Source organism: Streptomyces sp. Rer75, assembly GCF_013414305.1.
Taxonomy (GTDB): Bacteria; Actinomycetota; Actinomycetes; order Streptomycetales; family Streptomycetaceae; genus Streptomyces; species Streptomyces himastatinicus.
Window position 1 is genome coordinate 115,343 of sequence record NZ_CP058693.1, and the last position, 230,686, is coordinate 346,028.

Genomic DNA, 230,686 nt, shown 5'->3' on the forward strand with positions numbered 1-230,686 from the left:
CCAGGCCCGGGATGCAGACCGGGCCCGCCGCCTCGGCGAGGCACCGGCTTCAGCGCCTCCGGCGCTGCCCGACCTCCCGCCACCGCCCAAATCAACATCCCGCTCGGGAACCCGCCACGTCACACCAGAGCGGGACCCGTTGGAGCCGACCGCGACCCGCAACTGCCCGCACTGCCAGCAGCCAGTCACCATCGTCGCCCTGCTGGCCACCCCAGAAGCCGCCAGGCCGACCATGCGCTCCCACGGCCCAGACATCATCCAGCTGCGACGCACCCCATGACGCCCATCGACGTCAACAGGCACGACATCGCTCACCAGCTCAACAACACCAAGTGACTTTGACCAACCCGCGCGGAGCCCGCCGACCCGACGGTCGGCGGGCTCCGCGCGGGTTGTCTACCGATGGTCAGGCAAGCCGGTACTCCCACCCCTCGCGCCAGCCGAAATCGGCCTCCACCAGTTCTTCCAGCGGCTTGCCGTCAATAAAGTGGTCGAATGCCCACCGAGTGGCGACGTGTCCGATGACCAGGATCCGGGTGTCCGACCAGCGCAAGGGCAGATCCGCCAGGAAGCGGCCCACGCGGTCCACCGCCTGCCGCCAGCTCTCACCACCCGGATAGGGCTGGTCGATGCGCTGGGCTCGGCTGCGATGCAACTCAGCGGCGGGCATGCCGTTCCCGTCACCGTAGTCGCATTCCCGCAGCCGCCAATCGTGCAGCACCGGAATGTCAGAGCCCGCGAACGCCAGAGACGCAGTCTCGACCGCACGAGCCAGATCCGAGGTGAACACGGCGCTGATGCCATCCTTCCGCCGCCGCTCACCCAGCTCCACGGCCAAGCCCCTACCCCGTTCGGAAAGCCGTCCAGGCAACCACCCAGTGGCGATCCCTCGGTCGTTGTCCTGGCTCCATGAGTGCGTCTCGAAAACGATTTCCAACGACATGCCGCCACGCTAACGCCATATCCCGAGCCCCCTGCCCTGCTTCTCCCAGAGCGGACAACCCTCAACCGACAGGGCAACCGGCGCTCAGTCCCGGGGCTCCCCGGCTTCACCGCCGAAACCGTCAGGTGCACTCGCGCTCTTGCTCGTCATCATCCTCAGATGCTTCAGGGACACAACGAAATGACGGGAAGAGCAGCACTGACTGATGGGGATTCTTGAAAACGGCCAGGGATGCTCCTCGCATCACTCGCTCTGGTGTTCAACGAAGTGGGGAGTTTCAAAGGAGCGTGGCCCGGGTCGTCGGCTTGGGTCTCCCGCTCGTGGAGTGTGCGGGACGTGTCGAGACGTCGAGACACTGGCTTCGTGTCGGTGGCCAATCCGGGATCCTCACGCGCGGCCACACCAGCGATCAGCTGCCTGCGGAGAGGTCCCCGTCAAGGAGCTGTGCCGTGAGTTCCATGCACCGCGTCCGGGCCGCGGAGAAGCCGTAGGGCATCTTGGTGACCGCTTCGAAGGCGCTCATCTGGGCGTCCTCCTCGCCGCTTGCCTCGGCGTCGTCGATCTCGAAGAGCTTCTCCTCGGCCGCGTCCAGTCCGGCCGCTTCAATGGCCTGGAGCAGGGCCTTGTGGTGGGCGCAGTGCTGCGCGGCGAGTTCCTCGACCTGCGGGTCGTGGGGGTCGACGGTGTCATCGAGGGCGGCGTCGGCCGCGTCGAGGCGGTCTGCCTCGGCCCGTAGGTCGGGGTGGGTGGCCAGGGTGATGAACACGCTGGCCTGAATTGCGGCTCCCAGCGGCCCGAAGATCCGTTCCGTGACCAGCAGGGCGTCCAGGTCGGAGGGGCGCAGTGCGCCAGAAGGCAGGTGGCTGAGCCGGTCCGTGACCAATGGGGAGAGCAAGCCCAGTGGGCTGCCCACGACCCGCAGGCGCTGGACTGCCGCGCGCTGACGTTTGATGGCGGCCTCCTGGGCGGCCAGGGTCTCCTCCAGCCGGCCCAGGACGTCCTCCATGTCCCGGGCTTCGTCGAAGGCGGCCCGCATGTCGTCCAGGCTGATGCCGGCCTCGGACATCTTGCGGATCCACAGCAGGCGGATCATGTCGTCGTAGCCGTAGCGGCGGCGTCCGTCTCCGCCTCGCTCGGGCTCCGGCAGCAGACCGATCTGGTGGTAGTGGCGAATGGCGCGCGGGGTGGTCCCGGCGAAGGCGGCGGCATCACCGATCTTGACCTCGCGGGGAGGCGTGACGGAGGGGTACATCGCAGACAGGGCCTTTCGTGCTGTGGTGCCCTCGACGACACCACATGCCGCTACGGCATATGCAACTACACACCACCCAGATCCTGACGGACTATCGGGCGGTCCCTCGCTATGGGTGTCCCGTACCAGGACAGGCCCGGAATGGGTGGGGAGATCCGTCGAGCAGGTCTGATGGCACCCCGAGCAGGGGTTGGGGATTTTCAAGGAGCCCCATCATCTCTACGGATACGACCCTGTTGAGGAGGGCCTTTGGTGGACCGATCCCACGGCATACGACTGAAGCCATCCAGCCTCAGCCATTAGCACCGGCGTACTTACGAGAACTTGCCTCCTGCACCACACGCCCTCTCCGGTCGCAAGGTCCCTCCGGGCTTCTGAATCGATGTAAGGAACAGTCGCCAAGCGCAGAAGACGAATCAGCACCTTGCTGCGGTGGCTGAAGCGGCGAGCACCGGATCGTCTTTGCACGTGCCTCCTGGTATCCGCTGGTCATGTACCGTGCGCTGCTGAGGCACTTGCCCCATGAGCGCGGCGGCTTTTTGATGGGGCAGCCGAGGACGCAGTGGAGGAGCTCGGGGTCGTACTGGCGTGGGCAAACGGCCATGAGGACGGGGCGGCTGGCGATACGGATGCGGGTGGTGAACCACGACCAAGCGCAGGACGTGGGGTTAAGGCGGCTGATGATGTAGGACCAGTGGGGGCGAGGTAGCCGAATGCCTCCCGGACGGCTCGCGTCGCCCTCGACTCCGGGCGGCCCGGGGCTGCCGACGGTTCACCCCTCGGTCGTTCCGTCCGGCTTGATCAGGCGGAAGCCGGTGTAGCGCACGAGTGCTGCGGGGACCTCGACCGATCCATCCTGGCGCTGGTTCTGTTCCAGAATCGCGACGATGGTCCTCCCGATTGGCAGGCCGGACCCGTTCAGCGTGGCGACGTACTCCTTAGTCTTGCCGCGACGCACGCGGATGCCGGCCCGACGTGCCTGGAAGTCGCCGCAGTCCGAGACCGACGAGACTTCCCGGTAGCAGTTCTGGCTTGGTAGCCACACCTCAAGGTCGTAGGTCCTCCTGGCCGAGAAACCGAGGTCGGCCGCCCTCAGGTCGACCACCCGGTAGTGCAAATCGAGCCGTTGGAGGCACTCCTCGGCATGGGAAAGCAGGAGCTCGAGTTGGGCCGTGGCCTCGCTTCGTAGGCAAAACCGCACGAGTTCCACCTTCGAGAATTGGTGGAGCCTGATGACTCCCCTGGTGTCACGACCGTATGATCCGGCCTCGGCTCGGAAGCAGGCGGTGTGCGCGGTGAGGCCTAGAGGCAATGCATCTGCGTCAATCATCTCCCTCGCGTAGAGGTTGACGAGCGGTACCTCTGCTGTCGGGATGAGGTACAGGGAGCGGCCCGCCACCTGTGTGGCGAACAAGTCCTCGGTGAATTTGGGCAGTTGGCCCGTTCCTGTCATCGACTGTGGGTTCACCAGGTAAGGGACGCTGTGTTCGCTGTAGTGATGTTCCTTGGTGTGTAGGTCGAGAAAGAAGGAGACCAGGGCCCGCTCCAGCGCCGCTCCGGCGCCGCGGAACACCGCGAATCGGGCGCCGGACAGCTTGCTCGCGCGCTGGAGATCGAGGATGCCTGCCGAGGACGCCAGCTCTACGTGATCGCGCGGTTCGAAGTGGAAGGCGGGCGCCCGGCCCCAGGACTGGACTTCGACTGGCGGGTCCTCCGGCCCTCCGTCCGGCGCCTCATCCGACGGGACGTTGGGAATGGCCAGTAGTGCGGCGTCCAACTGCGCTTCCGCAGCGCGCTGGCTCACCTCGGCCTCCCGGATGCTCTCCTTCAGGCCCTTGGCGGCAGCCATATCCTCCGGTGTCCTGGCGTCAGGCCGCTCGGCCATCGTGCGGGATACCTTGTTGAGCGCCGCACGCAGGGAATCACGACGGGAGATCGCTTCGGCCCGCTGCTTGGTTAGTTTTCTCAGGGCTTCGAGGTCGAGGTAATGGTGGCGACGCCTCAGCCGCCATTCCACCGAAGCGTCGGGCCTCACAAGATCCTGTAGATCGTGCACTGTACCCTCCTCAGGTCCGTTTGGCCCCCGCTACTCGGCAAGAGCTTCTTCGATCAGTCCGGCCAGTCGCGCCGGATCGGCTTCGGCCAGTTGCGGCCAAGCCGTAATGACCGTGTCCGGACCGCCGACACCGCGGAACTTCTCGGCGACGAGTTCTTGGTGTCGGGCCCGCAGGTCGGGCCCAATGGCGCCCCGCGGAACTGAGTACTGGCATGTGTACGAGCGCCCATCGATCATCCGTGCGGTCACCCGCGCGGGAGTCGGCTTCGCCGTGTCCTCGAAGTGGTCCAACGGTCCGTCGAGGGGGCCCACGAGGTCAGCCAGTTCAGGACCGCCAAAGCTGTGTAGCCACGCAGTGGAGAGTGCGCCAGCCTGGCGCAGGGCCTCGCCGAAGGGCGCATCCCCGAGCATCAGCGTGCGAGTCATCTCTGGGTCGTGGACGAGCCGCACCTTAGCGGCCAAGGCCCACCGGTCCGCGCCGTCGACCGCAGGGTGGGAGAAATCCTCGATCGAGAGCGCGCCCTTCAGTAACGCGGTCGCCAAGGGGTATGGGGTCGTCAGAACTAAAGCGCCCACAGGGGTGTTCGCCCCGTTGAGGTAAGGTTCCGCCTTCCGTGCCGCCCACAGGGTGTACATGGAGCACTCGACAACGACCTCCGAGACATCATCCACCCTCCACTGCCCCATACGGCCATGCAGGTCTGCGGCACAGTCGATGGCCGCGTCGATCCCCGGCCCCCCAGGGTGCAGTTTGAACGACAGCGTCTCGGTGTGCCATCGCTTGCCCAGTCCTAGTGTCACGGTCTCTGGCAAGGGCACTTCGGCGAATTGGGCAAGGAAGCCATCGGCATGCTCCAGGAGGTCTTCGGCTCCGCGTAGCCCACCCAGCGCCGCGTCACAGGCGTCGAGTCCCATGCGTACGCCAACCGGCACATGCAGCAGGCGTGCGTCACTCGTGAGGAAACCGCGCATCAAGGTCCACGGCGGCGCGCTCAGCGCCAGAGCCAGCGCTTGGGCCCACTCTGCCGCGGTGGCCCGCTGACAAGCGAGCCGGGCGGCCACCGCCCCCACCACGTGCGTGTGCAACGCCGTCTGGCCGCGGAACGGTCCGAGAGTGGCTGCCGCCGTGATTCGGGCCGCGCATTCGTCCGCGAGAATGACCGCGCGCAGCAGGTCGGCCCCCGCCAAGCCGAGGTGGTACACGTAAGCGAGCGAGACACCCACTGTGGATGGCCCCAGATGGCCAGCGTACGCAGTGTCGTCCAGGTTCAGCCACGCTCCGGCCCCGGATAGGACGCGGGCCGATTGCGCGACGTCTTGCTGTAACGGTTCGCCGAGGGCCAGAACGAGCCTCCTGCCGTCCTCCTGTCCGAGGCCAGTGCGGATCGCCGCCAACTGAGACAGAACGTGGCTGGCTGCGAACGCGCGTACCCGCTCAGGGACGTCGTCGAGTTCCAGGGAACTCGCCCAATCAGCAAGTGCGGACAGTTGTGTGTGTCGCACCTCGGCGGTACCGGGGTGGGCGGTCATTGCAGTCACCCACCCGGCCTGAGGTGATGGGTGAAGGCGGGGAACCCGCCAAGGAGAACCTCAACAGTGATCGAAGATAGATCACTCTCGAGTGCCTCACCGTCGCTCTCGAAGCGTAGCGGCAGCCCGTCGGTCCGTTCGAGCGTCACCCGACGACCACGCGCGTAAGTAACACCCTCCCGTCCCAGATGGTCCCCCGATCGCGTCAGATCGAGCATAGTCAGGGGTGGTACGGCGGCATCGAGCACGCAGACATCCAGGAGCCCATCGTCTCGTACGGACCTGGGCAGGATGTTGTAAACGCCCGCGCGGTGCCGCCCACCGCCCACGTTCACGAGCGTCGTGAGGCCGGAGTGGACGACCCTCCCATCCACCACGACGCGCCCCATATACGGTTCGAAGGTGTTCAACACCCGGGATATCGCTTGCTGATACTTGTCACGGCCCCCAACCAACACGGAGCGGGACTCTGCGGTGGCCTCAGCGAAGAGGCCCGTACTCACACCGAGCACAACTATCCTGTCAAGACCATCGACCCTGGCGAGATCGAGATATCTCAGCTCGGCACCACGCAGGGTCAGCGCCGACTCCAGAGCCGTCCCCCACGGGACGTCGTCCCACAAGGACCGGTAGTTCGAGTTCCCAGTGCCGCCCGGCATGACGACCAGAGGAATCCTGCAGGCGCTTCGGGCCATTCCCTCGACGACCTCGCGAAGAGTTCCGTCACCCCCCACGGAGACAATCATGTCGGGGGGCCCTGCGTGCGACTCGCCGTCGACGAGCTGGGCGACAATGGCGGTGGCGTGTCCCTGGCATTCGGTCCACCAGACATCTACGGAATCAGAGAATATCCTGCACAATGATTTCATCTCTGCAACCCGATCGCGAGTTGTGGATCCTGCGGCCGGGTTGGCAACGATGGTTACATGACGGTTTCTCAGGGGTAGCGAGCCGTTCTTGTTCAAGAGGTCCCCGCGATCCATGAGGAGAACGAAGGAAGTTACTTTTGAGCAGAGAGGGCAGGATTCGTACCTGCGCGGGCAAGACCCGTCCGAGTCGACACCCGGACCCCGTTGGGCCACTTCGGGTACCTCTCCCAAACACCGCACGCCAACCACACGCACGGGACTTACGCGGAGAGGGCAGGATTCGAACCTGCGCGGGTAAAACCCGTCCGAGTCGACACCCGGACCCCGTTGGGCCACTTCGGGTACCTCTCCCAAACACCGCACGCCAACCACACGCACGGGACTTACGCGGAGAGGGCAGGATTCGAACCTGCGCGGGTAAAACCCGTCCGAGTCGACACCCGGACCCCGTTGGGCCACTTCGGGTACCTCTCCCAAACACCGCACGCCAACCACACGCACGGGACTTACGCGGAGAGGGCAGGATTCGAACCTGCGCGGGTAAAACCCGTCCGAGTCGACACCCGGACCCCGTTGGGCCACTTCGGGTACCTCTCCCAAACACCGCACGCCAACCACACGCACGGGACTTACGCGGAGAGGGCAGGATTCGAACCTGCGCGGGTAAAACCCGTCCGAGTCGACACCCGGACCCCGTTGGGCCACTTCGGGTACCTCTCCCAAACACCGCACGCCAACCACACGCACGGGACTTACGCGGAGAGGGCAGGATTCGAACCTGCGCGGGTAAAACCCGTCCGAGTCGACACCCGGACCCCGTTGGGCCACTTCGGTACCTCTCCCAAACACCGCACGCCAACCACACGCACGGGACTTACGCGGAGAGGGCAGGATTCGAACCTGCGCGGGTAAAACCCGTCCGAGTCGACACCCGGACCCCGTTGGGCCACTTCGGGTACCTCTCCCAAACACCGCACGCCAACCACACGCACGGGACTTACGCGGAGAGGGCAGGATTCGAACCTGCGCGGGTAAAACCCGTCCGAGTCGACACCCGGACCCCGTTGGGCCACTTCGGGTACCTCTCCCCGGTGCTGCACCGATTTCCTTCGATGGAGCCCCGTTGGTGAACACTCTGCCACACTGTGCTGACAACTTCCTGATATCTCGCTGACGGCTTAGACGAAGGCACCTTCCCTGTCTTGGCGAGAAGCCCGCTCTATTCCAATTCTCCTTGCATCGGCCGCAGATGAAGCACATCGACTCAAAGGCTTTGTGCTCGCCGATGCGTCAGAAGGAGCTGTGCGCGTTCCGCAGGGAGAGTCATGGCCCGGCGAACCCGCTGCTGGCGTCTTGTTCGGGAAACGCAAAACAGCTCCCTCCCAGTTGAAGTGCTACTACTGGAAGGGAGCTGGGAGCCGTACCAGTGACATGGCAAGCCACCCGCCGCGGGGAGGCCGCTCGCGGTAGCCCCGTAGTGGCGGCCCGGGCGGATGAGGAGCCAGTGTCATGGCTTCTCATCTATGGGTATGAGTGCCTTCCGTGTCGCTTACCCAGCTCATGAGCTTGCGCAGCTCCTTGCCGGTGGTCTCCAGGAGGTGGTCCTCGTCCGCCTTCTTCAGCTCGTTGTACTTCGGCAGACCGGCGTTGTACTCCGCCATCCAGTTCTTGGCGAAGGTGCCGTCCTGGATCTCGCCGAGGATCTTCTTCATCTCGGTCTTGGTGGAGTCGTTGATGATCCGCGGGCCGGAGACGTAGTCGCCCCACTCGGCGGTCTCGGAGATCGACCAGCGCATCTTCTCCAGGCCGCCCTCGTACATGAGGTCCACGATCAGCTTCAGCTCGTGGAGGCACTCGAAGTACGCGATCTCCGGCTGGTAACCGGCCTCGGTCAGGGTCTCGAACCCGGCCTTGACCAGCGCCGCGGTGCCACCGCACAGCACCGCCTGCTCACCGAAGAGGTCGGTCTCGGTCTCCTCGGTGAAGGTGGTCTTGATGACACCGGCGCGGGTGCCGCCGATGCCCTTGGCGTACGAGAGGGCGAGCGGGAAGGCGTTGCCCGTGGCGTCCTGCTCGACGGCCGCGATGCACGGCACGCCGCGGCCTTCCTCGTACTGGCGGCGGACCAGGTGGCCCGGGCCCTTGGGGGCGACCATGCAGACGTCGACGTTGGCCGACGGCTTGATGAAGTCGTACCGGATGTTGAGGCCGTGGCCGAAGAACAGCGCGTCGCCGTCCTTCAGGTTGTCCTTCACGGACTCCTCGTAGACCTTGGCCTGGATCGGGTCCGGGACCAGGATCATGATCACGTCGGCCTCGGCGGTCGCCTCCGCCGGGCTCACCACGCGCAGGCCCTGCTCCTCGGCCTTGGCCTTGGACTTGGAGCCCTCGTGCAGGCCGACGCGGACGTCGACGCCCGAGTCGCGCAGCGACAGCGCGTGGGCGTGGCCCTGGCTGCCGTACCCAAGGATCGCGACCTTGCGACCCTGGATGATGGACAGGTCGGCGTCGTCGTCGTAGAACAGCTCGGCCACTGGAACGTCTCCTAAGATGTGGGGCGGCTGGTCAAGCGACGCGCTTGAGACCGTGTACCGCGCTGGTTGTGAGGGAATGCGAACCGCGGCCGATCCCGATCGTGCCGGACTGGACTAGCTCCTTGATGCCAAACTGTTCCAGCATCTTGAGCATCGCCTCGAGCTTGTCACTCGTCCCAGTGGCTTCGATCGTGATGGTCTCCAGAGAGACATCCACGGTCTTGGCGCGGAACAGCTGGACGATCTCGACGATCTGGGAGCGGGTCTCGTTGTCCGCGCGAACCTTCACCAGCACGAGCTGGCGCTGGATCGAGGTACCGGGCTCGAGTTCGACAATCTTCAGGACGTTGACCAGCTTGGTTATGTGCTTGATGACCTGCTCGAGTAGGGGTTCCTTGGCGTTGACCACGATGGTGATGCGGGAGATGTCGGGGTGCTCGGTGACACCTTCGGCGAGTGAGTCGATGTTGAAGCCGCGGCGGGAGAACAGGGCGGCGATCCGGGCGAGGATGCCGGGGGTGTTCTCCACCAGGACGGAGAGCGTGTGCTTGGACATGCGATGCGTCTCTCTTCTTCTCTCTCGGTCCCGGCTCAGTCGTCTTCGCTGTCGCCGAAGTCCGGGCGGGTGTCACGCGCCGCCAGGATCTCGTCGTTGGAGGTGCCGGCCGCGACCATCGGCCAGACCATGGCGTCCTCGTGGACGATGAAGTCCACGACCACCGGGCGGTCGTTGATCGCGTTGGCCTTCTCGATCACGGCGTCGAGGTCGGCCGGGTCCTCGCAGCGGATGCCGATGCAGCCCATGGCCTCGGCGAGCTTCACGAAGTCCGGGACCCGGGTGCCCGCACTGGGCTGGCCGGCGTCAGCACCGGGGCCGGAGTGCAGCACGGTGTTGGAGTAGCGCTGGTTGTAGAACAGGGTCTGCCACTGGCGGACCATGCCCAGCGCGCCGTTGTTGATGATCCCGACCTTGACCGGGATGTTGTTCAGCGCGCAGGTGACCAGCTCCTGGTTGGTCATCTGGAAGCAGCCGTCACCGTCGATCGCCCAGACCGTACGGTCCGGCACACCGGCCTTGGCGCCCATGGCGGCCGGGACCGCGTACCCCATGGTCCCGGCGCCGCCCGAGTTCAGCCAGGTCGCGGGCTTGTCGTAGGTGATGAAGTGGGCGGCCCACATCTGGTGCTGGCCGACGCCCGCGGCGAAGATCGTGTCCTCCGGGGCCAGCTCGCCGATCCGCTGGATGACCTGCTGCGGCGACAGGCTGCCGTCCTCGGGCAGGTCGTAGCCGAGCGGATAGGTCTCGCGCCACCGGTTCAGGTCCTCCCACCAGCCGCTGTAGTCGCCGGTGTGGCCCGCGTCGTGCTCGGCCTGGACCGCGACGACCAGATCCGCGATGACCTCGCGGGCGTCACCGACGATCGGCACGTCGGCGGCGCGGTTCTTGCCGATCTCCGCCGGGTCGATGTCCGCGTGCACGATCTTGGCGTACGGGGCGAACGAGTCGAGCTTGCCGGTGACCCGGTCGTCGAAGCGCGTGCCGAGCGCCACGATCAGGTCCGCCTTCTGCAGGCTGGTGACGGCGGCGACGGTGCCGTGCATGCCCGGCATGCCGAGGTGCTGTTCGTGGCTGTCAGGGAACGCGCCGAGCCCCATCAGGGTGGTGGTGACCGGCGCCCCGGTCAGCTCGGCCAGCACCCTCAGCTCGGCGGTGGCGTGCGCCTTGACGACGCCGCCGCCCACGTACAGCACCGGGCGCTCGGCCTGGGCGATCAGCCGGGCGGCCTCGCGGATCTGCTTGGCGTGCGGCTTGGTCACCGGGCGGTAGCCGGGCAGATCGGTCTGCGGCGGCCAGGAGAAGGTGGTCTTGGCCTGCAGCGCGTCCTTGGCGATGTCGACCAGGACCGGGCCCGGGCGGCCGGTGGCGGCGATGTGGAACGCCTCGGCGATCGTGCGCGGGATGTCCTCGGCCTTGGTGACCAGGAAGTTGTGCTTGGTGATCGGCATCGTGATGCCACAGATGTCCGCCTCCTGGAAGGCGTCCGTACCGATGGCCTTGGAGGCCACCTGGCCGGTGATCGCGACGATCGGGACCGAGTCCATGTGGGCGTCGGCGATCGGGGTGACCAGGTTGGTGGCGCCGGGGCCCGAGGTCGCCATGCAGACGCCGACCTTGCCGGTGGCCTGGGCGTAACCGGTGGCGGCGTGGCCCGCACCCTGCTCGTGGCGGACGAGTACGTGCCTGACCTTCGCGGAGTCCATCATCGGGTCGTACGCGGGGAGGATCGCACCGCCGGGGATCCCGAAGACGGTGTCGGCGCCCACCTCCTCGAGCGAACGGATGAGCGACTGCGCACCCGTGACGTGCTCAACAGCGGACGACCGTTCGGCGGTCCGGGGCAATGACTGCGGCGTGTGGAACGCTCCAGGTTGTTCGGTCATCGGTGTTTTCACGCCGGTGCGGATCATTCGTCGACGGACGCGAGCAGCGCGTCCAGTTGGTGCAGCGCCTCGTCTGCCCCCTGGGCGGCCGCACTATCGTCGGGGTCTGCGCACAGCTGGACGAAGAAGGCGGCCAGTCGCTGCTGGGCGTCGTCGAGGACTTCGGTGGGGTTCTGCAGTGTCGTCATGGTCGTGCCTTCCTTGGGACGGGTCCGGTGTCGTCACATGGCATTCGCGGCACGCCAGATGTTCACGAACCCCTCGGCGCTAGCTTTTCCCGGGAATGCCGCATACTCGGTGAGAACGAGACTTTGGTTCCATTTCTGCTTGTAGGCAAGCTGTGAGGTAGCGGGATATACCACCTGGTTCTCCCACAAGTAGTTCATGAGCCATTTGAATCCCTGGCTGTGGCCGGGTACTTCGCGGTCGTCGCTGAGGTTGGTGAACGGGGTGAATCCGAAATGCAGCCAGGGGATTCCCTCTTCGCGAAACACGTCGATGGCGGATTTGTTGATTGCTTCCATGACGCCTGCGGGACTGTCAGGGAGGCGACGACTCAGGTCATGCATCCAGCCCTTGTTGGTGCCATACACCGGCGAATACAGGACATAGCCGATGGCTTCGCCGTCGATGTGCCCGATGAACAGTCGGCGGTGCTTCTGCATCTTTCCGCCAGTCTGGCCCACGAGGTACTCGAGAGGGCGAGCCCCTTCCCCCTTGAGCGGCAGCCACCGAGTGTCGATGTTCCGGACGCCGTCCTGCCACTGTTCGTAGTCCGCCTCGGTGATCGTCAAGCCGCTGCGCAGTGCCCGTGAGATCTTGTTACGCAGCTGCATGTAACGCGATCCTGCCAGCGTGAAGGTGCTCAGGTTCACGGCGTAGGAGGCGCCGACCTGGTTCACCGTGAACCCGTGGCGCGCGTAAATCTCGGCGTCCCGTTTCTGCAACTGGATTGCGGCGTGCCTGCGGTTTTGCTGCTGGGCGAACTCGGCGAAGGCGTAGACGAGGTCGACGTAGGAGTCGTCGGGGGCGAATGGGCCAGCGAACTGGATCAGGTAGTCGCCCGCTGGTCGGTACACGATGACGCCCGGGCGGCCCGGGAGCGTGAAGTAGGAGTTCCCCTCGTTGACGGCGAGGAAGGAACTGGGGTTCTCCGCCTGACTGTGTTCCTGTATGGCACTGAGCACATATTCCGCAGAGGCCTGCGAGTCCGTCTCCAGGGTTTGACTGCCCATACCAGGAGGCTCCTTCCTTGTCATCTCTCTTGCGCTTCCCGCTCTTCGACCTAGCTTCGTTTTCTAGGCCGAGGCGCACATCAGAGCACATGGTGCTCCATCGCCCCGATGCAAGCAATACCATATCTGTGAAATCTGGCGACCTGTCAGCCACTTATCACTTACCTGTCAGCTAAAAGCGCATGACATGCGAGAACCCATGACGTCAGGGTGATGTCAGCAGAGCGTGCGATGCTTGTTCCGGTAAAGCCGGATACCCCATGCCGGCTTCCGGATAGTTCTTCCAGGCTTCTGAATGCTGTTCTGCGTCGGGAGCTATCCGTCTCTCCGATGGGTTTCCGGAGGTTAACCCCACATGCGTTCTCTCGATATTGCCCGCGAGGTTTGCGAGCGCCACCACCCCGGGTTGGTCAAGGCGCTCGAGGAACTGCCGCTGCTGGACCGGGAGGCGGCTGACAGCCCTGTCCTGGACATCTTCCGGACGCACGGCGGTGCAGGACTGCTGGTGCCGTCTGCGTATGGTGGAGTCGGTGCCGACGCGCTCGAGGCGGTTCGGGTAACCAGGGCACTGGGAGCCTCCTCGCCCTCACTCGCGGCGGCCGCGACCATGCACAACTTCACGGCAGCGATGCTTTTCGCACTCGCCGACCGGGTGGTGCCGCCGACAGCGGAGCAGAAGGAGTTGCTGTCGCGCGTGGCGCCGGAGGGGATGCTGCTGGCCTCCGGGTGGGCCGAAGGCCGCACCCAGCAGGACATCCTCAACCCGTCGGTGACGGCTACGCAGGTCGATGACGGCTTCTTGCTCAACGGCTCGAAGAAGCCATGCAGCCTGTCGCGTTCGATGAGCATCCTGACGGCGAGCGTCACGCTGCCCAACGAGCACGGTCAGTCCTCCCTTGCCGTACCGCTGATCATGGCTGACTCCCCGGGGATCTCCGTGCATACCTTCTGGGACAGCCCAGTACTAGCGGGCTCACAGAGCCATGAGGTGCGTCTGAAAAACGTGCACGTGCCTGAGCACCTGATCATTCGGGGTACCCCGGACGACCCCAGTCGGCTAGACGACCTCCAAGAGGCGACCTTCGTCTGGTTCGAGCTGCTGATCACCTCGGCGTACGTGGGGGCCGCGAGCACCCTGACGGAGCTGGTCATAAAGCGCGAGCGTGGCGCTGTGACTGACCGTGCCGCGCTCGGTATTCAGTTGGAGGCGGCCGTTGGACTGACTGAGGGAGTGGCCCGGGCCATACGAGACGGCCTTTCTGGCGAGGAGGCCGTCGCGGCGGCCCTGACAGCCCGGTTCGCCGTGCAGAAGGCCCTCTCCGCGATCAATGACCAGGCCGTCGAACTGCTCGGCGGAATCGCGTTCATCAAGTCGCCTGAGATCGCCTACCTATCGTCGGCCCTGCACCCGCTCGCCTTCCACCCGCCGGGCCGCACCAGCTCCTCGCCCCACCTGGTCGAGTACTTCAACGGCGGCCCCCTGCAGATCTGACCCGCGCGGGAGGCGGATCACCCATGGATCAGCTCAACTCTTTCGAGTCACCGTCAACGACGCGTCTGCATCGTGCGGAGTACCTGGTGGGGCTTGGGGTCTCGCTGGTGCTGTTCGTCTGGCACTTAGGCGAGGTCCGCTGGTTCCCGGCGGTCTTCCTGTTCGTCTACATCGACCTGATCGGATACATACCCGGAGCCATCGCCTACCGCAGGAGTGCCGACCATCGCATCCACAAGACGTATTACGTCTTGTACAACACCATGCACAGCCTGCTAACCCAGGGGGCAGTGGTGGGGCTGTGGATCTGGGTGAGCGGGCCGGAATGGGCGCTACTCGTCATCCCGATCCATCTGTGCGCCGACCGCGGGGTGTTCGGAAACTTCCTCAAGCCATTCGCGCTCCCCTTCGAGCCGGTCGTCAACGAGGAGTTCGCTCGGCTGTCACACGCGCTGTTCGGCAGGCCGGCACCCGCAGTGCCGACTGATCCGCAGGCCGTGGACTTCCGGCGGTGACCGCCCCGGTGACCGCGACCCGCCCGACCGCAACCGAGCATGATCAGCGTCTACAGGCTCTACGGGGCATCTCGCGCCAACTGCCCACCGGGGTGGCCGTCATCACGGGCGCGTACGGCGACGCCGTGCACGGGGCCACCGTCAGCACCGCAAGCGTGCTGTCCCAGCAGCCGTTGCGGCTAGGTATCAGTCTTCGCCACGGCTCATACCTGACCAAATTGGTGCAGCAACGGGCCATATTCGTCGTGAACGTGCTGTCGTGCCGCCAAGCGGCCGTGGCGGACTGGTTCGCCGACCCAGAACGCCCCCGGGGACTACGGCAGTTCGATTATGTGCCGTGGACAGCCCACGAACAGACCGGCATTCCGGTGCTCGATGGCACCCTCGCCCACATTACCTGTCGGCTGACCAACGTGATCCCGCTGGGGACCAGTGACGACCTGCTCGTCGCGGAGGTCCTGGAAGGGCACGGCCGGAACGGCCGTCCACTGATCAACTTCAACGGCCAGCTCCATGACGTGGAATTCCGGAGCGTTATCCGGCCCGGTCGCAGGCAGGCCAGCGCCGTCACGCTACTCGAGTAGCAACTGCCCCATACGCACTTACGCGAAAGGAAATCACGACATCATGACGCTTTCCCTCCCTCCCGAGACGGACTGGGATCAGGCACCGGGGCTGCTCGACGGGGCGATGAACCTGGACCTGTCGGCCCAGCACTGCGACCTGCCGTACTGGTTCAGCGGTGTCGCGCAGGGGACGCTGCGCGACCGTGCCAAGACCGGGCACACCATCGCGGAGACCACCCCAGAGCGCATGTGCGCCGACGGCCCGCTGCGTGACGCTCAGATACTGGAGCTTGGCTGCCGGTCAGTGGCCGAGGAGCAGGGGACCAGGGTGCTTGCATACTACGTGGCCAACGCCACCAGCATCGCAGAGATGGACTTCTTCGCGACCCAGCTGATGGACGAGGCTCGGCACTCGATGGTCTTCCGCAACCATCTCATCGAGATGGGCGTCCCGGCCGGGGAGTTGCACTCCACGATCGCCGCGCTATCGGCCGACTACAAGCGGGAAGTGCTCGACCCGATCCTCGGGTTCGCCGTGCGCGCGGTGCGTGACGAGGGCGACTTCATCGGCGGCGTGGCGGTATTCACCATCATCATTGAGGGGGTGCTGGCCCCCGCAGCCGAGCTGAGCGAGCGCAAGTGGAGCCTGATCGACCCCGCAGCCAGCGCCATCGCCCGCGGCGCAGCGATCGACGAAATCCGACACCTGACAGTGGGCAGTTCGATCGTGCGCGAGTACCTGCTGGCGCACCCTGAGTACCGGCCGCGGCTGATGGACATCATCAAGCGCGGCCGCGCGCTGTGGGACGAGATCCCCGACAAGAAGTACATCCTCGAGCGCGAGCACCTGTTTCAAGAGGGCATGCACCAGTACGCCGACGTCATCGGCGACTACGAAGTGTGGCCCGGACAACGGCTGCTGGAAACCACGGCTGAAGAGCGGTACGCGACCGCCGAGGCATGGACAGACAAGATGGCCGCCGCTCGGCTCGCCTATATGGGGCTGGACGAGGCGGTGGAGATCCTCCGTCTGACCTGACCCGGCCTGCGGCGGCGGGCCCCTCCGCCGCCGCGTTCCTCTCTTCCCCGTTTCCCGCAGGAGACTCTGTGGTCGGCACGCAACCAAGTGGGCAGGGCGAGAGTTTTCCGCGCACCCTCACCACTTCCAAGATCGTGTTCATCGTCATCGCAGCAGCCGCTCCGCTGGCCGCGATGGTCTTCACCGTTCCGCTCGCCTTCGCCCTGGGCACCGGGCCAGGCGTGCCCGCGATGTTCGCCTTCGCTGGGCTGACGCTGCTGTGCTTCACCTCCGGTTACGCCGCGATCAGCCGCGAGGTCAGTGGCGGCGGCTTCTACAGACAGATCGCCCACGGCCTGGGGCGTCCGCCCGCTGTGGGCGGCGGCCTGATCGCCGTGGTCTCCTACAACGCCGTCACGGTCGGCGTCCTCGGCGCCTTCGCCTACTTCACCCAATCCGTGGCATCCAGTCATGGGCTGCGTCTGCACTGGGCCGTGTGGGCTGTAGTCGGCCTGTTATTCGTCGGGGTGCTGGGCTACCGCGAAGCCGAGCTGAGCGCGCGGGTGCTGGCGGTGTGCATGGTGTGCGAGATCGCCGTCCTCTTAGCCTTGGACCTGTCCGTCCTGGTCGCCCACGGTGCCGCCGCCTTGCCCAGCACGTCGTTCTCGCCGAACTCCGCTCTCGCCCCCGGCTTGGGGGTGTCTGTTGTGTTTGCGTTCGCCGCCTTCCTCGGCTTCGAATCGGCAGGCCTCTATGGGGAGGAGGCGAAGGACCCAGGCCGCAGCGTGCCGCGTGCGACGGTCGTCGCCGTTGTGGTGGTCGCATCGTTTTACGCCTTCACCAGCTGGATCGCGGTCGGTGCCGTCGGCCCGTCGCAGGTGCGGGAGCAGGCGTCCCGGCATTTGGGGGACCTGTTCTTCGGTCTCAGTGACGCCTACCTCGGGCCGGTCGCGACCACCGTCATGCAACTGCTGCTGTGCACCAGTCTGCTGGCCAGTTGGCTGGCCCTCCACAACGCGGCGAACCGGTACATGCACGTGTTGAGCGGTGATCGGGTTCTGCCTGGCTGGCTGCACCGCGTCCACTCACAGCACGCCTCCGTGCACCGGGCGAGCCTGGCTCAGACCACTGTGAGTTCGGCGGTCGTCTTCGTCTACACCATCGCTGGCCTGGATCCGTACGTGAACTTGTCGACCAGCATGGTCGGCCTAGGTACGCTCGGCGTGATCGTGCTCCAGGCCCTCGCGTCGATCGCCGTGCTGGGTTACTTCCGGCACCGTCCACGGCACTGGTGGCACACTGCCCTGGCCCCGGCGCTGGGGGCCCTGGGGTTGCTGGTTGCGACCGTGCTAATCGTGCGGAACTTCGGGGTGCTGACAGGAACGTCCCACCCTGTGGTCGCCTCCCTGCCCTGGGTCCTAGTGGGCGCTGGAGTTGCCGGTGTGGTCCGGGCCCGGCGCATGCGCTCCCTCTCCCCCGGGCGTTACGCCCGACTCGGCCGGGGGCGCCGCTGCGCCGCCGGTCCTAGGGGCGAGAACTTCGGTGCAACCCCTGGAGGCCGGGACCACTGCGGGAGGGCTCAAGCCCCCCACAACATGAACCGCGCCCCAGGCTCACTCGTCCCTTACCGCAGCGAAAGGACCTCCCCCGTGACGATCCGCTCCGCCTCCGGGCCGGACCTGCCCTTCGGGCCCGCGGACACCCCGTGGCAGAAGACGTTCAGCGGTCTGCGAGTGGTGGATGGCGTGCCCCAAGTCACCGCTCCGTCCGGCGACCCTCGCCAGCTCTACATGGAGATACCCGAAGTTCCCTTCTCAAAGGTTCAAATTCCGCCGAACGGGCTGGACGAACGGCAGTATGCGGAGGCCGAGGGCCTCTTCCGCCGCTACGTGGACAGCCAGACCCACAACTTCGCTGGATACCAGGTCACCAGCGACCTCGACTACCAAGACCGCCTCAGCCACTATCTCGACCGCCACCTCAACAATGTCGGCGACCCCTATCAATCCAGTTCCTACACGCTGAACTCGAAGGCCTTGGAACGGGCCGTACTCGACTACTTCGCTTCCCTCTGGAACGCTAAGTGGCCTCACAACGCGGACGACCCGGAGTCGTACTGGGGCTACGTGCTGACCATGGGGTCCAGCGAGGGCAATCTATATGGGTTGTGGAACGCGCGTGATTACCTGTCAGGCAAGCTGCTGTTGCGACAGGATTGCGCTGGCGAGGCGCCCTCAGTGGTGTACACGCAAGCGCTGCGGCGCAAGGGACAGAGCCCGCACGCCTACGAGCCGGTGGCGTTCTTCTCACAGGACACCCACTACTCGCTGACCAAGGCCGTGCGAGTGCTGGGCATTGACACCTTCCACGCCATCGGCAGCACACGGTACCCAGACCAGAACCCGCTGGGGCCGGGCACCCCCTGGCCGACCGAAGTGCCCTCCGTCGGGGGGGCCGACGGCACCGGCGCCATTGATGTGGACAAGCTCGCCGTCCTGATGCGGTTCTTCGCCAGCAAGGGCTATCCCATCTTGGTCAGCCTCAACTACGGGTCGACGTTCAAAGGGGCCTACGATGACGTGCCCACCGTGGCCCGGACCGTCCGGGAGATCTGCACGGAATACGGCTTGGATGAGCGGCGGGTATACCACGGCCGTGACCGGGACAGCGACTTCGACATGCGCAGCGGGTTCTGGATCCACATCGACGGCGCGCTCGGCGCGGGCTACGCACCCTACCTGCAGATGGCCCGGGACGCTGGGATGGTCGACGATGCGCCGCCGGTTTTCGACTTCCGGCTGCCCGAGGTGCATTCGCTAACCATGAGCGGTCACAAGTGGATTGGCACGCCGTGGGCGTGTGGAGTGTACATGACCCGGACAGGGCTGCAGATGACCCCATCGAGGTCGTCGGAGTACATCGGGGCGGCCGACACCACGTTCGCTGGGTCGCGTAACGGCTTCTCGGCCCTGCTCCTGTGGGACTACCTGTGCCGGCATTCGTACGACGCCCAGGTGCGGCTGGCCGCCGAGTGCGACGGACTGGCGGGCTACGCGCACGACCGGCTGCTGGCCCTCCAAGAAAAGCTGGGCATCGACCTGTGGGTGGCGCGTAGCCCGCAGGCCCTGACGGTCCGGTTCCGCCGGCCCAGTGATGCAATCGTCCGCAAGTACTCGCTGTCCTGTGAAACCATCCATGTGGATGGGGAGGCCCGGGCCTACGTACACCTATACGCGATGAAGCACCTCACGCGGGAGCTGGTGGATGAACTGGTGCGGGACATGCGCCAGTCGGACGCCTTCCCCGACTCCGAGGGCTGCGGGGCGCGCCGGTGGGCAGGGATCGTCCCTGCCTTGGCGCAGGAGGACACCGCAGCCTGCCGCTCCGGACTGCTGCGAGCTCCGGTGACGGGAACCCGCAGTCGCTGATACGGGTGGTTCCGTGACCGGTTGGGGCGAGGGCAAGATGTCCTCGCCCTGTCGCGTGTGCTCGACGGGGGGGTGCGCAGGGCGGTCTCAAGAAACGGCAGGCTTCTCCGGGTGGACGTAAGGATGGTCCCCCAGGGCCCGGTGGGCCAGTTCGAGCACCATGGCGATGACCTTGCCCTCGGCGGCCTCATTGCCCAGGGCGACGAGGTCGTCGAGCAGGCCGTCGGCGGCGTGGTACACCATGCGGAATGCCAAGCGGGGCTCGACGGCCTGGAAGGCGCCGGCGTTCGCGCCCTGCTCAACGAAGTCGCACATCAGGTTGATCACGCGCTGGTTGGCCTGGCGGCACAATTCAAGGGACTTGGCATTGGCCGAGCCGTACACAATGCGGTGCAGTTCAGCGTTGTTCAGGGCGTGCCTGATCAGCGCGCTCATTACACGGTCGATGGTGGGCCACCAGGCGTCGCCCTCAGCCAGGATGCCCTGGGCCGTGGTGACGATGGTGTCGACGTAGCGCTCCCACATCGCCCCGAGTAGGCGGTCCTTCGAGTCGAAGTACAAGTAGAAGGTGCCCTTGCCGATTTCGGCCGCATCCGCGAGTTCGGCGATGGTGGCTGCTTCGAAGCCGGTAGTGCCGAACACCCGCTCCCCTGCGCGCAGTATGTCGTCCCTGCGGTCCTGAGGGCTCTTTGTGACCCGCTTCCTTCGCGCCTTTGTCGGCATGCCCACCTCCCTGCGGATACTGCGTGGCCTTCCAGCATATCTGACCGGTGGTCGGTCACTGGCATTGACTGACCACCGGTCATTTGCTTGACTGACCGGCAGTCACTGGCTGCGGTGCCCTGGCCCACAGCCCCTACGACGAAGCTTGAGGACGAGATGACAACGGAACGACTGGCGGTTCCCGTCAGCGGCACGCCCACCGCGGGCAGCTCTGCCCGATTCTGGGCCACCGCCTACACCTTGCTGTTTCTGCTGACGGGCACAAACCTTCCCACCCCCCTGTACCGCGGATACCAGCAGGACTTCGGGTTCTCACCCCTCGTGGTGACCTTGATCTTCGCGGTGTACGTGGCGACCCTGATCCCTTCCCTGCTTATCGCCGGGCCGCTGTCAGACTCAATCGGGCGCCGCAAGGTCCTGCTGCCCGCCGTAGTTCTGGCTGCTCTGGGATCACTGGCCTTCGCGCTCGCAGACAACATCATGTGGCTTTTCGGAGCCCGCCTACTCCAGGGACTGGCCGTGGGCGCCGCCTCCGGTGCCCTCACTGCGGCACTCAGCGAACTCGAACCCCATGGCGACCGGCGGCGGGCCGCGCTGGTGTCCACCGTCGCCTCGGTCGGCGGCCTGGGCGCCGGCCCTCTGATTGCGGGGTTACTCGCCCAGTACGCTCCGTCCCCGCGCGTGTTGCCGTTCGTCGTGGAGATCCTGCTACTAGTCCCCGCGGCCATCGCGATGGCCACTCTGCCTAAGACGCACACCACCACGAAGTGGCGCCCCCGGCGGCCCTCCATCCCGTCCTCCATGCGCGGCGTCTTCGTCTCGAGCGGTACGGCCAGTTTCCTGGCGTTCACCGTGATCGGTCTCTTCCTCAGCCTCGTGCCGACCTATGTCACCAAACTATCCGGCAGCAGCAACCTTGCCTTAGCCGGTGGCGCCGTGACGCTGATGCTCGCCTGCTCGGTACTCGCGCAGATCCGTGCATCGGGCAAGGAGTCGCTTGGTATCCAGATCGCTGGCTTGGCCATGCTGGCCGCCGGCTTGGTACTGCTGGCTGTCGCGGGCGACATCTCATCACTGCCGCTGCTGTTGGTAGCGACCGTCATCGGCGGCCTGGGGCAGGGACTCGCCTTCCTGGGCGGCATCACGGAGATCAACCACGCCGCACCCAAGGACCGGCACGCCGACGTACTGTCCAGCTTCTATGTCGTCATCTATCTCGGGGTTGGCGTCCCTGTCATCGGGGTTGGGTTCCTCGCCACCGCCACCGGTCTGCTCCAGGCCGTCCAGCTATTCGCCGGCGTTGTCGCCGTGCTGTGCCTGGTGGACCTGGCCGTGCTAGCCCGCAAGCGCCGCGCACACGCCTGAGCGCTCCCCCTCCTCACTACGGAAGAACTCATGGACATCACCAAGCTCGCCTCGGCCTACAGCGAACTGCTCACGGCCGCCGAAGCCATCACCCCTGACACTGCCCTCGTCCCCGAGACCCGCGCCGATGTCGACTGGCGGCTATGCCACATTGCTCTAGCAGACGAGATCATCGCAAACGCCGCCCGAGATCAAATCACCGGCTACCCCCCTGTCATCGACAACCAGCCGTCGATGGACCCCTATCGGATCACTTCGACGATCAGCGCTACCTCCCACCCACAGCGCGTAGACAGCGTCCGCCGCAACTGGGTCGAGCTCCAAAGCATTCTTACAATTTTCACCGCACTGGACGCCGACGCCCAGCTCAAGTTACGCATACACGACCGCGACGGGGCATATATGAACGACTCGACCATGACATGGTCGGCCCTGATCGGACTGCGCGCCAGCCAGCACATCCCCGGCCACCGCGACGCGCTTGTCCAGGCTCTAGCCCGGCACTGATCGCACACCCGCACTGCGGTGGATTCCTCTCCCCCTGGTGTCAGTAGGGAAGGGGCCCGCCGCATGTCCTCCCGGCACACGGCGGCCCCGGCGCCAGTCAAAGCTGGACCGGCCCCTGCCGGACGAGGGGGCGCCGTGTGACGGAGTGGCCGACAACAGCGCTCAGGTGCAGGCCTGGATTCTGCTCGAGCACCGCCCGCTCGTAGGCCTGCATCGTGGGCGAGGGCAGCAGCCCAAGTTCATCCGCCAGCCTCGCGCTCAGCTCGCGGTAGACCTGAAGGGCCTCGGTCTGACGACCGGCTCGGTAGAGAGCAACCATCAGCTGCTGGTGCATCCGCTCATGGTATGGATGCGTGACCAGCAAGTCTCGCAACTCCGGGATGATCTGTTGATGCTGGGACTTGTCAAGCTCGCAGTCATACAGTTTCTCCAGCATCACCAGCCGGGCTTCCTCGTAGCGCGCCGCGGCCGCCTGGCAGTACATCCCTCCGACCGGCCCCCCGAAAACGGGTCCGCCCCATAGCGCCAGCAGAGGGCGGATGGCCGATGCGGTCTTGGCCGGTGAGCCGATATCCTTGGCGCGGTCGTAACCTTGCGTGAAAGCCAGGGCGTCCATCTGGCCGTCATCGAGCACGAGGCGGTAGCCGCGGGGGTGGGTCACCAGCCGTAACTCGCCGGCGCCCGGTTCCAGGGATGACAGCTTCCTGCGAAGGCGACTGATGTGCGCTTGGACGGCGTTCTCCACGCCCTCTGGGGGCTCAGTGCCCCAGATCTCATCGACAATGGTCTTCGTGGGCACGAGGTGCCCTTCGCTGACCAGGAGCGTAGCCAGCAGTGCACGTTGTAGCGTGCCCTTGGGGCGGACTGTGTAGCCCGAGGACTGAATTTCGATCGTGCCAAGTACCCGAAACTTCAGCATCGCTGCTCCAGTGGAAGAGGCCGTGGGGTGCCCCTCGTACTGCGGCATGGGGGCCCGCGGGGAGTGGGTCAGGGTGTTGTGCTTGAGAACGCCCGCCGGACGCGGACCGGAAGTTGGGGGTCCGTCCACAGTCCCGCAGGTACCGAAAGACAACGGGCGTCTGCATAACTGTGGGTCCCCCCCGTTTGACGCCTCCGCGCAGCACTACGTCCGCAGCCAGCCTCAGGGGCCGACAACCGGCCGGACGTGCCGCCAGCAGTTCACTGAATGACCGACTGTCGGTCATTCAGACCCTTTCATGTCGCAACCATCAGGTCAACGACTGGTCACGGAAGGTGACCTAGGTGGGCGACTAACTTTGCCGAACGCGGGTCACCGCAAGACACCCGACCCGAGCAACCTGCGGATACCGGACGGCATGCCGAAGTCCGCCAGTAAGCATTGACGCCCGCGACGGACCGCATCGCATTACCGCGTCAATAACTGGCATACAGTCGAGGTTCAAAAATGCCCCCTGAGATGCGCAACCCTGGATCCAGCACGTGCGTCGCTTGCCAAATCGACCGAGATGGAAGCTGCCGAGGAACTCGGAGGCCAGTTTCCTGATCCGGGACCGAAGTTACTCAGACATGTGGAATGAACGCCGACCCGTGATACACCAGGACACTAATGGGGCGGACGATTGAGCGTCAACCCGTCCGCTAGAACGGATGACAGATGACTGAGATGCTTCGGCGCTGGCCTGTCCGAGATCACACTTGTCAGCTATGGCGTACACAGATACAGATGGATGGATGCATGCACCGATCGTTCGCGCCTGGGTTGTCGTGCCTGGTCGCAAACTGAGCGAGGGATGAGCTATGGGCGACGAATCGGCACGTCATGAATCAGACCGTCCACTGCTGCGGAAGTTCGACCAGCGGCTCAACGAACTGATTCAAGCCATCTACCCCGATGAGCGGCACAGGCCCGGCTATGCCCGATTGGCCAAAGAGATTCGCGACACCACAGGTGGGACGATCTCTGGGACTTACCTTTGGGAGCTGGCCACAGGTAAGAAGCGCAACATCACGCTGGAACAGCTCGACGTCCTCGCCCAGTTCTTCGGTGTCCCTCCGGAGTACTTCCTGAACGAGGAGGTTTCGGAACTCGTCAGAGCGCAACTTGGACTTGCGACAGCTTTACGTGATATCAAAATTCGCAATTTGGCATTGCGAGCCGAGGGCCTATCCTCAGCCAGTCTGGACGCCCTGCTGACGATGGTGAACGAGGCACGCAGGGTTCAGGAACTACCCAACATAAGTCCTCCCGGGGCGGAGAACCCGTAAGCAAACATTTGACAACCTGCAGCTTTTCTCCAATCGCGTGAAAGTCGACTGGAGATGGAAGTTACCGTGTCCATCTGCGTGACCGCCTATCGACGTTGCCCGGGAAGGGGTGGGGAGGGATCCATGCCGTACCGATACCTCAGGCTGCGTCAGCGATGTCTGCCTTTGCTTAACCAGATCGACTTCCCACGACCGTTCTCGGCCCACGCCCTGTGCCGAACCATCGCCAGCCAACGGGGGAGGCAGATTCATCTTCACCCCCTGCCGCCGGAAGCTTCGTCGACCGGCGCCTGCGGGGTGTTGCTGGCCACCGCCACCGCCGACCACATCTTCTACGAAAGCCAGACGTCGCATGTGCATCAGGAGCACATAGTGCTCCACGAATTAGGCCACTTACTCTTCAACCATCACAGAGTTGACGCTAGATACACAGCCGTGATGGGCGACCTTCTGCCCGATCTGAGCGACAGCCTAGTGACCCGTCTCCTCGGACGCACCAACTACACCACGCGCCAGGAGCAGGAAGCAGAAACGCTCGCGAGCCTGATACGGACGAGCGCGGACCGAGCAAACCGTTACCAGCCGCGCAGCGTGACTGGCAAGTTAGGAGCCGCCCTGGGGATAGAGACATCAGAAGATGAATGACCTGGACGAGCTCGGGCGATCGCTTACATACCCCAGCGTCATTATCCTCTGGTCCGCTGCCCTTATACGTCTCCCAGGGGCTGCTCGCTCGCCGCATCAACGTGGGTTGTGGCTGGCTGTGGTCACCGCAGCTATGGCCATGGCGCTGAATGCACCGGCCGGACACACACTGACGTCCTATCTCGGCCCAGCCCACCGCATTTCCCTGGCCAAAAACATGTTCGGAGTCCTGTCAGCCGGCGCCGTGCTCTACTTCGTTGCCTCCTCCGCTGGCGGCCGTCGTCTCCGCTCAACCTTATGCATAGCGTTGGGCATCACGCTGGGGGTGCTTCCCGTGCTCGACCTGCTGGCCTCCCGGCACGGAGAGCACAATATTCCTCCTGCCGCTGGCGACCCGGTCTTCTCCTACCCGTTCTGGTTAATCTTGATGGTGGCTCACCTTGTTGCCAACTTCACCTGCGCGTCTGTCTGCATGCGGTACGGCTGGCGCGCGAGCACTCGCTCGGTCAGAGTCAGCTTGCATCTGTTCGGGATCGGTACGGCACTCGCTGGAGTGTACTGGCTGGACTTCTTGCTTCGGCTCACGGCAGGCATCGGTTGGCCCACGGCGGTCATGCCCCTATTGATGAATCTGCACGGCCTGTTCAGAGCAGCGGCCATCTTGGTGCCGTCCGTCGTTACTATTGGCCGGAAGACCGCCACGATAGTGACCACGTGGCGTCTGTGGCCACTCTGGCGCGAACTGGTGGATGCTGTCCCGCACGTGGTTCTGGCTAGGCCTCAGAAGAGGCTGCTCGAGACCCTCTGGCCGGCCGTCCCGCGCGAACTTTTGCTTTACCGCAAAGTAATAGAGACTCGGGACGCCATCCTCGTCCTCAACAGCTACGTGGCCGCCGGTACGTGGGATCACGCGCGCTGTCACGTGGCCGAGGCTCATGTCTCCCAGACCAAGGCCGAGGCAACGACGCTTGCGTGCGTGTTGAGAAGAGCCCGCAACGACAAGCTCGCCGGCATACCGCCGCAACCGCCCGTTGACGGTTCCGGAAGCTTCGACAACGGCGACCTTGATAGCGAGAAGACATTCCTCCTCGACGTGGCGCAAGCCTACGCATCGACCCCGGCTCGGACCTTTACTACGCATCCGAACCTATCCGATAGCATGTGAGTTTACCGCCACTTTCAACCGACGGCTCGCGGACGACGGGCGCGATCTCGCATAGTGCGCCGGGACTTGTTTTATACCCCGGGGTCTTTCTGCTGTTGAAACGGCGTCTCCGAATGAGGAATGCGCCGCACTGACACACTGAGCGCAGCGAACCCTTGCAAGGTCATCCCTTGTCGTCCCGTGGGGTGAGATCAAAGCCGAAGGGGACAGTCCCAGGATCGAGCGCGGTCACGCCACCATCCACAGTCAGCACCGCGCCGTTGACGAAGGATGCGGCCGGCGACAACAACCAGGCAATAGCCTCCGCGACTTCGTGAGGCTCCCCTGGGCGGCGCGTCGGCACCAACCGAGTTGCCTCCTCGTATGCCTCCTCGACTCCGCCAGCGGCCAATCCGGCATCCTCGGCAAACCGAGCCATGCGGCGGTCAGCCATCTCCGTGCGCACCCAACTGGGGCACACAGTGTTAGCCCGCAATCCGCGCGGGCCGTAGTCGACCACCAGCGAGCGACACAACTGCAGCAGCGCCGCCTTGGACGTGGCGTAGACAGCGTTGCGAACTCCGTTACGTAATGCGGATACCGAGGCGACCGCAACTACTGAGCCACGACTCTTCAACAGGTGGGGCAGGGCCGCCCGCATGAGCAGAAAGGGCCCTGTGAGATTCGTACGTAGGACTGCCTCCCAGTCCTCGTCGGACAGTTCCCCTACGCTTCCGCTGCGGCCAATACCTGCATTGAGCACCAACCCGTCAAGCCGACCGTAACGCGCCATGGCAGCCTCAACAATGCCGTGGACGGCATCTGGGTCTGCGGCATCGGCCGGGTATGCAAGAGCTCCAGTCTCCCTAGCGACCTGGTGTAGCGGTTCCGACCGCCGCCCAGAGATGACCACGGCGTGGCCGGTCGCTCGTAGCAGCCGCACGGTGGCTGCGCCGATACCGGTCCCTCCCCCAGTAACGACGACAACGCGCTGGTCAGTCATGGCTGTTCAGCCTCCAGTTGCTCGCAGATCCATGACCCATCCTACGGGCGCGCTAATTGGGCGGCCGAGGTGACGCTGCAGATTGAGACACTATCCAGTTGATCAATCTAATTCGCCATATCGCTGCGGCGACAGGCGGCAAAGGTATGGCAGGCGCCAGCCGCACGGTCGTATTGCTGTCGGTCGCCAACTTGGGGTTGCGGCATGTGTCGATCAGGCCGTAGTCACCTGTCGGTGTGCCACTGACGATCACCGGTTACGCCTGGGCCGCGGTCTTCTGCTTGAGGCGTTCGTAGGGTGTTTGGCCGCTGAGGCCGCCGTGGGGGCGATGGTAGTTGTAGTAGTCCTCCCACTCGCGCAGCTTGTCGTTGAAGACCTCGGCGTCGTCGATGATGACGCCGTCGAGGAGCCGGTAGAACTCTTCGGCGTCGATGCGGTGGGAGCGTTCGACCTTGCCGTTCAGACGTGGTGTGCGGGGCTTGATGTAGGTGTGGGCGATGCCCTTGTCGAGAACGTGCCAGTGGAAGGCAGTCTGGAACTCGGCGCCGTTGTCGGTCTGGATCACCTCGACCTGGAACGGCAGGCGCTGGATGACGTAGTCGAGGAACTGAATGGCCGTCTTCTGGTTCAGCGCGGGATAGATCCGCAGGATGCGCAGGCGAGTGCAGTCGTCGATGGCCGTGAACTGGTAGTACTTGTTGCGGCCGCCGCGCCGTCCCTGGGCTGCGGAGGCGAGGGGCTCGATGAACTTCACGTCGATCTGCACGCGGTGGCCGGGCAGCTGCTTCTCGTACCGCTTCCACCGCTTGTCGTGGCGCTTGTAGCGTTGCGAGGCTGGCAGGCGGCCCATGTCCAGGCGGTGCAGGATCCGCCACACGCCCGACTTGCTGATGGTGACGTCGTGGTACCGCTTGAGGTACATCGCGATCTTCTCCGGGCCGAAGTGGTAGTTCTGCCGCAGGTAGATGATCTTCCCGACCACCTCGACGTGCGTCGCGTTCGGCGACGTCTTCGGCGCCTTGGAGCGGGTGCGCAGCCCCTCGGCTCCCTCGGCCTGGTAGCGGCGGTACCACGTGTAGTACGCCTGCCGGCTGATCCCGAAGTACCGGCAGGACATCGCGACGTTCCCGGTGACCTCTTCGACATGGCGTATCACCGCCAGCCGCCGCTTGCCCTCACGGTCAAGCGGCGGGGCGGTGGGAGTGGACTTCGGCATGTGGATCTCCGTAGTGATCAGAGACCCAGGTGTCAACGATGATCGTCAGTTTTAGATCCGCCCACCCAGTTGAGCTCGCAGTACAGCACGCAGGTGGCGGATGACCTCGAGCGCAACCTCAAAGAACAGGAACGAATCAGCGGTGAAATCGAAGCACTCAAAGCACAGTTGGTCGCTCTGGAGCAGGACCACACCGTCCTGGTGAACATCCAGCAGGCCCTCGGGACCTCAGCAGCACCCGCTGTATCCGAGCCCACCGCAGCAGTTCCCGCACCCCGCAAGAAGAAGGCTGCCGCGTCGAAGGCCGGCAAGCAGCCGCGCGCTAAGAAGTCCGCCACGCCGGCCCCCAAGCAGACCCGCAAGAAGAACGCGTCCGAGGCATCCGCCGTAACATCGGCCCAGCCCACCCTCGTCGACCTGGTCCGCGAGCATCTGACAGGCCAGAGCGAGCCTCGCTCCGCAGCCGAAATCACGGCCGGGCTCGACAAACAGCACCCCGAGCGCAACATCAAGACCACCGTCGTGCGCACCACGCTCGAAAACCTCGTGGCCAAGAACCAGGCTCAGCGCACCAAGCAGGGCTCGTCCGTCTTCTACACCGCCGCAGAGGCCGCCGGAGCTGCCGCACAGGACAAGTCGGCAGAACAGCAGTCTGCGGGCTCTAACCGCTGAACCGTGACGGTGCCGTAGCCGATCTCGATCGAGCCTTGAGTTGACTACTCAAGCCGGGTTTGACCTCACTGCCTTCCGTGGGCACTCGGCCTGTTCAGTAGGAGAACTCGATGTAGTCGACGTCGGTAAGTCGTACCAGGTGCAGACCGCTGCGGCCTGTCGAGACTCTGAAGTACGACTCGCCTATCCCATCGGCGACGATGCTGCGCAGGTCTCGCTCACTGGCGCCGCTGCGTCGGGCCTCGAACAGACGTGCCGGGTAAGGGTGATGCAGGGTCTCTGACAGGGAGCGGACACGGCCGTCGTCGGAGGATCCTGCTGCCGCGTTGAAGCCGAACCATCCGCGGAAGTGCACCCACAGACTGTGCTGCTGCTCGGCGAGAACTCGGTGGGCCCGCCGACGGATGCGGGGCTGCCACAGCCGGATGACGTCTTTGAGGATGGCCTGGCTCAGCGCCTCGTTCCGCACTTGGTTGGTGAGGATGCGCTGCAGGGCCTGGGGGGTGGTGTTGAGGCGGCTGGCAAGGGTGGCGAGGTCCGTGCTTCGGGACATAAGGAAGCGTAAGCGGGCCCGGTCCGAGCAGGGGGGCTGACGAGTCCAATGGTGGGCATCGGCGATGTCGAGGGCTTCTGCAACGGAGTCGGTGTGGAGTCGGTCGAGCATCTGTGTTCCTTCAGGCGGCAAGGCGCCCGCGCAACTGGCGGACGGTCTTCGTCCGCGAGACGGAGGTGGAGGGTCGGGATCGGCGGGTGGGTGGGGTGGGCAGGAGCCGGCAGGCGCGGAGAGCCTGCTCGACGTCGGTGTGCTCCCAGGGTGGGATGGACAGCGGGTTGGGGGCGTCTGGGTGGCCCCGCAGAGCCGCGAGGCGGCGGGCGGCGTCCATCAGCAGCGTCGTCCAGGCCGGAATCGCTGGAAGGCCGTTGCTCACCTGGGTGTGGAGGGCTTTGATCTGTTGGCTGTTGTATCCGGTCAGTGCTGCCACGGCGACACAGGCGGCGTGGACGGGGTGGGCGACGCGGGTGTGGATGCGGTCGGCGATCTGGGCGATGTGGGGGTGGAGGTGGTCTTGGTGCGGGCCAGGCAGGGGCAGGGGCGGGATGGGGCCGGGGTAGGGACGAGGGCGTGAAGACGACGGTGGCGGGCTCCTGGGGCTGGGGTGGCATACGGAACTGCAGTTCGTCGTCGCGCGGCGGGAAGGGTGCGCGGTGTTGCCACCACGGGTAGTCGGCGAGTTGTCGCGGGCGGGTCGGGGGGCTCCAGTGGGCGGCTGCGGCGCGTCGGCTGTCCAGGAGTCGGTGTTCGATGGTCTCCAGCAGGCTGAGGGTCGTCAGTGGGATGGGACCGTTGCACAGCAGGGTCAGGCGGATGCCGGTGCCGGCGCTGAGCGCGAGCAATTGCTCCCACTGCCCTGTGCTGAGCCGGTGGGCGCGGCAGACGGTCAGGTGGCGGATGCCCAGAGTGAGGATCCAGGCTGCCGCGATGCGCCAGCTGCGGTCGGTGTTGGTGGCCCATGCGGGCAGGCCGTGGTCGTCATCGGGGAGGGGCAGGTGTTTACCGAGTGCGCGGATCAGGTCGTGGGCCAGGTAGGGGCCGTTTCCTGCGAGCGGGGAGGGGTGGACGGTGATGCGTCCGTGGCGGGGCTGGTGTGCAGCGAATGCCAGGCGCATGTAGTCCTGTTCATCGCGCGTGGTGACGATGACGGTGGGGGTGGGAAGCGTGGTGTTCTGGCGTGGTGGCCAGGTCGGGTTCCACTCGCTGTCGTGGCGTGAGCCGTCCGGACCGGCCGAGGGGGGCGGGTGGGGGGTCATGGCGCCTCCGGGCGAGGGGTGAGGTGGCGCAGGAGTGCGTCGGGTTCGGTGTGGGCGGGTCGGGTGGTGGTGCGGTAGGTGAGGGTGGCCCAGCGGCGGAAGTTGCCGTGGGCCCACATCTGGTCGAGGTGCACCAGCAGGTCGGGGTCGGTGGTCTTCCAGTGGGAGTGGAAGGCAGGAATCACGGTGGTGATCTGGGTGGCGTCGAGGGGGTGGAGTTCGTGCCAGCAGGTCACGCGTGAGGCGAGCATGGGCGTGGTGCGCAGGGTGCGGAGGCGGTGGCTGCTGGCGGCCAGCACCATGGCGATGCGGGTGTGGGGGTCGTCGTAGAGGTAGCGGAGGTACTCCAGGCAGGAGGCGGAGAGCTGGTGGGCTTCGTCGATGGCCAGCAGCCGGGGCGGGTGGTGCAGGGCGTGGCGGATGAGGTCGTCGCTGGTGCCGGGGTCCTTGGGGGGCTGTCCTGGCAGGCCCAGGGCGTGGTGGAGGCTGTGGCGGAGGTCGCCGGGGCGGGCCTGGGGCTGGGGCAGGATCCGGATGGCGTGCCAGGCGGGGTGCTGGTCGAGCAAGGTGTGCAGGGTGAAGGTTTTGCCTGCCCCTGCGGGTGCGGTCAGGCACATCATGCCGTGCTCGGTGACGGTGGCCTCGAGGGCGGTGGCCGCGGCGGTGACCTGGAGGGTGTGGACGGTGCGGGCGCCGGTGAGGCCGAGGTGGTGGCGGGCGAAACGGACGGTTCCGTGAGCGGTGGCGACCGGGGTGGTGCGGGTGGTCCGGCGGGAGAGGGCGGTGGTGTTCATCGGTCGTCGTCGCTGCGGACGGGGCGGGCGGGTCGGGATCGGCGGATGGCCCAGCGGGCGAGGGTCTCGTCGACTTCGCTCAGGCCGCGGCGCTTCATGCCCTCGAGTACATGGTGGGTGATCTTGGACCACATGCGGAAGGTGCCGCCGCCAGCTTCCTGATCGATGAAGTCGATCAGCTCGGGTGAGGCGTTGGCCCAGATGGGGTGGAACAGGGGGATGTTCTTGGCGACCTCCGCGGGCTCCATGGGCGTGAATTCCTGCCAGATATAGATCCGGGAGGCGAGAGCGGGCTCGTTGTACAGAGTCTTGTAGCACTCCTCGCCGCCGACGAAGAGGACGGCGGGTCGGCTCTTTCCCTTGCCGGTGTCGTACAAGTGGCGGACGAACTCGAAGCATTCGCGGCTGAATTGCTGGGCTTCGTCGCAGACCAGGATGTAGGGGCGGCGGGCCAGGGCGCGCTTGAGGAGCCGGTCGAACTCGCTGGGGTGGGCGGGGGGCTTGCCTTCCAGGTGCAGGACGTCGAAGAGCTCCATGCGAATGTCACGCGGGGTGGGGCGGGAGCGGAACTGCAGGAGCAGGACGAGGTCGGCGGCGACTTCCTTCAGTGCGGCCCGCACGGAGAAGGTCTTGCCGAGTCCGGCGTCGCCGTAGATGCAGGACATGGCGCGGGCGTCGATGGTGTCGGCGATGTTCTCGCCGGCCTCCAGCAGTGCTTCGGTGGCGACGATGCGGGCGTCGGGAAGGTCGAGGTAGAAGTCGGGGTCTGCGCCACTGTCGTCGGGGGCGGAGGCGGTGGTGGTGTTGGTCATGATGGCTGCTCCTTGCGGAGATGAGGGGTGGGCGGGGGCAGGCATGGTCGGGTTGAGCAGTTGGTGGGCGGTCCCGAGGTGTCGGCCGGTTGCGGGGTCGTGGACTTCGATCTCCTCGGTGTGAGAGCCGGGTTCGATGGTGACGCGGGCACCGATGTGGGCGAGCGCAAAGAGGGCACTGTAGGTGCGGCCTCGCCGGTGGATGTGCCCGTGCGGGCTGATGGTGCGGACCTCAGCCGAGGGGGTGGGGTCATCGGGCAGTGCTGTTCTCCTCGGTGCTGGCAGGTGCGGGCATCGCCCAGCGGGCGCCAGGGGTGACGCGGCGGGGCATGTATCCGGCGGGTACGCCGTCGTCCTTGGCCCGCGATCGGCGGGTGGAGGCGAGTTCGGCGGCGGCCTGGGCGCGGGTCATGGTTCCGGCGGTGCGTGCGGGCTCGGCCTGGGTGACGGCCTGGAAGCGGCGACGGCGGCGGCGCTTGGCGTCGGCCAGGTCGCGGCGCAGGCGGCGTACTCGTTCGTCGCGGGCCTCGTATACGGCGCGGATTTCGTCCTCGCTGGCCTCGTCGGCGAGGTGCGCGGTGCCGAGGTGCTGGTCTGTGTGGGCGTCGAAGACCTCGATGGCGCGGGGGTGGTGGGGCTGGTAGCGGATACGGACCTGGGTGCCGGTGCGGCCGGTCATCCACGCGCCGACGTAGTCGCGGTTCTGCCAGCGGATGCCGTGGCCGTGGATGATGCGGGTTGAGCGCTCCTCCTCGAGGAGGAAGACATGCAGGTCCTCCAGCGGCGGCTCGCGCAGCGGGGTGTCGTCGCTGAGCCAGCTCTCCAGAGGGGTGACGTCGCCGTAGCCCTGCATGCGGTGTTCGGCGTTGCGGGTGCGTACCCATTTCGCGAACAGGTCGACGAATGCCTCAAAGGACAGGGCGGGGTCCTTGTCCCCGACCCGCCGTTTGGTGTCCAGTTTCTGGGCCTTGGTGTAGCGGGGCAGGGTGGAGAAAAACATGCTGGTCGCTGCCCGGTTGAGGTTTTCGATGCTGCCTTTGCGGTGGGGGGTGTACGGCGGCAGGACGTCCACCTGGACACTGAAGCAGCCCATAGCTTCGGTAACGGCCCGGGAGAGGAAGTCCCTGCCTCGGTCGATGCGGATGCGTCGGGGCAGTCCGCCTGCTGGGCCGTGCACTTCGTCGGTGAGGATGCAGGCGCGTAGGGCGGCCAAGATCGATGCACGGTGCGGGTAATGGGGCGTGACGGCCCACCCCATGGTCATGCCGGTGTGGCAGTCGCAGAACCAGGTGACCCAGGGTTTGACGAGGCGTCCGTCTGCCCAGACCAGGATGGGAACCTGCTTGTGATCGCCTTCCCATTCCTCGTTACGGCAGGTGGGCGGGCGGCGCAGGTGGGGGTCATGCGCGCGGGAGGCGGGGATGCCTTCGCGCAGGCCTGCCAGGTCGCCCGGGGGAAGATCCCGTTTCACAGTGCGGTGCAGAGTGGACAGGCTCGGGACATCCCGCGCATCGGCGGCTTCGTCGAGCATCTCGAGGTGGACGGCCTTGATGTTCCCGTGGTGGTAGGCGAGCTTGATGCGGATTTCCTCGGTGATGGTGAACCGGGGGCGTTCGGGGAGGTCGGCGGTGCCCAGGGCCTGGGCCTTCTCCAGACGTCGCCACACGGTGCGCTCGTGGACGCCCAGGGTGCGGGCGACGGTCTTCACGTCGGCGCTGGTCATGTCACTGCGCTGACGCAGCTCCATCAGGGAGCGAACCGCGGCCGCCAGCAGCTTCTTCTTCTCCCGTCGGCGCCGTGGGGCGTGCTCTGGGTCGTCGGACGAGGCGTCAGTCGATGTCCGGGGCACCGGTGTACTCCCTTCAGAGATGCGATGGATGCTGCAGGTGAGATCGAGCGGGAATGCGGTCAGCCGAGGATGCCGATGTGTCGCACGAAGTAGTAGGAACGGTGGTCGGACTCCATCTCACTCATGAGGCCCTGCCACAGGTGCTCCATCTCCAGGGAGTCCTGCCGCGCCCAAGCTGCGATGATCGCGTTCCAACGCCAGATGTTTTTCCACCGGACCCGCAGGTCGCGCCGGTGGCGGGCCTCAACGGACTCCTGGTCGACGGGGTGGATCTCGATCCTGGTGCCGCCGTCCGCGTTGAGCACGCGAGTCAGGTAGGGGGCGATGTTGCGGCGACGCAGTTCCCTGAAGACCTGCTGCAGGCGCTGTTGCTCCTCGGGGCCGGGGGTGCGGACCTTCGCCCGCCACGCGGCGACGGTGTCGGCATCGGCGGTGATGCCATGGGCGTGGAGCGCGTCGGCCGCGGACTTCTTCTTCACCAGATAGCCCAGCGCCTGTTGGAGGAGCTCCTCGTCGCTGCGTCTCCACGCGACATCGTCGAAGACTCGCCTGTCCAGGCTCTCGGCCAGGGCACGTCCTCCCTCAACGCCCTGGGCACCCAACTCTCCGTGTCCCATTGCCATTTCCTTCATCTCGTTGGTGAGCGCGGTGACAACCCGGGCGGTCCAGCCGCAGGCGGTGGATGTGGCGTGCCAGGTTGGAAAAGCCGTCGCCGCGGCGGTCTGGTACGGCGAGTGCAACGGTCCATGCGCGCCAGCCCTTGTGGGGGTGATGTGCGCAGGGGCGGGTGTCGGGCGCTGCTGTGCAAGCGCCGGTGAGCTGCAACTTAAGCCGCTGGCTGGTCTGGTGGATCAGTTCAGGTCGTTACGGAAGCAGGGCTGGCACAGCCGACCTGTTGTTGCATTTCGAGCTTTGATTTGTCGCGAATATGACAGGTGGGATGCATCGGTGTTCGGTCGCCAGGAGTGCCGATTCGCCACTGCTGAGCCTTACGTTTCGGCTGGGCGAGGTTGCGTCCTGCGTACAGCGGCGCCAGTTGGCCTACGGAGCGGCACGCGGTCCACAAGCAAGGAAAGTGCAGCTTGAGGCATCAGGAGCGGAGAGGCGTGCGGGTGCTGGCCGTGCGTCCGGGCTTTCCGGGGTTCCTTACGTTTTTCCGTAAGGATTTGTATGGGCCGCCCTTGGGTGCGCCGGATTCTGTCGCCGTGCTTCGTTAGCGACTCGGGCGGGTGACGCGTGTCCGCCGCAGTGGGCCGGGGCACTGTAGCGGCGAGGTCTGACAATGACTGCCCGAGCGCGGATGCGAACTCGCACGCCGATTGACGCAGTTGTCTGATTCTCACCTCTACGCGTGCGGTTACCTGCGCGTATCCGGGTGCGGGGTCTCTGCTCAGCCAACACACCTCCCGTTGAAGCCAACAGGGCACGGCGGCCGGATTCTGTGCACGCTCAGAGGTTGGGAACGCTTCTGTAAAGCCCTGCCGGCATGAGGTGCCGTGTGATCGGTGCTCATCACGTCGCAGCTGGACGGTCTGCCGGGGGCGCCTGGCAGTACCCACGGTCCATGGGGCACTGTGTGGTTCGACCTTCTACGGGCGGCTGGCCCCGTCGACGCGCTAAGGATCTTGAGAGGTGAGCGGGATCGCTGCTCCGGACTATGACTTTGCGAGCTTGTCACCCTACGACTTCGAAGTGTTCGTCCGTGACTTGCTGTCCGCGCAGGATCACTTGATCTATTCCACCTACCGGGTGGGTGCAGACGGGGGCATCGACCTGAAGGCGGCCACGGAGAAGGGCTGGGTGGTGGCGCAATGCAAGCACACGCCCTCTGCGGACAAGGGCTCAGTTCTCCGGGCCGCCAGGATCGAGGCGGGCAAGGCGGCAGGCATGGGTCTCGCACCTGTCCGGTACGTCTTCGTCACGTCCGCTGAACTGACCCCTGGCACCGAGAGGGAGACACAGGAGGCCCTTGCGGGGGTCGCCGATACGGTGGAGGTGTACGGGCGGGGCTGGCTCAATGCCGTGCTCGCCTTGCACCCCGAGGTCGAGCGACGTCATTTCAAACTGTGGGTCTCCTGGACACAGGCGGTACGCGCCATGATGCAGGACGGAGTCTTCCTGCGCGGTGAGTCCAGGATCCAGCGCATCGAGCGCAACTACCTCCGCTTCGTGCATCACGAGACCTGCGAGGTCGCCGAGTTGGCACTCGAGGAGTACGGCTGTGTGCTGCTGAGCGGGGCGCCCGGTGCGGGCAAGACGACAATCGCCGAGTACCTGTTGCTGCTGTGGTGGCACCGCGGCTTTCGGGTGGTCGTGGACCCGCGGACCGTCGATCAGTGGTGGGCGTGGCTCGAGGACGACACTCCCACGGTGTTCTTCTTCGACGACGCCTGGGGCCAGACGCACCATCAGGACCACGGTTCACGTCACCACGACACGGACATGTCCGAGTTCATCGAGTCGGTAGTGGAGCGGCAGAGCAGTGGCACTGCATCCAAGGTTTTGATCATGACGAGTCGGGTGCAGGTCTTGCAGGACACGGTGCGGCTCAGTGACGCCTCCCGACGCGCGGTCGAACGACTCGCACACTGTCACGTTCCGGTGGAGCGCCTCCCCTACGACGTCCGCTGCCGGATGCTGTTCAACCATGTCCACCTCGCCGTGACCAATCCGCAGACTCGGCAGGACCTTTCCATCGGCTCTTGGTGGCAACGGGTGGCCAGCCACCAGAACTACTCCCCTCGTCTCATCGAGATCGTCGTTCGGCGCAATGGGGCGAAAAGTGCCCAGGAGCTGATCAACAACCTGGAGGAGGCTCTGGAGAACCCTCACGAGATCTGGGGGGCGAGTTTCCGTGCGCTTCCGCCGGTCGATCAGCAGTTGCTGCTGGCCCTGTCGCTAATGGATTCGCAATTGGTGCTGTGGCAGGAGGTCGTCCGACGGCTGGGGAGCTTTCCGTCATCGGAGTTTCACGTCGATGCCGCCGTCGAGCGGCTCAACGGATCATGGATCACGAAGGCGTCCCATGCCGGAAGCCAGGGTCTGACCTTGGCCGATCCCAGCCAACGGGACTTCCTCATACGGTATTTGTCCATAAGCCCCGGCGCAATGACTGCCATCATCAGGAATTCGGTGAAATTTGATGATCTGATTCCTGTGTGCAGGCGGGGTGAGGCTATCGAGCTGGAATTCAACCTGCGGCTGTTCTCCAGCGGCGAAGACCTGTTCCGCAGTGTTCTCGACACGTGTGCACGGGAGTTGCTGGTCCGGCTGCGGGAACTGTGGGACCTCTACGCATGCGATGCGGCAGATCTCGCCAGCGGGAGCTTTCGGGAACTGACCTCGCTCGTCGAAGCTCTGACGCTGAGCGTGCGCTTTCACGGTGACCGCCATGCAGCCCCTGGGGCAGCGCTGCCGGCTGACTGGTTCGGCGCCGCCCTCTCGCGTGTCGCCCGGCTCGTGGACGGATTGGGCATGACATCCATTGAGCCGCTGGCGGAATTGGTTACGGAACTCGCTGCGGCGATCGAGAGCGCCAGTCCCTGGCCTGCGGGCCACTCGCTCCTCTATCCGATCTCTCAGATCCGCGCCGTGATCAGTCACGCCTGGGCCAGCCACGAACCGCGGATCGCCCACCACCAGAGCACCGGCTACGAAGCAGATCTGGTCGAGGCGCTGGTCCAGTACGCCAACTCCCTGGCCGGTCTTGGTCTGGGGCCGACCGTCGACACGTACTCGCCTGACAAGGTCGACGCCTATCTGGCACGTCACCTCGATGACTACGACCCGGATGACATAGCCGAGCAAATCGACTCGATCGAGGATGTCGTCGGATGGAACTTCACCGACACCCGCGAGCGTCTATCCCCTCTGCTCGACGCCGAGGAGGAACAGACGCTGTCCTCGCCCAGACGGGCCCCCGCTGTACTGCCCCGCCCTACTCCTGTGGTCGCGTCTCCTGCTGACACCACTGCCTCCGTGGCAGCCTTGTTCCGGTCCTTGGGCACTTCATCGACGCCGGGAAGGACTTGACGTCGTCGCGGGCGCAGGCCTTGTGGTGGACGTGACCTTCTGAGACCTACCGCCGTCACGGCCCGAGGGCACGGCAGCGGGTGAGCCGACCGCAAGGCCCGACATCCTCGCAGGCGCTGAGACCTACGCCCGGCAGGTCACGGCAGGTGACTTCACCGTCTACTGCGGCCGGTATCCCTACGCCGCTGGGTGACCGCCGCTCGTCCGCGGAGCACAGGAGCAGCGGTCACACCATGAGGGCCCCGCTCTCGCCCCGCTGGTCTGTGAACAGGGGGCACTCAGTGAGGGTTCTTTCGCGGCCAGCACCACCCGAGACTGAGAGCCGTTGATGTCGCCACGGTCCTCACCCGGCAGCGGAGTAGCTGCAGGGGGCCTATAGGAAGTGCCGCAAAGCTGTCCTGGCCTGATGCCACTATCTACCAGCACCTGATGCCACTGAACGCCAGTCGATCGAAGGCACTTGCACCAGGCCAGAGAGCCGATTCTCGAAGGTCGGCGATGTCAGAGCAGCGGCACTCCGCCACTGGCACTGGAACGGCACTTCACACCTGGAGAACCATGAGGATCAGCCAAGGCTGATCAGCGCGGAGGAGCGGCTGGCGTCGGTCCGGCGGACCGAGCTGCGGCGCATCTGGAACCTGATGACCGATGCGGGGTGGGAGACCTACTCCCCCGACAGCGCCCCGGAGGTGCACCGCTGGCGCCAGGCGCAGCGGGAGCACTGGGAGCGCGAGACCGGTGAGGCGGGGCCGGCCCCGGGTCTGATCAGCTACCGGATCGGGCGCAGCGGACCGATCCGGCGCACCCCGGGGCTGCTGTGGTGACGAACTACGCGTACGGGCGGTCGGTGGAGGAGGCCGTCGCCAAGGTGCGTATGGCGTTGGAGCGGCCGGGCGGGGTGGCGGGGACCAGGGCCTGTACCGGGTGGTGGAGGTGAGTGAGGAGAGTCTGTCCAACGAGGCGCGTCAGCAGGAGGAGGCGCGTGGGCGGTTCCTCACCGCCGTCATGGAGGCCGCCGACACCGCCGTGGGTGATCGTGAGCCGGGCCGTCCGAGCCCGGAGCTGTTCGGCGTTCTGGATGACTTTTTCACTCGCGCCGTCGGCTTCCCCGGCCAGCTCGGCATCCTCGGGGAGGGTGAGGACGTCGTGCAGCTGCGAGCCAGCCAGGCCACGTGTGGCTTCACCGAGGGCACCGACGCCAACGGGCACCTGCACTCCAGCTACCCCGGCCAGGCCCCTGGCCCGCCTGCTCCTGGCGCACCTCGATCACCACGGTCTGGCTGACGAAACGCGGCTTTACGGCACGGAAGAAAAGGAAGGATGATGACCGGTAATCAGCGTGAGGCAGCTCAGCGTGAGGCTATTGACGCTGTTCTCCGTGTTCTGGAATTGCCTGCAAGATCGCTTGTGCCGGAGCGGGGGCTGCGGGCGCAGGTGATCATGGCGACCGGGTCGGGCAAGACCGGGTTGCGGCCCGCAGCTCCGAGGAGCTCTACGCGGGTCGTGTGCTGGTGCTCGTGCCGTCGCTGGATCTGCTCGTCCAGACCGAGACCGCGTGGCGGGAGGCTGGCCGCCGGGGCCCGATGATCGGTGTCTCGTCCCTGCGGGGGGAGGAAGCCTCCTTCCCCAACACCACGGACGTGGCCGAACTGGTCGACTGGGTGCGCCCGTTGGACAGGGTCACGGTGTTCGCCACGTACGCCTCGCTCGGGCTGGGCGCGCTGGAGCGCGCGCACAAGGCCGGTCTTCCGGGCTGGGATCTGATTGTGGTCGATGAGGCGCACCGGACGTCGGGGCGGCTGGGCAAGCCGTGGGCGGTCGTTCACGACAACGCCCGCATTCCGTCCCTGCGTCGCTTGTACATGACGGCCACGCCCCGGGTGTGGCAGCTGGACGAGGACTCCGAGGGCGCGCCGGGTGAGCTGGTGGCGAGCATGGAGGACGACCCGGACGGCCCGTTCGGCAGCAGGGCGTACACGCTGACGCTGTCGGAGGCGGTCGATCGGGGGATCTGTGCGCCGTACCAGGTGGTGTGCGTGGACATCACCGACACCCGGCTCCAAGCCGCCCAGCTCCTGGGCGCGGAAGGCCGCTCGGACCAGGTGCGCGGCGCGGCTCGCTGCTCTGCAGACCGCGTTGGTGAAGGCGTCCTCGGAGGAGAACTTCCGGCGCACGCTCGTCTTTCACCACGTGGTGAAGGAGGCCGAGGCGTTCGCGGCCGGTCTTCCGGACGTCGCCGCGCAGCCGCACGCCGCCTACCTGAGCTGTACCCGCGCACGATCTGGGCGGACTGGCTGTGCGGGAGCACAAGCCGCTCTACCGCCGGCGCCTGCTGGGCGAGTTCGCCGACGGGATCGCCGCGGACGGCACGGTCGTGGAGAAGTGCTTCCTGTGCTCGGTGAAGGTCCTGGGTGAGGGCGTCGACACCAAGCACTGCGACTCCGTCTATTGGGCCGATGTCCGCGGCTCCATGCCCGACCTCGTCCAGGCCGTCGGCCGCGCGTTGCGGATGCAGCCGGGCGAGGAAGGTGGCCAGCCTGGTCGTGCCGGTCCTGCTGGGTCCGGGCGAGACGGCCGACAACATGCTCACGAGCAGGGCGTTCGGCGGGCTGGCGAAGCTGCTGGAAGCACTCAGGGCGCACGACGCCCGGGCCGTGGAGGCTCTGGCGCAGCAGCAGGCCCCCAGCGCCTACAAGCCCGTCCAGAAGGCCACACAGGGCGAGGAAAGCCGTGGTGAGGGGAACGGGTCCGGTGGGCCGTCGGTGTCCGCGCGGTCGCTGTTGAAGTTCTCCACGCCGCGTGACCCGGCGCAGCTGGCGGCGTTCATCAACCTGCGGGTCCTCAATCCCGAGCGCGAGCACTGGCGGCGCGGTGTGGAGGCCGCCGTCATTTACAACCGGCTGCACGGCGACCTGAAGGTGCCATTCACGTACCGCGTGCCCGGCGGTGACGACCGGGCGGTGGAGACCGAGGGGTGGCCGGTCTCGCTCGCCGCGTTCCCGCTGGGGCAGTGGATCGCCGACGCCCGCCGCTTCTACGCCCGCGGCGACATGGACGCCGACCGCATCGAACAGCTGGAGAAGCTGGGGATGGTGTGGTCGCATTTCGACGTCGCGTGGGAGGAAGGACTCGCGGCAGCGCGCGGGTGGGCCGAGCGGAACGGGCACCTTCTCGCGCCGCTGGACGCCACGCACCAGGGGTACCGCGTGGGCATCTGGCTGAAGAACGCGCGGGCCGCCGCCCGGAAGGCTGCCGAGAACGAGCAGCGGCGTGCCGAGGGCCTGCCCGTGGAGTCGGCAGCCGGGGCGCTGTCGGAAGAGCGCCGCGAGCAGCTGGAGGACATCGACCCGTCATGGTGCCCGGCCTGGCCCGTGGGATGGCAGCGCGCCTTCCACCTGGTCCGGCAGCATCTGGAGGCCGGTGGCGCGCTGCCGACCGAGCCGGGCGTGGTCGTGCACCAGAGTGAGGATCTGGGGCGGTGGGTGCGAGCGCAGCGCCTGGGGTGGGACAAGCTCACCACCGTGCAGCAGTGGATGTGTGAGCAGATCCTCGGGATCGAGCCCGCGGCCGAGGACGAGAAGCCCCAGCCGCGCCGTACGCAGGCCGACAAGTGGGCGATGAACTACCAGGCCGCCCGGCAGTTCTACGAACGCGAGGGGCACCTTCAGGTGCCGCGCAAGCACGTGGAGACGATCGTGCTCGGTGTCGACGGCGAGCATCAGGAGGAGCGGGAGCTCCGACTCGGTGCGTGGATCGGGAACCAGCGCAGCCGGGCCGCGACGCTGTCGCCGGAGCGGGTGGAGCAGCTGTCCGCGATCGGCATGCGGTGGTCGTAGCCGTGGCGGTCACAGTCGCAGGGGTGCCGGGCAGGCCGAGTCGTCCGCGCTCAGAAGGGAGGTTCGTCGCTGTAGACCTGCTGACTGCTGGTCTTCTTTTGCGGCGTTCCGGTGGCCCAAGGATCGTCCTGAGGGTGCTGCGGAGTGCCCCACCCCCTTGAGGGCGCATTGCCTCCCCAGCCCCCCGTGGGGGCGGGCGGCGGTGACAGCTCCGGAACCGGAGCTAGCTGAGGGGGAACGTCATCCACTTCAGCACCGTCAACAGCGTCGTTCCACAGATCGCGTATGTACTCACGAAGCGTGCGGGTGTCGTTGTCCTCGTCGTAGTCGGAGGAGTCAGAGAACCTTCTCCACGTCGGGTCACGGTCTGCCATACGGCAGAGAACCTCGTGCACCGCTCTCACCTTGGGCCAGGTGCTGGTCGTCTCGCCTTTGAGGAGCCTGCGGACCGTCTCACGGCTCACCATTACGCGGTCGGGTTGAGGCCCTTGAGAGGCGGCTGCAGCGATGCTGGCCGGTGAGGGGCGCCCTGCTGCGCGGAAGTAGGTAAACAGCTCACCCACGAAGGTCCTCCTGGGCCCGCGCGGGAGCTCATCCTCACTCGGCATTCGCAGAATCTGGGGCATGCCTAACTCCCGCTCGCTATGGCCTATTTGAACCTGAACAGCCTAGCTTGGACCAGGCATGACACCCATCAGAAGCAAGAAGGGACCACCATCGCCCAACAAGACCCCGTCAAAGCCTCGGGAAGACAAGCCTCTGCGTGGTTTGCCGCGTGAAAGCACAGAAGAACTTTCTTCAGCAAAGCACTGTTTTCGCTGGTCAGCGCGCTATTCGGGGTGCTTTCGTTGGTGTCAGCCGCCCCACCGGACGCAGTGGTGTCTCAACAGGCGGACAGCGGCAGTGCCGTCGCCGTAACGGCGACGGCCCCTGGTGGGCAGGAGCCGTCTGGAGAAGACCGAACATCCTCGACGAAGCAGAAGCTCAAGTCCATGACCGAGATTACGGGTCCGACCTCGGCACCGAAACCCCCCAGTACGTCCCGGTGGGCGGCACGCGCACGACGGATTCGCCACGAGGCCTGCCTCTACCTGCTCCGCGGCGCAGCGACTGCCGCCGGAGGCGCCTCGTGGCGTACGGCGGCGTCTGGCTCCACTCGCTGACGCCAATCCAGACCAACACCGGCCTTGGAACGATTGCGCCCTCGTTCGGGCCTTGCATCCGCTCCATCTGGTGAGCAGCAGGGCCGGACAGGATGATCTCGTCCGGCCCTGCTGTCGTCGGGTCAGCCGAAGTGGTGTACCGCTCCATGACAGCCGCACCGACTGCAGATACCACTCCACCGCAGTAAGCCCGCCCATCCTCAACACCCCACCAGCGAAAAACCCCAACCTGACATGCCGTCACTGACACCAACCCACCGACACCAAACCGGCACATCGCAGCGAGACACTCGCCACCGCATCTTCACTGGTACGAGTGAAGATGCTTCAGGGCTGCATGTGCACCCTGGTCGATGGGTAACCAGCGGCCTCTCACGACCCGGACGGCTCACCAAAGCCGTTGTCGCCGCGCAATGTAGGCCCCCGACTCGAAGAACGGAGAGGGCACGTCATCACCACCGTCGACAGCTCGATATTGAGCACCCAGCTCCGCCGGATGTTCGCCTTTCTGGACACCGACCAGGACGGTTACCTCACCGAACAGGATCTGACGGCCATCGTTCGTGCGCTGGAGACGGTGAAACGTCAGTTCTGGTTGCTTTGGTGGGATCGGTGACGGAGGAGCCAATGGCGAGCAGTGGTGTCACGGATCGTGTGATGTTCGACCTTCCGGATCTGTCGTTCCCCCTCACGGGCGCCTTCCCCCGTGATGACGCCCTTGACCTGGTGCGTGAGGTATGCGTGTGGAGTCACCTGCACGGGCTGGTAGGTCCGCGGGGGCGGGACCGAATGGAGACCTCCGGGATCCTGGATGTCGGGTTGGCGTTGACGGGAGGAGGGGAACAGGAGCGCGCGCTGCTGCTGATGCAGTGGTTCGTCTGGACGCTGGTGCTCGACGACCGGGTTGACGACGGGCAGTGGGCCGATGACGGCGTCCTGAAGCGGTTCGCGCAGCGGGCGCTGTGCGTTCTCCGTGGCTGGCATGATGCCGACGGCGCTGATGAGGACCCCATGCTGAAGGTCCTCGCGGAGGACCTTCTGCCGCGGACGCGTCGCCTGCTCGCCTCAGGCAAGGAAGCAGCCTTCGTCGGTCACGTGGGTCGTCACCTGGAAGCGCAGTGCCGGATGGTCGGCCATCGAGTGGGACAGGCGGACACGCTCGTGCTGACGCTGGAGGAATATCCGGCGTTCCGGGCCGATCTGTTCGGCGTGGACATCCTCTTCGACCTCATCGAGTTGGTGCACGAGCTGCAGCCGCCGAACACCGGCGTGCTGGGGGCCGGCGTCTCCCGATTGCGCGCTTGTGCCGGCGATGTCCTGGGCTGGGTGAACGACCTGTACTCCCTGGAGAAGGACCTGCTGCTGGGTGAGAACGCGAACTTGGTCAAGGTTGCCCACCGCCAGTGGGGCTGCTCCTGGCAGCAGGCTGTCGACGGGGTCCGTGACATGATCTGTGACCGGGTCTCGGCGTTCGAGAAGGAGAGATCGCAGCTCCCCGGGACGGGCGGGGAGGCGGCCGAGGTCCGGCGGCTCGCCGAGGTGCTGGCCGCAGCGATGGCTGACGTCCTGGCCTGGCACCAGACCTCCAGCCGCTACCACTGGCACGGCCGGCCCGTGGCGGCGGTCGACACCCGGCGCACTCCGCTGAGTCTGATGTGGACGCAGTTCGAGAGGGACCCTTTCCCGTGTACGCGCGGCTGCGCGCATTTTCCCCTCATGCGCGATGAGCCCTTGGACGCATGGGTGGTCAGCCGTTACCGCGACGTCCGCGCCGCTCTGTGCGATCCGCGCTTCACCTCGGACAACTACTCCTGGCAGAGCGGTCCGATGGTGGGACGCATCCTGCTGGAGATGAACGGCTCGGAACACACCGCGCACCGGGCGGTGATGTCCCCGGCCTTTCGTGGCCGTGCCCTGACCGCCCTGCGCGGGGCCGCCTTCGATGCTGCCGAGGAACTCGCCGGCCGGGCCGCTGAGGAGGTCCGCCTGCAGGGCAGCACCGACCTGGTCACCTCGTTCTGCCAGGAACTGCCTATCCGCGTCATGACGGCTGTCCTGGGCCTACCGGTCGACGACGCGCCGCGACTGCGGCCCTGGTACAACGCGGGCATGTCCTTCGTGGCCGACCACCGGCAGGACCCGGCCACCCTCCAGCGCGGCCTGGACGCCTCAAAAGCCCTTTTCGCCTACCTGGAACCGCATATCGACGCCCGGCGGGCCGAGCCCGGCGACGACCTCCTTTCGGCACTGTGCACGAGAGAGATCGACGGTCGGCTGCTGACCGACCGCGAGGTTCAGGGGACGTGCAGCCTTCTGCTGGCCGCCGGGGCCGACACCAGCGAGAAGGCCCTCGCTCTCTTCCTCACCAACCTCGTCGAACACCCCGATACGCAAACCGCCGTGGCGGACAGCCCGGACCTGCTGGAGGCAGCCTGGGCCGAGTCGCTACGCCGGGACCCGCCCACGCACGTCATCGTGCGCCAGACCGCTCAAGCCGTCGACCTACCCAGCGGCACCGTGCCGGCCGGCTCCACCGTCGCCTGCCTGCTGGCATCCGCCAACCGTGACCCCGAGTTCTTCTCGGACCCCGACCGTTTCGACGTCCACCGCCCCGAGCGGATAGACAGGGAATTCGCCGCTTCAGCCACCCACCTGGCCTTCGGCGCGGTAGCGCTTCTGCCTCGGAGCCCACCTGGCCCGCCTTCTCGGCCAAACCGTCTCGGTCCTGCTCCGCCACTTGCCGGGACTGCAGTGGGCCGACGGCTTCACGCCCGTCCCACACGGGCTCATCAGCAGGACGACCCCCCACCTGAAGGTCACGGCCCGGCTATGACCCAGCACACCGATTCCTCCGATGAGCAACCACGGCGCCGCGGGTCGCAGGACTATCCCCAGGGCGTCTTCGCACACCGGATCACGACCGAACTCGACCGGCTCCTCACCCTGCAGGCTGACTGGGACGTCACGACCCAGCGCATCATCCGAGGTCTGCACCCTGAGCCCGGCTGGGACTGCCTGGAGCTGGGCGCCGGAGCAGGATCCATCGCCCGCTGGCTGGCCGGTACCTGCTCCCATGGACGCACCACAGCCACCGACATCGACACCGGTTACCTTTCCGGCGACCTGCCCGGAAATCTGCATGTCCTGCGCCATGACGTCACCCGCGACGACTTCGCGCCGAGCAGCTTCGACCTCATCCATGCCCGGGCCCTGTTCGTCCACATCCCCGCCCGCCAGGAGATCCTGACCAAGGTCGCGCGCTGGCTCAGACCCGGTGGGTGGCTCGTCGTGGAGGACCCCGACGTCTTCCCCGCCCAGTCTTCACCCCACCCGCTCTTCCGCAAGGTCGCGCTCGCCGGCGCCGATCTCCTCAGCAGCACCCTGGGAACCGACTTGCGCTGGCCGAGGACCCAGCCCACCCCCCTCCTCCAGGCCGGACTCACCCAGCCCGGACTGCACATCGGTGTCGGGACCGTCGGTGACCACAGCCCGTCCCACCAGCTGTGGCAAGCCACCTTCAACCAGATCCGCCCCGCGCTCCTCGAACGGAACCTGCTCACTCCCGACGAGGCGGTAGAACTCGAAGTCCTCGTCACCTCCCCCACCTTTCTTGACGCCTGCCTGGCAACAGTTTCCGCATGGGCGCGACGTGCTCAGCCTCAACACCAGTGACTTAAGTGGTCGTGGCTCTTGCTCTGATTGCTGGGTTGCTCGGGGCGGTGCGCCAGCGTGGAGCGATGGTGACGGCGTCTGCTGCGGAGCGGGTGGGCTGCGGCCAGGCGAAGTGCTCGTCTCGTTTGACCCCGAAGTTGGACACCTTGCGCTTGACGACGCGAGGATTGGAACATTTGCGACGAGGGGGTAAGAGGCGTCCGGTGATGAACCGCTCCGGGATCGGTGGAGGCTTTATGCGTTGACTCCAGCTGCCGGTTGGGGCTGGTGTTGAGCGTAGTAGTTGGTCTCGTGTTCGTGGGGCGGGATGTCGCCGATGGCGGTGTGGAGGCGCTGGTTGTTGAACCAGTCGACCCATTCCGTGGTGGCGAGTTCGACGTCAGCGAGGCCGTGCCAGGGCTTGCGGGGCTTGATCAGCTCCGTTTTGTAGAGGCCGATCCGGGACTCCATGAGTGCGTTGTCCAGGGCGTCGCCGACTGTGCCGATCGAGGCGTCGATGCCGGCGTCGAGGAGGTGGGCGGCGAAGGCGAACGACGTGTATTGACTGCCCGCGTCGGAATGATGAATCAGCCCTGGTCCGACAGGGGTTCCGGCCCGGTCGCGGCGCCATAGGGCCATGTCCAGGGCATCGAGGGCCGGACCTGGGCGGGCGACATGACCGAGATCGACACCGGCGAGGGCAAGCTCTACCTGGCAACGGTGATCGATCTGTTCTCCCGTCGGCTGCTCGGCTACGCGATGGGCGCCCGGCACGACGCCGAGCTGGTGGTGGCCTCACTCAACATGGCCGCGGCCACCCGGGGCGGCGACGCCCGCGGCGTGATCATGCACACCGACAGGGGCAGCGAATACTGCTCCCGGAAGTTCAAGCGGGCCTGCCGCAAGCTGGGCATCGTGCAGTCGATGGGCAGAGTTGGATCTTGCTTCGACAACGCCGTGAGCGAGGCGTTCAACAGCGTGCTCAAGGTCGAGTACGTCCATCGTCACACCTTCCGCACCCGCACCGAGGCCCGCATCAAGATCGCCACCTGGATCACCGACTTCTACAACACCAGGCGGCTACACAGCGTATACGGGTTCAAAAGCCCGATCGACTACGAACGCGAGTACCGGGCCACCCTCGCAGAGGGACTGGCCGCATAGATCGTCTCCACGCTACGAGGGGATTGACACGGTGGGCGTAGCGGTCCATCGTGGCGCGGGCCCGGTCGGCCGCTGTGGTGAAGGCGTCCCCGAGGCGGCGCAGCCGCTCGGCTGTGAGATCGAGGGCTTCCACGTCGGTGCGGGACTCCCGCAGGGCCCGCAGCGCCGTCAGGTCGACCGCCTCCTGTCGGCCGGGCTCCTGCTCCTGGTCGTCGTGCTCGGGGGTCGGTCGGCTCGGGCGCGAGCAGCTGCTCGAGCATCGCCGCCTGCTGGTGCGCGACGACGTCGTGCGCCCGGCCGCGTGTGGCGACGGTGGAGCGCGACTTCTCGCGGACCGCAGCTCCGGCGAGGACGGCCCGTTCGTACTGCAACGGCACGCGGGGTATCTCCACTCCCCGGCCCCAGGCCCGGAGGCCGGGGCGCGGCGGGTGCGCTCGGTCGGCCGGTGGCTGCCGGTCGGGGCGGTGGTGGGTGGGCGTCGGCGGTCGGAGGTGAGGTCGGCCAGTGACCAGCGGGCGGTGTAGAGGCGGTAGGCGTCTCGGATTCGTGGCCGATCGGCCACCGAGCGGCCATGGGTCGTGAGATTCGGCCACGGAATCTGAGATCCCACAGTCACCTGTAGGGTCTCGTGGCTCGTGTCCCATGACGACGCCGTGCCCTGCGGCTTCTCGCGGTGCCTCACGCAGTGTCCAGCCGTTCAGTCTCACGTCATGTCCAAATCCTCGGACGCCCCGAAGCGGCAACCCGCTGACCTGCGGAGTCTCCCCAGAGGGCGCCGGTCGGCGCGGTCACCCGTACCCTCACCCGCCAGCTGGGCGGCGACAGCACCCTGGTGCAGGTGCAGCGACCTGGCTGGTGACGGGCGAGCAGGAGCTGGGACAACGGAAAACAAGAAGAAGTCGAGCTGAACGCGCGTCGCGGAGGAATGCGGCCGTGGGGCCGCATGTTGGCGTATGGGCGGCCGTCGGCGACCGCTGACAGAGATCCGCCCCGGAGGCGGTACGGTACGCGCGCACCCAGGCGTGCGACGGAAGGAGACCGCCGTGTGGCACAGCGAAGAGCTCGACCTCGACGCCTATCTCGCACACATCGGGTACGACGGCGACTGCACACCGACCCTGGGCACCCTCCGAACCCTGCAGCGGGCGCACGTCCTCTCCATAGGCTGGGAGAACCTCGACGCCTTCCTGCACGGCCACGTGGCGCTGGACCTGGCAACCATCCAGGACAAGCTGTTGCACCGGGGGCGCGGCGGCTACTGCTATGAGCACGTGACCCTCTTCGCCGCCGTCCTGGAAGCACTGGGCTACCGCTTCACCGCCGTCTCCGGCCGGATACGGATGGGCTCCGACAAGATCCTTCCGGCGACACACGCCATGCTCGTCGTCGAGCTGGAGGGGCGCCGCTGGCTGTGCGACGTGGGCTTCGGGGCGAGCCTGTTCGAGCCGATCGAGCTGGCGGACGGCGCCGCACTCACCACCGGCGCGTGGGAATACCGCGTGCAACATGAAGAGATCACCCCCGGCGCCGACGGATGGGCCGTGTACCAGCGGAGCGGTGACAGCCCCGAGGGGTGGCTGAGCCGGCACGCGACGACCCTCAACCCGCAGTACCCGATCGACTTCGCCGTCGGGAACCACTTCGTCGACTCCAACGACCGCTCCCCGTTCGTCACCCGTCCGTTCATCCAGCGGATCCTCCCCGACCGGCTGCACATTCTCGACGGGCTGACCTGGACCACACAGTTGGCGGACGGCAGCATCCCACCCGAGACCCAGACAGTAGGCGCCGAAGAGGTGCGCAAGCTGCTGGACGACGTCTTCGGCATCGTGATCAACGACGAGGACGCCGCCCTGCTGGAGACCAAACTGACGGACCTGGCGGCGAACGGCGCCTGAGTGCACAAGCACCAAGAGAAGGTAGCGGGAAGCGATCCCGCAGAACCTGACACCACCAGAGGCTGTCTGAGCCGCAGACGCGAGGGCGGTCCCCGACCGCCCTTAGCCCCAGACCTGGATCGCCTCGAAGACGAACACTGACTGCTAAGGCAGAACCGTCCACGGCGTACCCCCGGCCCGGGCCATTGCCCACGAGCCACGCTGCCAGGAAGCCGACTCGGCTCAGTCCGCCTTACGCTGGGATCACTGCAACGAGTGAACGGACTGACCAGCCGTTCTCAGAATCGTGTCCGATCTGCCACTGGGCGGCCATCGACCATGAGATTAGGACACCGATCTTAAGACCCTACAACCGACCCCCGGGGGACCTCCTGGGAGGTGCACCATGCCTCGCCCCGTGTGGTCCGGCGCCGTGTCATTCGGCCTCGTGACCATTCCGATCAAGGTCTTGCCCGCCACCGAAGACCACAGCATCAGCTTCCGGCAGATCCACACCACCGATGGCGGCCGGATCCGGTACCGCAAGGTGTGCGAGATCGAGGACCGCGTACTCGATCAAGACGAGATCGGGCGCGCCTACGAGGAGAGCAAAGACCAGCTCGTCCCCATCACGGACGAGGAGCTGGACGACCTGCCGCTGCCCACCGCCAAGGCCATCGACGTGCAGGCATTCGTGCCAGCCGAACTGCTCGATCCGATCCGGTTCGGGCGCCCCTACTACTTGCAGGGCGACGGCGCGGTCGCCGCCAAGCCGTACACGCTGCTACGCGAGGCGCTCCAGCGCAACGACAAGGTGGCCGTCGCGAAATTCTCGTGGCACAACCGCGAACGGCTCGGCGCGCTCCGGGTCGTCGGCGACGCCCTCGTGCTCCAAGCACTCCACTGGGAAGACGAGATCCGCTCCAGCGAAGGACTCGCTCCGACAGGTGTCGAGCTGTCCGACGCCGAGGTCGACGAGGCCATGGAGCTGATGGAGATCATCGGCCCCACCGACATCAGCCAGTACCGCGACACATACCGGGAGGCCGTCGAAGCCGTGATCGAGGCCAAGGCGGCGGGCCAGGAGCCGCCCGAGATGGAGGTGCCGGCCGAGCCGACGGGGCGTGTCGTCGACCTGATGTCCGCCCTCCAGGACAGCGTCCGGACCGCCAAGGAAGCCCGCGGCGAGGAAGCCGGCTCCGCCGACGTGCACGAAATGCGGCCCACAAGGAAGACCGCGGGCAAGAAGACCACCAAGAAGTCGGCGGCGAAGAAAACCAGCGGGAAGAAAGCCCCCGCGAAGAAGGCGGCCAAGAAGCGGCCGGCGTCCTGAATCACGCGCCCGAGAGTGGCCACGAGGATCGGCCCGAGGGGGGAATCCCTCGAAGGAGCACGCCGTGATCAAGAAGCTGCACGACATCGGTCATCGGTCTGAGCACGCCTACACCGCCGCCGTCGCGTCGATCGGCCTGTCCGTGCTGACCTGGACCGCGTCTCTGCGCGCCGAACCAGGCAAGGGCCTCGATCGTGCCGACCGGTGGGGAATCCTCGTCGGCGAGTGGGCGCCCACGTTCTTCGGCCTCGGCCTGGCCCTCTCCCACTACGAGCAGGAAGAGGGCACGCTACTGGAGAAGGCACACGCGAACGGCGAGCGGCAGCGGCAGATGGCAGGCACCGCATAGCGCGGCGCCCCACCGCAGGGGCGGGGCGCCGCGTCATCGGCTGGGCTGGATCAGCACATCTTGGAGTCGTATCGCGTGCTGTTGTACGAGCAGGAGTCCCGGAAGGCTCCGGACGCCGTGCGCAGCGTCACGGTGTCGCGGTCGTTGTTCCACACGTAAGAGCCGCGGCCCCAGTAGACGTGGCCGGCGCTCTGGGTGCCCTTGCCGGTGTGGACCTTGACGGTTTTCCCGGCGCTGATCCGGTACGACGGGAAGGTGAACTTGTAGCCGGTCGCGTCCCTCACGGTGTAGCCCTTGAGCTGCACTGAGCTGCTGGTGCTGTTCTTGATCTGCACCCACTCACCGTTCAGGCTCGAGTTGGAGCGGGTGTCGCTGCCGGGCGAGTCGTAGTACACGCGGTAGAGGTGCACGGAGCCGGCGGCCTGCGCCTGCGCTGGGAGCAGGGCGACCGTGGAAGCCGCGGCCGTAGCGACAGCAGCGGCGAGCATGCGGGGACGAAGCAAGAGTCGTCCTCGTGAATCGTGCCGGGCACCCCCCATGGTCCCGGCGAGGACGATCACACTACGGGCGGAATGGAAGGCACCGGTCGCTGTTACCGATCCGGAACTGAAAGTGCCAGCCGTTCGAAAAGCCCAGACAGCACGACACCCTCTGCCGAAGCCGGGGGCGAAGTCGGGCCGTCCGGCTTGAACCGATAGACCGGCGGGAACGATCCTGCGGCGGCGCGCTTCGCGGCGAAGCCAGACATCGAGCCGACCAGTCGCCACCACCCAAGCCCGCCCCTCCCCCGCCAGATGGTTCGGATCCCGAAGGGCAGTGCACTCCGAGCCGAATCCCTACGTATCGTCCTGCACCACGGTGCAGGATCCCGGCGTGAACTACATGCCCGTACTCGATACAAAGCTGAACGTGTGGACCCTCGCCGCCCTTGTCACCGCCCTCTACACGTTGGCAGGCATCCTGAAGGGCTGGTGGGGTGCCTCGCTGGGCAAGCGCCACGCCCTGGTCAAGGGCTACCGGCGTTTGGCTCCGTTCGTGCGTCACGACTATGTCAAGGCACTCTTCGGCGAGCCAGCCCGGGCGCACAAGCAGAACGCTGGAATGCACGACGTTGACGAGAAGGAACACCCCGTCAAGAGGACGGCCGAACTGACAGTGCGGACACGGCCGCTGGGCACCATGGGCTTCCTCGTCACCTGGTGCAACGAGGATGACGAGGTATTGATGTACGGGCTGACGACGTGCAGCCGCCTGCTGCGCCCGACGCTGTCGGTCGGGGCTTACAAGATCCGCCTTGGCAAGACGCGTCTCTCCGCACTTCCTGTGTCCCAGTCCGACGAGGAGGGGCCTTGGCCCGAACTGGGGGCGCGCCGGTTCAGCTACCCGGAGCAGCACTTCTATTGCAATCAAAAGCCGACGATCAGCGGCACGGCTAGTGCCACGCCGCTCCATACACGCTGCGCCACCTGGCGCCGCCGCCACAGTACGGAGCGATCGGGTGGGATACCCGATATGGATGAGCTTGTCTTTATCTGACGAGGTCGAAAATTCGACTGCGGACCGCTTGTTCTGTCACGTCTACAGCCGTAAGTGACGTGGCATACGTCACCGGGTTCGTGCGGGTGTGACGTGTGGGGGACATGTGGCGCAGTCGGAGTGGGGCGGCTGGTTATCGGCGAGTCGGATCCGCAGGTTCTCCGTGTCTGTGGATCTCTCTCTGGTACGGGCGGAGAGCCCTGCCCGTACTGGAGTCCGCGCCGGTCCCGGACCGCGGTTGTGGTCCCGGTCGCCTCACTACAAGAGATCACTGACGAAGGAAGCGTGCTGTATGAGCTACAACGCCCAGATCGAGACCCGCGAGATATCCGACGCCGACCTGAACGGCGTTGCCGCCGGCGCGGCCGGTCTGGCCCTGCAGGGCGGCCACCCGGGTCACCTGGAGGGCATCGGCGGCGCCGAACTGGCCGGCCACAGCGTCATCGTGGACGGTGCGGCGAACCTGCAGAGCGGCCAGGCAGGCCTCAACGTCACCGCCGTCTGATCAGCCGTAACGGCTGAGCATCCTCGATGCCTGAACCCCCTCGGCCGCACTGTCGCCGAGGGGGTTTCGTCATACGCAGGCGCCTCGCGGAGCCTCGAACGAGGTCCCGAACGTGATCGCTCGTACGGGGATTCCGGGGACGTGAACACGGCCTCCGTCTGATCCTGTGCTCCGGCTAAAGACGCACTTGATCAGCACAAGGCCGTGGGGGATGAGTCTGCTGCATCACGATGTCCGGCGGGAAGCGTTCGCGGTGGCGTCACACTTCCGGGACGACTCCTTCGACTGTCTGACCGCTCGCGGGGACACGCTGTTCGAGTTGACCGACGCGTTGTTGCGCGCGGACGGGCCGGTGACCACGCCCGTGGACCTGACGCTGACGGCTGAGCACCGGCGCGGGCATGGCGCAATGTACGACGCGCTGAACAGTGGGAACGTCGATGTGCCGCGGCTGCGGCAGGTGCTGGCCGGTCTGCCGCAGCCCGAGGCCGCTGACGGGCGCCTGATCCTGGCGGTGGACGTCACTCACTGGCTCCGGCCGGATGCGCCGACCAGTGCGGACCGCTTGTTCTGTCACGTCTATGGCCGTAGCGGGCACTCGTCGGTTCAGTTCGTGCCCGGCTGACCCTACTCGTTCGTCGCCGCTCTGGAGTCGGGTCGGACCTCGTGGTGCCAGATCCTGGACGTGCTGCGGCTGGGGCCGGCCGACGATGTCGCCGAGGTCACCGCGGCCCAAGTCCGCCGCGTGGTCGAGGACCTTATCGACATGGGCCGTTGGAAGGCGGGCGACCGCGACATCCTGATCGTCTCTGCTGGAAGCACTGCCGGTGGAGATCCTCGGGCGGATGCGCACGGACCGCGTGATGCGCAAGCCGGTCCCGGTGCCGTGGATCTCACCGCCACAGGGCGGACGCCCGCCCAAGCACGGCAAGGAGTTCCGCTTCGCCAAGCCCGCCACCTGGGGCGAGCCCGATGCCGCGACCGTGCAGGTCACCGACCGCTATGGCACCGTTCGCGCGATGGCCTGGGACCGCATCCATCCTCGGCTGACCACCCGCTCCGCATGGATCGACCACACCGGCGAACTCCCCGTCATCGAGGGCACGTTGATCCGTTTGGAGGTCGACCGCCTGCCCGGCGGCCACCATCCACTCCCAGTCTGGCTGTGGTCGTCGACCACCGGCCTGTCAGGCGAGGAGGTCGACCTGCGCTGGCAGGCGTTCCTGCGCAGATTCGATCTTGAGCACACCTTCCGGATGATCAAGCAGAACCTGGGCTGGACGCGCCCGAAGCTCCGCAGGCCCGAAGCGGGCGGACCGGTGGACCTGGCTGGTCGTCGCTGCCCACACCCAACTCCGCCTCGCGCGGCCGCTCGCCGCGGACCTCCGCCGCCCTTGGGAGAGGCCGGCTGAGCCCGGCCGGCTCACCCCCGCCCGGGTCCGCCGGGGGTTCAGGAACCTCCGCCTGAACTTGCCCTGTCCAGCCCCCGCGCCGAAACCCAACCGGCCCGGCCCCGGCAGGCCGCTCGGCTCGAAGAACCGGCACCTCGCCACCCGCTACGACGTGGGCAAAACGGCCAGGCGGCCCGAGAGCATCGCCGAACGTGACCACGTCAGACCATAAAGAACAAGCTAAGCCCAGCCACCTCGAGCGGCCGGTCAGTTGCTTTCCGTAGCGGCCCCTCGCTGTCGAGCTTCCTTCCCTCGTGGCGGCTCCTGCGGCTCCGCCTCCGGCTGATGCACCCCAAGATCACTATCGTCTGGGCCGACCGCGCCTACGCGAGCAAGCTCGTGACCTGGGACAAACGGCACCTCAACCTCACGATCAAGACCGTCAACCGCCCAAAGGACGCTCGTTCGTCGTCCTGCCCCGCAGGTGGGTCATTGATAGATCGTTGGCCTGGATCATGCACGCCCGTCGGCGACTGATCAAGCCACTCGACCGCCTGCCTGAAGCCCGCCGAGCTCCAAGACGGCCGCGTCCGCCACTGTCCGGGCGGACGCGGCCCCCTCACCCCGTTGGGCCGGGCTGATGAGTTACGGCGCTTGGAGGGGGCTACAGGTCCGCGAACGGCGGCTGTACGTGATGGCGATCAGCTGTAAGCGGGGCAGCGGCAGCGCCAGCATGAAACCGTCCTCAAGGAGGGGAAGGCGCCGCACGCCCCCGGCGACCCCTGGACGCGGGCCTTCTCCGATGTCCGTCACATCGATCCCCATCTCCGCCAGGTCGACGAGCTGTCCGGCCAGCCTCTCCACTTCAGCGACGACGCGTTCAGGCAGCCCCTTCGCCACGTGCTCGAAGTCGGGCTCGCACTCCCACCGCCATCTACCCTCGCCGGTCACCCGCCAGCCCGCCGGTCGATACCCGCCTCGTCCACCGCCTCGGTCTGGATGGCGGACACCTCGGCAGCGATAGCGCGGGCCTCCGTCAGGTCCTCCACCTGCGCGGCGCGTGCCTCCAGCTCGCGCAGGCGTGCTGCACGGGCGGGGTGGCGCTCGATCGCCACGGTCAACGCCCACTGCCGCAGGAACCGCCGCATCGGCGCCCCGTCCACATGCTCATGCTCACGAGCGGCCGCCATCGCCCTCGTCCGGTCAGCGTCGAATGCGGCCACCTGGCTCGGCACGATCCGCACCAGCGCGGCACGCAGCTCCTCCGCAGTCGCCTTGGGCTGCGGGATCAGGGGGCCGTTCCCGTCGGCTACTGCCTCGCTCCGTGTCGTGCTCACCGGAGCCGCGACGATCCGCGACTCGGTACGCCCCGCGAGCAGCCCGACGATCTGCCCCTGGATACGGTCCAACTTCTGGCCGAGCTCTTCGAGGCCGCCTTTCAGCTGGTCGACCGGAGACGCACCGCGGTCAGGTCGCTCTTGATGATCCCGAAATCGCGGTCGTTCTTCTCCGCGACCTCTTCGAAACGCCGGGCCAGAGCAGCGAGCTCGCCGTGGGCTATCGGGTCCTCGGGCACGCGGGGCACTCCAGCCAGATCACGGAAGCGGCAGACATCAGGCGATCCACGATATCGCGCTCACCGCGCGCTGGCCCCGCCCCTGCACCACGCCGGGTCGTCATCGGGGCGGCTGCGTAGGGCAGCGCCCGGACGGGCAACCGGCCCCCTCGACATGGCGTCGAGGGGGCCGGTGCGTTGGTAGCGGGGACAGGATTTGAACCTGCGACCTCTGGGTTATGAGCCCAGCGAGCTACCGAGCTGCTCCACCCCGCGTCGGTCCGCCCACCCTACACGGCGCGGGCGAAGGGGTTCGACGTACTCCACGCCCCTGGTGTTCGGTGCGGGAGCGCCTCCTCTGGCTCCGGCAGCCTGACGGATGCAGCCGAGTCAAGAGCCGAACTCAACTGTCCGTGAAGCGGACGGCATGGGCCGACGCCTGCGGATCGGTGGCCGCCAGCAGCCGGGAGCCCTCCGCCTCCAGCGCCTCCCGGTCAGCGATCCCCAGCCGCCCGAACGGCTCGACCAGGACCGCCGCCTCACCTCGCCGGCGCTCGAACTTCCACGTACCGCCCACAAATCCGTCGACCAGGACCGTGCCGCGAACCATCCCGTTGGCCGTCACCACCCGGCCCGGAGCCACCTCCCCGAGGATCCGGGACCGGTCGGCGTGCGACAGCACCAGGTTGTCGAAGTCCGCGACGAAACGCGCGGACACCGGGGTATCCGGATCGGGCAGGCCCGCGTCCGGCACGTCGTACAGCACCCGCCCCTGGTCGTCCCGGTATGACTCCGGGAAGGTGAGCGGCAACCTGCACCGCCCCACCCGCTACAGCCGACGCCTTCAACGCGTCTTCTATACCTCCGCGTTGATCAGCATCCGTTGCTGCGACGAATCCCGCCGTTTCTACGACCGCAAGCGCACCGAAGGCAAACGACACAGCCAGGCTGTCATGGCACTCGCCCGCCGCAGGGTCAACGTTCTGTGGGCCCTCCTGCGTGACGGACGGTGCTACGACCCCCCTCTCGGGCCTGCGCCAGCATCGGCTCGATCGGTGGTGTCAGCACATGGCCACCCTCGCGCACGTGAAACGACGGCACCCGTAGGTGAGACACGTCTTGAGTGTCTGGAGAACCGTCCCACTCATGGCCAGAGAATCGTGCGTATGGGTTCGACACGTAGAACTTGACAGGGAACAGACCCGATCGGTGTAGAGCTTGAGACCGCAACCAAGCTCCTGGCCGCCGCACGCGCCCCTGTCGAACACGGCTTCACTCACCACTTCGGCGGCATCGTCGTCGCCCCCCCCGGCTACACCGACCCCGCCAAGTTCACCGACGGCAACCCCTACGGCACCTCCCACGTCGACGCCCAGGGCAACGACCCCGTCGACCAGACCACCCGCGACGCCGCCCGCGCCCAGGCCGAGCGCATCGTGCGCATCACCACCGCCCTCAAGGCAGGCCTCGCTGCCGCCTGAGCCTGCCACTCGGCAGAACACCACCCGGTCGGTCGGCCGTACGACGTCGTACGGCCGGCCATGGCCTCAGCGCGCGTCCGGCCGGCAGGCGCTTCGACCCCACCACGCCGTGGTAGCTGGAGCGCCTCCGTATCCGCGTCCGGGCAGCTCAGCTCTGGGCAGCTGACGGGTCCATCCACACCACTTCCCAGGTGTGACCATCGAGGTCCTGGAAGGACCGGCCGTACATGAAGCCGTGGTCCTGGGGCTCTCCGGCGGGCGCGCCGCCCGCAGCCAGTGCCTTGTCCACCAGCTCGTCGACCTTCTCGCGGCTCGCCGCGCTCAGACACAGAAGCACCTCCGAGGTCTTGGTGGAGTCCGCGATCTCCTTGTTGGTGAAGTCCTGGTAGCGCTGTCTGGTGAGCAGCATGGCGACGATCGTCTCGCTGATGACCACACATGCGCAGTCATCCGTCGTGAACTGCGGGTTGATCGAGTAGCCGAGCTCGGTGAAGAACTTCTTCGAGGTCTCCAGATCGTTCGTCGCGAGGTTTACGAAGATCATCTGCTGGTACACGGGCTGTCTCCTTCGTCTGTGGCCTTTCACAGGGATAGACCGCGTTGTCCCACGAAACTCATCGCTCGCCGAAAGGAATCTTCGAGAGGTTTTCAGGCACGTGATGGCGGCCGCGCACGGGAGACCTCGGCGGCCCTGGCACGACACATGACCACGGCGTCGCATCGCATCCGAACCGGCGCGGGAGCAAGGGCCCGGACCGCGCGGCGGTTCGGGCGGACTGAACCACGGGCGACCGCCCGCGCCTACCTGCCCGGGGTGCTGTCGAACGTCGAGCGGAAGTACTGTCGGCAGCCGGCCGAACGGGCTGCGCCCCGGCCCGGGCCGATGCCGCCTGCTGCCCTCGCCACAACACCGGACGTCCCCGCCACAGTCTGCCGTCACTGTGGAACCCCGACAGCAACATCGCCACCACGACTACGGTGAGCAGCCCGACGTACGACCAGGCGTAGATCCGGTCGGGGATGTGGGGTGGGCGCCGCCGCAGCACTCCGATTACCAGCAGGGCACCGGCCCGCAGGGCTGCGGCGGCACGGGGGTCGGCAAGGCCCACCAGGTGGACGTGCGCACCGGGGGACGTCGGGAGCGCGGTGCCACCGAGCGAGACCCCGGTGGCCGGGAGCGTGATGGCCAGGACGACCAGTAACTGCCGAGGTCCCGCTGCCGGGGCCTTGATGGGTGCGCAGGGGCGCAGGCATCCGGGCTGCAGCAGCAGGCCGGCGATAGTGATGACCACGTACGCGACGAACAGCCAGAGGATCAGCGCCGGTGGGGCGAGGCGGGTGGCGAGCGCACCGGCCGAGGCGCCAGCCGCCAGCAGGAGGAGCACCCTGTGCTGCCGCGGAGGACGCCGAGCACGCGCCGGGGTGTGACGGCCGTGGCGAATCCCGCGTGCACCACCTTCACCAGGCCCGAGGGGGCCGTCGCCACCCGCATCGCGTCCGCGCCCAGCGCGGCGCCCACCCACACCACGGACGGGGACCGCGGCGAACCCGCCGCCGAACCCGAACAAAACCGTCGTGGCTCCGGTGAGGAGCCCGATCCCGATCAACATCACCACGTCCCCGCGACCGCCCCATCAGGGCCGCCCACCGTCTCGCATGCGAAGGTCGGCACTGTTTCTTCGTGGCTCGGCCACTACGACCGTCCCGCCCGAGCGCGCCGTCCTGATTCCGGCCGCCAACCGACACCGGGTCCGGATGCTGGGGGTGAGCACCCGGGAGCCTGTACATCGATCCCGACGCCGTTCTCTGGTGACCCGCCACCTGCACAGTCGTGGACGTACCACCCCTATTTCGTGAACTCCTCCTGAGTGCCGTCGAGTTCGGGGCTACTTCGGCCTGTCCGGGCGGGAGGGGTGCATTGCCGAGCTGCTGCTGCACGAGATCGCCGGGCGGACCCCGCGCTTGCCTTCCACCTCGCGAACCAGCCCTCCACCGACCTGGCGGAACTGTGCCGGGCATACCTGGCCGCACCGGATGTCGGCATCACCAACACCGTCCGGGCCGACCGCACAGCACACAGCGAACGGGCCTTCACCCGGCGCTTCCGCGCGGAGACCGGCGACAGCTCAGCCGTGAAGAGTGTCAATATTCCGATCAGGCTGCTGAGCTGGGCGTTCTCTGTCGATGGTGAGGCAATCGGAGTGGCGTGGTGTGGTACTCGTTGAGCAGTCCACCGAGTACCTGGCGGCGCCTGATTGTGCCAGCAGGTAGGGGGGATGATGTTCGGGTCGTCGTCTGGGGCCCGTAGGTCCAGGCTGCGGTGGGGCCGTCCCGCGTTGTAGTGCTCGGCATACGTGGTGAGGACGGTGCGCAGATGTCGTTCGCCGGTGATGAGGAGGCGGTCGGTGCACTCGGTGCGGGCTGTGCGTATCCATCGTTCGGCGAACGCGTTGGACCGGGGGCTCTGCGGCGGTGTTGGGATGACGGCTGTGCCGTTGCTGGCGAAGACGGCGTCGAATGCGGCGGTGAACTTGCTGTCCCGGTCACGGATGAGGAACCGGAAGCGCCCGGCCCTGTCGCCGAGGTCCATGAGCAGGTTGCGAGTTGGGGGACCCATGCGCCGGTAGGGCGTGCGCTGACGCCCAGGACATGGACGCGCCGGGTGGCAATCTCCATGACGAAGAAGACATAGAGGCGCTTGAGGAAGACGGTCTCCACGTGCATGAAGTCGCAGGCAAGCAGCGTGTGAGCCTGGGAGCGCAGGAACGAGCGCCAGGTCTGCTGGGAGGCTCGCTGCGGTGCGGGCGGTAGGCCGGAGCGGCGCAGGACGCGCCGGATCGTGGCGGCGGCAGCCCTATGCCCGAGCCGTCGGAGCTCGCCTTGGATTCTGACGTATCCCCAGGCGGGGTTCTCTCGCGCCAGGCGCTGGATGAGCGCTGCAGTCTCTTCCGACAGCGGTGGCCGACCGGGTCTGGTTGGGGTTTGGCGCCATTTCCAGCGCACCAGACGACGGTGCCAGGTCAGGAGTGTGCCCGGGGTGACCAGCCTATGACGGCGCAAGGCGGGTGGCAGCTGGCGGGCGAGAGCGGAGAGTACGGCACGCTCGGCCCATGAGAGCTGCGGCCGCTTGATCTGCCGGCGCAGCACAGCGACCTCATGGCGGAGGGCGAGGATCTCAGCGTTGTTCGCGGGGGCAGACCGGCTCAGTAAGAGGAGGCAGCCCAGCAGTGGGCAGAAGATCAGGTAGAGCAGTCGCAGACCCACGATCACCGATCATGCCCATACTTGGACGATCGCAAAAGCCCCAGGTCAATCACCCTACGGCAATAAAGACACCCTTCAGGGGCCACCGCCGGCCTCGCCGCCCCGCTCCGGCATGCCGTATCCGGCTGACCGGCCTCCCGAGCGGCACTCGGCGTAGGCGGCGCCTCCCTCCGAGCGACGATCACCGCAGCCCGGAGGGAGGCGCGTACCTCACCCCTGCGTCTCGGTCTTCATCAGCCACTCGTGGACGACCTCGGCCACGTGCGCCACATGCTCGCTCTCCAGAATGGAGAAGTGGTCACCGGGGACGTCGACCACGGCGGACATCGACGTCAGATTGGTCTGCCAGATCACGCCCTCCTCCCGGACGATCGGGTCGGTCGCCCGTATGAGCAGGGCGGGGGCGGCGAGGCCTCCCGGCTCCCAGTCGATGAGCAGACGGGCGCAGATCCAGGCGAAGGCCGTGATCTCCTCGAAGCCGATGCTGCCCGAGTCCAGGCCGATGAACGAACGGCCCGCCAGGTCGTTGTCCCACTTCCTGATGACCTGGTCGTTCATCCGGTACGAGTCCAGCAGCGCGACCCCGGCCGGGGCCACCCCGCGCCGCTCCAGCTCCTTCGCCACCTCGTAGGCGAGGACACCTCCGGACGAGGCACCCGCGAGGGAGAAGGTGTCGTCGCCGACGTGCTCCACGATCGCGGTCGCCAGCACGTCCACCAGCACCTCGTCGGTCGCCGGCAGGTCCTCGCCCTCGTCGAACCCGGGCGGCATGATCGCCGAGACCCGCCGGGTGCCCGCGAACTCGGCGGCGAACCGCAGGTACACGTCCGGTCCGGTCAGCGGCAGCGGCACCGGCGGGCAGACGCAGATGAGGTGCGGTCCGGTGTCCCCGGGCGACAGCCTGACCACCGCCGGGGGCTTTGCCAGCTGCTCGGCACTGGCGAACTTGGGCCTCAGCGCCGCCCCGCTCAGCGCGAACTCGTGCGCCTCCTCCACCTGCCGGTTCTCCACCGCGCGGATGTACAGCTCGCCGAAGATGTCCTCCCGCCGCGTCCCCACCGGCGGCCCGGCCGGAGCCCCCGCCGCCGGGGCCGCGGCCCCCGGGGACTGCGCCAGCGCGGTGCCGAGGTAGTCCGCCACATCGCTGACCGTCGGGTGATCGAAGACCAACGTGGCGGGCAGTTGGAGGCCGGTGGCACCGGCGAGACGGTTGCGCAGCTCCAGGGCGGTCAGCGAGTCGAAGCCCAGCTCGCGGAACGCCTGGCCGCTGTCGACGCCGTCGGCGGAGGCGTACCCCAAGGCAGCGGCGACGTGCCCACGGACCAGGTCCCGCAGGAACCGCGGCCGGTCCGCGGCCACGACCCCCGCCCAACGCCGCGCGAAGTCGTCGGCACGGTGTCGGTCGTCGTCCGCGACCGGACGCACCACCCCGCCGGCGAGCGACCGCAGCAGCGGCGGGAGGTTCTCCGGACCACGCAGCACCGCCGGGTCCAGCCGGGTGAGCCCCACGACCGCCTCGTCGGCGCACAGGGCCTGGTCGAACAGGGCCAAGCCCTGCTCCACCGAGAGCGGCGGCATGCCCGAACGGGCCATCCTCCGCATGTCGGCGTCCGTCAGGGTGCCGGTCAACCCGATGTCGGTGGTCCACGCGCCCCACGCCAGCGACAGGCCGGGCAGGCCGTTGTGCCGACGCCACTGGGCCAGGGTGTCCACGAAGACGTTGCCCGCCGCGTAGTTGCCCTGCCCGGGGCCGCCCAGCAGTCCGGCCATGGACGAGAACACCACGAACAGCGACAGGTCCATGTCCCGGGTCAGCTCGTGCAGATGCCAGGCGGCATCCACCTTCGGCGCCAGCACCCGGCCCATCCGCTCACCGTTCAGCGAGCCGATGACGCCGTCATCGAGCACACCGGCGGTGTGCACCACACCCGACACCGGGTGCTCTGCCAGCACCCGTGCCAGGGCGCCCCGGTCCGACACGTCACAGGCCACCACCGTGACCCGCGCGCCCGCCTCGGTCAGTTCCTCGACCAGTTCGGCCGCGCCCTCGGCACGGTCCCCCCGGCGGCTGGCCAGCACCAGCTGACGCACCCCGTACGCACGCACCAGGTGCCGTGCCACCGCGCCGCCCAGACCACCGGTGCCGCCGGTGACCAGGACCGGGCCGTCCACGGCCACGGGATCCGGGGCGGTCGGCGTACGGCGGATCAGGCGCGGCAGCCGTACCGCGGCACCGCGGATCGCGAGCTGAGGCTCACCGGTCGCCACCGCGCCGGCCAGCCCCTGGAGATCGAGGCTGTCGGAGGCGCCGAGGTCGACCAGGGTCATCCGGTCCGGGTTCTCCGTCTGGGCGGAGCGCACCAGGCCCCACACCGCGGCGGCGGGCAGGTCGGTCACCGGATCGTCCTCGCCGGTGGTGACCGCCGCCCTGGTGAGTACGATCAGCCGTGCGCCGCTCAGGCGGGGCTCGTCCAGCCAGCGCTGCATCTGCTCCAGCACCCACACCGTGACCTGATGCGTCAGGTCCACGACCAGGCCCCCGGGGTGGTGGGGCACGGTCAGCACCACACAGTGCGGCGCCGGAGCCCCGCCGTCGACGGCGGTTACCAGGCCGGCCAGGTCCGCGTACTGCGCGCCGGACCCCACCACGGCCCAGCCATCGGCCCGGGCGGCCCGGGCGGCCCGCCCGGCGTCCAGCTCGGCCCACTGCGGCGCGAGCACCACCGTGTCCTGGGGCCCGGCGGCGAAATCCCCGTCCGGCAGCGGCCGGGTCAGCAGCGACCCGATCGACAGCACCGGAGCTCCCGAGCCGTCGGCCGCCGCGATCCTGATCTCGTCCGAGCCGGTACGGGTAAGACACACCCGGACCCGGGTCGCACCCGACGCCCGCAGGACCACATCGGTGAACATGAACGGCAACCGCGCGGACTCCGCCGAGGCCATCCCCGTGAACACCGCCGCGTGCAACACCGCGTCCAGCAGCGCCGGATGGATGCCGTACCCGCCGGCCTGCGCCCACTGCGCCTCGGGCAGCTCGACCTCGGCCCATACCCGATCCTCGCCCTGGGTCCAGGCCCGGGTCAGGCCCTGGAACACCGGACCGTAGACGATGTCGGATTCCGCGCCGGTGCGGTAGACGCCCGAGGTGTCGACGACCGTGGCGTCCGCAGGCGGCCAGGGCGCGTCCAGCGCGTCGAAGACGCCATCGTTGGCCGCTCGGCGGTTCAGCGCACCGGTGGCGTGCCGGGTCCAGGTGTCGCCGCCGTCCGGGCACGCGTGGACGGCCACCGCCCAGCCGTGGTCCCGCTCGGTGAGGAGAACCTGCACCTGGCAGCTGCCGTGGGCGGGGATGACCAGCGGCGCCTCCAGCACCAGCTCACCGACCTGGTCACAGCCCACGGCGTCCCCGGCACGCACCGCCAGCTCGACGAAGCCGGTGCCCGGGAACACCACCATCCCGCGCACGACGTGGTCGGCCAGCCATGGGTGCGAGCGCAACGAGATCCGGCCCGTGAAGAGCATCCCGCCGGATTCGGGCAGCCGCACCATCGCGCCGAGCAGAGGGTGCTCGGCCGAGGCGAGCCCCGCCCCTGTCACATCACCCGTCGAGGTCAGCACGTCGGGCCAGTACCGCTGGTGCTGGAAGGCGTACGTCGGCAACTCGGCCCGCAGCGCACCGGTCCCGGCGAACACCGCCTCCCAGGAGACGGGGACGCCCCGGACGAACAGCTCCGCCAAGGACGCCATCATCCGCCGGGCGCCACCCTCACCACGCCGCAGCGTCCCCACGGTCACACCGCTCTGGTCGGCGGCCTCCAGGGTTTCCTGGACCGAGGCGGCGAGCACCGGATGCGGACTGACCTCCACGAAGACCTGCCGGCCATCCGCGATCAGCGCCCGGGTAGCTTCCTCGAACCGTACGGTCTCCCGCAGATTCCGCACCCAGTACCCGGCATCGGCCTCGCAGGTGTCCATGAGGTGACCGGTGACGGAGGAATACACCGGAACCGACGACGACCGCGGAGCGACCGCGGCCAGCTCCTCCACCAGCCGGTCCCGGATCTCCTCCACGTGCGGCGAGTGCGAGGCGTAATCCACCGGAATCACCCGCACACGCACCCCCTCGACCTCACACCGGGCCACGAGTTCCTCGAGCGCGAACAGCTCGCCGGAGACCACCACCGACGCCGGGCCATTGACCGCCGCCACCGACAACCGACCACCCCACCCCCCGATCAGCTCCCCGACCCGGCCGGCGGGCAGCGACACCGCCGCCATACCACCCCGACCCGCGAGAGTGTCACCGATCGCCTTGCTCCGCAGCGCCACCACACGCGCCCCGTCGGACAACGACAGGCCACCAGCCACACACATCGCCGCGATCTCACCCTGCGAATGCCCCACCACAGCCGACGGCACCACCCCACACGCCCGCCACACCTCCGCCAGCGACACCATCACCGCCCACAACACCGGCTGCACCACATCCACCCGCCCCAACGCCGACTCATCACCCAACACATCCAGCAGCGACCAGTCCACGAACGGCTCAAGCACCCGCCCGCACTCCGCCATCGCCGCAGCGAACACCGGCGAAGAAACCAACAACTCCTCCGCCATCCCCACCCACTGCGCCCCCTGACCCGGGAACACGAACACCACACCAGCCCCGGCGTCCACATCAACGCGTCCCTGGAAGGTCTGCGGTGCGGGCTCCCCCGCGGCGACGGCCCGCAGCCCTGTCAACAGCTCGTCGCGGCCGGCCCCGGTGACCACCGCGCGGTGGTCGAACAACGCCCGGGTGGACACCAACGCCCACCCCACGTCGGCCGCGTCCACCTCAGGAGCGGCCTGGGCCCACTCCACCAGGCGTGCGGCCTGCGCCCGCACCGCCTCCGCCGACTTGCCCGACAGCACCCACGGCACCACTTCCCCGAACAAACGGCCCTCCCTGTCGACGTCAGTCTCGACAAGGCCGACCGGCTCTGGGGCTTCCAGGATGACGTGGGCGTTCGTGCCGGACACGCCGAAGGACGACACGCCCGCCCGACGCGGATGGTCACTCTCGGGCCACGGGGCGGGCTCGGTCAGCAGCCGCACCCCGCCCTGGGACCAGTCGACCTTGGAGGACGGCGTGTCCACGTGGAGGGTCTGCGGCAGTACCCCGTGCCGCATCGCCATCACCATCTTGATCACGCCCGCGACACCGGCCGCGGCCTGCGTGTGGCCGATGTTGGACTTCAGCGACCCCAGCCACAGCGGCCGGTCCTTGGACCGGTCCTGCCCGTACGTCGCCAGCAACGCCTGCGCCTCGATCGGATCGCCCAGCACCGTGCCCGTACCGTGGCCCTCCACCACATCCACCTCGGCGGCCGACAGCCCGCCACCCGCGAGCGCCTGGCGGATCACCCGCTGCTGCGACGGACCGTTCGGCGCCGTCAAGCCGTTCGACGCACCGTCCTGGTTCACCGCACTCGACCGTACGACCGCCAGCACACGACGCCCCTCACGACGGGCGTCGGAGAGCCGCTGCACCACCAGCACACCGACCCCCTCGGACCAGCCGGTGCCATCCGCCGCGTCCGCGTACGCCTTGCACCGGCCGTCGGCGGACAGCCCGCCCTGAGAGGAGAACCCGACGAAGGTGTTCGGCGTGGCCATGACGGTCACGCCACCGACCAGTGCCAGGGGGCACTCGCCCGCCCGTAGCGCCTGCGCGGCGAGATGCAACGCCACCAGCGACGACGAACACGCCGTGTCCACCGTCACCGCAGGCCCCTGCAAGCCCAGTACATAGGCGATACGTCCCGAGACGACACTCTGCGACCCACCGGTGATCAGGTGACCGGCCACGTCGTCCACCGACCGGCTGGCCAGCTCGCTGTACCCCGACTGGAACGCACCGGCGAAGACCCCGACCGGGGCGCCCGTGAGCGACGACGGGTCGATCCCGGCGTGTTCCAGCGCCTCCCAGGAGGTCTCCAGCAGCAACCGCTGCTGCGGATCGGTCGCCACCGCCTCACGCGGCGAGATCCCGAAGAACCCCGCGTCGAACTCACCGACACCCTCCAGGAAACCGCCCTCGGCCGTGACCGATGCACCGGCCCCGGCACCGAAGAGCTCGTCCAGGTCCCAGCCCCGGTCGGTGGGGAAGCCGGAGACCGCGTCCCGGCCCTCGATCACCAGGTCCCACAGGCCGTCAGGACTCGACACGCCACCGGGGTAACGGCAGGCCATCCCGACGATGACGATCGGGTCGTCCGTGACGGACACCGTCGGGGGAAGGATCACGTCCTGGGCACGGCTGTCGCCGAGCAGGCCGGCCAGATGATCGGCCAGCTCGCCGATCGTGGGGTAGTCGAACACCAACGTGGCGGGGAGGTTCTGGCCGGTCACGGCGCCGAGCCGGTTGCGCAGCTCCACCGCGGTCAGCGAGTCGAAGCCCAGGTCCTTGAACGCCTGGCCGGTGTCGATCCGGCTGGACGAGCCGTGCCCCAGCACCGCGGCGACGTGCCCGCGGACCAGGTCGAGCAGGAAACGCGGCCGTTCTTCGGCCGGTGTGGCCGCCCAGCGCTGGGCGAAGCCGTTCGGGTCCTGACGGTCGTCTCCGGCAACCGGGCGGGCGATACCACCGGGGACGAGCGATCCCATGATCGCTGGAAGTCCGCCGCCCCGGCCACGCAGGGCCGCCGAATCCAGCCGGGTCAATCCCAGCACCGGTACATCGCCGCGCAGGGCCCGGTCGAACAGCTCCAGACCCTGCTCCACCGACAGCGGCGGCATGCCCAGCGCGCTCATCCGCCGCAGGTCGGCCTCCGACAGCTTCCCGGTCAGCCCGACCTCGGAGGTCCAGGCCCCCCAGGCCAGCGACACGCCGGGAAGGCCTGCCTGCCGGCGCCACTGCGCCAGCGCGTCCACGAACACATTGCCCGCCGCGTAGTTGCCCTGCCCCGGACTGCCGAGCAGCCCGGCCATGGACGAGAACACCACGAACAGTGACAGGTCCATGTCCCGGGTCAGCTCGTGCAGATGCCATGCGGCGTCCACCTTCGGCTCGAGCACACGGCTCACCCGGTCACCGTTCAGCGAGTCGATGACCCCGTCGTCCAGCACCCCGGCGGCGTGGACGACACCCGACAGGGCGCGGTCCGCGGGCACAGCCGCCAGCACCCCGGCCAGGGCCTCCCGGTCGGAGACGTCACAGGCCGCAACGGTGACCTGCGCGCCCAACTCGGCCAGCTCCGCGACCAACTCGGGCGCGCCCTCGGCCCGCTCACCCCGGCGGCTGACCAGCAGCAGGTGCCGTACGCCGTGCACGCGCACCAGATGCCGGGCCACCAGGCCGCCCAGACCGCCCGTACCACCGGTGATCAGCACCGTGCCCTCTGTGCCGGCTGTGCCGTCCACCGGCTCGCCAACCTCGCCGGTGGGCGCGTACCGGAACAGGCGGGGAGCGCGCACCGCACCGCCTCGAAGGGCGACCTGCGGCTCACCGGTCGCGACCGCACGCGCCAGCGCGGCGAGATCGAGGGCGTCGTCGGACGCCAGGTCGGCCAGCGTGATCCGCTCCGGGCTCTCGGACTGGGCGGAACGGATCAAGCCCCAAACGGCCGCACCGGGCAGGTCAGTCACCGGGTCGCCCTCACCCGTTCCGACGGCCGACCGCGTGAGCACCACCAGCCGCGTGCCGCTGAACCGCTCCTCCCGCAGCCAGCGCTGGACCTGCTCCAGCACCCACACCGTCACCTCGTGCGTCAGCTCCGCGACCGGGCCCTCGGGATGATGGGGTACGGCCAGCACCACGCACGGCGGCACCGGCGCGCCGCCCTCGACCGCCGTGGACAGACTGTCCAGGTCGGCATGGTCGGCGGCCGGTCCCACCAGCACCCAGCCGTCCGCACGCCGGTCCGGCGCGTCGCCGGCGTCCACGCCCGCCACGTCGGTCCACTGCGGCGCGAGCACCGTCGTGTTCTGGTGCAGGGAGGCGACATCGCCATCCGACAGCGGCCGGGTCGACAGCGCCCCCATGGACAGCACCGGAGCACCCGCCGTGTCGGCCACCGCGACACTGAACTGGTCAGGTCCGGTACGGGTCAGGCACACACGGACCCGTGTCGCGCCCGAGGCTCGCAGGACGACGTCGCCGAACATGAACGGCAGACGGGCCGAAGTCTCGGCCCCGGTGAACAACGCCGCGTGCAGCACCGCGTCCAGCAGCGCCGGGTGCATACCGAACGCCCCAGCCAGCCCTCGCTGCTCCTCGGGCAGCTCGACCTCGGCCCACACCCGCTCACCCTCGGCCCACGCACGCGTCAACCCCTGGAACACCGGCCCGTACACCAGACCCGAGTCGGCCACCGTGTCGTAGACCTTCGAAGTGTCGACAGCCACCGCACCTACGGGCGGCCACACCGAGCCCAAACCGTCGAAGCCCACCTCCCCGGCGGAATGACTGGTCAGCACCCCAGTCGCGTGCCGGGTCCACGCCTCCTCCCCATCGAGCCGGGCATGGATCGCCAACCCCCAACGACCCTGCTCCTGCTCGGTGAGGGCCACCTGTATCAGACACCCGCCATGAGCGGGAACAACCAGCGGAGCCTCCAACACCAGCTCCCCAACCCGGCCACACCCCACCTCATCACCGGCACGCACCGCCAGCTCCACAAACCCCGTCCCCGGGAACACCACCACCCCCCGCACCACATGATCAGCCAGCCACGGATGCGACCTCAACGACACCCGCCCCGTCAACACCACCCCACCCGACTCCGGCAACCCCACCACCGCACCCAACAACGGATGCCCAGCCGACACCAAACCAGCCCCCGCCACATCCCCCACCACACCCACACCATCCGGCCAAAACCGCCGACGCTGAAACGCATACGTCGGCAACTCCACCCACCGGCCACCACCAAAGAACGACGCCCACTCAACAAACACACCCCGGACGAACAACCGTCCCGCCGCAGCAGCCAGCGCGGTGTCCTCCGGACAGTCCGCACCACGCAGCGCGGCCAGGACGGTGACATCCTCGCCACAGGACTGCTGCGCCATCGCGGCCAGCACCCCGTCCGGCCCGGCCTCGACCAAGGTGCGCACGCCCCGCGCCTCCAGCCACCGCACCCCGTCAGCGAACCGCACAGCTTCCCGCACCTGCCGCAGCCAATACGCCGGAGTACACAGCACATCCGCGTCGGCCGGCTCACCGGTCAGATTCGACACGATCGGAATCCGCGGAGACTGCCACGTCAACCCCGCCAGAACCCGCTCGAACTCCTCCAACATCGGCTCCATCAACACCGAATGGAAGGCGTGCGACACCCGCAGCCGACTCGTCCGCCGACCCACCGCAGCGAACCGCTCCGCCACCGCAAGGACCTCACCCTCATCACCAGAGATCACCACCGACTCGGGTGAGTTGACCGCCGCGATCGACACCCCACCCGACAAGACCGCGACGACCTCGTCCTCACCGGCCTCGACCGCGACCATGGCACCGCCCGACGGCAGCTCCTGCATCAACCGCCCACGGGCCGCCACCAACACACACGCATCCACCAGCGACAACACACCCGACACATGCGCGGCAGCGATCTCACCAACCGAATGCCCCAGCAAATAGTCCGGGACCACACCCCACGACTCCACCACCCGGAACAACGCCACCTCGATGGCGAACAAAGCAGGCTGCGCCCACCCCGTACGCTCCAACACCTCCGCGTCCTCGCCCCACACCACCTCCGTCAGCGGCCGGTCCAGATGACGGTCCAACTCCGCGGCAACCGCATCGAACGCCTCGGCAAACACCGCCGAAGACCCGTACAACTGCCGACCCATCCCCAACCGCTGCGAACCCTGACCACTGAACAACACACCCACAGTCGACCCGGACCCACCCACGGCTTGCCCCTGGACCACCAGGGACGACGGCTCACCCGACACCACCGCCCGCAACCCAACCAGCAGCTCGTCACGGTCCGTCCCAGTAACCACCGCGCGGTGATCGAAAAAGGCCCGGCCCCTGGCCAGGGTCCACCCCACATCCCGGACCGCCACGCCGGGCGACGCATCCACCCACTCCGCCAACCGGGCAGCCTGCGCCCGCACCGCTTCCGCCGACTTGCCCGACAGCACCCACGGCACGACAGCCCCAGCGGCAGCGGCAGGCTCGCCATCTTCCTCGGGCAAGTCGCTCGGCTCGGGCGCTTCAAGGATGACGTGCGTGTTCGTGCCCGAGACGCCGAAGGACGACACACCCGCCCGCCGCGGATGGTCCGTCTCCGGCCACGGCACGGACTCGGCCAACAGCTCCACCGCACCCTGCGACCAGTCCACCTTCGACGACGGCGCATCCACGTGCAGGGTTCGCGGCACCACACCGTGCCGCATCGCCATCACCATCTTGATCAAACCAGCGACACCCGCCGCGGCCTGCGTGTGACCGATGTTCGACTTCAACGACCCCAGCCACAACGGCCGACCCTCCGGCCGATCCTGCCCATACGTCGCCAGCAACGCCTGCGCCTCAATCGGATCACCCAACACCGTGCCCGTACCGTGCGCCTCCACCACATCCACGTCGGCGGCCGACAGCCCGGCACCCGCCAACGCCTGCCGGATCACCCGCTGCTGCGCCGGACCATTCGGCGCCGTCAACCCGTTCGACGCGCCATCCTGATTGACCGCACTGGACCGCACCACCGCCAACACCCGCCGACCCTCACGACGGGCGTCCGACAACCGCTGCACCACCAGCACACCGGCGCCCTCGGACCACCCCGTCCCATCAGCGGCATCGGCGAACGCCTTGCACCGGCCATCACCCGCCAGACCACCCTGCACAGAAAAACCGACGAAGGCGTCCGGAGTCGCCATCACGGTCACACCGCCGACCAGCGCCATCGAACACTCACCGGACCTGAGCGCCTGCGAAGCCCAGTGCAACGCCACCAACGACGACGAACACGCCGTGTCCACCGTCACCGCCGGACCATGCAACCCCAGCACATACGCCAACCGGCCCGACAGCACGCTGAGGGAACCACCGGTGACCAAGTGCCCCACCAGATCCGCACCGGACCGGCCCGCCACCTCGATGTAGTTCGAGGGCATCGCTCCCATGAAAACCCCGACCGAGCTGCCCGCCAGCGAGGAGGGATCGATCCCCGCCCGTTCCAGTGCCTCCCACGAGGTCTCCAGCAACAGCCGCTGCTGCGGATCGGTCGCCACCGCCTCGCGCGGCGAGATCCCGAAGAACTCGGCGTCGAAGTCACCGGCGTCATGCAGGAACCCGCCCTCGGCGGTGACCGACACTCCCGAGCCAGGCCCGTCCGCGCCCAGCAGCAGGTCCATGTCCCAGCCGCGGTCGGCCGGGAACTCGGACACCCCGTCCCGACCCTCGCTCACCAGGTCCCACAGCTCGTCAGGGCTCGACACTCCTCCTGGCAGCCGACACGCCATGCCGACGATGACGATCGGGTCATCGGTCACCGACACCACCGGCGGCAGGCTCACGTCCTGGACGCGTGTGTCCCCGAGCAGGCGAGCCATGTGATCCACCAACCCCGCGATCGTGGGGTAGTCGAACACCAGCGTGGCGGGGAGGCTCAGGCCGGTCACGGAGTTGAGCCGGTTACGCAGATCCAGCGCGGTGAGTGAGTCGAAGCCCAACTCGTTGAAGGCCTGGCCGGTGTCGATCTGGGTGGCGGAGGTGTACCCCAGGACGGCGGCGGCGTGACTGCGGACCAGGTCCGCGAGGAAGCGCGACCGGTTCTCGGCGGGGGTCGTGGCCCAACGATGAGCGAAGCCATCCGGGTCGTTGCGCCCGTCGCCGGCGGTCGGACGCCCCGCACGTCCCCTGACAAGGGTTCGCATCAGCGGCGGTACGTCGCCCAGCGCCCGCATTCTCGCCAGGTCCAGTCGGGTCAAGCCCACCACCGGCTCCCCGGCCCCCAGAGCCCGGTCGAACAGCTCCAGACCCTGCTCCACCGACAGCGGCGGCATCCCCGAACCACTCAACCGCTGAAGATCAGCCCCCGACAACGTTCCCGTCAGACCCACCTCGGGACTCCACGCACCCCACACCATCGACACACCCGGCAAACCGGCCTGCCGACGCCACTGCACCAAAGTGTCCGCGAACACATTGCCCGCCGCATAGTTGCCCTGCCCCGGACCACCCAACACCCCCGCCAGAGACGAGAACACCACGAAGAACGACAGTCCCATGTCCTGCGTCAGCTCGTGCAGATGCCACGCGGCATCCACCTTCGGCACCAGAACCCGGTCCATCCGCTCGCCGGTCAGCGACCCGATGACCCCGTCATCGACAACACCAGCCGTATGCACCACACCCGACACCGGATACTGCGCCAGCACACCGGCCAACGCCCCCCGATCCCCGACATCACAAGCCACCACCGTGACCTGAGCACCCAACCCGGCCAACTCCCCGACCAGCTCCGCCGCACCCTCAGCCCGCTCACCCCGACGACTGACCAACACCAAATCCCGAACCCCGTACGACACCACCAAATGCCGAGCCACCAAACCACCCAGACCACCCGTACCACCAGTGACCAGCACCGGACCCTCCACCACCGTGGACTCGACGGTGACCGACGCTTGACGAGTCAGCCGCGGCACCCGCAGCACAGTGCCCCGAACGGCCAGCTGCACCTCACCCGTGGCCACCGCACCCGCCAGCACACCGAGATCCAGGCCGGCCTCGGACTCCACGTCGACCAAGGTGACCCGGTCCGGATTCTCGGCCTGGGCCGAGCGCACCAAACCCCACACCGCAGCAGCAGGCAGATCCATCACCGGATCGTCCTCACCCGTGGTAACCGCACCCCGGGTGACCACCACCAGCCGTGCCCCACTCACGCGAGGCTCCTCCAGCCACCGCTGCACCTGCTCCAGCACCCACACCGTCACCTCGTGCGTCGCGCCCACAACCGGTGCCTCAGGGCGGTGGGGTACAGCGAGGACCAGGCACGGCGGCACCGGTGCACCGTCTTCGACAGCCGTGGCCACGGCGTGCAGATCGGTGTAGTCCCCGCCCTTGCCCACCACGGCCCAGCCATCGGCCCGGGAATCCGACGCCGTCCCGGTGTCGAGTGCCATCCACTGAGGCACGAGAACGCTCGTGTCCTGCACGCCGACAGCGAATTCACCTTCCGGTAGCGGCCGGGTCGACAAGGAATCGATCGACAACACGGGAGTACCCGCCGTGTCCGCCACCACGACGCTGACCTCGTCAGGCCCGGTACGGGTCACACATGTCCGAACCTGCGTCGCGCCCGAGGCTCGCAGGACGACGTCGCCGAACATGAACGGCAGACGGGCCGAAGTCTCGGCCCCGGTGAACAGCGCGGCGTGCAGCACCGCGTCCAGCAGCGCCGGGTGCATACCGAACGCCCCAGCCAGCCCTCGCTGCTCCTCGGGCAGCTCGACCTCGGCCCACACCCGCTCACCCTCGGCCCACGCACGCGTCAACCCCTGGAACACCGGCCCGTACACCAGACCCGAGTCGGCCACCGTGTCGTAGACCTTCGAAGTGTCGACCGCCACCGCACCTACGGGCGGCCACACCGAGCCCAAACCGTCGAAGCCCACCTCCCCGGCGGAATGACTGGTCAGCACCCCAGTCGCGTGCCGGGTCCACGCCTCCTCCCCATCGAGCCGGGCATGGATCGCCAACGCCCAACGACCCTGCTCCTGCTCGGTGAGGGCCACCTGTATCAGACACCCGCCATGAGCGGGAACAACCAGCGGAGCCTCCAACACCAGCTCCCCAACCCGGCCACACCCCACCTCATCACCGGCACGCACCGCCAGCTCCACAAACCCCGTCCCAGGGAACACCACCACCCCCCGCACCACATGATCAGCCAGCCACGGATGCGACCTCAACGACACCCGCCCCGTCAACACCACCCCACCCGACTCCGGCAACCCCACCACCGCACCCAACAACGGATGCCCAGCCGACACCAAACCAGCCCCCGCCACATCCCCCACCACACCCACACCATCCGGCCAAAACCGCCGACGCTGAAACGCATACGTCGGCAACTCCACCCACCGAGCACCAGCCCCGGCGAACAGCGACTCCCAACTGACCGCAACACCCTGAACGAACAGCCGGCCCAACGCCCCGGCCACCGCACGGGACTCGGCCTGCTCCTCCCCACGCAACAGCGCCACCGCCGCGACCTCAGCAGCGGTCTGCTGCGCCATCGCGGACAGCACTCCGTCCGGCCCGGCCTCGATCAAGGTGCGCACGCCCTGCGCCTCCAGCCACCGCACCCCGTCAGCGAACCGCACAGTTTCCCGCACCTGCCGCAGCCAATACGCCGGAGAGCACAACAGGCTCTCCTCCACCGGCTCACCGGTCAGGTTCGACACGATCGGAATCCGCGGAGACTGCCACGTCAACCCCGCCAGAACCCGCTCGAACTCCTCCAACATCGGCTCCATCAACACCGAATGGAAGGCGTGCGAGACCCGCAGCCGACTCGTCCGCCGACCCACCGCAGCGAACCGCTCCGCCACCGCGACGACCTCACCCTCACCACCGGCGATCACCACCGACCCCGGCGAGTTGACCGCCGCGATCGACACCCCACCCGACAAGACCGCGACGACCTCGTCCTCACCGGCCTCGACCGCGACCATGGCACCGCCCGACGGCAGCTCCTGCATCAACCGCCCACGGGCCGCCACCAACACACACGCATCCGCCAGCGACAACACACCCGACACATGCGCGGCAGCGATCTCACCAACCGAATGCCCCAGCAAATAGTCCGGGACCACACCCCACGACTCCACCACCCGGAACAACGCCACCTCGATGGCGAACAAAGCAGGCTGCGCCCACCCCGTACACTCCAACACCTCCGCGTCCTCGCCCCACACCACCTCCGTCAGCGGCCGGTCCAGATGACGGTCCAACTCCGCGGCAACCGCGTCGAACGCCTCGGCAAACACCGCCGAAGACGCGTACAACTGCCGACCCATCCCCAACCGCTGCGAACCCTGACCACTGAACAACACACCCAGACCGGACCCTCCCCGAGCCTGGCCCTGGACCACCAGGGACGACGGCTCACCCGACACCACCGCCCGCAACCCGGCCAGCAGCTCGTCACGGTCCGTACCCACCACCGCCACACGGTGGTCGAACAGAGCCCGGCCCGTCGCCAGCGACCACCCCACATCCCGGACCGCCACACCGGGCGACGCATCCACCCACTCCGCCAACCGAGCAGCCTGCGCCCGCACCACCTCCGCCGACTTCCCCGACAGCACCCACGGCACGGGGCCCCACGTCGCCGGTTCCGGTGCGAAGTCCTCCTCCGTTCCGGTCTCGGTCTCGGCGACGTCTTCCAGAATGACGTGGGCGTTCGTCCCCGACAGTCCGAACGAGGACACACCGGCCCGGCGCGGATGGTCCGTCTCCGGCCACGGCACGGACTCGGCCAACAGCTCCACCGCACCCTGCGACCAGTCCACCTTCGACGACGGCGCATCCACGTGCAGCGTCTGCGGCACCACGCCATGCCGCATCGCCATCACCATCTTGATCACGCCCGCGACACCGGCCGCGGCCTGCGTGTGGCCGATGTTGGACTTCAGCGACCCCAGCCACAGCGGCCGGTCCTGGGGCCGGTCCTGCCCGTACGTCGCCAGCAACGCCTGCGCCTCAATCGGATCGCCCAGCACCGTGCCCGTACCGTGGCCCTCCACCACATCCACCTCGGCGGCCGACAGCCCGGCACCGGCCAGGGCCTGGCGGATCACCCGCTGCTGCGACGGGCCGTTCGGCGCCGTCAACCCGTTCGACGCGCCATCCTGATTGACCGCGCTGGACCGCACGACCGCCAGCACCCGCCGACCCTCACGACGGGCGTCCGACAACCGCTGCACCACCAGCATGCCGACGCCCTCGGACCAGCCCGCGCCGTCGGCGGCGTCGGCGAACGCCTTGCACCGGCCGTCGCTCGCCATGCCGCCCTGCGCGGAGAAGCCGATGAACGTACCGGGGGTCGCCATCACGGTCACGCCGCCGACCAGGGCCAGCGGGCACTCCCCCGACCGCAGCGCCTGCGCGGCCAGATGGAGCGCCACCAGCGACGACGAACACGCGGTGTCCACCGTCAGCGCCGGCCCTTGCAGCCCCAGTACGTACGCCACCCGGCCCGACGCCACACTCTGGGAGCCACCGGTGATCAGGTGGCCGGCCATGTCCTCACCGGACTGACCGGCGACCTCGGTGTACCCCGAGGGGAACGTACCGACGAAGACCCCGGCCGGGGTGTCCGCGAGGGACAGCGGGTCGATCCCGGCGTGCTCCAGCGCCTCCCACGAGGTCTCCAGCAGCAGCCGTTGCTGCGGGTCGGTGGCGAGCGCCTCGCGCGGCGAGATCCCGAAGAAGCCCGCGTCGAAGTCACCGACGCCTTGGAGGAAACCGCCCTCCACCGAGTCCGACACACCGGAGTCCGCCAGCTCGTGCAGGTCCCAGCCCCGGTCGGTGGGGAAGCCGGTGATCGCGTCCCGGCCCTCGGCCACCAGGCGCCACAACTGGTCGGCGCTGGCTACGCCGCCGGGGAAGCGGCAGGCCATACCGACGATCGCGATCGGCTCGGTCTGCCGATCCTCGACCTCGCGGAGCCGCCGCTGCACCTCACGGGAATCGGCAATCGCCCGCTTGAGGTAGGAACGGAGTTGCTCTTCGTTGGCCATGGGATGTTTCAACTCCTGGGAAAAATGTCGAGCTGTAGCGGTCCGTGATGAGGCGTCGGAGGTGGTCCGGGACTATTCGATCCCTTGATCCACAAAAGCGAACAGCTCGTCGTCGGACGCGGAATCGAGGTCGCCGAGGTCCGTCGCTCCGGACTCGCCGCACATGTCGAGAATCTCGCGCAGCCGCTCGGCGATCCGGTCGCGGTCCGCCGCGTCGGAGGCCACGGAGTGGAGCGTCGTCTTCAGGTGGTTCAGGTACGCCAGCACCGGTTCGGCGGGCGACGACTCGTCGGCGGCGATCTGCTCGCGCAGATAGGTGGCCACCCGGTCCGGTGTCGGGTAGTCGAACACCAAGGTGGCGGGCAGGCTCAGTCCGGTCGCCATGGTCAGCCGGTTACGGAGTTCCACGGCGGTCAGCGAGTCGAATCCCAGCTCCCGGAAGGCCTGCCCGTTGTCGATCCGGTCGGGCGAGGAGTGGCCCAGTACGGCGGCGGCGTGGCCACGGATCAGATCCAGCAGGAAGGTCTGGCGTTCGTCGGCCGCGATGGCGGACCAGCGCTGGGCGAAGCCGCCCGACTCGCCCCCTTCGTCGTCGGCGGCCCGCCGCACCACGCCGCCCGTTCGGGGGGAACGCATCAGCGGCGGCAACGCGCCCTGACCGCTCAACCGGGTCAGGCCGACCACGGCCTGGTCGGAGAGCAGAGCCTGGTCGAACAGTTCCAGCCCCTGCTCGACCGACAGCGGAAGCATCCCCGCGTCACTCATCCGTCCCAAGTCGATGTCCGACAGGGTTCCGGTGAGGCCGACCTCGGTGGTCCACGAGCCCCACGCCATCGACACGCCCGGCAGCCCCGCCTGCCGGCGCCACTGCACCAGGGTGTCGGCGAAGACGTTGCCCGCCGCGTAGTTGCCCTGCCCCGGACCGCCCAGCAGACCGGCCAGGGACGAGAACACCACGAAGAACGACAGGTCCCTGTCCTGGGTCAGCTCGTGCAGATGCCAGGCCGCGTCCACCTTCGGCGCCAGCACGCGGTGCACGCGCTCGCCGGTCAGCGAGCCGATGACGCCGTCGTCGAGCACGCCCGCGGTGTGGACGACACCGGACAAGGGGTGTTCGTCGGGTACGGCCGCCAGCGCCCCGGCCAGCGCGTCCCGGTCCGACACGTCACAGGCCACCACCGTGACCCGCGCTCCGGAGTCGGTCAGTTCCCCGACCAGTTCTGCGACCCCTTCGGCCCGCTCACCCCGACGGCTGAGCAGCAGCAGGTGCCGGGCCCCGTGGGCGCGTACCAGGTGACGGGCCACCGCTCCGCCGAGACCCCCCGTACCTCCGGTGATCACGATCGTGCCCTCGGTGTCGGCCGTCTCGGGCATGGTGAGCACCAGCTTGCCCACGTGCCGGGCCTGGCTCATCGTCCGGAAGACCTCGGGGGCCCGCCGCACATCCGAGCTGGTCACCGGCAACCGCCGAAGAGCCCCGGCCTCGAAGAGCTCGATCAGCTCGGTCAGCATCTCGCCGATTCGCTCCGGGCCGGCGTCGATCAGGTCGAACGCCTGGTAGCCCGTACCCGGATGAGCCGCCTGCACCTCGTGCGCCGGACGGATGTCGGTCTTGCCCATCTCGATGAACCGGCCACGCTCCGCCAGCACCCGCAACGAAGCGTCCACGAACTCACCCGCGAGCGAGTTCAGCACCACATCCACACCACGACCACCGGTCGCGGCCAGGAAACGCCCCTCGAACTCCAAAGAACGCGAGGACGCGATGTGCTCATCGTCCAGACCCAGCGAGCGCAGCACCTCCCACTTGCCCTCACTCGCAGTCGCGAACACCTCCACCCCGAAATGACGCGCCAGCTGAATCGCCGCCATACCCACACCACCGGCACCGGCATGCACCAACAACGACTCACCCGACAACAGCCCCGCCAAATCCACCAACCCGTAATACGCGGTCAGGAACACGGTGGGCACCGACGCGGCCTCGGCGAACGACCACGCGTCGGGCATGCGAACCACCAGCCGGTGATCGGCCACCGCCACCGGCCCGAAGGCAGCGGGCATCATGCCCACCACGCGGTCCCCGACGCGCAGGTCGTCCACCTCCGGACCGACCTCGGTGACCACCCCGGCGGCCTCACCGCCCAGCGGACCGGCGTCGCCCGGATACATGCCCAAGGCGTTCAGCACATCGCGGAAGTTCAGCCCGGCCGCACGCACCTGAATCCGCACCTGCCCGGCCGGAAGCGGCTCGGCCGCCTCAGGGACAGGCACGAGGGCCAGGCCGTCGAGCGTGCCCCGCCGCGTCGTCTCCAGGCGCCATGCGGCACCGGCGGGCGGCACCAGGCCGTCCCGGTCGGTGTGCCGGTCCAGGCGCAGGGTGCGCGCGGCGGTGCCGCGTACGGCGACCTGCGCCTCGCCGGTGGCCACCACGCCCGCCAGCGCGGCGAGATCGAGCGCGCCGTCGGCTTCCAGGTCCACCAGGGTGATCCGGTCGGGGTTCTCCGACTGCGCGGACCGGATCAGGCCCCACACCGCCGCGGCGGGCAGGTCGTGCAGCCGGTCGTCCTCGCCGGTGGTGACCGCTCCCCTGGTGACCACGACCAGCCGGGTCCCGTCGAACCGCCGCTCACCGAGCCAGTGCTGCACCTGCTCCAGCACCCACACCGTCACCTCGTGCGCGAAGTCCACGACCCCGCCCGACGCGGGCCGGGCCGTGTGCGGCACAGCGAGGAGCACGTGGCTGGGCAGCGGCGCGCCGGTCCCGACCGCCGTGGTCAGCGCACCGAGGTCCGCGTGGTCCGCGCCCGAGCCCACTACGGCCCAGCCGGAGGTCTCGACGGCCGGGTTCGTCCCGACGTTCAGATCGCTCCACCGCGGCGTGAGCACGACCGCTTCCTGAGCGCCGTCGGCGAAGGCGCCTTCCGGCAGCGGACGCATCACCATCGAGCCGATCGACATCACCGGGGCGCCGGTGGTGTCGACCACCGTGACAGCGACCTCGTCCGGTCCGGTACGGGTCACACAGACCCGTACCCGGGTCGCACCCGAAGCCCGCAGGACGACGTCGGTGAACATGAACGGCAGTCGCGCGGACTCCGTCGCCTCCAGTCCCGCGAACACCGCCCCTTGCAGGATCGCGTCCAGCAGCGCCGGATGGATGCCGAACTCCCCGGCCGCGCCCGCCTGGGCGGCGGGCAGGACCACGTCGGTCCACACCCGCTCATCCCGGGTCCAGGCCCGGGACACCCCCTGGAAGGCTGGCCCGTACGTCACCTCATGGCCTGCCTCCACGTCGTACAGGCCCGAGGTATCGACCGCCGTCACCCCGGCGGGCGGCCACGCTCCGCTCGCCGCCGGGTCATCAGCGGCGAGCGGGCCGACGGTGAGCGTGTCACCACCGGCGGCACCGGCCCCGCCGCTGGTCAGCACCCCGGTGGCATGCCGGGTCCAGGTCTCGTCGCTGTCCTTGCGGGCGTGGATCGCCATCGCCCAGCCGGGCTCCCGCTCGGTGAGGCTGATCTGAACCTGGCAGCCGCCCTGGGCCGGGAGCACCAAGGGCGCCTCCAGCACGAGCTCGCTGACGTGATCACAGCCCACGCCGTCGCCGGCGCGAACGGCGAGCTCCACGAATCCCGAACCGGGAAAGACGACCGTCCCGCGCACCACGTGGTCGGCCAGCCAGGGGTGCGACCTGAGCGACACCCGGCCGGTGAACACCATGCCCCCGGATTCGGGCAGCGCCACCACCGCACCGAGCAACGGGTGCTCGGCCGCGGTCAGACCCGCGCCCGCCACGTCCCCGACGGTCGCCGGGGCGTCGGGCCAGTACCGCTGACGCCGGAAGGCGTACGTGGGCAGCTCGACCCATCGGGCACCGGTGCCGGCGAACACCGCCTCCCAGCAGACGGGGACGCCCTGAACGAACACCTGGGCCAGCGCGGCGAGCATCTGCCGGGGACCGCCCTCGTCGCGCCGCAGCGTCCCCACCGCCACCCCGTCGTACCCCGCGTGTTCGAAGATCTCCTGGAGGGCGGAGGTCAGCACCGGGTGCGGGCCGACCTCCACGAACACCCGGTGACCGTCCGCCATCGCCGCTCGGGCGGCCTGCTCGAACCGTACGGTCTCCCGCAGGTTCCGCACCCAGTACCCGGCGTCAGCCGCGCTCGCGTCCATGACCTGCCCGGTGACCGAGGAGTACACCGGCACCGACGACGCCCGCGGTGTGATCGGCGCGAGGCTCTCCAGCAGCTGCTCGCGGACCGGCTCGGTCCGCGGGGAGTGCGAGGCGTAATCCATCGGGAGCAACCGAACGCGGATCTCCTGGGCCTGGCAGTGGGCCAGAAGCTCCTCGATCGCGGACCGCTCGCCCGAGACCACCACCGCTGTCGGGCCGTTGACCACGCCCACCGACAAGCGGCCTTCCCACGGCTGGATCAGCTCCCCGACCCCGTCGGCCGACAGCGACACCGCCAGCATCCCCCCATCACCGGCGAGCGTCTCCGCGATGGCCCTGCTGCGCAGGGCCATGACGCGGGCCCCGTCCGCCAGCGACAGCCCCCCGGCCACGCACATGGCCGCGACTTCTCCCTGGGAGTGGCCGATCACCGCGCTCGGCTCGACGCCGCCCGCCCGCCACAGCCGCGCCAAGGACACCGTCACGGCCCACAGCACGGGCTGCAGGACGTCGTCCCGGCCCAACGCGGCCTCGTCGTCGAGCACCTCCGGCAGGGAAAGGTCCAGATACGGGCGCAGCGCCCGTTCACACTCCGCCATGGCGTCGGCGAAGACCGCCGACGAGTCCAGCAGCTCCCGCGCCATTCCCGTCCACTGGCCGCCCTGACCCGGGAGCACGAACACCACACCCGGGCCCGCACCGGCGCCCGCGGCTCCGCCCGCCTGTCCCTGGAACACCTGTCCCGCGGGCTCCCCGGTGGTGAAGGCCCGCAGCCCGGCCATCAATGCGTCGCGGTCGGCTCCGGTGACCACCACGCGATGATCGAACACCGACCGGGTGGTCGCCAGCGACCAGCCCACGTCGGTCACATCGAGAGCGCGATCGGTGTCCACGCGCTCCAGCAGCCGGGCCGCCTGGGAGCGTAGCGCCTCGGCGGTCTTCCCCGAGAGCACCCACGGCACGACATCCCGCACCAGGCCCTCGCCGGCGCCGCCGTCGCTGTCGCGGTCGGCGTCACTGCCGCTGTCGGCCGACTCCACCCGCTCCGGGGCTTCGAGGATGACGTGTGCGTTGGTGCCGGACACCCCGAAGGACGACACACCCGCCCGGCGCGGCCGCCCGGTCTCCGGCCAGGGCAGGGCCTCGGTCAGCAGCTGAACCGCGCCCTGGTCCCAGTGCACCTTGGAGGACGGCTCGTCCACGTGCAGTGTCCGCGGCAGTATCCCGTGCCGCATCGCCATTACCATCTTGATGACGCCCGCGACACCGGCCGCGGCCTGCGTGTGGCCGATGTTGGACTTCAGCGACCCCAGCCACAGCGGCCGGTCCTGGGGCCGGTCCTGCCCGTACGTCGCCAGCAACGCCTGCGCCTCGATCGGATCACCCAGCACCGTGCCCGTACCGTGGCCCTCCACCACGTCCACCTCGGCGGCCGACAGCCCGGCACCCGCGAGCGCCTGCCGGATCACCCGCTGCTGAGCGGGGCCGTTGGGCGCGGTCAGCCCGTTCGAGGCACCGTCCTGGTTCACCGCGCTGGACCGCACCACCGCCAGCACCCGACGGCCCTCACGACGGGCGTCCGACAGCCGCTGTACGACCAGCACCCCGGCGCCCTCGGACCATCCCGTACCGTCGGCGGCGTCCGCGTACGACTTGCACCGGCCGTCAGCGGCCAGCCCGCCCTGCAGGGAGAACCCGACGAAGGCGTCGCTGGTCGCGAGCACCGACACACCGCCGACCAGCGCCATCGAGCACTCACCGGACCCGAGCGCCTGGGCGGCCCAGTGCAGCGCCACCAACGACGACGAACACGCCGTGTCCACCGTCACTGCGGGCCCTTGCAGGCCCAGCACATAGGCGACGCGGCCGGACAGCACCCCCTGTGAGCCACCGGTGATCATGTGGCCGACGACGTCGTTCCCCGACCGGCCCGCCACTTCGGCGTAACCCGACGGCATCGCGCCCATGAACACCCCGACAGGGGTGCCCGCCAACGAGGCCGGGTCGATGCCGGCGTGCTCCAAGGCCTCCCACGACGTTTCGAGCAGGAGCCGCTGCTGAGGGTCGGTGGCGACCGCCTCGCGCGGGGAGATCCCGAAGAACTCCGCGTCGAAGTCGCCCATTCCCCGCAGGAAGCCGCCCTCGGCGGTGACAGACGCGCCGGAGCCGGAACCCGGCCCGCCCGGGCCGAAGAGCTCCTCCAGGTCCCAGCCGCGGTCGGTGGGGAACGCTGACACGGCGTCCCGTCCCCCGGCGACCAGCCCCCACAGCTCGTCGGGGCTCGACACCCCACCGGGCATCCGGCACGCCATCCCCGTGATCACGATGGGATCGTCACCCACCGGCACCACCGGCGGCGGGCTCGCCACCTCGGCCCGGACGTCGCGGACACCGCCGAGCAGACCGGCGAGATGGCCGGCGGATTCGGCGATCGTCGGGTAGTCGAACACCAGCGTCGCGGGCAGCCGCAGCCCCGTCGCCGAGGCCAGCCGATTACGCAGCTCGACCGCTGTGAGCGAGTCGAACCCCAACTCACGGAAGGCCTGACCGGTGTCGATCCGGTCGGGCGAGGCGTGGCCCAGAACGGCGGCGGCGTGGGCACGGATCAGATCCTGGAGGAATCGTGCACGCTCCCCGACGGGTGTGTCCGCCCACCGGCGCGCGAAGCCGCCGGAATCCGGGCTTCCGTCCCCAGCGACCGGGCGGACGGCACCGCCCGGGACCAGCGACCGCCACACGGAGGGCAGACCAGCCTGGCCGCGCAGCGCGACCGTGGCCACCCGGGCCAGCCCGAGCACCGGCTCACCGGCCCTCAGCGCCCGGTCGAACAGCTCCAGGCCCTGTCCCACCGACAGCGGGGGCATCCCCGAGCGCTCCATGCGCCGCAGGTCGGCGTTCGAGAGAGCGGCTGTCAGGCCGACCTCGGAGGTCCAGGCGCCCCACGCCATCGACACACCGGGCAGGCCCTCCTGCCGACGCCACTGCATCAACGCGTCCAGGAACACATTGCCCGCCGCGTAATTGCCCTGACCCGGATTGCCCACCACCCCGGCCAGCGACGAGAAGACCACGAACAACGACAGGTCCCTGTCCCGGGTCAGCTCGTGCAGGTGCCACGCGGCGTCCACCTTGGGGGCCAGCACCCGGTGCACCCGCTCACCGGTCAGCGAGCCGATGACGCCGTCGTCGAGCACGCCCGCCGTGTGCACCACACCCGATACGGGATGCTCGGCCAGCAACCCCGCCAGTGCGTCCCGGTCGGACACGTCACAGGCCACCACTGTGGCCCGCGCCCCCAGCCCGGCCAGCTCCGCGACGAGTTCCGCCGCGCCGTCGGCCCGCTCGCCCCGGCGGCTGACCAGCAGCAGGTCACGGATCCCGTAAGCGCGCACCAGGTGCCGCGCCACCGCACTGCCCAGGCCGCCCGTACCGCCGGTCACCAGCACCGGCCCCTCCACGGAGACGGTGACGGCATCGGTGCCGGTGGCGGTGACGGTGACGGCATCGGTGGCGGTGGCGGTGGCGGTGTGGCGGGTCAGGCGAAGTGCCCGCAGGGCATCGCCACGCACCGCGATCTGCGGCTCGCCCGTCGCGACCGCACGGGCCAGGAGGGCGAGAGCGGGTTCCGCGTCCAGGTCGACGAGGGTGATCCGGTCCGGGTTCTCGGCCTGGGCCGAGCGCACCAGGCCCCACACTGAGGCGGCGGGCAGGTCGGTCACCGGATCGTCCTCGCCGGTGGTGACCGCGGACCGGGTGACCACGACCAGCCGTGCGCCGCTCAGGCGGGGCTCGTCCAGCCAGCGCTGCACCTGCTCCAGCACCCACACCGTGACCTCGTGCGTCAACTCCACGACCGGTCCCCCGGGATGGTGGGGCACGGCCAGCACCACACACCCCGGCACCGGAGCCCCGGCGTCGATCGCCGTGGTCAGCACGTCCAGATCCGCACACGCCCCGCCCGGACCCACCACGGTCCAGCCCTCGGTGCTCGGCACCGATCCGGCGGACGCCAGGTCCGTCCACCGCGGCGAGAGAACCATCATGTCGCCTGACTCGGCACCGAATTCGCCTTCGGGCAGCGGACGGAGCGCCAACGAGCCGATGGACAGCACCGGCGCAGCGGTGGCGTCAACCACGGCTACACCGACCTCGTCCGGACCCGTACGGGTCAGACAGATCCGGGCCCGGGCCGCCTTCGAGGCCCGTAGCACCACATCGCTGAACATGAAGGGAAGCCGAGCGGCCTCCGCCGCGTCGAACCCCGCGAACATGGCCGCCTGCAACGCCGCGTCCAGCAGCGCCGGGTGAATGCCGTAGGTTCCGGCCCGCGCCGACTCCCGCTCGGGCAGCGCCACCTCGGCCCACACCCGGTCGCCCTCAGTCCAGGCCCGGGTCAGCCCCTGGAAGGCCGGCCCGTACACCACGTCCGCGTCGGTGCCGTAGATGCCGGAGGTGTCGACGGCGGTCGCCCCGGCGGGGGGCCAAGCCGCCCCGAATCCGTCGAACGCCTCCTCCGTGGGCTTACGTGCGGTCAGTACGCCGGTGGCGTGCCGGGTCCACACCTCGCTGTCGTCGGGGCGCGCGTGAACGGCCACCGCCCAGTGCTGTTCCGGCTCCTGTTCGGTGACGACAACCTGGATGCGGCAGCCGCCCTGGGCCGGGATGACCAGTGGTGCCTCCAACACCAGCTCCGCGACCCGGTCGCAGCCCACGGCGTCCCCGGCACGCACCGCCAGCTCCAGGAAACCGGTGCCGGGGAAGACCACCTTGCCCCGCACCACGTGGTCGGCCAGCCACGGGTGCGAGCGCAGCGAGACACGGCCGGTGAACAGCGTCCCGCCGGTCTGGGGCAGCCCCACCATGGCACCCAGCAGGGGGTGCTCGGCCTGGTCCAGGCCCGCCCCCACAACATCTCCCGCCATGGGCAGCGCCTCGGGCCAGTACGTCTGGTGCTGGAAGGCGTACGTCGGCAACTCGGCCCGCTGCGCGCCGGTCCCGGCGAGCACCGCTTCCCAGGAGACGGGGACACCTTGGACGAACAGCTCGGCCAGCGCGGCGACCATCTGGCGGGAGCCGCCCTCGCCGCGCCGCAGCGTCCCCACAGACGTTCCGGCGTGCCCGGTGGCCTCCAAGGTCTCCTGGACGGCGGTGGTGAGAACGGGGTGCGGGCTGACCTCGACCAGCACCCGATGACCATCATCGATCAGCGACCGGGTGGCCTGCTCGAACCGTACGGTCTCCCGCAGATTCCGCACCCAGTACCCGGCATCGGCCTCACCGGTGTCCATCACCTGACCGGTGACGGAGGAATACACCGGAACCGACGACGACCGCGGAGCGACCGCGGCCAACTCCTCCACCAGCCGGTCCCGGATCTCCTCCACCTGAGCCGAGTGCGAGGCGTAATCCACCGGAATCACCCGCACACGCACCCCCTCGACCTCACACCGCGCCACCAACTCCTCCAGCGCTGCCACCTCACCGGAGACCACCACCGACGCCGGGCCATTGACCGCCGCCACCGACAACCGACCACCCCACCCCCCGATCAGCTCCCCGACCCGCCCGGCGGGCAGCGACACCGCCGCCATACCACCCCGACCCGCGAGAGTGTCACCGATCGCCTTGCTCCGCAGCGCCACCACACGCGCCCCATCGGACAACGACAGCCCACCAGCCACACACATCGCCGCGATCTCACCCTGCGAATGCCCCACCACAGCCGACGGCACCACCCCACACGCCCGCCACACCTCCGCCAGCGACACCATCACCGCCCACAACACCGGCTGCACCACATCCACCCGCCCCAACGCCGACTCATCACCCAACACATCCAGCAGCGACCACCCCACAAACGGCTCAAGCACCCGCCCGCACTCCGCCATCGCCGCAGCGAACACCGGCGAAGAAACCAACAACTCCCGCGCCATACCCACCCACTGCGCCCCCTGACCCGGGAACACGAACACCACACCCGAGCCCACATCAACACCCGCACGCCCCTGGAAGGTCTGCGGTGCGGGCTCGCCCGCCACCACAGCCCGCAACCCCGCCACCAACTCCTCACGACCGGACCCCGCCACCACCACACGGTGATCGAACAACGACCGAGTGGTCGCCAACGACCACCCCACAGCGGCCACATCCACCTCAGGAGCGGCCTCGGCCCACTCCACCAGCCGCCCGGCCTGCGCCCGCACCGCCTCCGCCGACTTGCCCGACACCACCCACGGCACCACCCGGTCGGAGCCGAGCCACGGGTGCCGGTACTGGACCGCGGTGGGCTCACGCGTTTCGTCGGCACCGAACAACTGGTGCCACTCGACGGGGACACCGCGGACGTGCAGTTCCGCCAGCGCGGCCAGGAAGGCCGACTCGTCCCCGGGGCGCAGCGACACCACGTCGGCCGGGCACGGCGCCCCCTCATCAGCGGCGCTCGGCCCCAGCGCCAGCACCGTCGCCACGCCGGCGGCACGCAGCGCGTCGAGACCGTCGGGCATCGGCCCGGCCTCGGTCAGCCGGCTCGCCCAGTGCTCGGGGGAGGTGACCTCCTCGGCCGTCAGGATCCGTCCGGCCAACACCGGGATACGCGGAACGGAGTAGGCGAGCACGCTGGCGACCCAGCGCAGCTCCGTCAGCGCCGGGCCGTGGTCGGAGGCGCCAGCGGCGAGTTCACCCGTGAGCCTGCCGCGCGCGGCGACCAGCGCGGCCGCGTCCGCCAGGGAGAGCACCCCGGCCACCTGTGCGGCGGTGATCTCGCCGGGCCCCTGCCCGGCGACGTGATCCGGGGTGACGCCGAAGGACTCCAGGAGCCGGAAGAGCGCGATCTCGACGGCGAAGGCCGCGGGCTGCGCCCACTCCGCGTCGTCCAGGGACTCGCCGGGGTGCCCGGCTCCGAGCAGCATCGGCCGCAGCGGACGGCGCAGGTGGACGTCCAGTTCCGCGCAGACGGCGTCCAGGGCCTCGGCGAACACGGGGAACCGGTCGTAGAGCCCGGTGACCGGCGGCTCGGTCACCTCGCCGGTGAACAGCAGCGCGGTGTGTCCGTCGACGGCCCGTGCGCGCAGCACGTTCGGGGCGTCCTCGCCTGCGGCCAGGGCGCTCAGGCCCCGGCGAAGTCCGTCCTCGTCCGTGACGACCACCGCGGCCCGGTGCGGCAGCGACGTCCGTGAGGTCGCCGCCGAGAACGCGTGGTCCAGGGCGGACGCCAGGTCGGCGTCGGCGAGGGCTTGGGACTGTTCCCGGAGGGAGCCCGGGTCGACGGCGGACAGCAGCAGGGGCCCGGTCAGGGCGGGCGGGGCCGTCGGGGCGGCCTGCGGTGCTTCCTCCAGGATGAGGTGGGCGTTGGTGCCGCTGAAGCCGAAGGCGGACACCCCCGCGCGGCGCGGATGTTCGGTACGACGCCATTCCCGCGCGGAACGCAGCAGTTCCACCGCGCCGGATCCCCAGTCCACCCGCGAGGACGGCTCGGCCGAGTGCAGCGTGCGGGGCATGATCCCGTGCCTCATCGCCATCACCGTCTTGATGACGCCTGCCACGCCCGCGGCGGCCTGGGTGTGGCCGATGTTGGTCTTGAGCGATCCCAGCCACAGGGGCTCGGCCCTGTCCTGGCCGTAGGCGGCGAGCAGCGCGTGTGCCTCGATGAGGTCGCCCAGGGTGGTGCCGGTGCCGTGCGCCTCGACGACGTCCACCTCGGCCGCCGTGAGCCCGGCGTTGGCGAGGGCCTGGCGGATGAGGGCCTGCTGGGCGCGGCCGCTGGGCGCGGTGAGGCCGTTGGTGGCACCGTCGGAGTTGATCGCGGAGCCACGCAGGACGGCCAGGACCCGGTGGCCGCGGCGGCGAGCGTCGGAGAGCCGCTCCAGTACGACCATGCCCACGCCCTCGCCCCAGGCGGTGCCGTCGGCCCCCTCGCCGAAGGCCTTGCACCGGCCGTCGGCCGCGAGACCGCGCTGGCGGCTGAACGCGAGGAACCCGCCCATGGTCGCCATCACGGCGACGCCGCCGGCCAACGCCAGGTCGCACTCGCCGCGGGCCAGGGACTGCGCGGCGAGGTGCAGCGCGACGAGCGACCCCGAGCAAGCGGTGTCGACCGTCAGCACCGGGCCCTGGAGTCCCATGGCGTAGGCGATCCGGCCCGACCCGACGCTTGAGGCGTTGCCGGTGATCAGGTAGCCCTCGGCACCGTCGCGTGCGTGGACCAGCTTCGGGCCGTACTCGTGGTCCTCCATCCCCACGAACACCCCGGTCGCGGTTCCGGCGAGGGACTTCGGGTCGATCCCGGACCGTTCGACGGCCTCCCAGGAGACCTCCAGCAGCAGCCGCTGCTGCGGGTCCATCGCCTGGGCCTCACGTGGGGAGACCGCGAAGAACTCCGCGTCGAAGTCCCCGGCGCCGGTGAGAAAGCCGCCGGAGCGTACGTAGGTCGTGCCGGCGTGGTCGGGGTCGCTGTCGAACGCTCCGGCCACATCCCAGCCGCGGTCGTCGGGGAAGTCCGCGATGGCGTCGGTCTCGTCCAGCACCAGTTGCCACAGATCCTCGGGCGAGCGCACCCCGCCGGGGAACCGGCAGCCCATGCCGACCAGGACGACCGGGTCGTCGTGGTCCACGGTCCGCTCGGCGCGTACGGTGGCGGCGTCACCGGTGTCGCCGAACAGTTCGCGGGCGAGGAAGTCGGCCAGATCGGCCGCCGTCGGCCGGTCGAACGCCATCGACACCGGTAACGACAGGCCCGTGGCCGCGGTCAGCCCGCGGTGCAGGTCGACGGCGGCCAGCGAGCCGAGGCCCAGGTCCGCGAATCGCTGGTCCGGCTGGACGCGCTCCCCCTCGGGCAGCTGGAGCACCGCGCCGAGCTGCCGTACGACCAGGTCCAGCAGCAGCTGCCGGGCGCGCTGCGGGGGCGCGCCGTGCAGTCGCGCGAGGAGATCCTCCGGTGCCTGAGGTCCCGAGGGCATCGACGACAGGGCATCGGCGGTCATGCGGTCTCTCCAACGTGGAACGGCGACGGGCGCAGGGCCGACTTGGGGTCGACCTTCACGACGTGGAAGTGCCGGACTGTGCTGTCCAGCCGGGAGAACAGCAGGTCGGCGCCGGTGAAGTGGATGGTGCGCACCCCTGCGGCCACCAGCGCGCCGACGACCGCGCGCCAGTCGAACGGCCGGTGGAAGGTGTCGAGGAGCATGGTGCGCATCGCCTCGCCCGTGTCGACGATCGAGCCGTCCTGGTCCTTGACCACGGTGATGTGGGGCGCGCGGATGTCGAACCCGGCGAAGACGTCCCGCTCCATCGCCTCGCGCAGCTCGCCGAGCACGGTCGCGTGGGCGGGCGGGCGCATGGTCTGCATGGAGTAGCCGCCCATCGCGGTGATCGCGGCTTTGAACTCGTCGAGCAGCGCTTCCCGCATGGAGATCATGGCGAACCCGTCGTCGAGGTCGCCCGAGACCTCGATCCAGTCGCCGCGCCCGGTCCATTCGGCGAGCAGCTCGGCCAGTGGGCCCGCCGGGACCCGTACGACGGTGTGGGTGACCACGTCGGAGTGTCGCGTACGGAAGTACTCCCGCTCCCGGCGCGCGATCTGGGCGGTGAGCCGGATTCCTTCGGCCAGGTCCAGGGACCCGGAGTACACGGCGAGGGGGCGGAGGCCGAAGCTCGGTCCGGCGCATAATCGTGGCCGCACGCCCAGCAGTTCCTCGGCCCGCTCGGCCAGCGCGAGTGAGCTGATCAAGGACGCGACCTGGGCCGCCTCGGAGTAGTCGTCGTCCGCGGAGGCGCGGAACCGGTCGAGCAGCGAGTAGCCGAGCACCTCGTCGGCCACCCGGACCCGGGGGCGGGCGAACCGGTCCAGGACCAGGAACTTTCCCAGCGCGGAGAAGGTCGTCCCCGCGAGCCCCGGGAACACGACGGCGCTCGCCTGCTCACCTCGGCGCGGCGCATGGGTCGCCGGGGGGTGGGTGGGGCGGGACATCTTTCCTCCGAACAGGTGGTTCACCGGTGCTGCGCCGATGCCTCAGAACTGGTCGCGGTCACGGCACTGTGACGGCGGTGCTGGGGGCCTCGACCAGGGTCCGGGTCGGGCGGCGTCGGGTCGGCGGAGCCGAGGTCTGGTGACGGGTGTGCTGATGTCGCGCTGGTTCAGGCCTTACGGGAACAACGATCGGTAGAAGGGCGTGGTGCGGAACCCGTCCTGGTGGTGCCCCGAACGCCAGCGCAACGGCACCGCCGGTCCGGCATCACGGTGCAGCTTGCCGGTCAGCGCGTAGTCGGGGTGGACGCCGTCGTCGCTCATCGTCGTGGTGAACTCGAACGCGAACCGGTCGCCCGACCGCACGGGCAGACCCGCCTCCGACAGCGGGGCGTAGACCGGGGTCCAGCTGCTGGGCTGGACCAGCGAGTCAAGCGGCTCGTCGTCCTCGGTCACCCACAGGCGCATTCCCAGGGCGAGTCCGTGGAACCGGCCGGGCCGGGTGAACGTCACCTCGGCGCGGTCGACGCCCTCCGGCCGCAAGTCGCCGTTGAACTCCAGGGGTTCGACCTCGGCGGTGCCGGACAGGTACGACCGCTCCTGCGTCTCCGGGCTGTCCTGCAGACCGACGAGGCACACCCGCAGGTCGAAGGGGCGGCCCACCGAGCTGAACACCTCTTCCACGTAGCGGAAGGTGAAGAGCGGAAAGCCGGGCGGTTCGCCTGCCGAGGCGCTGCCCAGGTCGAAGGCCACCGCCGTGGTGACGCTGCGGTGCGGGATGAACATCCCGCCGGGCTTCACCAGCCGCCGCCGTGCGTCCCGCAGGACGGCGCCCGCCCCCTCGGAGCCGCCGAGCGTGCCGATGATCTCGGAGACGCACACGTCGACGGGTTCGGGGAGTTCGATGTCGGTAGACAGGCCCTCCAGCACGGTGATCCGGTCGGCGTAACCGGCCTGCTCGATGGTCTTCCGGGCGATCCGCGCGGACTTCGGGATGACCTCCACGGCCCATACGTGCCGGGCTCCGGCGCGAGCGGCGGCCAGCGCCCACACCGCGTCCTGCCCCGTGCCGATGTCGAGCACGGTGCGGCCGGGCGCGTATCTTCGCACGGCTTCGCTGTAACGATTCATCCTCAGCTCGTCCTTGAGCATCTGTCCGTACGCGAAGTCGCCGTACAGCGGATACTCGCCGACCGAGGGGAACAGCCAAACCGGGGGGTTCGACTCGAAGACGCAAGCCCGCACAGGCACCTTGTGTGCGGGCGAGTCGATCTCGGCGACGAAGGAACGGGCCACGCGCAGTCCTCTCCCATGGATACGGCTGGACCGGCTGCGCCGTCACACCGCTTTCGTACCGCAAGCATGCCAGAAGGGGAGCACAGCCCAAAGAGCCGATCTTGTCGGGACATTGCATCACCGTTGCCGTGCGCCGCGACCCGACCGGCAAAAGGGCTGGTGGGACGGCCACCGACCCCGCCTCGATGATTTTCCGACAATCTGATGTTCATGGACGGCATGATCGAAGAGCGTCTATGGTGACGCTCGGCCACGGCCGGTGCCGTGCAGCCGCATCACAGATGACTTTGATGGAGTGTCACACCGCCGCGCGGTGGCTCCACGGAACGGCGGGGTGATTCGATGGCCGCGAAAATCTTCGCCGCCGACTCGGTCGAGACCTTGAAGGAGTTCGAGCAGAAGGCCCTTGCCATGGCCGACACCCTGCGCGCCAGGGGTGTCCACGCCGGCAGCCGCGTCCTTCTCAAGGCGGGCAACTCGACCGGCTTCGTGGGCGGGCTACTGGCCCTGATGCATGTCGGCGCGTCGATCGTGCTCGTGGACCAGCAGGAGAAGGCCGACGAGACGGAGCGGATCCGGACCCAGGCCCGAGCGAAGATCGTCTTATGCGACGACGACGCCCCGGTCCTCGACGGCGCGGAGCTGATGGCCCTCTACGAGGTGATGGCCGCCTCGGCGGACCGGACGCCCGTGGACCGCGCCCTGGACTTCACCACGTGGTCCGCGCTCCCCGACGGGCTGATCATGTGGTCTTCCGGCTCCACCGGCCCACCGAAGGGAATCGTGAAGAACGGTGGCCGCTTCCTGAAGAACCTGGAGCGCAACGCCCACCAGGTCGGGCACCACTCCGGTGACGTCCTGCTGCCGCTGCTGCCCTTCAACCACCAGTACGGGCTGTCGATGGTGCTCATTGCGTGGATAACCCGCTGCTCCCTGGTGATCGCCCCATACCGCAGGCCGGACCGCGCGCTGCGCATCGCGGACTACACGCGGGCGACCGTCCTGGACGCCACCCCGGCGACCTACCGTTCCATCCTCAACATCCTCCGCACACGCCCCGCCATGAAGGCGGGCCTCGGCACGGTCCGCATGTTCTGCAGCGGCGCCGCTCCCCTGGACCCCACTCTCAGCCGGTCTTACGTCGACGAATTCGGCCTGCCCCTCCTCGACAGCTACGGCAGCACCGAACTCGGCAATGTCTCCTTCGCGACCTCCGACAACCCCGTGGCGTGCGGCAGGGTGATGGAGGGGCTCGCCCTGAAGGTGGTCGGCGACGGCGGCGACCCGCTCCCCGCGGGCGAGATCGGCGAGTTGCTGGTCGACTGCCCGGACATGATGCTGGGCCACCTGGACGCCGAGGGTGACCTCACCCCCGCCCCCCAGGGCTGGTTCTCCACCGGCGACCTGGGCTACCTCGACGACGCCGGCCACCTCCATGTGATCGGCCGGAAGTCAGCGGTGAACCGCAACGGTTACACCCTCTACCCCGAGATCATCGAGCGGAAGATCGCCGACCACGGCTGCTCGGCCAAGATCGTCTCACTGCCCGCCGCGGACCGGGGCTGCTCGCTGGTCTTCTTCGTCGAGGACGAACTGGCTCGCGACGCCAAGCACTGGCAGACCCTCATCAACGATGTCCTGCCGCCCTGGGAGCGGCCGAACCGGGTGCACGTGATCGACCGCTTCCCCCTGAACGCCAACGGCAAGCCGCACGCACGCAAGCTCGAAGAGCTCGCGCGTGAGCTGTTCACACACGGCGCCGGCTGAGTCCGCGCGCCGACGTCCCTGGTCCGCGTGAGATGTTCCGAGTCTGTGGGTGATCTTCGGCGCGGCGACGGCCGTGGGCGCGGACTAGCGATCAACGTCGACCGCGCGACCCACCACCAGCGTTGCTCCGGGCGGACGGAAAGCTGCCAGGTCGGGGTGTTCCTCGCCTACGCGACCGAGCGCGGCCGCACCCTGCTCGACCGTCGCCTGTACCTGCCCACCTCCGGACCCGGTCAGGTGCGCCGCCACCACTGGGCCAGTCGTACCAACGTGGGCCCGGGTCAGCCGAGGCCGTCGGCTCCCACGGTCACGGCGGATTCGTCGAGGAGGGCGTCGGTGACGGGCTGCGGACGACCATGGAGGTCGAGGACCGGGGTGGCCTCCTTGTACCAGGACTCGAGGACGGCGTTGCCCCAGAAGTCGCGGCGGCGGTCGTCGTGCACGTTCCAGCGGTAGGTCTCGTGATCGGGGTCGCCGGTGTAGTAGTCGGAGGTGTAGATCTCCACGCGGTGGCCGTCGGGGTCGCGCAGGTAGAGGGAGAAGGCGTTGGAGACGCCGTGCCGTCCGGAGCCGCGCTCGATGTGGTGTTCCTTGCGCAGCGAGCCGAACAGGTCGGCGCGGCACAGCACTTGGTGCGACTCGTGGGTGGCGACGCCGAGGTGGTGCGGCGGGGGCCGACGCCGCCCGTGAAGGCGACGTCATGGACGGTCTGCTTGCGGTACATCCAGGCCGCGTACAGCTCGTGCTCGTCGCCCTCGATGGTCTCCGAGCAGCCGTAGCCGAGGGACTGGTAGTGGGCGTAAGCGGCCCAGCCGCACCCGAACGGGAGGGGAGGCTGTGACCTGAAGCTGTCTATAACGACTGTCATAGGAGGATGTCGTGACGATCATTACCGTGAACAGCCCCAAGGGCCGCCTGAGCCTGGAGCAGCACCGCACGCTGGCCGAGACGCTGACGGACGCGGTTCTCGTGCCCGAGGTGGGGCAGTTCGCTCCGCCCGCGCCAGTTGGGTTTCAGGTGCACTTCGTCGAGCGCGAGCCCGACATGATGGCCATCGGCGGACGGCTTCTCGCGGACATCAGCCCGGACGCCGACGTCATGGTGATCGACGTGGCCGTGATGGACGGCGACTGGCGGCAGGAGGTCAGGACCGCGGTCATCGAGCGCATCCTGACCGCGCTGGCCGACGCCTGCGGCCTCGCCAAGCCGTCGCCGACCTGGTGGGTCAACTTCCGCGTCATCGCCGAGGGCAGCTGGGGCTCCAGCCAGCGTGGGCGGCGTTCGTGGAAGACGGGGCTACCTCGGCCATTTTGACCATGCCGCCGGACTTGGCGAAGAAGGTCTCCAACTTCGTCGCCACCCTTGCCATCGAGGCCGGGGGTGCGGTGGACAGGGACCGACCGCCGCCGGGCACCCCGATGAGTGTCCACGCTCGGTTCAGCATCCATATCCCTGGCGAACCCGTCATCCTCGAGTACACCGTCCACCAAGACCTCCGCGCGATCCGGATCCCGGTCGTGGTCTGGATCGACTGACCTCTCCGATCCCCGTGCCACCGTGCCTGGGGATCTGACGAGCGTCGCAGCCCGCAGACCCCTGGGCATCTCGGTGGTACATCACTGTGCGGATGACTGCCTGGTCAGTGCCGGGACCACTCCTGGAGTGACGGTCCTGTCAGCACACGCTGGAGGCCGTAGACCTTCTGTTCTACTACGTAGGCCAGGGGCAATTACGTACTGGCCCGGCAGGCAGGGGTTCGCAGGAGGGCCAGGGTGCTTGGCGTGCTGGGTCGATCCCGGTTCCGGGCAGCAAGTCGAAGTCCTACCGGAACGGCAGCCCGGTGCGCTCGGAGCGCTGCCACAGCGACTGTGCCTCGGCCACAGCTCGCCCGATACGGGTGGCAAGCCCGGTGCACCGGGCTTGCCGGAGGGTATCGGTTGGACCTCGGGCCAACCTTCCCGGGATACCCACCCGAGGCTCATCGGACGAGATTTGCCAGTTTGGTGGCGCCGTTGAGCAGGTACTCCAGCGGTCCGCGGCGGAAGAAGCGGGACCAGATCACCGCGAACAGGGTGGCCCCGACGATGAACCGGGCCAGCAGCGCGGCAGAGGCGGATTCCGGTGGGGTGGCCGCTTCGCCGGGCAGGGCGAGGATGACCAGGATGTGGCCCACGTAGATGGTCAGGGACATGGTGCCGACGGCGATGATCGGAGTTGCCAGCCGGCGCAGCCACGGCAGTCGGGCCATCGCCACCGTCACACACAGGAGCACGGTGATCGCGATCCCCAGACTGCCGACGAGGTCAAACGTGGAACTGCTGTGCGGCTCGGCCGCCAGTAGCCCCCATGCGTCGGACCCACCCAGCCCACCACCGATCTCCATGTCGAACGATCCCGATCCCATGCCGGGGTCCTTCATGGCAGGCGGCCCGGTCATGATCTCCTGGGCGCCGCCGGACAACCGGAGCGCCAGCCACGAGACGCCGTATCCAAACACGATCATCGCGGGACCGACCACGGCCAGCCGGCGCTGCACCGCGCCGGAGGTCAGATCCAGCCGGCCCAACGTCATGCCGGTGACCACGAACGTCATCCAGGTGATCGCCGGGTAGAGGCCGGTGAGCGTAAGATCGAGCAAGCCTACGCCGCAGAGTCGCGCGATCGGGTCGTACGTGTTGATGGTGTTCACGACCGGCTCGTTGAGCAGTGCCCGGAGACCGAACGCCAGCTGCGGTGTGACGACCCCTAGCGTGACCGCGATGGTCGCGAGCGTCCTGGCCCGTAGCCGCACCAGGGGCAGGGCCAGCAGGAAGTACAACGCGTAGAAGTTGAGGATTCCGGCGCCGCCGAAGTTGGTCATCGCCAACGCGATGCCCACCACCAGCAGGACTGAGGCCCGGATCGCGATCCGGGCCTTCGCCTGCCGGCCGGCCAGTCCGGTCTTCGGCTCGCGGCGGCCGGCGATCAGCATTAACGAGAACCCGGCAAGGGTGGCGAACAGCGCCGACGCCCGGCCGCTCGACAGGTCCAGGAGCCAGTCGCCAACGCCGCCCCCGGGCACGGGTAAGGGGCCGACGTGCACGGCGAACATTCCGAACACGGCCAGTGCACGGGCGAGGTCCACGCCGACCAGCCGCGCCACCGGCGCTGGGGGTTCCGTCGCCGTGGCGGATTCGGGTGCGGGCACGGGGCGCGGAGGCGCCTTCTTGGCGCTTTCGGTCTCAGTCACCCAGACAACCTCGCCGAGGCGGGGGCGACCGACCATCCGACGGGCTTCGGGAGGCGCCCTGCCGGTCGGCCCCAACCACCCCGCCGAGTGGCGGGGATCGGTCGGCCGTACAGGAACGACTGTGGTCGCCGACCTGGCCGCCGGGACGCCGTGGGCCAGCAGGTTCACCGCCACCACACGTTCAAGGGGCTCCCGGGCCCGAGTGGCCGGCCTGGCTCGACCTTCATGCCCCGCCGGCAGGCCGACAATCGGCTCTGCACCACGGCACAGGGCCGAGCCGCCCAAGAACCCCGTACGCCGATTCCTTCCATTGGGCAGAAACCCCACTTTCCGGGTGCCTCCGGCGCCATCTACGGTGCGGTCGCGCTGCTGCGCTGTTGACCGCCTCGCGACGATCCCGCCTCGCGCGGCCGCCAGATCAGGGCCGTCGGCACCCAGTTGCTCTCGTTCAGTTCCGCCTCCGGCAACCCGGTCCACGGGAAGGTGAACGGCACGCTCGGTGCGCCGGGCACTCGATGGGCGGCGGCGGTGTGATGGTGACCCTCCGGGACGACTCCCGCTTCAAGGCGGGCCTGCCCCGAAGCGGACAAGACCAACCCCTGCCCTGGTCACACGCTGCGGTCCACCGCAGGAGCCCTCACCACAGCCCGCTCCGCCTCTGTCCGCGCCCTCGGGACGCGTCGGCTCACCCGCCGTTCTGCCGATGGAACAACGCCCGGGAGATGGTCCGGCCCACAGCCATGACCACGGGCGCGAGCGCGCTCTGTCCGGCGTCAGAGGCCCCCGGGACGACGGACACGGCGGCCACGACCACACCCATCGCGTCCCGCACGGACGCCGCGGCCGAGACCGGGTCCCCGGGCCGGGCCACCGGCCGTTCACCGCGTAGCCTGCCCCTCCACCCCGGCGAGCACGCGACGCAGGCCGGTCGCCGGGACATGGTGGGCCACATAGCGTTCCTGGACGGCTGCCTCCGCGTACGCGAGGAGCACCAGGCCGTCGCAGGTGGCGTGCGCCGGGCACCGGCCGCCGACCGGTTCGCCCGCTCCGTCGTTATCCGGGGCGCCGATCTGCTCGACGAGCACCGTCTCCATGCCGTCCAGATGCCGTCCAGCACCGCCAGCCGAACCTGCTGCCGCCCGGTCTTCCGGTACAGGGACCGATCTCGTAGCGACCGTTCCGGTTCCGTTCGAGTGCGCCGCAGGACAACAGCTCGCCGACAAACCGGTGAGTGGTGGCCAGCGGCATCCCGGTTCGCCGACTGATGTCCGAGAGAGGTCAGCGATTGGCGTTCTCCGGCGAACGCCTCCAGCACACTGAGAACCCGTCCGGTGACCGAGTGGGGGCTGGTTCCTCAGCGGGCGCGCCGCTGGGCGGTGGTGGAGGCGACACTGAACGCATCTGGCGATCCTTTCGGCGGATAGGGCCGTACCGCGTGAACAGGCGCGCTTCAACATGACATGCCTACAGCAAGAGCCTCAGGTACGCACGAACGCAGCGCCACCCCTCACCCTCGGAGGCCGCGGAGTTGAACCCGCTTGCCCGGGGAGCACGAGCACACTGCCGGATTGATGCACATGACGCATCGACAGATCCCGGTTCCATGCCTGGACACGGTTCGGACATGGCTTGGAGACTCACGCGTGGTACGGCGACGCCCGCCACCTGCCTCGCTTCCGGAACGACCCCCACCCGGCCACGCGTCGGTGCTCATCCCGCCGTACCGCTCAACTTCGGTTCCTCGCACCAGGCGACTCCACATCCGGCCCTCTCAGGTCGGCCGACACCCTACGGAGGACCCATGGGACAGATCACCAGACGTACGGCGCTCACCATGGCCGCGGGTACCGTCACCGCGTCGACGGTGGTCAACACGGCCACTGCGACGGCCGATACCCCGGCGCCGGGACGGCCCGTGGCGTCCGGGGCCAATCCCGCTCTGCGGACCGCCCTCATCACACGGGTGACGCCCAGGAACAACTGGCGGGTGACCGCCGTCGCCATCCGCTACGCGAACCCCATCAACATGCGCGGCGGCATCATCCCACCCTCCGCGTTCCGGGTCACCGCCGCCCCCGGCGGGCAAAGCGCGGCCCGAACGGTCACCCGGGTCTACCCGAACACCGAGGCCAGGACGGACGACCTCCCCCACGCGGGACGGCGTGGCAGATACCTCATCATCGAGCTCGACCCGGACGACGCCAATGCGCAGGCTTCCCGCACCGACCCTCTTCCGCTCCATCGCGCCTACGCCGTCAGGCAGGTGGCCGATGTGACGACTCCTCACGGCGAACTGGTGCTCGCGGCCGGTCCGTTGGCGATCCGGAACGACGACGTCATCACCCCGGTGGTCGACGGCTTCACTGCCGGTTCGTTCACCGACTCCACCGGCTTCGAGCTGGCCTTCCGGCTCCATCAGCCGGAAGCGTTCGTGCGGAGTCCGGCGGCGGCCACCCGGTATCCGCTCGTCATCACCCTGCACGGCGGCGGCGAGGTCGCCGACAACAACATGACCCAGCTCACCGCCAATCGCGTCGCGGTCACCTTCGCCAAGCCAGAACGCCAGCGCCGGCACCCCGCGTTCGTACTCGCCCCGCAGATCCCGCTGCCCCGCCCCATGGACGGACCCGACGCTACGGACTGGACCGACCCCAAGGTCCGAGCGGCGCTGGTCGAACTCATCGACACCTTCACGACACAGCGCCCGGTCGACGCGGACCGGCTCTATCTCGTCGGCCTGTCATCGGGGGCGCGAGGCATCTTTAACCTGCTCCCGAGGCATCCCCACACCTTTGCCGCGGCCCTGGCCACCGCCGGCTGGGGTGACCCGTCCACCATGGGCAAGATCACGCACATCCCGATCTGGGCCGATCACTCCATCGACGACCCGGTGGTCCCCTACCGCGAGGGACGGTTCGGAAAGCCCGGCACCTGGACGCTGATGAACGAGATGGAGAGCGCCGGTGCACAGGTCACCCGCGGGGAGTGGGCCAACGACCTGCCGAAAGCGGAGTTCGAAGCCCGGTCCAGGGCCCTGCTGAAACGGGCCCGCCAAGCCGGGAGCCATGTGCTCTTCACGAGCTATACCCCCGGAACCACTCCGGTGAGCCCCCACTTCGCGTGGGCACAGACATACGAGAACGACGTCGTCATCGACTGGCTCTTCAATCAGTCCCGTTAAGCCCTGACGCCGAAGTCCCCGCGTTCGGCGGTGGCGGCCGGGCCGAGGCGGGCGAGGGGAATTGGTGGTCCACGGCCAGCAGGATCCCGGCCCCAATAATCACCTTGGCGACGGCCTGGCGTGACGGCGAGGCCCCAGGCCGGGTCCAGGCCGATCAGCCGGCCCACGCCGGGCGTGACGGCCGGGGGCTCCCCGCGCTCGCGTATCGGGGGCTCTGCGCCGGCCTGGAAAACTGCGGCGTCCGGGTGCTGTGTCATGGCTCTCGGGCTGGAGAGCGGGCCCGTCGCGGAGTACCGGCAGAAGGCTACGGCGTCCCTGCCGACCGGAGGGTGATACCCCGCCGTGTGGGGGGAGCTGCCGCTCGGCGGGTCACCACGGCCACCAGGGGCTTTAGAGTCGAGAAGGCAAGAGCCGGACGGCACGGACAAATATGAGGCGGAACGCACGTGATCCGGGTAGTGGTGGTGGACGACGAGGCACTGATCCGGTCCGGATTCGGGCTCATTCTGGGTGCGTCCGACGACATCGAGGTCGTCGCGACCGCGAGCGGGGACGACGCCGTGGAGACCGTCCGCCGGGAGCGGCCCGACGTGGTTCTGCTGGACATCCGGATGCCGGACGTCGACGGGCTCACCATCCTGCGCGAGCTACGGACGTCGCCGGACGCTCCGGTGGTGGCGATGCTGACGACGTTCGACGCCGACGAGTACATCCTGACCGCCCTGCACTCCGGCGCGGCCGGTTTCCTGCTCAAGGACACCGAGCCGGAGCAGCTGGCCCACCTCGTGCGGACCCTGGCCGCGGGCGGCGTGGTGCTGTCCCCCAAGGCGTCCAGGACCCTGCTGCGCAGCCACCCCGGCACCGAGGCGGCCGTCGACGAGGCGGCGGGCCGCGTCCGGCTGCTCACCGCCCGCGAGCGCGACGTCCTCGTCCTGGTGGCGGAAGGGCTGTCGAACGCCGAGATCGGCACGCGCATCCACCTGGGTGCCGGCACGGTCAAGGACCACGTCAGCGCGATTCTCACCAAGCTGCGGGTGACCAGCCGTGTGCAGGCCGCGCTGCTGGCGCAGCGGGCCGGACTGCTGGATGAGCGCCCGCGGTCGGAGGCCGGACGGTGAGCCGTGCACGCGCCCTGTGGAAGCATGTGCCCGCGCCGGTCGTGGACATCGTCCTGGTGGTGGCCGCAGCCGTGGACCTACGGCTGAGTCTGTGGGACACGACGCGACTTGGTGTCGCGCTGGCCGCGCTCGGCTGCGCCGCGTTGGCCTTCCGGCGCAGGTTCCCGCTCACCGTCTTCCTGCTCACGCTGCCGATAGCGCTCATGCAGGATATCGCCCTCGCTCCGCTCATGGCGCTGTTCACCCTGGCCGAACGCTCCCGCAACCGCCGTCTCCTGGCGGTGTGCATCGCCCTGTCCGCCGGGGCAAGCAGCATTCCGTGGCCCCTCGTCAGCCTCACCGAGGTCGGCCGGACCATGACGCTGATCATCTTCGTGTACAGCCTGGCCACCGCCGTCGTACCGGTCCTGTTCGGTCAACTCGTACAGACGCGACGGGACTTGGCGCGGCGGCTGACGGAGGTGGAGGAGGCCAGGGAGCATGAGCGGGCCCTGCACGCCCAGGCCGTGCTCGCCCGCGAACGCGCCCAGCTGGCCCGCGAGATGCACGACGTGGTCTCCCACCAGGTCAGCCTGATCGCCGTACGGGCCGGAGCCCTTCAGGTGGCCACCAAGGACGCGGACGCCAAAGAGGCCGCACGCACGATCCGTTCGCTCAGTGTCACCACGCTCGACGAACTGCGCACCATGGTCACGCTGCTGCGCGCCTCCGGCGGCCACGTCACCGAGCTGACTCCCCAACCCACCCTGACCGACCTGCGCAAACTGGTGGAATCAAGCGGCACTCAGGCTCAGCTGACGGGTGAGCTTCCGCCCACCGTGGGCACACCGGCCCAACGGGCCCTCTACCGTACGGTCCAGGAAGCGTTGACCAACGTCCGCAAGCACGCCCCCGGCGCCACGGCCTGCGTCGAACTGTGGCAGGACGGCGACCACGTCGGAGCGACCGTCACCAACAGCCCGCCCACGCGTCCCTCCCTGTCCCTGCCCGGTTCACAGCAGGGCCTGGTCGGTCTGCGGGAACGGGCCGACATCCTGCACGGCGCCCTGGAGGCCGGCCCGACCGCGGAGGGCGGCTACAGGGTGCGGCTGCGCATTCCGCTCAGCACGGACTGACCGACCAGGGCAACAGGTCATAGACCCGGTCCGCGGTGGCGCCGAGCCCCGACGGCCGGACTCTGGCGGTCGGCGGCAACGCGGGCACGATGTGCCATACCGGAGGGTTCGTGTCCAGTTGTGCGGCGTCTCGATCTCGGCTTCAGCCACATCCCTGGCAGACGTTGGGCGACGAACGGACTCGGCCACCGCTCCTGTTCTGCGTCAGGGAGCGGTGGCCGCTTCACCTCATCGGGGCGGCGGACGATCCAACGGAAGTGCTCACCCGGTTTCGGCAGTGGACGAGGGCGCGAGCTGCCCCTCGGCTGGGGCCTCCGTGCCGGCCACGGTCATCCGGAGCAGGGGCAGCGAGGCGATGAACGTGCCGAGCGCCAGGACGATGCCGAGCACCTCCGCCCCGGCGGCATCGAGGACGGCACCGACGAGCAGCGGGCCGATGCCGGTGCCCAGCGCACCCGCGCCGCTGAGGGAGGCGACCAGCCGTCCGGTCGGGTCGATGACCGCCGCGGCGGCGAGCATCTGCACCAGGACGGCCAGCTGGCAGGCCTGCCAGAGGACGGCGGCGATGATGAACAGCAGGGGGTCGTGGGTGAAGATCAGGACTGCCATCGCCAGGGCCTGGGCCGCGACGAAGGCGGCCATTGACCGCATGCGCCCGAAGCGTCGCGCGGCGATGGGACCCACCACGGCGCCGACGAGCGCCACGACGCTGGAGATCGCCAGGACGGCCGACACGGCCGAGTGCGACATGCCGGTGTGCTGGCGGCCCAGGACCGAGGCGTACGACCATGCGCCCTGGGTGACGGCCCACAGGAGCGCGGTCCCGAGGAGCAGAACCACCGACGGCCTCGCCGCGGCCGTTGTTCCTCCCGTACCGGCGGATCCGGCGTCCGGTGTCGCGGGGCCGGTGGGGCCTTCTGGGAGTCGGCGTACCAGCGGCCAGGCGACGAGACAGCACAGCGCCATGAGCAGGAAGCCGGTGCCCTCGCCCAGGTCGTGGTTGGCGGCGGGGACGGCCATGATCAGCAGTGCCGTCACGCCGACCGTGCCGGAGATGGTGACGGCTGAGGCCTTGTCGGCGTCGTCGGTGGCGGCGAGCGCGGCCGTGGCCGCCGCGTAGACCGCGCCCAGCCCCGCGCCGACGACCAGATTGGCCAGGACCAGAGTCACCGGGTCGGTGGCCGCCGTCGCCGCCAGGAAGCCGGCTCCTGAGAGAGCCAGACCCAGGCGTGTCATCCTCACGCGCCCTGGCCGCGCGGCCCGTTTGGCCAGCAGTAGCGTCACGACCGCTGTGGCCATCAGCTGGGTCGCGGCGACGAGTCCGGCGCTGGAGTCCGACAGTTCGAAGCGCGGAGCGAAGTCGTCGACGAAGACGGGCATCACGTTCGCCCCGCCGCTGCCGAGGGTGACCCCGGCGATCAGCGCCATCGCCACGGCGAAGGCCAGGGCGGAGCCCCTGCGCGCGTTCACCGGCAGCCCCCCTGCGAGGAGTTGGGGACAACCACCGGTCCTCGGCGGAGCGCCGAGCGTGCAACAAGCATGAGGACCTCACGAGTCAGGGGGCACGGGCCGCTTTTCGGGACCCGGGCCACGGACGCGTTGGACGTCCGTGGCAGGTCGATCGGGGATCCGGTGCGGTGGACTGCTGCCGCCGCGCCGTGGGGGCGGTCAGCCGGCCCAGACGTCCTCCACGTAGTGACCGGACTCGGTCAGGGCGGCCAGCCAGGCGGTGGCCTCGTCGTCGCCCGCGCCGGTGCGGTCCCGGTAGATCGCCATGAACGCCTCCCGCACTGCCGGGGCCATCCGACGGCCGTCCCCGCAGATGTAGACCCGGCCGTCGGCCTCCAGCACGGCCCAGACCTCGTCGCTCTCCTTCGCGATGCGGTCCTGGACGAAGCGGGCGCCGTCTTCGGGGGCGCAGCTGTAGGTGGGCCGCATACTGACGGCTCCGGCGGCCTCGGCCGCCTCGAATTCCTCGCGGTGGAGGTAGTCGACGTCGGGATGGTCGCAGCCGAAGTAGCACAGCAGCGTTCCGGTGGACCGGGTGTGGTGGCGGTCCAGGACGGCGCCCCGGAACGGTGCCAGACCCGTGCCCGCGCTGACCAGGATCACCGGCACGGACTCGTCCTGGGGCAGGCGGAATGCCTCGCTGCAGGGCAGCACGCGGGCCTGGAGGGTGTCCCCGGCCGTCACGGTCTGGAGGTAGTGCGAGGCGATGCCGTGGAAGGTGCCCTCGCCGGCGCGGTGGGGCGCGGCGAGCAGCGACACCATCAGGTCCACCTCACCGGGTGCCGCCCCGGCGGACGAGGAGATCGAGTAGTGGCGCGGGCGCAGCACCGGCAGCAGTTCCAGGAAGTGTTCGAACGGCAGCTCGCACGCACGGTAGCGCTCCAGCAGGTCCAGGACGCTGTGCCCGGCGGCGGTCACCTGCTCGCGGAAGACCTCCGGGTCCGCCGCGGCGAGTTCGGCCAGGGGGCGCTTCTCGGGCGGGCAGGCGGTGTGCTCGGCGAGCACGGCGACCTGCTCCTGGGTTGCGGGGTCCTGCAGTTCGACGAAGTCGGTGAGCAGGCGGCGCACGGTCAGCGGGCGGTCGACGGGCAGGGTGTTGCGGCTGCGCCTGCGGGCACGCAGCCGCACCGTGCGGTCCAGATCGAGGGCGAAGCGGTCGGCCACCCGCCGCACCAGACCCTGCGGGTTGCTCGGGAGCACGGCCAAGTGATCGCTGGTGCGGTAGGTGACACCCTCGGGCAGCCGCAGCCGCAGGAAGCGCTTGGAGCGGCCCAGCTCGTGGTCCATGTCGACCAGTTCGTACGCGTCCAGCACCTCCATCGGCTGGACGCCGTGCCGTGCCGCGAGCTGGCCGATGACCGAGTCGGTGGCGTCCTGGAGTTCGTAAAGTCCCTGGTCGTCCTCCGGTTCGGCGGCCGCCGCCGAGTCGCCGTACCGCTCCAGCAGGGCGGTCCGCAGGTCGCCCGTCCACCGGTCCACCGTGCCCGCGAAGTCCCCGGAGGCATCGGCTGCGCCGCGCTCCAGCAGTGACGTGGCACCGGCCTCCGCCAGGCGCTCGTCGATGAGGGTGGGGACGCGCTGATAGGTGGCTGCCCAGTTGCGGTCCCCGACGCCGAGCACGGCGTACTGGACGCCGTTGAGCGAACCGGGCTCCAGGCCCTCCAGCCACGTGACGAACTCGGCGGCGTCGTCGGTGGGCCTGCCGTTGTAGGACGCGGCCACGATCACCACTGGTCCGTCACCGGCGGTCAGTTTACCCACGGCGTCGTTGAGCGGAGCGACGGACGGGGCGAACCCGTGCTCGTCACCGTCCGCCGCCAGATCGCGTGCGATGCCCGCACAGGTGCCCAGGTTGGAGCCGTGCAGCAGGGTCAGCACGGTGCCGGTGGCGCGTCGGGCCGCCGGCCCCTCCTGGCCGGCGGCGGCGCGGCTCGCGGCGACGGCGGGCAGACGGCGTTCGCCGCTGGTGCGCCGGGCGAGTTCGAGGGTGAGTTCGTCGGGCTTGATGGTGAGCGACTGCTTGATCTTCAGCTGGTAGTCGGCGTGGTCGATCAGCCGGTAGCGGTGTACCAGCAGGCCGAGCAGCAGGGTGGCCTCGTGCAGGGCGAACTGCCTGCCGATGCAGGCGCGTTCACCGTTGCCGAACGGCTTGAACAGGTGGACCGGGCGCGTCGCCTCCTGCTCGGGCGTGAAGCGGTCGGGGTCGAACAGCTCGAGGTTCTCTCCCCAGGCGGGGTCGCGGTGCAGGGCCGGGGTGAGCACCATCAGCGTCTCGCCCTTGCGCACGGCGTACTTGCCGCCGATGACGGTGTCCTCGACGGGCTCCACGGCGAAGGCGGGCGCGGTCGGCCACAGCCGCAGGCTCTCGCTGAGCACCTGGCGGATGTAGGTGAGTTTGCCGATGTCGCCGTAGTCGGGGTCCGGGGTGTCCGTGTCTCCCCACAAGGCGTCCACCTCGGCCTGGGCCCGCGCGAGCACCTCGGGGTGCTTGGTCAGGTAGTACAGGGCGAACGAGAGGGCCCCGCTGGTGGTCTCGTGGCCGGCGATGAGGAAGGTGATCACCTGGTGGCGGATGTTCACGTCGTCCAGCGGCTCGCCCGTCGCCGGGTCGGGGGTGTGCAGCATCCGGCCCAGCAGATCGTCCGTGCTCGGGTCGCCGGACGCCCTGCGCTGCCGGATCACCTCGTCGACCAGGTCCGTCATCAGCTCGGCGTCCTTGCGGAACTGATCGGCCTGCTTCCACTTGAACAGCTCCGTGCCCGGGATCGACTCGCCCTTGGCCTGGGTGAAGTGCAGTGCCCGCGACATGGCGTCGACGAACGGGTGCGGCTCGTCCTTGCGGAAGGACTCGAAGTCGTAGTCGAAGCCGCACAGCCCGATCGTGTCGAAGGTCAGCCGGGTCATGTCCTCGGGGACGTCCACGGCCTGCGTCCCGGCAGCCCGGTCCCACTTGGCGATCAGAGAGCGGGCCACGCGGAGCATCGTCGCGTGGTAGCCGCGCATCGCCCCGAGTGAGAACGCCGGCATCAGGATGTCGTGCGCCTTCTGCCAGTTCGTCTCGTGGTTGAAGGCGGTGAACAGTCCGTCCCCGGCGATCTGGCGGATCTCGACCAGGTCAGGGTGCACGTTCTTGCGGAACCGGGTCTCGTCCGACAGCTCCTTCACCAGATCCAGGCCGCCGATGATGATGGTCTCGGTCCCGAAGACGCGGACCCGGAACACCGGCCCCAGCTCCTTGACCTCCTTCATCAGGTGGACGAGGCCGTCGGCACCGCTCGGGATGTCGAGGACGTGGCCGATCAGGGGCAGCGCAGGACGCTCAGGGATCGCCTGGGCCGTCTCAACGGACGCGTGAGTCATGAGCGTGCCTTTCGTTCCGCACCGGTAAGTCGCTTGGGGATCAAGCTACACACGACATTGTCAAATGACAATGTCGATTGAATGTGTTGCATGACACGGTCGCCCGACAGAGCCAGGCGGGGTGCGGAACTTGAGCGGATCGACGACTTCGACGCGGTCGCGAACAGCCGGGCGGTCACCCTCGGCCACGAGGTCGCGGGCGTCGTCCACACGCTCGGCCCGGACGTGCAGGACATATGGGCACCAGGTCAGCGGGTGGTGCTCCAGGCGGGGCAGGCGTGCGGGGAGTGCGGAGGCTGTCTGCGCCGCATGTCATGCCGGCAGCCACTGACGCGCGGCGTGGACTACGACGGGGGCTGGGCCCAGTACGCCGTCGCTCGCGAGGACACCCTGCTTCCGATCCCGGACGACCTGCCCTTCGACCAGGCCGCGATCATCCCCGACGCGGTTTCCACCCCGTACGCCGCCATCGTGGGGGCGGGCGCGGTCCGGCCCGCGCAGGCGGTCGGCATCTGGGGTGCGGGCGGCCTGGGCGCACACGGCATCCGGCTCGCCCGCATGGTCGGTGTGGCCCCGATCATCGCCGTCGACCCGCTGTCCACCGCGCGTGAACGCGCCCTCGCCTTCGGGGCGGACGTCGCGCTGGACCCGACCTCGGCGGACTTCGCCGAGGCGGTGGAGGAGGCCACGGGCGGACGGGGCATTCAGGTCGCGTTCGACTTCGCGGGCGTCCCCGCGGCCCGCGCACAGGCCACCGCCGCGCTCGGTCCCGAGGGGGTCCTGGTCCTGGCAGGGCTCACGCCGGAGCCGATCACCATCGGCGACAGCATGGGCTTCTGCTTCCAGGGCAACCAGATCCGCGGCCACTACGGCTCCGGGCCCGAGCACGTGGAAGAGCTCATCGACCTGGCCTCCGCCGGACGGATCGACCTGGCCCCGTCCATCACCGCCCACGTACCCCTGGCCGACGCGGCGGACGCCGTCGCACGCCTGGAGAAGAAGATCGGCGACCCGATCCGGCTCGTACTCACGCCCTGACTCCGCGACCCCGCGCAGTCAGCGGCACATGGAGCGACACGAAGTCGCTGGTCCCTACGAGTTCATCCCACTCGGTGTGCTGGACCCTGTCGACGAGATGTCCGAGCCGCTCGGGAGGCGCGGGGCCGCTGCGTGCGGTGTAACGCACCGTCACGCCGAACCCGAGCGCACGTTCTGCGGTTGCCCGGGCGATCCGGCCGAAGCCGACCAGGCCGAGTGCGGTACCACTGACATCGCAGCAGCTTGTGAACGACAGCCAGCCCCCGGGCGACCCGGAGCATCGCCCGAAGGTACGGAGCCTGAACACCGGGGACGTTCACGTGTACGCCGACAACCCGGGCAGACGGACCAGCGGGACCGGATCATGAAGTGCCCGGACCCCCACAGTGGATCCACACAGCCACCTGGTGATCATCCCGTCGGCCGAGGCGCCCACGCGATAGCTGCGCTCTCCCGGCAGAGGTACATGGGTCGCCGATCCCGTCGCAGCGCCCACTTGCGGGTGCCCGCGGCAAGCAGCGCCCGCGCAGTATCCCCCGGCGCAGCAAGCGAGCACGCCACGGGCCGACGCATCTCACATCAGCTACGTGGCGCCGGGCTCGGTCTATCGCCTTTGTCGAAGGATACAGTCAGTCGAACGGATGCTCGCGGCATTCCCTGCCGTTCCGTGCACCCGCCCCCTGCCCGCAGGGGCATTGCGCGGACCCCCTTCGCGAAAGGACCCCAGCTCATGCGTGTGTTCATAAACGAACCGGTCGAGAGAAGGAACGGGCCCTACGCCCGGCACTGGGGGCTCTGCTCGTGCTCTGTCTGAGCCTGCTGTTGATCGTGATGGCCAACACCGCCCTCACGGTCGCGGCTCCCGCCATGACCCAGGACCTCGGCCTGTCCAGCACGGACCTGCAGTGGGTGATTGACGGCTACACCATCCCTTACGCCGCCCTGATGCTGCTGTTTGCTGCGATCGGCGACAAGTACAGCCGACGCGACGCGCTCGTTCTCGGGCTCGTCCTGTTCGGCGGCGGAGCAATATGGGATTCACTCGTCGACAGTGCGACCGGAGTCATGGCGGCCCGTGCGGTGATGGGTGTCGGTGCGGCGGTCATCATGCCCGCCACGCTCTCCCTCCTCGCCGCGACCTTCCCGCGCGCCGAGCGGACCAAGGCGATCACCTTGTGGGCGGGCACCGCCTTCGCCATCGCCGCCGGCCGCTGATCGCGGGCATGCTGTTGGAGAGCTTCAGTCGGAAGTCCACCTTCCTGATCAACGTTCCCGTGATCGCCCTCGCCATCGTCGGCGTCTTCGTCCTGGTACCGCCGTCCAAGGCCACGCACGCGCCGCGGATCGACTACGTCGGTGGACTGCTGTCGGTGGTGTGGATCGCCGCGCTGGTCTTCACACTCATCGAGGCCCCGCACGGCTGGGACGCCAAGGCGGTCACGGGCACGGTCATCGGGGTCGCGGGGCTCGTGGCGTTCGGCCTCTGGGAGCTGCACCACCCGCACCCCCTCCTCGACCTGCGCCGCTTCGCGAACCGCGCGTTCACGGGTGCCACATCGCCGCCGTACTGTTCTTGCTCGCGGTCTTCGGCGCCTTTTTCTACCTCACCCAGCACCTCCAGTTCGTCCTGCAATACGACGCGTTGGAGACCGGCATACGCATGCTGCCGCTCGCCGGCGCGGTCTTCGCCGGCTCCGTGCTGACCGGCTACCTCACCCCGCGCATCGGCATGAAAGCGACGATCGTCGCGGGCATGGTCGGCGGCACGATGGCACTCGCATGGCCCTCGGCCTGCCCATGGGCGGCTGGAAGGGATCGTGCCTCGGCGTCAGGCACGGTGCCGAAGGTATCCGGAAGTACACCAAGCCCCAGGCGGTCTCCGTGAACCGGTTCCCGATGCGCCGCGATATGCACATGCTCCCCTTCGACGCCTCGTCCTACCGCTTCATCCTGCGCTTGGTGACCGCCATGTACGGCAACCGCCTGCCCCCCCCCCGCAACAAGTAGCTGCGTCACGTGGCCACGCCATCACCCGTTCATGAGAGGTCAGATCCATGTCCGTGACACCCACCGCCGCCCCGCACGCGTCCGTCGGAGCGATGCCCGAAGGCGTCTCCCTGCCGTTGCCCCAGAAGAACCTGAGCATGGACGAGGAGCGTCAGGCCCGGAAGCAGGAACTCGCGGCGGCTTTCCGGCTCTTCGCGCGCTTCGGTTTCTCCGAGGGGGTCGCCGGGCACATCACGGCCCGCGATCCGGAGAACCCTTCGGCTTTCTGGGTCAACCCGTTCGGGATGTCGTTCAGCCAGATACGGGTCTCTGACCTGATCCTGGTCGACCACGACGGCACGCTCCTCGAAGGCAGGCGCCCGGTCAACAACGCCGCGTTCTGCATCCACTCCGAAGTGCACCGTGCGCGGCCCGACGTGGTCGCGGCCGCCCACATCCACTCTGTGCACGGCAAGGCGTTCTCCAGCCTCGGGATCCCCTTGGCCCCGATCACGCAGGACTCCTGTGCCTTCTACGAGGACCACGGCATCTACTCGGACTACCGCGGCGTGGTGAACGACACCGAGGAGGGTCGCAAGATCGGCGTGGCCCTGGGTGACCGCAAGGCGGTTGTCCTGCAGAACCACGGACTGCTCACGGTCGGGGCGTCCGTGGCCGAGGCAGCCTGGTATTTCATCACGATGGACCGCTCGTGCCAGGCCCAGCTGCTGGCCATGGCCGCGGGCGAGCCGAAACTCATCGATGCCGAAACGGCACGGAGGGTTCGCGCCCAGGTCTCCGGAGAACCGCCGGACTGGTTCCAGTTCCGGCCCCTCTGGGACCAGGTCACCGCGGAGCAGCCGGATCTGTTCGACTGACCCGACCGGCGACGCGCAGATGGGAGGGGACAGGCGCCGGCCTGTCCCTTCCCCTGCGAGGTGGCTGCGCGCCCGACCCTCTACTCCGCCTTCTCGGTGAGGGTCTCGAGGTGCTGGCCGACAAGGCGGAGCACATCGAGGCTGGACTCGCTGTTGCGGTCGACAAGCCAGCACAGGGCGGTCCCGTCAAGGACGGAGTTCAAGTAGCGGGCCAGGACGGGCAGCGGGACGGTCCACTGGATACCGGCGCTCTGGGCATGAGCGTCGTCGGCGTTGAGGCAGTGGCGTTCCTGGCGGGGTGACACGGTCGATCGACAACAGAAACCCTGTCGCGGCAGATGTGAGGATCGGCTGGGAGGAGGCGTAGGCCAGGGGTGCGTGGTCGTCTTGGGCGTCACTGAACTGGGTGGTGGCGACGCCGATGCTGCCGAAGGCGGCCGAGGCGACGCCGGTCGTGTACGCCTCCCGGGCAATGTGGGCGGCGCGGTCCCCTCGTGCGCCAGGGTCTGCGCTATGCCGACATCTGCCGAGCAATGAGCGGGTCCGGACGTGGACCACGGGTGTGAGTGTTCATGGTGTGCCTCCTGTGGGGATGTGCTTCACCGAGATGGTCGGTTCGCCGCCGCTCGCCTATGGGAATTCGGTGGCGCATGACCTGCGCGGGGCGCCCCCTGCGTGAGGACAACTCCCCGCTGCACGCGATCGCCCAACGCGTCGGTTACACCTCGGAGTTCGCCTTCGCCAGAGCCTTCAAGCGCGAGTACGGCGTGGCGCCGGGGCAGTACCGCACGAGCTGGCACCCTGAGGTCCAGGGGCCCCGGAACCAGACTCCACCGCCGGTTGCCGTCGAGCTCGGTCAGAACGCCGGGAGGGCCACGAGATTCAGCTGGCCGCGTGCCAGCGCCACAACGGCGGCGATGAACGCTTGCAGGCAAGTTGCCTCAGCCCCTTCGTCGGGGTAGGTCAGGCGCTGCATAACGAGCCCGTCGAATCCGGAGAGGAAAAACCGCGCGACTGTTTCCGCGGGCTGGGCCAAGGGTTCACCTGCGCGCTCGGCCGCCTGCGTCACGAGCCTCGCCGTCACTTCGACCACGCCACGATAGTGGCTCTCAAGGGCTTCGTTGAGCGCGGGCGCGCGGAGTGCGAACATGCTCAGCTCCTCAAGGAGGAGGTGGTGGCCTGGCTTCTCGCGCACCGTGCTCCAGAGGACTGAGGCCAATGTGCCGACCGTCTCCTCGAATCCGGCATCGTCCGGAACGGCCTGCTCGACCTGCGCCAGCAGCTCCGCCGTGAGCTGTTCCATGACGGCGCGGTAAAGCCCTTCCTTCGTGCCGAACGTGTAGTGCACGGTGGCTTGAGCGACGCCCAGTTCGGTGGCGATGGCACGTGTGCTTCCGGCCGAGACTCCTTCTCTCGTCATGAGGTCGATGGCTGCTTTGATCAGTTGAGGGCGGCGCTCGGCCGCTGGGACATGAGCCATGGATTCATACTACCGACTTAGTCTCACGAGCAAGTCGATGGACAAGCAGCTGCTGGTTCCCCGATCGTGGGCGGGGCCGCCGTCCCCGCGGCCGACCCCGTCTTCCCTTCGCCCAGGGCATATGTCGTTTCCACGCCATTGAGAGTGGGCAGCAGCCCACACGCACGAGCCTGGCGATGACGGGGATCGGCCTGTTTTCGCGCCTTCTCAGGCGGCGGGCACATTCTGGGTCTGTCGCCCTCCGGGCTGCATCGCGCTGGCGACTGTCATCTTCAGCAAGGGCAACGAGGCGACGAACGTGCCGAGTGCCAGCACAATACTGAGCACATTGGCCCCTGCTGCGTCGAGTACGGCACCTACGGCCAGCGGTCCGATACCGCTTCCCAGCGCACCCGCCCCGCCGAGAGAAGCGACCAGGCGTCCAGTCGGGTCGATGACCGCCGCGGCGGCGAGCATCTGCACCAGGACGGCCATCTGGCATCCCTGCCAGAGGACGGCGGCGATGACGAACAGCACGGGGTCGTGGGTGAAGACCAGGGCTGCCATCGCCAGGGCCTGGGCGGCGGCCGAGAACCGAGGCGTACGACCATGCGCCCTGGGTGACGGCCCACAGGAGCGCGGTACCGCCGGGCAAGATCAGCGAAGGCCTTGCTGTACTCGGCATTGCTTTGGCAGCCGGCTCGGCGGGCACATCATACCCCGATGCCGCGGGACCCTCGGGAAGCCTGCGCACCAGGGGCCAGGCGAGCAGACAGCACAGCCCCATGAGCAGGAAACCCACTCCCTCGCCCACATCGTGGGTGAGGGCGGATACCGCCATGATCAGCAACGCTGAGACACCGACAGTCCAGGAGATGGTGACCGAGGACGCCTTGTCCGCGTCGTCGGTCGCGGCAAGCGCGGCCGTGGCCGCCGCGTACACAGCACCCAGCCCCGCTCCCAGTACCAGGTAGCCAGGATCAGGGTCGCCACGTCGGGCGCCACGGTGGCGGCCACAAAACCGACTCCGGCGACAGCCAGACCGAGACGGGCCATCTTGACGCGTCCCGGTCGCGCAGCCCGTTTGGCCAGCAACAGTGTGAGGACAGCGGTCGCCATGAGCTGGGTTGCGGCCACGAGCCCGGCGCCGGAATCCGACATCGCGAAACGCGACGCGAAGTCGTCGACGAAGACGGGCATCACGTTGGATCCGCCACTGCCCAGAGTCACACTCCCGCTATGAGCGCCACCGCGACGCCGAAAGTCGGCACGGAGCCGTTATGCGCCTTCACCGGATGCCCCCTTCTGGGAAACGAAACGATGAGCGTGCGCTGCTCGTCCGCAACTCGCCGAGTGTGCAATGACCATAAGACCCTCGCAGGTTGTCTGGGCAGGCGACAAAGATGCCTCAGGCCGCCCGCGTTCGGGGGCGCCGTCCGGGCACTCAGCCCGCCCAGACGTCCTCGACGTAGGCCCCGGACTCGATCAGCGCGGCCAGCCAGGCAAGCGGCCTCCGCGTCGTCGGCACCGGTGTGCTTGCGGTAGATGGCCGTGAACGCCTCCCGCACAGCGGGGGCCATGCGGCGGCCGTCACCGCAGATATAGACGCGCCCCCCGTTTTCCAGAACGGCCCAGACGGACGTCGTCGCTCTCCTGGGCGGTGCGGTCCCGGACGAAGCGGGCACCGTCCTCGGGAGCGTGACTGAAGGCGGGGCGCAGGCTGACGGCGCCGGCCGCGCGTGTGGTTGTCCGGCCGAAATGGGGCAGTGGACGGCCGGACAACCCTGCGTGTGGTGGGTCATCGCGCGGGGGCCAGCAGCTGGGTGGCCGCCAGCTGCGCGTACAGCCGGTCCTGGGCCACCAGTTCCTCATGGGTGCCCACCGACCGAACTCGGCCGGCCTCCATGACGACGATCCGGTCGGCACCTGCCACCGTCGACAGGCGGTGCGCCACCACCAGCACGGTGGTCTCGCGGGCCAGCTCCGCGACGACGTCCCGCAGCGCCAGCTCGTTGACGGTGTCGAGCTGCGAGGTCGCCTCGTCAAGGAGCAGCAGTCGGGGCTTGCGCAGCAGTGCACGGGCGATGGCGATGCGCTGCCGCTCGCCGCCCGACAGCTTCGAGCCGCGGTGTCCGACCGGGGTGTCCAGGCCGTGGGGCAAGCGGTCGACGAGGGTGTCGAGCTTCGTCCGTGCCAGGACCTCGCGGATGTCGTCGTCCGTTGCGCCGGGCGCCGCGAAGACCAGGTTCTCGCGCAGTGTACCGGCCAGCACAGGAGCGTCCTGCTCCACGTACCCGATGGCGGACCGCAGCTCGGACAGGGACCAGTCCTGTACGTCCCTGCCGTCGACCAGGATGCGGCCGACGGTGGCCTCGTAGAACCGCTCGATGAGCGCGAACACGGTCGACTTGCCCGCACCGGAGGGACCGACGAAGGCTGTCATTCCGGCGCCCGATACCTCGAAGCTCACCTGCTGATGGATGTACGGCTGGCCCGGACGGCGGAAGGACACGTCCTCGAAGCGGACCGACGCCGGGCCCGGCCCCGCTGCACCCTGCCTGGGCAGGGCGCCCTTCCGCCGGGCGGTCGGCTCCGTCGACAGGTGTTCCACCTGCGCGATCCGGGAAATTGCGGCTGCCCCCTCCTGATAGTGGGACACGGCGTCGACCAGCTTGGACACCGGTTCGATCAGGTAGAAGAGGTACAGCAGGAAGGCGATGAGGGTGGATACGGGGATCTCCCCGGACGCCACCCGTGCCCCGCCGATCGCGAGCACCGCGAGGAAGGCCAGCTGTACGGCGAGTTCGTCCGCCGAGCCTGCCACGGCCTCCCACTTCGCGCTCTTCACGCCGTGCCGCCACGCCCGCCGTGCCGCCGCATCCACCCGGGCGGACTCCCGCTCCTCGGCACCGGACGCCTTCACCGTGCGAAACGCCCCGAAGACCCGCTCCAGCGCGATGGAGATCTCCCCGACCGCCTCCTGCGACCGCTCGGTGGCCCGCGCGATCCTTGGCATCACCAGCGCGGCGGCCCCGCCGACCAGCACGACCACACCCAGCGTCACACCCAGCAGCACGACGTCCAGGAACGCCATCATCACGATCGCCGCCACGAAGGCCACCGCACCAGTGGCCGCGGAGACGACCGCCTGGGTGCTGACCGCCCGCAGCAGCGTGGTGTCCGAGGTGACCCGGGACATCAGATCACCCGGGGGAATCCGCTCCCACTCCGCGAGCCGCAGCCGCAGCAACCGCCCCACAAGGGTGCGCCGCGCGGCCAGGACCACCGACTCCGCTGTCCGCTCCAGCACATACGCGCCGAACGCCTCGACCGCCGTGCCCAGCACCACCAGCGCGGTGAGCGCGATCAGGATCCCGGCGATGGTCTCACCTGTCGCCAGCCGGTCCACCAGTGCTTTGGTGGCAAGCGGCTGCAGCAGTCCCCCGGCGGCCCCGACCAGGGCGCACAGCAGGCCGAGAGCGACGGCCCACCGGTGCGGGTGGACATACGCGTACAGTGCCTTGACCGTCTCTCGGGCGGACAGGGAAGTTTCATCCGTCGCCGGGGCGGATGCGGTGTTCACGACGTTCCTTTCTTCTGCAGTCTGCCGGGCACCGCATCAGCGGTCCGGTACACCAGTGCGTGAGATGCGTCGACTCAGGGGACGAATGCGGCCGCCCTCGTGGCGAGGGCGTGCACCAACGCTCCGGAGACCTCAGGACGCACGACGAACAGGACGAAGGCGCCCGCCGCCAGCGTCACGCCGAGGGACTCCAGAAACGCGCCGCCGCCAGGCATGACGTCCCGGCCTCGCGCTCCGGCCGATGCCCCGAGGGAAGTGTCGATCTCCTTGTGCCGCGCACGGTGTGTCATGCCTCCAGCCTGGAAGCCCGGTCGCCTCGCGCCCATCCGGCAACTGTCGGGTCAACCCCCGCCGAGTGGCTGGAGAAGACCGCCGCCTGGTCGCGCCGGACCGGTCGGGAGGAGACTCCGCCGGTCGGCAGGCTGGTACCCGCCGATCGGCGGGGCCGTTACCGCAGCCTGCCGGATGGTCCGCCTCCTGACGTCCACGCGAGATTCTCCGTATGACAAAGTCGCAGCCGCTGCAGGAGACGTCAGCTCCGCAGGAGAACTCGCCTCCGCAGCCCCGAACCTCCACCGAGTCCGCCGTGCCGGCTTCGCCCGGTCCCTCGATGGGACGCCTCGTCGGGGTGGACCTGGCCCGCGCGCTGGCGGTGTTCGGCATGTACGTCGTGCACATCGGTCCCCCGCTGTCGGCCACGGACGGCGTCGACAGCTGGGTCCGGTACCTGGCGGACGGTCACTCGTCGGTCCTGTTCGCCACCCTCGCCGGGTTCTCACTGATGCTGATCGCCGGCCGCCGGGAGCCGAAGACCGGCCTGGCCGGTCGGCAGGCGAAGGCCAGGATCGCGATCCGCGCCGTGGTCCTGCTGGCGCTGGGCACAGCGATGGCGATGGAATTCGGGGGAGTGATCATCCTCGGCTTCTATGGGGTCTACTTCCTGCTGGCCCTGCCCCTGGTACGACTGCGGGCCAGGACGCTCGCGATCACCGCCCTCGCCCTCGCCCTCGTCACACCGCAGCTGGCGTTCGCCCTGAGCTCGCTGCTGACTGAGCCGATCCAGCAGAGCATCAACGCCTACGACCCGCTCCACCGGCTCAGCGACGTGGGAGTGCTCGATCTGCTGCTCACCGGCTTCTACCCGACGATCACGTGGATTCCATTCGTGATCGCCGGTATGGCGCTGGCCCGCCTCGACCTGTCCGCGACCGCCGTCCAGCGGCGCCTGGCCGCGCTCGGCGCCGCCCTCACCGTGGCCGCGTACGGTATGTCCTTGCTGCTCGCCGGCAAAAGCGCGTTGAGGAGCATGGCGGAAGACGGGCCGTCGTCCGGTGGCTCGGTGCCCCTCGACAGCGGGTCGTTCGAACCCCAGGCATCGATGCTCTTGACGGCCGGACCGCACAGCGGCACCACGTTCGACATCATCGGCAGCGTGGGAGTCGCGATCCTCGTGATCGTGGGCGCGACGGTGGCGATGGACCGCCTGCCGCGACTGCGCCGCCTGGCCAAACCGGTCATCGCCGTGGGCACCATGTCCCTGACGGCCTACGTGGGGCACTTCGTCGCACAGTCCGCGCTGTCCATGCCCAGCGGGACCAGCACCCAGCAGTCCTGGGTGCCGCTGCTCATGTTTGTCCTCGGGGCGATCGTGTTCGCCGCGATCTGGTCCCGCTTCTTCCGCCGCGGGCCCCTGGAGTATCTGCTCAACGCCGCCACCAAACCGGCGAAGCACATCCGATGAGGCCCGTCCGGGGTGGGGCTCTCCTCCACATCCCACCCCGGCCTGGACCGCTCATGAATCCAGTTGTCACTGGGCGACCCGCGGCCTCCACCGGCTGCTCGACCGACAGCGTGCGAACGGCCGGAACTCCGTTCTCGGCGAGCCAGTCAGCCACGCGGACTTCATGATTGAAGTCGCGAGCGGGGGATTCAGTCCGTTGGCCCAGCGTCCTGAATCCGCAAGCCTGAAGAGATGTATCCGCAGGTCACAGACCTGCTCGACGGGGCGGGCGGGACTCGAACCCACGGCCGATTGACTATTAGTTCGCCGAACGCTTCGATCGCCTGCGGGCGCGCTTGCCGTAGGTGATGCGCCACTGGTCCGCTCCCGAGTTTGGTCAGGGCGTACCATGTCATTGCCTCGACCATGTCACTCATCCCGGTCGCTTCGGTGGGCTACTTCAGCGGCATATGAAGCCTTAGATGATCTCTTGGCCCAGCTTGTCGCGGTTGAGGTGCGGCCAGTTCCAGGCGGTGCTGGAGAAGATCCGCGTCCCGCGGACCGGTCCAGGCCGTCCGCCTGCGCAAAGACTCACGCGGCGGACGACCACCCGGCTCCGATGAAGAGCGCTACAAGAAGCGCAACACTTGGCGGCCCTTGGAGGTGACGAGCCTCTTGGCGATGTCGCGCAAACTCATCTCCTGGTCGCGCAGGTGGAGGGCCATGGACAGCATGTCGTTGTTGGTGACGCCCGCGCCGCCGATGGTCTTGCCGCGCTTGCGAGCGGACTCGCGGCCTTCCAGGGTGCGGTCGCGGATGTACTCACGCTCCATGCCGGACATGGCGGCGAGGACGGTGAACGCGATGCCGGAGGGATCGTGTGAGCCCTTCAGCTCCCCGGTGAGGAACTCCAGGCCGACGTCGCTCGCCTTCAGTTCCTCCGCGAGCATGGCCAGTTCGATGCCGCGGCCGAGTCGTTTGTGTTCGTGGACGACGAGGGTGACGCGCACGCCGGAGGAACGGATCTCCCCGGCGAGCTTGACGGCGGCCTCCAGCTCGGGGCACTTGGTGGCGCGGGTGGAGCTTCTCCGAGAAGACCCGGGTGACCCCGGCTTCGGCGAGGGAGTCCAACGGGGCGTCCAGGGACTGCCGCGCGGTCGAGGTGCGGGCGTACCCGAGGCAGACGTGCCCGACCGGCTCGGTGCCGGCGCTCGCGGGCCGGGGCAGCTCGGTCCAGACCGAGCCCGGCTTACGCACGGCGGGGGGCGGCACGTTTTCCAGAGGGCTTCCTCTTCCCAGACGTAGCTCCGTGGCATCCCAGGTCCCGATTCGGCCCGTCCTGGTGTCGGCTACGACTTGGGTAGGCCCCAGATTCCCAATGGCCATGGTCAACGCGTCAGGTTCGCGCCCGACCTCGTTTGTGATCGCGTCGATGTCGTACAGGTGGAACCCAGGCGGGACGATCGTGATGAGGCCGGACCCGTCGTGCCGTAACCACGAGAGCTCAACATCCTCCGGAAGGCGGGCCCCGATCCGTTCATACAGCCGATCCAATGCGGACCGGGTACATGGACCCGGAAGTTTCTCCTCGGGCGCATACGAGGCAAGCCACCGCTCGATCTTCACCCACGACTCATCGATCGCCGCCCTCGTACTCACTCCTTCAACGGTCACGGACATCCGGTCAGCACCAGAGCTCCGTCGCTGGCCCTCCCATTTTCGCGGTGCAGCACCGGTCTGCGCTATCCCGGCTTCCCAGGGCTGTGGTCAGGGGACGTCGCCCGACCAGGTGAAGCAGCTCGGGTCACCGGGGCGCGGGTCGTATAGCGCGCGGCCGCCGGGGAACTGTCCGAGCTCGGTGGGCCGGGCGGCACCGGTGGCGATCTCGTCCGGCGTCCAGCCCGTGACGTCCAGGGGCAGCCCGTCCAGCGGGCCGCCGGTCAGTTCGACGAAGGTGTGCCCCGGCCGCGGGCTCGGGTTGGGGTCGTCGTGGTCGTGGCCGCAGGGCTTCGGCGAGGCGGGTGACCCACTGGGCCGCGGTGGCGAAGCCCGCAACACCTCACTCACCCGAGCACGGGTCGCGCAGATCGTCGGCGCGCATCACGGCGGCTTCTACTCGTGGTCGGCGGGGTTCGTGGCGTAGGGGTGGACGGGGCAGCCAGGACCGAAGGAGGTTGGTCGACGCTTGCGCGCTGGAGCAGGTCCAGCTCGGGAGCGCGGCGAGCCGACCAGGGTCATCGCGATGTCGAGGCGGTCCAAGCGGTCCGCGGTTGACGCGTACGACGCCGTGCACGTCGCGGCGAACCAGCGGCGGGAATGGCCCTTCGCAGCGGACATCCGGACTGCTTCGGCATGATCAACCACGACGCGCTCATGGCCCAGGTGGCCCGGGCTGTGGTGGACCGGCCTATGCACGGTGGCCGACCGCCGGCAGGACACCCAGCCAGCATGTCCGCCGAGCCAGGGGCCCATACCGGCGTTGGAACACCGGCACCGGTCCACCGCGGACTGTGGGTCCGCCCGCCACCGCTTCCAGGCCCCGAGCGCCGCATCCGTCCGGTGAGCTGTCGTGAGAAAACACCTCAAAACAGGTGGCGACAGCACCCGGCACCCGGCACCCGGCACCCGGCACCCGCTCGATCACCCGAAACGAACCGACCCACACTTCGAGGCTAGTAATTTCCTGTGAATTGAGACGGTACCTTGCACGGGCCCGTTTCGGTGATCGTTGACGCGGCGCGCGTGGGGGGAACTGTCCACACTGTTCATGACGCGGGATTAGTCGAACACCTTGCTTTCATCCCGACCCGAGGACCGGAATCTCGTGAAAGAAATCATCAGCGCCGTCCTCTCCGATGACGCTGCCTCCGAAGACTTCGCCGCGCTCCCCGTACCCGATTCCTATCGCGGCGCGCTCACGCTGAAGGAGGAGGCCGGGATGTTCGAGGGGCTCGCTTCCTCGGACAAGGATCCGGAGAAATCGCTGCACATCAGCGAGGTTCCGACGCCGTCGCCCTGCGCCGGTGAGGTGCTGATCGCGGTCATGGCGAGCGCGATCAATTACAACACGGTGTGGAGCGCCATCTTCGAGCCGCTGCCGACCTTCGCCTTCCTGGAGCGCTACGCCAAGGCCGGGCCGGAGGGCGCCCGGCACGATCTGCCGTATCACGTCGTCGGATCCGACCTGTCCGGGGTCGTGCTGCGCACCGGGCCCGGAGTGCGGCGCTGGAAGCCCGGGGACCGGGTGGTGGCGCACTGTCTGTCGGTGGAGTTGGAGAGCTCCGACGGGCACAACGACACGATGCTCGACCCCGAGCAGCGCATCTGGGGCTTCGAGACCAACTTCGGCGGCCTCGCCGAGATCGCCCTCGTCAAGTCCAACCAGCTGATGCCCAAGCCGGCCCATCTGACCTGGGAGGAGGCGGCCTGCTCGGGGCTGGTGAACTCCACCGCGTATCGGCAGTTGGTGTCCCGGAACGGTGCAGGGATGAAGCAGGGCGACAACGTGCTGATCTGGGGCGCGAGCGGCGGACTCGGCTCGTACGCGACCCAGTTCGCGTTGCACGGCGGCGCCAACCCGGTCTGTGTGGTGTCATCGGACGCCAAGGCGGAGCTCTGCCGTTCCATGGGCGCCGAGGCCGTCATCGACCGCAGCGCGGAGGACTTCCGGTTCTGGTCGGACGAGCGGACTCCGAATCCGAAGGAGTGGAAGCGCTTCGGGAAGGGGATCCGCGAGCTGACCGGCGGCGAGGACGTCGACATCGTCTTCGAGCACCCGGGTCGGGAGACCTTCGGCGCGTCGGTGTACGTCACCCGCAAGGGCGGCACCATCGTCACCTGCGCCTCTACGTCCGGCTACACCCACGAGTACGACAACCGCTACCTGTGGATGTCGCTCAAGCGCATCGTCGGCTCCCATTTCGCCAACTACCGCGAGGCATGGGAGGCCAACCGTCTCATCGCCAAGGGAAAAATCCACCCCACCCTCTCCACCGTATTTTCGCTGGCCCAGACCCCGGCGGCGGTGCGGCGGGTCCATGAAAACCGTCACAGCGGCAAGGTCGGCGTACTGTGTCTCGCCCCGACCGAGGGCCTCGGCGTCCAGGACCCTCAGGCCCGCGCCCGTCACCTGCCATTCATCAACCGGTTCCGCGAAGTCGCCGAGTAGCGTCCCCCGACCTTCCCGCCGACCGCACCGAGGACGGACGGCCAAGACTAAGGATTTGCGGGTGCGGTTCGGACTCCACTGAAGGCAGCGCGACATCGCGATCTGGATCGGAAGGGACCGACGAGACTTGGAAACGAAGGACGACGCCACAACGGCCTGGATCCGCCGATATCACTCATCCGATGGCAGTACCGCGCGGCTCATCTGCTTCCCCCACGCGGGCGGTTCGGCCAGCTTCTTCCACCCGGTGTCGGCACGGTTCTCGCCCGAAGCCGACGTGGTGGCCCTCCAGTACCCCGGCCGCCAGGACCGACGCCGCGAGCCGTGCATCGAGGACATCGGCACGCTCGCCGACCTGCTCGTCGAGGAGATCCAGGCCCTCAGCGACAAGCCCACGGTCTTCTTCGGGCACAGCATGGGTGCGGTGCTGGCCTTCGAGACCGCCTTCCGGCTCGAACGGCAAGGGGTCAAACCGCCCAACGCGGTGATCGCCTCCGGGCGGCGCGCCCCCTCGACCCGCCGGGACGAGCAGGTACACAAGCGCGACGACAACGGCATCATCTCCGAGCTCAGGCTGCTCAACGGCACCGACTCGGCGGTGTTCGGCGATGACGAGCTGCTGAGGATGGCGCTGCCTGCGATTCGCGGCGACTACCGGGCGATCGAGACCTACGCCTGCGAACCGAGCCGGAAAGTTCGCTGTCCCATCACCGTCCTGACCGGCGACGCGGATCCGAAGACGACGCTGGAAGAGGCGATCGCCTGGCGACCACACACCGAGGGCTGGTTCCAGGTCAAGGTGTTCCCCGGGGGCCACTTCTTCCTCGCCGACCATCAGGCCGAGGTGAACGACGAGATCGCCAGAGAGCTCGAAGCCGCCCGGTCGGCGGAACAGAGCGCTCGGGCAGGACGTTGAGGAGAGGTCTGTGCCGACATCCCGAGAGCTGCCCGCCCTGACCACCGAGGCCCGGCCCGTGCTGGACCCGAGCCCGCTGCGGGAGTTGCGGGCGAGCGCTCCGGTCTGCCGGGTCCATACGCCGGCGGGTGACGAAGCCTGGCTGGTCACCCGGCATGCCGAGGTGAAGAAGCTGCTCCACGACGAGCGGCTGGGCCGCTCCCACCCGAGCCCGGAAACCGCTCCGAGGTACGTCAAGAACTCCCTGCTCGACCTGCTCGTCGCCGACGACCCGCAGGTTGCGCGCGAGGTGCACGCCCGGACACGCGCCCTGTTCACACCGAACTTCTCGGCAAAGCGCATCCGCGCTCTGCGCCCGCGAATCGAGGAGTTGGCGAGTGACCTGGTGGAGGAGTTGGCAGCGCAGGAACGGCCGGTCGACCTGCACGCGTACTTCTCGTCGCCGTTCTCCCTGCGGATCCTGTGCGAGCTGATTGGGGTGCCGGACGAGGACCGGGAGCGATGCGCGGCGCTGCTGGCCGGTATGGGCCAGATCGACACCGGGCAGTCCGTGGTTACCGGGCCAAAAGCCCTGTTCGGCTTACTCGCCGGGGTCTCTGCGCGCAAGCGGGCGGAGCCGGGCGACGATGTGATCTCCCGGATGTGCGAGGCGGGCATCCCGGACGACCATGCCGGTTCGCTGGCGGCGGTCCTGTTGTTCGCCGGGCTGGAGAGTGTCGCGACCCACATCGACCTCGGGGTGGTGCTGCTGTCAGCTCACCCGGAGCAGCGCGGCGCGGTGCTCCGGGATCCGGCCCTGCTGACCGGCACGGTCGAGGAGGTACTGCGGTCCGCCAAGCGAGCCGGGGCGACCTTGCCGCGGTACGCGAGCGAGGACATCGAGATCGCCGGTGTGACCATTCACGCCGGGGAGCTGGTACTGCTCGACTTCGCGCTGGCGAACTTCGACGAGCAGGCGTTCAGCGAGCCGGAGCTGTTCGACGTCACCCGCTCGCCGAACCCGCACCTGACCTTCGGCCACGGGATCTGGCACTGCGTCGGCGCGCCTCTGGCCCGGGTGGAGCTGAGCACCGCGTTCACCACCCTGTTCTCGAGGCTGCCCGGACTGCGACCCGCGGTCCCGTTGGACGAACTGCGGACGCGGGGTGGCGAGTTGGTCGGCGGCCTCGCCGAACTGCCGGTGACCTGGTAGCCGGGCCGGACCGGATTGCGAGAGCGGAGAGAAATGGGAACTGCTGACATGTCGGACGACGCGAAACTCGTCGACTTCCCGCTGAGACGGCCCGGTGACCCCCTCCCGCCCCAGCAGTACGAGGACTTCCGCGAGCGCGAGGGGCTGGTCTGGTCCACCATGCCCACTGGTGCCCGGGTCTGGCTGGTGACGCGATACGAGGACGTCCGCGCGGTGCTCACCAACCCGAAGATCAGCTCCAACCCGGGACACGAGGGCTTCCCCAGCCCCGGCCGGACCGGCGGGCCGCCCGCGCAGGACCAGGTGCCCGGCTGGTTCGCGGCGCTGGACCCGCCCGAGCACGACCGGTACCGCAAGGTCCTGATCCCGGAGTTCAGTGTCCGGCGCATCAGGGAGCTGCGGCCGCGGATCCAGGAGGTCGTCGACGACTGCGTCGAGGCGCTGCTGGCGAAGGGCAGCCCCGCGGACCTGGCTTCCGACTTCGCGGTGCCGATTCCCTCTCTGGTGATCTGCGCGCTGCTCGGGGTACCGCAAGCGGACCGTGGCTTCTTCGAGTCGCGTATCCGCGTCCTGGTCACGCTGAGCGCCACCGACGAGGAGCGCGACGAGGCGTCCAAACAGATCCTGCGCTACTTCAGCAGGATGATCGCCATCAGGAAGCGGCGCCCCGGCGACGACCTGATCAGCGTGATGATCAGGTCGGAGACAATGACTCCGATGGAGATCGGGGGCGCGGCGATGCTGCTGGTCATCGCCGGCCAGGAGACCACTGCGAACAACATCGCGCTCGGCGCGAGCACTCTGCTGTCGAACCGTCAGTGGATCGGCGACGACCGGGTGGTCGAGGAGCTGTTGCGCTACTACTCCGTCGCCGACCTGGTGCCGCTGCGCGTTGCCCTGGAGGACGTGGAGATCGCCGGACAGCTCATCAAGGCCGGTGAGGGCATCGCCCCGCTGGTCGCCGCGGCCAATCACGACGGTTCCGTGTTCTCCTGCCCGCACCAGTTCGACCCCGGGCGCTCGGAGCAGCACCACATCGCGTTCGGCTTCGGCCGCCATCTGTGTCTCGGGGCGCATCTGGTGCGCACCGAGATGGAGCTCGCCTACCGGACGCTGTTCGAACGGATCCCGACGCTGGAGCTGGCCCGACCCGTCGAGGAGTTGTCGTTCAGGAACAACGGCGTGCTGTTCGGCCTGGATTCGCTGCCGGTTCGCTGGTAGCCCCCTCTGTCCGTGCCCCTCCCTCCGATGAACAAGGAGCCTGGAATTCCCATGGCCATACGTCTCGCCCGGCTCCCCGCCTCGTCCACGGTGGCCGAAGTCTCCGCGGCGCTCGACCGCGACGGCGGTGTGATCGTGGAAGACCTGATCGACAAGACCACCCTCAGGGGGCTCTGGGACGACCTGGGTCCCGCCCTGGAGAAGACCGGGTACGGGGACAGCTCGTTCGCCGGGCAGCGGACCAAGCGGCTGTGCTCGCTGTTCGCGCGCTCCCGGCATATGGAGAAGGTGGCGCTGAACCCGCTGTTCCTCGGCGCCGCCCGCGACCTCATCGAGCGGCCCGTACCCAGCTGGTTCGGTCCGCAGCGGACCGAGATCGCGCCGAACGTACAGGTCAGCATCACGCAGGTGATCCAGATCTGGCCCGGGGAGACACCGCAGACCGCGCACCGCGACGACATCGCGCATATGCTGCCCTCCCCCGGGCCGACCAACCGCGTGCAGATCATGCTGGCGATGGACGAGTTCACCGACGAGAACGGCGCCACGATGGTGTACCCGGGCAGCCACGCCTGGGACGCGGAACGCGGCCCGCGGCCGGAGGAGGCGGTGCAGGCCGAGATGGAGCCCGGCTCCTGTCTGATCTGGGTGGGCGGGCTGTTCCACGGCGGCGGGCCGAACCTCTCCGACGATCCGCGGACCGGGCTCACCATGGCCCTGGTACGCGGCAACCTCCGCCAGGAGGAGAACCAGTTCCTGGCCGTGCCGAAGGAGATCGTCCGGGAGTACCCGGAAGAGTTGCAGCGCCTGCTCGGCTGGGGCCTGTGCCCGCCGTTCATCGGCTGGTACGAGCACGCGGACCCGAACCCCCTGCTCCGCGCCGAGTCCTGAGCGCACCGTGCCCCTGACCGGCAGGGTCAGGGGCACAGGTGTCGTCCCGAGGCCGAAGTCCGGAAACCGAAGGCCACCGTGAGGGATTCTCCTCCCTCGCGGTGGCCTTCGGGTTGTCACCGGTCCGTTCCGCCGCCGCGCCTCATCCTTGGTCGTTCAGCCACTCGTGCACCCGCCGCGCGGTCGTCTCCGCGTCCACCTCCAGCAAGGTGAAGTGGTTTCCGGTCACTTCGAGCACCTCGTGTTCCAGCGGCCAGGACGGCCGCGTGGCCTCGAAGAGCAGCTCGGGCACGAACTCGGCAGCCTGTACGAACAGCGTCGGGGTGGTGATCGGCCCCGGCCGCCAGCCGCTGAACAGCCGCGCGTAGTGCGCCATCGCGGTGAGCTGGTCATCGTCCACCGGGATCTGGGGGAATCGCCGCATCAGCCGGTGGGCGGTGGCAGCCATGCCCAGTGCGAGGTTGTCGCCCGCGCCCGCGGGAGTGTCCAGCAGGACCAGAGCGCGCGGCGGTGTTCCGGCCGCCTCCAGCCGTGCGGTGAGGGTGTGGGCGAGCCAGCCCCCCGAGGAGTAGGCGACGAGTGTGAGCGGTTTGTCTCCGAACGCGCGCAGCACCGCGTCCGCCTGCCGGGCGGCGGTGGCGTCGAGATCGGCCGGAAGCGCCTCGCCCGGGCCGCAGCCGGGTGTGGGCAGGACCCAGACGTCGCGGGTGCCGCGCAGGGCTTTGGCGAACCGGGCAAACTGGTACGGGCTCGCCGGGGCCACCAGCGACGGGACGCACAGCAGGGGCTCGGCCTCCGAGCCGTCCGACAGCCGCACCGGCTCGGCGCCCGTCGGCCCCTCGCCTCCGGTGTCATAGACCTCGAACCTGGGGCGCGTTCCTGCCGCGAGGTCGAGCAGGTCCAGCCCGCGCTCGTGCTGCTCCTGGTCGAACGCGTGCCGGAAGAGGTGTGTGACGGTTCCGCCCCGCGCCACGCCGTCCGCTCGTTCCGGCCCGGCCGCGGCCGCCGGGCCGGCCGACCCGGCCAGCCCGGCCAGCAGATGGGTCGCGAGCGCGCGCGGCGTCGCGTGCTCGAACAGCGCCTCGGCCGTCAGGGCCAGTCCGGTGGCCCGGCTGAGCCTGGTGCGCAGGTCGGTGATCGACAGGGAGGTGAAACCGATTTCGAGGAACCTGCGGCCGGTTTCCACCTCCGCCACGTCGGTGTGGCCGAGAACGGACGCGATCTGCGAGGTGATCAGACCGAGCAGCGCCCGGTCCCGCTCCTCGGCCGTCATGTCCCGTAGGCGGACGGTCAATTCGCGGTGGTCCTCGGCGCACTCCGCCTCCGGAAGGGCCGAAGTCTGCTCATCGTGGCGCGCGCCCCCCTGTGAAAGCAGCGATGTCGTCCCTGGCTCGACCGCCCGGTCCGGCAGCCAGAAGCGGCGGCGCCGGAAGGCGTACGTCGGCAGCTCGATCCGCTGGGCTCCGGTCCCGTCGAAGAGCGCGGCCCAGTCCACGTCCGTGCCGCGTACGAACATCTCGGCGGCGGCGGTCAGCAGGCTCTCGGTCTCGCCGCGGTCCCGGCGCAAAACCGAGACCGCGGTGTCCACCTCGGACCGTACGAGGGCGGTGAGCACCGGATCGGGGCCGACCTCCAGCAGCCGGGTCGCGCCCAGCTCACCGGTCGCGGTCCGCACGGCATCGTGGAAGCGGACCGGACGGCGGATCTGGCGCACCCAGTAGTCTCCCGTCGCCCAGTCCCGCTCCCCCACCGGTTCCCCGGTGACGGTGCTGACCGCCGGGAGTACCGGCTGCCGGTAGGCGACGCTTTCGGCGGTACGGGCGAAGTCCGCCAGCATCGGGTGCATCAGCGGTGAGTGGAAGGCGTGGCTGACCCGCAGCCGGGACACCCGGCGGTCCTCCGCGCGCGCCACCGCCATCGCCCGCTCGACGGCGTCCTCATCCCCGGAGATCACCACCGCCGAGGGGCCGTTCACGGCCGCGATGGCGGCTCGCTCGCCCTCGGGTACCGCCTTGGCGGCCTCGTCGAGGATGCGAAGCGCCTCGTCCTCAGCGGCCTCGATCGCGGCCATCGCACCACCTGTGGGCAGCGCCTGCATCAACCGGGCGCGTGCCGCGACCAGTCGGGAGGCGTCGGCGAGGTCGAAGACTCCCGCGGTGTGGGCCGCGACCAGTTCGCCGATGGAGTGCCCGAGCACGACATCCGGGTTCATGCCCCAGGAGCGCAGCAGCTCGACGAGGGCGGTCTGCACCGCGAACAACGCCGTCTGGGCATACCCGGTCCCGCCCAGCAGCGCCGCCTCGGCCGAGCCGTCCGGAGCGAACAGCGCCTGCCGGACGGCGATGTCGAATCCGGCGGCGCCGTCCAGTTCCGCGTCCAGATGGGCGCACACCTCGTCCAGGGCCCGGGCGAACACCGGGAACCGGTCGTAGAGTTCCCGACCCATGCCGATGCGCTGGCTGCCCTGCCCGGTGAACATCCACGCCGTGCGGCCCTCGGACACGACGCCGGACACCACGGAAGCGTCACCGTCGGCCAGAGCGGTCACGCCCGAACGGAGCGCCGCGTCGTCGGCACCCAGCAGCACCGCGCGATGGTCGAGCAGCGCACGGGTCGTCGCCAGCGAGAAGCCCACGTCGAGGCGGGAGTTGTCATGAACGTCGGTGCCGCTACGGGCGTCGAGGAAGGATGCGAGGCGGCCGGCCTGTGCCCGCAACGTCTGCGAGCTCCGTCCGGACAGCACCCACGGCACCACCGGCAGCTCCGCCGACGGCCGCTCCTCTACGATGACGGGAGCGGTCCGGGGAGCCTCTTCGAGGATGACGTGGGCGTTGGTCCCGCTGATGCCGAACGACGAGACGCCCGCCCGGCGCGTGCGCTCGCCCTTCGGCCAGGCGCGAGCGTCCGTGAGGAGTCGTACCGCTCCGGAGCTCCAGTCCACGTGGGACGAGGGTGAGTCCACGTGCAGCGTCGGCGGCAGTTGCTGTGCGCGCAGGGCCATCACCATCTTGATGAGTCCGGCGGCGCCGGCGGCGGCCTGGGTGTGGCCAATGTTGGACTTCACCGAGCCGAGCCACAGCGGATCCCCCTCACGATCCCGGCCATAGGTGGCCAGCAGAGCCTGCGCCTCAATGGGGTCGCCCAGGCTCGTACCGGTGCCATGCGCCTCCACGACATCCACATCGGACGCCGAGACCCTGGCCGCCCTCAACGCCTGACGGATCACCCGCTGCTGCGACGGACCGTTCGGCGCCGTCAAACCATTGGACGCGCCGTCCTGATTGACCGCGCTGCCCCGCACAACCGCCAACACGCGATGTCCCAGGCGCTGGGCATCCGACAGACGCTCCAGCACCAGCACCCCGGCACCCTCCGACCAGCCGGTGCCATCCGCACCATCCGCGAACGCCTTGCAACGGCCGTCCAACGCGAGCCCACGCTGCTGCGAGAACTCCACGAAGATCGCCGGAGTGGACATGACCGTCGCACCACCGGCCAGAGCCATCCGGCACTCCCCGGACCGCAGTGACTGACTCGCCAGGTGCAGCGCCACCAGCGCCGACGAGCAGGCGGTGTCCACGGTGACCGCGGGGCCTTCCAGGCCCAGCGCGTAGGAGATCCGGCCGGAGATCACGCTGGCGGCGGACCCGGTTCCGACGAAGCCCTCGACTCCGTCCAGCCTGCCGCCCAGCATGTGCAGATAGTCCTGGCCGTTGGTCCCGGCGAACACTCCAGTGGCCGAGCCGCGGAGCGACAGCGGATCGACACCCGCCCGCTCCAACGCCTCCCACGACGTCTCCAGCAGCAGCCGCTGCTGCGGATCCATCGCCAGGGCCTCACGCGGCGAGATCCCGAACAGTGCCGCGTCGAACTCGGCCGCGTCCTGGACGAACCCACCGACGCGCACGTATGAGGTGCCCACGTGGGTCGGGTCGGGATCGTACAGTCCGTCGAGGTCCCAGCCTCGGTCGTCGGGGAACGGCGAGAGCCCGTCACCGGCCGAGGCCACGAGGTCCCACAGCGCCTCCGGTGAAGATACGCCGCCGGGAAACCGGCAGCCCATGCCGACAATCGCGATCGGGTCTTCGGTGTCGTCGGCCGCGTGAGCGGGAGCCTGCGGCGAGGGGGTGATATCCGGTCCGGGCGTCTCCCCCACCACCTGTTCGCGCAGGAACACTGCCAGGGCGGATGGGGTCGGGTGGTCGAAGACCAGAGTGGCGGGCAGCGGCAGGGCGGTGGCGTTGGTCAGCCGGTTGCGCAGGTCGACCGCTGTGAGGGAGTCGAAGCCGAGGTCCTTGAACGCCCGGCCGGGGTCGATCGTCGCGGACGAGGAGTGCCCGAGCACGGTGGCGACCTGGGACTGGACCAGTGTCAGCAGCATCCGGTCCTGCTCGGCCGCCGAACGGCCACGCAGCCGCCGTGCCAGCTCGCCGTCGTCCCCGGCTCCGAGATCGGCGGCGGGGGTACGCGCGGCGGCCACCTCGGGCAGATCGCCGATCAGGGCGCTGGGACGGGTGAACGTCATGGCGGCCGCGAAGCGTTCCCAGTCGACGTCGACCACGGTCTGGCACGTCCGGCCGTCACCGAGCACCTGCTGCAGGATGGCGATGGCCCGGTCCGGGTCCAGTACGCGCACACCCAGACGGCGGAAGTGCTCCGCCACCACGCCGTCGGCGGCCATGCCATCGCCGCCCCACGGCCCCCAGGCCACCGACGTGGCCGCCAGCCCCAGACCGCGGCGGTGTTGCGCCAGAGCATCCACATACGCGTTGGCGGCGCCGTAGGCCGCCTGACCCGCATTCCCCACCACACCGGCGATGGACGAGAACAGGACGAAGGCGTCGAGGTCACGGTCGGCCGTCAGGTCGTGCAGATGGCGCGCGGCGTCCGCCTTCGCCGCCAGCACGCGCGCCAGCCGCTCCGGGGTCAGCCCCTCCACCACACCGTCATCGAGGATCCCGGCAGTGTGAACGATTCCGGTCAGCGGCGCCTCCTCCGGGATGCCGTCCAGCACCGCCCGTACGGCTTCGCGGTCGCCGACGTCACAGGCCGCGAACGCGACATCGGCGCCCAAGTCGGCCAGCTCGCCACGCAGTTCTTCCGCGCCGGGCGCCTCGGCACCCCGGCGGGACACCAGCAGCAGGCGCTCAGCACCGCGAGCAGCCAGCCAGCGGGACACCAGCCCGCCCAGCGCACCCGTACCACCGGTCACCAGCACCGTGCCACGCGGCTCCCAGTCCTCCCCCCGCCCGGCACCGGCCCCGTCCCGTACCAGCCGGGCCGCGAACACACCCGATGGCCGTACGGCCACCTGATCCTCGCCACCGGACGCCGCGAGCACGGACACCAGCCGCGTCAAGCTGTGCTCGTCGACGTCCTCCGGCACATCGACCAGACCGCCCCAACGCTCCGGCTGCTCCAACGCCACCGTCCGGCCCAGGCCCCACAACTGAGCTCCCACCGGATTCAGCAGCCGCTCGCCCGAAGCCACCGACACCGCCGAACGCGTCACACACCACACACGCGCCGCGATGCCGGAATCTCCCAGCGCCTGCACCAATGTCAACGTCGTGGCGGTCGAGCCCGCCAAGGACACGACCCCCATCACCGTCTCGGTGTCCTCGGCTCCGATCTTCGCGGCCAGGGACTCGCGCGTATCGTCGGCGGCCACCGGCACGACGGTCGTCTGAGCGCCGGCGATTCGCAGCGTCCGCACGCACTGGTCCGCGAAGTCGTCGTCCGCCCGGTTCGGGACGGCCACCAGCCAAACGCCCCGCAGCCGGTTCGTCGCCGCCACGGTCACGGGCTTCCACTGCACCCGGTACCGCCAGCCCGAGAGCAGCGACTCCTCGCGGTGCCGCAGCCGCCAGTCCGAGAGCACCGGCAGCACGGTATCCAAGGGCGCGGCCGGCCCCACTCCCAACTGCTCGGCCAGGGAGTCCACATCGCCCTGCTCGACCAAGTCCCAGAACCGCTTCTCGATCCCGCCGGACTCCGCGGCCGCTTCCGCCGGAAGCTCTCGGTCCGGCAGCCAGAACCGCTGCCGCTGGAAGGCGTACGTCGGCAGATCCACCCGCTGGGCGCCGGTCCCGGCGAACACGGCGGCCCAGTCGACCCGCGCTCCGCGGACGAACAGCCCCGACACCGCCGCCATCAGCGTCTCGGGCTCGGCGCGGCCCTTCCGCAGCACCGACACCGCCGCAGCGGTGTCCACCTCGGACTGAGCCAGCCCGGTGAGCACCGGATCGGGGCCGAGCTCCAGCAGCCGGGACGCGCCCTGTCCGGCGGTCGCGGTCGTCAGCGCGGCGTGGAAGCGCACCGGCCGGTGCACCTGGCGGACCCAGTACTCCGGGGTCGCCCAGTCCTCTGCGGTCACCGGCTCGCCGGTGACCGTGCTGATCGCGCGCGTATGGGGATCGTGGTAGGTGATCCCGGCGGCGACCTGGGCGAACTCGTCGAGCATCGGCCGCATCAGGGGCGAGTGGAACGCGTGGCTCACCCGCAGCCGGGAGACGCGGCGGCCTTGGCCGCGCGCGATGTCCATAGCTTGCTCCACGATGTCCTCGGCACCGGAGATCACGGTCGCCGAGGGGCCGTTGACGGCGGCGATCGCGGCCGGGTCACCTCCGGGCAGGCCCTTCAGGATCTCCAGCACGTCGGTCTCGGTGGCCTGGATGGCGGCCATCGCGCCCCCGCCGGGCAGGGCCTGCATCAAACGGGCCCGGGCGGCGACCAGCCGCGCGGCGTCAGCCGATTCGAACACCCCGGCCGCGTAGGCGGCGGCGAACTCACCGATCGAGTGGCCGAGCAGCAGGTCCGGCCGCATACCCCACGAGCGCAGCAGCTCCACGAGCGCGACCTGCACCGCGAACAGGGCGGGCTGGGCATAGCCGGTACGGTCCAGCAGGTCCGCCTCGGCGGAGCCCTCGGCCGCGAACAGTACGTCCCGCAGTGGGACGTCGAACCCGGCGGCGCCTTCCAGCTCGGCGTTCAGGTGGCCGCACACCTCGTCCAGGGCTTGAGCGAACGCCGGGAACCGGTCGTAGAGTTCGCGGCCCATGCCGATGCGCTGGCTGCCCTGTCCGGTGAACATCCAGGCCGTCCGGCCCTTGCTGACCGCTCCGGTCACCACGAAGGTGTCCGGGTCGGCCGCCTCGGTCTCGTCGGCGTCGGCGGACAGCACGGTCCCGTCGGACAGGCGAATCGTGCCCGTGTGCAGGGCCGCGCCGTCGGTGCCGAGTACCACGGCGCGGTGTTCGAGGGCCGCGCGGGTCGTCGCCAGTGAGAAGCCCACGTCGGCAGGGGATTGATCCTGCGGTCCCCGCTCGTCGAGAAGAGCCGCGAGACGGCCGGCCTGTGCCCGCACCGCGTCCGGGGTACGGCCGGACAGCACCCACGGCACCACCGGCAACTCCGGCTCTGCCGACGGCCGCGCCTCTGCCACCGGTTCGGCCTCGGGAGCCTCTTCGAGGATGACGTGGGCGTTGGTCCCGCTGATGCCGAACGACGAGACGCCCGCCCGGCGCGTGCGCTCGCCGCGCTGCCACGGCCGGGACTCGGTCAGCAGCCGCACCGAACCCGCCTCCCAGTCCACATGGGACGAGGGTGATTCCACGTGTAGCGTCTTCGGGAGCTGCTGTGCGCGCAGGGCCATCACCATCTTGATGAGTCCGGCGGCGCCGGCGGCGGCCTGGGTATGGCCAATGTTGGACTTCACCGAACCGAGCCACAGCGGATCCCCCTCACGATCCCGCCCATAGGTGGCCAGCAGAGCCTGCGCCTCAATGGGATCACCCAGACTCGTGCCGGTGCCATGCGCCTCCACGACATCCACATCGGACGCCGAGACCCTGGCCGCCTCCAACGCCCGACGGATCACCCGCTGCTGCGAGGGGCCGTTCGGCGCCGTCAGACCATTCGACGCACCGTCCTGATTGACCGCGCTGCCCCGCACAACCGCCAGCACGCGGTGGCCCAGGCGCTGGGCATCCGACAGACGCTCCAGCACCAGCACCCCGGCACCCTCCGACCAGCCGGTGCCATCCGCACCATCCGCGAACGCCTTGCAACGGCCGTCCGGCGCAAGCCCACGCTGCTGCGAGAACTCCACAAACGCCGCCGGAGTGGACATGACCGTCGCACCACCGGCCAGAGCCATCCGGCACTCCCCGGACCGCAGAGACTGACTCGCCAGATGCAGCGCCACCAGCGCCGACGAACACGCCGTGTCCACCGTCACCGCAGGCCCCTCCAGACCCAACGCGTAGGAGATCCGGCCGGAAATGACACTGGCCGCGGACCCGGTTCCGACGAAACCTTCGACTCCGTCCACCCTGCCGCCCAGAGTATGCAGATAGTCCTGGCCATTGGTCCCGGCGAACACTCCGGTGGCCGAGCCGCGCAGCGACAGCGGATCGACACCCGCCCGCTCCAACGCCTCCCACGACGTCTCCAGCAGCAGCCGCTGCTGCGGATCCATCGCAAGAGCCTCACGCGGCGAGATCCCGAACAACTCCGCATCGAACTCGGCCGCATCCTGGACGAACCCACCAACGCGCACGTAGGTCGATCCCGTGCACCCCGGCTCAGGATCGTACAGTCCGTCGAGGTCCCAGCCCCTGTCGACCGGGAACGGCGAGAGCCCGTCACCACCCGAGTCCAGCATCTCCCACAGGGCCTCGGGGGAGTCGACGCCACCCGGAAACCGGCAGCCCATGCCGACAATCGCGATCGGTTCGCGGGCGGCCGCGCGAAGCTGCTGGTTCTGCTTTTTGAGCGTGTTGGTCTCTTCCAGCGACTTCCGGAGCGCCTGGACGACCTTTTCGTACGGTGCACTCATCTGTTGTGACCCCGATCAGTCCTGTTCGAAGGGTTCGTCGTCGCCGAGCGCCAGTTGTACGAGATCGTCGACGTCCAGCTCTGCGATCGCACCCTCCTCCTCGGGCTCCGCCCCTTCCGGCTCGTCCTCTCCGGAGGCGGCCAGCCGCACCAGGGCGTCCATCAGTCCCGCCGCGCGGAACCGGTCCAGGGGTACGGACGCCAGCGCGCGCCGCAGCCGCTCCTCGTCCAGACCGGGATCCGCGTCGTCGCCATCGTCCGGGAACAGCTCGCCACGCAGATAACCGGCGAGCGATGCCGGGGTCGGGTGGTCGAAGACGAGCGTGGTCGGCAACCGCAGCCCGGTGGCCATGGTGAGCCGGTTACGCAGATCCACCGCGGTGAGGGAATCGAAGCCGAAGTCCTTGAACGCGCGGTTCGCGTCAATCGCGGCGGCGGACGAGTGCCCCAGCACCACAGCGACCTGGGTCTGCACCAGATCCAGCAGCGACTGCTCCCGCTCGGCCGCGGGCAGGTCCCGCAGCCGCCGGGTCAGCTCGCCGGCCTCCTCGGCGCCGGCGTCGGCGGTCGCGGTCAGCGCCGCGGCCGCCTCGGGCAGGTCGGCGATGAGCGCGCTGGGCCGGGCCAGCGTCAGCGAAGGCGCGAAGCGTTCCCAGTCCACGTCGGCGACGGTCGCGCAGGCCCGGCCGTCGGCGAGTACCTGGTCGAGGGCCGCCACCGCCCGCTCCGGGTCCAGTACGCGAACGCCGGAACGGCGGAACCGTTCCTCGGCCACTCCGTCGGCTGCCATCCCGTCGCCGCCCCACGGTCCCCAGGCCACCGATGTGGCGGGCAGCCCCAGACCGCGCCGGTGTTGCGCGAGGGCGTCGAGGTGGGCGTTGCCCGCCGCGTACGCGGACTGGCCCGCGTTGCCGAGGACCCCGGCGATGGAGGAGAACAACACGAAGGCGTCCAGTTCCAGGTCCGCCGTCAGTTCGTGCAGATGCCGCGCCGCATCCGCCTTCGCGGCCAGTACCCCGGCGAGCCGCTCCGGCGTCAGCTCGGTGACCACCCCGTCGTCCAGGACCCCTGCGGTGTGTACGACACCGGTCAGCGGCGCATCCTCGGGCATGCCGTCCAGCACGGCGGCGAGGGACCGGCGGTCGGCGATGTCGCAGTCGGTGACGGTGACCCGCGCGCCGAGTTCGGTCAGCTCCTGCCGCAGTTCCGCCGCGCCCGGCGCCTGTGCCCCACGCCGGGAGACCAGCACGAGGTGTTCCGCGCCGCGGGAGGCCAGCCGACGTGCCACATGCGCGCCCAGGGCGCCGGTGCCGCCGGTGATGAGGACCGTGCCGTGCGGCTGCCAGCCGTCGCCGTCTCCCCTCGCGGTGTCGCGCGTCAGCCGGGCCGCGTACACCCCCGAGGACCGTATGGCGACCTGGTCCTCGTAGCCTTCCGCGCGGCCGTCCGAACGGCCCGCGGCGAGGACGGACACCAGGCGGGTCAGGCTCTGCCTCCCGACTTCCTCGGGCAGGTCGACCAGACCGCCCCAGCGCTGCGGCTGTTCAAAGGCCACCGTCTTGCCCAGGCCCCACAGCTGGGCCTGCGCGGGGTTGGCCAACCGCTCGCCCGCTCCGACGGAGACCGCTGAGTGGGTCAAGCACCACAGGGGCGTTTCGGCCTCGGCGTCGGCCAATGCCTGCACCAGCGTCAGCGTCGTGGCGGTCGCGATGGGCACCGGTCCGTAGCCGGGTTCTTGCACTGCGGCTTCGGCTTCGGCTTCGGCCCATGCCAGCAGGGACACCACGCCGTCCGCCGAGGTGGCGCGGATCCGGTCGGCGAGTGCTTCGCGGCTCGTCCTGGCGGTGAGGGTCAGCACGGTGACCTCAGCCGCGCCGCCCGCCCGCAGAGCCTGTACGCACTGCTCGGCCAATCCGTCCTGGGCGGCGGTCAGCCGCTCCGGCACTGCCAGCAGCCAGGTCCCCGACAGGCGGCCCGCGCTCGGTACGGTCATCTGCTTCCACACCACCCCGTAGCGCCAGCCGGACAGCGCCGACTGCTCCCGCTGCCGCTTGCGCCACGTCGACAGCATTGGCAGCACGGTGTCCAGCGGTGTGCCCGCGTCGACGCCGAGTTGACCGGCAAGGGATGCCACATCACCCTGCTCAACCAGGTTCCAGAACCCGGCTTCGGCACCGCCGAGGGCCACGTCGGTCCTGGTCGCCCGCTGGGTCGTACGGTCCCGCAGCCAGAACCTCCGGCGCTGGAACGCGTACGTGGGCAGGTCCACCCGCTCGGCCCCGGTCCCGGCGAACACCGCCGCCCAATCGACCTTGGCCCCGCGTACGAACAGCTCGGCCACCGCCGTCAGCACGGTTTCGGCCTCGGCATGGCCCTTGCGCAATGCGGCCACGGAAAACGCGGGGGCCGCGCTGTCAGTTCCGGACCGGGTCAGTGCCGTCAGGACCGGATCGGGCCCGATCTCCAGCAGTCGGTCGGCGCCCTGCTCGCCCGTGGTCGCCTCGATCGCATCATGGAACCGGACCGGCTGCTGGACCTGGCCCACCCAGTAGTCCGGGTTCGCCCAGTCCTTTTCGCCGACCGGCTCGCCGGTGACCGTGCTGACCGCTGGGAGAGTCGGTTGCCGGTACGTGACGCTCGCCGCGATCTCGGCGAACTCCGCCACCATCGGCTCCATCAACGGCGAGTGGAACGCATGGCTGACGCGCAGCCGCGACACCCGGCGGCCCCGCTCCCGCGCAGCCCCCATCACCCGCTCGACCGCATCCTCGTCGCCGGAGATCACCACGGCGGTGGGGCCGTTGACCGCCGCGACCGCCGCCCGCTCGCTGTCGGGAAGTCCGTGCAGAATCCCGGCGACCTCGGCCTCGGTGGCTTCGATCGCCGCCATCGCGCCGCCTGAGGGCAGCGCCTGCATCAACCGGGCGCGTCCCGCCACCAGCCGGGCGGCGTCGGCCAGTTCGAAGACCCCGGCGGCGTAGGCGGCGGCCAGCTCGCCGACCGAGTGGCCCAGCACCATGTCCGGGCGCACACCCCAGGAGCGTAGGAGGTCCACCAGCGCGGACTGGACGGCGAAGAGCGCGGTCTGCGCGTAGCCGGTTTGCTCCAGCGACCCCGCCTCGACGGAACCCTCATCGGCGAACAGCACTTCCCGCACAGGCACCTTGAACGCGGCGGTGCCCTCCAGTTCTGTGTCGAGGAAGTCGCAGACCTCGTCCAGGGTCCTGGCGAAGGCCGGGAACCGTTCGTACAGCTCGCGGCCCATGCCGAGCCGCTGGCTGCCCTGGCCGGTGAACATCCAGGCCGTCCGGCCGTCGCCGACCACACCGGACACCACGGTGGCCTCGGTGGCGTCGGTGGCGGTCGGGGTTGCGAAGGTCGCCACCCCGGCGCGCAGGGCATCGCGGTCGGCGCCCAGCACCACGGCGCGGTGGTCGAGCACGGCGCGGGTGGTCGCCAGCGACATCCCGACATCGACCGCGGCGGGTCCTCCCTCCTCGTACGCGCCGAGGAAGGCGGTCAGACGCCCGGCCTGCGCCCGCACCGCCTGTTCGCTCCGGCCGGACAGCACCCAGGGGACCAGCGGCAGCTCGGCCGACGGCCGGTCCTCCCGCTCATTCCGATCGTCCCAGCCCTCCCGCTCCGCAGCGACAGCCGGATCACCGATCGGCGCTTCCTCGATGATCACGTGCGCGTTGGTCCCGCTGATCCCGAACGACGAGACACCCGCCCGACGTGGCCGCTCACCGCGCGGCCAGGCGCGGGCCTCGGTCAGCAGCTTCACCGCCCCGGCTTCCCAGTCCACGTGGGACGAAGGCTCTTCCACATGCAGGGTCCGTGGCAGCCGCTGTGCCCGCAGCGCCATGACCATCTTGATCACACTCGCCGCGCCGGCCGCGGCCTGGCTGTGCCCGATGTTCGACTTGATCGAGCCCAGCCACAACGGACCCTGCTCCCCGCGGCCCTGGCCATACGTCGCCAGTAGTGCCTGCGCCTCGATCGGGTCGCCGAGCGTGGTGCCGGTGCCGTGCGCTTCGACGACGTCCACGTCGGACGCCGAGACCTTCGCGGCCTTCAGCGCTTGGCGGATGACGCGCTGCTGGGAGGGGCCGTTCGGCGCGGTCAGACCGTTGGAGGCCCCGTCCTGGTTGACCGCGCTCCCGCGTACGACCGCGAGCACCGGATGCCCCAGGCGTTGCGCGTCGGAAAGCCGCTCCAGAACGAGGATTCCGCCGCCCTCGGACCATCCGGTGCCGTCCGCGGCATCCGCGAAGGACTTGCACCGGCCGTCCCCGGCCAGCCCGCCCTGCCGCGAGAACTCCACGAATATGCCTGGCGTGGCCATCACGGTCGCGCCTCCGGCGAGCGCCATCTCGCACTCGCCCGCGCGCAACGCCTGGCACGCCAGGTGCAGGGCGACCGACGCGGACGAGCACGCCGTGTCCACCGACACCGCCGGGCCCTCCAGGCCCAGCACGTACGACAACCGGCCCGATGCGACGCTCGGCGTGCTGCCAGTGAGCAGATACCCCTCGGTCTCCGTATCCTGTTCGTCCTCCTGGCCACTGGCGTAGCCGTTGGCCGACACCCCCGCGAACACACCGGTCTGGGAACCGCGCAGGGACAACGGGTCGATGCCCGCCCGCTCCAGCGCCTCCCACGAGGTCTCCAGCAGCAGCCGCTGCTGCGGATCCATCGCCAGCGCCTCACGCGGCGAGATCCCGAACAGCTCCGCATCGAACTCCGTGGCGTCCTCGACGAACCCTCCGACAGCCGCGATGTCCTCCAGCACCTGCGTGTCCCAGCCCCGGTCCACCGGCAGCGGCGACATCCCGTCGCCACCGGAGTCCACCAACTCCCACAGCGTCTCGGGCGAGGTCACACCACCTGGGTAGCGGCAGCCCATGCCAACGATCGCGATCGGATCATCGGCGGCACCCGCACGCTCAGCAGGGCGATCCTCCACGGCCTGTTCCTCAACCACGCCGAGCAGTTGCTCACGCAGATACCCAGCGAGGGAAGCAGGGGTGGGGTGGTCGAAGACCATCGTGGCGGACAGGTGGAGCGCGGTCGCGCCACTGAGCCGGTTACGCAGGTCCACAGCAGTCAGAGAGTCGAAACCGAGGTCCTTGAACGCCCTGGTCGGGTCGACTGCCGCGGCGGAGGCATGTCCGAGTACCCCGGCGACCGAGTCCTGTACGACGTCCAGCAGCATGCGTTCCTGCTCATCCGCGGACAGCCCGAGCAGACGCCGGGCCAGCGCGCTGCCGCTGCCAGTGGCGGACCGGCCTGCGGTGCGACGCTGTTGAGGGGTGGCCGGGACCAGCGCCTGCAACACACCCGGCAGACTGTCCCGGAACCCGGCCAGTGACGCGGTCCGCAACGCGACCGGCAACGCGACCGGCTCGTTGACCTGCAGAGCGGCATCCAGCAGCACGAGCCCGTCCTGCGTGGACAACGGCGGAAACCCCTGACGCCGAAGCCGGTCGATGTCCGCCCCACTCAGACGGCCCCCCATCCCCTCGGCCTGCTCCCACATACCCCACGCCAACGACACACCAGCCAGCCCCTGCGCCCGCCGGGACACCGCCAACGCGTCCAGCACCGCATTACCCGCCGCATACGCCGACTGACCCGCATTCCCCACCACACCCGCGAAGGAGGAGAACAGCACGAACGCGTCAAGATCGGACTGCGCCGTCAGTTCGTGCAGATGCACCGCCGACTCCGCCTTTGCCGCGAGCACCCGGGCCAACCGCTCCGGCGTCAGACCAGCGATCACCCCGTCATCCAGGACACCGGCAGTGTGCACAATGCCCGTAAGGGGCGCATCCTCCGGCACCGCGTCCAGCACACCGGCCAGCGCCGCCCGATCACTCACATCGCAGGCAGTAATCGTCACCCGCGCACCCAGCCCGGTCAGCTCATCACGCAACTCTTCCGCACCCGGCGCCCCGACACCACGCCGGGAAAGCAACAACAGATCACGAACACCATGGGCGGTCACCAGATGCCGGGCCACCACCGCACCCAGACCACCCGTACCACCAGTCACCAGCACCGTGCCACGCTCACGCCACGGAGCAGGAACGCTCAGCACGACCTTCCCGACATGCTTGGCCTGCCCCAGGAACCGCAACGCCTCCGGCGCCCGCGCAATCTCCCACGACGTCACCGGAATCGGCCGCAACGCGCCCTTCTCGAACAACTCCAGCAGCGCCGCCAGCATCTCCCTGATCCGGTCCGGACCCGCCTCAATCACATCAAACGCCTGATACGAGACACCCGGATACGCGGCGGCGACCTCATCCGCATCACGGATATCCGTCTTGCCCATCTCCACAAACCGGCCACCCCGCTGCGTCAACCGCAACGACGCGTCGACGAATTCACCGGCCAGACAGTCGAGTACAACATTCACCCCAGCGCCATCAGTCGCCTGAGAGAAGATCTGCTCGAACTCCGTCGTACGGGAGGAAGCCAGACGGCCGGCGGCGACCCCGAACTCACGAACCGTGGACCACTTGGCCTGACTCGCCGTCGCGAACACCTCCGCACCCAGATGCTGGGCCAACTGCACCGCCGCCATACCCACACCACCAGCAGCGGCATGAATCAACACCGACTCACCCGCCTGAAGACCAGCCAGATCCACCAACGCGTAATACGCCGTCAGGAACACCACCGGCACCGACGCCGCCTGCTCGTACGACCAACCACCCGGCATACGCGCCAACATCCGCGCATCCGCCACCGCCGACGGCCCGAACCCCCCGTCCAGCAGACCCATCACCCGGTCACCCACAGCGAAGTCGTCCACACCCGGACCGACCTCCACCACAACCCCGGCACCTTCATGCCCGAGCCGACCAGCGTCCCCCGGATACATCCCCAGCACATTGAGAACATCCCGGAAGTTGACCCCCGCCGCACGCACACCCACGCGCACCTGGCCGGGGCGCAGCGCCTGGGGTTCCTCGGGCACCAGCGCGACGCCGTCCAACTGGCCCTTGGCCACAATGTCCAACCGCCATGCCGAACCCACACCCACCGGAGGCTCCAACACCCCGCCCGAAGCCATCCGCACCAGCCGCGGCAGCCACACCCGCCCCTCACGGACGGCGACCTGGTCCGCACCCAGCCCGGCGAGGCCGACAGCCAGGGCCTCATACGACTCCCGCGCACCATCAACGTCGGCCAGCACAAACCGCCCCGGATGCTCACTGAGCGCCGAACGCACCAGACCCCACACCCCAGCACCAGCGAGATCCAGCACATCGCGAGCACCGTCCTCGGCCGAGGCCACCTCCACCGCACCCGACGTCAACACCACCAACCGCGACCCCGCAAAACGCTCCTCAGCCAACCACCCACGCACCACACCCAGAACACCCGCCACCACATCACCGACACCGGCACCACCACCACACGCCACCGGAAGCACGACCGTCTCCGGCACCGTGGCACCACCATCAAGAGCGGCGACCAAACCCGCAAGACCGTCGTAAGACGTCACCGGAACACCGGCACCCCGCCACCCACCCGACTCGACATCACCAAGCACCGCCCAACCAGCAGACCCCACAGGCCCCTCGGACCGGGCCACCGGCGCAGGAACCCACTCCAGCCGGAACAGACTCTCCGCCGTGGCAGAGGCGGACGCGCTCAGCTCGGTGACCGAGACCGGGCGCAGCACCAGCGACGCCACCTCGGCGACCGGGTCACCTGCGGCATCGGCCACCCGCAGCGCCACCTCGCCCGTGCCTCGTGGAGACAGCCGAACCCGCACGGCGGAAGCGCCCACGGCGGACAGTGACACACCCGACCACATGAATGGCAGCAAAGCCTTGTCCGCACCGGCACCGGCTTCGCCAAGTCCCAGCGCGTGCAGCACCGTGTCCAGCAGCGCCGGATGCAAACCGAACCCAGCCCCGTCCTCCGCGACCCCCTCCGGAAGAGCGGCCTCCACGAACAGGTCCTCGCCCTGCTTCCACACCTCCCGCAGACCACGGAACGCCGGACCATACGCCAACCCCACACCCGACAACCGCTCATACAACCCATCCACCACAACCGCCTCCGCACCCACCGGCGGCCACACCCGCAAATCCCACCCAACAGCAGGAGCCCCAGCAGCGAGAGCACCCGTGGCATGCAAAGTCCACGGCTGCTCGGCCTCGGCCTCCTCCACGCGCGAGTAGACCCGCAGCGCACGACGGCCGTCCTCGCCGCCGTCGATGCTGAGCTGCACCTGAACAGCGCCGTCCTCCGGAAGGACCAGCGGCGCCTGCAAGGTCAACTCCTCGACCCGGGCACACCCGACCCGGTCACCCGCCTGCACCGCAAGCTCAACGAAGACCGTGCCCGGCACCAGGACCGAACCGGCCACTACGTGATCAGCCAGCCACGGATGCGACCGCACCGACAACCGCGACGTCAGCAACACCGCATCCGAACCCGCCACCGCCACCGAAGCACCCAACAACGGATGCCCCGCCGCACCCAGACCCAGCCCCCGGGCGTCGGTGACCGGCTGCGCGGCATCCAGCCAGTACCGCTGCCGCTGGAAGGCGTACGTCGGCAGGTCCACCGGGCGCGCGCCGGTCCCGGCGAACATGGCGGGCCAGTCGACCTGCGCGCCGCGCACGAACATCTCCGCGACCGCCGACAGGACGGTCTCGGCTTCACCGCGGCCCTTCCGCAGTGTCGACGCCACAGCACTGTCGACGGCGGTCTGAGCCAGCGCGGTCAGCACCGGATCGGGTCCGATCTCCAGGAGCCGGGTCGCGCCCTGTTCGCTCGTGGTGGTCTCCAGAGCCCGGTGGAACCGGACCGGCTCGTGGATCTGGCGCACCCAGTACTCCGGGGTCGCCCAGTCCGCCGCGCCGACCAGTTGCCCGCTGACCGTGCTGACGGCCGGAAGCACCGGCTGCCGGTAGGTGATACTCGCCGCGATGTCGGCGAACTCCGCGAGCATCGGCTCCATCAACGGCGAGTGGAAGGCGTGGCTGACGCGCAGCCGGGACACCCGGCGGCCCCGCTCCCGCGCAACCTCCATCACCCGCTCGACCGCATCCTCGTCACCGGAAACCACCACCGACGTCGGCCCGTTCACCGCCGCAACCGCCACCCGCTGCGAGTCCGGCAGTCCTCGCAGAATCTCGGAGACCTCGGCCTCCTCACCCTCAACCGCCGCCATCGCACCACCCGCAGGCAGCGCCTGCATCAACCGCGCACGACCCGCCACCAACCGCGCCGCATCCCCCAGCCCGAAAACACCCGCCACATACGCCGCGACAAACTCACCCACCGAATGACCCAACACCACATCCGGACCCATGCCCCACGATCGCAGCAACTCCACCAACGCGACCTGCACCGCGAACAACGACGGCTGCGCATACCCGGTCCGATCCAGCAGCGCCGCCTCCGCAGAACCCTCCGCCGCGAACAACACCTCCCGCACCGAAACACCGAAGCCCGGCCCACCCGCAAGCTCCGCGTCCAGAAAACCGCACACCTCATCCAGGGTCCTCTTGAACACGGGGAACGTGCCGTACAGCTCACGGCCCATCCCGATCCGCTGGCTGCCCTGGCCGGTGAACATCCAGCCCGTCCGGCCGTCGGTCACCGCACCGGATATCGCGGCTGGATGTTCACCGGCCGGGTCTGTCAGGCCGGTCAGCGGCGCCGCCCCGTCCGCGCCCAGCACCACGGTCCGGTGCTCCAGGACCGCCCGCGTGGTCGCCAACGAGAAGCCGACGTCGACCGGGGAGTGGTCCCGCTCGCCGAGGAAGGCCGCCAGGCGTCCGGCCTGTGCCCGCACCGCCTGGGCGCTCCGGCCGGACAGCACCCATGGCACCACCGGCATCGCCGACAGGTCCGTCGTGGCCTCATCGGAGGCGATGCCGCTCTCTTGGCCGTCACCGCTGTCACCGCCTGACGCGGCAGGAGGTTCCTCGAGGATGACATGGGCGTTGGTACCACTGATACCGAACGAAGAAATCCCCGCGCGGCGGGGATGTTCGGCGCGGGGCCAGGGGCGTTCTTCGGTCAGCAGGCGCACCGAGCCCGCGTCCCAGTCGACATGCGACGAGGGCTCACCCACGTGCAAGGTCCGGGGCAGTTCCCCGGCGCGCAGGGCCATCACCATCTTGATGACACCGGCGACGCCCGCGGCGGCCTGGGTGTGCCCGAAGTTCGACTTCACCGAGCCCAGCCACAGCGGCTCGGCGCCGTCGCGCCCCTGGCCGTAGGTCGCGAGCAGGGCCTGGGCCTCGATGGGATCGCCGAGCCGGGTTCCGGTGCCATGCGCCTCGACGACGTCCACTTCGGACGCCGGGATCCGCGCGGCCTTCAACGCCTGGCGGATCACGCGCTGCTGCGACGGCCCGTTCGGCGCGCTCAGCCCGTTCGAGGCGCCGTCCTGGTTGACGGCGCTGCCGCTGATCACCGCGAGCACCGGGTGGCCCAGCCGCTGTGCCTCGGACAGCCGCTCCAGTACGAGCACGCCGGCGCCCTCGGCCCAGGCGGTGCCGTCCGCGGCCTCCGCGAACGGCTTGCACCGGCCGTCGGCGGCGAGGCCACGCTGCCGGGAGAACTCCACGAACGTCGTCGGGCCGGCCATCACCGTGACGCCACCGGCGAGCGCCATCCCGCACTCGCCGGTCCGTAGCGCGTGGCAGGCAAGGTGCAGGGAGACCAGCGAGGATGAGCACGCGGTGTCGAGTGTCACCGCCGGCCCCTCGAACCCGAACACGTATGAGATGCGGCCGGAGAAGACGCTTCCCGCGTTGCCGTTGGCGAGAAAGCCCTCGACCTCCTTGGGCACGCCGCTCAGGCGCGACGTGTAGTCGTGGTACATCAGGCCCGCGAAGACACCGGTGGCCGAGCCGCGTAGCGAATGGGGGTTGATCCCCGCCCGTTCCAGCGCCTCCCACGAGGTTTCCAGCAGCAGCCGTTGCTGCGGGTCCATGGCAAGGGCCTCGCGCGGCGAGATCCCGAACAGCTCGGCGTCAAACTCGGCCGCGTCGTGCAGAAACCCGCCCTCGCGTACGTGCGAGGTGCCCGCGCGGTCCGTATCCGGATCGAAGAGGGTCTCGAGGTCCCAGCCGCGATCGGTGGGGAACGGGGTGATCCCGTCCCCCGCCGAGCTGACCAGCCGCCACAGATCTTCCGGCGAGGTCACCCCGCCCGGGTACCGGCATCCCATGCCCACGATCGCGATGGGCTCGTGGGCTTTCGCTTCGGCTTCACTCAGGCGAAGGTGAGCATCCCGAGCATCGGCGATCGCGCGCTTGAGATATTCCCGGAGCTTGTCTTCGTTCGCCATGCGTTCCTTATCCTTCAGATAGAGCCGAAGCCTGAGCCGCGGGGCTCAGTTCGCCCATGGCTTGCCGTCCACCAGAGAGAACAGCTCGTCGTCGGTCGCGTCGTCGATCTCCTCGGTGCCCGCCCGTGTCTTCGGGCCGCCGTCGCTCTCGGCCCATACGGCCAGCAGCTTCTGCAGCTTGGCGCCGACTTCGGCGCGGATGGCCTCGTCGGTGGGCACCGTCTCGGCCAGGGTCGACTGGAGTTTTTCGAGTTCCCCGAAGAGGAATCCGGCGCCACCGTCGTCCTCCGGCACCAACTCCGCCCGCAGGTAGTCCCGCAGGGACAGGACCGTGGGGTGGTCGAAGACGAGGGTGGCGGGCAGTTGCAGGGCGGTGGCAGAGCTGAGCCGGTTGCGCAGGTCCACCGCGGTCAGCGAGTCGAAGCCGAGGTCGTTGAACGCGCGTGTCGGATCGATCGACGCGGGTGAGGCGTGGCCGAGCACGGCGGCGACGGAAGTCTGCACCATGTCGAGCAGCATCCGGTCCCGCTCGGCGGGCGAAAGCTCCTTCAGTCGGTGGGCCGCTCCCGCTTCGCCGGCGGCCGTGGCATGGCCGACGGATCGTCGCTGCTCGGTGGCGGGCGCAAGGTCGCGCAGCACGCTGGGCAGCGTGTCCCGCCGCCCGGCAAGCGCGCTGGTCCGCAGCCCCATCGGTAGTGTGACAGGCTCGTTGACCTGCAGAGCGGCATCCAGCAGGGCGAGCGCGTCCTGGGTAGAGAGCGGTGGAAATCCCTGACGCCGAAGGCGGGCGATGTCCGCCTCACTCAACCGGCCCCCCATGCCCTCGGCCTGCTCCCACATACCCCACGCCAGCGATGTCCCGGCGAGCCCCCCAGCCCGCCGGGACACCGCCAGCGCGTCCAGCACCGCGTTACCCGCCGCATACGCCGACTGACCCGCGTTGCCCACCACACCGGCAATCGACGAGAACAGGACGAACGCGGCCAGATCACGGTCGGCCGTCAACTCGTGCAGATGCACCGCCGACTCCGCCTTCGCCGCGAGCACCCGGGCCAACCGCTCCGGCGTCAGACCAGCGATCACCCCGTCATCAAGTACACCAGCGGTGTGCACGATGCCCCTCAGAGGCGCACCCTCAGGGACCGCGTCCAGCACACCGGCCAGCGCCGCCCGATCACTCACATCACAGGCAGTAATCGTCACCCGCGCACCCAGCCCGGTCAGCTCATCACGCAACTCCTCCGCACCCGGCGCCCCGACACCACGCCGGGAAAGCAACAACAGATCACGGACACCATGGGCGGTCACCAGATGCCGGGCCACCACCGCACCCAGACCACCCGTGCCACCGGTCACCAGCACCGTGCCCTCGTCCCAGCGTGTGACCGGGACGTCCTCGTCCGTGGCGGGAACGGCCATCCGTACGACCCGGGGCAGCCGGATCCGCCCCTCACGCACCGCGAACTGGCTCTCCCCGGATTCGGCCGCGTACGCCGCCACGGCCCGGTAGGAGTCCCGCTCGCCGTCCACATCGGCCAACACGAACCGGCCCGGGTGCTCGCTGATCGCCGACCGCACCAGACCCCACACACCCGCACTCGCGAGATCCAGCTCACTCGCGTCGGCAGCAGCATCCAGCGCGACCGCCCCCGTGGTCGATACCACCAGGCGCGAATCCGCCAGACACTTCTCAGCCAGCCACGTCCGCATCGCCGCCAGCACACCAGCAACCCGACCAATGAGATCACCAGAATTCGCCACCACCGGCAGGACCACCGTGCTGGGAACCGCAGCGCCCCCGGCCACGGCGGCGGTCAGCGCTCCCAAATCCTGGTAGCCGGTCGCCGCGACACCGGCGGCGCGCCACCCGTCCTCGGTCTGCGCATCGGTGCCGAGGACGGCCCAGTCGCCGAGTTCGCCCGGCTCGGCCGGAGCCGGCGCGGAAAGCCAGTCCAACCGGAACAGACCGTCCGTGGGCGCGGAACCCGCCCGGGCGAGGTCTGCTGCGGAAACCGGTCGCAGCACCAGCGAGTCGATCTCGGCCACCGGCTGACCAGCGGCGTCGGCCAGCCGTAGCCCGTACTCGCCGGTCCCTCGCGGCGACAGGCGGGCCCGCACGGCGGGGGCGCCGACGGCGGACAGCGACACGCCGGACCAGAGGAACGGCAGCATCGCGCTCTCGGCGTCCGGGTTCTGGAGCCCGAGCGCGTGCAGCACCGTGTCCAGCAGCGCCGGATGCAGACCGTACGCCGACGCGTCCGCGGCCACCTCCTCCGGCAAGGCGGCCTCCACGAGCAGGTCACCGTCCTGAGCCCATACGCTCAGAAGCCCCTGGAACGCGGGTCCGTAGGCCAGACCGGCACCGGTCAGTCGCTCGTAGAGCCCGTCCAGCGCGACCGGTTCCGCACCGGCAGGCGGCCAGACGCTCAGGTCCCAGTCGGCGGCGGCACGCTCGGCCGTGAGGGTGCAGGTGGCGTGCAAGGTCCACGGCTGCTCGGCGTCGGCGTCCTGCGGGCGGGAGTAGACGCGCAGGGTGCGCCGCACCTCGCCGGGCTCCGGCGCGTCGATGCCGATCTGCACCTGAACGGCGCCGTCCTCCGGGAGGACCAGCGGCGCCCGGAGCGTCAGCTCTTCTACACGGTCGCAGCCGACCCGGTCACCCGCCTGCACAGCAAGCTCAACGAACGCGGTACCCGGCACCAACACCGAACCCGCCACCACATGATCAGCCAGCCACGGATGCGACCGCACCGACAACCGCGACGTCAGCAACACCGCATCCGAACCCGCCACCGCAACCGAAGCACCCAACAACGGATGCCCCGCCGCACCCAGACCCAAGCCGCTCGCATCGGTGCCCGGCCGGACGGACCCCATCCAGAAACGCTGCCGCTGAAACGCATACGTCGGCAGATCCACTCGCCGCGCACCGGTCCCGGCGAAGACAGCGGGCCAGTCCACCGTGACGCCTCGTACGAACAGCTCGGCCACGGCACCCAACACGGTCCCGGCCTCTTCGCGCCCCTTGCGCAGCACCGAAACCGCAGTGTCTGCTTCGGACCGCGCGAACGCGGTCAACACCGGGTCCGGGCCGATTTCGAGCAGCCGGGTCGCCGCCTGTTCACCGGCGGCTGTCCGGAGGGCGTCGTGGAAGCGGACCGGCTCGCGCACCTGACGAACCCAGTAGGCGGGGGTGGTCCAGTCGCTGTCGGCGAGCGGCTGGCCCGTGACTGTGCTCACGGCCGTGAGCACCGGCTGCCGGTAGGTCACGCCCGCCGCGACATCCGCGAACTCCGCGAGCATCGGCTCCATCAGCGGCGAGTGGAACGCATGGCTGACACGCAGCCGAGACACCCGCCGACCCCGCTCCCGCGCGACCGCCATCACCCGCTCGACCACCTCCTCGCCGCCGGAAACCACCACCGACGTCGGGCCGTTGACCGCCGCGACCGCGACGGGCTCGCCCCCGGAAAGCACCTCCAGGATCTCGACAACCTCAGCCTCGTCGGCCTCGATCGCCGCCATCGCACCGCCTGCGGGCAATGCCTGCATCAACCGGCCCCGAGTCGCCACCAAACGGGCGGCATCGGCCAGCTCGAGGACACCCGCCACGTACGCCGCGACGAACTCACCCACCGAGTGGCCCAACACCACATCCGGCACCATGCCCCACGACCGCAACAACTCCACCAGCGCAGCCTGCACCGCGAACAGTCCGCTCTGGGCGTAGCCGGTACGGTCCAGCAGAGCTGCCTCCGCCGAACCCTCCGCCGCGAACAGCACCTCGCGTACCGGGGCTTCGAAGCCCGGCCTGCCCGCCAGCTCGGCGTCCAGGTGGCCGCAGACCTCATCCAGGGCCCGCCTGAACACGGGGAACGTACCGTACAACTCACGGCCCATGCCGAGCCGCTGGCTCCCCTGCCCTGTGAACATCCACGCCGTACGCCCCTCGGCCGCCACTCCGGACACCACGGTCGGATCGGCGCCGGCCAGAGCGGTCACCTGTGCGCGCAGGGTGTCCCGGTCGGTGCCGAGTACGACGGCACGGTGGTCGAGCACCGCGCGCGTGGCCGCCAAAGACAACCCGATATCGGCGGGAGCGGCGTCCTGCTCGTCGAGGAAGGCCGCCAGCTGCCCAGCCTGCGCGCGCAAGGCTTCCGCGGTCCGGCCGGAGAGCACCCACGGCACGACGGCCGGCTCCGCGGTCGGCCGCTCGCCGCCCATGGCCGGTTCGATCTCGGGAGCTTCCCCGGCCTCCTCGATGATCACGTGCGCGTTGGTCCCGCTGATACCGAAGGACGAGACACCCGCCCGGCGCGGGCGGCGGCCGCCTCGAGGCCACGCGCGGGCCTCGGTCAGCAGCCGTACCGCACCGGAGTCCCAATCGACATGCGACGAAGGTTCGTCGGCGTGCAGCGTCCGCGGCAGCCGCTGCTCGCGCAGCGCCATCACCATCTTGATCAGCCCGGCCGCGCCGGCAGCGGCCTGGCTGTGCCCGATGTTCGACTTCACCGAGCCCAGCCACAGCGGCTCGGCACCGTCGCGGTCCTGCCCATAGGTCGCGAGCAGTGCCTGCGCCTCGATCGGGTCGCCGAGCGTGGTACCGGTGCCGTGGGCTTCGACCGCGTCCACTTCGGACGGCGCTGTCCCGGCGGCGGCGAGGGCTTGCCGGATCACCCGCTGCTGCGACGGACCGTTCGGCGCCGTCAGACCATTCGATGCGCCGTCCTGATTGACCGCACTGCCGCGTACGACCGCGAGCACCGGATGCCCGAGGCGCCGCGCGTCGGACAGCCGCTCCAGCACCAGTACGCCAGCACCCTCGGCCCACCCCGTACCGTCCGCGGCCTCCGCGAAGGACTTGCACCGACCGTCCCCGGCCAGCCCGCCCTGCCGCGAGAACTCCAGGAAGATCCCCGGGGTGGCCATCACCGTCGCGCCGCCGGCCAAGGCCAGGTCGCATTCGCCCGCCCGCAGCGCCTGGCCCGCGAGGTGCAGCGCCACCAGCGCCGACGAGCAGGCGGTGTCCACCGACACCGCGGGGCCCTCAAGGCCGAGGGAGTAGGCGAGACGGCCCGATGCGACGCTCGGGGTACTGCCGGTCAGGAGATAGCCCTCCGTCTCTCCCTCCGGCTCGTGCATGTTCCCGCCGTACCCGTTCGCAGACACCCCGGCGAACACGCCGGTGGCCGAGCCGCGCAGCGACAGGGGGCTGATCCCGGCCCGCTCCAGCGCCTCCCAGGAGGTCTCCAGCAGCAGCCGCTGCTGCGGATCCATCGCCAGCGCCTCACGCGGCGAGATCCCGAACAGCTCGGCGTCGAACCGCGCCACGTCCGGTACGAATCCGCCACCACTGACGCCAGTCGTGTCGACCAGCGTCCGCAGGTCCCAACCACGATCGGCGGGCAGCGAGGAGAAACCGTCACCGGCCGAGTCGACCAGGTCCCACAGCGCCTGCGGCGAGGTCGCGCCACCCGGATACCGGCAGCCCATGCCGACGATGACGATGGGGTCGTCGTCCACGGACATCGCCGTCTTCCGGACGGGCGAAGCGGTCTGCTCGACCACCGCGCCCAGGACCCGCGTACGCAGGTGGTCCGCCAGCGCGGCGGGGTTCGGGTGGTCGAAGATCAGGGTGGCGGGCAGCTGGACGGCGGTCGCGGTGGTGAGGCGGTTGCGCAGATCGACCGCGGTCAGCGAGTCGAAGCCGAGGTCCTTGAACGCCCGCCCGGCATCGACCGCCGCGCCCGACGCGTGCCCCAGCACCGCGGCGACCTGGGTCTGTACGAGGCCGAGCAGCAGCCGGTCCTGCTCGGCGGCGGGCAGTCCGCGCAGGCGGCGGGCCAGCTCGCCGCCGCCGACGGCGGCAACCTGCCCGTCGACGGTCCGGCGCTGCCGCATCGCCGGGACGAGTCCGTGCAGCACGGCGGGCACGCTGTCGCGTACCGCGGCGAGTGCCGAGGTCCGTAGGGCGACCGGCACCACCACCGGCTCGTTGATCCGCAGGGCGATGTCGAGGAGGGCCAGCCCGTAGTCGGTCCCCAGGGCCGGGAAGCCCTGGCGCCGCATCCGGCTCAGGTCGGCTTCGCCGAGTCGGCCGCCCATGCCTTCGGAGTTCTCCCACATGCCCCACGCCAGCGACACAGCCGGGAGCCCCTGGGCTCGCCGGGATACCGCGAGGGCGTCGAGCACCGCGTTGCCCGCGGCGTAGGCCGCCTGGCCCGCATTGCCCACCACACCCGCGAAGGAGGAGAACAGGACGAACGCGTCCAGATCACGGTCCGCGGTGAGTTCGTGCAGATGAATGGCGGAATCGGCCTTTGCCGCCAGCACCCCGGCAAGCCGTTCCGGAGTCAGCTCCGCGATCATCCCGTCGTCGAGCACCCCAGCGGTGTGCACCACGCCCCTCAACGGGGCATCGTCGGGGACCGCACCCAACACATCCGCCAGCGCCTGCCGGTCGCTGACATCACACGCGCGGATCGTCACCCGCGCACCGAGAGCGGTCAACTCCCGTTCGAGCTCACCCGCCCCCGGCGCGTCGGGCCCGCGCCGGGAGAGCAGGAAAAGGTCCCGCACCCCGTGTTCCGTGGTCAAGTGCCGGGCCACGACCGCGCCGAGACCACCCGTACCGCCGGTCACCAGCACCGTGCCACGCTCACCCCACGGCACCGGCACGGTCAGCACAACCTTGCCGACATGCTTCGCCTGCCCCAGGAAACGCAACGCCTCCGGAGCCCGGGCAATGTCCCACGCCGTGACCGGAACCGGCCGCAGCACACCACTCTCGAACAACCCCAACAACGCCGCCAGCATCTCGCCGATCCGCTCAGGACCCGCATCCATCACGTCAAACGACCGATACATCACCCCCGGATGAGCATCAGCCACCTCACCCGCATCCCGAATATCGGTCTTGCCCATCTCCACAAACCGACCACCCGGCCGCGTCAACCGCAACGACGCATCCACGAACTCCCCAGCCAGGCAGTCCAACACCACATCCAGCCCGACACCACCCGTCGCCGCAGAGAAAACCTGCTCGAACTCCGTCGTACGCGACGAAGCAATACGATCAGCCGCAACACCCAGCCCACGAACAGTCGGCCACTTGCCCTGACTCGCCGTCGCGAACACCTCCGCACCCAGATGCTGAGCCAACTGCACCGCCGCCATACCCACACCACCAGCAGCGGCATGAATCAACACCGACTCACCGGCACCCAGACCCGCCAGATCGACCAGCGCGTAGTACGCGGTCAGATACACGATCGGCACCGACGCCGCCTGCTCGTACGACCAACCACCCGGCATACGCGCCAACATCCGCGCATCCGCCACCGCCGACGGCCCGAACCCCCCGTCCAGCAGACCCATCACCCGGTCACCCACAGCGAAGTCGTCCACACCCGGACCGACCTCCACCACAACCCCGGCACCTTCATGCCCGAGCCGACCAGCGTCCCCCGGATACATCCCCAGCACATTGAGAACATCCCGGAAGTTGACCCCCGCCGCACGCACACCCACGCGCACCTGGCCGGGGCGCAGCGCCTGGGGTTCCTCGGGCACCAGCGCGACGCCGTCCAACTGGCCCTTGGCCACAATGTCCAACCGCCATGCCGAACCCACACCCACCGGAGGCTCCAACACCCCGCCCGAAGCCATCCGCACCAGCCGCGGCAGCCACACCCGCCCCTCACGGACGGCGACCTGGTCCGCACCCAGCCCGGCGAGGCCGACAGCCAGGGCCTCATACGACTCCCGCGCACCATCAACGTCGGCCAGCACAAACCGCCCCGGATGCTCACTGAGCGCCGAACGCACCAGACCCCACACCCCAGCACCAGCGAGATCCAGCACATCGCGAGCACCGTCCTCGGCCGAGGCCACCTCCACCGCACCCGACGTCAACACCACCAACCGCGACCCCGCAAAACGCTCCTCAGCCAGCCATTCGCGGACCACGGCCAGCACACCGGCCACCGCGTCGGTGACCTCGACGTCTGTGGAGCGGAGCGGAAGCACGACGGTGTCCGGGACGGCGGAACCGTCATCCAGCGCGGCGGTCAGCGCGGCCAGATCGGCATAACCGGTCACCGGAACACCCGCGTCGCGCCACTCATCGGTCTCGGCGAGTACGGCCCAGGCAGTACCCGACCCGCCGATTTCGCCGGGCGCGGGGGCGGGTGCGGGTGCGGGGATCCAGTCGAGGCGGAACAGGCTGTCCCGAGTCGGGGAGTTCGCGGCAGCCAAATCCGCGGTCGACACCGGCCGCAGTACCAGCGACTCCACCTCGGCCACCGGAACACCCGTAGCGTCGGCGATCTGCAGGGCGACCTCGCCAGATCCCCCCACGGACAGCCGCACCCGCACCGCGGCCGCACCGACCGCCGACAACGACACACCCGACCACAAGAACGGCAGCACCGCTCCCTCGCCGACCTGGTCCCCCAGCCCCAAGGCGTGCAGCACGGAGTCCAGCAGTGCCGGGTGCAGACCGAAGTCCGCCGCATCACCGGACAGCGACTCGGGCAGAGCCGCCTCTACGAACAGGTCCTCGCCGTGCCGCCAGACCTCCCGCAGACCACGGAAAGCCGGACCGTACACCAGGCCACCACCGGCGAGCCGTTCGTACAGGCCCTCCACCGGAACCTGCTCCGCACCGACAGGCGGCCACACGGCCAGATCCCAATCACCGACAGCCCCACCAGAGATGAGAGTCCCCGTGGCATGCAGAATCCACGGCTCCTCGACCGCCGCGTCCTCCGGGCGCGAGTAGACGCGCACTGCGCGTCGGCCCTCCTCCGTACCCTCGGCACTGTCGATGCTGAGCTGCACCTGCACCGCGCCCTGCTCCGGCAGCACCAGCGGTGCCTGCAGCGTCAGTTCCTCGACCCGCTCGCAGCCGACCCGCTCGCCAGCCTGCACCGCAAGCTCAACGAACATCGTGCCCGGCACCAGCACCGAGCCCGCCACAGCGTGATCAGCCAGCCACGGGTGCGATGGGACCGAGAGCCGCCCGGTCAGCAGCACCGCGTCCGATCCGGCAACGGTCACCGCCGCGCCAAGCAAGGGGTGCTCAGCCGCGCCCAGGCCCAAGCCACGAGCGTCGGTGACCGGCCGGGAAGCCTCAAGCCAGTACCGCTGCCGCTGGAACGCGTACGTCGGCAGGTCCACCCGTCGCGCGCCCGTCCCGGCGAAGACTGCCGCCCAGTCGACCTTCGCGCCACGCACGAACACCTCGGCCACGGCAGCCAACACGGTCTCGGCTTCAGGCCGCCCCTTACGCAGGGCCGACACCACAGTCACGTCCGAAGCCGCCTTAGCCAGCGCGGCCAGCACCGGATCCGGACCGACCTCCAGCAGCCGACTGACACTCTGTGGACCGGTGGCGTTCTCAAGAGCATCGTGGAAGCGAACCGGTCGACGGACCTGCCGCACCCAGTAGTCAGCAGTCGCCCAACCCCCTTCGTCCACCAGCTCACCCGTAACCGTGCTCACCGCCGGGAGACTCGGCTGCCGGTAGGTGAGGGTCGACGCGATGTCGGCGAACTCCGCGAGCATCGGCTCCATCAACGGCGAGTGGAACGCATGACTCACCCGCAGCCGGGACACCCGACGGCCCCGCTCCCGCGCAACCTCCATCACTCGCTCGACCGCATCCTCGTCACCGGAAACCACCACCGACGTCGGCCCGTTCACCGCCGCAACCGCCACCCGCTGCGAGTCCGGCAGTCCTCGCAGAATCTCGGAGACCTCGGACTCCTCACCCTCAACCGCCGCCATCGCACCACCCGCAGGCAGCGCCTGCATCAACCGGGCACGGCCCGCCACCAACCGCGCGGCATCCGCCAGCTCGAACACACCCGCCGTATACGCGGCGACGAACTCACCCACCGAGTGGCCCAACACCACGTCCGGTCCCATGCCCCAGGAACGCAGCAACTCCACCAGCGCGGTCTGCACCGCGAACAGCAACGTCTGCGCATACCCGGTCTGCTCCAGCAGAGCCGCCTCCGCGGAACCCTCCGCCGCGAACAACACCTCCCGCACCGGGACCTCAAAACCCGGCTCACCCGCAAGCTCCGCGTCCAGAAAACCGCACACCTCATCCAGGGTCTTCGCGAACACCGGGAACACGCCATACAGCTCACGGCCCATACCAAGCCGCTGGCTACCCTGCCCCGTGAACATCCAGCCCGTACGCCCCTCCGACACCACGCCGGACACCACGGCAGTGCCGCCCTCGGCCAGCTCGGCGACACCCGAACGCAAATCCTCCAGATTCCCGCCCAGCACGACAGCACGGTGATCGAGCACAGCACGCGACGTCGCCAGCGACAGACCCAAGTCGATACCGGAGCAGTCCTGCTCTTTGGCAGACTCGGCCAGGCGTCCGGCCTGCGCCCGCACCGCCTGCGCGCTCCGGCCCGACAGCACCCACGGCACCACCGGTAGCCGCTGCCCCGAAGGCGGATCTTCGGCCACGTCAGGTTCGGGCTGGAGCTCGAGCTCGGGCGCTTCCTCGACGATGATGTGCGCGTTGGTGCCGCTGATCCCGAAGGACGAGACACCCGCTCGGCGCAGACGCTCCCCCTTCGGCCACCTACGAGCCTCCCTCAGCAACTGCACAGCACCCGCCGTCCAGTCCACCTGCGCCGAAGGCTCATCCACGTGCAGCGTCCGCGGCAACCGCTCCGCACGCAGCGCCATCACCATCTTGATCAGACCAGCGACACCAGCGGCAGCCTGCGTATGGCCGATGTTTGACTTCACCGAACCCAGCCACAAGGGCTCGTCCTCGGACCGCGCCTGACCATACGTCGCCAGCAACGCCTGCGCCTCGATCGGGTCACCCAGCCGCGTACCCGTACCATGCGCCTCAACAACGTCCACCTCGGACGCCGAAAGCCGCGCCGACGACAACGCCTGACGAATCACCCGCTGCTGCGACGGACCATTCGGCGCCGTCAACCCATTCGACGCACCATCCTGATTGACCGCACTCCCACGTACGACCGCCAGCACCTGATGCCCCAGGCGCCGCGCGTCGGACAGCCGCTCCAGGACCACCACCCCAGCACCCTCGGCCCACCCCGTCCCGTCCGCACTATCCGCAAAAGACTTACAACGGCCGTCCGAGGCCAGACCCCGCTGCCGCGAAAACTCAACGAACGTCGACGGCGTCGACATGACGGTGACACCACCGGCCAACGCCATCCCACACTCCCCCGAACGCAGCGCCTGACACGCCCAATGCAGGGACACCAACGAAGACGAACACGCCGTATCCACCGTCACCGCGGGCCCCTCGAACCCGAAGACGTACGCGATACGGCCGGAGAAAATGCTGCCCGCGTTCCCGTTCCCGAGAAAGCCTTCGACTTCCCCCGGAGCGACCTGCAACCGCGACGCATAGTCGTGGTACATCAGCCCCGCGAACACACCCGTCGACGAACCACGCAACGACAACGGATCAATTCCGGCCCGCTCCAGCGCCTCCCACGACGTCTCCAGCAACAACCGCTGCTGCGGATCCATCGCCAGGGCCTCACGCGGCGAAATACCGAACAGCTCCGCATCGAACTCGGCCGCGTCATGCAGAAAACCGCCTTCCCGCGCGTACGAGGTGCCCGCACGATCCGGGTCCGGGTCGAACAGGGCCTCGAGGTCCCAGCCACGGTCGGCCGGGAACCCGGTGATCCCGTCGCCGGCCGAGTCGACGAGCTCCCACAGGGACTCGGGAGACGACACACCACCCGGGTAGCGGCAGCCCATCCCCACGATCGCGATCGGCTCGTGGTCCTTCGCCTCCGCTTCTCGCAGACGCTGGCGGGTCTCGCGGAGGTCGGTGGTGAGACGCTTGAGGTACGTCAGCGTCTTCTCATCAGTGGACACGTGAGCCCAGCCCCTTTGTCGCGCTTGAGGGTGCCGTCATGAGCGCCCTCATCCTTCGAGTTCGCGATCGATGATTTCGAACATCGAATCGAGTGAAGCGGAATCGATATCTTCGTTCTCGGTACCGTCGCCGCCCAGGTCTTCCTCCAGCCGCGCCACCATCGCCTTGACTCGTGACCGCACCTGCTTGCGCAGCGCGCCGTCCTGGGCCATCGAGAGCACTGCGGCTTCGAACTTCTCCAGGTCGCTCAGGCCGAACTCGCCCTCGCCGGAGTCCTGGTTGAGCTGGTCGCGCAGGTACCCGGCGAGGCCCTCGATCGTCGGATGATCGAAGACAAGGCTGGCGGGCAGGGTGAGCGCGGTCGCGCTGTTCAGCCGGTTACGCAGGTCCACCGCGGTCAGCGAATCGAACCCGAGATCCTTGAACGCCCGCCCCGGATCGATCACACCAGCGGAACCATGTCCCAGCACCACCGCGACCTGGGACTGCACAAGGTCCAGCAGCACCCGGTCCTGCTCGGCCGCGGACCGGCCCCGCAGGCGGCGGGCAAGCGCATCGGAACTGCCCGCCCCGCTCCGGTCCCCGGCGCGCCGCTGCCGGGCGGCCGTCGGCACGAGGCCGTGCAGCATGCCGGGCAGGCTGTCCCGGCGTGCGGCCAGTGCCGTGGTGTTGACCGAGACCGGCAGCGCGATCGGCTCGTCGGACCGTACCGCCATGTCGAACAGCGCGAGAGCGTGCTCGGTGGTCAGCGGCGCGAAGCCCTGTCCGCGCAGACGGGCCACGTTCGCGTCACCGAGGCGGCCGCCCATGCCGTCGGGGTGCTCCCACATGCCCCATGCCAGGGATACGCCGGGCAGCCCCTGGGCGCGTCGGGACACCGCGAGTGCGTCGAGCACCGTGTTGCTCGCCGCGTAGGCCGACTGCCCGGCGTTTCCGACTACTCCGGCGATCGAGGAGAACAGCACGAAAGCCTGCAGGTCGGATTTCGCCGTCAGGTGGTGCAGGTGCAGCGCCGACTCCGCCTTCGCCGAGAGCACATCGGCCAGGCGTTCCGGAGTGAGGTCGGTGATCATGCCGTCGTCGAGCACACCGGCGGCGTGCACCACCCCGGCCAGCGGCGCATCGTCAGGAACTGTGTCGAGCACGTCGGCGAGTGCCCGCTCGTCACTGACGTCGCAAGCAGTGATCGTCACACGGGCGCCCAAGTCGGTCAGTTCCCGATGCAGTTGCTGGGCGCCGGGGGCTTCGTGGCCTCGGCGGGAGATCAGCAGCAGATTCCGTACGCCGTGCACGGAGACGAGGTGGCGGGCGATCACGGCGCCCAGCCCGCCGGTCCCACCGGTGACCAGCACCGTTCCCTTGTCCCAGCGTGTCGCCGGGATGTCTTCGCCGGTGGCGGGGGTCATTCGGGCGACCCTGGGCACCCAGGTCCGGCCTTGCCGCACCGCGAATTGACTCTCCCCGGATTCCCCGGATTCCCCGGATTCGGCCGGGTACGCCGCCAGAGCCCGGTAGGAGTCCGGCTCGCCATCCACATCGGCGAGCACGAACCTTCCCGGATGCTCGTTCATCGCGGACCGCACCAAGCCCCACGACCCGGCGGCCGCCAGGTCGAGCTCGCCCGTGTCGGAGGCAGGGCTCACCGCGACCGCGCCCGTGGTCGACACCATCAGACGCGAACCCGCCAAGCGCTCCTCAGCCAGCCACGTCCGCATGGCCCCCAGCACACCAGCAACCACACCCAGGAGATCCCCAGAATGTGGCGCCACCGGGAGCACGACTGTCCGCGGAACCGCCACACCGTCGTCGTCCAGGGCAGCGATCAACGCGTCCAAGTCGGCGTAACCGGTCACCGCGACTCCCGCCGCAGACCACCCGTCCTCGTTCTGCGGATCGGTACCGAGGACGGCCAAGTCGCCACGTTCGCCGGGCTCGGCCGGAGCCGGCGCGGGGGTCCACTCCAGCCGGAACAGGCTGTCGGCCGTGGCACGGGCGGCAGCAAGGTCGGCGGCCGACACCGGCCGCAGTACCAGCGACGCCACCTCGGCCACCGGGTCGCCCGCGGCATCGGCCACGCGCAGCCGGAACTCACCCGAGCCGCGCCTCGACAGCCGCACCCGCACGGCTGGGGCGCCGACGGCGGACAGCGACACGCCGGACCAGAGGAACGGCAGCATCGCGCTCTCGGCGTCCGGGTTCTGGAGCCCGAGCGCGTGCAGCACCGTGTCCAGCAGCGCCGGATGCAAACCGTACGCCGACGCCTCCCCGGCCACCTCCTCCGGCAAGGCCGCCTCCACGAACACGTCACCGCCGCTCGCCCAGGCTTCCCGCAAGCCCCGGAACGCGGGCCCGTAGGCCAGCCCGGCGCCGGTCAGCCGCTCGTACAGCCCGTCCAGCGCGACCGGTTCCGCACCGGCAGGCGGCCAAACACTCAGGTCCCAGTCAGCGGCGGCACGCTCGGCCGTGAGGATGCCAGTGGCGTGCAACGTCCACGGCCGATCGGCTGGGGCGCCGTCCGGTCGCGAGTACACGCGCAGCGAGCGCTGCTCCTCGCCGGGCTCCGGCGCGTCAATGCCGATCTGCACCTGAACCGCGCCGTCCTCCGGAAGGACCAGCGGCGCCTGCAAGGTCAGCTCTTCCACGCGGTCGCAGCCGACCCGGTCACCCGCCTGCACAGCAAGCTCAACGAACGCGGTACCCGGCACCAACACCGAACCCGCCACCACATGATCAGCCAGCCACGGATGCGACCGCACCGCCAACCGCGACGTCAGCAACACCGCATCCGAACCCGCCACCGCCACCGAAGCACCCAACAACGGATGCCCCGCCGCACCAAGACCCAAGCCGCTCGCATCGGTGCCCGGCCGGACGGACCCCATCCAGAAACGCTCGCGCTGGAACGCGTACGTCGGCAGGCTGATCCGCTCGGCGCCGCTCTCGGCGAACACGGCGGACCAGTCGACCTTGTCCCCGCGTACGAACAGTTCCGCCACCGCTGCCATCACGGTCCCGGCCTCGGCCCGTCCCTTACGCAGCACCGACACCGCCGTGTCCACTTCGGACTGAGCGAGCGCGGTCAGTACTGGGTCCGGACCGATTTCGAGCAGCCGGGCCGCCGCCTGCTCGCCGACGGCGGTCCGGAGGGCATCGTGGAAGCGCACCGGGCAGCGGACCTGGCGCACCCAGTAGTCCGGGGTGGCCCAGTCCTGCTCATCGACCGGCCGCCCGGTGAGGGTGCTGGCCGCCGGAAGGATCGGCTGCCGGTACGTGACGCGCGCGGCGATCTCGGCGAACTCCGCCAGCATCGGTTCCATCAACGGCGAGTGGAACGCATGGCTGACGCGCAGCCGGGACACCCGGCGGCCCTGCTCCCGTACGACCGCCATCACCCGCTCGACCGCGTCCTCGCCGCCGGAAACCACCACTGACGTCGGCCCGTTGACCGCCGCAACCGCCACCCGCTCGCCCTCGGCGAACCGGCCGAGGATGTCGGCGACCTCGGACTCGGTGCCCTCGATCGCCGCCATCGCACCCCCCGCAGGCAGCCCCTGCATCAACCGGGCACGCCCCGCCACCAACCGAGCGGCGTCGGCGAGATCGAACACGCCCGCTGCGTAGGCGGCGGCCAGCTCGCCGACCGAGTGGCCCAGCACCACGTCCGGGCGCACACCCCAGGACCGCAGCAGCTCCACCACGGAAGCCTGAACGGCGAACAGCGCCGTCTGGGCATACCCCGTCCGGTCAAGCAGCCCCGCTTCTTCGGACCCGTCGTCCGCGAACAGCACCTGCCGCACCGGGACCGGGAACTCGGCGGCGCCGTCGAGATCGGCGTCCATATGGCCGCAGACCTCGTCCAGGGTCCTGGCGAACACCGGGAACCGTTCGTACAGCTCGCGGCCCATGCCGAGCCGCTGGCTGCCCTGGCCGGTGAACATCCAGGCCGTCCGCGCTTCGCTCGCCACACCGGACACCACGGAGGCGTCACCGTCGGCCAGCGCGGCCACGCCCGAGTGCAGGGTGGCGAAGTCGGTGCCGAGCACCACTGCTCGGTGTTCCAGCGCCGCGCGGGTCGTCGCGAGCGAAAGGCCCACATCCACCGGGGAACGGTCGGGGCCCTCAGCGAGGAATGCCGCCAGTCGTGCCGCCTGGGCCCGCGTCGCTTGCGGGTTACGGCCGGACAGCACCCACGGCACCACCGGCAGCCCCGCCGACGGCCGCTCCACGGCCACGGGCGGCTCGATCGTGAGAGCTTCCTCGGCCTCCTCGATGATGACGTGCGCGTTGGTCCCGCTGATGCCGAACGACGAGACACCCGCCCGACGTGGCCGCTCACCGCGCGGCCAGGCACGGGCCTCGGTCAGCAGCTCGACCGCGCCGGACTCCCAGTCCACGTGGGACGAGGGCCGGTCGACGTACAAGGTCTTCGGCAGCTGCCGTTCCCTCAGCGCCATCACCATCTTGATCAATCCGGCCGCGCCGGCCGCGGCCTGGCTGTGCCCGATGTTCGACTTGATCGAGCCCAGCCGCAGGGGATCCTGACCGTCGCGGGCCTGGCCGTACGTCGCCAGCAGTGCCTGCGCCTCGATCGGGTCGCCGAGCGTGGTGCCGGTGCCGTGGGCCTCCACTGCGTCCACTTCGGATGTCGAGAGGCGCGCGTTCGCCAGCGCCTGGCGGATGACGCGCTGCTGGGAGGGGCCGTTCGGCGCGGTCAGGCCGTTGGAGGCCCCGTCCTGGTTGACCGCGCTCCCTCGTATGACCGCGAGCACCGGGTGTCCCAGCCGCTCGGCCTCGGAGAGGCGTTCGAGCACCAGCACCCCGGCGCCCTCCGCCCATCCGGTGCCGTCCGCGGCGTCCGCGAAGGACTTGCACCGGCCGTCCCCGGCCAGCCCGCCCTGACGGGCGAACTCCAGGAAGATGCCCGGGGTAGCCATCACCGTGGCGCCTCCGGCGAGCGCCATCTCGCATTCGCCCGCGCGCAGCGCCTGGCACGCCAGGTGCAGGGCGACCAGGGACGACGAGCACGCCGTGTCCACCGACACCGCCGGGCCTTCGAACCCGAGCGCGTACGCGACGCGGCCCGAGGCGACGCTCGGCGTACTGCCGGTGAGCAGGTACCCACCGGTCTCGCCCTCGGGGTCGTGCATGTTCCCGCCGTACCCACTGCCCGAGACGCCGGAAAACACGCCAGTGGCCGTGCCGCGCAGGGACAACGGGTCGATGCCCGCCCGCTCCAGCGCCTCCCACGAGGTCTCCAGCAGCAGCCGCTGCTGCGGATCCATGGCCAGCGCCTCGCGCGGGGAGATCCCGAACAGCTCCGCGTCGAACTCCGTGGCGTCCTCGACGAACCCTCCGACAGCCGCGATGTCCTCCAGCACCTGCGTGTCCCAGCCGCGGTCCACCGGCAGCGGCGACATCCCGTCGCCACCGGAGTCCACCAACTCCCACAGCGTCTCGGGCGAGGTCACGCCACCTGGGTAGCGGCAGCCCATGCCAACGATCGCGATCGGATCATCGGCGGCACCCGCACGCTCAACAGGGCGATCCTCCACGGCCTGTTCCTCAACCACGCCGAGCAGTTGCTCACGCAGATACCCAGCGAGGGAAGCAGGGGTGGGGTGGTCGAAGACCATCGTGGCGGACAGGTGGAGCGCGGTCGCGCCACTGAGCCGGTTACGCAGGTCCACAGCAGTCAGAGAATCGAAACCGAGGTCCTTGAACGCCCTGGTCGGCTCGACCACGGCGGCCGAGGCATGCCCCAGCACGGCAGCGACCGACGTCTGCACCAGATCCAGCAGCACCCGATTCTGCTCCACAGATGGCAGACCCCGCAGCCTGCCAGCGAGCGCGCCCCCGTCACCTGCGGCGGACCGGCCTGCGGTGCGACGCTGTTGAGGGGTGGCCGGGACCAGCGCCTGCAACACACCCGGCAGACTGTCCCGGAACCCGGCCAGTGACGCGGTCCGCAACGCGACCGGCAACGCGACCGGCTCGTTGACCTGCAGAGCGGCATCCAGCAGCACGAGCCCGTCCTGCGTGGACAACGGCGGAAACCCCTGACGCCGAAGCCGGTCGATGTCCGCCCCACTCAGACGGCCCCCCATCCCCTCGGCCTGCTCCCACATACCCCACGCCAACGACACACCAGCCAGCCCCTGCGCCCGCCGGGACACCGCCAACGCGTCCAGCACCGCATTACCCGCCGCATACGCCGACTGACCCGCATTCCCCACCACACCCGCGAAGGAGGAGAACAGCACGAACGCGTCAAGATCGGACTGCGCCGTCAGTTCGTGCAGATGCACCGCCGACTCCGCCTTTGCCGCGAGCACCCGGGCCAACCGCTCCGGCGTCAGACCAGCGATCACCCCGTCATCAAGCACACCAGCGGTGTGCACCACACCGGTCAACGGCGCGTCACCCGGGACCGTATCGAGGATGTCGGAAAGGGCCGCCCGATCACTCACATCACAGGCAGTAATCGTCACCCGCGCACCCAGCCCGGTCAGCTCATCACGCAACTCCTCCGCACCCGGCGCCCCGACACCACGCCGGGAAAGCAACAACAGATCACGAACACCATGGGCGGTCACCAGATGCCGGGCCACCACCGCACCCAGACCACCCGTACCACCAGTCACCAGCACCGTGCCACGCTCACGCCACGGAGCGGGAACGGTGAGCACGACCTTCCCGACATGCTTGGCCTGCCCCAGGAACCGCAACGCCTCCGGCGCCCGCGCAATCTCCCACGACGTCACCGGAATCGGCCGCAACGCGCCCTTCTCGAACAACTCCAGCAGCGCCGCCAGCATCTCCCTGATCCGGTCCGGACCCGCCTCAATCACATCAAACGCCTGATACGAGACACCCGGATACGCGGCGGCGACCTCATCCGCATCACGGATATCCGTCTTGCCCATCTCCACAAACCGGCCACCCCGCTGCGTCAACCGCAACGACGCATCGACGAATTCACCGGCCAGACAGTCGAGTACAACATTCACCCCAGCGCCATCAGTCGCCTGAGAGAAGATCTGCTCGAACTCCGTCGTACGGGAGGAAGCCAGACGGCCGGCGGCGACCCCGAACTCACGGACCATGGACCACTTGGCCTGACTCGCCGTCGCGAACACCTCCGCACCCAGATGCTGGGCCAACTGCACCGCCGCCATACCCACACCACCAGCAGCGGCATGAATCAACACCGACTCACCCGCCTGAAGACCAGCCAGATCCACCAACGCGTAATACGCCGTCAGGAACACCACCGGCACCGACGCCGCCTGCTCGTACGACCAACCGCCCGGCATACGCGCCAACATCCGCGCATCCGCCACCGCCGCAGGACCAAACGCCCCGTCCAGCAGACCCATCACCCGGTCACCCACAGCGAAGTCGTCCACACCCGGACCGACCTCCAGGACCACTCCGGCGCCCTCCAGACCCATCCGGCCCGCATCACCCGGATACATCCCCAACACATTCAGCACATCTCGGAAGTTCACCCCAGCCGCCCGCACACCAACCCGCACCTGACCCCGCTCCAACGGCCGCAACTCCTCCGGCACCAACGCCACGCCATCAAGCCGCCCCTGCGCCGCCACCTCCATCCGCCACGACGAATCCGCGCCGGGCGGCGGCACCAGCACACCCCCCGAACCCATCCGCACCATCCGCGGCAACCACACCCCACCCCCACGCACCGCAAACTGACCCTCACCCAGAGCCCCGGCAAGCGCCCGGAAAGAAGCCTCCTCACCATCGACATCAGCCAGCACAAACCGACCCGGATGCTCACTCACCGCCGACCGCACCAAACCCCACACACCCGCACCAGCAAGATCCACACCTTCACCGCCGGACACCTCCACCGCACCCGACGTCAACACCACCAACCGCGACCCCGCAAAACGCTCCTCAGCCAACCACCCACGCACCACACCCAGAACACCCGCCACCACATCACCGACACCGGCACCACCACCACACGCCACCGGAAGCACGACCGTCTCCGGCACCGTGGCACCACCATCAAGAGCGGCGACCAAACCCGCAAGACCGTCGTAAGACGTCACCGGAACACCGGCACCCCGCCACCCACCCGACTCGACATCACCAAGCACCGCCCAACCAGCAGACCCCACAGGCCCCTCGGACCGGGCCACCGGCGCAGGAACCCACTCCAGCCGGAACAGACTCTCCGCCGTCGGCGAGTTGGCCGCCGCAAGGTCCGCGGTCGACACGGGGCGTAGCACCAGGGATTCGATCTCGGCCACGGGTTCGCCCACGGCGTCGGCAACCCGCAACCCGATTTCGCCCCTACCACGCGGGGTGAGCCGGACCCGCACGGCGGAAGCGCCTACCGCGGACAGCGACACCCCCGACCAGAGGAACGGCAGCATCGCGCCCTCGGCCGCCGGGTCCTGGAGCGCCAGGGCGTGCAGCACCGTGTCCAGCAGCGCCGGATGCAAACCGAACCCAGCCCCGTCCTCCGCGACCCCCTCCGGAAGAGCGGCCTCCACGAACAGGTCCTCGCCCTGCTTCCACACCTCCCGCAGACCACGGAACGCCGGGCCATACGCCAACCCCACACCCGACAACCGCTCATACAACCCATCCACCACAACCGCCTCCGCACCCACCGGCGGCCACACCCGCAAATCCCACCCAACAGCAGGAGCCCCAGCAGCGAGAGCACCCGTGGCATGCAAAGTCCACGGCTGCTCGGCCTCGGCCTCCTCCACGCGCGAGTAGACCCGCAGCGCACGACGGCCGTCCTCGCCGCCGTCGATGCTGAGCTGCACCTGAACAGCGCCGTCCTCCGGAAGGACCAGCGGCGCCTGCAAGGTCAACTCCTCGACCCGGGCACACCCGACCCGGTCACCCGCCTGCACCGCAAGCTCAACGAAGACCGTGCCCGGCACCAGGACCGAACCGGCCACTACGTGATCAGCCAGCCACGGATGCGACCGCACCGACAACCGCGACGTCAGCAACACCGCATCCGAACCCGCCACCGCCACCGAAGCACCCAACAACGGATGCCCCGCCGCACCCAGACCCAGGCCGCCGAGGTCGGTCGCCGACCGGACGGGCCGCAGCCAATACCGCTGCCGCTGAAACGCGTACGTCGGCAGATCCACTCGCCGCGCGCCGGTCCCAGCGAAGACAGCGGGCCAGTCCACGTCCGCCCCACGCACGAACACTTCCGCCACAGCGGTCAGCAGGGTCTCGGCCTCGGCCCGTCCCTTTCGCAGCACGGCCGCGGCGGCAGCGTCGGTGGCCGCCGGTGCGAGGCTGGTCAGCACCGGGTCCGGACCGACCTCCAGCAGCCGGGTTGCGCCCTGTTCGCCGGTGGCGGTCCGGAGGGCGTCATGGAAGCGGACCGGCTCGCGCACCTGGTCCACCCAGTAGGCGGGGGTCGTCCAGTCGCCATCGGCGAGCGGCTTACCCGTGACGGTGCTGACCGCCGTGAGCACCGGCTGCCGGTAAGTGATACTCGCCGCGACCTCCGCGAACTCCGCCAGCATCGGCTCCATCAACGGCGAGTGGAACGCATGACTCACCCGCAGCCTGGACACCCGGCAGCCCCGCTCCCGCGCGACCGCCATCACCCGCTCGATCACCTCCTCGTCACCGGAAACCACCACCGACATCGGCCCGTTGACCGCCGCAACCGCCACCCGCTCGCCCTCGGCAAACCCGCCGAGGATTTCGGCGACCTCGGACTCGGTGCCCTCAATCGCCGCCATCGCACCCCCTGTGGGCAGCCCCTGCATCAACCGGGCACGGCCCGCCACCAACCGGGCAGCGTCGGCCAGCTCGAACACACCCGCCGCATACGCGGCGGCCAGCTCACCGATGGAATGGCCGAGCACCGCATCCGGACGCACGCCCCAGGAACGCAACAGCTCGACCAGTGCGGCCTGCACCGCGAACAGCCCGCTCTGGGCGTAGCCGGTACGGTCCAGCAGAGCCGCCCCCGCCGAACCCTCCGCCGCGAAGAGGACCTCGCGTACCGGGACCTCGAACCCCGGCCTGCCCGACAACTCGGCGTCCAGATGTCCACACGCCTCGTCCAGGACCCGCGCGAACACCGGGAACTGGTCGTACAGCTCACGGCCCATGCCGATCCGCTGGCTCCCCTGCCCGGTAAACATCCACGCCGTACGCCCCTCGCCCACGGAACCCGACACCACCGAATCGCCATCCAGGTCGATGAGGCTTCCGCGCAGTGTGGCGCCCTCGGCGCCCAGCACCACCGCACGGTGCTCGAGCGCGGCGCGCGTGGTGGCCAGGGACAGCCCGACGTCGACCGGGGCGACGTCCCGCCCGTCGAGGAAGGCCGTCAGGCGTCCGGCCTGTGCCCGCGTCGCTTGCGGGTTACGGCCGGACAGCACCCACGGCACCACCGGCAGCTCGGTCGTCGGCCGCTCCTCGGCCATGGCGGGTTCGGCGGCCGGGGCTTCTTCGATGATGACGTGTGCGTTCGTCCCGCTGATGCCGAACGATGAGACACCCGCCCGGCGCGGGTGTTCGGTCCGGGGCCATTCCCGGGCCTCGGACAGTAGCTCGACCGCACCGGCCGTCCAGTCCACGTGCGACGAGGGCGCGTCGGCGTGGAGCGTCTGCGGCAGCCGCCGCTCCCGGAGCGCCATCACCATCTTGATCAGACCGGCGACACCCGCCGCGGCCTGTGGGTGGCCGATGTTCGACTTTACCGAGCCCAGCCACAGCGGCTCGGCACCGTCACGGTCCTGGCCGTACGTGGCCATCAGGGCCTGCGCCTCGATCGGGTCGCCCAGCCGGGTGCCCGTACCGTGTGCCTCGACCGCGTCCACTTCGGACGGTGATATCCGCGCGGCGGCGAGCGCCTGCCGGATCACCCGCTGCTGCGACGGACCGTTCGGCGCCGTCAGACCATTCGATGCGCCGTCCTGATTGACCGCACTGCCGCGTACGACCGCGAGCACCGGATGCCCGAGGCGCCGCGCGTCGGACAGCCGCTCCAGCACCAGTACGCCAGCACCCTCGGCCCACCCCGTACCGTCCGCGGCCTCCGCGAAGGACTTGCACCGACCGTCCCCGGCCAGCCCGCCCTGCCGCGAGAACTCCAGGAACATGCCGGGGTTCGCCATGATCGTCGCACCACCGGCGAGCGCCATCGTGCACTCCCCCGCGCGCAGCGCCTGGCCCGCCAGGTGCAGCGCCACCAGCGCGGACGAGCAGGCGGTGTCCACCGACACCGCGGGGCCTTCCAGGCCGAGGGCATAGGACAGCCGGCCCGACGCCACGCTCGGCGTGCTCCCGGTCAGCAGGTAGCCCTCGGTTTCCACGCCTGTCTCGTGCAGGTGGCCGCCGTACCCGTTGGCGGACACGCCCGCAAACACCCCGGTGGCCGAGCCACGCAGCGATTGCGGGTCGATTCCGGCACGCTCCAGCGCCTCCCAGGAGGTCTCCAGCAGCAGCCGCTGCTGCGGATCCATCGCCAGGGCCTCACGCGGCGAGATCCCGAACAGTTCGGCGTCGAAATCCCCAGCGTCCTGTACGAACCCGCCAACGGCCGCGATGTCATGCAGCGCTCCCGCGTCCCAGCCGCGGTCCGCGGGAAACGGGGTGATGCCGTCTCCGGCGGAAGCCACCAGGTCCCACAGGGATTCCGGCGAGGTGACGCCGCCCGGGAAGCGGCAGCCCATGCCTACGATCACGATCTGCTCGTCCGCCGCACCCACCGGGGCGGGGACGGTCGGTGTTCCGGTCGGCTCGATGGCCGCGCCGAGCATCTCCTCGCGCAGATTTCCGGCGAGGGCAGACGGAGTCGGGTGGTCGAAGATGAGCGTCGCGGGCAGGCGAAGGCCAGTGGCGGCATTCATCCGGTTGCGCAGGTCCACCGCGGTCAGCGAGTCGAAGCCGAGATCCTTGAATGCCCGGGCCGGGTCGATGGCCGCCCCCGACGTATGGCCCAACACACCTGCGACCTCGGTCTGTACCAGCTCCAGCAGCAGCCGGTTCTGCTCGGCGACGGGCAACCCCACCAGCCGACCGCCGAGTTCGCCCCGGCTCGTGATGGTGGCCTGCCCGGCGTCCCGGCGCTGCCGCGCCGGCGGGGCGAGCCTGTGCAGAACGTCGGGCAGGGTCGTGCGGTCCGAGGTCAGCGCGGAGGTGCGCAGGGCGATCGGCAGCGCCAGCGGCTCGTTGATCTGAAGGGCGATGTCCAGCAGGGAGAGTCCGTGGTCAGTCTCCAGGGCGGGGAAGCCCTGGCGCGCCATCCGGAGCAGGTCGGACTCGCTGAGCGTGCCGCCCATGCCCTCGGTGTGGGCCCACATGCCCCAGGCCAGTGACACGGCGGGCAGGCCCTGGGCGCGCCGGGACACCGCGAGCGCGTCGAGCACGGAGTTGGCCGCCGCGTAGGGCGCCTGGCCCGCGTTGCCCACCACACCAGCGATCGAGGAGAACAGTACGAACGAGTCCAGGTCGCGGTCCGCGGTGAGTTCGTGGAGATGCACGGCGGAATCGGCCTTCGCGGCCAGGACCCGGGCCAATCGCTCAGGGGTGAGATCGGCGATGATCCCGTCGTCGAGCACACCGGCGGTGTGCACCACGCCGGTCAGGGGGGCCTCGTCGGGAATCGCGTCGATGACGCCTGCCAGGGCCGTACGGTCGCTGACATCGCACGCGCTGATCGTGACTCGCGCGCCGAGGTCGACCAGCTCTCGTTCGAGTTCGCGCGCGCCCGGGGCCTCGAGGCCGCGCCGGGAGAGCAGCGCCAGGTTCCGTACGCCGTGACGGGTGACCAGATGGCGGGCCACCAGCGCGCCCAGGCCGCCGGTGCCGCCGGTGATCAGCACTGTGCCGTCCTCGCGCCAGGGCGCGGGCACGGTCAGCACGACCTTGCCGACGTGCTTCGCCTGGCCCAGGAATCGCAGCGCCTCCGGGGCCCGGGCGATGTCCCACGTCGTGACCGGGATCGGCCGCAGCGCGCCGCTCTCGAACAGTGCCAGCAGCGCCGTCAGCATCTCGCCGATCCGCTCCGGGCCCGCGTCCATCACGTCGAACGACGTGTACGACACGCCCGGATGAGCCTCGGCCACCTCGTCCGCGTCCCGGATATCGGTCTTGCCCATCTCAACGAACCGGCCACCAGGCCGTGTCAACCGCAGCGACGCGTCCACGAACTCCCCGGCCAGGCAGTCCAGCACCACGTCCAGCCCGGCCCCGTCCGTGCCCCGGGAGAAGACCTCCTCGAACTCCGTCGTACGGGAGGAGGCGATGCGCTCGGCGGACACACCCAGATCACGAACGGTCTGCCACTTGGCCTGACTCGCGGTCGCGAACACCTCCGCCCGCAGGTGCTGGGCGAGTTGCACCGCGGCCATGCCCACACCACCAGCCGCGGCATGGATCAATACCGACTCGCCCGCTTCCAGCCCTGCCAGATCGACCAGCGCGTAATACGCGGTGAGATAGACGATCGGCACGGATGCCGCCTGCGCGTACGACCAACCGGCCGGGATTCGCGCCAGCATCCGCCCATCGGCCACGGCCGCGGGACCGAACCCACCGTTCAGCAGACCCATCACCCGGTCGCCGACAGCCCAGTCCGACACCCCCGGGCCGACCTCCAGGACCACACCCGCACCCTCGTGGCCCAGCCGCCCGGCGTCGCCCGGATACATATCAAGCACATGGAGCACATCACGGAAATTGACGCCCGACGCCCGGACAGCTACCCGGACCTGCCCCGGGCCCAGCGGAGCCGGGCTTTCGGGCACCAGGGCGACGCCGTCCAACCGGCCCTTGGCCACGATGTCCATCCGCCAGGCCGAACCCGCACCCGCCGGAGGCACCAGCACCCCGCCCGCGTTCATCCGCACCATACGCGGCAGCCAGGCGCGGCCTTCCCGTACGGCGACCTGGCCGGAGTCCGGCCCCAGGAGAGCGGCGGCGAGGACCTCGTACGACTCCTGCGTGCCATCGACGTCGGCGAGCGCGAACCGGCCCGGGTGCTCGCTCATCGCCGACCGCACCAGTCCCCACACCCCGGCACCGGCGAGATCCAGTGTCGCGGGAGTGCTGTCCTCAGGGGTGCTGTCCTCGGGCCTCACGTCCACGGCGCCGGAGGTCAGCACCACCAACCGCGATCCGGCGAAGCGCTCCTGAGCCAGCCACGCGCGGATCACTGCCAGCACACCGGCCACCGCGTCGCCGACCGCGGCGCCCGTGGCGTCGAAGGGGAGCACGACGGTTTCCGGGACGGGCGCGCCGGCATCGAGCGCGGCGGCCAGTGCTCCCAGGTCGGCGTGTCCGGTGGCCCTCGGGACACCGGCGCCCAGCCGAGTGTCACCGAGCACCGCCCAGGCGCCCGGCTGCTCGAGTCCGGTGGTGGTAGTGGTGGGGGCCTGGATCCAGTCGAGGCAGAAGAGGCTGTCCCTGACAGGGGAGTTCGCCGCTGCCAGCTCCGCCACCGACACCGGCCGCAGCACCAGCGACTTCACCTCGGCCACCGGCGCACCCTCACCATCGGCGACCCGCAAGGCGATCTCACCGGAGCCCCGTACCGAGACCCGTACCCGCACCGCGGCGGCCCCGACCGCCGACAGCGACACCCCCGACCACATGAAGGGCAGGGACGCACCCTCGTCAGCCGACTCCCGAAGTCCCAGCGCGTGCAGCACCGAGTCCAGCAGTGCCGGGTGCAGACCGAACCCGGCCGCCTCACCGGACAGCGGCTCGGGCAACGCCGCCTCCACGTAGAAGTCGTCGCCCTGCCGCCAGACCTCTCGCAAGCCACGGAAGGCCGGGCCGTAGACGAGACCCTCGTCGGCCAGCCGCTCGTACAGGCCGTCCGTCGGGACATGCTCCGCAGCGGCGGGCGGCCACGCGGCCAGGTCCCAGTCGGCGGGCACGCCCGTTCCTGACGTCAGGGTCCCGGTGGCGTGCAGAGTCCACGGCTCCTCGGCCGCGGCGCCCTCCGGGCGGGAGTACATCTTGAGAGCGCGCCGCTCGTCCACCGCGCCGTCCGCCGTTTCGACGCTGAGCTGTAGGTGTACGGCGTGCTGTTCCGGCAGCACCAGTGGCGCTTGCAGGGTCAGCTCCTCCACGCGGTCGCAGTTGACCCGGTCGCCCGCCTGTACGGCCAGCTCCACGAACACCGTGCCCGGCACGAGCACCGAGCCCGCCACGGTGTGATCCGCCAGCCACGGGTGCGACGGGACGGAAAGCCGTGAGGTCAGCAGCACGGCGTCCGAACCGGCCAGCGTCACCGCCGCGCCCAGCAGGGGGTGCTCGGCCGCGCCCAGGCCCAGGCCACGGGCGTCGGCCACCGGCCGGGAAGCCCCGAGCCAGTACCGCTGCCGCTGGAACGCGTAGGTCGGCAGCGCGGCCGGCCGAGCGCCGGTCCCGGCGAACATGGCGGTCCAGTCGACTTTCGTGCCGCGTACGAACACCTCGGCCACGGCGCCCAGTACGGACTCGGCCTCGGACCGTCCCTTACGCAGCACCGACGTCGCGGTGACGTCCTCCGCCGCGGACTGCGCGAGCGCGGTCAGCACCGGGTCGGGACCGATCTCCAGCAGCCGGGACACGCCCTGCACACCCGTCGCGGCCACGAGAGTGTCGTGAAAACGCACCGGTTCGCGGAGCTGACGCACCCAGTACTCCGGGGTCGCCCAGTCCTCCGCGGCCGCCGACTCGCCGGTGACGGTGCTGAGGGCCGGTAGATTCGGCTGCCGGTAGGCCACGTCGGCCGCGATATCGGCGAACTCCGCCAAGGCCGGTTCCATCAGCGGCGAGTGGAACGCGTGGCTCACCCTCAGCCGGGATACCCGGCGGTGCTGTTCACGGGCTACGGTCATCGCCCGCTCGACGGCCTCCTCGTCGCCGGAAACCACCACCGACGTCGGCCCGTTGACCGCCGCGATCGCGATCCGCCCGTCCCCGGAGAGCCCCCGCAGGATGCCAAGAACCTCCTCCTCGCCGCCCTCGATGGCAGCCATCGCGCCACCTGCCGGCAGCCGCTGCATCAACCGGGCCCGGCCCGCCACCAGCCTGGCGGCGTCGGCCAGATCGAAGACACCGGCGGCGTACGCGGCGGCGAACTCCCCCACCGAGTGGCCCAGTACCACGTCCGGGCCCATGCCCCACGAACTCAGCAGCTCCACCAGCGCGGCCTGGACCGCGAACAGCGCCGTCTGCGCATACCCGGTCCGGTCGAGGAGATCTGCCTCGTCCGAGCCCTCGGCGGCGAACAGCACGTCCCTCACGGGGATATCGAAGCCGGGCCGGCCCGCCAGTGCGGCCTCCAGGTGTCCGCAGACCTCGTCGAACGCCCTGCTGAATTGCGGGAATTGCTCATACAACTCGCGGCCCATGCCGGGCCGCTGGCTGCCCTGCCCGGTGAACATCCAGCCCGTACGGCCCTCACGCACCACACCGGACACCACCGAGGCGTCACCCTCGGCCAGCGCGGCCACGCCCGCACGCAACGCACCCGGATCACCACCCAACACCACCGCGCGGTGGTCCAGCAGCGCACGCGTCGTCACAAGCGACAGCCCCAGATCCGCACTGGAGTGGTCGCGTTCGTCGGCGAGTTCGGCCAGGCGTCCGGCCTGCGCCCGGAGCGCCTGAGCGCTGCGCGCCGAGAGCACCCACGGGACCACGGGCAGCTCGGCCGGGGACCGCTCCTCGGCCGTGGCCGGTTCAGCCTCCGGCGCTTCCTCGATGATGACGTGAGCGTTGGTGCCGCTGATCCCGAAGGAGGAGATGCCCGCGCGCCGCGGACGCTCCCCCATCGGCCACGTACGGGCCTCCCTCAGCAGCCGGACCGCACCGGCGGCCCAGTCCACCTGGCTCGAGGGCTCGTTCACGTGCAGCGTCCGCGGCAGCCGCTCGGCACGCAGCGCCATCACCATCTTGATGATTCCCGCTGCACCGGCGGCGGCCTGAGTGTGCCCGATGTTCGACTTCACCGAGCCCAGCCACAAAGGCTCATCCTCGGTGCGCGCCTGACCGTACGTCGCCAGCAGCGCCTGCGCCTCGATCGGGTCGCCCAGCCGGGTCCCCGTGCCATGTGCTTCGACCACATCGACCTCGGCGGCGGAAAGCCGCCCCGACGACAGCGCCTGGCGGATCACCCGCTGTTGCGACGGGCCGTTCGGCGCCGTCAGACCATTTGACGCACCGTCTTGGTTGACTGCGCTGCCGCGCACCACCGCGAGCACGTTGTGACCACGGCGCCGCGCGTCCGAGAGACGCTCCAGCACCAGCACCCCGGCGCCCTCGGCCCAGCCCGTGCCGTCCGCGCCGTCCGCGAAGGACTTGCACCGGCCGTCCGAGGCCAGACCCCGCTGGCGTGAGAACTCGACGAACGTCGAGGGCGTCGCCATGACGGTGACGCCACCGGCCAGGGCCGTGTCGCACTCCCCCGCCCGCAGGGCCTGGCAGGCCCAGTGCAGGGACACGAGCGACGAGGAACAGGCGGTGTCCACCGTCACCGCGGGCCCCTCGAACCCGAAGACGTACGCGACACGTCCGGAGAAGACGCTGCCCGCGTTCCCGTTGGCGACGAAGCCTTCCACGTCCTCGGGCACGGTCTGGAGGCGCGAGGCGTAATCGTGGTACATCAGCCCCGCGAACACACCTGTGGACGACCCCCGCAACGACAGGGGGTTGATGCCGGCCCGCTCCAGCGCCTCCCACGACGTCTCCAGAAGCAACCGCTGCTGCGGATCCATGGCCAGCGCCTCACGCGGGCTGATCCCGAACAGCTCCGCGTCAAACTCCGCCGCGTCGTGCAGGAAGCCGCCCTCGCGTACATACGACGTGCCAGCGCGGTCGGCATCGGGGTCGAAGAGCGAGTCGACATCCCAGCCGCGGTCGGTCGGGAAGCCCGTGATCCCGTCCCCGGCGGAGTCGACCAGCTCCCACAGCGCCTCGGGAGAGGTCACCCCGCCCGGGTAGCGGCAGCCCATCCCCACAATCGCGATCGGCTCGTCGTCGGCCATCACCCCGGACGGCCTCGGCTCGATGTCCTGGCCGGCCGCCGTCTCCCCCAGCAGTTGTTCGCGCAGGTACGCGGCGAGCGCGGTGGGGCTGGGGTGGTCGAAGACCAGGGTGGCGGGCAGGGTGAGCGCGGTCGCACTGTTGAGCCGGTTACGCAGGTCCACCGCGGTCAGCGAATCGAACCCGAGATCCTTGAACGCCCGCCCCGGATCGACCGCACCCGCCGACGCGTGCCCCAGTACCGCCGCCACCTCGGATTGCACCACTTGGAGCAGCACCCGGTCCCGCTCCGCCCCGGACAGACCCGACAGGCGGCGGGTCAGCCCACTCACGTCGGTGCCCTGGCCCGCGGTCCGGCGCCGGCGGGACACGGGAAGGAGACCGTGCAACGGGGTGGGCAGGCTGTCGCGCCGCGCGGCGAGCGCCGTGGTCCGCAGCGCGACCGGCAGTGCCAGGGGTTCGTCGGTCCGCAGCGCCAGGTCGAACAGTGCCAGCGCGCCCTGGGTGGACAGTGGTGGGAAGCCCTGGCCTCGCAGGCGGGCGATATTCGCCTCGCCGAGGCGGCCGCCCATGCCGTCGGCGTGTTCCCACATGCCCCACGCCAGCGACACGCCGGGCAGCCCCTGCGATCGCCGGGACAGGGCGAGGGTGTCCAGCACGGTGTTGGCGGCGGCGTATGCGGCCTGGCCCGCGTTCCCGAACACTCCCGCGATGGAGGAGAACAGGACGAAGGAGGTCAGGTCGCGGTTGCCCGCGGTCAACTCGTGCAGGTTGAGAGCCGATTCGGCCTTCGCCGCAAGCACCCGGGCGACCCGCTCCGGGGTCAGGTCGGTGATCATGCCGTCGTCGAGGACACCGGCGGTGTGCACGACTCCGGTCAGGGGCGCGTCGTCGGGTATGCCGCCCATCGCCTCGGCCAGTGCCCGGCGGTCGGCCACGTCGCAGGCGGTGATGGTGACTTCGGCACCCAGGCCGGTCAGCTCCCGTTGGAGTTCGTGAGCACCGGGGGCGTCCGGGCCGCGGCGGGAGAGCAGCAGCAGGTTCCGTACGCCATGCGTGCTCACCAGGTGCCGGGCCACGACCGCGCCCAGGCTACCGGTTCCGCCGGTGACCAGCACCGTTCCCTGGCTCTGCCACACACCTGGAGCGCCGTCATCGGAGGCGCCGGTCATTCGCGCCATCCGGGGCAGCCACACCTCGCCCCGCCGCACGGCGAACTGGCTTTCCCCGCCGTCGGCCAGGGCCGTCGCCAGGGTCGCGTACGAGGTTGGTTCACCGTCGACGTCGGCCAGTACGAACCGGCCCGGGTGTTCGCTCATCGCCGAGCGCAGCAGGCCCCAGACGCCCGCGCCGGCCAGGTCGTCCGCCTCCGTCCCTACCGCGCCGGAGGTCACCACCACCAGCCGGGTTTCCGTCAGCCGCCGCTCGGCCAGCCACTCACGAACGAGCCCCAGCACACCGGAGACCGCTGCGGCGATCCCGGTGTCGGTGCCGCGCGGGTCGTGCGGGAGCGGCAGCAGCACGGTGTCCGGGGCGCTGCCGCCCTCGTCGAGGGCGGCGGTCAGCGCGGTGAGGTCGGCGTAGCCGGTCACCGGCACTCCGGCGTCCTGCCACGCGTGCGGATCGCCGAGCACGACCCAGTCCCCGAGTTCGCCGACGTCACGACGCTCGGTGGGGGCGGGGGCGGCGGTCCAGTCCAGCCGGAACAGGCTGTCCGAGATCGGCGAGCCCCCATCGCCGCCCGCGACGAGGTCGGCGGCCGATACGGGCCGCAGCACCAGGGAGTCCACCTCGGCGAGCGGCTCGCCCGCCGCGTCCGCCACCCGCAGGGCGATCTCGCTCGAGCCGGGCCCGCCGCGCGGCGAGAGGCGCGCCCGGACGGCAGTAGCGCCCACGGCGAACAACGAGACGCCGGACCACAGGAACGGCAGGGACGCGGCGCCCTCGGCCGACGGCTCACGTAGCCCGAGGGCGTGCAGGACGGTGTCCAGCAGGGCCGGGTGCAGACCGAACCCGGTGACGTCCCCGGCGATCTGTTCGGGCAGGACCGCCTCCACGAACAGGTCCTCGCCCCGCCGCCATACCTCCTTCAGGCCGCGGAACCCAGGTCCGTAGGCGAGTCCCGCGTCGGACAGTTGGCTGTAGAGACCCTCGAGGCCGTCGAGTCCATCGGCCGGTACCGGCTCCGCACCCTCGGGGGGCCAGGCGCGCAGGTCCCAGTCGGCGGCGGGCCGCGCGGTGGTGAGGGCCCCGGTGGCGTGCAGGGTCCACGGCTGGTCGGCGGCGGCGTCCTGCGGGCGTGAGTAGACCCGGACCGTGCGCCGCCGGTCGCCTTCGGCCGGTTCGATGCAGATCTGGAGCTGGACCGTGCCGTCGTGCGGCAGGATCAGCGGGGCCCGCAGGGTCAGGTCCTCCACCTGGTCGCAGCCGACCTGGTCCCCCGCCTGCACGGCGAGTTCCACGAACACCGTGCCGGGCACCACGACGGATCCGGCCACCACGTGATCGGACAGCCACGGATGCGACTGCGCGGACAGCCGCGACGTCAGCAGCACCGTGTCCGATCCGGCCAGCCGCAGCGCGGCCCCCAGCAGCGGGTGCCCGACCGTCCCCAGGCCGAGCCCGCTCGCATCGGTCACGGAGCGGGAGGGCCGCAGCCAGAACCGCTGGTGCTGGAACGCGTACGTCGGCAGCTCCACCCGCTGGGCGCCGGTCCCGGCGAACACCGCGGCCCAGTCCAGCTTCGCGCCGCGTACGAACATCTCCGCCGCCGCGGACAGTACGGACTCGGCCTCCGCGCGGCCCTTCCGCAGCACCGACGCGGCGGTGGCCTCCGTCGCGGCCTGCGCCAGGCTGGTCAGCACCGGGTCGGGCCCGATCTCCAGCAGTCGGCTCACGGCCCGCTGCCCGGTCGTGGTGCGCAGCGCGTCGTGGAAGCGGACCGGCCGACGCACCTGATCCACCCAGTAGGCGGGGGTGGCCCAGTCCTCTTCACCGACCGGCTCACCGGTGACCGTACTGACGGCGGCGAGCGTCGGCTGCCGGTAGGTGACGCTCGCGGCGATGTCGGCGAACTCCGCGAGCATCGGCTCCATCAACGGCGAGTGGAACGCATGACTCACCCGCAGCCGGGACACCCGACGGCCCCGCTCCCGCGCAACCTCCATCACCCGCTCGACCGCATCCTCGTCACCGGAAACCACCACCGACGTCGGCCCGTTCACCGCCGCAACCGCCACCCGCTGCGAGTCCGGCAGTCCTCGCAGAATCTCGGAGACCTCGGACTCCTCACCCTCAACCGCCGCCATCGCACCACCCGCAGGCAGCGCCTGCATCAACCGCGCACGACCCGCCACCAACCGCGCCGCATCCCCCAGCCCGAAAACACCCGCCACATACGCCGCGACAAACTCACCCACCGAATGGCCCAACACCACATCCGGACCCATGCCCCACGATCGCAGCAACTCCACCAGCGCGGTCTGCACCGCGAACAGCAACGTCTGCGCATACCCGGTCCGATCCAGCAGAGCCGCCTCCGCAGAACCCTCCGCCGCGAACAACACCTCCCGCACCGAAACCTCAAACCCCGGCCTGCCCGACAACTCGGCGTCCAGAGAACCGCACACCTCATCCAGGGTCTTCGCGAACACCGGGAACACGCCATACAGCTCACGGCCCATACCAAGCCGCTGGCTACCCTGCCCCGTGAACATCCAGCCCGTACGCCCCTCCGACACCACGCCGGACACCACGGCAGTGCCGCCGTCAGCCAGTGAGGTCACGCCGTGCCGTAGTGCCTCCCGGTCGGCACCGAGCACCACGGCACGGTGATCGAGCACCGCGCGCGTGGTCGCCAGCGAGTAGCCGAGGTCGGCCGCCGAGCAGTCAGCCGAGGGTTCCGCCGTGTTGAGGAAGTCGGCCAGGCGCTCGGCCTGCGCGCGCACCGCCCGCTCGCCGCGCCCGGACAGCACCCACGGCACGACCGGCAGGTCGGCCGACGGCCGCTCCTTCGCCACGGCCGGTTCGGCGGCCGGGGCTTCTTCGACGATGACGTGCGCGTTCGTCCCGCTGATACCGAACGCCGAAACACCCGCACGGCGCGTACGGTCGGCCCGCGGCCAGGTGCGGGACTCGGCCAACAGCCGGACCGCACCGGCGGTCCAGTCCACATGGGACGACGGCTCGTCGGCGTGCAGCGTCTGCGGCAGCCGCTGTTCACGCAGCGCCAGAACCATCTTGATCACGCTGGCCACACCCGCCGCGCACTGCGTGTGGCCGATGTTGGACTTCACCGAGCCGAGCCACAGCGGATCGCCGTCACGCTGCTGGCCGTAGGTGGCCATGAGGGCCTGTGCCTCGATGGGGTCACCGAGCCGGGTTCCGGTGCCGTGCGCCTCGACGGCGTCCACCTCGGCCGCCGAGATGTTCGCGGCCTCCAGGGCCTGCCGGATCACGCGCTGCTGGGACGGGCCGTTCGGCGCGCTCAGTCCGTTCGACGCGCCGTCCTGGTTGACCGCGCTGCCGCGTACGACCGCGAGCACGTCGTGCCCGAGGCGCCGCGCGTCGGTCAGCCGTTCCAGCACCAGCACGCCGGCGCCCTCGGACCATCCCGTGCCGTCCGCCGCCTCGGCGAAGGACTTGCACCGGCCGTCCCCGGCCAGCCCGCCCTGACGGGCGAACTCCAGGAACATGCCAGGGTTGGACATGACCGTGGCGCCGCCCGCGAGCGCCATCGTGCATTCCCCGGCCCGTAGCGCCTGGCACGCCAGGTGCAGCGCCACCAGCGCCGACGAGCAGGCGGTGTCGACTGTGACGGCGGGCCCCTCGAAGCCGAGCGAGTAGGCGACCCGGCCCGAGGCGACGCTCGGGATGCTGCCGGTCAGCAGATAGCCCTCGGTCTCGGTGGCGGCCTCGTGCAGCTGCCCGCCGTAGCCGTTGCCGGACACGCCGGAGAACACGCCGGTCCGCGAGCCGCGCAGCGACAAGGGGTTGATCCCGGCGCGCTCCAGCGCCTCCCACGACGTCTCCAGGAGCAGCCGCTGCTGCGGGTCCATGGCGAGGGCCTCGCGCGGGGAGATCCCGAACAGCTCGGCGTCGAACCGCGGAGCCTCGTGCACGAACCCGCCCACCTCGGCGATGTCGCCGAGCGCCTGGAGGTCCCAGCCACGGTCGGCGGGGAACGGCGAGATGCCGTCCCCGGCCGAGGCCACCAGCTCCCACAGCGCCTCCGGTGACGATACGCCGCCGGGAAAGCGGCAGCCCATGCCCACGATCGCGATCGGCTCGCGTGACGCGGTGACCAGGTCCTGGTAGCGCTGCCAGAGCCGGTCGTTCTCCTTGAGGGACTCCCGCAGGGCTTGGACGAGTTCTTCGGAGGATGTTGTCATTTCGCTCTCCACGGTCACGGCGAACTGAAGCCTGGGACTGAAGCCAATGGACTGATGCCTGAGTGCGCCGACGTGGCGGACCTGTCCGCCACTGGCGCCCGGGCTACATCGGCCTCACACGCTTCAGGGCCAGCTGTACGAGGCTGTCGGCGCCCATCGAGTCGAGGGATTCGGCTTCGCTCCGCTCGGCAGCCGGTTCCGCTGCGGTCCCGCCTGCCCCGTTGCTCTTGGCGGATTCGGCAGTTCCGGCGGCTTCGGCGAGCCGGCGCAGCATGTCCAGCACGCCGGACTCCCGCAGCCGGGCGATCGGGATCGCCGCCAGAAGCTCCTTCACCTGCGGGTCCACTCCGGCGTCGCCCGCCTCGGCACCGTGCGCGGCGCCTTGAGCCTGAGCGGCGTCGGCGAGCAGCCTCTCCCGCAACGCCAGGACGAGCGCTTCGGGCGTCGGGTGGTCGAAAATCAGCGTCGCGGGCAGCTGCAGCGCGGTGGCCGAGTTGAGCCGGTTACGCAGGTCCACCGCAGTCAGCGAGTCGAAGCCGAGGTCCCGGAACGCCCGGGCAGGGTCGACCGCGGCCGCCGAGGAGTGTCCCAGCACCGAGGCCACCTGGGCCTGTACGACCTCCAGCAGCAGCCGGTCCTGCTCGGGCGCGGGCAGCCCCCGCAGCCGCCGGATCAGACCCTCGCCCCCGCCCGCGGCCGCCTGGCCCGCGGTGCGGCGATGCCGTGCGGCCGGCACCAGGCCGTGCAGCACGCTGGGCAGACTGTCCCGCCGCGCGGCCAGTGCCGTGGTCCGCAGGGTGACGGGCAGGGCCACCGGCTCGTTGACCCGCAGCGCGGTGTCCAGCAGCGCCAGCGCGTCGTCGGTGGACAGCGGCGGGAATCCCTGGCGGCGCATGCGGTCCAGGTCCGCCTCGGCCAGCCGGCCGCCCATGCCGTCGGTGTTCTCCCACATGCCCCAGGCCAGGGACACGCCCGGCAGGCCCTGGGCGCGGCGGGATGTCGCCAGCGCGTCCAGAACCGCGTTGCCCGCCGCGTAGGCCGCCTGTCCCGCGGAGCCGATCACCCCGGAGATCGAGGAGTACAGCACGAAGGCGCTCAGGTCGGCCTTGGCGGTCAGTTCGTGCAGGTGCAGCGCGGAGTTGGCCTTGGCGGCCAGGACCCGGGCCAGCCGCTCCGGGGTCAGGCCGGTGATCACCCCATCGTCGAGCACTCCGGCCGTGTGGATCACTCCGGTGAGCGGCGCCCGCTCGGGGATGGTCTCGATCGCCCGGGCCAATGCCTCCCGGTCGCCGACGTCGCAGGCGGTGATGGTGACCCGCGCGCCGAGAGCGGTCAGCTCCCTTTCGAGTTCCCGCGCACCGGGGGCGTCGGCGCCACGGCGCGAGAGCAGCAGCAGGTCCCGGACCCCGTGCTGGGTGACGAGGTGGCGTGCCAGCACCGCGCCGAGGCCGCCGGTGCCGCCGGTCACCAGGACGGTGCCGCTCTCGTGCCACGGCGCCGGGATGGTCAGCACGACCTTGCCGACGTGCTTCGCCTGGCCGAGGAACCGCAGGGCCTCCGGGGCCCGTGAGATATCCCAGGTGGTGATCGGGATCGGCCGCAGCGCACCCTGTTCGAACAGCTCCAGCAGCGCGGTCAGCATCTCGCCGATCCGGTCAGGACCCGCTTCGATCACGTCGAACGCCTGGTACGACACGCCCGGGTAGCCGACCCTGACCTCATCCGCGTCGCGGATATCCGTCTTGCCCATCTCCACGAATCGTCCGCCGGGACGCGTCAGGCGCAGGGACGCGTCGACGAACTCTCCGGCCAGGCAGTCCAGCACGACGTTCACCCCGGCACCGTTCGTGGCCCGGGAGAAGGTCTGCTCGAACTCGGTGGTGCGGGACGAGGCGATGTGGTCGGCGCCGACACCGAGTTCGCGGACCGTGGGCCACTTGCCCTGGCTCGCCGTCGCGAAGACCTCGGCCTGCAGGTGGTGCGCGAGCTGCACGGCGGCCATGCCCACGCCACCGGCGGCGGCGTGGATGAGGATCGACTCGCCCGCCCGCAGCCCGGCGAGGTCCATCAGGGCGTAGTACGCGGTGAGGTACACGATCGGCACCGATGCCGCCTGCGCGTAGGACCAGCCGCGCGGAATCCGCGCCAGCATGCGCGCGTCGGCGACCGCGGCGGGGCCGAAGCCGCCGTCCAGCATGCCCATGACGCGGTCGCCGACGGCCCAGTTCGTCACGCCGGGTCCGACCTCCAGGATGACGCCGGCGCCTTCGAGGCCCATGCGGCCCGCGTCGCCCGGGTACATGCCCAGCACGTTGAGCACGTCGCGGAAGTTGATGCCGGCGGCGCGTACGCCCACCCGCACCTGACCGGGCAGCAGGGGCCGCATGTCCTCGCGCACCAGCGCGACACCGTCCAGGCGCCCCTGGGCGACGATGTCCAGCCGCCACCCGAGTCCGGCGCCCAGGTCGGAGTCCGGGGTCGTGGGGGGCACGAGCACACCGTCCGAGGCCATCCGGACGGCCCTGGGCAGCCACACCTGGCCGCGGCGTACGGCCAGTTGCGCATCGCCCGCCTCGGCGAGGCCGGGCAGATGCGCGGCCAGCGCCTGGTAGGACTCCTGGCGGCCATCGGTGTCGGCGAGGAGGAATCGGTCCGGGTTCTCGCTGATCGCCGTACGGACGAGGCCCCACACTCCGGCACCGGCCACGTCGACCACGCCTTCGCCCGTGAGTGAGGTCCTGGCGGGCTCCTCACCGTGTTCGGCGGAGACCTCGACGGCGTCCTGGGTCAGCACCGCCAGCCGGGCCCCGGCCAGCCGATCCTCGGCCAGCCAGTCCCGCACGATGCCGAGCACCCCGGTGACGGTCTCGGTCACCCTGGCGTCGGTGCTCGCCTCGGTGTCGACGGCGGTGTGGTGAAGCGGGAGCAGTACGGTGTCGGGCACCTCGGCGCCGGCGTCCAGGGCCGCGCTCAGCGCGGCGAGGTCGGCATACCGGGAGGCGTCGACGCCCACGTCGGGCGGGCCGTTCCGCGAGTCGTCGGATCCGGTCAGGATCGCCCAGCGGCCAGCCGGGGAGGGCCCGCCCGAGGTGGCGGGCGCGGGGACCCAGTCCAGCCGGAACAGGCTGTCCGAGACCGGCGAGCCCGCCCCGGCCAGGTCGGCGGGCGACATCGGGCGCAGCACCAGCGACTCGATCTCGGCCACCGGTTGGCCCGCCGTGTCGGCCACCCGCAGCCCCACCTCGCCCGTTCCGCGCACGGTCAGATGTACGCGTACGGCGGCGGCGCCGACGGCGGACAGCGACACGCCCGACCACAGGAACGGCAGCGACGCGCCGTCCGCCGCCTGCTCCCGCAGTCCCAGGGCGTGCAGGACGGTGTCGAGCAGCGCCGGGTGCAGTCCGTACGCCGAAGCGTCCCCGGCCAGCGGCTCGGGCAGGGTCGCCTCGACGAAGAGGTCCTCGCCGTGTTTCCAGACCTCTCGCAGTCCTTGGAAGGCCGGTCCGTAGGCAAGCCCGGCCGAGGCCAGTCGCTCGTACAGCCTGTCGGTGGGCACCGGCTCGGCGCCCGGGGGCGGCCACGCGGTCAGGTCCCAGTCGGCGGCGGGCCGCTCGGCGGCGAGGGTGCCGGTGGCGTGCAGGGTCCACGGCTGGTCGGCGTCGGAGTCCTGGGGGCGTGCGTACACCTTCAGCGTGCGCCGCTGCTCGTCCGCGTTTCCGTCCGGGTTCCCGTCGGAGGACTCGGGCGGCTCCACGCTGAGCTGCATCTGCACCGCGCCGTCCTTCGGCAGCACGAGCGGGGCCCGCAGGGTCAGTTCGTCCAGTCGGCCGTGGCCGGTCTGGTCGCCCGCCTGGAGGGCGAGTTCGACGAGCGCGGTGCCGGGGACCACGATCGATTCCGCGACGGCGTGATCGGCGAGCCAGGGGTGGGACCGCACCGAGAGGCGGGACGTCAGCAGGACGGTTTCCGAGCCCGCCACGGTCACGGCCGCGCCCAGCAGCGGATGTTCGGTCACGCCAAGACCGAGGCCGTCGGCGTCGGTGGCCGGAGCCGATGCCTCCAGCCAGTACCGTTCGCGCTGGAACGCGTAGGTCGGCAGCTCGACCCGCCGGGCACCGGTCCCGTCGAACACGGCGGCCCAGTCGACGCGCGCGCCGCGTACGAACAGCTCGGCCACGGCGGCCAGCACGGTTTGGGGCTCGGCGTGGCCCTTGCGCAGGGCCGGGGCGGCCGTGGCGTCGGCCACGGCCTGGGCGAGGGAGGTCAGGACGGGGTCGGGGCCGATCTCCAGGAGCCGGGTCGCGCCCTGCTCGCCGGTCGCGGTCAGCAGCGCGTCGTGGAACCGCACCGGGCGGCGGACCTGATCCACCCAATACTCCGGAGTGGCCCAGTCCTCCCCACCGACGGGGGCACCAGTCACCGTGCTGACGGCCGGGAGACTCGGCTGCCGGTAGCCGACACCCGCCGCGATCTCGGCGAACTCCGCCAGCATCGGCTCCATCAACGGCGAATGGAACGCATGACTCACCCGCAGCCGGGACACCCGGCGGCCCCGCTCCCGCGCGACCTCCATCACCCGCTCGACCGCATCCTCGTCACCGGAAACCACCACCGACGTCGGCCCGTTCACCGCCGCAACCGCCACCCGCTGCGAGTCCGGCACTCCTCGCAGAATCTCGGAGACCTCGGCCTCCTCACCCTCAACCGCCGCCATCGCACCACCCGCAGGCAGCCCCTGCATCAACCGCGCACGACCCGCCACCAACCGCGCCGCATCCCCCAGCCCGAAAACACCCGCCACATACGCCGCGACAAACTCACCCACCGAATGACCCAACACCACATCCGGCACCACACCCCACGACCGCAACAACTCCACCAACGCCGCCTGCACCGCGAACAACGACGGCTGCGCATACCCGGTCCGATCCAGCAGAGCCGCCTCCGCAGAACCCTCCGCCGCGAACAACACCTCCCGCACCGAAACCTCAAACCCCGGCTCACCCGCAAGCTCCGCGTCCAGATAGCCGCAGACCTCGTCCAACGCCCTCGCGAACACCGGGAACACGCCATACAGCTCACGCCCCATACCAAGCCGCTGACTACCCTGCCCCGTGAACATCCACGCCGTACGCCCCTCCGACACCGCACCGGACACCACCGAAGGGCCGTCCAGGCAGGCCAGACCCGCGCGAAGGGCATCGTCGGCGCCCAGCACCACCGCGCGGTGCTCCAGCGCGGCGCGCGTCGTCACCAGTGAAAGGCCCACGTCGACAGTGGAGGAGGCCCGCTCGTCGAGGAACTCCGCCAGACGCGCGGCCTGTGCCTCCACCGCCCGCGCGCTCCGGCCCGACAGCACCCATGGCACCACCGGCAGGTCGGCCGACGGCCGTTCCCCGGCTACGGCCGGGGCGACCGGGGCCTCTTCGATGATCACGTGCGCGTTGGTCCCACTGATCCCGAACGACGACACACCCGCCCGGCGCGGACGCTCCCCCCGCGGCCAGCCACGAGCCTCGGTCAGCAGCCTGACCGCTCCGGCTTCCCAGTCCACATGCGACGAGGGCTCGTCCACGTGCAGCGTCCGCGGCAACTGCCCGGCGCGCAGCGCCATCACCATCTTGATCACACCTGCCGCGCCCGCCGCGGCCTGGGTGTGCCCGATGTTCGACTTGATCGACCCCAGCCACAGCGGCTCGTCGTCGGTGCGGGCTTGGCCGTAGGCCGCGAGCAGCGCCTGGGCTTCGATCGGGTCGCCGAGCCGCGTCCCCGTGCCGTGCGCCTCCACCACGTCCACGTCGGACGCCGAGAGCCGCGCCGAGGACAGCGCCTGACGGATCACCCGCTGCTGCGACGGACCGTTCGGCGCCGTCAGGCCGTTCGACGCACCGTCCTGGTTGACAGCGCTCCCGCGCACCACCGCCAGCACGTTGTGCCCGCGCCGCCGGGCCTCCGACAGCCGCTCGAGCACGAGCACACCGGCGCCCTCGGACCAGCCGGTGCCGTCCGCCGCCTCGGCGAAGGACTTGCACCGGCCGTCGGCGGCCAGGCCGCGCTGCCGGGAGAATTCGACGAACGTGGTGGGCGTGGCCATGACCGTGACGCCCCCGGCCAGGGCCGTGTCGCACTCGCCGGCCCGCAGCGCCTGGCAGGCCAGGTGGAGCGAGACGAGAGACGACGAGCAGGCGGTGTCCACGGTGACCGCGGGGCCTTCGAAGCCGAAGACGTAGGAGATGCGGCCGGAGAAGACGCTGCCCGCGTTGCCGTTGCCGAGGAAGCCCTCGACCTCGTCCGGTACGGCGTGCACCCGCGACGCGTAGTCGTGGTACATCAGTCCCGCGAATACGCCGGTGGCCGTGCCGCGCAGCGAGTGCGGGTCGATTCCGGCGCGCTCCAGCGCCTCCCAGGAGGTCTCCAGCAGCAGCCGCTGCTGCGGGTCCATGGCCAGGGCCTCGCGCGGCGCGATGCCGAACAGCTCGGCGTCGAAGTCGGCGGCGTCGTGCAGGAACCCGCCTTCGCGGACGTACGAGGTACCGGCATGGTCCGGGTCGAGGTCGTAGAGCCGCTCGATGTCCCAGTCGCGGTTGACCGGGAAGGGGGTGATGCCGTCCCCGCCGGAGGTCACGAGCTCCCACAGCGACTCGGGCGAGGTCACTCCGCCCGGGTAGCGGCAGCCGATGCCGACGATCGCGATGGGCTCGTCGGCCGCGCCCCGGCTCCGTACGGCGCCCGCCGCGGTCTTCTCCTGTTCCCGCTCCGCTTCCGCGCCCAGCAGCTGCTCGCGGAGGTACGCGGCGAGCGCGGCGGGGCTGGGGTGGTCGAACACCAGGGTCGCGGGCAGCCGCAGCCCGCTCGCGGTGTTGAGGTGGTTACGCAGGTCCACCGCGGTCAGCGAGTCGAAGCCGAGGTCCTTGAACGCCCTGCCCGGGTCGACCGAGGTGGCCGATGAGTGCCCCAGCACCGCCGCGACCTGCGACTGCACCAGCGCAAGCAGCTCCCGGTCCTGTTCAGCGGCGGACAGGCCGCGCAGCCTGCGTTCCAGCGCGCTCTGGTCGCCGTCGGCGGCCTGTCCGGCGACGCGCCGCCGCCGGGCGGCCGGGACGAGCCCGAACAGCACGCTGGGCAGGCTGTCCCGGCGGGCGGCGAGAGCGGTGATGTCGAGTGTGACGGGCAGTGCGAGGGCCTCGCCGGACCGTACCGCGAGGTCCAGCAGTGCGAGCGCGTCGCGGGTGGCGAGGGCGGGGAAGCCCTGCCTGCGCATGCGGGCCACGTCGGCGTGGCCGAGGCGGCCGCCCATGCCGTCGGCGTGTTCCCACATGCCCCACGCCAGCGACACGCCCGGCAGGCCCTGGGCCCGCCGGGACGTCGCGAGCGCGTCGAGCACGGCGTTGCCCGCCGCGTAGGCCGCCTGGCCGGACGAACCTACGATCCCCGAGATCGAGGAGAAGAGGACGAACGCGTCCAGCTCGCGGTCGCGGGTCAGTTCGTGCAGGTGCAGCGCCGATTCGGACTTCGCCGCCAGGACGCGCGCCAGCCGCTGCGGGGTCAGGTCGGTGATGACTCCGTCGTCCAGCAGACCGGCGGTGTGCACCACGCCGCTGAGCGGCGCGTCCTCGGGAATCGCGGCCAGTGCCCGGACCAGCGCCTCGCGATCGGCTACGTCGCACGCGGCGATCGTGACCCGGGCGCCGAGGTCCGTCAGCTCCTGCCGGAGTTCCCACGCGCCGGGGGCGTCGGGTCCGCGGCGGGACAGCAGCAGGAGGTCCCGTACTCCGTGCGTGGTGACGAGATGGCGCGCCACCAGCGCGCCGAGGCCGCCGGTGCCACCGGTCACGAGGACCGTGCCCCGCGCCCGCCAGGCGGGCGAGGCGTCCGCGGGCCCGGTCGTCCGGGCGACGCGCGGCAGCAGCACCTGGCCGCCCCGCACCGCGAGCTGGCTCTCGCCCGCCTCGGCGAGATCGGTCAGGCTCGCGGCCAGCGCCTCGTACGAAGCCTGCTCGCCGTCGGTATCCGCCAGGACGAACCGGCCCGGGTTCTCGGTGATCGCCGAGCGCACCAAGCCCCACACCCCGGCGCCGGTGAGATCGTCGGCCTCGACGACCGCGCCCGAGGTGAGCACGGCGAGGCGGGACCTGGCCAGGCGCGGCTCGGCCAGCCACTCCCGTACGACGCGGAGCACGCCGCTCACGGCCTCGGTCACCTCGGCCTCGGCACCGGTGGCCCGCGTGACCGGCAGCACGACGGTGCCGGGAACGTCGGCGCCCCCGTCCAGGGCGGTGACGAGCTCGGCGAGGCCCGCGCGGCCGGTCACCGGGATTCCGGCGTCCTGCCATGGCCGCGCGTCGCCCAGGACGGTCCAGTCCTCCGGCTCGCCGGGGTCGGCTGCGGGGGCGGGCATCCAGTCGAGCCGGAACAGGCTGTCGACGGCCGGAGCCGCGGCGGCCAGCTCGGTGGCCGAAACGGGCCGCAGAACGAGGGCGTCGACCTCGGCGACGGGCTCACCGGACGCGTCGGCGACACGCAGTCCGACCTCACCCGGTGCGCGGACGGACAGCTGTGCCCGCACCTCGGGAGCGCCGACGGCCGACAGCGATACGCCGGACCACAGGAACGGCAGCAACGCCTTGCGAGGGCCGTCAGGTTCGTCCGGTACCGGCGCCGGGGAGTCGACTCCGAGGGCGTGCAGGACGGAGTCCAGCAGTGCGGGGTGCAGCCCGAAGCCGGTCGCGTCCGCCATGGCCTCCTCGGGCAGGGCGGCCGCCACGAACAGGTCGTCGCCCAGCCGCCAGACCTCCCGCAGCCCCCGGAACACCGGGCCGTAGGCCATCCCCGTCCCCGCCAGCCGCTCGTAGAGCCCGTCGACCGGCATCGGCTCCGCACCAGCGGGCGGCCAGGCCCGCAGATCCCAGTCGGCGGCGGGCTGATCGGCGGTCAGCGTGCCGGTGGCGTTGAGGGTCCAGGGCCGGTCGGCCGGAGCGCCCTCGGTGCGGGAGTGGATCCGCACGGTCCGCGGGCCTTCGCCTTCCGCGGGCTCGATGGCGATCTGCACCTGGACCGCGCCGTCGCGCGGCACCAGCATCGGGGACCGTAGGGTCAGCTCCTCGACCCGGTCGCAGCCGGCCTGGTCGCCCGCCTGCACGGCGAGTTCGACGTAGGCGGTGCCCGGCACCACGACGGAGCTGCCGACCACATGGTCCGCGAGCCAGGGGTGAGTCGCCACGGACAGCCGCGATTGCAGGACCGCGGTGTCCGAGTCCGCCAGCCGTACGGTGGCGCCCAGCATGGGGTGCCCGGCCGCGCCGAGCCCCAGCCCGTTGGTGTCGATCGCCGGGCGCGGGTTGTCCAGCCAGTACCGTTCGCGCTGGAACGCGTAGGTCGGCAGCTCGACCCTCCGGGCACCGGTCCCCGCGAACACGGCGGCCCAGTCGACGTCCGCGCCGCGTACATACAGCTCCGCGGCGGCCGTCAGCACGACCTCGGCCTCGGTCCGGCCCGCACGCAGGGTCGACACGGCCACTGCCGACTCGGCCACGGACTGGGCCAGCGTGCTCAGGACGGGGTCGGGACCGACCTCCAGGAGCCAGGTCGCCCCCTGCTCGCCGGTCGCGGTCAGCAGCGCGTCGTGGAAGCGCACCGGGCGGCGCACCTGGCGCACCCAATACTCCGGAGTGGCCCAATCCTCCCCACCGACGGGGGCACCAGTCACGGTGCTGACGGCCGGGAGACTCGGCTGCCGGTAGGTGACGCTCGCCGCGATGTCGGCGAACTCCGCGAGCATCGGCTCCATCAACGGCGAGTGGAAGGCGTGGCTGACGCGCAGCCGCGACACCCGGCGCTCCTGCTCCCGCGCAATGGCCATGGCCCGCTCGACCGCATCCTCGTCACCGGAAACCACCACCGACGTCGGCCCGTTCACCGCCGCAACCGCCACCCGCTGCGAGTCCGGCAGTCCTCGCAGAATCTCGGAGACCTCGGACTCCTCACCCTCAACCGCCGCCATCGCACCACCCGCAGGCAGCGCCTGCATCAACCGCGCACGACCCGCCACCAACCGCGCGGCATCCCCCAGCCCGAAAACACCAGCCGTATACGCGGCGACGAACTCACCCACCGAGTGGCCCAACACCACGTCCGGCACCACACCCCAGGAACGCAGCAACTCCACCAACGCCGCCTGCACCGCGAACAACGACGGCTGCGCATACCCGGTCCGATCCAGCAGAGCCGCCTCCGCAGAACCCTCCGCCGCGAACAACACCTCCCGCACCGGGACCTCAAAACCCGGCTCACCCGCAAGCTCCGCGTCCAGATAGCCGCAGACCTCGTCCAACGCCCTCGCGAACACCGGGAACACGCCATACAGCTCACGCCCCATACCAAGCCGCTGACTACCCTGCCCCGTGAACATCCACGCCGTACGCCCCTCCGACACCGCACCGGACACCACCGAAGGGCCGTCGGCCAACGCAACGACGTTCTCGCGCAGCCCGTCCCGGTCGGAGGCGAGCACGACGGCGCGATGGTCGAGCGCTGTGCGGGTCGTCGCGAGGGAGAAACCCACGTCGACCGGGGACAGGTCCTGCCCGGGGGCCCGCTCGTCCAGGAAGGCCACCAGCCGGCCGGCCTGGCCCCGCAGGGCCTCCGGCGTCCGGCCGGACAGCACCCACGGCACCGCCGGCAGGTCCACCGGCGGCGGCTCCTCGGCGGCGGCCGGGGCCGGCGCCGGGGCATCGGGGGCTTCTTCGATGATGGCGTGGGCGTTGGTGCCGCTGATGCCGAACGACGACACCGCCGCGCGGCGCGTGCGTTCGGCCCGGGGCCATTCCCTCGCCTCGGTCAACAGCTCGACCGAGCCGGACGCCCAGTCGACGTGGGACGACGGCTGGTCCACGTGCAGCGTCCGGGGCAGCCGCTCGGCCGCCAGCGCCATGACCACCTTGATGATTCCGGCGGCGCCGGCGGCGGCCTGGGTGTGGCCGATGTTCGACTTCACCGAGCCCAGCCACAACGGCTCACCGCCGTCGCGGCCCTGACCGTACGTCGCCAGCAGGGCCTGCGCCTCGATCGGGTCGCCGAGCCGCGTCCCCGTGCCGTGCGCCTCCACCACGTCCACGTCGGACGCCGAGAGCCGCGCCGAGGACAGCGCCTGACGGATCACCCGCTGCTGCGACGGACCGTTCGGCGCCGTCAGGCCATTCGACGCACCGTCCTGGTTGACCGCGCTCCCGCGCACCAACGCCAGCACCGGATGGCCCAGGCGCTGGGCGTCCGACAGCCGTTCCAGCACCAGCACCCCGGCACCCTCGGACCAGCCGGTGCCATCCGCCGCCTCGGCGAACGGCTTGCAGCGGCCGTCGGGCGCGAGTCCGCGCTGCCGGGAGAACTCGACGAACGTGGCGGGGGTGGCCATCACCGTGACGCCACCGGCCAGCGCCATCCGGCACTCCCCCGCCCGCAGCGACTGGCAGGCCAGGTGCAGCGAGACCAGGGAGGACGAGCACGCGGTGTCGACCGACACCGCCGGGCCCTCCAGGCCGAGCACGTACGACAGGCGGCCCGAGGCCACGCTCGGGGTGCTGCCGGTCTGTAGGTAGCCGGCGGCTTCGCCGCCGTCCTCGTGGGCGAAGCCGCCGTACCCGTTGGCCGAGATCCCCGCGAAGACGCCGGTCGACGACCCGCGCAGCGACAGCGGACCGATGCCCGCCCGCTCCAGCGCCTCCCACGCGGTCTCCAGCAGCAGCCGCTGCTGCGGATCCATGGCCAGGGCCTCGCGCGGCGAGATCCCGAACAGCTCCGCGTCGAAGTCGGCCACGTCCGGCACGAATCCGCCGACCCCGGCGTACGCGGTGCCCATCGCCGCGCTGGTGGCGTCGAGCAGCCCCGGCACGTCCCAGCCGCGATCGCCGGGGAACGGGGACATCCGCTCGCCGCCCGAGGTCACCAGGTCCCACAGCGCTTCCGGCGAGGCCACCCCGCCCGGGAAGCGGCAGCCCATGCCCACGATCGCGATCGGCTCGTCGGCGGCCGAGGCCGTCGTCTCCGGCGTGCCGTCCTGGTCCGCCGACCCGCCCAGCAGCTGCCCGCGCAGGAAGGCCGTGAGGACGGCGGGCGTGGGGTAGTCGAAGATCAGCGTGGTCGGGAGCGAGAGCGCGGTCGCACCGCCCAGGCGGTTGCGCAGGTCCACCGCCGTCAGCGAGTCGAAACCGAGGTCCTTGAACGGGCGCCCCGGGGCGATCGCGGTGGGTGAGGCGTGCCCCAGCACCGCCGCGACCTGGGACCGCACCAGGTCCAGCAGGATGCGGCCCTGTTCCTGTGCGGACAGCCCGCTCAGCCGGCGCGCCAGTTCGCCGTCGGCCGGAGCGGCGTGAGCCGAGCTGTCGGCCGCGCGCGCGGCGGCGGCCTCGGGGAGATCGCCGATCAGGGCGCTGGGCCGGGAGGAGGTGAACGAGGGCGCGAAGCGCTGCCAGTCCACATCGGCCAGCATCGCGCACACGCGGCCTTCGGCCATGGCCTGTTGCAAGGCCGTCATCGCGCGCTGCGGCGGCAGCGCCTTGAGGCCGCGCTGCCGCAGGTACTCCTCGACGCCCCCGTCCGTCACCATCCCGGACTCGCCCCAGGGGCCCCAGGCCACCGAGGTGGCGGGCAGTCCCAGGCCGCGCCGGTGCTGCGCGAGCGCGTCGAGGTAGGTGTTGCCCGCGGCGTAGGCCGACTGGCCCGCGTTGCCGAGCGCTCCCGCGATGGAGGAGAACAGCACGAAGGCGTCCAGCTCCAGCTCCGCGGTCAGCTCGTGCAGATGCCGCGCCGCACCCGCCTTCGCGGCCAGCACCCCGGCCAGCCGCTCCGGCGTCAGATCCGCGGCCAGCCCGTCGTCCAGCACACCCGCGGTGTGCACGACGCCGGTCAGCGGCGCGTCGTCGGGAACACCGTCGAGCACGGCGGCGAGAGCCTGGCGGTCGGTGATGTCGCAGTCGGTGACGGTGACCCGCGCACCGAGTGCGGTCAGCTCTTCGCACAGCTCCTTTGCGCCCGGGGCCTGAGCCCCCCGGCGGGAGACCAGCACCAGGTGCTGCGCACCGCGCGAAGCCAGCCAGCGACCGACGTGCCCACCCAGGGCGCCGGTACCGCCGGTGATGAGCACGGTGCCGCGCGGCCGCCAGCCCTCGCCGTCCGGGGTCCCCGCGCGGTCGCGGACCACGCGGGCCGCGAACACGCCCGAGGGCCGCACCGCGAGCTGGTCCTCGCCGTCGCCGTCGGTGGCCACGAGCACGGAAACCAGGCGGGTCCACGCCTTCTCGTCGGCATTCTCCGGCACGTCCACCAGGCCGCCCCAGCGCCGCGGCTGCTCCAGCGCCACCGTACGGCCGAAGCCCCACAGCTGAGCCTGCGCCGGATTCGCCAGTTGCTCGCCCGACCCCACCGAGACCGCCGAGCGGGTCACGCACCACACCGGGATGTCGGTGTCCCCGAGTGCGTGAATCAGCGTCAGCGTCGTCGCGGTCACGGTGGACAGTTCGTCGGAGCCCTCGGCGAGGAGGGACACGATCCCCACCGGAGCGCCGTCAGCGGCGGTACGAAGGCGATCGGCCAGCGCGTCGGCGGTGTCCGTGGCGGCGACCGGCAGGACGCTCACCTCTGCGCCGCCCGCCCGCAGTGCCCGGACGCACGGCTCGGCCCGTGCCTCGTCCGCCTCCGGCACGGCCACCAGCCACGTGCCCGACAGCCGACCGGTGTTCGGGAGGGTCACCGGCTTCCACGTGATCCGGTATCGCCAGCCCGCCAGCTCAGACTGCTCCTGCTGCCGCTTGCGCCAGTCCGACAGCATCGGCAGCACCGCGTCCAGCGGCGCGGCCGACTCGACGCCGAGCCGCCCGGCCAGCGAGTCGGCATCGCCCCGCTCGACCAGATTCCAGAACTCGGCCTCGATCCCGTCGGCGCCGCCGCCGACGGCGCGTTCCGGCTGGTCGGTCGCCCGGTCCCGCAGCCAGAACCGGCGGCGTTGGAAGGCGTACGTCGGCAGCTCCACCCGCCGCGCACCGGTCCCGGCGAACACCGCGGCCCAGTCGGTCTTCGCGCCGTGTACGAACACCTCGGCCACAGCCGCGAACACGGTCTCGGCTTCGGCTCGTCCCTCGCGCAGCGCCGATACGGCCACCGTGCCGCCCGCGGCGGACTGTGCGAGCGCGCTGAGGACCGGGTCGGGGCCGAGCTCCAGCAGGCGGGTCGCGGCGTGTTCCGCGGTCGCGGTCATAACGGCGTCGTGGAAGCGCACCGGGAGGCGCACCTGATTCACCCAGTACTCCGGGGTGGCCCAGTCATCCCCGCCGACGAGGTCTCCGGTGACCGTGCTGATCGCGGGAAGCGTCGGCTGCCGGTAGTCGATGGTGCCCGCGATCTCGGCGAAGTCCGCCAGCATCGGCTCCATCAGCGGCGAGTGGAAGGCATGGCTCACCCGCAGTCGCGACACCCGGCGGTCCTGCTCCCGCACGCTCGCCATGGCCCGCTCGATCACGGCCTCGTCCCCGGAGATCACGACGGCGTCCGGGCCGTTGACCGCCGCGATCGCCATCCGCTTGCCGTCCAGAAGTGCGCCCAGGTTCTCGATGGCCTCGGCCTCGGTGGCTTCGATGGCGGCCATGGCGCCCACCCGTCGCCCACCACCACCCTCGACGGAATCGCTCCGCGAGCCCCCCGCATTCGAAGGCAGCGCCTGCATCAGCCGTGCGCGGCCCGCGACCAGCCGGGCCGCATCGGCCAGTTCGAAGACGCCCGCGGTGTACGCGGCGACGAACTCACCGACCGAGTGGCCGAACACGACATCCGGGCTCATGCCCCACGAGCGCAGCAGCTCGACCAGCGCCGTCTGGACCGCGAACAGCCCGGTCTGCGCGTAGCCCGTGCGGTCCAGCAGCCCGGCCTCGTACGAACCCTCCGGCGCGAAGAGCACGTCCCGCACCGGCACCTCGAAGCCCGGCTCGCCGCGCAATGCGGCGTCCAGCTGGGCGCAGACCTCGTCGAGGGCCCCTGCGAACACCGGGAATCGGCCGTACAGCTCTCGGCCCATGCCCACGCGCTGGCTGCCCTGTCCGGTGAACATCCAGCCCGTACGGCCTTCGCCGGCGACGCCGGATGTGACCGCGTCATCGCCGTCGGCGAGCGCGGTGAGGCCCGAGAGCAGGGCGTCGAGGTCGCCGCCCAGGACCACGGCGCGGTGTTCCAGCGTGGCGCGGGTGGTGCCCAGTGAGAAGCCGATGTCGAGCGGGGAGTCGTCCCTGGCGTCGAGGAAGGCCGCGAGGCGACCGGCCTGGTCCCGCACCGCCTGCGCGGTGCGGCCCGACAGCACCCAGGGCACGGTCGGCAGCGCGGCCGACGGCTCCTCGACGGCGGCCGGTGCGGCCTGGGGGGCCTCTTCGAGGATGATGTGGGCGTTGGTGCCGCTGATCCCGAACGAGGAGATTCCGGCCCGGCGCGGACGGTCTCCTGACGGCCATTCCCGGGCCTCGGTCAGCAGCCGTACCGCGCCCGATTGCCAGTCCACGCGGGACGAGGGTTCGTCCGCGTACAGCGTCTTCGGCAGTCGCTGCTCCCGTAGCGCCAGGACCATCTTGATCAGTCCGGCGGCGCCGGCGGCGGCCTGGGTGTGGCCGATGTTCGACTTCACCGAGCCCAGCCACAACGGCTCACCGCCGTCGCGGCCCTGACCGTACGTCGCCAGCAGGGCCTGCGCCTCGATCGGGTCGCCGAGCCGCGTCCCCGTGCCGTGCGCCTCCACCACGTCCACCTCGGCGGGCGACAGCCTGGCCGCGGCGAGGGCCTGGCGGATCACCCGCTGCTGCGACGGGCCGTTCGGCGCCGTCAGGCCATTCGACGCGCCGTCCTGGTTGACCGCGCTACCGCGTATGACCGCCAGCACCGGGTGACCGAGGCGCTGGGCGTCGGAGAGACGCTCCAGCACCAGCACCCCGGCACCCTCGGACCAGCCGGTGCCGTCCGCGCCCTCCGCGAACGCCTTGCAACGGCCGTCCGCCGCCAGCGCGCGCTGGCGGGAGAAGTCCACGAAGAGGTCCGGTGTCGCCATGACGGTGGTGCCGGCGGCCAGGGCCATCCGGCACTCGCCCGCGCGCAGCGCCTGGGCGGCCAGGTGCAGGGCCACCAGTGCCGACGAGCAGGCGGTGTCCACCGTGACCGCGGGACCTTCCAGGCCCAGTGCGTAGGAGACCCGGCCGGACAGGACGCTGGCCGCGGACCCGGTGGTCACATATCCCTCGACGTCCGTGGCCAGGCCGCGCGCGGTGTGCTGGTAGTCCTGGCCGTTGGTCCCGGCGAACACCCCGGTGGCCGAGCCGCGCAGCGACAGCGGGTCGACGCCCGCCCGCTCCAGCGCCTCCCATGAGGTCTCCAGCAGCAGCCGCTGCTGTGGATCCATGGCAAGGGCCTCACGCGGCGAGATCCCGAACAGCTCCGCGTCGAACTCCGCCGCGTCATGCAGGAATCCGCCGACACGGACGTACGACGTCCCCGAGTGGGCCGGGTCGGGGTCGAACAGTCCTTCGACGTCCCAGCCTCGGTCCTCGGGGAAGGACGAGAGCCCGTCACCGGCCGTGGACAGCAGGTCCCACAGCTCTTCGGGCGAGGCGGCGCCGCCCGGGAAGCGGCAGCCCATGCCCACGATCGCGATCGGGTCGTCATCGGCGCCCAGCGGCGCGAGTGCCGCGTCGGTGTGCCCGGCCTCGTCGGCCGTCGCGCCGAGCACCTGCCCGCGCAGGAAGGCCGTGAGCGCGGCGGGCGTGGGGTGGTCGAAGATCAGCGTGGTGGGCAGGTGCAGGGCGGTGGCGGTGGCGAGCCGGTTGCGGAACGCGACGGCAGTCAGCGAGTCGAAGCCGAGCTCCTTGAACGCCCGCGCCGGGTCGATGGTCGCCGGGGTGGCGTGCCCGAGCACGGCCGCGACCTGCGACAGCACCACGTCCAGCAGCATCCGGTCCTGTTCGGCGGCCGGGCGCTCCCGCAGCCGCCGCGCCAGCTCACCGCCCGCCGGAGCGGACGGGTCGGCGACCCGCGTACGCGCCTGGGCCGCGGCCTCGGGAAGCTCGGCGATCAGCGGGCTGGGGCGGGTGAAGGTCACCGCGGCCGCGAAGCGTTCCCAGTCGACATCGGCCACGACCCGGGCCACGCGGTCGTCGTCGAGCGCACTCCGCAGGGCGGCGATGGCCCGGTCCGGGTCCAGTAGGCGTACGCCCAGGCGGCGGAAGTGCTCCGCCACCAGACCGTCGGCGGCCATTCCGTCGCCGCCCCACGGACCCCAGGCCACCGAAGTGGCCGGCATCCCCAGGCCACGCCGGTGGTGCGCCAGGGCGTCCACGTACGCGTTGGCGGCACCGTAGGCCGCCTGGCCCGCGTTGCCCAGCACGCCCGTTATCGAGGAGAACAGAACGAAGGCGTCGAGCTCACGGCCGGCCGTCAGCTCGTGCAGATGGCGCGCGGAGTCCGCCTTCGCCGCCAGGACGCGGGCAAGCCGTTCCGGCGTCAGCTCGGCGGCCAGGCCGTCGTCGAGGACCCCGGCCGTATGGACGATTCCGGTCAGCGGCGCCTCCTCCGGAATGTCGTCCAGCACCTCCCGTACGGCCGCACGGTCACCGACGTCGCAGGCCGCGAAGGCGACCTCGGCGCCCAAGTCCGCCAGATCGCAACGCAGTTCGTCCGCCCCGGGCGCCTCGGCGCCCCGACGGGACACCAGCAGCAGGCGTTCGGCGCCGGAAGAGGCCAGCCAGCGGGCCACACGCCCGCCCAGTGCGCCCGTACCGCCGGTCACCAGCACCGTGCCGCGCGGCCGCCAGGAATCCGTGTCATCGCTCGCGGCCGTGTCGCGCACCAGCCGGGCCGCGAACACGCCCGACGGCCGCACCGCGACCTGGTCCTCGCCATCCGTCGCGGCGAGCGCGGGCGCCAGTCGCGTAATGCTGCGCTCGTCGGCGTCCTCGGGCAGGTCGATCAGCCCGCCCCACCGGTCCGGCTGCTCCAGCGCCACCGTACGGCCCAGACCCCACAGCTGGGCCCCCGCCGGATTCGCCAACCGCTCACCCGAACCGAGCGACACCGCGGAGCGGGTCACACACCACACACGCGCCCCGGTCCCGGAATCGGCCAGCGCCTGCACCAGAAGCAGCGTGGTGACGGTACTCGTCAGCAGGGACACCACGCCCGTGGGCTCGGCGTCCTCGGCCCGGAACCGGGTGGCCAGCGACTCCCGGGTGTCTTCGTCGGCGACCGGCACCACGATCACTTCTGCGCCGGACGCCCGCAATGCGTCGGCCACATCGTCGTATTCGGCGCCGGTCTCCCGCGGGACCGCCACCAGCCAGGTGCCCGACAGCCGGGCGGTGGCCTGGAGTGGCACGGGCTTCCACGTGATCCGGTACCGCCAGCCCGCCAGCTCGGACTGCTCCTGATGCCGCTTGCGCCAGTCGGACAGCATCGGCAGCACCGCGTCCAGCGGCGCGGCCGGCCCGACACCGAGTCGCCCGGCCAGCGCATCGGCATCGCCCTGCTCGACCAGATCCCAGAAGGCGGCCTCGCCACCGTCGGCCGCGCCGGGCACGTCCCGCCTCGCGACGGCCAGGTCCGGCAGCCAGAACCGCTGCCGCTGGAAGGCGTACGTCGGCAGGTCCACCCGCCGCGCACCGGTCCCGGCGAAGTACGCGCCCCAGTCGACCTCGGCTCCGCGTACGAACAGCTCGGCCACCGCCGTCAGCACGGTCCCGGCCTCGTCGCACCCCTCGCGCAGCGCCGACACCGCCGCTACGTCCAGGGCGGACTGAGCGAGCGTGGTCAGGACCGGGTCAGGGCCGACCTCCAGCAGGCGGGTGACGCCCTGTGTGCGGGTGGCGTTCTCAAGGGCATCGTGGAAACGGACCGGTCGGCGTACCTGGCGCACCCAGTAGTCGGGGGTCGCCCAGTCCTCTTCGCCGACCAGCTCACCGGTGACCGTGCTGAGGCCCGGGAGATTCGGCTGCCGGTAGGTGATGCTCGCCGCGATCTCGGCGAACTCCGCCAGCATCGGCTCCATCAACGGCGAGTGGAACGCATGGCTCACCCGCAGCCGCGACACCTGGCGGTCCTGTTCACGCGCGGTGGCCATGGCCCGCTCGACCGCGTCCTCGTCACCGGAGACCACGACCGACCTCGGGCCGTTGACGGCCGCGATCGCGATGTGCGCGCCCAGCCCGGTGAGGATCTCGGCAACCTCATCCTCGGATCCCTCGATGGCCGCCATCGCCCCGCCCGCGCGTCGCCCACCACCGCCCTCGCGGGAATCGCTCCGCGAGCCCCCGGCATTCGAGGGGAGCGCCTGCATCAGCCGGGCACGACCTGCCACCAGCCGGGCGGCGTCAGCCACTCCGAAGACACCCGCGGTGTACGCGGCGACGAATTCACCGACCGAGTGCCCCAGCACCACGTCCGGGGCGGTGCCCCACGACCGCAACAGCTCCACGAGCGCGACCTGGACTGCGAACAGCGCCGTCTGGGCGTAGCCGGTGCGGTCCAGCAGTTCCGCCTCGGCGGAGCCCGCTGCCGCGAAGAGCACCTCCCGTACGGGGACCGGGAACTCCGTGGCGCCGTCCAGCCCGGCCTGGAGGTGTTCGCACACCTCGTCCAGGGCCTCGGCGAAAGCCGGGTAGGCGCCGTACAGTTCGCGCCCCATGCCGATGCGCTGGCTGCCCTGTCCGGTGAACATCCAGCCCGTGCGGCCCTCCGCGACCACGCCGGAGACCACGGAGGCGCCGCCGTGGGCCCGTTCGGAGACGCCCGCTCGCAGGGCGTCGTAGTCGGTGCCCAGCACCACCGCGCGGTGCTCGAAGACCGCGCGCGTGGTCGCCAGCGACAGGCCGAGGTCGGCGGCGGAAGCACCGGGCTCCCCGTCGAGGAGCGCCGCGAGCCGTGCGGTCTGCGCCCGTACGGCCTGCTCGCTGCGGCCGGACAGCACCCAGGGCACCACAGGTGCCGTCCGAGGCCGCTCGTCCGCGACGCCGGCGGGCTGCTCGGCCTCGGGGGCTTGCTCGATGATGGTGTGGGCGTTGGTGCCGCTGATGCCGAACGACGACACCCCCGCCCGCCGGGGGCGGTCGGCCTCCGGCCACGCCACGGGCTCGGTCAGCAGCCGTACGGTGCCGGCCGACCAGTCCACGTACGGGGTGGCCTCGTTGATGTGCAGCGTACGCGGCAGCACGCCGTGCCGCATCGCCATCACCATCTTGATGACGCCTGCCACGCCCGCCGCCGCCTGGGTGTGCCCGACGTTCGACTTGAGGGAGCCCAACCACAGCGGCTGGTCCTGGTCCCGTCCGCTTCCGTACGCGGAGATGACGGCGTCGGCTTCGATCGGGTCGCCCAGGGTGGTGCCGGTCCCATGGGCTTCGACGGCGTCGACCTCTGCCGGGGTCATCCCGGCGTTGGCGAGGGCCTGGCGGATCACTCGCTGCTGTGAGGGGCCATTGGGGGCGGTCAGGCCGTTGGACGCGCCGTCCTGGTTGATCGCGCTGCCTCGTACGACGGCCAGCACCTGGTGGCCGCGGCGGCGGGCGTCGGAGAGGCGTTCGACGAGCAGCATGCCCGCGCCTTCGGCCCAGCCGGTGCCGTCGGCGGCCGCGGCGAAGGGCTTGCAGCGGCCGTCGGCGGAGAGTCCGCGCTGCTGGCTGAACTCGACGAACATTCCGGGGGTCGACATGACCGTCGCACCGCCCGCCAGCGCCATGTCGCACTCGCCCTGGCGCAGGGCCTGGCAGGCGAGGTGCAGGGCGACCAGGGACGACGAGCAGGCGGTGTCCACGGTGACCGCCGGTCCTTCGAATCCGAAGGTGTAGGCGAGACGGCCGGAGGCGACGCTGCTGGACGTGCCGGTCAGGGCGTGCCCTTCGGTGCCTTCCGACGCCTCGTGCAGGCGCGGGCCGTAGTCGTTGTGCATGACCCCGGCGAAGACACCGTTCGCCCTGCCCCGCTGGGACGCGGGGTCGATCCCGGCGCTTTCGAAGGCTTCCCAGGCGGTCTCCAGCAACAACCGCTGCTGCGGATCCATGGCGAGAGCTTCACGCGGTGAGATCCCGAAGAAGTCCGCGTCGAACTCGGCGGCTTGGTGGAGGAAGCCGCCGTGACGGGTGGCGGACTTGCCCGGACGGCCCGGAGCGGCGTCGTACAGGCCGTCGGTGTCCCAGCCGCGATCGGCTGGGAACGGGGAGACCGCGTCGCCTCCGGCGCTGACGAACCGCCACAGCTCCTCCGGGGAGTCCACGTCTCCAGGAAGCCGGCAGCTCATGCCGACGATGGCGATGGGTTCGTCGGCGGCGGGTACGGCGGCGGCCGGTGCGGTGGGGGCCTGCGGCGACCCGGCGGTCAGCGACGCGAGGTGGCCGGCGAGCGCGGCGGGGGTGGGGTGGTCGATGGCCACGGCGGTCGCGAGCCGTAGTCCGGTCGCGGTGGCGAGCAGGTTGCGCAGCTCGACCAAGGTGAGAGATTCAAGGCCCAGTTCCTTGAAGGTGAGGCCGGGCTGGACCTCATCCGGTGAGGGGTAGCCGGCGACGGCGGCGACATGGGCGCGGACCAGTTCCAGCGCTGCCCGTCGCCGCTTCGCCTGGGACAGGCCGGCCGTCCGCTGTGCCCAGGACGGTTCGTCGGATTCGGCGTATTCGAGGGCGTCGGCGGCGTCGGGGGACTCGGCGGATGCGGCGGCCGCGTGGTCCGCGGCGGTCGGCGGCTGGAGGGCCGGGCCGTCGGCTGGGGCGGGCTCGGGCAGCCAGTAGCGGCGACGCTGGAAGGCGTAGGTCGGCAGCGGGACGCGGCGGGGTCGCCGGTCGGTGAGCACGGTGGCGAACACGGCGGCCCAGTCGACGGTGGCGCCGTGGACGTGTGCTTTGGCGAGCGAGGTGGCGAACCGGTCCAGGTTTCCCTCGTCACGGCGGAGCGAGCCCACGTAGACGGCCTCGTGGCCGGCCGCTTCCGCGGTCTCCCCCACCCCCGTCCCCAGGACGGGGTGCGGGCTCATCTCGATGAAGATCCGGTGGCCCTGGCCGAGCAGTCCCTCGACGGCCTGGTCGAAGCGGACGGTGTGCCGCAGGCTGCTGTACCAGTACCCGGCGTCCAGTGCCGAGGGGTCGAGCGGTCCGCCCTCCATCGACGAGTGGAACGGGATGTCCGTCGGGAACGGTGTGATGCCGGGCAGTGTGTCCAGGAGCCTGGTGCGGATCTCCTCCATCTGGGTGGAGTGCGAGGCGTAGTCGACCGGGATCCTGCGGCTCCGGACGCCGTCGGCGGTCAGCGTCCGCACGAGGTCGTCCAGTGCTTCCGGGTCGCCGGAGACGACCACGGAGCCGGGCCCGTTGACGACGGCGACGGACAGCCGTGGACCCCACGGCTCCAGCCTGCCGGTGATCTCGTCGAGGGGAAGCGCGACGGACACCATGCCGCCCCTGCCCGCCAGGTCCGCGAGCACCTGACTGCGCAGGGCCACCACGCAGGCGGCGTCCTCCAGGGAGAGGGCGCCCGTCACGCAGGCGGCGGCGATCTCGCCCTGGGAGTGGCCGACCACGGCCGCGGGCTCGACCCCGTACGAGCGCCAGAGGGCGGCCAGGGAGACCATCACCGCCCACAGCACGGGCTGGACCACGTCGACGCGGTCCAGCCCGGGGGCGCCCTGCGCCCCGCGCACGACGTCCTCCGGGGACCACGGCACGTGGGGGGCGAGCGCGTCGGCGCACTCCCGCATGCGGGCGGCGAAGACCGGGGAGGAGTCGAGCAGTTCGACTGCCATGCCGGCCCACTGCGAGCCCTGGCCCGGGAAGACGAAGACCGCCCGGCCACCGGCCGGTCCTGTGCCGCGTAGGACACCGTGGGCGGTGCCACCGTCGGCAAGGGCGTCCAGGCCCCGCAGGAAGCCGCCGCGGTCGGCGGCGAGGACGGCCGCGCGGCAGGGGAAGTCGGCGCGGGTGGTGGCCAGGGAGAAGCCGAGGTCGGACGGTTCCAGCTCGGGGTGGTCCCGCACATGCGCCCGCAGCCGCCTGGCCTGGGCGCGCAGGGCGGTCTCGGTCCTGCCGGAGATCACCCAGGGGAGGGCGGGACGCGGCTCGTCGGTGGCGGCAGCGGTGCTCCCGACGGGTTCTCCCGGCTCGGGCTTCGACGGGAGGAGAGCGGCCGGGCGGTCCTGGGCGGCGGGGCCTTCGGCCAGGATCAGGTGGCAGTTGGTGCCGCCCATGCCGAAGGCGCTCACGCCGGCCACGAGCGGCCGTTCGGGGTACTCCCAGGCGCCCAGTTCGCGCTGCACGCGCAGGCGCAGCGTGTCGAGGGGGATGGCGGGGCTGGGGGTTTCGTGGTTCAGGCTCGGCGGTAGTTCGCGGTGGCGGATGGCGAGCGCCGTCTTGATGAGCCCGACTATTCCGGCGGCGCCTTCGAGGTGGCCGACGTTGGTCTTGGCCGAGCCTACGGCGAGCGGGCGGTCGGCGGGACGGGCGGCTCCCAGGACCGCGCCGAGGGCGGCTGCCTCGACGGGGTCGCCGGCCTTGGTGCCGGTGCCGTGCAGTTCCACGTACTGGACCTGTGCCGGGTCCACTTCGGCCCGCTCGTAGGCCAGGCGGAGGACGTCCCGCTGGGCACGGGGGTTCGGCGTGGTGAGCCCGTCGCCGCCGCCGTCGTTGTTGACCTCGCTGCCGAGGATCACGCAGTGGATGGAGTCGCCGTCGGCCAGCGCCTTCTTCAGAGGCTTGAGGACGACCAGGCCGCCGCCCTCGCCGCGGACGTAGCCGTTGGCCCGTGCGTCGAAGGTGAAGCACCGGCCGTCGGGCGACAGGCCGCCGAACTTCTCGACGGCGGCGGTGCCGTCGGCGAGCAGGTTCAGGTTGACACCGCCCGCGATGGCCAGGGTGGAGGTGCCTGTGCGCAGGCTCTCGCAGGCCAGGTGTACGGCGACGAGCGACGACGACTGGCCGGTGTCGACGGTCAGGCTCGGCCCGTGCAGGCCCATGAAGTACGAGACGCGGTTGGCGATGATGCTGCGGTGGACGCCGGTCAGGCTGTGCCGGGTGAGGGCGTCGGTCCCCTGTCGGCGGGCCAGTGTGGCGTAGTCGTCCGCGATGGCGCCCACGAAGACGGCGCAGTCGCTGCCCCTGAGCGTTCCGGGAACGATTCCCGCGTCCTCGAGGGCCTCCCAGCTGAGTTCCATGGTCAGCCGTTGCTGCGGGTCCATCGTGGTGGCTTCGCGGGGTGAGATCCCGAAGAAGGCCGGGTCGAACCGGTCGACCTGGTCGAGAAACCCGCCCCAGCGGATGCCGGACTCCCCGGGGGCCGAGGCGTGTGTTTCCCACCGGCCGGGCGGCGCCTCCTCGATGGCGCTCAGGCCGGACCGCAGGGCCTGCCAGAACGCTTCCGGGTCCGCCGCCTTCGGCAGGCGGCAGGAGAGGCCCACGACGGCGATCGCGTCGTCCGGCGGTGTACCGGTGTCGGCGGACACGGCGACTTCGGATTCCCTGGTCATCGGCCCCACTGTTCGGTTCGCACGTCCCATGCCGGACTCGCCCGTCGACTGCCCGGGAAGTTCGATCGGCAGTTCCATCGGATCGGTGCCGGTATCCCCGTGGAGGGCGGCCCAGTCGGGCGTACCGCCTGCGGCGTAGTACTCCGCCACGGCGTGCAGGAAGCGGGCCGGGCCACTCTCGTCGCACCGCAGGGTCGCCCGGGCGACGGCGGGCCTGCCGGATCGTTCGATGGCGGTTTCGAGTTCGGAGGTCAGCAGCGGGTGCGGGCCGACTTCGAGGAAGTAGCCGTGGCCGTCTTCGAGCGCGGCGGCGGTGGCGTCCTGGAACCGGCCGGGCTCGCCCGGGTCCCGGGTCCAATGGGCGACGTCCGGTCCGTAGCCTTGCCACCGGCCGCCGGTGGCGGAGGAGTAGAACGGGACACGAGCGTCGCGCGGTGTGATGTCCACCAGGTCGGCGCGGTCGTCGGCCGGTGTCCGCGGTCGGTCCGATCCTGCGATCACGCGGGCGCTGTCGTCGAGAGAAAGGACGCCCGCGACGTGAGCCGCGGCGATCTCGCCGACGCCGTTTCCGGCCACCGCGCCGGGTTCTACCCCGGCGGCCCGCCACAGCGCGGCCAGCGACACCATGACCGAGAACAGGGCTGCGGACTCCGCGGCGTCGGGGGGCATGGGCGCGGGCGCGTCGTCGCACCGCCCGGTCGGCGTTTCCAGCATGTTCAGCGTGTCCGGCAGCGGCCGGCCCAGGTACGGGACGAACGCGTCGGCGCACTCCCGCAGCCGGGCGGCGAAGGCCGGTGAACACCCCGCCAGTTCGCGTGCCATGCCGGGCCGTGGGGAGCCGTACCCGGGGAAGACGAACACCGGGCCGCCCGGCTCGCCCTGGTGAATGCCCTCGGTCACCTGGGGCGCCGGGGTGCCCGCGACGAGGGCGTCGAGACCGGCGAGGAATTCATCCCGGTCCTCGCCGACGATCACGGCCCGGTACGGCAGGGCGCCGGGGGTGGCCCGGCCGGCTCGTAGCAGGCCCTGCCCGACAGCTCCGGGATGCCACCCCACACGCTCGTCCAGCCAGGTGCGGAGCACGCGGGCCTGATCCCGTACCGCGTCCGCGCCGCGCCCGGAGAAAACCCAGGGCCGGGGCAGGTCCGCCCCTGAGAACAGTTGGGCAGGCGAGGTGGTGCGAGCGTGATCGGACACGTTTTCTCCCGCTGTAGGGGCGGAGCCGGGGTGAACGGTGTGGGTGGCTCCCGGCCCGTGCGGCTGCTGCCCATGCGGGCGCGCGGATGCCATGGGGATGGCTGCCGATGGCGAGAACCACCCGGTGTTGTCCGATTATCTGGACGGGCGACTCGTGGATTCCCTACAAGGAATTCAGTGTCACTAAGGAAAACCTTGTTCTGAATTCAGTAGCGCCAGGAGAATTGGCCGCCTGGGCGCCGGCGATGTGGGGAGTGAGTCAGGAGGCGAGCCGCTCAAGATGAGTCACGGCAGCCTCGACGCCCGGCAGGGCGAGCATCTCCTCCTGGGCACGGTGCGCCTCGGCGGTCACAGGCGGGTCGTCGAGGAGTTGGCGGCACGCCTGCGCCATCGCCTCCGGGCCGCGCTCGGACACGTGTGTGCCAAGGCCGAGCTCCGCTACCCGCTCGGCGTTGTACTTCTGGTCGCCGAACATGGGCCGTACGACCATCGGCACTCCGGCGCGTACGGACTCCCGGATGCTGTTGTAGCCGCCGTGGGTGAGGAACAGTGCCGCCCGCTCCAGCAGCAGCTGCTGCGGGAAGTGGTCGACCACCCGCACGTTGTCCGCGGCCAGAGCCTTGTCCACCGGCATGCCGAGGGTGGACACCACGGCCGAGCAGTCCACGGTGGACAGCGCCCGGACGACGGTGTTCAGCGGTTCGGCCGGATCGTACTCGGGGACGGGAGCGCCGATCTGCCGGGCCTTGTCCAGGAAGCCCAGTACGGTGCCGGGCAGTCCGGTGCCCAGTGACGCGAGGACCAGCGGCCGGTCGGCGGGCAGCTCATGCAGCCAGTCGGGCAGGGTCTCGCCGCGGGTGACGGTGCGCGGCTGCCGGTAAGCCACCGCCTCGGGGGCGACGGGGCGGGCGAAGGAGTACGTCACCGGCATGCAGTCGAACCGCCCGTGCCGGTACACCGACACCGGGTCGTCCGCCGGGGGCAGGCCGGCCTCCCGACGGCGGTCGTTCAGCATCGGCAGGATCAGCTCGGGGTCGAGGAACTGCCCGGAGCCCGATGGGGCCGGGACGTGCGGGACGCCCAGCGCCTCCGCGGCGAGCAGGGCGGCGAACTCATAGCCGTCGCGGAGGATGACGTCGGGCCGGAAGTCGCGGGCGATCGGCAGCAGCAGGCCGTACGCCTCGTTGAGCTGGGGGCCGCAGCCCAGGCTGGCCCACAGGTCGTGGGCGAAGCGGCTGAACTCCGCCGGGATCGGCAGCCTGCCCTCCAGGAGCAGCCGCATGCCCTGCTGGGTGATGTCGGTGAACACCCCCGTCACCCGCGCGGCCTCACCGTCGAACACGGGCACCAGCTTGGCCGCGGTGACCACGAGGACATCGTGCCCGGCCTCGGCGAGCGCGCGCACCAGCGGAAGCGAGGCACGCGCGTGCGAAGTCGATCCGGTGATACTGCACAGAACCCTCATCGGGGGCGAACCTTTCCTTGAACCGGAACGAAGTGTCGGGGGCGTGGACGGTCAGCGAGGCTCGGGGGCTGGGGGCACGACAGGGCGCAGGCCCACTCCGTGCCAGGCGATCCCGGCCGCCCGCAGCGATTCGGGGTCGAGGTGGTTGCGGGTGTCCACGATCAACGCCCGGTCCAGGACGGAGGCCATGCGGCCCCAGTCCAGGTCACGGAATTCCGGCCATTCGGTGAACAGCACCAGGCCCGCCGCGCCCTTGGCCGCCTGGTACGGGTCGTCGACAACGGTGACGCCGGGCACCGGCTCCGCCGGTTGGTTTCCCGTACTCAGCGCCGGGTCGTAGGCCACGAGTTCGGCGCCGAGCCGGGACAGCTCCTGCGCGATGGCGGTCGCCGGGGAGTCCCGCAGATCGTCTGTGCCCGCCTTGAAGGTGAGCCCGAGTACGCCGAGCCGGACGCCGTCGAGCGGGGCCGCGGAGTCGGTGCCGCAGACTCGCGCGATCTTGTCGGTGATGCGCTCGCGCTGGTGAACGTTGACGTCGATGGCGGCACGCAGCAGCCGGAAGTCGATGTCCGCCGACTCGGCGGTCCTGAGCATGGCGCGGGTGTCCTTGGGCAGGCACGAGCCGCCCCAGCCGGGGCCGGGCCGCAGGAACGCGCCGCCGATCCGGTGGTCCTTGCCCAGGGCGGTGGCGACCTGCCCGATGTCGGCGCCCACCCGCTCGCACAGTTCCGCGATGACGTTGACGTAGGACAGTTTCACCGCGAGGAAGCAGTTCGCCGCGTACTTGATCAGCTCGGCGCTCGCGGCGTCGGTGATCATCATCGGGGCGTCCAGCTTCGCGTAGAGGGCAGCCACGTGCTCGGCGGCCTCGCGGGACTCGGCCCCGACGACGACGCGGTCGGGGTGCAGGAAGTCGTGCACGGAGGTGCCCTCACGCAGGAACTCCGGGTTGCTCACCACCTGTACGTCCGGGCGGCCCAGCCGCCGGGTCAGCCGCGCCGCGGTGCCCACCGGCACGGTGGACTTGGTGACCAGTACGCAGCCGGGACGCAGCCAGTCCTGGATCTCATCGGTGACCGCGTCCACCGCGGTCATGTCCAGATTGCCGTCCTGGCTCATCGGTGTGCCGACGCAGACGAACACCGTCTCCGCGTCGCGTACCGCTTCCCCGGCGCCCAGGACGAAGGTCAGCAGGCCGGAGTCGAGGCCGGCGCGCACGAGTTCGGGGAGGGACTCCTCCAGGATCGGGACCTCGCCGCGGGACAGCCGCTCGACCTTGGCCGGGTCCATGTCCGCGCACACCACCCGGTGCCCCAGTGAGGCCAGACAGGCACCGGCGGTCAGCCCTACGTAGCCGGTGCCGATAACGGCGATGTTGTGCCGGCGCACGGGCAGCCACCTCGCTTTCTCGGGGGTCGGGTCTCGGGGGTCAACAGATTTCGCGGGCGAGCAGGGCGCTGATCGATTCCGCGGCGCGGACCGCCAGGGCCACGCTGGTCAGCGTCGGGTTGACGGCGGTGGAGGTGGGGATGACTCCGTTGCCGCCGACGTAGAGGTTCTCGAACCCCCACACGCGGGAGTACGAGTCGCAGACCGAGGTGCCGTCGTCCGCCGCGCCCATGCGGACCGTCCCCTGGTAGTGCTTGGAGCTGCCGGCCGGGAACAGGTCCGGTTCGTTGCCGGGCAGGAAGTCGCCCAGCCTGGCCGCGATCTTCTCCTGGTCGGCCCGGGCTCGTGCGATCCCCTCACGGTCGCGCTCGGTCAGCGAGTAGTGGATGGCCATCTTCGGCATCCCGTAGGCGTCGGCCTCGGTGGTGGAGAACTCCACCCGGTCGCTCGCCTGGATCTCCTTGGCCCCGTACCAGACCATGCCGACGAACAGCTCCGGATCGACGCCGTCGATCGGCGAGGTGTCCAGCGTCATGACCTGTCCGTGGCTCGTCCTGCCGGGGTCGGCGAACGGCACCCAGAACCGGCCGGTCTCCAGGTCGCGGATGTCACCGGTGAAGTCCACCGAGCCCCGCGCCTCGATCCCCGCGGTGGGGCCGTCCTTGACCTGCACGGAACTCACCGTCTTGGGCTGGTCGTTGAGGTAGCGGCCGAGCGCGTGCGGCCGGATGCCGGAGGCCCACAGCAGCTGCGGGGTGCGCAGCGCGTCCGCGGCCACCGCCACCGCGCGGGCCCTCACCTTGAACTCCGCGCCGCTGGGCAGGTGTTGCAGCACCGTGCCGGCGGCCCGGCCGTCCTCGAACAGCACGCGGCGGCAGATGGTGTCCGCCGCGATCCGGAACCGGCCGTCGCCACCGTGGGCGAGCGGCCCGAGAACCACGTCCGGGCCCGCCCATCGCGGCAGCGCCCCGGAACGCGGGGTGCAGGCGAGCGGCATGGGCTGGACATGCCTGCCCTCGGGGTAGTCGCCGTCGAACAGTTCGCTCAGCGTCTTGAGTACGAGCTGACCGCCCGCGGTGTCCTCGAAGGCATCTTGGGTGACGGAGAGCAGGTCCTCAGCCACCCGCAGCGCGGCGTCGAGTTCCTCGTCGGCGAGGAACGGGACGCGCTCGCTGTCGAGCGGACGCGGCGCGGTGCATGCCCAGTGGACACCCATGCCACCGATGTTGCTGGACATCACCGCGGCGGGCATGCCCTCCTGTTCCGGCTGCTCCTGGAGCCGCGGTGCGACCAGGTGCGTGCCGCGGTCGGCGTACTTCTTGACCAGCGCCCCGTCCTCGCCCGGCGCGGTCCGGGGATCGCGCCCCTGGGACTTCGCCTGCAACCGGTCCCGCTCCTGGGCGGGGAGGTTGCTCAGGTGCAGACCTGCTTCCTCGGTCAGGCGCGGGCCCAGGTCGGCCATGAGGATCCGCGCGGACGGCACCGCTTCGTAGACTCTGCGGGCGATGGCCGACCCTACCGGGCCGCTACCGACGACGAGCAGGTCGACCTCCGTGGGGATTTCGGGTCGGCTCATGCTTGCGCGCTCCTTGTCCTCGTCCTGAGTGCTGTGTGCTGTGCCGTGTGCCGGGCCTCGTCCTGGCCCTGGTGCTACAGGGGCATGTGGCCGGAACGGATCAGACCGCGGCCCGGACGGCCGCGTAGTACTCGCGGATCGTCTTGAGGAACTCGGGGTTCATCCGGGCCTTGGCGAGGATCTCGGCGGGCGGGGTGTAGTCGTCGTCCACCTCGTCGGCGAACTTGGCGTAGTCGGAGCGCAGTTGGGCCTCGATGACCTTCGGCCAGGCGTTCGGGATGGTCCACTCGTCCTCGTAGCCGGTGGCGAGCAGGTGCACCACGGCGGTGTCCACGATGTCCGCACGGCTCTGCGCCTGGATCGGCGCGCGGACCGGGCTGAACGTGCGCAGGTCGTGCTCCGGCTCCTCGCCGAGCAGACGGCGGGTCATCTCCTGGGCGAGCAGCGGCGACAGGTGGAGGCCGTCGCGGTAGGTGCCGGTCATCATCCACAGGCCGTCCAGGCTGGTCTCGCCGATGAGCGGGAAGCCGTCGAAGGCCACCGGGCGGTTGCCGACCTGGACCTTCGCGATGCCACTGGCGTCGAGGTCCCTGCGCAGCTGGCGCAGTGCGCAGTGCAGCAGGAAGGTGGTGTCGCGGATGCTCGGCACGTCCGCCGGCTCCGGCTCGATCGCGTTCGTGGCGCCGAGATAGACCTCGCCGCGGCCGCGCGGCACCAGGTGCAGGCCGCAGGCGAAGGCGCGGTTCGGCGTGCGCAGCACGCTGGTCGGGGCGGGCTTGTCGGGGTCGATGCGGGCCACGACGGAGACGCCGACTCCGGCGCACAGCCGCGGTATGCGCGCGGCGACGCCGGGCACGGTGTCGAGCAGGGTCTGGGAGGCGGCGCCCGCGGCGAGCACCACCTGGCCGGCGGAGACGGTGTCGCCCGTGGTGAGCCGGACGCCGGTGATCTTGCCACCGGAGCGCACCAGCTCCTCGCCGAAACCGGCGACCAGCACGCCGCCGGCCTTGACGTACGCATCCTCGAGCCGCTCCAGCAGACCGTTGGCGTTCACCGCGTGCTCACCAGGCACGAACATGCCCCTCAGCGGGCGGGTGGTCGGGTTGGGGTCGAGCCACTCGACGTCGGCCGGGTCGATGTCCTCGTACGGCTCCTTGTACTGCTCGAGGGTCTCCCGGATGGCCGTGTAGTTGGCGGAGTCGATGCCGGGGACGCCGACGGAGTTGAGCAGCATGACCGTGCCGTCGGCGACGCGGAGGTCCTCGGTCTTCCCGGTGTCCTCGGCGAGCCCGGCGAGCCAGTCGGCCCAGAGCTTGGTCGCCTGTACGCCGAGGTCGAGCTTGGCGCGGCCCTGTTCGCTCTTGAGGAGCGTCGTGGTCACCTCGCCGAACGTGCCGAGCATGGCACCCGCCGCGGTGGAGGCGGCCCACGGCCGGTCTCCCCGGCCGAGCACGGCGACCCTGGCGCCGCGCCGGGCGAGGGTCAGGCCCAAGGACAGGCCCAGCACGCCGTTGCCGACGACAAGGACTTCGAAAGTGCGGCCTGCCGGGTTTTCGTTAGTCATCGCTTGAGTCTTCCCATCCTGTGAAACCGCCGCTCAGGGCAGGGTTGTTCGGGGGCATCCGATGTTTCAGGGCTGTCCTGCGCCGCTACGCGGAAGTTCGGCGAGGACTTTGGCCACGCCCTCCACGACGTCGTCGATCTCCTGGTCCCCGCCCAGCAGGACCTGGTGCGGGATCATGAGTCCGCGGTGTCCGAGCCGCTCCGCGTTCGGGCAGCGCCGGGCGAGATCCTCGACCGATTCGTCGCCGGTCCTGGCGGTCCAGAACGCCTCGGTACGGTGGATCGCCGGGTTGCCGCCGAAGGCGGGAATGCCCTCCGCGAGCAGGGCGTGGGCCACGGTGTCCCGGTCCAGGCCGCCCAGTTCCCCGGGGTCCAGGACGAACATGGTCATGTAGTGCGGATTGACGGTGCACCGTTCGTCCCGCCCCTGGGGAATGACCCCGGGGATGCCGGACAGTGCCGCGGCGAGCTTCTCGTGCTGGCGCTCGCGTTGCTCCGTCTGCGCGGCGAGGCGGCCGAGCTGCACCCGGAGCACTGCCCCGGTGAGCTCGGACATACGGAAGTTGGACGAGGCGGTGCGCAGGCTCAGGTCGCGGGCCCGGCCGCAGTTGTGGCGCGTGCGCGCGTCCTCGTAGCTCTCCTCGGTCGGCAGCAGCAGGGCGCCGCCCTCGCCGGCGGTCACGACCTTGGTCTCCTGAAAGGAGAAGGTGGCCATGGAGCCGAGCTCGCCGAGCCCCCGGCCGCGCCACCTGGCACCGTGCGCCTGCGCCGCGTCCTGGATCACCGTGATCCCGCGGGGGTCCGCCCAGGCGGTGATGGCGTCCATGTCGGCGATGTGGCCGCCGATGTGGACCGGGATGACCGCCCGGGTGCGTTCGGTCGCCACCGCTTCGAGTCCGGCGGGATCCAGGCAGAAGGTGACGGGGTCCACGTCCACCGGCACAGGGATCCCGCCACGGCGCTGGACCGCGGTGGAGGTGGCGATGAACGTGTACGCGGGCACTATCACCTCGTCACCGGGCCGCAGCCCGATGACCTCCAGCGCGAGTTCCAGAGCATGTGAACCGTTGGTCACCGCGAGCGCGGCGGGCGCGTCATGGAACTCGGCGAACTCTTCTTCGAAGAAGTCCACTTCCTTGCCTCCGTGGCGCCACCAGGACCCCTGGTCCAGCGCCCGCACCACGGCTGCGCGCTCCGAGTCGTCGAACTGCGGCCAGTCAGGAAAGGGCGCGGTGCGCACTTTCGGCCCGCCGTTCATGGCCAGCATGAGCGTTTTCTCCTCGGTGCGGTGCGGATGTCCGGGTGGTCAGGCGGGGACGGTGCCGAAGGCGCCGCGGGTGCCGAAGGGGTCGAGCTGCATGTCGAGCCCGCACTCCTCCTTCCACCGCTCGGTGATCTCCTTGCCCCCGGCGCGGTTCACGTCGTCGAGCAGCACGCTCGCCCCGGGGGCAAGGAAGTCCCACAGCACCGGGACCGCGGGGTAGCGGGCCATCGTGCGCCCCCGCTCCCAGCCGGGCGGCCCGTCCACCAGCAGCAGGTCGACCAGGCCGTGCTTCTCGGTGTACGCCCCGACCTCTTCTGTGACCGTCTTGGGCGCGTACCAGTCCACGTTCTTCACCGCGGCGGGGTGCTCCTCCAGCGGCGCGTGGATGACCGTCGCCACCTCGGAAAGGCCCTCGGCGGCCAGCTGCGTGGTGACCCGGGCGGCCCATTCCCCGTCGTGCTCCAGTGACAGCATGTTGCCGTAGCCACGCTGCGCCATCATCCGTGCGAACATCACCGTCGAGGTGCCGCTGCCGCACTCCAGGAGGACCTTGCGGTCCCGCAGAGCGATGTCGTCCAGCACCTTGATCATGGCGCTCGGCCGCAGTGAGACCACGGAGAACGGCAGGTACGGCCCGTTGTTCAGCAACGGGGACAGTCGTATCCACGAGGCCAGGTCGTAGAACGCCTGCAGGAACTGCGCTTCCATCTGCCCGTCTCCAATCTTCGTAAGGTGAATCGGCCGTGTTCCGTGTGTCAGCCGACGAGTCGTGCGAGATGGTCGACAGCGGCGTCCACCGGAGGGAGCGAGAGCATGCGCCGCTGGGCCTTACGCGCCTGCTGGGCGAACCTCGGATCCTCCAGCAGCCGGGTGCAGGTCTCGGCGACGGCGTCCGCGTTCGCCGCGGGGACGCGCAGCCCGAGCCCGAGTTCCTCGACCCGGTTGGCGTTGTGCAGCTGGTCGCTGACCTCGGGGAGCACGGCCATCGGCACGCCGGCCCTGACCGCCTCGCGGACGCTGTTGTAGCCGCCGTGGGTGAACAGCAGCTGTGCGCTCTCCAGCAGCAGCGGCTGCGGGATGCGCTCGAAGACCCGTACGTTGTCGCCGACGACGTCCTGGTTGAGCGGCATGCCACGGGTGGCGACGATCGCGGTGCAGTCCACTTCGGACAGTCCCTTGACGATCGCGTTGAGGGGGTTGGCGTCGCCCTGCATCAGGGCGTTGACCATGACGGCGGGGTCGACCTGGACGCCGTCCATGCCCTCGAACATGTGCCCGGCGACCAGTCCGTCGAAGAACAGGCCCAGGATGCGCGGGAACACACTGCTGGACATCACCGAGGCGAACACGTTGGTGCTGGACACCACGACCAGCGGGCGGTCGGTGGGGATGTCCTGAAGCCACTCGGGCCCGGTCTCGTCGCGGACGATGCTCGACGGCTGCTGGTAGGCGAAGGTGTCCGGGATGTCGTAGGTGGTGAAGGAGTAGTCCGGCGGCATGCAGTCGAAGCGGCCGTTGGCGTGGATGGCCTCCGGCTCGGCCCCGGCGGGCAGGCCCAGCTCCGCGCGGCGCTCGTTCAGCTCAGCCAGCACCAGCTTGGGGTCCAGGTACTGCCCGCCGCCCGATGGGGCGGTGACGTGCGGGATGCCGAGCGTCTCGGCCACGAGGTAGCCGGCGAACTCGACGCCACTGCGCAGTACGATGTCCGGGCGGAACTCGTGGGCCACATCCAGCAGTTGCCGGTAGGCGTCGGTGACGTGCGGGCCGCAGGAGGTGGCGACGAGCGTCTCCGGCGCGAACGGATCACTGGGCATCGCCTCGATCCGCTTCTCCTGCAGCAGCCGGAGCACGATCTCGGCCATGTCGGTGAACAGCGGCTTGACCCGTATCGGCTCGCCGTCGAACACGCCGGCCATCTCCGGCGGCGATACCACGAGGACCTCGTGGCCCGCCTCGGCCGCCGCCCGTGCCAGGGGAAGCAGGGCACGCGCGTTCGAGGGCGACAGCGCGATGCTGCACAGAATGCGCACAACTATTCCTTTCCACGCGGGAGCGGAGCCGGCTGCCGCGGACAATCGCGGGCGAGAACGGGAGGATCACACCGCCCGAGCCGCCGACCATCGCTATGGTCGGGCCTCACACTCAGTGTTTTCCCGAGTATTCAGCACGCTTTGCCGCCGCCGGTGCATCCGAAGATAGGCGATTCCGCAGCGCTTACCCAGTTCCGCGTTTCCATCGTCGAGTAACCGGCACCGGCACCGTCGCTCGCCAAGGAATTGAGTCCGTCTCATTCCGAGGGATTCACAGGTGCCCGGTCGCTCCAGGAGACGGCCCGCCGCACCTTTTCCTCGCGCATCGAGGAGGAAATCAGCGAGTCCACCACATCGCGGATCGCCAGATACCGGAAGGCGTACTGGATTTCGCCGGCCGGGGAGCCGTGCCGGGAGCGCCTCAAGAGGTCGCGCCGCTCCAGATAGTCCAGCCACTTCGCGGCTTCCGCCCGGTCCCCGTCGCCGACGGCCGCGACACTCTCGGCGCAGAACACCCCGCCGAGCACCGAGGCGTTGACCAGCACGGCCTTGGCGTCCGGCGGCACCGTATCCACCCGGGACGCGATCACCCGGTGCACGTAGTCCGGCAGCGGCGGTGCCGCGGATCCGGGCAGCGGCCGCTCCCGCAGCTCACGGGCGTACTCGACGGCGAACAGCGGGTTCCCGCCGATCCGCGTGATCAGCTCCTGCCGCAACTCGCCGGGCAGCGTGTACCCATCGCGCGCGAGCAGGGCGGCCAGCAGCCCGGCGGTGCCCTGGGCGGACAGCGGGTCCAGGGTGAGGGTGAGGGCGTCGCGCAGGCCACCGCCCCAGCCCGGCCGGGCGTCCAGCAGTTCAGGCCGGGCGGTCACCGCCACGAGCATCGGCACGGTGCCCGCGGTGTCGCCCAGGCACTGGATGAAGTCCAGCACAGACGCGTCGGCGAGGTGCGCGTCCTCGAAGACGACCACCAGGGGCCGTTCCGCGGCGAGTTCGGCCAAGAACCGCCGCCACACCTCACCGTCCGCCGTCAGGCCGGCCGGGTCCGGGCCCTCGGACCGGAGCAGCCCGCGCAGCCGCGCCAGCGTCCCGGTGCCCGTCTCACCGGTGCCGAACAGACGGTGGACCTTGCGGGCCAGCTTGTCGTCCGCCAAGGCGGCGGAGTCCCCCGGCTCGATCCCGGCACCTGCGGCCACGATCCGCTGGAGGGGGCCCAGTGGGGCGCCCCGGTCGGAGAACGATCCGCGCCCGGTCAGCACGGTGAACTCGCCGGAGCCGCGCCGGGCCATGGTGGCGAGTTCGGCGACCAGCCTGCTCTTGCCCAGACCTGGCTCACCGAGCACGGTCAGGAAGTGGGGACGCCGCCGTCGGCACACGTCGTCGAGCAGCCCGCGCAGCTGCTCGATCTCGCGCTCACGATCCATCAGGACCAGCGGTCCGTCCGCACGTGCGTGATCGGGGCGGACGACGACGGGTTCGGATCCCCCGCCCGGCTCCTCGACCGGCTCGTACTCGACGGTGCGCTCGCTGCTCCTACGCGTGGTCGCGCACACCCGGATCCCGCCCGGGGGCACGGTTTCCAGCAGCCCCATGCAACTCTCCGGGACGGCGCCGCTGACCACGGGGATCGGACCGGTGCCGTCCGCCGCGCAGGTGACGAGCACCTCGCCGGTCGCCACGGCCACCCGGACCGCGGTCTCCGCCCACCCAGGCCCCGGCGCCTGGCCGCCGGGACCTGGGTGGCCCGGGCCCCGGCGGCCGAGCCGGTCGCGGATGGCCAGCCCGGCCTGCACGGCGCGGGCCGCGTCGTCCTCCCCGGTGCGGGGAACGCCGAACAGGGCGAAGGTGACAGGACCGATCACGCCGGAGACCTTGCCGCCGTGGCGTTCGATCTCCTCACGGATGGTGGTCGTGAGGCCGCCGGCCGGCTGCGCGGCGTCCTCGGGGTCGCCCTGCGGGCCCCCGCCGGGCTTGGTGCGCACCAGCAGCATGCTCAGCCGCTTGCGCTGCTCGGTGAGGCCGCCGCCCGACGGGGCCGGCGGGGCGGGCCTCCGCGCCGCCACGTGCCGCGCCATCCCGGTGGTGGCGGGCGGGGTGCCGGTCTCTGTCCGCGCCGGTCGTGGCGGGGCCGTCCGCCGGCCGGCGGACCCAGCACCGGCCGGAGCGGGCTGGGGCGGCGGAGCGGGCTGCGGCGGCGTCCTGCGGTAGAGCTCAACGGGCGGGCCGCCGCGCTTGACCTCACTCTCCTGGGCGATGATCCCCAGCGCGTCGGGCTGGGACAGCACCGGGTCGTGTTCGAGGATCGCCCGCTCCATGTCACGCAGTACGCGGCCGGGCTCCAGGCCCAGCTTGTCGGCGAACGCGGTCCTCGTGCGGCGGTAGAGCTCCAGCGCGTCCACCTGGCGGCCACAGCGGTAGAGGCCCAGCAGCAACTCGGCGCAGAGCCGTTCCCGTACCGGCTCCGCGACGACCAGCGTCTCCAGCTCCTGCACCACCTCGTGATGTCCGCCGCAGGCCAGCTCGGCCTCGAACAGGTCCTCCTGCACGGCGAAGCGCGCCTGCTGGATCGCGGTCAGCTCCGGCCAGTCCGTGCCGGCCTCGGCCAAGTCCGCCAACACCGGGCCGTGCCACAGCTCCAGCGCCGCCCGGAGGGTCTTCGCCGCGGCGATCCAGGACCCGGCCGCGAGTTCGGCGCGCCCCCTGTCCGCCATCGCCTGGTAGGCGGTCAGATCCAGCGCGTCGGTGTGCACGCTGAGCAGGTAGCCGGGCGCGTGGGTCAGCAGCATCGGCGCGGGGGCAGCACCCTCGCCGGTCCCAGCGCCCCCGCGGTCTGCGATGCCGGTCTCGCCGCCCCCGCCCTCGATGTCCTCGACGGACAGCAGACCGCGCAGGCTGGAGATCGCGTTCTGCAGCATCTTCCGCGCCGTGGGCGGCGGGTTGCCCGTCCACAGCGCCCGCAGCAGGGTGCTGGTCGCCACCACCTGGTTCGCGTGCAGCAGGAGGAATCCGAGTGCGGCGCGCTGTTTGATCCCGCTCAGCGCCACCGGGCCACCTCGGCCGAGAACAGTCAGCGGACCCAGCACCCGGAACTTCATACCGAAATCGCTCCCGTTCCATCCCCGTGGTGGATATCCCAACACTCCGCCGTCCGGGAACGCCCGAGAGCACGCACGCCGAGGGGTGGGCGCCTGGGCGACCTTCCCCCGTCGGCCCGGCCAGGATGCTACGGGAGCGCTACTGGGGAAATCACCGGCTTCGGCTCCGGGGCGAAGGGCGAAGGCGAGTCAGGAGGCGCGCCAGCGCAACGCCCGGTCGGCGATGGTGAGGGCGAGCGCCGTCATCACGGCCAGCACCAGGATGTCGAGGCCGAAGGTGGCATCGATGTTGTCGCTGACGCTGCGCCGGATGGCGTCCGACCCGTAGGTGGTGGGCATGACCCAGCTCAGGGCCTTCAGTGGCAGCGGCAGGGCCTTGGCCGGGATGAGCAGAGGAGCGCCGAGCAGCAGGACGAAGTTCAGCACGTAGGTGACGATCGAGATCAGCTCGATGCGGTCGATCAGGCTGCCGATGACCAGGCCGAGCGCCGCGAGCGGGAGCGCGGTCAGCGGGTAGACGATGAGGAGCATCGGCGACAGCGTCAAGTCCAGGCCGTACAGCAGCCGCACCGCGATCAGTGAGGTCACCAGGCCCGGCGCGATGAGCAGCAGGCGGGCGGCGACGAACGCCATCACAAACGCTACCTTGCTGATCGGCAGTGAGGCGTAATACAGCATCGATCCCTCAGCCTTGATCGCACCGATCCGCTGCGCGATCGCCGTGGTGCCCAGTGCCGCGATCGCGAACACGCCGGAGCCGCTGGCGATGTACGTCAGGCTCAGCTCGTCGGTCAGCCCGGAGCCGATCCGGGAGAAGCCGAACACCATCGTCAGCGGCATGAAGATGCCGAACACCATGTGCACGTGCCAGGAGGTGCGGACGGTCAGCATGTGCTCGAACCACAGGTACTTGAACGAGGTGCCGAACCGGCCGAGCCGCTCCCGCAAGGGCATCCGGCCCCGGCCCCGCCCCTGGGGCTGGGCCTGGGCCCGGGCCCGGCGGGATGTCCCGGAGGCCGACGCCGCGGGTTCGGCGGCAGGGGGTTCGGCGGCAGGGGGTTCGGCGGCGGGGATTTCCATGGCCGCCGGCCGGTGGCCGTTCCGCGCGGCGGGGGCCGCCGCCGTCCCCGCGTCACCGCTCTCCTCTGAGCCGCCGCCTCCCGCCGGGGTGGTCACCAGTTGTCTGGCGGCCGCGGCGCCGGAGTCCTGTTTCGGGTTCAGGGTGAGGTAGACGTCTTCCAGGGTCGGGCGGGCGAAGCGGAAGTCGTCGACGCGCTTCACGCCGACATCGGTGACCAGCACCTCGATCAGCGGCTGGAGCCGGTCCGGCGCCGCGGTGATCAGGTAGCTGCCGCTGCGGTTGCCCTGGCTGACCTCGCCGACCGTGCTGAGCCGCGAAATCTCCTCCGGGGTGAGGCTGCCGCCATCGCGGACGAACAGCTCCAGCCGCGCCTGCGCGCCGATCTGCTCCTTGAGTTCACCGGGCGTCCCCATCGCGGTGATCCGGCCGCCGTGCATCACCGCGACCCGGTGCACGGCCTTCTCGGCCTCCAGCACGTTGTGCGTCACCAGGACGATCGTGGCGCCCTCGATGGTGCTGCGGCGCTCGATCATCTCCCAGATGAGACGCCGGTTGTGCGGATCCAGCTCATTGGTCGGCTCGTCCAGCACGATCAGCTCGGGGTGACCCATCAGCGTCATGCCGAAGTTCACCAGACGCATCAGCCCGCCGCTGAGCCGCTCCACCTGACGGTCGGCGTACGGGCCGAGGCCCAGCTCGTCGATCAGCGCGTCGGTCTGGCGGCGGGCGTCGGCCTCACTCTGGCCGCGCAGCCTGCCGGTGTAGTGCAGAGCGCGACGGGTCTCGATCAGCCGCATGGAGAGCCCCGTCTGCGGCAGGAAGCCGACGGTGGATTTCACCGTCTCCGGGTAGCGGGTCACATCGACGCCGTTGACCATGATCGAACCGGAGGTGGGCTGCACGAGTCCGAGCAGCTGCAACACCAGCGTCGTCTTGCCGGCGCCGTTCGCGCCGAAGAGGCCGAAGACCTGCCCGCGGGGCACGCTGAAGCTCAGGCCGTCATTGGCCTTGATCAGCTCTCCGTTGCGCCCCGGATAGGCGCGCACAAGATCGCGCACCTCGACCGCTGTATCGCCACTCGTTTTGACCATGCCCCCACGCCTTATCGCCTCATCGGCTCACGAACCGGGCACGCGCCACTGATCCGCCGCCTACGTATCGGGTTTTCTCGTGCTCAGCGGACCCGGCACGAACGCGTCGCGCTACCGCGAGCGAGGAATTTCCACGGCTTCGCACCCAAGCTATGCCAGGCGCGATCCTCGCGTCATTGGAACCTTTCCACTGTCCGCCCAGCGGGAATGCCCGCCAGCGCCGCCGAACCGTTTTAGCGTTGGAAAGCCTCGGGTTTTCCCTCTTCTGTTTACGCTCAGCCGAGCTCCTCGTCGAGGAAAGCGAACATCTCGTCATCCGACGCGGCGTCGAAGTCGAACTCGGTGGAGTTCCCCTGGCCGTCGGCGCGCAGCGTGGCCCACCGTGACCTGAGGACTTCGAGCCGTCCCGCGATCTGCTTGTGCGCCTTGGCGTCCACGCTCACCTTCGCGATCACCTGCTCCAGTTGGTCCAGCGTGGCGAGGATCGAGCCGGAGCCCACGAGTTCCGCCGACACCAGCTGGGTGTGCAGATGAGCCGCGAGCTCGCTCGCCGTCGGGTAGTCGAGAGCCAGCGTGGCCGGAAGCCGCAGCCCGGTCGCCGCGCTCAGTGCGTTGCGCAGTTCCACCGACGTCAGCGAGTCGAAACCGAGATCGCGGAAGGCGCGGGACGGATCGACCGCGGCCGCGCCGTCGTGCCCGAGTACCGCCGCGACCTGGCCGCACACCAGATCCAGCAGGACATCGCGTTGCCCGGCCTCGTCCATTCCGGCCAGCCGCTGTACGAGGCCGGGGTCCGTGGCGGCCCGGCCTGCCACGCGGCGACTCCGGACCAGGCCGCGCAGTCGCGGGGGCACCTCGGCGCGGGCACGCAGGGCGGGCAGGTCCAGCCGGACCGGCAACAGCACCGGATCCGCCGTGGCCACCGCGGCGTCGAACAGCGCCAGACCCTGCTCGGTGGACAGTGGCGGGAATCCCGAGCGGTGCATCCGCTCCCGATCGGCGGCGCTCAGCTCACCAAGCATGCCGTCGGTCTGCTCCCACGGCCCCCACGCCAACGACACACCCGGCAGCCCCCGGTCCCGCCGATACCGCACCAGCGCGTCCAAGAACGCGTTCCCCGCAGCGTAATTCCCCTGCCCCGCACCGCCGAACGTGCCAGCGGCGGAGGAGAACACCACGAACGCGGACAAGTCCATGCCCCGCGTCAACTCATGCAAATGCCACGCCGCATCCACCTTCGGACGCAACACCGCATCAACACGCTCCGGAGTCAGCGCGCCAATGACGCCGTCGTCCAGCACCCCGGCGCTATGCACCACCGCCGAGATGTCGTGCCGCGACAGCACCTCGGCAAGTGCGGAGCGATCGGCCACGTCGCAGGCCACCGCCTCGGCGCGGGCACCCAATCCGGCGAGTTCGGCGACGAGGTCCCCGGCGCCCGGCGCGGACAGGCCACGCCGGGACAGCAGGAGCAGGTCCCGTACGCCGTGCTCGGCCGCCAGGTGCCGGGCCACCACCGCGCCCAGACCGCCTGTGCCGCCCGTGATCAGAACCGTGCCCGAACCGGCCCAGGTCGCGCCGGTCTCCGGTAGCAGGTCCGGGTCCGGTGTCTGCTCCGGCTCCGGCTCCGGCGCTCGTGCCCGTACCAGCCGGGCCGCGAGGATGTTCCCCTCACGGATCGCCAGTTCCGGCTCCGGCGTCGTCAGCGCCCGTGCCAGGACCGATCCTGGAACCTCCGTACCGTTCAGGTCCAGGTCCAGGTCCAGCAGCGTGATCCGGTCCGGATTCTCCGTCTGCGCGGAGCGCATCAGGCCCCACGCCGAGGCCGCGGCCACGTCATCACCCGTGGTGGCGTTGCGCGTCAGCACTACGAGCCGGGAATCGGCGAACCGCTCCCCCGCCAGCCAGTCCTGCGCCAGGCGCAGGGCGTGCGACACCGTGGCGTGAACAGCTTCCACCGGCCCGGCGTCGGGCTCGGTGTTCAGCTGGACCAGCACCACGTCCGGCACCGGGTCCTCGGTCACGGCCAGCGCCGCCAGATCCGGGTACGCGTACGCCCGGACCTCGGTCCCCGCAGAGCGCAACAGCTCGGTCACGTCGTCCGCCAGGCCGACCACGGCCACCTCGGGCGGTTCGGTCCCGACCTGCTCGGTGGCCGCGGTCCACTCCGTACGGAAGAGGGAGTCTCCGGCTATCGCCGGGCCGGTGCCGAGTTGTTCGGGAGTGACGGGGCGGACCACCAGACCGTCCACCGTGAAGACCGGCCGCCCCGCCGTATCGACGGCCTCGATCGTGACCGTGTCCTGCCCGTCGCGCGACAGTCGTGCCCGCACCGACTTGGCGCCGGAGGCGAACAGCGACACGCCCTCCCAGGAGAACGGCAGAGCTCCCCCTTCGCCGTCCTGCGCGGCGCCGGTGAATCCGGCGGCATGCAGGACCGCGTCCAAAAGCGCGGGGTGAGCGCCGAACCCGTCGATGTCGGTGTCCATGCCGATGTCGGTATCGGCCACGGCTACGGTATTGGGGCCTTCGGGCAGGGCGACTTCGGCGAACACCTCGTCGCCGAGCCGCCACGCAGACCGCAGCCCCTGGAACACCGGGCCGTACTCGAACCCGGCTTCGGCCAGCTGCGTGTAATGGTCGTCGAGGTCGATCGGTTCGGCGCTCACCGGCGGCCAGGCGGCCGTATCGAAGCCGACGACGGATTCGGCAGGATCGTCGGTCAGCACACCGGCGGCGTGCTGCGTCCACTGCGCGCCCGAGTCGTCATCGGACCGCGAGTGGACGGTGACAGTGCGCCGCCCGTCCTCATCCGCCGCGCCGACTCGCACCTGGATCTGCACCGCGCTCCGCTCGGGCAACACCAGCGGTGCGGCCAGGGTCAGTTCCTCGACCCGGCCACTCCCGAACTCGTCACCGGCCCGGATCGCCAACTCCACGAAAGCCGTGCCCGGCAGCAGGATCCGGCCCATGATCGTGTGGTCGGCCAGCCACGGATGCGAGGCCAACGACAGCCGTCCGGAGAACACCGCACCGTCCGAGTCGGCCAACGACACCGCCGCGCCCAGCAACGGATGCCGTGCCGAGGCCAGCCCCGCCGCCCGTACATCCCCTGCGCCGACCGCGACGGTGGGCCAGAACCGCTGCCGTTGGAAGGCGTAGGTGGGCAGTTCGACCCGGCGCGCGCCCGTACCCGCGAAGAACGCCCGCCAGTCCACGGCGACACCGGCGACGTGCAGGCGGGCGAGCGCGGTAACAGCCGCCGTCTCCTCCGAGCGGTCCTTACGCAGCACCGGCACCACCACGGTCCCGTCCGGTACCGACTCCCGGACCAGCGCCGACAGCACACCGTCCGGCCCCAGCTCCAGCAGTACTCCGGCCCCGGCGTCGGCCAGCGCACGTACGGCATCGGCGAAGCGTACGGTCTCCCGGACTTGCCGCACCCAGTACTCCGGCGAGCACAGCTCGTCGGCCGGGGCGAGGCCGCCGGTCAAGTTCGACACCACCGGAATCCTCGGCGTACGGAACTCCAGCCCCTCCGCGACGGCGCGGAATGCGTCGAGCATCGAGGACATGAGTGGTGAGTGGAAGGCATGGCTGACCGCGAGCCTGCTCGTACGCCGTCCGTCGGCCTCGAACCGTGCCGCAACCTCCAGCACCGCATCCTCGGCGCCGGACAGCACCACCGACGACGGCCCGTTGACCGCCGCGATCGACATCCGATCGGACAGCAATGGCAGGACCTCGTCCTCGGTAGCCTGCACCGCCACCATCGCACCACCAGCGGGCAGGTCCTGCATCAAACGGGCCCGTGCGGACACCAATGCGCACGCGTCCTCAAGCGACAGGACGCCCGCGACGTGCGCGGCGGCCACCTCTCCGATCGAATGCCCGCCCACGAAGTCCGCAGCCACACCCAGCGACTCCACCAGCCGGAACAGCGCCACCTCGACGGCGAACAGGGCGGGCTGGGCCGACCCGGTGCTGTTCAGGGCCTCCGCATCATCACCCCACATCACCCCACGCACCGAGTCATCCAGGTGCGCGAGTACGGCATCCAACGCCTCCGCGAACACCGGGAACCGGCCATACAACTCCCGACCCATCCCCAGCCGCTGCGCACCCTGCCCGGAGAACACCACAGCCAACGAACCCTGACCCACCGCACCCCGAGCAGCCTCAACCACACCCTCCTCAGAGGCCAGCAACACCGCCCGATGCTCGAACACCGACCGTCCGGCGGCCAGCGAGAAACCGATGTCCAGTGACCCGGCACTGCCCGCGAGAGACCTGATCTGATCCACCTGCGCATCCAGCGCGGCCTCGGTCTTCGCCGACACCACCAACGGCACGACCTCGACCCGGGCTGTCTCGGCCCCGCCCTCGGCCTCGGTCTCGATCCGCTCGGGAAGCCCCGCAGGCTCTGAAGGCTGCTCCAGGATCAGATGCGCATTGGTGCCGCTGATCCCGAACGAAGACACACCCGCCCGGCGCGGACGACCCGCCTCCGGCCACGCAGTGTTATCCCGCAACAACGTGACGTCCCCGGTCGTCCAGTCGACGTGCGATGACGGAGCATCCACGTGCAGGGTGCGCGGCAGCACCCCGTGCCGCATCGCCATCACCGTCTTGATCACACCCGCGACACCCGCCGCAGCCTGCGTATGACCAATATTCGACTTCACCGACCCCAACAACAACGGACGCTCGACATCCCGGCCCTGCCCATACGTGGCCAGCAGGGCCTGCGCCTCGATCGGATCACCCAGCGTCGTCCCCGTCCCATGCGCCTCCACGGCATCGACATCCACCGGAGAGAGCCCGCCACTGGCCAGCGCCTGCCGGATCACCCGCTGCTGCGAAGGACCATTCGGCGCGGTCAACCCATTCGACGCACCATCCTGATTCACCGCACTACCCCGCACCACCGCCAGCACGGAGTGCCCGTTCCGCTCAGCATCGGACAACCGCTCCAACACCAGCATGCCGACACCCTCACCCCAGCCCACACCATCAGCCGAATCCGAGAACGCCTTACACCGGCCATCAGGGGACAGCCCACCCTGCCGCGAGAACTCCACAAACGTCGTCGGAGTCGACATCACCGTCACACCACCAGCCAACGCCAACGAACACTCACCCGCACGCAACGCCTGCGCCGCCAGATGCATCGCCACCAACGACGACGAACACGCCGTATCGATCGTGACCGTCGGACCCTCCAACCCCAACGTGTACGACACCCGGCCCGACGCCACACTCGGCGCACTGCCATTGCCCCGGAACGCCTCGAATTCCCGGGCCGTCAGCAGGTGGCGGTAGTCGTTGTACATCACCCCTGCGAACAGGCCGGTACTGCTGCCCCGCAGCGACACCGGGTCGATCCCGGCACGCTCGACCGCCTCCCACACCGTCTCCAACAACAACCGCTGCTGGGCATCGGTAGCCAGCGCCTCGCGCGGACTCATCCCGAAGAACGCCGGGTCGAACTCGCCCGGGTCCCGGAGGAATCCACCCGCATGGGTCGAGGACGTGCCCGGATGGTCGGGATCCGGGTGGTACAAACTGCCCAGGTCCCAGCCCCGGTCGGCGGGGAAATCGCCAATCGCGTCCACCCCGGCCGTCACAAGCTGCCACAACTGCTCCGGAGACGACACTCCGCCCGGGTACCGGCAGGCCATCCCCACGATCACCACCGGATCGTCCGCGACCGCCGGCAGCGCACCCACCGGCACAGCGACCTCGGTCCTGCCCCCCAGCAGCTCATCGAGCAGGTGGGCGGCCAGCACCTCCACGGTCGGGTAGTCGAACACCAGCGTCGCCGGAAGCCGCAACCCCGTCGCCGCACCCAACCCGTTACGCAGCTCCACCGCCATCAACGAATCAAAGCCCAGATCACGGAACGCACGGGCGGGATCCACCACCGTGGCACTCTCATGCCCGAGCACCAATGCCACCTGGCCCCGCACCAGATCCAGCAGCACCTCCCCCTGCTCGACCTCGCCCAACCCCCTCAGCCGTTCCACAAGCCCGGTGGACGCTATCCGCCCGGCCGTGCGACGCGTACGGATCAGACCACGCAACAGCGGCGGCACCTCACCACGCGCCTTCAGCGTCGGCAGATCCAGCCGCACCGGCAACACCACCGGCTCCCCAACACCCACAGCAGCATCGAACAACGCCACACCCTGCTCGACAGACAACAGCGGGAAGCCCGAACGGTGCATCCGCTCCCGATCGGCGGAACTCAGCTCACCGAGCATGCCGTCGGCCTGCTCCCACGGGCCCCAGGCCAGCGACACACCCGGCAGCCCCCGGTCACGCCGATACCGCACCAACGCGTCCAAGAACGCATTCCCCGCGGCGTAACTCCCCTGACCCGCACCGCCGAACGTGCCCGCCGCGGAGGAGAACACCACGAACGCAGACAAGTCCAAGCCCTGCGTCAGCTCATGCAGATGCCACGCCGCATCCACCTTCGGACGCAACACCGCATCAACCCGCTCCGCAGTCAACGCACCAATCACACCGTCGTCCAGCACCCCAGCGGTATGCACCACCGCCGAGATGTCGTGCCGCGACAGCACCTCGGCCAGCGCCTCACGATCGGCCACATCACACGCCACCACCTCGACC

101 protein-coding genes, 9 tRNA genes and 9 pseudogenes (1 of these 119 only partly in view) are annotated in these 230,686 nt (G+C 69.9%); 46 read left to right on the plus strand and 73 right to left on the minus strand.

The window, feature by feature from the left end; genetic code table 11:
- Window positions 1-406: 406 nt before the first annotated feature.
- The 18 genes from HYQ63_RS00465 to HYQ63_RS00550 all read right to left on the minus strand — a co-directional run bounded on the left by HYQ63_RS00465 (window position 407) and on the right by HYQ63_RS00550 (window position 12,861).
- A complete protein-coding gene (locus HYQ63_RS00465) occupies window positions 407-943 on the minus strand; it encodes a histidine phosphatase family protein (protein WP_179931989.1) in 537 nt (178 codons plus the stop codon).
- A gap of 409 nt (window positions 944-1,352) precedes the next feature.
- Entirely contained in the window at window positions 1,353-2,195 is an 843-nt protein-coding gene (locus HYQ63_RS00470) for a MerR family transcriptional regulator (RefSeq protein WP_179931990.1), read from the minus strand.
- Between the two features lie 772 nt (window positions 2,196-2,967).
- Entirely contained in the window at window positions 2,968-4,251 is a 1,284-nt protein-coding gene (gene serS / locus HYQ63_RS00475; protein WP_179931991.1) for a serine--tRNA ligase, read from the minus strand.
- Window positions 4,252-4,281: 30 nt separating this feature from the next.
- Entirely contained in the window at window positions 4,282-5,781 is a 1,500-nt protein-coding gene (locus tag HYQ63_RS00480) for an MmgE/PrpD family protein (protein WP_179931992.1), read from the minus strand.
- Between the two features lie 5 nt (window positions 5,782-5,786).
- Window positions 5,787-6,764 carry a diacylglycerol kinase family protein gene (locus tag HYQ63_RS00485; protein WP_179931993.1) on the minus strand — a complete coding sequence of 326 codons (978 nt, stop codon included), beginning with the start codon at window positions 6,762-6,764 and terminating at the stop codon, window positions 5,787-5,789.
- 28 nt (window positions 6,765-6,792) lie between these two features.
- Window positions 6,793-6,878: transfer RNA gene (locus HYQ63_RS00490), tRNA-Asp, on the minus strand.
- Window positions 6,879-6,915: 37 nt separating this feature from the next.
- Window positions 6,916-7,001, minus strand: a tRNA-Asp gene (locus HYQ63_RS00495).
- Window positions 7,002-7,038: 37 nt separating this feature from the next.
- Window positions 7,039-7,124: transfer RNA gene (locus HYQ63_RS00500), tRNA-Asp, on the minus strand.
- A gap of 37 nt (window positions 7,125-7,161) precedes the next feature.
- Window positions 7,162-7,247: transfer RNA gene (locus HYQ63_RS00505), tRNA-Asp, on the minus strand.
- Window positions 7,248-7,284: 37 nt separating this feature from the next.
- Window positions 7,285-7,370, minus strand: a tRNA-Asp gene (locus tag HYQ63_RS00510).
- Between the two features lie 37 nt (window positions 7,371-7,407).
- Window positions 7,408-7,492 (minus strand) — tRNA-Asp (locus HYQ63_RS00515).
- Window positions 7,493-7,529: 37 nt separating this feature from the next.
- A tRNA-Asp gene (locus tag HYQ63_RS00520) sits at window positions 7,530-7,615 on the minus strand.
- Window positions 7,616-7,652: 37 nt separating this feature from the next.
- Window positions 7,653-7,738 (minus strand) — tRNA-Asp (locus HYQ63_RS00525).
- A 429-nt stretch (window positions 7,739-8,167) separates the two neighbouring features.
- Complete coding sequence (gene ilvC, locus HYQ63_RS00530; RefSeq protein ID WP_179931994.1) at window positions 8,168-9,184, minus strand: ketol-acid reductoisomerase; 1,017 nt, start codon at window positions 9,182-9,184, stop codon at window positions 8,168-8,170.
- Window positions 9,185-9,215: 31 nt separating this feature from the next.
- Window positions 9,216-9,740, minus strand: a complete 525-nt coding sequence (gene ilvN / locus HYQ63_RS00535; protein WP_179931995.1) for an acetolactate synthase small subunit — start codon at window positions 9,738-9,740, stop codon at window positions 9,216-9,218.
- Between the two features lie 35 nt (window positions 9,741-9,775).
- Window positions 9,776-11,626, minus strand: coding sequence for an acetolactate synthase large subunit (locus HYQ63_RS00540; RefSeq protein ID WP_179931996.1), 1,851 nt, complete (start codon window positions 11,624-11,626; stop codon window positions 9,776-9,778).
- A 23-nt stretch (window positions 11,627-11,649) separates the two neighbouring features.
- On the minus strand, window positions 11,650-11,814 hold the full coding sequence (locus tag HYQ63_RS00545) for a hypothetical protein (protein WP_179931997.1): 165 nt from the start codon (window positions 11,812-11,814) through the stop codon (window positions 11,650-11,652).
- A gap of 33 nt (window positions 11,815-11,847) precedes the next feature.
- On the minus strand, window positions 11,848-12,861 hold the full coding sequence (locus tag HYQ63_RS00550) for a DUF2156 domain-containing protein (protein ID WP_179931998.1): 1,014 nt from the start codon (window positions 12,859-12,861) through the stop codon (window positions 11,848-11,850).
- Between the two features lie 355 nt (window positions 12,862-13,216).
- Here HYQ63_RS00550 and HYQ63_RS00555 point away from each other — a divergent pair, with 355 nt between their 5' ends.
- The 5 genes from HYQ63_RS00555 to HYQ63_RS44180 all read left to right on the plus strand — a co-directional run bounded on the left by HYQ63_RS00555 (window position 13,217) and on the right by HYQ63_RS44180 (window position 19,880).
- Window positions 13,217-14,353, plus strand: coding sequence for an acyl-CoA dehydrogenase family protein (locus HYQ63_RS00555; RefSeq protein ID WP_179931999.1), 1,137 nt, complete (start codon window positions 13,217-13,219; stop codon window positions 14,351-14,353).
- A gap of 23 nt (window positions 14,354-14,376) precedes the next feature.
- The gene (locus tag HYQ63_RS00560) at window positions 14,377-14,868 is read left to right on the plus strand and encodes a hypothetical protein (RefSeq protein WP_179932000.1); all 492 of its coding nucleotides are present in this window, start codon (window positions 14,377-14,379) and stop codon (window positions 14,866-14,868) included.
- On the plus strand, window positions 14,865-15,452 hold the full coding sequence (locus HYQ63_RS00565; protein ID WP_179932001.1) for a flavin reductase family protein: 588 nt from the start codon (window positions 14,865-14,867) through the stop codon (window positions 15,450-15,452). Before HYQ63_RS00560 ends, HYQ63_RS00565 begins: the two co-directional genes overlap by 4 nt.
- Before the next feature lie 43 nt (window positions 15,453-15,495).
- A complete protein-coding gene (locus HYQ63_RS00570) occupies window positions 15,496-16,473 on the plus strand; it encodes a VlmB-like protein (protein WP_179932002.1) in 978 nt (325 codons plus the stop codon).
- A gap of 68 nt (window positions 16,474-16,541) precedes the next feature.
- Window positions 16,542-19,880, plus strand: a complete 3,339-nt coding sequence (locus HYQ63_RS44180; RefSeq protein ID WP_257231500.1) for a pyridoxal-dependent decarboxylase — start codon at window positions 16,542-16,544, stop codon at window positions 19,878-19,880.
- 87 nt (window positions 19,881-19,967) lie between these two features.
- On the opposite strand, the gene HYQ63_RS00585 is transcribed toward HYQ63_RS44180, so the two are convergent.
- The gene (locus tag HYQ63_RS00585; RefSeq protein ID WP_179932003.1) at window positions 19,968-20,603 is read right to left on the minus strand and encodes a TetR/AcrR family transcriptional regulator; all 636 of its coding nucleotides are present in this window, start codon (window positions 20,601-20,603) and stop codon (window positions 19,968-19,970) included.
- 156 nt (window positions 20,604-20,759) lie between these two features.
- On the opposite strand from HYQ63_RS00585, the gene HYQ63_RS00590 reads away from it, so the two are divergent.
- Both HYQ63_RS00590 and HYQ63_RS00595 read left to right on the plus strand, forming a co-directional pair.
- A complete protein-coding gene (locus HYQ63_RS00590; protein ID WP_179932004.1) occupies window positions 20,760-21,968 on the plus strand; it encodes an MFS transporter in 1,209 nt (402 codons plus the stop codon).
- Window positions 21,969-21,998: 30 nt separating this feature from the next.
- The gene (locus HYQ63_RS00595) at window positions 21,999-22,475 is read left to right on the plus strand and encodes a hypothetical protein (protein ID WP_179932005.1); all 477 of its coding nucleotides are present in this window, start codon (window positions 21,999-22,001) and stop codon (window positions 22,473-22,475) included.
- 97 nt (window positions 22,476-22,572) lie between these two features.
- Here the strand turns inward: HYQ63_RS00595 and HYQ63_RS00600 are convergent, their stop codons facing one another.
- On the minus strand, window positions 22,573-23,394 hold the full coding sequence (locus HYQ63_RS00600; protein ID WP_179932006.1) for an AfsR/SARP family transcriptional regulator: 822 nt from the start codon (window positions 23,392-23,394) through the stop codon (window positions 22,573-22,575).
- Between the two features lie 860 nt (window positions 23,395-24,254).
- Between HYQ63_RS00600 and HYQ63_RS00605 the strand changes: the two genes are divergently transcribed.
- The 3 genes from HYQ63_RS00605 (at window position 24,255) to HYQ63_RS00615 (ending at window position 26,532) form a co-directional block, all read left to right on the plus strand.
- Window positions 24,255-24,722 (plus strand): hypothetical protein, encoded by a 468-nt coding sequence (locus tag HYQ63_RS00605; RefSeq protein WP_179932007.1) that lies wholly within the window; start codon window positions 24,255-24,257, stop codon window positions 24,720-24,722.
- Window positions 24,723-24,845: 123 nt separating this feature from the next.
- Window positions 24,846-25,367 (plus strand): ImmA/IrrE family metallo-endopeptidase, encoded by a 522-nt coding sequence (locus HYQ63_RS00610; RefSeq protein WP_179932008.1) that lies wholly within the window; start codon window positions 24,846-24,848, stop codon window positions 25,365-25,367.
- The gene (locus HYQ63_RS00615) at window positions 25,360-26,532 is read left to right on the plus strand and encodes an MAB_1171c family putative transporter (RefSeq protein ID WP_306664800.1); all 1,173 of its coding nucleotides are present in this window, start codon (window positions 25,360-25,362) and stop codon (window positions 26,530-26,532) included. Before HYQ63_RS00610 ends, HYQ63_RS00615 begins: the two co-directional genes overlap by 8 nt.
- Before the next feature lie 163 nt (window positions 26,533-26,695).
- Here HYQ63_RS00615 and HYQ63_RS00620 read toward each other — a convergent pair whose 3' ends face one another.
- Window positions 26,696-27,514: an SDR family NAD(P)-dependent oxidoreductase gene (locus tag HYQ63_RS00620; protein ID WP_179932010.1), complete on the minus strand. Its 819-nt coding sequence runs from the start codon at window positions 27,512-27,514 to the stop codon at window positions 26,696-26,698.
- Between the two features lie 256 nt (window positions 27,515-27,770).
- Window positions 27,771-28,730, minus strand: coding sequence for an IS481 family transposase (locus HYQ63_RS00625; protein ID WP_179932011.1), 960 nt, complete (start codon window positions 28,728-28,730; stop codon window positions 27,771-27,773).
- Between the two features lie 93 nt (window positions 28,731-28,823).
- Here HYQ63_RS00625 and HYQ63_RS00630 point away from each other — a divergent pair, with 93 nt between their 5' ends.
- Window positions 28,824-29,402 carry a hypothetical protein gene (locus HYQ63_RS00630; RefSeq protein WP_373688998.1) on the plus strand — a complete coding sequence of 193 codons (579 nt, stop codon included), beginning with the start codon at window positions 28,824-28,826 and terminating at the stop codon, window positions 29,400-29,402.
- Between the two features lie 94 nt (window positions 29,403-29,496).
- Here HYQ63_RS00630 and HYQ63_RS00635 read toward each other — a convergent pair whose 3' ends face one another.
- The 6 genes from HYQ63_RS00635 to HYQ63_RS00660 all read right to left on the minus strand — a co-directional run bounded on the left by HYQ63_RS00635 (window position 29,497) and on the right by HYQ63_RS00660 (window position 35,406).
- Window positions 29,497-30,066 carry a hypothetical protein gene (locus HYQ63_RS00635; protein ID WP_179932013.1) on the minus strand — a complete coding sequence of 190 codons (570 nt, stop codon included), beginning with the start codon at window positions 30,064-30,066 and terminating at the stop codon, window positions 29,497-29,499.
- A gap of 10 nt (window positions 30,067-30,076) precedes the next feature.
- Complete coding sequence (locus HYQ63_RS00640) at window positions 30,077-30,385, minus strand: hypothetical protein (RefSeq protein WP_179932014.1); 309 nt, start codon at window positions 30,383-30,385, stop codon at window positions 30,077-30,079.
- An 822-nt stretch (window positions 30,386-31,207) separates the two neighbouring features.
- A complete protein-coding gene (locus HYQ63_RS00645; protein WP_179932015.1) occupies window positions 31,208-32,005 on the minus strand; it encodes an ATP-binding protein in 798 nt (265 codons plus the stop codon).
- Window positions 32,002-32,817, minus strand: a complete 816-nt coding sequence (locus HYQ63_RS00650; RefSeq protein ID WP_179932016.1) for an ATP-binding protein — start codon at window positions 32,815-32,817, stop codon at window positions 32,002-32,004. Before HYQ63_RS00650 ends, HYQ63_RS00645 begins: the two co-directional genes overlap by 4 nt.
- A 250-nt stretch (window positions 32,818-33,067) precedes the next feature.
- Window positions 33,068-34,666, minus strand: a complete 1,599-nt coding sequence (locus HYQ63_RS00655; RefSeq protein ID WP_179932017.1) for a Mu transposase C-terminal domain-containing protein — start codon at window positions 34,664-34,666, stop codon at window positions 33,068-33,070.
- Between the two features lie 59 nt (window positions 34,667-34,725).
- Window positions 34,726-35,406: a hypothetical protein gene (locus tag HYQ63_RS00660; protein ID WP_179932018.1), complete on the minus strand. Its 681-nt coding sequence runs from the start codon at window positions 35,404-35,406 to the stop codon at window positions 34,726-34,728.
- Between the two features lie 892 nt (window positions 35,407-36,298).
- On the opposite strand from HYQ63_RS00660, the gene HYQ63_RS00665 reads away from it, so the two are divergent.
- Complete coding sequence (locus HYQ63_RS00665) at window positions 36,299-38,698, plus strand: restriction endonuclease (RefSeq protein WP_179932019.1); 2,400 nt, start codon at window positions 36,299-36,301, stop codon at window positions 38,696-38,698.
- Between the two features lie 641 nt (window positions 38,699-39,339).
- A complete protein-coding gene (locus HYQ63_RS00670) occupies window positions 39,340-39,522 on the plus strand; it encodes a hypothetical protein (RefSeq protein WP_179932020.1) in 183 nt (60 codons plus the stop codon).
- 4 nt (window positions 39,523-39,526) lie between these two features.
- Here HYQ63_RS00670 and HYQ63_RS00675 read toward each other — a convergent pair whose 3' ends face one another.
- Window positions 39,527-39,907 carry a hypothetical protein gene (locus HYQ63_RS00675; RefSeq protein ID WP_179932021.1) on the minus strand — a complete coding sequence of 127 codons (381 nt, stop codon included), beginning with the start codon at window positions 39,905-39,907 and terminating at the stop codon, window positions 39,527-39,529.
- A gap of 231 nt (window positions 39,908-40,138) precedes the next feature.
- On the opposite strand from HYQ63_RS00675, the pseudogene HYQ63_RS00680 reads away from it, so the two are divergent.
- The 3 genes and pseudogenes from HYQ63_RS00680 (at window position 40,139) to HYQ63_RS00690 (ending at window position 47,369) form a co-directional block, all read left to right on the plus strand.
- A pseudogene (locus HYQ63_RS00680) lies at window positions 40,139-42,534 on the plus strand (Helicase associated domain protein).
- A 1,638-nt stretch (window positions 42,535-44,172) separates the two neighbouring features.
- Window positions 44,173-44,313, plus strand: coding sequence for an EF-hand domain-containing protein (locus HYQ63_RS00685; protein WP_179932022.1), 141 nt, complete (start codon window positions 44,173-44,175; stop codon window positions 44,311-44,313).
- A gap of 11 nt (window positions 44,314-44,324) precedes the next feature.
- Window positions 44,325-47,369 carry a cytochrome P450 gene (locus HYQ63_RS00690; RefSeq protein ID WP_179932023.1) on the plus strand — a complete coding sequence of 1,015 codons (3,045 nt, stop codon included), beginning with the start codon at window positions 44,325-44,327 and terminating at the stop codon, window positions 47,367-47,369.
- 234 nt (window positions 47,370-47,603) lie between these two features.
- On the opposite strand, the gene HYQ63_RS00695 is transcribed toward HYQ63_RS00690, so the two are convergent.
- Window positions 47,604-47,987 carry an integrase core domain-containing protein gene (locus HYQ63_RS00695; RefSeq protein WP_179932024.1) on the minus strand — a complete coding sequence of 128 codons (384 nt, stop codon included), beginning with the start codon at window positions 47,985-47,987 and terminating at the stop codon, window positions 47,604-47,606.
- Window positions 47,988-47,996: 9 nt separating this feature from the next.
- On the opposite strand from HYQ63_RS00695, the gene HYQ63_RS00700 reads away from it, so the two are divergent.
- From HYQ63_RS00700 to HYQ63_RS00715, 4 genes are all read left to right on the plus strand, one after another.
- A complete protein-coding gene (locus HYQ63_RS00700) occupies window positions 47,997-48,512 on the plus strand; it encodes an IS3 family transposase (protein ID WP_257232549.1) in 516 nt (171 codons plus the stop codon).
- 1,043 nt (window positions 48,513-49,555) lie between these two features.
- Window positions 49,556-50,410, plus strand: a complete 855-nt coding sequence (locus HYQ63_RS00705) for an arylamine N-acetyltransferase (protein WP_179932026.1) — start codon at window positions 49,556-49,558, stop codon at window positions 50,408-50,410.
- 385 nt (window positions 50,411-50,795) lie between these two features.
- Window positions 50,796-51,722, plus strand: a complete 927-nt coding sequence (locus HYQ63_RS00710; protein ID WP_179932027.1) for a Ku protein — start codon at window positions 50,796-50,798, stop codon at window positions 51,720-51,722.
- Between the two features lie 64 nt (window positions 51,723-51,786).
- The gene (locus HYQ63_RS00715) at window positions 51,787-52,071 is read left to right on the plus strand and encodes a hypothetical protein (protein WP_179932028.1); all 285 of its coding nucleotides are present in this window, start codon (window positions 51,787-51,789) and stop codon (window positions 52,069-52,071) included.
- A 50-nt stretch (window positions 52,072-52,121) separates the two neighbouring features.
- Here the strand turns inward: HYQ63_RS00715 and HYQ63_RS00720 are convergent, their stop codons facing one another.
- Window positions 52,122-52,574, minus strand: coding sequence for a lamin tail domain-containing protein (locus HYQ63_RS00720; protein WP_373688999.1), 453 nt, complete (start codon window positions 52,572-52,574; stop codon window positions 52,122-52,124).
- Window positions 52,575-52,953: 379 nt separating this feature from the next.
- Between HYQ63_RS00720 and HYQ63_RS00725 the strand changes: the two genes are divergently transcribed.
- The 4 genes and pseudogenes from HYQ63_RS00725 to HYQ63_RS00740 form a co-directional block, all read left to right on the plus strand.
- Window positions 52,954-53,607 carry an ETEC_3214 domain-containing protein gene (locus HYQ63_RS00725; RefSeq protein ID WP_373689191.1) on the plus strand — a complete coding sequence of 218 codons (654 nt, stop codon included), beginning with the start codon at window positions 52,954-52,956 and terminating at the stop codon, window positions 53,605-53,607.
- A 292-nt stretch (window positions 53,608-53,899) separates the two neighbouring features.
- Window positions 53,900-54,112 (plus strand): type A2 lantipeptide, encoded by a 213-nt coding sequence (locus tag HYQ63_RS00730; RefSeq protein ID WP_179932031.1) that lies wholly within the window; start codon window positions 53,900-53,902, stop codon window positions 54,110-54,112.
- Window positions 54,113-54,323: 211 nt separating this feature from the next.
- Window positions 54,324-55,735 (plus strand): annotated as a pseudogene (locus HYQ63_RS00735) (NF041680 family putative transposase).
- 101 nt (window positions 55,736-55,836) lie between these two features.
- Window positions 55,837-56,033, plus strand: a pseudogene (locus HYQ63_RS00740) (IS5/IS1182 family transposase); the annotation flags it as partial.
- Window positions 56,034-56,450: 417 nt separating this feature from the next.
- Here the strand turns inward: HYQ63_RS00740 and HYQ63_RS00745 are convergent.
- The 4 genes from HYQ63_RS00745 to HYQ63_RS00760 form a co-directional block, all read right to left on the minus strand.
- Window positions 56,451-56,912, minus strand: a complete 462-nt coding sequence (locus tag HYQ63_RS00745; RefSeq protein WP_257231501.1) for a DUF6247 family protein — start codon at window positions 56,910-56,912, stop codon at window positions 56,451-56,453.
- 29 nt (window positions 56,913-56,941) lie between these two features.
- Window positions 56,942-57,079 carry a hypothetical protein gene (locus tag HYQ63_RS00750; RefSeq protein ID WP_179932032.1) on the minus strand — a complete coding sequence of 46 codons (138 nt, stop codon included), beginning with the start codon at window positions 57,077-57,079 and terminating at the stop codon, window positions 56,942-56,944.
- Between the two features lie 178 nt (window positions 57,080-57,257).
- Window positions 57,258-57,334, minus strand: a tRNA-Met gene (locus HYQ63_RS00755).
- A gap of 127 nt (window positions 57,335-57,461) precedes the next feature.
- Window positions 57,462-57,884, minus strand: coding sequence for a DNA glycosylase AlkZ-like family protein (locus tag HYQ63_RS00760; protein ID WP_306664801.1), 423 nt, complete (start codon window positions 57,882-57,884; stop codon window positions 57,462-57,464).
- Here HYQ63_RS00760 and HYQ63_RS00765 point away from each other — a divergent pair.
- Both HYQ63_RS00765 and HYQ63_RS44190 read left to right on the plus strand, forming a co-directional pair.
- Window positions 57,847-58,080, plus strand: a pseudogene (locus HYQ63_RS00765) (IS110 family transposase); the annotation flags it as partial. The gene HYQ63_RS00760 and the pseudogene HYQ63_RS00765 sit on opposite strands and share 38 nt — an antisense overlap.
- A 255-nt stretch (window positions 58,081-58,335) precedes the next feature.
- Window positions 58,336-58,539 (plus strand): annotated as a pseudogene (locus HYQ63_RS44190) (NAD(P)H dehydrogenase); the annotation flags it as partial.
- 148 nt (window positions 58,540-58,687) lie between these two features.
- Here the strand turns inward: HYQ63_RS44190 and HYQ63_RS00770 are convergent.
- Window positions 58,688-59,095: a VOC family protein gene (locus tag HYQ63_RS00770; RefSeq protein WP_179932034.1), complete on the minus strand. Its 408-nt coding sequence runs from the start codon at window positions 59,093-59,095 to the stop codon at window positions 58,688-58,690.
- Window positions 59,096-59,561: 466 nt separating this feature from the next.
- Between HYQ63_RS00770 and HYQ63_RS45800 the strand changes: the two genes are divergently transcribed.
- Entirely contained in the window at window positions 59,562-59,741 is a 180-nt protein-coding gene (locus HYQ63_RS45800) for a hypothetical protein (RefSeq protein WP_373689000.1), read from the plus strand.
- 113 nt (window positions 59,742-59,854) lie between these two features.
- Here the strand turns inward: HYQ63_RS45800 and HYQ63_RS45805 are convergent, their stop codons facing one another.
- Window positions 59,855-60,058: a hypothetical protein gene (locus HYQ63_RS45805; protein WP_373689001.1), complete on the minus strand. Its 204-nt coding sequence runs from the start codon at window positions 60,056-60,058 to the stop codon at window positions 59,855-59,857.
- Window positions 60,059-60,231: 173 nt separating this feature from the next.
- Here HYQ63_RS45805 and HYQ63_RS44195 point away from each other — a divergent pair.
- A pseudogene (locus HYQ63_RS44195) lies at window positions 60,232-60,674 on the plus strand (AraC family transcriptional regulator); the annotation flags it as partial.
- Window positions 60,675-60,693: 19 nt separating this feature from the next.
- Here HYQ63_RS44195 and HYQ63_RS45535 read toward each other — a convergent pair.
- From HYQ63_RS45535 to HYQ63_RS00845, 5 genes and pseudogenes are all read right to left on the minus strand, one after another.
- Window positions 60,694-61,803 (minus strand): annotated as a pseudogene (locus HYQ63_RS45535) (integrase core domain-containing protein).
- A gap of 210 nt (window positions 61,804-62,013) precedes the next feature.
- The gene (locus HYQ63_RS44205; RefSeq protein WP_179932035.1) at window positions 62,014-78,555 is read right to left on the minus strand and encodes a type I polyketide synthase; all 16,542 of its coding nucleotides are present in this window, start codon (window positions 78,553-78,555) and stop codon (window positions 62,014-62,016) included.
- Between the two features lie 72 nt (window positions 78,556-78,627).
- Window positions 78,628-91,710: a type I polyketide synthase gene (locus tag HYQ63_RS44210; RefSeq protein WP_257231502.1), complete on the minus strand. Its 13,083-nt coding sequence runs from the start codon at window positions 91,708-91,710 to the stop codon at window positions 78,628-78,630.
- Window positions 91,707-92,696, minus strand: coding sequence for an ACP S-malonyltransferase (locus HYQ63_RS00840; protein ID WP_179932036.1), 990 nt, complete (start codon window positions 92,694-92,696; stop codon window positions 91,707-91,709). The genes HYQ63_RS44210 and HYQ63_RS00840 overlap by 4 nt, the downstream gene beginning before the upstream one ends.
- A 174-nt stretch (window positions 92,697-92,870) precedes the next feature.
- Window positions 92,871-93,989 (minus strand): class I SAM-dependent methyltransferase, encoded by a 1,119-nt coding sequence (locus HYQ63_RS00845; protein WP_179932037.1) that lies wholly within the window; start codon window positions 93,987-93,989, stop codon window positions 92,871-92,873.
- Window positions 93,990-94,331: 342 nt separating this feature from the next.
- Here HYQ63_RS00845 and HYQ63_RS00850 point away from each other — a divergent pair, with 342 nt between their 5' ends.
- Window positions 94,332-95,756, plus strand: coding sequence for a class I adenylate-forming enzyme family protein (locus tag HYQ63_RS00850; RefSeq protein ID WP_179932038.1), 1,425 nt, complete (start codon window positions 94,332-94,334; stop codon window positions 95,754-95,756).
- Window positions 95,757-96,037: 281 nt separating this feature from the next.
- Here HYQ63_RS00850 and HYQ63_RS00855 read toward each other — a convergent pair whose 3' ends face one another.
- Window positions 96,038-96,385 carry a hypothetical protein gene (locus HYQ63_RS00855; RefSeq protein WP_257232716.1) on the minus strand — a complete coding sequence of 116 codons (348 nt, stop codon included), beginning with the start codon at window positions 96,383-96,385 and terminating at the stop codon, window positions 96,038-96,040.
- Between HYQ63_RS00855 and HYQ63_RS44215 the strand changes: the two genes are divergently transcribed.
- The 3 genes from HYQ63_RS44215 (at window position 96,314) to HYQ63_RS00865 (ending at window position 97,291) form a co-directional block, all read left to right on the plus strand.
- Window positions 96,314-96,535 carry a hypothetical protein gene (locus tag HYQ63_RS44215; protein ID WP_257231503.1) on the plus strand — a complete coding sequence of 74 codons (222 nt, stop codon included), beginning with the start codon at window positions 96,314-96,316 and terminating at the stop codon, window positions 96,533-96,535. The two genes, HYQ63_RS00855 and HYQ63_RS44215, sit on opposite strands and share 72 nt — an antisense overlap.
- Window positions 96,536-96,635: 100 nt before the next feature.
- Entirely contained in the window at window positions 96,636-97,070 is a 435-nt protein-coding gene (locus HYQ63_RS00860; protein WP_179932039.1) for a tautomerase enzyme, read from the plus strand.
- 2 nt (window positions 97,071-97,072) lie between these two features.
- Window positions 97,073-97,291: a hypothetical protein gene (locus HYQ63_RS00865; RefSeq protein WP_179932040.1), complete on the plus strand. Its 219-nt coding sequence runs from the start codon at window positions 97,073-97,075 to the stop codon at window positions 97,289-97,291.
- 443 nt (window positions 97,292-97,734) lie between these two features.
- Here the strand turns inward: HYQ63_RS00865 and HYQ63_RS00870 are convergent, their stop codons facing one another.
- From HYQ63_RS00870 to HYQ63_RS45810, 4 genes are all read right to left on the minus strand, one after another.
- Window positions 97,735-98,985 carry a DUF418 domain-containing protein gene (locus HYQ63_RS00870; RefSeq protein ID WP_179932041.1) on the minus strand — a complete coding sequence of 417 codons (1,251 nt, stop codon included), beginning with the start codon at window positions 98,983-98,985 and terminating at the stop codon, window positions 97,735-97,737.
- 685 nt (window positions 98,986-99,670) lie between these two features.
- Window positions 99,671-99,856, minus strand: a complete 186-nt coding sequence (locus tag HYQ63_RS00875; protein WP_179932042.1) for a hypothetical protein — start codon at window positions 99,854-99,856, stop codon at window positions 99,671-99,673.
- 7 nt (window positions 99,857-99,863) lie between these two features.
- Window positions 99,864-100,079: a hypothetical protein gene (locus HYQ63_RS00880; RefSeq protein WP_179932043.1), complete on the minus strand. Its 216-nt coding sequence runs from the start codon at window positions 100,077-100,079 to the stop codon at window positions 99,864-99,866.
- The gene (locus HYQ63_RS45810; protein ID WP_373689192.1) at window positions 100,039-100,251 is read right to left on the minus strand and encodes a helix-turn-helix domain-containing protein; all 213 of its coding nucleotides are present in this window, start codon (window positions 100,249-100,251) and stop codon (window positions 100,039-100,041) included. The genes HYQ63_RS00880 and HYQ63_RS45810 overlap by 41 nt, the downstream gene beginning before the upstream one ends.
- A 535-nt stretch (window positions 100,252-100,786) precedes the next feature.
- Between HYQ63_RS45810 and HYQ63_RS00890 the strand changes: the two genes are divergently transcribed.
- The 3 genes from HYQ63_RS00890 to HYQ63_RS00900 all read left to right on the plus strand — a co-directional run bounded on the left by HYQ63_RS00890 (window position 100,787) and on the right by HYQ63_RS00900 (window position 104,399).
- Window positions 100,787-102,166, plus strand: coding sequence for a PHB depolymerase family esterase (locus HYQ63_RS00890; RefSeq protein WP_179932045.1), 1,380 nt, complete (start codon window positions 100,787-100,789; stop codon window positions 102,164-102,166).
- 446 nt (window positions 102,167-102,612) lie between these two features.
- The gene (locus HYQ63_RS00895; protein WP_179932046.1) at window positions 102,613-103,284 is read left to right on the plus strand and encodes a response regulator transcription factor; all 672 of its coding nucleotides are present in this window, start codon (window positions 102,613-102,615) and stop codon (window positions 103,282-103,284) included.
- Window positions 103,281-104,399: a sensor histidine kinase gene (locus HYQ63_RS00900; protein ID WP_179932047.1), complete on the plus strand. Its 1,119-nt coding sequence runs from the start codon at window positions 103,281-103,283 to the stop codon at window positions 104,397-104,399. Before HYQ63_RS00895 ends, HYQ63_RS00900 begins: the two co-directional genes overlap by 4 nt.
- 261 nt (window positions 104,400-104,660) lie before the next feature.
- Here the strand turns inward: HYQ63_RS00900 and HYQ63_RS00905 are convergent, their stop codons facing one another.
- Both HYQ63_RS00905 and HYQ63_RS00910 read right to left on the minus strand, forming a co-directional pair.
- The gene (locus HYQ63_RS00905) at window positions 104,661-105,869 is read right to left on the minus strand and encodes a sugar MFS transporter (RefSeq protein ID WP_179932048.1); all 1,209 of its coding nucleotides are present in this window, start codon (window positions 105,867-105,869) and stop codon (window positions 104,661-104,663) included.
- A gap of 198 nt (window positions 105,870-106,067) precedes the next feature.
- A complete protein-coding gene (locus HYQ63_RS00910; protein ID WP_179932049.1) occupies window positions 106,068-109,268 on the minus strand; it encodes a bifunctional cytochrome P450/NADPH--P450 reductase in 3,201 nt (1,066 codons plus the stop codon).
- A gap of 90 nt (window positions 109,269-109,358) precedes the next feature.
- On the opposite strand from HYQ63_RS00910, the gene HYQ63_RS00915 reads away from it, so the two are divergent.
- Complete coding sequence (locus HYQ63_RS00915) at window positions 109,359-110,306, plus strand: zinc-binding dehydrogenase (RefSeq protein WP_257231504.1); 948 nt, start codon at window positions 109,359-109,361, stop codon at window positions 110,304-110,306.
- Here HYQ63_RS00915 and HYQ63_RS45815 read toward each other — a convergent pair.
- Window positions 110,296-110,613, minus strand: coding sequence for an NAD(P)-dependent oxidoreductase (locus tag HYQ63_RS45815; protein WP_179932050.1), 318 nt, complete (start codon window positions 110,611-110,613; stop codon window positions 110,296-110,298). The two genes, HYQ63_RS00915 and HYQ63_RS45815, sit on opposite strands and share 11 nt — an antisense overlap.
- 423 nt (window positions 110,614-111,036) lie before the next feature.
- Between HYQ63_RS45815 and HYQ63_RS00925 the strand changes: the two are divergent.
- The 3 genes and pseudogenes from HYQ63_RS00925 to HYQ63_RS00935 all read left to right on the plus strand — a co-directional run.
- Window positions 111,037-112,086, plus strand: a pseudogene (locus tag HYQ63_RS00925) (MFS transporter); the annotation flags it as partial.
- Window positions 112,086-112,313: a hypothetical protein gene (locus HYQ63_RS00930; protein WP_257232717.1), complete on the plus strand. Its 228-nt coding sequence runs from the start codon at window positions 112,086-112,088 to the stop codon at window positions 112,311-112,313. The pseudogene HYQ63_RS00925 and the gene HYQ63_RS00930, both read left to right, overlap by 1 nt.
- Window positions 112,314-112,360: 47 nt before the next feature.
- The gene (locus tag HYQ63_RS00935; protein WP_179932051.1) at window positions 112,361-113,170 is read left to right on the plus strand and encodes a class II aldolase/adducin family protein; all 810 of its coding nucleotides are present in this window, start codon (window positions 112,361-112,363) and stop codon (window positions 113,168-113,170) included.
- Window positions 113,171-113,250: 80 nt separating this feature from the next.
- Here HYQ63_RS00935 and HYQ63_RS00940 read toward each other — a convergent pair whose 3' ends face one another.
- Window positions 113,251-113,475 (minus strand): hypothetical protein, encoded by a 225-nt coding sequence (locus HYQ63_RS00940; protein WP_257231505.1) that lies wholly within the window; start codon window positions 113,473-113,475, stop codon window positions 113,251-113,253.
- A gap of 345 nt (window positions 113,476-113,820) precedes the next feature.
- Here HYQ63_RS00940 and HYQ63_RS45820 point away from each other — a divergent pair, with 345 nt between their 5' ends.
- Window positions 113,821-114,132 (plus strand): helix-turn-helix domain-containing protein, encoded by a 312-nt coding sequence (locus HYQ63_RS45820; RefSeq protein WP_373689002.1) that lies wholly within the window; start codon window positions 113,821-113,823, stop codon window positions 114,130-114,132.
- Here HYQ63_RS45820 and HYQ63_RS00950 read toward each other — a convergent pair.
- The 5 genes and pseudogenes from HYQ63_RS00950 to HYQ63_RS00965 all read right to left on the minus strand — a co-directional run bounded on the left by HYQ63_RS00950 (window position 114,027) and on the right by HYQ63_RS00965 (window position 118,502).
- Window positions 114,027-114,650, minus strand: coding sequence for a TetR/AcrR family transcriptional regulator (locus HYQ63_RS00950; protein WP_179932052.1), 624 nt, complete (start codon window positions 114,648-114,650; stop codon window positions 114,027-114,029). The genes HYQ63_RS45820 and HYQ63_RS00950 overlap by 106 nt on opposite strands.
- Window positions 114,651-114,857: 207 nt before the next feature.
- Complete coding sequence (locus HYQ63_RS44225; RefSeq protein WP_257231506.1) at window positions 114,858-115,196, minus strand: hypothetical protein; 339 nt, start codon at window positions 115,194-115,196, stop codon at window positions 114,858-114,860.
- A gap of 877 nt (window positions 115,197-116,073) precedes the next feature.
- A pseudogene (locus HYQ63_RS45825) lies at window positions 116,074-116,366 on the minus strand (hypothetical protein); the annotation flags it as partial.
- 61 nt (window positions 116,367-116,427) lie between these two features.
- Window positions 116,428-118,212 (minus strand): ABC transporter ATP-binding protein, encoded by a 1,785-nt coding sequence (locus HYQ63_RS00960; protein WP_179932053.1) that lies wholly within the window; start codon window positions 118,210-118,212, stop codon window positions 116,428-116,430.
- A gap of 74 nt (window positions 118,213-118,286) precedes the next feature.
- On the minus strand, window positions 118,287-118,502 hold the full coding sequence (locus HYQ63_RS00965) for a hypothetical protein (RefSeq protein ID WP_179932054.1): 216 nt from the start codon (window positions 118,500-118,502) through the stop codon (window positions 118,287-118,289).
- Window positions 118,503-118,822: 320 nt separating this feature from the next.
- Between HYQ63_RS00965 and HYQ63_RS00970 the strand changes: the two genes are divergently transcribed.
- Window positions 118,823-119,953: a DUF418 domain-containing protein gene (locus tag HYQ63_RS00970; RefSeq protein ID WP_179932055.1), complete on the plus strand. Its 1,131-nt coding sequence runs from the start codon at window positions 118,823-118,825 to the stop codon at window positions 119,951-119,953.
- Window positions 119,954-120,561: 608 nt separating this feature from the next.
- Here the strand turns inward: HYQ63_RS00970 and HYQ63_RS45830 are convergent.
- Together HYQ63_RS45830 and HYQ63_RS00980 are read right to left on the minus strand one after the other, a co-directional pair.
- Window positions 120,562-120,942: a recombinase family protein gene (locus tag HYQ63_RS45830; protein ID WP_373689003.1), complete on the minus strand. Its 381-nt coding sequence runs from the start codon at window positions 120,940-120,942 to the stop codon at window positions 120,562-120,564.
- Between the two features lie 757 nt (window positions 120,943-121,699).
- A complete protein-coding gene (locus HYQ63_RS00980; RefSeq protein WP_257232551.1) occupies window positions 121,700-121,990 on the minus strand; it encodes a hypothetical protein in 291 nt (96 codons plus the stop codon).
- Window positions 121,991-122,756: 766 nt separating this feature from the next.
- On the opposite strand from HYQ63_RS00980, the gene ccrA reads away from it, so the two are divergent.
- From ccrA to HYQ63_RS01005, 5 genes are all read left to right on the plus strand, one after another.
- A complete protein-coding gene (gene ccrA, locus HYQ63_RS00985) occupies window positions 122,757-124,100 on the plus strand; it encodes a crotonyl-CoA carboxylase/reductase (protein WP_179932056.1) in 1,344 nt (447 codons plus the stop codon).
- A gap of 127 nt (window positions 124,101-124,227) precedes the next feature.
- The gene (locus HYQ63_RS00990) at window positions 124,228-125,016 is read left to right on the plus strand and encodes a thioesterase II family protein (RefSeq protein ID WP_179932057.1); all 789 of its coding nucleotides are present in this window, start codon (window positions 124,228-124,230) and stop codon (window positions 125,014-125,016) included.
- A gap of 10 nt (window positions 125,017-125,026) precedes the next feature.
- A complete protein-coding gene (locus HYQ63_RS00995) occupies window positions 125,027-126,208 on the plus strand; it encodes a cytochrome P450 (RefSeq protein WP_179932058.1) in 1,182 nt (393 codons plus the stop codon).
- Between the two features lie 48 nt (window positions 126,209-126,256).
- Window positions 126,257-127,429 carry a cytochrome P450 gene (locus tag HYQ63_RS01000; protein ID WP_257231508.1) on the plus strand — a complete coding sequence of 391 codons (1,173 nt, stop codon included), beginning with the start codon at window positions 126,257-126,259 and terminating at the stop codon, window positions 127,427-127,429.
- A 51-nt stretch (window positions 127,430-127,480) separates the two neighbouring features.
- Window positions 127,481-128,320 (plus strand): phytanoyl-CoA dioxygenase family protein, encoded by an 840-nt coding sequence (locus HYQ63_RS01005; protein ID WP_179932060.1) that lies wholly within the window; start codon window positions 127,481-127,483, stop codon window positions 128,318-128,320.
- 142 nt (window positions 128,321-128,462) lie between these two features.
- Here HYQ63_RS01005 and HYQ63_RS01010 read toward each other — a convergent pair whose 3' ends face one another.
- From HYQ63_RS01010 to HYQ63_RS01185, 15 genes are all read right to left on the minus strand, one after another.
- Window positions 128,463-137,159, minus strand: coding sequence for a type I polyketide synthase (locus HYQ63_RS01010; protein ID WP_179932061.1), 8,697 nt, complete (start codon window positions 137,157-137,159; stop codon window positions 128,463-128,465).
- Window positions 137,160-137,174: 15 nt separating this feature from the next.
- Complete coding sequence (locus tag HYQ63_RS44230) at window positions 137,175-148,508, minus strand: type I polyketide synthase (protein ID WP_373689193.1); 11,334 nt, start codon at window positions 148,506-148,508, stop codon at window positions 137,175-137,177.
- Window positions 148,509-148,535: 27 nt separating this feature from the next.
- Window positions 148,536-160,391, minus strand: coding sequence for a type I polyketide synthase (locus HYQ63_RS01040; protein ID WP_179932062.1), 11,856 nt, complete (start codon window positions 160,389-160,391; stop codon window positions 148,536-148,538).
- A gap of 48 nt (window positions 160,392-160,439) precedes the next feature.
- Window positions 160,440-183,788, minus strand: a complete 23,349-nt coding sequence (locus HYQ63_RS44235) for a type I polyketide synthase (protein WP_257231510.1) — start codon at window positions 183,786-183,788, stop codon at window positions 160,440-160,442.
- A 103-nt stretch (window positions 183,789-183,891) separates the two neighbouring features.
- Window positions 183,892-209,496, minus strand: coding sequence for a type I polyketide synthase (locus HYQ63_RS43985; protein ID WP_257231511.1), 25,605 nt, complete (start codon window positions 209,494-209,496; stop codon window positions 183,892-183,894).
- Between the two features lie 259 nt (window positions 209,497-209,755).
- The gene (locus HYQ63_RS01140) at window positions 209,756-210,901 is read right to left on the minus strand and encodes a glycosyltransferase (RefSeq protein WP_257231512.1); all 1,146 of its coding nucleotides are present in this window, start codon (window positions 210,899-210,901) and stop codon (window positions 209,756-209,758) included.
- 111 nt (window positions 210,902-211,012) lie between these two features.
- Window positions 211,013-212,350: a UDP-glucose/GDP-mannose dehydrogenase family protein gene (locus HYQ63_RS01145; RefSeq protein ID WP_179932064.1), complete on the minus strand. Its 1,338-nt coding sequence runs from the start codon at window positions 212,348-212,350 to the stop codon at window positions 211,013-211,015.
- 40 nt (window positions 212,351-212,390) lie between these two features.
- On the minus strand, window positions 212,391-213,926 hold the full coding sequence (locus HYQ63_RS01150; protein ID WP_179932065.1) for a GMC oxidoreductase: 1,536 nt from the start codon (window positions 213,924-213,926) through the stop codon (window positions 212,391-212,393).
- Window positions 213,927-214,026: 100 nt separating this feature from the next.
- Window positions 214,027-215,490: an FAD-binding oxidoreductase gene (locus HYQ63_RS01155; RefSeq protein WP_179932066.1), complete on the minus strand. Its 1,464-nt coding sequence runs from the start codon at window positions 215,488-215,490 to the stop codon at window positions 214,027-214,029.
- A gap of 66 nt (window positions 215,491-215,556) precedes the next feature.
- A complete protein-coding gene (locus HYQ63_RS01160) occupies window positions 215,557-216,756 on the minus strand; it encodes a DegT/DnrJ/EryC1/StrS aminotransferase family protein (RefSeq protein WP_306664802.1) in 1,200 nt (399 codons plus the stop codon).
- 39 nt (window positions 216,757-216,795) lie between these two features.
- Window positions 216,796-217,461 carry a class I SAM-dependent methyltransferase gene (locus HYQ63_RS01165; RefSeq protein ID WP_179932067.1) on the minus strand — a complete coding sequence of 222 codons (666 nt, stop codon included), beginning with the start codon at window positions 217,459-217,461 and terminating at the stop codon, window positions 216,796-216,798.
- A 47-nt stretch (window positions 217,462-217,508) separates the two neighbouring features.
- Entirely contained in the window at window positions 217,509-218,783 is a 1,275-nt protein-coding gene (locus HYQ63_RS01170) for a glycosyltransferase (protein ID WP_179932068.1), read from the minus strand.
- A 257-nt stretch (window positions 218,784-219,040) separates the two neighbouring features.
- Window positions 219,041-221,827 carry a BTAD domain-containing putative transcriptional regulator gene (locus tag HYQ63_RS01175; protein WP_179932069.1) on the minus strand — a complete coding sequence of 929 codons (2,787 nt, stop codon included), beginning with the start codon at window positions 221,825-221,827 and terminating at the stop codon, window positions 219,041-219,043.
- A gap of 240 nt (window positions 221,828-222,067) precedes the next feature.
- Window positions 222,068-224,050, minus strand: coding sequence for an ABC transporter ATP-binding protein/permease (locus HYQ63_RS01180; RefSeq protein ID WP_179932070.1), 1,983 nt, complete (start codon window positions 224,048-224,050; stop codon window positions 222,068-222,070).
- Window positions 224,051-224,325: 275 nt separating this feature from the next.
- A protein-coding gene (locus HYQ63_RS01185) for a type I polyketide synthase (protein WP_179932071.1) crosses the window boundary here: on the minus strand, window positions 224,326-230,686 show its 3' portion. The gene runs 14,591 nt beyond the window's last position; the window shows 6,361 of its 20,952 coding nt (coding positions 14,592-20,952); its start codon lies beyond the right edge, outside the window; the stop codon is at window positions 224,326-224,328.

Coding starts and splice junctions, on each gene's coding strand:
- HYQ63_RS00880 (WP_179932043.1), bottom strand. CDS start 100,079: ATGGAGACGGTGCTCGTCGAGCAGATCGGCGCCCCGGATAACGACGGA.
- HYQ63_RS01180 (WP_179932070.1), bottom strand. CDS start 224,050: ATGGTCAAAACGAGTGGCGATACAGCGGTCGAGGTGCGCGATCTTGTG.
- HYQ63_RS00550 (WP_179931998.1), bottom strand. CDS start 12,861: ATGGGCAGTCAAACCCTGGAGACGGACTCGCAGGCCTCTGCGGAATAT.
- HYQ63_RS44205 (WP_179932035.1), bottom strand. CDS start 78,555: ATGGCCAACGAAGAGCAACTCCGTTCCTACCTCAAGCGGGCGATTGCC.
- HYQ63_RS01155 (WP_179932066.1), bottom strand. CDS start 215,490: ATGACTAACGAAAACCCGGCAGGCCGCACTTTCGAAGTCCTTGTCGTC.
- HYQ63_RS00710 (WP_179932027.1), top strand. CDS start 50,796: ATGCCTCGCCCCGTGTGGTCCGGCGCCGTGTCATTCGGCCTCGTGACC.
- HYQ63_RS44235 (WP_257231510.1), bottom strand. CDS start 183,788: ATGACAACATCCTCCGAAGAACTCGTCCAAGCCCTGCGGGAGTCCCTC.
- HYQ63_RS00610 (WP_179932008.1), top strand. CDS start 24,846: ATGCCGTACCGATACCTCAGGCTGCGTCAGCGATGTCTGCCTTTGCTT.
- HYQ63_RS00645 (WP_179932015.1), bottom strand. CDS start 32,005: ATGAACACCACCGCCCTCTCCCGCCGGACCACCCGCACCACCCCGGTC.
- HYQ63_RS00730 (WP_179932031.1), top strand. CDS start 53,900: ATGAGCTACAACGCCCAGATCGAGACCCGCGAGATATCCGACGCCGAC.
- HYQ63_RS00935 (WP_179932051.1), top strand. CDS start 112,361: ATGTCCGTGACACCCACCGCCGCCCCGCACGCGTCCGTCGGAGCGATG.
- HYQ63_RS00910 (WP_179932049.1), bottom strand. CDS start 109,268: ATGACTCACGCGTCCGTTGAGACGGCCCAGGCGATCCCTGAGCGTCCT.
- HYQ63_RS00915 (WP_257231504.1), top strand. CDS start 109,359: ATGACACGGTCGCCCGACAGAGCCAGGCGGGGTGCGGAACTTGAGCGG.
- HYQ63_RS00650 (WP_179932016.1), bottom strand. CDS start 32,817: ATGACCAACACCACCACCGCCTCCGCCCCCGACGACAGTGGCGCAGAC.
- HYQ63_RS00635 (WP_179932013.1), bottom strand. CDS start 30,066: ATGCTCGACCGACTCCACACCGACTCCGTTGCAGAAGCCCTCGACATC.
- HYQ63_RS00690 (WP_179932023.1), top strand. CDS start 44,325: ATGGCGAGCAGTGGTGTCACGGATCGTGTGATGTTCGACCTTCCGGAT.
- HYQ63_RS01165 (WP_179932067.1), bottom strand. CDS start 217,461: ATGGAAGCGCAGTTCCTGCAGGCGTTCTACGACCTGGCCTCGTGGATA.
- HYQ63_RS00540 (WP_179931996.1), bottom strand. CDS start 11,626: ATGACCGAACAACCTGGAGCGTTCCACACGCCGCAGTCATTGCCCCGG.
- HYQ63_RS00600 (WP_179932006.1), bottom strand. CDS start 23,394: ATGCTGAAGTTTCGGGTACTTGGCACGATCGAAATTCAGTCCTCGGGC.
- HYQ63_RS00480 (WP_179931992.1), bottom strand. CDS start 5,781: ATGACCGCCCACCCCGGTACCGCCGAGGTGCGACACACACAACTGTCC.
- HYQ63_RS00840 (WP_179932036.1), bottom strand. CDS start 92,696: ATGTCCCGCCCCACCCACCCCCCGGCGACCCATGCGCCGCGCCGAGGT.
- HYQ63_RS00625 (WP_179932011.1), bottom strand. CDS start 28,730: ATGCCGAAGTCCACTCCCACCGCCCCGCCGCTTGACCGTGAGGGCAAG.
- HYQ63_RS01010 (WP_179932061.1), bottom strand. CDS start 137,159: ATGAGTGCACCGTACGAAAAGGTCGTCCAGGCGCTCCGGAAGTCGCTG.
- HYQ63_RS00865 (WP_179932040.1), top strand. CDS start 97,073: ATGCCGCCGGACTTGGCGAAGAAGGTCTCCAACTTCGTCGCCACCCTT.
- HYQ63_RS00850 (WP_179932038.1), top strand. CDS start 94,332: ATGGCCGCGAAAATCTTCGCCGCCGACTCGGTCGAGACCTTGAAGGAG.
- HYQ63_RS00590 (WP_179932004.1), top strand. CDS start 20,760: ATGACAACGGAACGACTGGCGGTTCCCGTCAGCGGCACGCCCACCGCG.
- HYQ63_RS00570 (WP_179932002.1), top strand. CDS start 15,496: ATGACGCTTTCCCTCCCTCCCGAGACGGACTGGGATCAGGCACCGGGG.
- HYQ63_RS00605 (WP_179932007.1), top strand. CDS start 24,255: ATGGGCGACGAATCGGCACGTCATGAATCAGACCGTCCACTGCTGCGG.
- HYQ63_RS00695 (WP_179932024.1), bottom strand. CDS start 47,987: ATGGCCCTATGGCGCCGCGACCGGGCCGGAACCCCTGTCGGACCAGGG.
- HYQ63_RS01150 (WP_179932065.1), bottom strand. CDS start 213,926: ATGAGCCGACCCGAAATCCCCACGGAGGTCGACCTGCTCGTCGTCGGT.
- HYQ63_RS00950 (WP_179932052.1), bottom strand. CDS start 114,650: ATGGCTCATGTCCCAGCGGCCGAGCGCCGCCCTCAACTGATCAAAGCA.
- HYQ63_RS00725 (WP_373689191.1), top strand. CDS start 52,954: ATGCCCGTACTCGATACAAAGCTGAACGTGTGGACCCTCGCCGCCCTT.
- HYQ63_RS00670 (WP_179932020.1), top strand. CDS start 39,340: ATGACCGATGCGGGGTGGGAGACCTACTCCCCCGACAGCGCCCCGGAG.
- HYQ63_RS00615 (WP_306664800.1), top strand. CDS start 25,360: ATGAATGACCTGGACGAGCTCGGGCGATCGCTTACATACCCCAGCGTC.
- HYQ63_RS00585 (WP_179932003.1), bottom strand. CDS start 20,603: ATGCCGACAAAGGCGCGAAGGAAGCGGGTCACAAAGAGCCCTCAGGAC.
- HYQ63_RS00470 (WP_179931990.1), bottom strand. CDS start 2,195: ATGTACCCCTCCGTCACGCCTCCCCGCGAGGTCAAGATCGGTGATGCC.
- HYQ63_RS00890 (WP_179932045.1), top strand. CDS start 100,787: ATGGGACAGATCACCAGACGTACGGCGCTCACCATGGCCGCGGGTACC.
- HYQ63_RS00545 (WP_179931997.1), bottom strand. CDS start 11,814: ATGACGACACTGCAGAACCCCACCGAAGTCCTCGACGACGCCCAGCAG.
- HYQ63_RS00485 (WP_179931993.1), bottom strand. CDS start 6,764: ATGGATCGCGGGGACCTCTTGAACAAGAACGGCTCGCTACCCCTGAGA.
- HYQ63_RS01005 (WP_179932060.1), top strand. CDS start 127,481: ATGGCCATACGTCTCGCCCGGCTCCCCGCCTCGTCCACGGTGGCCGAA.
- HYQ63_RS01000 (WP_257231508.1), top strand. CDS start 126,257: ATGTCGGACGACGCGAAACTCGTCGACTTCCCGCTGAGACGGCCCGGT.
- HYQ63_RS00970 (WP_179932055.1), top strand. CDS start 118,823: ATGGGACGCCTCGTCGGGGTGGACCTGGCCCGCGCGCTGGCGGTGTTC.
- HYQ63_RS00560 (WP_179932000.1), top strand. CDS start 14,377: ATGGATCAGCTCAACTCTTTCGAGTCACCGTCAACGACGCGTCTGCAT.
- HYQ63_RS00620 (WP_179932010.1), bottom strand. CDS start 27,514: ATGACTGACCAGCGCGTTGTCGTCGTTACTGGGGGAGGGACCGGTATC.
- HYQ63_RS00930 (WP_257232717.1), top strand. CDS start 112,086: ATGGCCCTCGGCCTGCCCATGGGCGGCTGGAAGGGATCGTGCCTCGGC.
- HYQ63_RS01160 (WP_306664802.1), bottom strand. CDS start 216,756: ATGCTGGCCATGAACGGCGGGCCGAAAGTGCGCACCGCGCCCTTTCCT.
- HYQ63_RS00595 (WP_179932005.1), top strand. CDS start 21,999: ATGGACATCACCAAGCTCGCCTCGGCCTACAGCGAACTGCTCACGGCC.
- HYQ63_RS00465 (WP_179931989.1), bottom strand. CDS start 943: ATGTCGTTGGAAATCGTTTTCGAGACGCACTCATGGAGCCAGGACAAC.
- HYQ63_RS45820 (WP_373689002.1), top strand. CDS start 113,821: ATGACCTGCGCGGGGCGCCCCCTGCGTGAGGACAACTCCCCGCTGCAC.
- HYQ63_RS00965 (WP_179932054.1), bottom strand. CDS start 118,502: ATGACACACCGTGCGCGGCACAAGGAGATCGACACTTCCCTCGGGGCA.
- HYQ63_RS00555 (WP_179931999.1), top strand. CDS start 13,217: ATGCGTTCTCTCGATATTGCCCGCGAGGTTTGCGAGCGCCACCACCCC.
- HYQ63_RS44210 (WP_257231502.1), bottom strand. CDS start 91,710: ATGACCGCCGATGCCCTGTCGTCGATGCCCTCGGGACCTCAGGCACCG.
- HYQ63_RS44225 (WP_257231506.1), bottom strand. CDS start 115,196: ATGGCAGCCCTGGTCTTCACCCACGACCCCGTGCTGTTCGTCATCGCC.
- ilvN (WP_179931995.1), bottom strand. CDS start 9,740: ATGTCCAAGCACACGCTCTCCGTCCTGGTGGAGAACACCCCCGGCATC.